Annotated in this window: 142 protein-coding genes (2 of these 142 running past the window's edge); 79 read left to right on the forward strand and 63 right to left on the reverse strand. The window is 66.2% G+C overall.

Annotated elements, in window-relative coordinates; translation table 11 throughout:
* Positions 1–31,579: the 5' portion of an Ig-like domain-containing protein gene (locus AB4083_RS05165; protein ID WP_441606684.1), read on the reverse strand. It extends 6,008 nt beyond the left edge of the window; the window shows 31,579 of its 37,587 coding nt (coding positions 1–31,579); it begins with the start codon at positions 31,577–31,579; the stop codon falls past the left edge of the window.
* Positions 31,580–31,709: 130 nt separating this feature from the next.
* Positions 31,710–32,606 carry an efflux RND transporter periplasmic adaptor subunit gene (locus AB4083_RS05170; RefSeq protein ID WP_441606685.1) on the reverse strand — a complete coding sequence of 299 codons (897 nt, stop codon included), beginning with the start codon at positions 32,604–32,606 and terminating at the stop codon, positions 31,710–31,712.
* A 323-nt stretch (positions 32,607–32,929) separates the two neighbouring features.
* Between AB4083_RS05170 and AB4083_RS05175 the strand changes: the two genes are divergently transcribed.
* The 14 genes from AB4083_RS05175 (at position 32,930) to AB4083_RS05240 (ending at position 50,066) form a co-directional block, all read left to right on the forward strand.
* The gene (locus AB4083_RS05175) at positions 32,930–33,337 is read left to right on the forward strand and encodes a hypothetical protein (RefSeq protein WP_441606686.1); all 408 of its coding nucleotides are present in this window, start codon (positions 32,930–32,932) and stop codon (positions 33,335–33,337) included.
* A 1-nt stretch (position 33,338) separates the two neighbouring features.
* Positions 33,339–34,250 carry a hypothetical protein gene (locus tag AB4083_RS05180; protein ID WP_441606687.1) on the forward strand — a complete coding sequence of 304 codons (912 nt, stop codon included), beginning with the start codon at positions 33,339–33,341 and terminating at the stop codon, positions 34,248–34,250.
* A gap of 447 nt (positions 34,251–34,697) precedes the next feature.
* Complete coding sequence (locus AB4083_RS05185; RefSeq protein WP_441606688.1) at positions 34,698–36,032, forward strand: MFS transporter; 1,335 nt, start codon at positions 34,698–34,700, stop codon at positions 36,030–36,032.
* Between the two features lie 10 nt (positions 36,033–36,042).
* On the forward strand, positions 36,043–38,625 hold the full coding sequence (nirB, locus tag AB4083_RS05190; protein WP_441606689.1) for a nitrite reductase large subunit NirB: 2,583 nt from the start codon (positions 36,043–36,045) through the stop codon (positions 38,623–38,625).
* Between the two features lie 4 nt (positions 38,626–38,629).
* A complete protein-coding gene (nirD, locus tag AB4083_RS05195) occupies positions 38,630–38,971 on the forward strand; it encodes a nitrite reductase small subunit NirD (protein WP_441606690.1) in 342 nt (113 codons plus the stop codon).
* A complete protein-coding gene (locus AB4083_RS05200; protein ID WP_441606691.1) occupies positions 38,968–41,679 on the forward strand; it encodes a molybdopterin-dependent oxidoreductase in 2,712 nt (903 codons plus the stop codon). The genes nirD and AB4083_RS05200 overlap by 4 nt, the downstream gene beginning before the upstream one ends.
* A gap of 31 nt (positions 41,680–41,710) precedes the next feature.
* Positions 41,711–43,147, forward strand: a complete 1,437-nt coding sequence (gene cysG / locus AB4083_RS05205) for a siroheme synthase CysG (protein ID WP_441606692.1) — start codon at positions 41,711–41,713, stop codon at positions 43,145–43,147.
* Positions 43,147–43,977, forward strand: coding sequence for a uroporphyrinogen-III synthase (locus AB4083_RS05210; RefSeq protein WP_441606693.1), 831 nt, complete (start codon positions 43,147–43,149; stop codon positions 43,975–43,977). The genes cysG and AB4083_RS05210 overlap by 1 nt, the downstream gene beginning before the upstream one ends.
* A gap of 113 nt (positions 43,978–44,090) precedes the next feature.
* Positions 44,091–44,624 carry a hypothetical protein gene (locus AB4083_RS05215; RefSeq protein ID WP_441606694.1) on the forward strand — a complete coding sequence of 178 codons (534 nt, stop codon included), beginning with the start codon at positions 44,091–44,093 and terminating at the stop codon, positions 44,622–44,624.
* A 189-nt stretch (positions 44,625–44,813) separates the two neighbouring features.
* On the forward strand, positions 44,814–45,194 hold the full coding sequence (locus tag AB4083_RS05220) for a hypothetical protein (RefSeq protein WP_441606695.1): 381 nt from the start codon (positions 44,814–44,816) through the stop codon (positions 45,192–45,194).
* A 176-nt stretch (positions 45,195–45,370) separates the two neighbouring features.
* On the forward strand, positions 45,371–46,318 hold the full coding sequence (locus tag AB4083_RS05225; RefSeq protein ID WP_441606696.1) for a hypothetical protein: 948 nt from the start codon (positions 45,371–45,373) through the stop codon (positions 46,316–46,318).
* Positions 46,319–47,143: 825 nt separating this feature from the next.
* Positions 47,144–47,944, forward strand: a complete 801-nt coding sequence (locus tag AB4083_RS05230; RefSeq protein ID WP_441606697.1) for an AraC family ligand binding domain-containing protein — start codon at positions 47,144–47,146, stop codon at positions 47,942–47,944.
* Positions 47,945–48,020: 76 nt separating this feature from the next.
* On the forward strand, positions 48,021–48,638 hold the full coding sequence (locus AB4083_RS05235; RefSeq protein ID WP_441606698.1) for a LysE family translocator: 618 nt from the start codon (positions 48,021–48,023) through the stop codon (positions 48,636–48,638).
* Positions 48,639–48,932: 294 nt separating this feature from the next.
* On the forward strand, positions 48,933–50,066 hold the full coding sequence (locus AB4083_RS05240; RefSeq protein ID WP_441606699.1) for a hypothetical protein: 1,134 nt from the start codon (positions 48,933–48,935) through the stop codon (positions 50,064–50,066).
* Between the two features lie 45 nt (positions 50,067–50,111).
* Here the strand turns inward: AB4083_RS05240 and AB4083_RS05245 are convergent, their stop codons facing one another.
* The 9 genes from AB4083_RS05245 to AB4083_RS05285 all read right to left on the reverse strand — a co-directional run bounded on the left by AB4083_RS05245 (position 50,112) and on the right by AB4083_RS05285 (position 70,759).
* Positions 50,112–51,659, reverse strand: a complete 1,548-nt coding sequence (locus AB4083_RS05245) for a S41 family peptidase (RefSeq protein WP_441606700.1) — start codon at positions 51,657–51,659, stop codon at positions 50,112–50,114.
* Positions 51,660–53,291, reverse strand: coding sequence for a carboxylesterase/lipase family protein (locus AB4083_RS05250; protein ID WP_441606701.1), 1,632 nt, complete (start codon positions 53,289–53,291; stop codon positions 51,660–51,662).
* 95 nt (positions 53,292–53,386) lie between these two features.
* Complete coding sequence (locus AB4083_RS05255; RefSeq protein ID WP_441606702.1) at positions 53,387–53,827, reverse strand: hypothetical protein; 441 nt, start codon at positions 53,825–53,827, stop codon at positions 53,387–53,389.
* 182 nt (positions 53,828–54,009) lie between these two features.
* Entirely contained in the window at positions 54,010–54,396 is a 387-nt protein-coding gene (locus AB4083_RS05260; RefSeq protein WP_441606703.1) for a VOC family protein, read from the reverse strand.
* 142 nt (positions 54,397–54,538) lie between these two features.
* On the reverse strand, positions 54,539–64,804 hold the full coding sequence (locus AB4083_RS05265) for a LysM peptidoglycan-binding domain-containing protein (RefSeq protein WP_441606704.1): 10,266 nt from the start codon (positions 64,802–64,804) through the stop codon (positions 54,539–54,541).
* Positions 64,805–64,815: 11 nt separating this feature from the next.
* The gene (locus tag AB4083_RS05270; protein WP_441606705.1) at positions 64,816–66,237 is read right to left on the reverse strand and encodes a hypothetical protein; all 1,422 of its coding nucleotides are present in this window, start codon (positions 66,235–66,237) and stop codon (positions 64,816–64,818) included.
* Positions 66,234–69,875, reverse strand: coding sequence for a hypothetical protein (locus AB4083_RS05275; RefSeq protein WP_441606706.1), 3,642 nt, complete (start codon positions 69,873–69,875; stop codon positions 66,234–66,236). Before AB4083_RS05275 ends, AB4083_RS05270 begins: the two co-directional genes overlap by 4 nt.
* A gap of 2 nt (positions 69,876–69,877) precedes the next feature.
* Positions 69,878–70,366 (reverse strand): hypothetical protein, encoded by a 489-nt coding sequence (locus tag AB4083_RS05280; protein WP_441606707.1) that lies wholly within the window; start codon positions 70,364–70,366, stop codon positions 69,878–69,880.
* A gap of 12 nt (positions 70,367–70,378) precedes the next feature.
* Positions 70,379–70,759, reverse strand: coding sequence for a hypothetical protein (locus AB4083_RS05285; protein WP_441606708.1), 381 nt, complete (start codon positions 70,757–70,759; stop codon positions 70,379–70,381).
* A gap of 1,092 nt (positions 70,760–71,851) precedes the next feature.
* Here AB4083_RS05285 and AB4083_RS05290 point away from each other — a divergent pair.
* Positions 71,852–72,880, forward strand: a complete 1,029-nt coding sequence (locus AB4083_RS05290; protein WP_441606709.1) for a sterol desaturase family protein — start codon at positions 71,852–71,854, stop codon at positions 72,878–72,880.
* A 30-nt stretch (positions 72,881–72,910) separates the two neighbouring features.
* On the opposite strand, the gene AB4083_RS05295 is transcribed toward AB4083_RS05290, so the two are convergent.
* Genes AB4083_RS05295 through AB4083_RS05305 form a run of 3 tightly spaced genes read right to left on the reverse strand, consistent with a single transcriptional unit; the run spans position 72,911 to position 75,332 of the window.
* A complete protein-coding gene (locus tag AB4083_RS05295; RefSeq protein WP_441606710.1) occupies positions 72,911–74,077 on the reverse strand; it encodes an ATP-binding protein in 1,167 nt (388 codons plus the stop codon).
* Positions 74,062–74,826: a response regulator gene (locus tag AB4083_RS05300; RefSeq protein ID WP_441606711.1), complete on the reverse strand. Its 765-nt coding sequence runs from the start codon at positions 74,824–74,826 to the stop codon at positions 74,062–74,064. Before AB4083_RS05300 ends, AB4083_RS05295 begins: the two co-directional genes overlap by 16 nt.
* Positions 74,745–75,332 (reverse strand): hypothetical protein, encoded by a 588-nt coding sequence (locus AB4083_RS05305; RefSeq protein WP_441606837.1) that lies wholly within the window; start codon positions 75,330–75,332, stop codon positions 74,745–74,747. Before AB4083_RS05305 ends, AB4083_RS05300 begins: the two co-directional genes overlap by 82 nt.
* A gap of 72 nt (positions 75,333–75,404) precedes the next feature.
* Between AB4083_RS05305 and AB4083_RS05310 the strand changes: the two genes are divergently transcribed.
* Positions 75,405–78,527, forward strand: coding sequence for a TonB-dependent receptor (locus AB4083_RS05310; RefSeq protein WP_441606712.1), 3,123 nt, complete (start codon positions 75,405–75,407; stop codon positions 78,525–78,527).
* Between the two features lie 71 nt (positions 78,528–78,598).
* Here the strand turns inward: AB4083_RS05310 and AB4083_RS05315 are convergent, their stop codons facing one another.
* From AB4083_RS05315 to AB4083_RS05330, 4 genes are all read right to left on the reverse strand, one after another.
* Positions 78,599–79,063 (reverse strand): hypothetical protein, encoded by a 465-nt coding sequence (locus AB4083_RS05315; RefSeq protein ID WP_441606713.1) that lies wholly within the window; start codon positions 79,061–79,063, stop codon positions 78,599–78,601.
* A 317-nt stretch (positions 79,064–79,380) separates the two neighbouring features.
* Positions 79,381–80,355, reverse strand: coding sequence for a VOC family protein (locus AB4083_RS05320; RefSeq protein ID WP_441606714.1), 975 nt, complete (start codon positions 80,353–80,355; stop codon positions 79,381–79,383).
* Between the two features lie 122 nt (positions 80,356–80,477).
* A complete protein-coding gene (locus AB4083_RS05325; protein WP_441606715.1) occupies positions 80,478–81,413 on the reverse strand; it encodes a GlxA family transcriptional regulator in 936 nt (311 codons plus the stop codon).
* Positions 81,414–81,417: 4 nt separating this feature from the next.
* Positions 81,418–81,876: a RidA family protein gene (locus tag AB4083_RS05330; RefSeq protein WP_441606716.1), complete on the reverse strand. Its 459-nt coding sequence runs from the start codon at positions 81,874–81,876 to the stop codon at positions 81,418–81,420.
* Between the two features lie 232 nt (positions 81,877–82,108).
* Here AB4083_RS05330 and AB4083_RS05335 point away from each other — a divergent pair, with 232 nt between their 5' ends.
* The 30 genes from AB4083_RS05335 to AB4083_RS05480 all read left to right on the forward strand — a co-directional run bounded on the left by AB4083_RS05335 (position 82,109) and on the right by AB4083_RS05480 (position 118,071).
* Positions 82,109–84,517 carry a DEAD/DEAH box helicase gene (locus AB4083_RS05335; protein WP_441606717.1) on the forward strand — a complete coding sequence of 803 codons (2,409 nt, stop codon included), beginning with the start codon at positions 82,109–82,111 and terminating at the stop codon, positions 84,515–84,517.
* A complete protein-coding gene (locus tag AB4083_RS05340) occupies positions 84,514–85,392 on the forward strand; it encodes a ribonuclease H-like domain-containing protein (RefSeq protein WP_441606718.1) in 879 nt (292 codons plus the stop codon). The genes AB4083_RS05335 and AB4083_RS05340 overlap by 4 nt, the downstream gene beginning before the upstream one ends.
* A 41-nt stretch (positions 85,393–85,433) precedes the next feature.
* A complete protein-coding gene (locus AB4083_RS05345) occupies positions 85,434–87,299 on the forward strand; it encodes a glycoside hydrolase family 2 protein (protein WP_441606719.1) in 1,866 nt (621 codons plus the stop codon).
* Positions 87,300–87,426: 127 nt separating this feature from the next.
* Positions 87,427–87,888, forward strand: coding sequence for a cupin domain-containing protein (locus AB4083_RS05350; RefSeq protein WP_441606720.1), 462 nt, complete (start codon positions 87,427–87,429; stop codon positions 87,886–87,888).
* Between the two features lie 385 nt (positions 87,889–88,273).
* Entirely contained in the window at positions 88,274–89,260 is a 987-nt protein-coding gene (locus tag AB4083_RS05355; RefSeq protein ID WP_441606721.1) for a sigma 54-interacting transcriptional regulator, read from the forward strand.
* 174 nt (positions 89,261–89,434) lie between these two features.
* Entirely contained in the window at positions 89,435–89,704 is a 270-nt protein-coding gene (locus tag AB4083_RS05360; protein WP_441606722.1) for a hypothetical protein, read from the forward strand.
* Between the two features lie 34 nt (positions 89,705–89,738).
* Entirely contained in the window at positions 89,739–91,373 is a 1,635-nt protein-coding gene (locus AB4083_RS05365) for a phage tail sheath family protein (RefSeq protein ID WP_441606723.1), read from the forward strand.
* Positions 91,374–91,383: 10 nt separating this feature from the next.
* Positions 91,384–91,911: a phage tail protein gene (locus AB4083_RS05370; protein ID WP_167258246.1), complete on the forward strand. Its 528-nt coding sequence runs from the start codon at positions 91,384–91,386 to the stop codon at positions 91,909–91,911.
* 3 nt (positions 91,912–91,914) lie between these two features.
* Positions 91,915–92,664, forward strand: a complete 750-nt coding sequence (locus AB4083_RS05375) for a hypothetical protein (RefSeq protein WP_441606724.1) — start codon at positions 91,915–91,917, stop codon at positions 92,662–92,664.
* Positions 92,661–93,401, forward strand: coding sequence for a hypothetical protein (locus AB4083_RS05380; protein WP_441606725.1), 741 nt, complete (start codon positions 92,661–92,663; stop codon positions 93,399–93,401). The genes AB4083_RS05375 and AB4083_RS05380 overlap by 4 nt, the downstream gene beginning before the upstream one ends.
* A complete protein-coding gene (locus AB4083_RS05385; protein WP_441606726.1) occupies positions 93,398–94,642 on the forward strand; it encodes a DUF4255 domain-containing protein in 1,245 nt (414 codons plus the stop codon). Before AB4083_RS05380 ends, AB4083_RS05385 begins: the two co-directional genes overlap by 4 nt.
* Positions 94,639–96,792, forward strand: coding sequence for an AAA family ATPase (locus AB4083_RS05390; RefSeq protein ID WP_441606727.1), 2,154 nt, complete (start codon positions 94,639–94,641; stop codon positions 96,790–96,792). Before AB4083_RS05385 ends, AB4083_RS05390 begins: the two co-directional genes overlap by 4 nt.
* A complete protein-coding gene (locus AB4083_RS05395) occupies positions 96,789–97,082 on the forward strand; it encodes a hypothetical protein (protein ID WP_441606728.1) in 294 nt (97 codons plus the stop codon). Before AB4083_RS05390 ends, AB4083_RS05395 begins: the two co-directional genes overlap by 4 nt.
* Positions 97,075–98,571 (forward strand): eCIS core domain-containing protein, encoded by a 1,497-nt coding sequence (locus tag AB4083_RS05400; RefSeq protein WP_441606729.1) that lies wholly within the window; start codon positions 97,075–97,077, stop codon positions 98,569–98,571. Before AB4083_RS05395 ends, AB4083_RS05400 begins: the two co-directional genes overlap by 8 nt.
* Before the next feature lie 8 nt (positions 98,572–98,579).
* A complete protein-coding gene (locus AB4083_RS05405) occupies positions 98,580–100,421 on the forward strand; it encodes an eCIS core domain-containing protein (RefSeq protein WP_441606730.1) in 1,842 nt (613 codons plus the stop codon).
* Between the two features lie 13 nt (positions 100,422–100,434).
* Positions 100,435–101,742 (forward strand): eCIS core domain-containing protein, encoded by a 1,308-nt coding sequence (locus AB4083_RS05410; RefSeq protein WP_441606731.1) that lies wholly within the window; start codon positions 100,435–100,437, stop codon positions 101,740–101,742.
* A 7-nt stretch (positions 101,743–101,749) separates the two neighbouring features.
* Positions 101,750–102,547, forward strand: coding sequence for a hypothetical protein (locus AB4083_RS05415; RefSeq protein ID WP_441606732.1), 798 nt, complete (start codon positions 101,750–101,752; stop codon positions 102,545–102,547).
* Entirely contained in the window at positions 102,544–103,626 is a 1,083-nt protein-coding gene (locus AB4083_RS05420) for an eCIS core domain-containing protein (protein WP_441606733.1), read from the forward strand. Before AB4083_RS05415 ends, AB4083_RS05420 begins: the two co-directional genes overlap by 4 nt.
* Before the next feature lie 95 nt (positions 103,627–103,721).
* Positions 103,722–104,477, forward strand: a complete 756-nt coding sequence (locus AB4083_RS05425; protein WP_441606734.1) for a CHAP domain-containing protein — start codon at positions 103,722–103,724, stop codon at positions 104,475–104,477.
* Positions 104,474–105,133 carry a hypothetical protein gene (locus AB4083_RS05430; RefSeq protein WP_441606735.1) on the forward strand — a complete coding sequence of 220 codons (660 nt, stop codon included), beginning with the start codon at positions 104,474–104,476 and terminating at the stop codon, positions 105,131–105,133. The genes AB4083_RS05425 and AB4083_RS05430 overlap by 4 nt, the downstream gene beginning before the upstream one ends.
* A gap of 49 nt (positions 105,134–105,182) precedes the next feature.
* Positions 105,183–105,554 (forward strand): hypothetical protein, encoded by a 372-nt coding sequence (locus tag AB4083_RS05435; RefSeq protein ID WP_441606736.1) that lies wholly within the window; start codon positions 105,183–105,185, stop codon positions 105,552–105,554.
* Positions 105,555–105,602: 48 nt separating this feature from the next.
* Complete coding sequence (locus AB4083_RS05440; protein ID WP_441606737.1) at positions 105,603–105,923, forward strand: LysM domain-containing protein; 321 nt, start codon at positions 105,603–105,605, stop codon at positions 105,921–105,923.
* Positions 105,916–107,052 carry a hypothetical protein gene (locus tag AB4083_RS05445; protein ID WP_441606738.1) on the forward strand — a complete coding sequence of 379 codons (1,137 nt, stop codon included), beginning with the start codon at positions 105,916–105,918 and terminating at the stop codon, positions 107,050–107,052. Before AB4083_RS05440 ends, AB4083_RS05445 begins: the two co-directional genes overlap by 8 nt.
* Positions 107,049–107,555 carry a phage baseplate assembly protein V gene (locus AB4083_RS05450; RefSeq protein ID WP_441606739.1) on the forward strand — a complete coding sequence of 169 codons (507 nt, stop codon included), beginning with the start codon at positions 107,049–107,051 and terminating at the stop codon, positions 107,553–107,555. The genes AB4083_RS05445 and AB4083_RS05450 overlap by 4 nt, the downstream gene beginning before the upstream one ends.
* Positions 107,556–107,566: 11 nt before the next feature.
* Positions 107,567–107,890, forward strand: coding sequence for a hypothetical protein (locus AB4083_RS05455; protein WP_441606740.1), 324 nt, complete (start codon positions 107,567–107,569; stop codon positions 107,888–107,890).
* 7 nt (positions 107,891–107,897) lie between these two features.
* On the forward strand, positions 107,898–108,269 hold the full coding sequence (locus AB4083_RS05460; RefSeq protein ID WP_441606741.1) for a GPW/gp25 family protein: 372 nt from the start codon (positions 107,898–107,900) through the stop codon (positions 108,267–108,269).
* The gene (locus AB4083_RS05465) at positions 108,266–111,070 is read left to right on the forward strand and encodes a putative baseplate assembly protein (protein WP_441606742.1); all 2,805 of its coding nucleotides are present in this window, start codon (positions 108,266–108,268) and stop codon (positions 111,068–111,070) included. The genes AB4083_RS05460 and AB4083_RS05465 overlap by 4 nt, the downstream gene beginning before the upstream one ends.
* The gene (locus tag AB4083_RS05470) at positions 111,067–114,225 is read left to right on the forward strand and encodes a putative baseplate assembly protein (protein ID WP_441606743.1); all 3,159 of its coding nucleotides are present in this window, start codon (positions 111,067–111,069) and stop codon (positions 114,223–114,225) included. Before AB4083_RS05465 ends, AB4083_RS05470 begins: the two co-directional genes overlap by 4 nt.
* A complete protein-coding gene (locus AB4083_RS05475; RefSeq protein WP_441606744.1) occupies positions 114,222–116,468 on the forward strand; it encodes a hypothetical protein in 2,247 nt (748 codons plus the stop codon). Before AB4083_RS05470 ends, AB4083_RS05475 begins: the two co-directional genes overlap by 4 nt.
* 10 nt (positions 116,469–116,478) lie before the next feature.
* A complete protein-coding gene (locus AB4083_RS05480) occupies positions 116,479–118,071 on the forward strand; it encodes a DUF6519 domain-containing protein (protein ID WP_441606745.1) in 1,593 nt (530 codons plus the stop codon).
* A gap of 16 nt (positions 118,072–118,087) precedes the next feature.
* Here AB4083_RS05480 and AB4083_RS05485 read toward each other — a convergent pair whose 3' ends face one another.
* The 3 genes from AB4083_RS05485 to AB4083_RS05495 all read right to left on the reverse strand — a co-directional run bounded on the left by AB4083_RS05485 (position 118,088) and on the right by AB4083_RS05495 (position 122,320).
* Positions 118,088–118,945 (reverse strand): DoxX family membrane protein, encoded by an 858-nt coding sequence (locus AB4083_RS05485; protein WP_441606746.1) that lies wholly within the window; start codon positions 118,943–118,945, stop codon positions 118,088–118,090.
* Between the two features lie 229 nt (positions 118,946–119,174).
* Entirely contained in the window at positions 119,175–120,965 is a 1,791-nt protein-coding gene (locus AB4083_RS05490) for an alkaline phosphatase family protein (protein WP_441606747.1), read from the reverse strand.
* 155 nt (positions 120,966–121,120) lie between these two features.
* Positions 121,121–122,320: a glycoside hydrolase family 2 gene (locus AB4083_RS05495; protein WP_441606748.1), complete on the reverse strand. Its 1,200-nt coding sequence runs from the start codon at positions 122,318–122,320 to the stop codon at positions 121,121–121,123.
* 216 nt (positions 122,321–122,536) lie between these two features.
* Here AB4083_RS05495 and AB4083_RS05500 point away from each other — a divergent pair, with 216 nt between their 5' ends.
* The 4 genes from AB4083_RS05500 to AB4083_RS05515 all read left to right on the forward strand — a co-directional run bounded on the left by AB4083_RS05500 (position 122,537) and on the right by AB4083_RS05515 (position 126,292).
* On the forward strand, positions 122,537–123,145 hold the full coding sequence (locus AB4083_RS05500; protein WP_441606749.1) for a CGNR zinc finger domain-containing protein: 609 nt from the start codon (positions 122,537–122,539) through the stop codon (positions 123,143–123,145).
* Between the two features lie 575 nt (positions 123,146–123,720).
* Positions 123,721–124,215 carry a hypothetical protein gene (locus tag AB4083_RS05505; RefSeq protein WP_441606834.1) on the forward strand — a complete coding sequence of 165 codons (495 nt, stop codon included), beginning with the start codon at positions 123,721–123,723 and terminating at the stop codon, positions 124,213–124,215.
* Positions 124,216–124,230: 15 nt separating this feature from the next.
* The gene (locus tag AB4083_RS05510; RefSeq protein ID WP_441606750.1) at positions 124,231–124,536 is read left to right on the forward strand and encodes a hypothetical protein; all 306 of its coding nucleotides are present in this window, start codon (positions 124,231–124,233) and stop codon (positions 124,534–124,536) included.
* 199 nt (positions 124,537–124,735) lie between these two features.
* Positions 124,736–126,292, forward strand: coding sequence for a discoidin domain-containing protein (locus tag AB4083_RS05515; RefSeq protein WP_441606751.1), 1,557 nt, complete (start codon positions 124,736–124,738; stop codon positions 126,290–126,292).
* A gap of 73 nt (positions 126,293–126,365) precedes the next feature.
* Here the strand turns inward: AB4083_RS05515 and AB4083_RS05520 are convergent, their stop codons facing one another.
* Positions 126,366–128,609, reverse strand: coding sequence for an alpha-galactosidase (locus AB4083_RS05520; RefSeq protein WP_441606752.1), 2,244 nt, complete (start codon positions 128,607–128,609; stop codon positions 126,366–126,368).
* Between the two features lie 259 nt (positions 128,610–128,868).
* Here AB4083_RS05520 and AB4083_RS05525 point away from each other — a divergent pair, with 259 nt between their 5' ends.
* Positions 128,869–130,305, forward strand: coding sequence for a sugar porter family MFS transporter (locus AB4083_RS05525; protein WP_441606753.1), 1,437 nt, complete (start codon positions 128,869–128,871; stop codon positions 130,303–130,305).
* 14 nt (positions 130,306–130,319) lie between these two features.
* On the opposite strand, the gene AB4083_RS05530 is transcribed toward AB4083_RS05525, so the two are convergent.
* Positions 130,320–131,132 carry an SDR family oxidoreductase gene (locus tag AB4083_RS05530; protein ID WP_441606754.1) on the reverse strand — a complete coding sequence of 271 codons (813 nt, stop codon included), beginning with the start codon at positions 131,130–131,132 and terminating at the stop codon, positions 130,320–130,322.
* Positions 131,133–131,151: 19 nt separating this feature from the next.
* Positions 131,152–132,072 (reverse strand): aldose 1-epimerase, encoded by a 921-nt coding sequence (locus tag AB4083_RS05535; protein WP_441606755.1) that lies wholly within the window; start codon positions 132,070–132,072, stop codon positions 131,152–131,154.
* A 282-nt stretch (positions 132,073–132,354) separates the two neighbouring features.
* On the opposite strand from AB4083_RS05535, the gene AB4083_RS05540 reads away from it, so the two are divergent.
* The 3 genes from AB4083_RS05540 (at position 132,355) to AB4083_RS05550 (ending at position 134,825) form a co-directional block, all read left to right on the forward strand.
* The gene (locus tag AB4083_RS05540; RefSeq protein ID WP_441606756.1) at positions 132,355–133,113 is read left to right on the forward strand and encodes a FadR/GntR family transcriptional regulator; all 759 of its coding nucleotides are present in this window, start codon (positions 132,355–132,357) and stop codon (positions 133,111–133,113) included.
* A 164-nt stretch (positions 133,114–133,277) separates the two neighbouring features.
* Complete coding sequence (locus tag AB4083_RS05545) at positions 133,278–133,919, forward strand: GNAT family N-acetyltransferase (protein ID WP_441606757.1); 642 nt, start codon at positions 133,278–133,280, stop codon at positions 133,917–133,919.
* Positions 133,920–134,039: 120 nt separating this feature from the next.
* A complete protein-coding gene (locus AB4083_RS05550; protein WP_441606758.1) occupies positions 134,040–134,825 on the forward strand; it encodes a FadR/GntR family transcriptional regulator in 786 nt (261 codons plus the stop codon).
* 114 nt (positions 134,826–134,939) lie between these two features.
* Here the strand turns inward: AB4083_RS05550 and AB4083_RS05555 are convergent, their stop codons facing one another.
* Both AB4083_RS05555 and AB4083_RS05560 read right to left on the reverse strand, forming a co-directional pair.
* The gene (locus tag AB4083_RS05555; RefSeq protein ID WP_441606759.1) at positions 134,940–137,819 is read right to left on the reverse strand and encodes a TonB-dependent receptor; all 2,880 of its coding nucleotides are present in this window, start codon (positions 137,817–137,819) and stop codon (positions 134,940–134,942) included.
* Positions 137,820–138,102: 283 nt separating this feature from the next.
* Complete coding sequence (locus tag AB4083_RS05560) at positions 138,103–140,502, reverse strand: glycosyl hydrolase family 95 catalytic domain-containing protein (RefSeq protein ID WP_441606760.1); 2,400 nt, start codon at positions 140,500–140,502, stop codon at positions 138,103–138,105.
* Positions 140,503–140,957: 455 nt separating this feature from the next.
* On the opposite strand from AB4083_RS05560, the gene AB4083_RS05565 reads away from it, so the two are divergent.
* Both AB4083_RS05565 and AB4083_RS05570 read left to right on the forward strand, forming a co-directional pair.
* Positions 140,958–143,207, forward strand: coding sequence for an alpha-galactosidase D (locus AB4083_RS05565; RefSeq protein ID WP_441606761.1), 2,250 nt, complete (start codon positions 140,958–140,960; stop codon positions 143,205–143,207).
* Between the two features lie 211 nt (positions 143,208–143,418).
* Entirely contained in the window at positions 143,419–146,034 is a 2,616-nt protein-coding gene (locus tag AB4083_RS05570) for a phosphocholine-specific phospholipase C (protein ID WP_441606762.1), read from the forward strand.
* 65 nt (positions 146,035–146,099) lie between these two features.
* Here AB4083_RS05570 and AB4083_RS05575 read toward each other — a convergent pair whose 3' ends face one another.
* The 6 genes from AB4083_RS05575 to AB4083_RS05600 all read right to left on the reverse strand — a co-directional run bounded on the left by AB4083_RS05575 (position 146,100) and on the right by AB4083_RS05600 (position 156,477).
* Positions 146,100–148,145, reverse strand: a complete 2,046-nt coding sequence (locus tag AB4083_RS05575) for a M13 family metallopeptidase (protein WP_441606763.1) — start codon at positions 148,143–148,145, stop codon at positions 146,100–146,102.
* Between the two features lie 93 nt (positions 148,146–148,238).
* Positions 148,239–148,718 carry a VOC family protein gene (locus AB4083_RS05580; RefSeq protein ID WP_441606764.1) on the reverse strand — a complete coding sequence of 160 codons (480 nt, stop codon included), beginning with the start codon at positions 148,716–148,718 and terminating at the stop codon, positions 148,239–148,241.
* Between the two features lie 276 nt (positions 148,719–148,994).
* The gene (locus AB4083_RS05585) at positions 148,995–150,212 is read right to left on the reverse strand and encodes an SGNH/GDSL hydrolase family protein (protein WP_441606765.1); all 1,218 of its coding nucleotides are present in this window, start codon (positions 150,210–150,212) and stop codon (positions 148,995–148,997) included.
* 485 nt (positions 150,213–150,697) lie between these two features.
* Positions 150,698–151,819, reverse strand: a complete 1,122-nt coding sequence (locus tag AB4083_RS05590; RefSeq protein ID WP_441606766.1) for a fatty acid desaturase family protein — start codon at positions 151,817–151,819, stop codon at positions 150,698–150,700.
* Between the two features lie 545 nt (positions 151,820–152,364).
* Positions 152,365–154,626, reverse strand: a complete 2,262-nt coding sequence (locus tag AB4083_RS05595; RefSeq protein WP_441606767.1) for a glycoside hydrolase — start codon at positions 154,624–154,626, stop codon at positions 152,365–152,367.
* 345 nt (positions 154,627–154,971) lie between these two features.
* A complete protein-coding gene (locus AB4083_RS05600; RefSeq protein ID WP_441606768.1) occupies positions 154,972–156,477 on the reverse strand; it encodes a hypothetical protein in 1,506 nt (501 codons plus the stop codon).
* Between the two features lie 234 nt (positions 156,478–156,711).
* Here AB4083_RS05600 and AB4083_RS05605 point away from each other — a divergent pair, with 234 nt between their 5' ends.
* Positions 156,712–157,563 carry a LysR family transcriptional regulator gene (locus AB4083_RS05605; protein WP_441606769.1) on the forward strand — a complete coding sequence of 284 codons (852 nt, stop codon included), beginning with the start codon at positions 156,712–156,714 and terminating at the stop codon, positions 157,561–157,563.
* Positions 157,564–157,620: 57 nt separating this feature from the next.
* Here the strand turns inward: AB4083_RS05605 and AB4083_RS05610 are convergent, their stop codons facing one another.
* From AB4083_RS05610 to AB4083_RS05640, 7 genes are all read right to left on the reverse strand, one after another.
* Complete coding sequence (locus AB4083_RS05610) at positions 157,621–160,050, reverse strand: glycoside hydrolase family 2 TIM barrel-domain containing protein (protein ID WP_441606770.1); 2,430 nt, start codon at positions 160,048–160,050, stop codon at positions 157,621–157,623.
* 148 nt (positions 160,051–160,198) lie between these two features.
* Complete coding sequence (gene araH, locus AB4083_RS05615; RefSeq protein WP_441606771.1) at positions 160,199–161,203, reverse strand: L-arabinose ABC transporter permease AraH; 1,005 nt, start codon at positions 161,201–161,203, stop codon at positions 160,199–160,201.
* 32 nt (positions 161,204–161,235) lie between these two features.
* Positions 161,236–162,747, reverse strand: a complete 1,512-nt coding sequence (araG, locus tag AB4083_RS05620; protein ID WP_441606772.1) for an L-arabinose ABC transporter ATP-binding protein AraG — start codon at positions 162,745–162,747, stop codon at positions 161,236–161,238.
* Between the two features lie 4 nt (positions 162,748–162,751).
* Positions 162,752–163,756 carry an arabinose ABC transporter substrate-binding protein gene (locus tag AB4083_RS05625; RefSeq protein ID WP_441606773.1) on the reverse strand — a complete coding sequence of 335 codons (1,005 nt, stop codon included), beginning with the start codon at positions 163,754–163,756 and terminating at the stop codon, positions 162,752–162,754.
* Between the two features lie 97 nt (positions 163,757–163,853).
* Positions 163,854–164,798 carry a dihydrodipicolinate synthase family protein gene (locus AB4083_RS05630; RefSeq protein WP_441606774.1) on the reverse strand — a complete coding sequence of 315 codons (945 nt, stop codon included), beginning with the start codon at positions 164,796–164,798 and terminating at the stop codon, positions 163,854–163,856.
* The gene (locus tag AB4083_RS05635) at positions 164,795–166,378 is read right to left on the reverse strand and encodes an aldehyde dehydrogenase (NADP(+)) (protein WP_441606775.1); all 1,584 of its coding nucleotides are present in this window, start codon (positions 166,376–166,378) and stop codon (positions 164,795–164,797) included. Before AB4083_RS05635 ends, AB4083_RS05630 begins: the two co-directional genes overlap by 4 nt.
* Positions 166,379–166,388: 10 nt before the next feature.
* Positions 166,389–168,140 carry an IlvD/Edd family dehydratase gene (locus tag AB4083_RS05640; protein WP_441606776.1) on the reverse strand — a complete coding sequence of 584 codons (1,752 nt, stop codon included), beginning with the start codon at positions 168,138–168,140 and terminating at the stop codon, positions 166,389–166,391.
* Positions 168,141–168,252: 112 nt separating this feature from the next.
* Between AB4083_RS05640 and AB4083_RS05645 the strand changes: the two genes are divergently transcribed.
* The gene (locus AB4083_RS05645; RefSeq protein WP_441606777.1) at positions 168,253–169,203 is read left to right on the forward strand and encodes a LysR substrate-binding domain-containing protein; all 951 of its coding nucleotides are present in this window, start codon (positions 168,253–168,255) and stop codon (positions 169,201–169,203) included.
* A 176-nt stretch (positions 169,204–169,379) separates the two neighbouring features.
* On the forward strand, positions 169,380–170,918 hold the full coding sequence (locus tag AB4083_RS05650) for a GH39 family glycosyl hydrolase (RefSeq protein WP_441606835.1): 1,539 nt from the start codon (positions 169,380–169,382) through the stop codon (positions 170,916–170,918).
* Between the two features lie 195 nt (positions 170,919–171,113).
* Here the strand turns inward: AB4083_RS05650 and AB4083_RS05655 are convergent, their stop codons facing one another.
* Positions 171,114–171,659, reverse strand: a complete 546-nt coding sequence (locus AB4083_RS05655) for a hypothetical protein (RefSeq protein WP_441606778.1) — start codon at positions 171,657–171,659, stop codon at positions 171,114–171,116.
* A gap of 112 nt (positions 171,660–171,771) precedes the next feature.
* Between AB4083_RS05655 and AB4083_RS05660 the strand changes: the two genes are divergently transcribed.
* Positions 171,772–172,350: a TetR/AcrR family transcriptional regulator gene (locus tag AB4083_RS05660; protein WP_441606779.1), complete on the forward strand. Its 579-nt coding sequence runs from the start codon at positions 171,772–171,774 to the stop codon at positions 172,348–172,350.
* Positions 172,351–172,437: 87 nt separating this feature from the next.
* On the opposite strand, the gene AB4083_RS05665 is transcribed toward AB4083_RS05660, so the two are convergent.
* Positions 172,438–172,803, reverse strand: a complete 366-nt coding sequence (locus AB4083_RS05665; protein WP_441606780.1) for a cupin domain-containing protein — start codon at positions 172,801–172,803, stop codon at positions 172,438–172,440.
* A gap of 247 nt (positions 172,804–173,050) precedes the next feature.
* Here AB4083_RS05665 and AB4083_RS05670 point away from each other — a divergent pair, with 247 nt between their 5' ends.
* Complete coding sequence (locus AB4083_RS05670) at positions 173,051–173,980, forward strand: alpha/beta fold hydrolase (protein ID WP_441606781.1); 930 nt, start codon at positions 173,051–173,053, stop codon at positions 173,978–173,980.
* A 74-nt stretch (positions 173,981–174,054) separates the two neighbouring features.
* Here the strand turns inward: AB4083_RS05670 and AB4083_RS05675 are convergent, their stop codons facing one another.
* Positions 174,055–174,789, reverse strand: a complete 735-nt coding sequence (locus AB4083_RS05675) for a hypothetical protein (RefSeq protein WP_441606782.1) — start codon at positions 174,787–174,789, stop codon at positions 174,055–174,057.
* A 175-nt stretch (positions 174,790–174,964) separates the two neighbouring features.
* Here AB4083_RS05675 and AB4083_RS05680 point away from each other — a divergent pair, with 175 nt between their 5' ends.
* The 5 genes from AB4083_RS05680 (at position 174,965) to AB4083_RS05700 (ending at position 178,996) form a co-directional block, all read left to right on the forward strand.
* Positions 174,965–175,636 carry a Type 1 glutamine amidotransferase-like domain-containing protein gene (locus tag AB4083_RS05680; RefSeq protein WP_441606783.1) on the forward strand — a complete coding sequence of 224 codons (672 nt, stop codon included), beginning with the start codon at positions 174,965–174,967 and terminating at the stop codon, positions 175,634–175,636.
* A gap of 30 nt (positions 175,637–175,666) precedes the next feature.
* The gene (locus tag AB4083_RS05685) at positions 175,667–176,029 is read left to right on the forward strand and encodes an ArsR/SmtB family transcription factor (RefSeq protein ID WP_441606784.1); all 363 of its coding nucleotides are present in this window, start codon (positions 175,667–175,669) and stop codon (positions 176,027–176,029) included.
* On the forward strand, positions 176,007–176,507 hold the full coding sequence (locus tag AB4083_RS05690; protein WP_441606785.1) for an SRPBCC family protein: 501 nt from the start codon (positions 176,007–176,009) through the stop codon (positions 176,505–176,507). The genes AB4083_RS05685 and AB4083_RS05690 overlap by 23 nt, the downstream gene beginning before the upstream one ends.
* Before the next feature lie 143 nt (positions 176,508–176,650).
* On the forward strand, positions 176,651–178,234 hold the full coding sequence (locus AB4083_RS05695) for a Gfo/Idh/MocA family protein (RefSeq protein ID WP_441606786.1): 1,584 nt from the start codon (positions 176,651–176,653) through the stop codon (positions 178,232–178,234).
* A gap of 168 nt (positions 178,235–178,402) precedes the next feature.
* Positions 178,403–178,996, forward strand: a complete 594-nt coding sequence (locus AB4083_RS05700; RefSeq protein WP_441606787.1) for a histidine phosphatase family protein — start codon at positions 178,403–178,405, stop codon at positions 178,994–178,996.
* A 119-nt stretch (positions 178,997–179,115) separates the two neighbouring features.
* Here AB4083_RS05700 and AB4083_RS05705 read toward each other — a convergent pair whose 3' ends face one another.
* From AB4083_RS05705 to AB4083_RS05755, 11 genes are all read right to left on the reverse strand, one after another.
* Entirely contained in the window at positions 179,116–180,723 is a 1,608-nt protein-coding gene (locus AB4083_RS05705) for an MBL fold metallo-hydrolase (RefSeq protein WP_441606788.1), read from the reverse strand.
* 82 nt (positions 180,724–180,805) lie between these two features.
* The gene (locus AB4083_RS05710) at positions 180,806–181,810 is read right to left on the reverse strand and encodes an NAD(P)H-quinone oxidoreductase (protein ID WP_441606789.1); all 1,005 of its coding nucleotides are present in this window, start codon (positions 181,808–181,810) and stop codon (positions 180,806–180,808) included.
* Positions 181,811–181,814: 4 nt separating this feature from the next.
* Positions 181,815–182,348 carry a MaoC family dehydratase gene (locus tag AB4083_RS05715; protein ID WP_441606790.1) on the reverse strand — a complete coding sequence of 178 codons (534 nt, stop codon included), beginning with the start codon at positions 182,346–182,348 and terminating at the stop codon, positions 181,815–181,817.
* Between the two features lie 44 nt (positions 182,349–182,392).
* Entirely contained in the window at positions 182,393–183,757 is a 1,365-nt protein-coding gene (locus tag AB4083_RS05720) for an aminotransferase class I/II-fold pyridoxal phosphate-dependent enzyme (protein WP_441606836.1), read from the reverse strand.
* Positions 183,709–185,037 (reverse strand): arginine deiminase family protein, encoded by a 1,329-nt coding sequence (locus AB4083_RS05725; protein WP_441606791.1) that lies wholly within the window; start codon positions 185,035–185,037, stop codon positions 183,709–183,711. Before AB4083_RS05725 ends, AB4083_RS05720 begins: the two co-directional genes overlap by 49 nt.
* A complete protein-coding gene (locus AB4083_RS05730) occupies positions 185,034–185,921 on the reverse strand; it encodes an HpcH/HpaI aldolase/citrate lyase family protein (protein ID WP_441606792.1) in 888 nt (295 codons plus the stop codon). Before AB4083_RS05730 ends, AB4083_RS05725 begins: the two co-directional genes overlap by 4 nt.
* Positions 185,922–186,031: 110 nt before the next feature.
* Entirely contained in the window at positions 186,032–191,149 is a 5,118-nt protein-coding gene (locus AB4083_RS05735; protein ID WP_441606793.1) for an amino acid adenylation domain-containing protein, read from the reverse strand.
* Entirely contained in the window at positions 191,146–194,316 is a 3,171-nt protein-coding gene (locus AB4083_RS05740; RefSeq protein ID WP_441606794.1) for a non-ribosomal peptide synthetase, read from the reverse strand. Before AB4083_RS05740 ends, AB4083_RS05735 begins: the two co-directional genes overlap by 4 nt.
* A 5-nt stretch (positions 194,317–194,321) precedes the next feature.
* Positions 194,322–197,396 carry an amino acid adenylation domain-containing protein gene (locus tag AB4083_RS05745; protein WP_441606795.1) on the reverse strand — a complete coding sequence of 1,025 codons (3,075 nt, stop codon included), beginning with the start codon at positions 197,394–197,396 and terminating at the stop codon, positions 194,322–194,324.
* 92 nt (positions 197,397–197,488) lie between these two features.
* On the reverse strand, positions 197,489–197,707 hold the full coding sequence (locus tag AB4083_RS05750) for an MbtH family protein (protein ID WP_441606796.1): 219 nt from the start codon (positions 197,705–197,707) through the stop codon (positions 197,489–197,491).
* 550 nt (positions 197,708–198,257) lie between these two features.
* Positions 198,258–199,178 carry a LysR family transcriptional regulator gene (locus AB4083_RS05755; protein WP_441606797.1) on the reverse strand — a complete coding sequence of 307 codons (921 nt, stop codon included), beginning with the start codon at positions 199,176–199,178 and terminating at the stop codon, positions 198,258–198,260.
* Positions 199,179–199,279: 101 nt separating this feature from the next.
* On the opposite strand from AB4083_RS05755, the gene AB4083_RS05760 reads away from it, so the two are divergent.
* Together AB4083_RS05760 and AB4083_RS05765 are read left to right on the forward strand one after the other, a co-directional pair.
* The gene (locus AB4083_RS05760; RefSeq protein WP_441606798.1) at positions 199,280–199,870 is read left to right on the forward strand and encodes a hypothetical protein; all 591 of its coding nucleotides are present in this window, start codon (positions 199,280–199,282) and stop codon (positions 199,868–199,870) included.
* Positions 199,871–200,213: 343 nt separating this feature from the next.
* Positions 200,214–200,825, forward strand: a complete 612-nt coding sequence (locus AB4083_RS05765) for a hypothetical protein (protein WP_441606799.1) — start codon at positions 200,214–200,216, stop codon at positions 200,823–200,825.
* Between the two features lie 169 nt (positions 200,826–200,994).
* On the opposite strand, the gene AB4083_RS05770 is transcribed toward AB4083_RS05765, so the two are convergent.
* The 8 genes from AB4083_RS05770 to AB4083_RS05805 form a co-directional block, all read right to left on the reverse strand.
* On the reverse strand, positions 200,995–202,068 hold the full coding sequence (locus AB4083_RS05770; protein ID WP_441606800.1) for a sialidase family protein: 1,074 nt from the start codon (positions 202,066–202,068) through the stop codon (positions 200,995–200,997).
* 216 nt (positions 202,069–202,284) lie between these two features.
* A complete protein-coding gene (locus AB4083_RS05775; RefSeq protein WP_441606801.1) occupies positions 202,285–203,661 on the reverse strand; it encodes a glycoside hydrolase family 27 protein in 1,377 nt (458 codons plus the stop codon).
* A gap of 176 nt (positions 203,662–203,837) precedes the next feature.
* Positions 203,838–204,377, reverse strand: coding sequence for a GTP-binding protein (locus tag AB4083_RS05780; protein WP_441606802.1), 540 nt, complete (start codon positions 204,375–204,377; stop codon positions 203,838–203,840).
* A complete protein-coding gene (locus tag AB4083_RS05785) occupies positions 204,358–205,296 on the reverse strand; it encodes a hypothetical protein (RefSeq protein WP_441606803.1) in 939 nt (312 codons plus the stop codon). The genes AB4083_RS05780 and AB4083_RS05785 overlap by 20 nt, the downstream gene beginning before the upstream one ends.
* A gap of 34 nt (positions 205,297–205,330) precedes the next feature.
* Positions 205,331–205,690, reverse strand: a complete 360-nt coding sequence (locus AB4083_RS05790) for a roadblock/LC7 domain-containing protein (protein ID WP_441606804.1) — start codon at positions 205,688–205,690, stop codon at positions 205,331–205,333.
* 22 nt (positions 205,691–205,712) lie between these two features.
* On the reverse strand, positions 205,713–206,252 hold the full coding sequence (locus AB4083_RS05795; protein ID WP_441606805.1) for a roadblock/LC7 domain-containing protein: 540 nt from the start codon (positions 206,250–206,252) through the stop codon (positions 205,713–205,715).
* Positions 206,253–206,436: 184 nt separating this feature from the next.
* The gene (locus tag AB4083_RS05800; RefSeq protein ID WP_441606806.1) at positions 206,437–208,767 is read right to left on the reverse strand and encodes a hypothetical protein; all 2,331 of its coding nucleotides are present in this window, start codon (positions 208,765–208,767) and stop codon (positions 206,437–206,439) included.
* Positions 208,768–208,842: 75 nt separating this feature from the next.
* Complete coding sequence (locus AB4083_RS05805; RefSeq protein ID WP_441606807.1) at positions 208,843–209,073, reverse strand: hypothetical protein; 231 nt, start codon at positions 209,071–209,073, stop codon at positions 208,843–208,845.
* Between the two features lie 261 nt (positions 209,074–209,334).
* On the opposite strand from AB4083_RS05805, the gene AB4083_RS05810 reads away from it, so the two are divergent.
* The 9 genes from AB4083_RS05810 (at position 209,335) to AB4083_RS05850 (ending at position 225,722) form a co-directional block, all read left to right on the forward strand.
* Complete coding sequence (locus AB4083_RS05810; RefSeq protein WP_441606808.1) at positions 209,335–212,394, forward strand: autotransporter family protein; 3,060 nt, start codon at positions 209,335–209,337, stop codon at positions 212,392–212,394.
* 252 nt (positions 212,395–212,646) lie between these two features.
* Positions 212,647–214,902, forward strand: coding sequence for a LamG-like jellyroll fold domain-containing protein (locus AB4083_RS05815; protein ID WP_441606809.1), 2,256 nt, complete (start codon positions 212,647–212,649; stop codon positions 214,900–214,902).
* A gap of 76 nt (positions 214,903–214,978) precedes the next feature.
* The gene (locus AB4083_RS05820) at positions 214,979–218,308 is read left to right on the forward strand and encodes an autotransporter outer membrane beta-barrel domain-containing protein (protein ID WP_441606810.1); all 3,330 of its coding nucleotides are present in this window, start codon (positions 214,979–214,981) and stop codon (positions 218,306–218,308) included.
* A 228-nt stretch (positions 218,309–218,536) separates the two neighbouring features.
* Positions 218,537–218,974: a type IV pilin protein gene (locus AB4083_RS05825; protein ID WP_441606811.1), complete on the forward strand. Its 438-nt coding sequence runs from the start codon at positions 218,537–218,539 to the stop codon at positions 218,972–218,974.
* Complete coding sequence (locus tag AB4083_RS05830; RefSeq protein ID WP_441606812.1) at positions 218,971–219,552, forward strand: GspH/FimT family pseudopilin; 582 nt, start codon at positions 218,971–218,973, stop codon at positions 219,550–219,552. Before AB4083_RS05825 ends, AB4083_RS05830 begins: the two co-directional genes overlap by 4 nt.
* Positions 219,553–219,556: 4 nt before the next feature.
* Positions 219,557–219,997 (forward strand): type IV pilus modification PilV family protein, encoded by a 441-nt coding sequence (locus tag AB4083_RS05835; RefSeq protein WP_441606813.1) that lies wholly within the window; start codon positions 219,557–219,559, stop codon positions 219,995–219,997.
* A 13-nt stretch (positions 219,998–220,010) separates the two neighbouring features.
* The gene (locus AB4083_RS05840) at positions 220,011–221,147 is read left to right on the forward strand and encodes a PilW family protein (protein ID WP_441606814.1); all 1,137 of its coding nucleotides are present in this window, start codon (positions 220,011–220,013) and stop codon (positions 221,145–221,147) included.
* Positions 221,148–221,155: 8 nt separating this feature from the next.
* The gene (locus tag AB4083_RS05845; RefSeq protein WP_441606815.1) at positions 221,156–221,746 is read left to right on the forward strand and encodes a pilus assembly PilX family protein; all 591 of its coding nucleotides are present in this window, start codon (positions 221,156–221,158) and stop codon (positions 221,744–221,746) included.
* Positions 221,747–221,813: 67 nt separating this feature from the next.
* Entirely contained in the window at positions 221,814–225,722 is a 3,909-nt protein-coding gene (locus tag AB4083_RS05850) for a pilus assembly protein (protein WP_441606816.1), read from the forward strand.
* 55 nt (positions 225,723–225,777) lie between these two features.
* Here AB4083_RS05850 and AB4083_RS05855 read toward each other — a convergent pair whose 3' ends face one another.
* Both AB4083_RS05855 and AB4083_RS05860 read right to left on the reverse strand, forming a co-directional pair.
* On the reverse strand, positions 225,778–225,918 hold the full coding sequence (locus AB4083_RS05855) for a hypothetical protein (protein WP_441606817.1): 141 nt from the start codon (positions 225,916–225,918) through the stop codon (positions 225,778–225,780).
* Between the two features lie 130 nt (positions 225,919–226,048).
* Positions 226,049–226,918 (reverse strand): SDR family oxidoreductase, encoded by an 870-nt coding sequence (locus AB4083_RS05860; protein WP_441606818.1) that lies wholly within the window; start codon positions 226,916–226,918, stop codon positions 226,049–226,051.
* Positions 226,919–227,022: 104 nt separating this feature from the next.
* Between AB4083_RS05860 and AB4083_RS05865 the strand changes: the two genes are divergently transcribed.
* Together AB4083_RS05865 and AB4083_RS05870 are read left to right on the forward strand one after the other, a co-directional pair.
* Positions 227,023–227,916 carry a LysR family transcriptional regulator gene (locus AB4083_RS05865; protein WP_441606819.1) on the forward strand — a complete coding sequence of 298 codons (894 nt, stop codon included), beginning with the start codon at positions 227,023–227,025 and terminating at the stop codon, positions 227,914–227,916.
* 515 nt (positions 227,917–228,431) lie between these two features.
* On the forward strand, positions 228,432–230,686 hold the 5' portion of the coding sequence (locus AB4083_RS05870; protein WP_441606820.1) for an autotransporter outer membrane beta-barrel domain-containing protein. It continues 1,072 nt past the right edge of the window; only the first 2,255 of its 3,327 coding nucleotides appear in the window; it begins with the start codon at positions 228,432–228,434; its stop codon lies beyond the right edge, outside the window.

Below are 230,686 nucleotides of genomic sequence, written 5' to 3' on the forward strand. Positions count from 1 at the left end.
CGAACAGATTGAGCGCTTCGACAAACTGCGTGGTCCATTTGCCGTTGACCGCAAACTCGTAGGATTTGACTTCCTGCAGATTGCGGTCGCCCTGGCCGTCCGGTGCGTTGCCTTCGCCGTAGGCGGGGAAGCCAAGATACTTCAGCCGCTGTTGCACCCGCCACAGCATCAGCGGTGAGCTGTTGCGGTCGAGCGTCGAGCTGGCTGAGGTATCGAACGCCGAATAGCCCGGGTTGCCAGTGCTGCGGTCGCCGAAGATATCGCTCTGCGTCGCCTGGCCATTGGTGTTGGTCGGGTCGTCGTAGTCGTTGATGTTGACGTTGAGGCAGAACGTCCGCTGCGCGCCGTTCACGGTCACGGTAAACATCAGCGAGATGGTCTTCGCCGGAAGCTTCTGGCCGAGGCGCAGGATGTTCTGCACTTCGCTGTCGGTGATCTGCGGCGCAATGAACAGCACGCCTGAATCGGCGAAATGCCACTTGCCGTCCGCATCCGCGCTGCCGCTGTCGATGATCGCCGTGGAGGCCAGCGCATTGGCAGGGTTCAACTGTGCGGGGTCGGTGACGAGCATGCCGTTGAGCGGCGCGCTCATCAACTGGAAGTTACCCAGCGTAGCGCCGTTGCCGACCACGCCATGCACCAGCGCGCTGAGGTCGAAGCGGCCCAGATCGCCATAGCGCACGGGAACGTTGGTGATGCCCTGCAGCGAATTGCTCTGCAGCGCGTTGCCGTCGATCTTGATGTTGACGATGTTGTCGGTGGCGACGCCGAAGGTACCGCCGCTGTTGTCATAGCGCACCGGCGGCACGCTCACGGGAGCGCTGCGCGCCGGGCTGTCGCGATCCACCGGTACGTAGGGTGCGCTCTGGTTGGCAAAGCTGTGGGCGAGGGCTGCCGTGGTCAGGTTGTGTACGTCCCACACCAGCATGCCGAACGAGATCGGATCGGTGATGGTCACGCCCGAATCCATGAAGTTCGCGAACAGCTGCTTGCCGTCGGCGCTCATGGTCAGCTTGTCCAGCGACAGGCCCGGAATGGCCGTCGTCGAACCCAGGAAGATCGGGTTGGCCGAGAACGGATTCTGGATGATGGAGATCTTGCCGGAGGCCGGGATGAGCTGATAGTTCGGCAGGTCCAGCGTGATGCCGCCGGGCATCTGGATGAACGAATCCGATTCCGAGCTGGATGGCAGATCGTAGTCGGCGATGAAGGCGAACTGCCCGTCCGGCGTGACGGCCACGCCCGACGGGCGATGCACGATGACATCGAAGGCGCCGTTCGCGGTGCTGCCGGACGGCGTAAGCGGCAGTGTGGTCGCTGAGGGCTCGCCGTTGAAGTTGCCGGTCTTCGGATCCAGCGCCAGCTTGATCGACTGCGCGCCGCTGGTGCCGCCGTTGAGATCGCTCATCACGAACGTGCCGGGCGTGCTGCCGGCGGTGATGTACAGCGGGGCATAGCTATGCGTCAGGCTGGCGCTGCCCAGGACTCTGGAGCTGCCTACGGTCACCGCGCCGCGGTAGTGGCCGGTCGCCGGATCCACCGTGAGGTTCACATTGTCGGTGAACGAGTTGAGGTCCAGGAAGAACGCATTGCCTACCGAGGTCACGCGCCGCGCCGAAGCTATGAAGACCTGGCCTCTGGGCGCGGTCGCGCCCAGGTAGCGGCCTCCGCTGATGGCGATGTCGTAGATGCCGCCGGGATCGCTCGCTGCGTCGATGCCCAGCGTATCGGGCAGGGCGATCTGCTCGATCAGGCTCAGTGGCTGGAACACCTGGGTCTGCGGCTGGTTCTGCGCGTTGGTGTAGGCGTACTTGTACGCATCGATATTGATGCGCCACAGGCCGTTGGCGGTAACGCCGTTGTTGTAGGTGCCGCCCACCGATACGTACAGCCAGCCCTGGTTGATGACCAGCGCCGAGATATCGCCGGTGCAGCCCGGAATCTGGATCGGCGGGAACGCCGCCTGCGACAGCGTATCGATCACATAGATGCTGCCGCTGCGGCCGGCGATGAAAGCGGTGCCGCCGTTCGCGCTGATCGCGATCTGGTTGCTCTTGAAGCCGCCGATCGGCGCCGGAGCGTTGTTGGCGATCGGGCGCAGGTCGAGCTGGCCCAGCCTGGTCAGCTGGGTCGGGTCGACGACCTGCGAACCGGACGTGGACGGGCCCTTGTAGAAGTACACCTTCGAGTTGTCGGTCGTGATCACCACGTTGTTCACCGGCATGGCGATGGCGCCGCTGACGGTGACGCGCGGATCGGGACCGCTGTGCGCGGCGGTGGCGTCCTGCCGGACTATGCGCAACTGCTCCAGCGACAGCGCGATATGGCCGGCGAGATTGGCTGGCAAGACGATGGTGAGCGTGTCCAGCCCGTTCGCTGACTGCACCTGGCCGGCGGGCAGCGCCCATGCGTAGTTGCCCACGCCATTGCCCTGGCCCGGCTGGGCGTTGAGGTATTGCGTATCCCAGGTCGCGTCGGTGCCCAGCGGACTTAGCCATGCATAGAGCTGCCCGTTGGGGCTGCGCGATGCCAGGTTGTAGCCGGTGATGACCAGGGTGGTCTGCCCCGGTGCGGTATTGCTCAGGCTCAGAGAGGCGATCGTGGGCGCCTGTTGCACCGGCGTGACCGGCGGCGCGGGAATCTGCGGCAGGTCAGTGCTGTACCTGCCGGTGGCCTGGTCGACGGGGATCTGCGTCTTGTAAGTGGCGCCGTAGGTGTAGCTCATCACATATATCGGCAGCAGCGGATCCACTGCGCGCAGCATGCTGTTCCAGACGGCGCTGGACAGGTCCGCACCCGGCGACCAGATGTCGTAGCCGATGCCCACATTGGTGGCCTTCAGCGCACCCGTGCTCGGATCGCGCTTCACCGCACTGGCCACCAGGAAGGTGCCCGAGCCGGTGATGCCGGGGAATGGTGGCGAGGCGGTGCGCGCGACGCCGCTGGCATCGACGAAGCCGTTGTCGACGATCCACCAGGTGTCGTGCACCACGCCGAGTTCGTCGGTAATGGTGCCGCGCTCCAGGAAGAACACCTGGTCGCCTACCTGCAGGTTGTCGTCCAGGGTAACCGGCACGGCGAACTGGATCGGCTCGGAGGTGTTCTGCGTGCCCAGGTTCAGCTGGAACGCGGCGAGCGTGCGCACCTGATCGGCCGGCGGCGCGTTCATGCCGGCGACGCTGGCGACATCGGTGAGGGCGACATCCTGGATCGCCACGTTGGTGTCGGTACCCAGGGCACCTGAGCCGAACATGGCCACCACGCCGCTGTTGGTCGACACGGCGCCACCATCGGCGCCACTGATCTCGACGCCTGCGGCGGTGCTGGCCTGCGCGGCGTCCACGTGGAGGTCGACGTTGAACTGGCCGACCACCTGTTCGTAGACGTTGCCGTCGGCATCCACCTCGCTCTTGAGATGGATGACATAGATGACTACATGCCCCGGCTTGAGCGCGGTGACCACACCGGTGGCGGAGACCGTCGCGATGCTCGCGTCCGAACTGAAATAGAGCGTGCCGTCGTGAGCATCCTGATGCGCCTGCGATACGTCGACCATGTTGCCGTCGTCGCCGGGAATGCTCACATGCAGCTGGCGCGACGCGCCGGGTGTGAGCGTGACGGTGCCCGGGTAGACCTCAGGCTCCAGCCCCAGATCTTCTTGCGGGCTCTCGGCGTCGGCATCGTCGGAGGTATCCGGCGGTAGAGCCTGGGCGGCGTTCACCACCTGGTAGGCAGAGACGACATGGCCGTCCGCGCCGGTCCAGCTCACCACCACCAGGGCCGGGCCCTCCGACTTGGCGATGACGATGCCGCGCGCATGGTCGATCTGGATCGGTGTGCCTTGTGCGCCGATGCCGCTGAGGTCGCCCGCCTGGATGGAGAAGTACGACGGCGATGCCGATACGTCGACGCCGGTCTGGTCGGCGAAGTCCGCGGTGATGTGCAAGGTCGCGCTCTGGCCGGCCTGCAGGCCGGGCACCGGGTCGACGTGGATGGCCAGCAGCGGCGCGCCGCTGACCTGGATCGGCAAGGTGATCGGTGCGCTGCTGGCGTAGCCGTCGTCGGCCACTAGCACCACGCTGGCGCCGCCGGTATAGCCCGGATCGGGCATGAACAGCAGCGAGCGGCCGTCTTCGCTGAGCGTGGCGGTGCCGTGCGTGGCCGAGAGGATGCGCCAGAACACGTCGTCGCCATCGTTGTCGACGGCCAGCGACGAGAGCGGCACGCTGATGCCGAGTCCGGCGTGAGTGAGCGGAGGCGTTGCCGGCAGCGCTTGCGCGACCGGCGGCAGGTTGGCGCTCCAGCCGTAGTTGGCGTAGAGCAGCTGGCGATCGGAGGTGCCGACCTGGCCGTCACCGTCGAGATCACCGGCGGGCAGTCCGCCGCTGGCGTCTTGATTCCATAGTGCCGTATCGGCGCCGTCCACGTGGCCATCGCGATTGAGGTCACCGGCGATACCGATCGTCACACTTGCGCTGCCCTGGCCGATGAGCCGGATCAGCTTCAGGCCGGCCGCGTCGATCCGTACCAGGAAGGTGTGGACGCCGTTGACCAGGGTGGTGCCGAGGATCTCGCCGCCCACCACGTCCAGGCCGGCCTGCGGGTCGCTGAACTGCGCACTGATCGCGACGATCAGCACGCCCTGCGCACCGGGCGATTTGATGGTGGAGGCCAGTTCGCTGTCACGGATCTGGAACGCGATCGACGTCGGCTGCGTCGCGGACAGGGTGCCCGACCACTGATTGGCGGTGCTGTTGCCCAGCCAGCCGGCGGCGGTGCCGAGGTTGGCCACCGGCACGTCGGCGTAGGGCTGGCCGGACGAGCCGTAGCCATACGGGGTGCCCTGGCTCGCGCTGTCGAGCGCGCGCGCCAGCACCAGGCGGCCAGCGCTGTCGTAGCGATAGATGATGGTGCGGCTCACATCCGCGGACAGTGGTCCGCCGATGCTGACCACGCGGCCCGCGCTGTCGCGGATCACGCTCACGCGTGCGCTGCCGCCGACTAGCGCGACGCCGGCATCGGAGACCAGCCACTGCACGCCGTCGGCGAAGGCGACAGCGGTGAGATGGCCTTGCGCATCGAGCGAGTAATGGGTGCCGTCCGGCGCCGTCAGCACGTAGCCGGCCGGTTGCCACGGCAGGCCGGTGATCTGGTCATACAGGTGCGAGCCCAGGCGTTGCAGGTGCGCGGCATGGGTCGCCTCCAGCGTCCAGCCCTGATCGGTGCCGAAGCTCGCGTGGTATTCCACCGGCGCGGCGGGATCGGAACCCAGCCGGATCGCTTCGGCGTTGAGGGTGAAGCCGAGGTTGCGGATCGCCGGCAGCGCGGCCGAGAGATTGTCGGGCATGCTCAGCCAGACCCTGGCGCCGATACCCCAGGCGGCGGTGGCGCCGCTGGCCGTGGTGGCGGACTGGTCGCTGATCAGGCTGGTATCGAACCCGCCCAGGCTCCAGTTGCCGATGTCGCCGCCGAGGCCATCGCCGAACTGGCGATTGATGGTCAGGCCGTGTCCGCCAAGCACGTAGGTGACGTCGGTGGCCTGGCTGCCGAGCGGGCTCTTGTCCGCCGTGTCGACGACGAAGCGTGCGTCGATTTCGCTGGTGCGGCCGCTGAGATCCCAGGCGCTGAGGCGCACCTGGTACACGCCGTTGCGCAGCAGTGCCGGATCGAGCGAAGCCAGCTCGAACGACTGCTGCGTCGCCTGAGCGGCCAGGTCCTGGCTGGCAATGGTGCGCCAGGCGCTGCTTCCGAGCGGAGCGATTTCCAGCTTGTAGCCCATCAGCTGCAGGTCCTGCACGGAAGCTTGCAGCAGCGTGGGCAGCGAGATAGCGGCCGGCTGGCCGGTGATGGCGCCGGTCGCCAGCGCACCCTGCCACGCCAATACCGGCGCCGCGGTGTCTGCCGGGTCGCGCACGCGCAGGACGCTGTCCTGGGTGCGGGTGAAGCCGTCGGCATCGGTCACGCTGACGCGCACGTCGATCAGGCCCGGCTGAGTCGCCTGCAGGCGCAGCCGGCCAGAGTTGTCGAGGGCGACGGTTTGCCACTGGTCGCTGCCGATGCCGGTACCCTTGATCTGCACCACCGTCTGCACGATCGGGCTGAAGCTGCTCGAACGCACGGTGACCAGCACGTTCTGCCCGGGCAGCAGGGGTGCGCCGGGCAGCGCATCGATCAGCACGTCGGGCGCATTGGCTGCGGCGTCGGCCACGGCGCGCAGTACGAAGGTCCGCTGCACGGTCGCGCGGCCGTCGCTGGCGATCGCGGTGACCACGAAGTCGCCTTCCTGGCCGGGCGCCGGCGTCCAGCTCAGGCGGCCATGGGCGGCGTCGTAGACGGCGCCATCCGGAAGCGCGTGGAAGGACAGGCTGAGACCCTGGGTCTGGATTGTGCCATCGGGGTCGCTGGCGACGATGCCCGTGCCCTGGCGGCCGAACTGCACCGGCAGGACCAGGGTCTGGCCGATCAGCGTGGCATGGCTGCTGACCGTCAGCGTGGGCGCGCGGTTGGTATCGAACACGCGCACGTGCACGGTCTGCGTGGTGGTCAGCGTGCCGTCGGTCGCCTTGAAGGTGAAGGCGAAGTCCTTGCTGCTGCCGTTAGCGTTGTCGACCGTGTCGAAGCCGGGCGTCCACTCGAAATAGCCGGTGGCGCTGTTGAACTGGATGCCCGCGGGCGTGCTGTCGTCATAGATCAGCGACATGTTCACCGGGTCGCCGTCGGCGTCGAGGCCGCGCAGCGTCATCGACAGCGTGTCGCCCTCGCTCACCAGTTGGAGCGGCATCGGCAGGATCACCGGCGCCTGGTCCACGTTGGCGACATGCAGTTCGAAACTGCGGGTGAAGGTGGCCGAGCCATCGCTGCCTGTCACGCTGAAGCGGTAGGTGCCCGGGCTGGTGCCGTTGAGGTTGTCGCTTTGCGCGGCGAAAGGTCCGGGCGTCCAGCGCACGGTCGCGTGGCCGCCGGTGGAGGCGCCGGGCACGTCGAACACCATGCCCGGCGGCAGGCCGGCGGCGGTCCAGCTGATCAGATCGGCATCTGCATCGCTGGCGAACAGGTCCATCGAGAAGGCACTGCCTTCGCTGGTATTCAGCCGCACCGGTGTCGCCGGATCTGGCGCGTCGGCGACCGCCTGCCCATTCACCTGGATGCCGAGCAGCTGAGGCGCGGCATCGGCCTGGCGGACCAGGATGCGAATGGTGTGGCGGACCACGTTGGGCAACGGATTGGCCGGGTTCGTGTAGCCCTGGTCCTGCGGCGGCAGGCCGCTGTCGGTCACTGTGAAGGTGATGTCGTGCGGGCCGATATCGTCGGCTGTCGGTGTCCAGGTCAACAAGGCGTGTCCGTACTGGACCTGCATCGCCAGCTGGGCGCCCAGCGGCAGACCGTCGGCACTGATGTGCAGAGCGTCCTGGTCCGCATCAGCGATGGTGATCGGCAGGCTGATGGGCTGGCCGGCCACGGCGACGATCTGCTGCGGCAGATTGAACACCGGCGGCTCGGTCACGCTGCGCGCGGTGAACACGAAGCTCACCGCGGAAGCAAGCACGCGGCCCGGATCGCCGTCGCCGTTGTCCTGGGCCACCAACGTGATGGTGTAGTCGCCGCGATCGTTGTCGCCCGGTGCGAAATGGATGACGCCGGTGACGTGGCCGTCCACGCTGGACGGATTCTGGGTGTAGGTGGCGAAACGCGGCAGGCCGTTGATGGTCAGCTGGATCGGATTGCCGTCGACGTCGGTGATGTCCACCGGGATGTCGAGCGTGGCGCCCTTGTCGACGGTGACGTTGGAGATCGGCGCGATGACCGGCGCGCGATTGGTGTCGGCCACCACGATCGGAATGGTGACCTGGCTGGAGGCCGGCGTGCCGGTGCCGTCGCCGTCGTCGGTGGCGATCACGGTGACGTGATAGGTGCCGGCCTGGGCGTAGCCCGGGGTCCACACGATCTCCAGCGTATCGGGATCGAACGTTGCGCCCGCGGGCAGACCCAGCACCTGATAGGTCACCGGCGAGGCGTCGGCATAGCCGGAATCCACCAGCTGTCCGTTGCTGGAAAGACGGATCTTGGGTGCATAGCCCGGATGATCGGGGTCGAAAGCGAACACGCTGATACGCAGCGCCTGGCCTTCCGAGGTGTTCCAGGTGTCGCCCACATTGGCATCGAACTGCGGAACGCCATTGGCGTTCAGCACATTCAGGGAGATCGTCCGCTGCACGCTGCGGACCTGTACGTCGCCGCCCGGCAGGGTGTACGTCGCCGTGAGGGTGACCGCAGCGGTGTAGCTACCGTGCTGATCGTAGCCCGGCGTCCAGCTGAGCCAGCCGGTCTCGGTGTTCAGCTGCATCCCGTTCGGCAGCGAGGCTGCCGAGTAGCTGAGCTTGACCACGGTGCCGTCGGCGTAGGTGGTGCCACCGGGCAGGCTGCCCGCCAGCTGCAGGGCGAATGCATCGCCTTCGCGCAGTGTCTGCGCCGCGACCGGCGCCAGCACGGGGGCTGCCCAGGTCTGCGCGACGATCACGTCGACCAGCTCCGTGACGGTGGTCTTGCCGTCGCTCACGGTGATCCGCACGTTGCGGTAGGTGCCGGCCTGGTCGTACGTCGGCGTCCAGCTGAGGGTGCCGGTCCGGGCATCGAACGAAGCACCCGGCGGCAGGTTGCCGACGCTGATGGTCAGCGGGTCGCCGTCGGGATCCGAGGCGACCACGGGCAGCGACATGGACTGTCCTTCGTCCAGATAGATGGCGTCCGGCGCGTTGATGATCGGTGCGCGGTTGCCGCTCGCGACCGTGATGTGCAGTGTGCGCAGCACGGTGCCGCCGCGGCTGTCCTGCACGCGCAGCACCACGACGCTGTCGGCCAGCGCGTTTGCGCCGGGTGTCCAGCTCAGCGTAGCGGTGGAGTGATAGATCCCGCTGCCGTCCACGCTGTAGGTGGCCGGCGGCGTCAGCAGCAGGCCCGGTGGCGCCTGCACGACCTCCCAATAGAACTGCGTGCCGTCGCCGTCGAAGGCGTCGACCTGCGCGCTCCATGTCTGGCCGATGGTGGCCGGCTGCGGGAAGGTGTCCGGCGCGGTTGTGGTGCCGACCGGCGTGATGCCCGGCGGCAGGTTCGCCTGCGGCACCGCGTAGACGCCATGCCCCAGGTTGTACTTCGCCAGGTCGGCCAGGCCGCCGCCGAAATGGCTGGCCGGCACCACGCTGATGGTCTGGTTGGTCAGCGTGGCGCCCACCGCCAGCTTGCCGCCCAGGGCTTGCAGCGCGCTGGTCAGATCCAGCACCCACAGATCGGACTGATCGCCCGTGCCCTGCGTGGCGCCATTGATGCTCATACCGAAATACGCACCCGGATCGAGCAGCAGCATCAGCGGGCCGTGCAGGTCGTCGGTGCCGATGTTCTTCAGGCTCACGTCGTAGCTGACCGCGCCGGTGCTCTGGTCGGAGCGCGTGTTGCTGAAGGTCAACTGCACCTGCGTGCTCATATCCAGCAGCGCGGTAAAGCCGCTGACGGTGTCCTGACCGATGCGCAGCTGCGCGGCGCTGCGCAGGTTGCCGCTGATGGTGAGCTGGTAGTGGCCGGCGGGCAGGCCGGAAACGTCCAGATAAGCGGTGTGCGTGGCGGCATCCCAGCGCACGCTGTTGGGGGTGATGGTGGTGGCGCCGATGAGCTGGAAGTTGCTGGCGTCGAGCACGCTCGAGGCATCCGTCAGCGCCGACTGCGCGTCGCTGCCCAGCCACATGTCCTGGTCGAACTGCACGGCGATCTGGCCGACCGGCAGCGGGATCAATGCACCATCCGGCACGCTGGTAGCGATCACCTTCGGCGCCTGCGCCGGGGCGATCACGTCGATGTGATGCGTTTCGGCGACCAGGATGCGGCCGTCGGCAGTGGTGAGGATCGCCTCGCCCTGGGTGCCGCCGCCGGCGAGCTGCAGCACGCGGCGGGTGGCCAGTTCGATCGTCCACACCGAGGAGCCGGTGGTGGTGTCGGCGATGCCGGCCACCTGCACGTGCTGCGGCAATGCACCGGAAGCGACCAGCATGCCGTCGAGCAGCGAGCCCGGCGCACCGAAGGCGATGCTGTCGACCACGCCCTTGATGCGGTATTCCAGTTCCGCACGGCCGAGGGTGATGCCGCTCATCGGGAAGCTGATGATGTCGGTGCTGCCGTTCGGATCGGCGGCGGTGATGTCGCTGCCGGTCCAGCGCACGCCCCACAGGCGGCCGTCCGGACCGAACGCGAGGTCGCCGACGCGGGTGTTGCTGAAGTGCTGCCAGGCCTTGTTCGGATCGGTGGCGTTCGGGTGGAACACCTCGATGCCGGCGCCGTCGGAGACGTAGATGTCGCCGGTGCCGGGCTGGATCGCCAGCGCATGCGTCAGCGGCTGCTGGCTGGGGCCTTGCATGCGGCGCAGGATCGCGCCGCTGCCGGCATCGACCTGCAGCAGTTCGTTGCCGGTCATCACCCACAGCTGGCCGAGCGCGTCGACCGCCATGTCGAGCACGGGCTGGTCGAGCACGAACAGCGGCGTGGTGCCGTGGCCGCCGTCCTTGCCGTAGCGATAGACCTCGTTGCGCTGCTGGCCGGCGCTGACCAGGATCGACTGATCCGGCAACTGCACCATCGCCATCGCACCGATATCGGCCGCGCCGGTGGCGAAACCGTCGGCGAAGCCGCGCACGGCGAACGGCGCGAGCACGTTGCTCAGGTCGCCGGCATTCACTGCCGCGACCGCACCCGGCAGCATCTGCGTGGCCTGCTGGAACAGCGGGTTGTTGTAGTAGTTGCGGTCCTGCGGCGCCTGCGGCACCTGCGCGGTCTGGTCCACGCCGGGCGTGACGCCGAGGCCGTCGAGCACCTGCTGGCGCGCGCCGTCATCCGGCAGCACGGCATTGCTGACCGAGGCCGCCTCGCGGTTGCCGGCCAGGTCCGTCGCCACGGCGAGGAACTCGTAGTGGTTGCCGGCTGCGCCGGTGAACACCGCTTCGTTGGTGCCCGCGGCGACCTGGCGCTGCCAGATCTTGAAGTCGCCGCCGTTGGTGGCGACGTAGACGGTGACGAAGCGGATGCCGCTGGCATCGTCCTGCGCGTTCCACTTCACGTCGTAGGTCGGCGCACCCTGGGCGTTGTTGCCCAGCGAGGTGACCGCGACGGTGGTGCCGGGCGCCTTCGCGTCCAGCGTGACGTTGAGCGTGGCGCTGTCGATCGGCGGCGTGTCGTCGAAGAACACGCGTGCCTGCATGGCGATCTTCGCGCCGGACGCGGCGCCCGCCGTGGCAGCCACGGTGAAGCTGACGAAGCCCCCGGCATTGGTGCCGGCGAGCAGGCCGCGGCTGGGGTCCTGCATCACTTCGCCGGTGATCGGATCGATCGCCTGCAGCAGCCAGGTGGCAATGCCGGTCTCGGCATCGACGCCCGCACTGACGCGCAGGATGTAGCCCTTGCTGCCGCTGAAGTCGAAATCGCCCTGGAAGTTGGCGCGGTCGGCGGGAATATGGATATTGATGTCGCCGATCTTCAGATCACCCAGGCGCACCGAACGCGGATCGAGATCGGAGTCCAGCGGCGACACGATGCGGATCTGGCCCACGCCCTGGCCGGTCGGATTGCTGAAGGCGAAGGTATACGGCAGCGGCGTCGACGCCGGCACGTACACGCTGCCGTCGGCGGCGACGGCCTGGCCCTGCGGACCTTGCACGCTGATCGCCGCGTTGGTGGCGCCGGCCTGCTGCGCCACCAGCTGCAGGTACTGGGTGAGGTTGAGGCTCTTGCCCGGCAGCGGATTGAACTTGTCGTCGAGCAGGCCCTGCGCGCGCAGGTATTCCAGCTCGGCCTGGCTGCCGACGAAGATCTGGAAGTTCTCGAACTGCAAGGTGCGGCCGGCGTGCTGGTCGTAGTCGGCCGGATTGGCCAGCGCGGGCACCGGTACCTGGATCTCGTCGCCGTCGTCGTCGGTGCGCGTCTCGTAGTGATCGATCGGCCCCTTGGCCGCGTTCGGATCGCCGGCGAACTTGGCGGTATCGCCGTACCACTGCTGCACCTTGGCGAAGAAGCCGAGGATGTCGGCCTGGGTGCGGTAGTTGTCGCCGCCCTTGGACATCAGGATGCCGGCGGCGAGGGTGGCGTTGAGGCTGACCACCTGCGGGTTGGTGGTGATCGGCGGCGCCTGGTCGGCCGGCAGCAGCATGCCGGCGCTTTCCAGCGCGGCCAGCCAGCCGTTGACCCACTGCGCGGCGTCGGCGGCGAGCGTGGCCAGGTTGCTCGGCGCGCTGGCGTCGGCCAGCACGGCGGTGCGCAGCTTCAGCGCATAGGCGGTCTGTTCGGCGATGAACTCGGCGCGGGTGAGCGCGGTGGCGGCGGCCACCACGTTCATCTGGAACGACTCGGACAACGCTTCGATCTTGTAGAGGATGTCGTCCGGATCGGTCGACAGGAAACGTGCGGTAAGGCCCTGGGAAATCTTGTCCAGGCCGCTGACGCCGGCATCGAGGATGCCCTGCGCCTTCCAGTCCGGGCGGGTTGCGTAGAGCGCGTCGCGCAGGCCTTCGAAGTCGCGGTTGATCCAGGCGGTGAGGCCCGGATAGGTCTGCAGGCGGAAGCTCATGCCGACGAAGCCATGCGCGGCCACGTCGAAGGCATAGCCCGGCGCCAGGTTGTAGCCGCTGGTGTTGAGCGTGCCGTCCAGCGACGCCCACGGGATATCCGTGCGCGGCAGGGTCGAGCCGGTCTGGCCGTAGGCCTGGTTGTTGGCGGGCGAGCCGCTGATATTGCCGAACGGCGAGCCGCCGACGTTGGAGCCGAAGATCGCGTAGGGCAGGTTGAGGCCGTCGATCAGGTACTGGTTGTAGCCCATCTCCACCGCGCCGACGTCGAAGCGCACGTACGGCGTGTCGACGTTGGTCAGGCTCTGCAGCGAGACCGAGTAGGTGGCACCGTCGCCCGGATTGAGATTGCGCGGGCCGCCGATGCCGATGGTGACGTCGTCCTCGATGCCGCGCTGGACCAGATAGCGGTTCGCCTCGGTCACGCTCTGGCCGTTGGGATTGATGACGGTGACGTCGTACAGGCCCAGCGGGAACTGGCGCGTGTCGAAGATCGCGCGGATGTGCGTGGCGTCGAGCACCTGCCAGCGATCCGGCTCGGCTTCGTACACGCCGGGGCGGCTGAGCTTGGCCAGGGCGCCGGCCTGGAAGGCCGAGCCGTAGATGTCCAGCGTGACCCAGCGATGGTCGTCGTCGCTGACGCCACCGTTGTCCGGGGTGACCTTGGTGATCGACAGCGGCAGCAGGTCGGCGCGCAAGGTCGCCGGCACCGCATTGCCGCTGCGCGAGCGCACCAGGATGTAGTAGTCGCCGGCCAGGGTGCTGGGGATCACGGCCTGCTGGTCGGCCGCGGATGCATTGCTGTAGGCCGCGTCGTAGGCGTAGGTGGTCGGGATGTCGCCGTAGCGGATGTACAGCTCGTTGTCGCCGCTGGCGGCCATCGAATCGAGCATCACGCGCAGGGTCTGGCCCGCCGCGACGGTGACCTTGTACAGCTGCACGTCGCCGCTGGACAGCGTGGTCTGCAGCGGGCTGGCGATGGCCAGCGGCGGCACCTGGGTCTGGATGGTGGCGGCCGAGGCGGTGAGGTTGTTGGCCTCGCCCGGCGCCATCACCAGGCCGTTCGGGCCGTAGCTGATGCCGCCTTCGTAGACCTCGTTGTAGAGGTCCGGGCGCACGATGATGCGCCAGTGGCCGTCTTTCAGCGGCGGCAACTGCGCGGTGAGCTTGCCGCTGTAGCTGGCGCCGCCGGCGAGGTCGCCGCTGTGGGTGACCTTGCCCAGCAGGATGTCGTCCAGGCCCCACACGTTGTCCATCGACAGATAGATCGCGTCGGTCCACTGGCCATAGGCCGGGTTGGTGGAGTCGTTGACGATGCTGTAGTTCACCGTCACCGAGTCGCCCACCTGGGCCTGCGGCGGCACGGTGACGTCGGTGACCTTGAGGTCCGCCGGCGGCGGCGTCTGCACCAGCATCGGCTGCGGCGCGGCGGTGGCGTTGTTCTGGTCGTTGCCGAACTCCAGCACCTGGCCGTAGGGGCCGGCGCCGAACGCGCGTGCCGGATCGGTGATCACGAATACGTAGTAGGGACCGTCGAGGTCGCGCGGCGCGGTGACGGTGAAGCGTCCGTCATAGCCGGCGCCGGCGCTCAGGCCGCCGCCATGGCCGAGATAGCCGAGATAGCGGTCCTGGTTGACGTCCAGGAAGCGGTCGCGCGAGAGGTAGATCAGGTCGTTCCACTGGCCCTGGTCGCTGGGCGTGTCGCCGCCCGCATTGGTCACGTGGTAGTCGACGCTGAAGCTCTGGCCGGCGACCACCGTGGCCGGCGCGCCGACCAGGCTGACCTGCAGGTCCGGCGGCGTAGCCAGGGTGATCGGCAGCGCGATCGAGGCGACGTTGTTGCCTTCGTTCTGGAACTCCAGCACCGCGCCGGGGCCGTCGCCGGTGACCACGTCGAGCCCGTCGCGGATCGAGCTGGGCTCGCTGTAGTACCAGTCCTTCACCGTGGCGGTGTCGGTCTTGACGATGATGTTGAAGTTGCCGCTGATCGACTGCGGCAGGTGGAAGGTGGCCGACATCGTGTACGACTCGCCCGGCTGCAGGAAGCGCGGCTTGCCGTTGGCGTCGAGCAGCGAAATCGGCTGCACGCGGCCCGGGTTGCTGTACAGCGAGCCTTCGATCAGCGGGTCGTCGGTGACGTCCAGCGAGCTGTCGTTGGACAGGTAGACGCCGTCGTTCCACTGGCTGACGCGGGTGGCGCGGTTGCCGCGGTTGGTCACGGTCCAGGTGACGGTGAGCGAATCGCCGGACTTCGGCGCCGGGTTGGACAGCTGGATGCCGTCGATCTGCAGGTCGGCCTCGCGGTAGGTGATGTCCAGCGGGCTGCTGCCCACGTTGTTGTTATTGGCGCTGCCTTCGTAGACCGAGCTGGCGTAGAGGTTGAGCCCCCAGCTGTTGTCGCCGCCGTTGAGGATCTCGTCGGCGGCGCGCGGCGGCAGGCCGGAGCTGTCGGGGCGAGCGCTGTCGGTGATGACGTAGATGTAATAGCGCCCGTTGGTGCCCGCCGGCAGCGCCACGTTGAGCGTGGTGGTGTAGCTGGCGCCCGCGGCGAGGCCGTTGGTGTTCTGGTGCTCGAACTTGCCCAGCGCGATGGCGCGGCTGGGGATGAAGGTCGGGTCGGTGCTGATGAACACCGAATCCTGCCAGCTCACCGTACCCGGCCACACGGTCTGGCCGTGGTTGGTCACGGTCCAGCTGATCGGGGTCAGTTCGCCGGAATAGTTCTGCGGCTGCACCTGCACCGAGCTGACCTGCAGGTCGGCCGGATGCGGGATCACCGCCGCCGCCAGCGGCGTGGCGTTGTTGTTTTCGTTGAGCTCGCGCACCTGGCTGAAGGCGTCGGTCTTGACGATGATGTAGCTGCCGCTGATGTCCGGCGCCAGCAGCACGCTCTGGTTGACGGTGTACTTCTCGCCGTTGTTGAGCGTGCGGTTCTGCGTGTAGCTGCCGATGGTCCAGACGTGCGTGGCCTTGCTCAGGTCCGCGTTGTCGGCCACGTAGATGGTGTCGGTCCAGCCGCCGGTGAACAGGTCGCCCTGGTTCTGCACGGTGTAGCTGAAGTTGACGGTGGTGCCGGCGTCGATGCTCGGCGGCGCGACGACCTGGGTCACCGTCAGGTCGGGCGGGGTGATGCCCAGCACGCTGATCGGTCGGCCCTTGTAGTCGTTGTTGTCGATCTGCGTCGCGTCGTCCGGATTGATGTTGGCGGCGAGCGTGTCTTCCAGGATGGTGCTGTAGGTGTTGGTCCAGACGGTGATGTAGTACTGCCCGCTGAGCGTGCCGTCCGGGATGGTGACCTGCAGGTCGCCCAGGTAGTCCTCGCCCACGGCGAGGTTGCCGGTGTGGGTGGTGGAGCCCAGCAGCACGTCGCCCTTGTTGGCGCCCGGGCGCTTGGGATCCTTGGCCAGCCACACCGTGTCGGTCCAGCTGTTGACGTCGGCGGTGGCGCCGCGCGTGGTGGCGCTGCCGAGGTTGCTGACCTTGTAGCGCACGTCGATGCTGCCGCCGTGCACGGCCTGGTCGGGCGCGGTGACGCCGCTGGTGACCAGGTCGGAGAACGGCACCGGGTCGATGTAGAAATGCACCGCCTTGCTGTTGTTGCCGTCGCTCGGGTACTCGTCGACGTTGTTGTCGGCGTCGGCCACCACGATCAGGTACGCGTCGCCCGGGAAGCGCAGCGGGATGCTGATGCTGCCGGTGATGTTGGAGTAGCTGGCGGTCGGCGCCAGCGCGCTGCCGTTGTCGAACGTGCCGACCAGCTGGTCGTCGCCGCTGAGCGTGCCGTCGTGCGACAGGTAGACCTTGTCGCGCCAGTGGCCGTTGGCGGGCATCGTGCCCAGGTTGGTGACGGTGTACTGGATGCCGACGTTGGTGCCGGCGGTGACGTGGTCGGGAATGGTGACCGCGCCGACCTGCAGGTCCGGACGTGGCTGCAGCGCGATCGGCGTCGGGTTGCTGGCCAGCAGCACGTCGTTGCCGGCGGCCGCGCCGTACTCGTACACCTGCGCGCCGCTGCCGCCGAAGTTGGCATTGGTGGTGATCTGCAGGCGATACAGTCCTTCGATCTTCGACGGCAGGCGGATCTGTTCGGTGCGCTTGTAGTTTTCGCCGGCCTTGAGCGGGCGGTCGTAGGTGAAGCTGCCGAGCACGATGGCCGCACCGGTGCCGCTGGCGGGCACCAGCTTGATGGTGTCGACCCAGGGGCCGATCGCGTCGGCCTGACCCTGGTTGCCTACCGTCCACGTCACGTCGGCCAGGCTGCCTTCGAGCAGGCTGCTGCCGTCGGCGGCGAGGCTGTCCGGCGAGGACGGCGCGATGCCGGCCGACTGCACCAGCAGGTCGGGCGACGGCGCCAGCGTGACCGGCACGGCCGCGCTGTGGCCGGTGTCGTTGTTGCCGTAGACGAACTCGAACGGCCCGCCGGTGCGCACATTGATGTAGTAATTGCCCTGGATGCCGTTGGGCAGGGTGACCGTGATGCTGCGCGTGTAGCTGTCGTTCACCGCGAGCTGGCCGATGTGGTTGGCGCTGCCGAACTGCGCGATCACGCCGCTGCCGTCGGGGTTGGAGCTGAGCCAGACCTGGTCCGACCATTCGGAGCTGTCGGTGATGCCGATGCCCTGGTTGCTCACCGTCCAGGTCAGGGCCAGCGGCTGGCCGCTGACCGGGGTGCCCAGGGTGGAGACGGAATTCACCTGCAGATCGGCGTACGGCTTGGGCATCACGTCGACGTCGTGGCCGAGCAGGGCCGTGTCGTTCGCAGTGTTGCCGTTCTCGAACACCTGATGGGTGGCGTCGGTGACCACGAACAGCTTGTAGCGGCCGGTGGTGCCCGGCGGCAGCATCACGCTGAGCGCGCCGTTGTAGCTGGCGCCCGCGGCGAGCGCGCCGTTGTGCACGACTTCGCCGATCACGCGGTCGTCGCCGTTGCCGAGCACGCCGTCGGTGGACAGGATCACCCGGTCCACCCACTGCGAGCTGCTGCCGGCGCCGGTGCCGTTATTGCTGACCGTCCAGCTCACGTCGATGGTGGCCGGGTCGGCGATCAGAGTGGACGGCGCCTGCACGGCGCTCACCGCAAGGTCGGCATAGGGCGCCAACTGCACGGTGAGATCCTGCTGCGCGGTGTTGTTGGCGCGGCCATGGTCGTCGATCGCGCTGGTGGCATCGGTGACCACCACGATCTCGTAATCGCCATTGGCATCCAGCGGCAGCTGGATATCGGCGAAAGCGTCATAGCTGCCGTTGCTGGCCAGCGGGCCGCTGTGGGCCAGCTCGGCGACCTGGGTCAGCATGCCGTTGTGCGACAGGAACACGCGGTCGAGCCAGTTGCCGGTGGCAATGCCGCCGCTGTTGCCGACGGTCCACTGCACGTGCAGGTTGCTGCCGGACAGCACCAGGGTCGGGCCGCTGACCTTGCTGACGGACAGATCCGGACGCGCCACCACCACCGGCGTGCTGGCCGACGCGCTGTTGTCGTTCTCGCCGTCGCGCTCGTACACCGTGTTGTCGGTGTCGGTGCGCACCACGTAGGTGTAGCTGCCTTCGGTGAAACCGGCGGGCAGGGTGAAGGAGATCGTACGTGCCGCGCTGGCGCCGGCGGCCAGGCCATCGGTGAAGAACTGGTTGGCGACTTCGATCTGGTGGCCCTGGCCATCGTCCAGGTACACGCGATCGCGCCACACGCCGGTGGCATCGCCGGTGCCGGTGTTGTGCGCGGTATAGCTCAGGCTGACCGCATCGCCCGGACGCACGGCGGCCGGGCCGCTGACGTCGCTGACGGTGAGGTTGGCGGAAGGCGCCAGGGCGATGTGCAGCGGCAGCGTGGTGGCGCTGGCATTGTTGCCGGTGTGGCCGTTCTCGCTGACGGTGTTGTTGAGGTTGGTGGTGACCAGGATGTAGTAGTCGCCTACCAGGTCGCGCGGCAGGGTCAGGGTGGCGGTGGCGGTATAGGTGGCGCCGCCGTTGGCGAGCACGCCGGCATGCGTGACCGAACCGGCCAGCACGATGTCGTCCGCCGAAGGCACGCCGGTGCGCGACAGCACCACGCGGTCGTTCCACAGCGCCAGGTTGGTCGGCGCGTTGCCGGTGTTGGACACGGTCCAGCTGACCTGCACGTTCTCGCCGCTCAACGCGGTGGTCGGCGCAGTGACCGAGACCACGCCGAGGTCGGCATACGCGGCCGCCACGGTGATGGGCTTGGCCACGCTGGCGTTGTTGCCGCGCGTATCCGGTTCCAGCACTTCGCCCTGGCCGTCGGCGCGCACGGCCAGGAAGTAATGGCCGTCGTTGAGCAGCGGCAGGTTGATGGTGGCGGTCTGCGTGTAGCTGTCGCCCACCGCCAGCGCGCCGTTGCGGCGCACGCTGCCGATCACGATGTCGTCGGCATTGCCGATGATGGCGTCGGAGCTGAGCACGATCTCGTCGGACCAGGCATCGCCGGTCGGCGCCTGGCCGTGGTTGGCCACGGTCCAGCTGATCGTCACCGGCTGCCCGCCGATGCCGGTGGCCGGCGTGGTGACGCTGTCCACGCGCAGGTCGGCGTACGGCACGGCGGCGGAGACCACCGCGGTGGCGGCGCTGTTGTTGCTCTCGGCGTCGTGGCTGAGATTGGTTTCGTAGAGCACGCCGACGCCGGCCGCGTTCTGGTCGGCGGTGACGGTGATGCTCAAGTTGCCGGTGCCCTTGAGGCCATCCGGCAGGCGGAAGGTGAAGCTGCGCAGGCGATGTTCGCCGGGGCCGATCGGGCCGTTGACCTGGCCATTGACCAGGGCGCTCGGGTCGTACACCAGGCTGGTGTCGAGCACGCTCATGCCGTTGTCGACGCGGCTGACCGTGATGCGGTCGTTGAACGCGGTGCCGGTGGCGCTGGCGCCCTGGTTCCAGTCTTCCCAGGTGATGGTGACCAGGCCGCCGGCCTGGATGGTGGTGCTCAGCACCTGCAGGTTCTGCACCTGCAGGTCCGGACCGACCGCCTGGTCGATCTCGGCGACGTTGTTGCTTTCGCCGGTGCCGTTGGCGTTCGCTTCGGGGATCTCGCCCAGGCTGTCGGCGATCACGCGGATGGCGAAGTTGCCCGAGGCATCCAGGCCGGTCGGCCAGGTGAAGCTGGCATTGCGCTGGCGCGTGGCGCCGGCGGCTAGCGGGCCGGCGTCGAGCAGGTCGCGCAGGGTGACGGTGGCGACCACCTTGCCGGTGGACAGGTTGCGCACCTCCAGCGTCTCGCTCCACGGCTGCGCCACGGCGACATTGCCCTGGTTGCCGACGGTCCAGCTGACGTTGACGGCCTGGCCCGGCTGGAATGCGCTGGCCGGCTGCAGCTTGAGATCCTGCACGGTGAGGTCGGCGTACGGCGACAGCTCCACCGTGGCGGTGATGCTGGCGGCGTTGTTGCTTTCGGCATTGCCGACGTTGTTGCTTTCCTTGATGACGTTGTCGGCATCGGTCAGCACGGTGATGCTGATGCTGCCGGCTGCGTAGGAACCGTCGGGCAGGCGGATCTGCTGGTGGCGCGTGCGCGCCTCGCCCACGCCGATCGGACCGTTGGCGGCGTCGGCCGCGTCATACGGCACGCTGATGTCGGCGAGGATCACGCCGGTGGCGATATTGCGCACCACGATGCGGTCGTTCCAGTTGCCGCTGGTCGGCAGCACGCCCTGGTTGGCGACCACCCATTGCACGTCGACGGTCTGGCCGGTCTGCAGCGTGCCGGCGGGCGAGACGTTGACCGAGGTGACGGTCAGGTCGGGCGCCGGGGTGACCACCAGGGTGTCCAGCACGGTGACCGGCGCGTCGGGCACGCGCACCACGTTGAAGGAGACATTCGGCGAAGGCGTGCTGGCGTAGTTGGCGGTGGCCAGCACCAGGGTGTAGCGGCCGCCGACCAGCAGGTGGCCCAGGTCGATGCCGCTGCCGTTGAACTGGTAGCTGTAGTTGCTGCCGTTCCAGCTGCCGTAATCGCTGCCCATCGACTGCTGGTAGAACACCGTGCGGCCGAGCGGGTCGAGCAGGGTCCAGCTCGGCACGATGCCGCTGCTGGTCGAGCTCAGGCCCGGCAGCGCATCGAGGAAGTAATGCCCGTCGGCGGGCACGTCGATGCTGTACAGCTGCATGCTGCGCGCATCGAGGGTGGTGCTGACCGGCGTGCCGGGCGTCACCGGCGTGGCCGCGGATGCGTCGAGCATGCGGAAGCTGAAGGGGTTGGCGCTGCTGTTGCCGCTCCATACCGTCAGCACGTAGTCGCCGGCGGCCAGCAGGCTGGCGAAGTCGTAGTTGTAGTCGGAGTAGTAGTAATAGCCGAGCTGCTGGTTGAACAGCTGCGAGCCGTTGGCATTGGTCAGCCTCCAGTAGGCGCCGTTGGATGCGCTGAGCGCGTCGAACGCCACCACCGAATCGTGGTCCAGATGCAGCGTGTACTGCTGCGGCACGCCTGTCGCGGGCGCGCTGCCGTTGACCACCGTGCCGGACTGCAGCGCGGTATAGCCGGCCTTGATCGCGAAGCTGTAGTTGATCGAACTCCACGGCACGTAGCCCGGGTTGTCGATCACCAGGTAGTAGTTGCCGGCCGGCACCGACAGCGTGCCGCTCTGGTTGTACATCGAGCCGGCACTGATCTGGTTGCCGTAGGGCGAGACCAGATGCCAGTTCAGATAGGTGAGCTGGCCGGATACGTTGAAGGGATCGAACCAGAACTGGCTGGCCTGGGCCAGGTTGAGCTTGAAGATCTGCGGGCCATTGCTGGGCGTGTAGGTGCCGGTGGTCAGCACGTCCGGCTGCAGCGCGGGCACGGTGGCGAGATCGATCGTGCTGAAATTGATCCAGCGCGAACCGGCGTTGCCGTTGAGATCGACGAAGCGGAAGGTGTAGTTGCCCGCGCCCGGCAGGATCACCGCGCGATCGGCGCCGTAGGGATCGAACGAATAGAGCAGGGTGCCCTGGCCGTCGTAGACGTCCAGGCGCGCGCTCTGTCCGGACGGCATGGTGATCCACAGCGAGGTGGGCCCGCTCGCCTGCAGCTGGTAAGAGAGGCTGCCGTTCTGCATCAGGCCCTGCACCGCGCTGCCGACCGGCAGCGGCGGCAGCAGGTGCGAGGTGCTCAGGGTGAAGGCATAGGTCTGCTCGCTGGCGGTGCCGTCGTCTTCCGTGTCGCGCACCAGATAATAGGTGCCGCTGCGCGGGAGGTTGGCGATGCTGCCGGCACCCTGCACCTGCTGCAGGAAATGGCCGAACTCGTCGTACAGCGACCAGCTGAAGTTGTCGCCGCTGTCCAGCGTGACGGTATCGCCGCTGGCGGCGTTGAAGCGGAACAGGTCGGCATTGCCGGTGAGGGTGTTGCCGCTGGCGGGAGTGCCTGGGGTCAGCGTGGTGGCGCTGCCCAGGTCGAGCAGGCGCAGGCGTGCGCCGTCGTAGCCGTACGGAATGCTGTCGATGACGAGCTGGTAGTCGCCGCCTTCGAGATCGAACGCGGTATTGGCCTGCGCGCTGCTGCCCTCGCCGTTGAGCACGGTCTCGCCATGGCGCGTGATGTGCCAGTTGAGATAGCCACCGTTGCTGAGATAGCCCAGGTCCAGCAGCAGGTGCGTGCTGCGGTCGAGATGGAAGGCATAGGTGCTCGGCCCGGTGGGCTGCAGCGAATCGCCGAGCTTGACCAGCACGCGGCTGAGCTCGAACTGGAACGCCACCGGCGTGGCATCGCTGCCCGCGACGGTCTGGTACACCAGCAGGTAGCGGCCGCTGGCGCTCAGCGCCACGTCGGCGGCGCTGGCCAGATCGCCGCTGGCGCTCACGTTGCCGCTGGGGTCGAGCAGGATCCAGCGGCCGCTCAGGCTGCCACTGTCCAGCGGCGCCACGTGCAGCGTGTCACCGCTGCTGCTGTCGAAGGCGTAGGTCTTGGCCTGGCCCGGGACGATGCTGTCGTTGAGCGGCGCATCGAGCGCGAGCGGCGCGGCCGCGGTGGCGTCGATCAGCGCAAGCGACAGGTGGCTGGCGTCGCTGCCCTTGGCGCGCAAAGTCAGGCGATAGCTGCCGGCGGCGAGGGTGAGTCCTTGCGCCGCGGCATCGCCGGGCAGCCACGTGCCGGAGCCGAGATAGTTTTCGTTCTGGGTGAGCTGCCAGTCGTAGCCGGCGCCGGTGTTGGCCAGCGCATCGAGCAGCAGGCGCGACGGCGTGGTGACGTTGAGGTCGTAGTAGACCGTGTCGGACGCAGCCTGGGTGTCGATCTGCAAGGTGTCGCCGATCTGCACCGTGCCGTTCGCGGCGGGCTGCGCGCTGGCCAGGGCGAAGCCATAGCTGGCGGGGCCGGCGGCATCGGCCGCGGCGGACCACACCAGGTAATAGGTGCCGTTGGCGGCGAACGCCGGCAGCATGTCGTTGCTGGAGGAGCTGTCGCCCCACAGGTACTGGCCCTGCGCATCGTAGAGCTGCCAGGCGCCGGCGCTGCTGCTGCCGGCCTGCGGCACGAAGTACAGGCGCTGCCCGGCCTGCGCCTGGAAGGCGTAGGTCTGCAGCTGGCCCGGATTCAAGCTGATGGTGGTCGGCGTATCCAGCGGCAGCGCGATGGCATCGGCAACGCTCTGGAACATCAGCGTGTAGCTGTAGTCGCCGGTGTTGCCGGAGTTGCTGCTGCCGCCTTCGCTCATGGCTGCCGCGAAGGATTCGCCACCGCCGCCGCTGCCCTGGACCACGACCGGAATGTTGTAGTGGCCCTTGGGCAGGAACAGCGTGTAGTAGCCATTGCCGTTGAGCTGGTAGGTCCGGTCCAGCACCTGGAACTGGGCGCTCACGCCGTCGCTGTAGCTGGGCATCCACAGGCTGATCGTCTGGTCGTGGTCGACGTCGATGCTGTAGATCTTGACGCCGCCTTCGGCCGGCAGCGTGTCCGACACGCTTTGGCCCGAGACCAGCGGCGTGGGTGCGGCAATGTGCAGCGCGGCGGCGGTGGGGTCGCTCAGGTAGGTATTGGTGAGGGCTGCATACCAGGTGCCGTCGTGGTCGGCGTGCACCACGTAGTAGTCGGCGTTGCTGTTGATCCAGTACTGGTTGTTCTGGTTCAAGCTGGCGTCGTAGATCAGCACGTTGCTGCCCGGCGCACCGTAGATGTAGTAGTCCTGTCCTGCCTTGACCTTGAAGCCGTACATGCCCAGCACCGCCGGCACGGTCAGCGCGCCGTCGGCGACGGCGACCTGCGCCTGCGTGCTGGCGCTGAAGCTGAGCGTGGTCGAGCCGTCGAGCGAAGAGTCGATTTCCAGCGTGTAATCGCCCGCGCCCACCAGCTGCGGCTGCGCGAAGCCGCCGCCGGACGTGTCGAAGTTGTTCGCCATGACCTGGCCGCTGGCGTTGAGCACGCGCCACCGGATGCCCCAGCTGCTGGCGACGCCGTTGATCGAGAGCAGCGCCGCCTGGTCGAGCGTAAAGGTGTAGGTGCGCGAGTCGTTGTTGCTGAGGGTGATGCTGCTGGTCTGGCCCAGCGTGAGCGGCGCGCTCGGCACCGTGGGCGTATCGGTATGGCTGAGCAGCGTATTGCCGAAGGTGGCCGTCAACGGTCCATTGGCCTGGGTCACCACCAGCGCGTAGCTGCCGCTGGAAGACAGCGCGAAGCTGGCCAGGTTGAGATTGCCGTAGGCCCAGCCCGAAATCGGGTAGTGGCCATCCGGCCCGACCACGTACCAGTACGCCTGCGGCGAACCGCCGACCATGCTCAGCTGGTTGGAAAGCTGGATGGTGTCGCCGGCGTTGCCGGTGAAATGCCACACCTGCGCGTCGGACGCCTCGGCCAGGTCGGCCGAGGCGGTGGTGCCGGACGACAGCTCGGTCGCGGTGTCCAGGTTAATCAGGCGGAAGCTGGGTGCCGTGCCGTCGGTGGCAGTGCTGCCGACCGCGCCATAGGCGTACATGCGCAGGGTGAAGTGGCCCTTGGGCAGTGACAGCACGCTGGTCTGGCTGTTCGGCAGATAGACGTTGCCGTTGGTCCAGGAATGCCCGGCGTCATCGACGATGTCGAAGTAGATCGACTGATTGGCGACGTTGCGCGCGGAGGCGATGAAACGCGCCGGCGCATCGAGGCTGAAGCTGTAGCCGGCGCGGAAGTTGCTGGTGGCGTCCAGCACGATCGGCTGGGCCGCGCCCACGGTCAGCGGATAGACCGGCGCCGGAACGAGTGTGGCTTCGGCGGTGTAGGCGAGCGGATCGGTGGTGTCGGCATACACGAGCAGCGTGTAGCTGCCGGCCGACAGTTGCTCGCGATAGAAACTGTTGTTGCCGGAGGCGACCTGGAAGCCGCCGGCGTTGTAGAGCACCCATTCGAAGTCGGCATCCGTCGCGGCGGCGGTGACGGCGCCGAAGTCGAGGTAGTCGTTGCCGCTGATGGTGAAGGTGTAGGCGGCCGCGCCATGCGTCGCGTCGAACTGGCCCTGGGCGCTGTTCGCGCTGTCCAGCGCCGGCGCCTGCGTCAGGTCGGCGAGCGCGAAGCTGAAGGTCTCGCCAGTGAAGCTGCCGGTGATGCGGATGTCGTATTCGCCCGCCGCCAGGTAGTACTGCTCACCGCTGCGGTGCGTGTCGTAGGGGTAGCCGTTGTAGTAGATCTGGTACTGCACATTGCCCTGGCTGGCCAGGGTGCGCAGCACCAGGCTGGCGGCATGGTCCAGGCTCAGGTGATAGGTGGTCGGGGTGTTCGGGTTGCCGGCGAGCACGCCGTGCACGATCTGGCCGGGCTGCACCAGCGGCAGCGTGGCGGTGGACGCCACCACGTTGCAGGCGACGTCGGCGCCGTTCGGATCCTGGCCCTTCAACACCAGCACGTAGTCGCCGTAGGGCAGGGTGGGCAGGTCGGTGTCGGCGCCGTCGGTCTCTTCGGCGATCAGGTTGCCGTAGCTGTCGAACAGGCTCCAGCGCAGCGACTGCGTGTCGGCAAGGCCGAACGCCAGGTGCAGCGCGGTGGGCGTGGCGAGCGTGAGGCGATAAGCCAGCGCGGCTTCGCCGCCGGCGATGGTGGCCTGCGTACCCGCGGCCGGCAGGGCCGGCGCGTCGGACAGGTCGAGCAGTTGCAGGGCGAAGTTCGCGCCCGGGCTGTCGCTGCGGATCCACAGCTCGTAGCTGCCGTCGGTCAGCGACTGCAGCGACGGCGCGCCGTTCTCCACGTCGAGCGAGCCGGGATTGTTGTTCTGCAGCCACGACAGCGCAGGCACGCTGCCGGCAGGCGCCAGGCCCCACTGAATGCCGCCATCCGAACCGAGGTTGTGCAGCAGCACGCGCATGTCTCGATCGAGCGCGATGCGGTAGACCGAGAAGCCGGTGGCCGCATCGGTGCTGCCGATAAGCGTGTCGCCCGGGTGCGCGAGCGGCAACGCGATCGTGTCGACGTGCAGCGCGAACGCCGCAGCGGTGGTGCCGGTGCGTGCCAGCAGCAGCCGGTAGGAGCCGGTGCCGAGCACGGGCGTATCCACGGCCGTCCCCGCCACGCCGGAGGCGAGCAGGTTGCCGTTGACGTCGTACAGCGACCAGGCCAGCGAGCTGTCGTCGCTGCTGTCCAGCGCGATATGCAGCGCAGCGGAGCTGTTCGCCTCGTAGCGGTAGACCAGTGCCGCCTGGCCGGCGGCGAGCTGCCCGCTGCTGCTGCCGCTGGGCAGGGCCGCGGCGGTGGCGGTATCCACGGTCTGGAACGCATAGCTGGCCTGGTCCGCGGTGGCGGCGATGGTCAGCACGTAGTCGCCGCTATTGGGCAGCGACGCGTAGGTGCTGGCGTCCTCGTCGGCCCACGGGCTTTCGCTGGAGGCGCCGGCCGGAGTCAGGCGCCAGTGCACGCCGTGCGAGCCGAGGTCGCGCAGCAGGTTGGCGATGGACAGCGTTTGCGCGTAGCCGATCGTCACGCGATAGCGTGCGCTGTCGCCGACGAAGTTGAAGCTGCCGCTGATCGAACTGCCCCAGGCCAGCGGCGGCGCGGGCGGCGCCTGCGTCTCGCTGGAGCTGATGGTGTAGTCGCCGGCCGCGCCGTCGATCACCAGATAGCGCTGCGTGCCGCTGGCGACGCTCTGCGCGATCAGCGTGGGCGCCAGCGCGCCGCTGCCGGAGGCGACCAGCTGGCCGCCGGCGTCGTAGACGCGGATGCTCGCGCCGTTCGCCTGCGCGGTGCTCACCGCGAGCTGGATCACCGACTGGTCGATGCCGGCGGTAAGGCGGTAGACCAGGGCGTGGCTGTCGGTGGCGCTGACGCTGGACTGCCCGATGGCGAGATCCGCCGCGCCGGCCAGGTCGACGATGCGCACGCCGTAGGCGCCGAGCTGCGAGGCGTCGTCGGCCAGCACTTCCAGCGTGTAGGTGCCCGGACCGAGCAGGCAGGCTGCAGCCGTACTGGTATGGCCGGTCTGCACCAGGTGGCCGTCGGCGGCACGGATATTCCAGCGCTGCCCGGCATCGCCGAAGCCGTCGACCAGCACGGTGGACGGCACGGCGATGGCGAAGGCGTAGCTGTCCGGCACACCCGCCGCGCTGCTGTGGCCCAGCACGTCGGTGCCGAGGGTGAGGCTGCCGTTTGCCGGCGTGGTCAGCGAGGCGCTGTAGCCGATATCGGTTTCCGCACCATCGCCGGCGCCGGTGAGCTGCAGCTGGTAGCGGCCGTCGTGCGGCAGCTTGAACAGCACGTCCTGGCCGGCCGTCACGTTGCCGAGGATCAGCACGGCATTGCCGCGGGCATCGAGCAGGTTCGCACTGACGCTGCCGCCACTGATGCTGTCGATATGCAGCTTCAGGTAATCGCCGGCCGCGCCCTGCACGGCATACAGCATGCCGGCGCTGGACGGTGCGATGACCGCCGTCTGCGCCGTGCCGAGGCCCAGCGCCGCGGTGGTGGCGAAGTCGAACAGGTTGAAGGCGAACGCCCCGCTGGCTTGCCCGGTGGGGATGATGGTGAGGCGGTAATCGCCCGCGGCATTGAGCGGCAACAGCAGGTCGCCCGAGCCGTCCATGCCGGCGCCGCTGGCGACATTGCCGTTGGGGCCGACCAGCTGCCAGGTGATGTCGCTGCGGTGGGTAAGGCTCTGGAACAGTACCGTGGTCGGCGCGCTCGGCGAGAAGTCGTACTCGTAGCGCTGGCCGGGTGCGGCGATCGTGCCGCTGACCGGCGTGCCGGCCACCAGCGGCTGCACGGTGGTGAGCACGTGGCGCAGCACGAAGTTGTTCACCGTGGTGTCGGCGCTGGCGTTCCAATAGTTCTGCCAGGTGACGACGTAGCTGCCGGCGGCCAGATGGAACGGCGTGGGATCGTTGTAGTTGCTGTTGCCGCTGGCGAGCACCTGGCCTTGCGCGTTCTGCACCTGCCACTGGTCGTAGTTGCCGTCCTGCGGCACTTCCATGCGGAAGTCACCATTGGCGGGCACGTCGAAGCGGTACGGCGCCGGCAGGCCGGCGAACGGCAACGCGACGGTGGTCGGCGTGTCGACCGCCAGCACCGGCATGCTCGCCTGGTTCTGCAGGTTGAAGTGGAAGCTGCCGGTGGACAGATTGCCGTAGGCCACGGTCAGCACATAGGTGCCGGCGGGCAGGTTCAGCAGGTTCTGGCTGGAGTAGCTGAAGTCGCGCTGCGAGACCTCGGCGCCGCGCGGGCCGGTGAGGCTCCAGCGCAGGTAGGAGCTGTTGTTGACCGGCAGGTTCATCAGCACCGAGGTCGGCGCGTCCAGGGTGAAGCTGTACTGGATGCTCTGGCCGGGCTGGGCGATGCTGCCGGTGATGTCCGCGCCGAGCGTGAGCGCGGCGTTCTGGATGCTGCGCCGGCCCAGCGTGAAGTTCATCGGCTGCGACTTCGGCGCGCTGTTGCCGACGTACGGCGTGACCACCAGCAGATATTCGCCGGTATAGGTCGCGGCGATGTCGGCATAGTCGTAGCCGTTGTAGATCGAACCCGACGCGATGACGGCGCCGCCCGGCGCCAGGATGCGCCAATCGGCATTGTTGGACTGCGAGCTGGGATCGCCCTGCAGGTAGAGATGGTCGCCCGCATTCGCGTTGAAGCGGAAGATCTGCGTCTGGTCGGTGACCAGGGTGGTCTGCACCGGCGTGCCGGGCTGCAGGTCCTGCGCGACGTCGCGGTCGAGCACGCGGAAGGACAGGTCGGTGGAGCTGTCGCTGGTGTTGCGGAACAGCAGCGTGTACTGGCCCGGCGGCAGCAGCTGCGCGCTGCCCTGGTCGTAGCTGGCCGACTGCCAGCCGGTGAGGTTGCCGGCGGTGGAGCGCAGCATCCACTGCAGGTTGGACGGATTGCCGTTGGCGCCGGCGAGCACGTCCGGCACCACCACCTGCGCGTGGTCGAGGGTGAAGCTGTATTGCGCGATCGACTGGCGGCCGCTCAGCGTGGCCTTGGCGATGTCGTTGAACGACAGCGGCGCGGTGCTGGTATCCGTCGCGCTGAGAGTGAAGGTGTCGCGGTCGGTGGCGTAGCTGTCGTAGTAGTAGCCCAGGTCCAGCAGCGTGTAGGTGCCGTCCGCCGGAATATGGAAGAGATTGCCGACGTTGTCGCCGGACTGCGCCTGCAGGGTCTGTCCCTGCGGGCCGACCAGGCGCCAGGTGGGGCTGTAGCCGGAGATGTAGTCGGCATTGAGCAGCAGGGTCTGGCCCGCGCTGGCCTGCACGCGGTAGCCGGTGGCGCTGCTGCCCGGCGAGCGCTGGGCGATCGTCTGCTGGCCGAGCTGCAGGCTGGGCAGGGTGGACAGGTCCATCGCGCTGAAGGCGTACGCACCGGCGCTGTAGCCGCTGGACGGCGCGCCCTGCAGGGTCAGCGCATAGTCGCCGGCGGGCAGGGTGAGCAGCTGGTCGCCGCTGGAAACCCAGGTGTTGAATTCGGTGCCGCGCGGACCTTGCAGCGTCCAGTAGGTGTTGCCGGACTGCTGCGCATCGAGCAGCAGCTGGGTGGTCGCGCCGAGCGTGAAGCGGTAGGTCTTGGTGGTGTTCCACGCCGCCAGCGCGCCGGCGGTGACGCTGCCCAGGCTCAGCGGATCGCCGGCCGGCAGGGCGGTCGGCGCGGTGTTGCCGGTGTTGTCCAGGCGCGCCTGGAAGCTGACCGGCGTGGCGTTGTCGACATAGCCTTCGACCAGCAGCGTATAGCTGCCGGCATTGGCCAGGCTCACCGCCGCGCTGTCGCCGGACAGCCCGCCCGAAGCCACCGTGCGCCCGAACATATCGACGATGCGCCACGCCGCGCCGCCGCCCGTCGCGCTGGCCGCATGCACGGCCACGCTGTCGCCGGCCGCTGCATTGAACTGGAACGCGGTGCTGCTGTTGCCTGGCGACAGCGTGCCGGACAGCGGCGCGCCCTGTGCCAGTGCGGCGGCGGTGGACAGGTCCAGCAGGTTGAAGGCGAACGCGCCGGTGGCTGCGCCGGAGCCCTGCACGGTGAGCGTGTAGTCGCCCGCCGGCAAGGCCAGCACGTTCTGGCCCGAGTTGCCGTCGGAGTAGTTCAGCGAGCGGTTGCTGACTTCCTGTCCGCGCGGGCCGGTCAGCGACCACAGCATGTCGTTGCGGTTGGACAGCGCATCGAAGGCGAGCTGGGTCGCCGCGGCCAGATGGAAGGAATACACGGCCGACTGGCCGGCGAGCGGAATCGAACCGTTGACCGCGGTGCCCACGCTCAGCGTCGCCGGCAGATCCGGCACCTGGTTGAGCTGGAAGTTGTAGCCCAGGGTCGCGGTCGGCGAGTTGTAGATATAGCCGTCGAGCATCAGCCAGTAGGTGCCGGTCGAGGCCACGGTGAAGGGCGCCGTGTTCGATCCGAGATAGCTGCTTTCCACGGCATTGCCGTAGGGATCGAGCAGGCGCCAGTTGGCGCTGCCGCCGGTCGGCGACTGGCTGCCGAAGTACAGCTTCTGTCCCTGCGTCAGCGCGACCTTGTAGATCTGCGAGCCGGTCGGCTGGTCCAGCGTGCCGCTGACCTGGGTGTTGGTGGTCAGGGTCTGCGCGGACGCGTCGGTCAGCATGCGGAACGCGTAGCTGCCGGCCTGGCCGTTGTAGCCGCGCACCGTCAGCGTATAGGTGCCGGCGGACAGCTCGAAGGCATTGCTGGCTTCGGATTGGTTCTGCGGCGCGACGATCTCGCCGGTGGGGCCGCTCAGGCCCCAGTTGAAGTTGTTGCTCAGGCTGTCGAACACCATCTGGGTGTCGGCATTGAGCGTGAAGCTGTAGTAGTTGGTCTGGCCGGGCTGGGTGACCGCGGTGGTGGTCTGGTCCAGGGTCAGCGCCAACTGCGGATTGACCACCGGGTTGAGCGTGAAGCTGTAGTTGACCGGCGTGGTGTTGGACGACATGCCTTCCACCAGCAACAGGTACTCGCCGTTGCTCGGCACGGTGAAGGCGTCCGGGTCGTTGCCGATGCTGTAGTGCGAACCGACCTGGCGGCCGTACGGATCGATCAGGCGCCAGTAGGCCGAGCCGCCGCTGATGCTGTTGCTCTTGAAAAAGAACTGCTGGCCGGCGTTGGCGTCGAAGCGGTAGACGCTGGTTTCGTTGCCTTGCACCAGCGAGTCGGACACCGCCGTGCCGGGCGTGAGGTTGGCGGCCGCGGTAGCGTCGACGATGCGCATGGCGTAGCTGCCGACGGCGTCGGCGGAGCCGGCCACGGTGAGCGTATAGGTGCCGCTGCCCAGATCGAAGGCGGGCGTGCCGCTGTAGTAGTTGCCGTCGTCGGAGAACTGGCGGCCGTTGACCACGGTGCCGTTCGGGCCGGCCAGCGTCCAGTTGAGATCGGAGCGGTTGGTCAGGCTGTCGAAGACGACGCGCTTGGTGTCCTGCACGGTGAACTGATACTGCTTCTGCTGTCCCGGCGCATCGAGCGAACCGTTGATGGACAGCGCGGCGGGATTGACGTCGCCGGAGAGCAGCACGCGCGGTTCCAGTGCTTCGAAGCGGATCGCCGGTGTGTTCGAGGCGGGGCTGGTGTCGGCCGCATCTGCCGAGAGGGTTTCGTTGAGCTTGCCGTTGCTGTTGCCGTGCGACTGTTCCATGTTGCCCTCTTGGCAGGCCCTGCCGCGCATGCGCGGTGGCCGATCGACGTTGAAAAGCGAATAGGTCCGATGCTGCTTGCCGGCGCCGCGCGAGGCGTCGCCGCTGAAATGCTTGGGCTGGATCGTTGGACTACTTGGCCAGGGTGGCCTTGCACTTCACGCCCGACGGGATGTCGAGCTTGGGATTGGGCAGGTCCATGAACACCACGAAGGTGCCGCTGGCAGCATCGACCATGCGGTCGACGCTGATCACCTTCGCGTTGTAGTGGCTGCCCGCGGGAATCTCGGGTGCGATGCTGGCCTCCATGCCGGCGGCGGGTTCGCCGAACGCGCGCAGCGGCATCACCACGCGCACGCGCAGCGGATTGAGCTGGGCGATCTTCAATACGGCGTGCTTGGTGGCGCCCGGCTCGAAGATTTCGCCGGGCCACATCATCTGGTCGACCACCACGCCGTCGAACGGACTGCGGATGGTGCGCAGCGCGAGCTGGCTGCTCTGCTGCACGTATTCCAGGTGCGCCACCTCGCGGTTTTCCTTGGCGGAAACCAGTTCGGCCTGAGCTTGTTTCAGCTCGGCCTCGGCGTCGTCGCTGTCCTGTCTGGACATGAGTTTTTCCGCTGCCATGTCGTGGCGGCGGGTGAACTTGCGCTGGGAAAATTCGATCTTGCTCTGCGCCTGCTGGGTCGGGCCCGCAAGTTGCGACTTGTAATGCGCAAGATCCGCCGCCGCCTGTTCCGCATGCGATTCCAGCGTCGCCAACACCTGGTTGTGCGCCACGCGGTCGCCGCGCTTGACCAGGACGCGATCGATCAGGCCGCTGACGGGCGCCCCCAGCTCGACCGTCTGGGTCGGCTCGATCAGGCAGTCGTAGGACGGGTTGGCCGCCCACGCCGGAGCTGCGCACCAGGCCAGCAGCGCGTAGAGAGGGAGCCGATGGCGGTGGCGGTACGCACGTGCGCAGGCACGTGCGGTGCGCGGGCGGCTCCATGCCCGGCGGCGGCCCGAAGGCTCAGCCGTAAGAGTCATTCCTTTGTCCCCCTTCAGGGGCGAACGCCGCCGACGAGCCCCCTGTGACCCGTCCAAGCGTGTTCGCGCTCACAAAAACTAGCGGCTCGTTCCTGCGCCCACAAGGGGCTGATCGACGTAAGTTTTTGCGGTTTTCGCGGCGCTCGGGGATGTGCCTGAAAGGCTTGGATTTGTCAGTTCGGACCAGGCCGGGCCAGCGCGGCGGAAGCCTCGGCGGCCAACTGGCGGTCGGAAATATTCCTAGGCCGCGCGCCCCTTCGTTTCACGCCTCGCTATCGAATCCTGTGTTATTCGACCGCGGCCATTCCATCAGGGGGAATGCCTTGTTCGACGTTCGCGACGCGTGCTCGCGCCGCTTGGCGTGGGTCTCGCCCGCGCGCCTTGTCGTGCCGCTCGCCTGCATGGCGCTGGCGGGGTGTACCCAGGTGCGCGTGGTGGAAGGGGGAAAAACTTCTGTGTCTTACCGCTTCGGCGTGCTGCGGCTCGAGCCCGATCCGCACGCGCGCCTGCTCGTCGTCGAGACCACCGGTTTCGGCGTAGTGCCGGTGGCCAATGGCACGTCCGTCGGTTGGACGCGACAACTGCTGGTTACCAGCAAGGATCCGCAGCAGTGCCAGCTCATCCTGGTCATTCGCACGACCGAGGAAGCAGCAGCGATCAGGCAGCAACTGCAGAAGGGTGGTGGCTCGTTGGAGCACGTCTGTGAAGTCAACACACATCAAGGGGGATGACATGGATCTTCGTTCAAGGATGGTGCTTGCGGCTGGACTGTTGGCTTTGACGGCCTGCTCGCCGTTGCCGCAGGCGGCGCTGGTGTACTCGTCGCGGGTGAGTTTCGGCGTGACCGTCACGTCCAATCCGGCGAGCGCGTCGGGGGCGACGCTGAGCATCGGCTATGACCAGCTGGATGCCGCCTATGTGCCGGTGTCGGTGGCGGGGTCGAACAAGGCCGGCACCTCGGACCTGGTGCTGGAGCAGGTCCGCGCGAAGTATTCGAATTCCAACGACCTGGAGCCGCAGAGCGCGGATGCGGCGAACCTGGCCAAGGTCAACGACTATCTGAAAGCGGCCAAGAACGCGGAAACCACCAAGGGCTCGATCCAGGCGCTGAGCAGTCAGAAGACGCCGATCGATCCGCTGAAGAGCCAGCTCGTCCTGGCTACGTCCCGGCTGACCCAGTTGAAGGCCTCGCGGCTGGACACCAGGGAGGCGGCGAGCCAGTTGCAGGATGCCAAGGGCCAGCTCGCCACCGCGCAGGCGAGCAACCAGACCATCGATAGCCAGATCCAGCAGTTGGCGCCGTCGTTGACTGCGGCGGAGCAGGAAGCTTCCGCCAAGCGGCCTGCGGCGCTGGAAGCGGCGAAGCAGCTTGGCCTGGTGCGGGAGGATGCCTTGTCGGTGTATGGCCGGTTCGATGGCAAGAGCGATGCAGGCACTACGGCGGTGGGTCTGGCGATCGGCAAGGTGTTCTCCACCGGTATCGCGGCGCAGAGCCTGGCGGAAGGTGCGGGGCGGGCGGCGGCAACGGATGCGTATACCAATTGCCTGGGCGCGGCGATGGCGACGGGGAGTGACACCGACAAGCAGGCGCGGGCGCAGAAGTGTACGGAGTTGAGTTTTTCGCAGACGGGTGGGGCGCGGTGATCCGGAGTGTCGAGACGTAAAGCCCCTCTCGCGTCGGCGACCCGAAGGTAGTCCCCGTGGGAGAGAGGGATGAGGGTGCGGGCGGAGTGGTGCGCTCGACTCCGCCCGTACCCTCATCCGGCTGCCGCCACCTTCCTCGCTCCTCAAGGCCGGGCACATCCCTGTGCCCTCCCCGCGTGCTCCCGGTGGGAGAAGGGCTCCAGTTTATGGACTGGCGTGATGATGGGTCTGGTTGCATTTTATTGCTGCACTGCACTGGTGCAAGCACATCTTGTGCGACTGATCTTGGTGCACGAATAGCCGCCTGAATCGGCCATCTCTTCCACAAACACCTTACTTTCAGCGCTTTCCTCGCATGGCACACGTGTTGCATAGCAACACGGCGTGCTCCCGCGGCCAGCACCACTTCACCCGCGGGATCGATTCGTTCTCTGCGGGGAGAAGCGCATGTCGGGCAAGGCGATCCGGATCGAGCTGCTGCAATGGCGGACGCCGCAGATGCGGGCGTTCCATCTGAGCTGGCTGGCGTTCTTCGTGTGTTTCTTCGCGTGGTTTTCCGCCGCGCCATTGATGCCGCTGATCCGCGGCGAACTGCACCTGAGCGCGGACCAGGTCGCCGATATCAATATCGCCGCGGTCGCCGTCACCATCTTCGGACGGCTGCTGATCGGGCCGCTGTGCGACAGCTTCGGGCCGCGGCGTGTCTATACGGGTCTGCTGTTGCTCGGCGCGCTGCCGGTGTTCGGCATGCTGCTGGTGCACAGTTATGAATCCTTGCTGGTGATGCGACTGGCCATCGGCATGATCGGCGCCAGCTTCGTGATCACGCAGTACCACACCTCGGTGATGTTCGCGCCCCAAGTCGTCGGCACGGCCAATGCGACGGTGGCGGGTTGGGGCAATGCGGGTGGTGGTGCGGCGCAGGCGGCGATGCCGTGGGTACTGGCGGGTGTGATCGCGTTGGGCGTGGGGCAGGGCCTGGCTTGGCGCGAGGCGATGCTGCTGCCCGGGGTGCTGATGGTGGTGGTCGGCATCTTGTACTGGAACTGCACGCAGGACACCCCGCAGGGCGATTACCGCGATCTGCGCAAACGCGGCATCGCGATCGACGGCGGCAAGCCTGGCGGCTGGGCGGTGTTCCGCGCGGCGGCGCGCAACTATCGTGTGTGGTTGCTGTTCGTCACTTATGCCGGGTGCTTCGGCATCGAGTTGTTCGTGCACGGCGTGGCGGCCAGCTACTACGTGGATCGCTTCTCCTTGAATCTGCGCGACGCCGGTCTCGCCGTCGGCGGCTTCGGCTTGCTGGCCTTGTTCGCGCGTGCACTCGGCGGCATCGCTTCCGATCGCCTGGTGCGCCGGCATGGCCTGCCGGCGCGTGTGCGCCTGTTGTGCGTACTGATGTTCTTCGAAGGACTCGGGCTGCTGTGGTTCTCCACCGCGCACAGCGCCGGCGTGGCGGTGGCGGCGATGCTCGGCTTCGGCCTGTTCACGCATATGGCCTGTGGCGCCACGTATGCGCTGGTGCCGTTTATCGATCGCAAGGCGCTGGGCGGCGTGGCCGGCATCGTCGGCGCCGGCGGCAACGTGGGCGCGGTGGCGGCGGGTTTCCTGCAGAAATCGCTCGGCTCCGTGCAGCTGACTTTCATGTACCTGGGCGGCTTCGTGCTCGCCGGCTCGCTGTGCGCGCTCGCCGTGCGCTTCAGCCGCGAACACGTGGCCGAGGAGCGGGTACTGCGGCAAGGACCGGTGGATGCGCCGGTGCCGGCGCTGGCCATCGACTGAGGCGACGCGCATGACGATGAGACTGGTGGTGATCGGCAACGGCATGGTCGGGCACAAGCTGCTCGAGGAACTGGTGGCGCTGCGCACGCCCGGCCTGGACATCACCGTGCTGTGCGAGGAAAGCCGGCCCGCCTACGACCGCGTGCACCTGTCCGAATACTTCGCCGGGCGCAGCGCGGACGAGCTGTCGCTGGTGACGCCGGGCTTCTTCGATCACCCGGGATTGCATCTGCGTCTCGCCACGCGTGCCGCGCGCATCGATCGCGCCTTCAAGCGGGTGGCCACCGCCGACGGCGAAGTGATCCCCTACGACAAGCTGGTGATCGCCACCGGCTCCACCCCGTTCGTGCCGCCGATCCCCGGCAACGACCGGCCTGGCTGCCTTACCTATCGCACGCTCGACGACCTCGCCGCGCTCGCCGAATGGGGCGCGCAATCGAAACGTGGCGTGGTGGTCGGCGGCGGCCTGCTTGGCCTGGAATGCGCCAAGGCGGTACGCGACATGGGCCTGGAAACGCACGTGGTCGAATTCGCGCCGCGCCTGATGGCGGTGCAGGTGGACGACGGCGGCGGCCGCATCCTGCACCGGACCATCGAGGAACTGGGCCTGGTGGTGCATACCGGCAAGAACACGCAAGCTATTGTCGATGGGAGCGGCATTGACGGCAGCAGCGCACGCCACGCCATGAAATTCGCCGACGGCAGCACGCTGGAAACCGACCTGATCGTGTTCTCCGCCGGCATCCGCCCGCGCGACGAACTGGCCCGGCAATGCGAGCTGGGCGTGGGCCAGCGCGGCGGCATCATGGTCGACAACTTCTGCCGCACGCGCGACCGCGACGTCTACGCCATCGGCGAATGCGCGCAATGGGGCGGCAAGGTGTTCGGCCTGGTGGCGCCCGGCTATGACATGGCGCGCGTGGTGGCCACGCATCTGCATGCCTTGCTGACGCGCGAGGAAGCGCGCGACCTGCCGGAATTCGCCGGCGCCGACATGTCGACCAAGCTCAAGTTGATGGGCGTCGATGTGGCCAGCCTGGGCGACGCGCACGGCGCCACGCCCGGCAGCCGCAGCTATCAGTTCAGCGACGAGCGGCGGCACGTCTACAAGCGGCTGGTGGTCTCCGAGGACGGCAAGCGCCTGCTCGGCGGCGTGCTGGTCGGCGATGCCGCCGAGTACGGCACGCTGCTGCAGATGATGCTCAACGGCATGGAGCTGCCGGAGTCGCCGGAGTCGCTGATCCTTCCCGCCTCCGACGGCAAGGCCAGGCCGGGGTTGGCGCTCGACGCGCTGCCCGCGTCGGCGCAGATCTGCTCGTGCAACAACGTGTCCAAGGGGCAGTTGTGCATGGCGGTGGCGGAAGGCGCCACCAGCATCGGCGCCTTGAAGGAATCCACCCGCGCCGGCACCACCTGCGGCGGCTGCGTGCCGCTGGTCACGCAGATCATGAAGGCGGAAATGGCACGCCAGGGCCTGGCGGTGACCAACCATCTGTGCGAGCACTTCGCCCATTCGCGGCAGGAGCTCTACCACCTGGTGCGGGTCGAGCGCATCCGCCGCTTCGACGAACTGCTCGCGCGCCATGGCCAGGGCCTGGGTTGCGATATCTGCAAGCCGGTGGCGGCCAGCATCCTGGCCTCGTGCTGGAACGAATTCGTATTGCAGCAGGAGCACGCATCGCTGCAGGACAGCAACGATTATTTCCTTGCCAATATCCAGAAGGACGGCAGCTACTCGGTGGTGCCGCGCATGCCGGGCGGCGAAGTGACGCCGGACGGGCTGATCGCTATCGGCCGCATTGCCAAATCGTATGGCCTGTACACCAAGCTCACCGGCGGCCAGCGCGTGGACCTGTTCGGCGCGCGGCTGGAACAGTTGCCGCTGATCTGGGAAGAACTGATCGAAGCGGGCTTCGAATCCGGCCACGCCTACGGCAAGTCGGTGCGCACGGTGAAGTCCTGCGTCGGTTCGACCTGGTGCCGCTACGGCGTGCAGGATTCGGTGGGTACGGCGATCGACCTGGAGCATCGCTACAAGGGCCTGCGCTCGCCGCACAAGCTGAAGTTCGCGGTGTCCGGCTGCGCGCGCGAATGCGCCGAGGCGCAGAGCAAGGACGTCGGTGTGATCGCCACCGAGAAGGGCTGGAACCTGTACGTCTGCGGCAACGGCGGCATGAAGCCGCGGCATGCCGAGCTGCTGGCCGGCGACCTGGATACGCCCACCCTGGTCCGCTATATCGACCGCTTCCTGATGTTCTACATCCGCACCGCCGACCGCCTGCAGCGCACCAGTGTGTGGCGCGATGGGATCGAAGGCGGCATGGACTATCTGCGCGAGGTGATCGTGCACGACAAGCTGGGTCTCGCCGCGGAGCTGGAGGCGGAGATGGCGCTGGTGGTCGACACCTATGCCTGCGAATGGAAGCGCGCCGTCACCGATCCGCAGGTGCGCGCGCGTTTCCGCCACTACGTCAACAGCGAGGCCGGCGACGACCAATTGGCGTTCGTGCCCGAGCGCGGGCAGATCCGGCCGGCGACGGCGCAGGAGAAACTTGCGTTGCGCGGCATCCCGGTACTGGTCGAAACGGAGTGATGCGATGACGATCGAAGCAGCGGGCTGGATTTCCATCTGCGCTATCGGCGACATCGTGCCGTCCACCGGCGTGTGCGCGCGGGTGGGCGATGCGCAGGTGGCGGTGTTCCGTGTCGGCGAGGAGCTTTACGCCATCGACAATCTCGACCCTTGCTCGGGCGCGTCCGTGCTGTCGCGCGGACTGGTCGGCAATCTGGGCGAGCGCGTGGTGGTGGCCTCGCCGATCCAAAAGCAGCATTTCGACCTGCGCACCGGCGAGTGCCTGGAAAAGCCGCAGCAGGCGGTACGCACCTGGGTGGTGCGGCGGCACGGCGACCAGGTGCAGGTGGGGCAAGGCGGCGCATGAGCGAAGCGGTACGCACCACCTGTCCTTATTGCGGCGTCGGTTGCGGCGTACTGGCTCATGTGGATGCGGACGGTGCGGCGCGGGTGGCGGGCGATACGGCGCATGCGTCCAACCTTGGGCGCCTGTGCGTCAAGGGCGCGGCGCTCGGCGATACGCTCGGGCGGGAAGGGCGTTTGTTGCATCCATTGCTGCGCGCAGCGGATGGCAGCATGCGCCGCGCGGCATGGGACGAGGCGATCCAGCAGGTGGCGGACGGGTTCTCGCGCGTCGTCGCGGAACATGGTCCGGATGCGGTGGCGTTCTATGTTTCGGGGCAGTTGCTGACCGAGGACTACTACGTCGTCAACAAGCTGGCCAAGGGTTACCTGGGCACCGCCAATGTCGATACCAACTCGCGCTTGTGCATGTCCTCTGCGGTGGCAGGACACAAGCGTGCGTTCGGCGAGGACGTGGTGCCGGGTTGCTACGAGGACCTGGAGCAGGCCGAGCTGGTCGTGCTGGTCGGTTCCAATACGGCCTGGTGCCACCCGGTGTTGTTCCAGCGCGTGACGCATGCGCGCGAGGGCCGCGACGCTCCGCGCGTGGTGGTGATCGACCCGCGCTTCACCGCCACCTGCGAAGGCGCGGATCTGCACCTGCCGATCCGCCCCGGCACCGACGTGCGCTTGTTCAATGGACTGCTGTCGTTCCTGTTCCGGCACGGTGTGATCGATCCTGCATTTATCGATGCGCACAGCGAGGGTTTCGACCAGGCACTGGCGGCGGCCGAGGCGGAAGCGGGCGATCCGGCCGAGGTGGCGCGGCAGTGCGGTCTGCAGGCGGCCGACGTGGTGGCGTTCTATCGCCTGTTCGCGCGGCACGAGAAAGTGGTGACCTTGTTTTCGCAGGGCGTGAACCAGTCCAGCAGCGGCACCGACAAGGTCAACGCCATCATCAATTGCCATCTGGCCACCGCGCGCATCGGCCGGCCGGGCATGGGGCCGTTCTCGATCACCGGCCAGCCCAATGCGATGGGCGGGCGCGAGGTGGGCGGGCTGGCCAATATGCTGGCGGCGCATCTGGAGCTGGGCGATGCGGTGCATCGGGATATCGTGCAGGCGTTCTGGCAGTCGCCGCGTATGGCCGAGCGGCCGGGCCTGAAGGCGGTGGAGCTGTTCGACGCGGTGGGCGAGGGACGCATCAAGGCGCTGTGGATCATGGCGACCAACCCGGCGGTAAGCCTGCCCGACGCCGACAAGGTGCGCGCCGCACTGGCGCGCTGCGAGCTGGTGGTGTGCTCGGACATCGTCGAGCGCACCGATACGAATGCCTTCGCTCACGTCCTGCTGCCGGCCCTGGGCTGGGGCGAGAAGGACGGTACGGTGACCAGTTCCGAGCGGCGCATATCGCGCCAGCGGACTTTCCTGCCGGCGCCGGGCGAGGCGCGGGCGGATTGGCGCGTGGTGTGCGACGTGGCGCGGCGGATGGGTTTCGAGCGGGGTTTCGATTTCGCCAACCCGCACGAGATTTTCGTCGAGCATGCCCAACTCACTGCTTTTCGCAACCGCGAGCCGATGGCCGACGGCGTGCCGTCGGCGTATCGGCGTCTGCATCTGGGCGCGCTGGCGAAACTCGATCGGCAGGCCTACGAGGCGCTGGCGCCGGTGCAATGGCCGGTCTCCGAACAGGGCGTGGGTACGCCGCGCCTGTTCGCCGACGGCCGCTTCAGCCATGCCCACGGCCGCGCACGTTTCGTCGCCACCGCCTCGCGTCCGCCGGTACATGCGGTGGATCGCGAATATCCGCTGGTGCTCAACACCGGCCGCATCCGCGACCAGTGGCACACCATGACCCGCACCGCGCGCTCGCCGCGCCTCAATAACCATATCGGCGAACCCTTCGTCGACATGCATCCGCACGATGCGCTGCGCTGCGGCGTGCGCGAAGGCACGCTGGCGCGGGTGAGTTCGCGCTGGGGTTCGATGGTGGGGCGGGTGCGCCACGGTGGCGGCATCCTCGCCGGGCAGGTGTTCGTGCCGATCCACTGGAGCGATCAGTTCGCCTCGGACGCGCGCGTCGGCGGCGTGGTGAATCCGGCGGTGGATCCGGTCTCCGGCGAACCGGAGTTCAAGCACACGCCGGTGCGGGTCGAGCCGTTCGCGGTGCGCTGGTATGGCTTTGCGCTGGCGCGGCAGACCTTGCCGGCCTCCGCCCTGAGTTACTGGACGCTGATCCGCGGCGAGCATTTCCTGCGTTACGAGCTGGCCCATCGCGAGCGGCCGCTCGATTGCGATGCGTGGGCGAAGGCCTGGCTGGGCGTGAGCGATGCAGCGGCGGATTGGCTGGCGTTCGAGGATCGCGAGACCGGCGTGTATCGCGCGGTGCACCTGCGCGATGGCCGCATCGAATCCTGCCTGTTCCTCGCCGCGCAACCGCACCTGCCGTCGCGGCAATGGCTGTCGTCGCTGTTCGCGCGCGAGCGGCTGGAGCCGGATGACCGGCTTGCCCTGCTGTCGGGCGAGCCGCCGGGTGGTGGCGGGGACCCCGGGCCGGTGGTGTGTTCCTGCTTCGGCGTGGGGCGCAACAGCATTCTGCAGGCGATCCGCGCGAACGATATGGACCTGCCGGCGCAGATCACCGCCGAGCTGCGCGCGGGTGGCAATTGCGGTTCCTGCATTCCCGAGTTGCGGCGGCTGATCGCCGAAACGCGGGCGACGTCCGCGGCATGAAACGGCAGGGAAGCGGCTGGAGGAGACACTCATGAAGCTGTATCCGCTGTTTGCCGATCTGAACGGGTTGCCGGTGCTGGTGGTGGGCGGCGGCAGTGTGGCCAGACGCAAGGTGGCCGCCTTGCGCGAGGCGGGTGCGCAGGTGCGCGTCGGTGCGCCGCGGCTCGAGGCGGAACTGGCCCGGTTGGCAGAGGGCGGCGAAGTGACCTGGTTGCGCGGCGAATACACGTCTGCCTGGCTCGACGAGATGTGGCTGGTGGTGGCGGCCACCGGCGAGCGCGCGGTCAATGCACGGATCGCGGCCGATGCCGGTGCGCGGCGCATCCTGGCGAACGTGGTCGACGATGCCGTGCTGTCGCGTTTCCACGTGCCGGCGGTGATCGATCGCGCGCCGCTGATGGTGGCCATTTCCACCGGCGGCGCGGCACCCGCCCTGGCCAGCCGCGTGCGCGAAATGCTGGAGCGCGTGCTGGACCATGCCCTGGGCCCGCTGGTGGCGCTTGCGCAGCGCCATCGCGGCGGTATCGCGCGGCGCTTTGCCGATCTGTCGGAGCGCCGCGGCTTCTATGGCTGGCTGCACGACGGGCCGGTGCTGAAGCTGCTGCGGCGCGCCCGGCCGGTGGACGCGGAGCGGGCGCTGCTCGATGCGCTGCGCACGGAGCTGGCCATGCCGCGCAAGGGTTCGGTGATCCTGGTCGGCGCCGGTCCCGGCGATCCCGGCCTGCTGACCTTGTCGGCGCTGCGCGCGCTCGGCCAGGCCGATGTGATCCTGCACGACCAGCTGATCGGCGCTGAGATCCTGGCCATGGCGCGCCGCGATGCGGAACGCATCGACGTGGGCAAGCGCTGCGGCGGCCGCCATGTGCCGCAGGAGCAGACCCATGAACTGATGCTCGCGCATGCCCGCGCCGGGCGCCGGGTGGTGCGGCTGAAAGGCGGCGACCCGTTCGTGTTCGGCCGCGGTGGCGAGGAGCTGGCCTTCCTGCGCGGCCATGGCATCGATTGCGAGATCGTGCCCGGCATCACTGCCGCCGTGGCCTGCGCCGCGTACGCGGGCATCCCGCTGACCCATCGCGAGCATGCGCAGTCGGTCTGCCTGGTCACGGCGCATGGCAAGGACGCGGCGGAGACGCTGAGCGACGCCATGCTTGCCCAGCCGCGGCAGACGCTGGCCGTGTACATGGGCGTGGAGCGGATCGGCATGCTGACGGCGCGATTGCTTGCGCATGGCCGCGATCCGCTTACGCCGGTGGCCCTGATCGAACACGGCAGCCTGCCGCGGCAGCGCGTGATCGCCGGTGAGCTGCACGATCTGCCCCGGCTTGCCAGGGAGCATGCGGTGGGCACGCCGGCCTTGCTGATCGTAGGCGAAGTGGCTGCGTTCGCGCGCGAGCACAGCTGGTTCGGCAGCCTGGTGGACGATGCGCCCATCGCGCCGCCGCAGTTGGCGTGCATGGAGGTGGCCTGATGGCGGTGCCCGAACAGGCCCTGGCGGGGCGGCGTATCGCCGTGCCCGAATCGCGCGAGCTCGACGTGTTCGCGACCCTGCTGGAGCGCCGCGGCGCTACGGTGCTGCGTTGTCCGCTGGTGGAGATTCGCGACGCGGCGGATCCCGCGCCGGTACTGGCATGGCTACGCCGCTTCAACGACGGCGGCTGCGACGACCTGGTGCTGTTTACCGGCGAAGGACTGCGCCGGCTGCTCGGTGTGCTGGACCAGCATGCGCCGGAGTGGGGCGAGCGCTTTATCGCGCGGCTGGCGCGGGTGCGCATCATCGCGCGTGGCCCCAAGCCAGGGCGCGAGCTGCGCGAACTGGGCCTGCGCCCGGCGCTGGTAGCGGAACCGGCCACCACGCCGGGCGTGATCGCCTGCCTGCGCGAGCTGGACTTGCGTGGACGCAACGTCGGCGTGCAGCTATACGGCATAGAACCCAATGCGCCGTTGATGGCATGCCTGGCCGACCTTGGCGCGCAGGCATGGCCGGTGGCGCCTTATCGCTACGCCGATGCAGCCGACGACGCCAACGTGCTGGCCATGCTCGAAGGCATGCGGCAGGGCGAGCTCGATGCCATCGCGTTCACCAGCATCCAGCAGGTGGCGCGGCTGTTCCGGCTGGCCGGCATGCATGGGCACGAAGATGGCTTGAAGGATGCCTTGTCGCGCGTGGTGGTGGCCGCGGTCGGGCCGGTGGTGGCGGATGCCCTGGCGCAGCATGGCATTCGCGTCCATGCGGTCCCGTCGGGCAATTACTACATGAAGCCCTTGAGCACGGCCTTGGCCGAGGCTTTGGCGCGCTGAGCCGGCGGGGCCTGACTTCTGGGGGAGGCAGCGGGAGTCACGACCTTTGGCAGGGGGCAGGCGGGGCGCAGGTATTTATCTTCGGCACCTTAGCCCGTCGACGCGAGTGCGCCATGCAAGTCCGAACCCTGCTGCTGTTCGTCAGCGCCGTCCTGCTTGCAGGCTGCTCCTCGACGGCAAGGCGCGTCATGGAGGAGAGCCGCGTCAAGGTGCATCAGGAGCCGCTGGAACTGCGCAGCGAGGCGAACGTGCCCAAGGCGTATATCGATGTGACTGGCGGGGTCACCATCGACAAGGAGCCGCTGGCGATCACGACGGAGCAGCGCGCCGCCATTCTCGATTATCGCGAGGCATCGCTGGCGATCATCGATATTTCCTTCGATGCAGCGTCGCGCCTGACCAGGTACGCGGTGCCGCGGTTGTTGCTCGGGTCGATGATTCATGGCTCGGATGGCGCATCGCGCGGTATCGATGCGGATGCCGAGAAAATCGCGCACTCGCCGGCGTTCTGTGCGGCGCTGGATAAAATGCGCCAGACGCAGGATGTGATGGTCGCCAGGGAGGAAAGCTTGCGGCCTTATGCGCGGCTGACGGCGCAGAACGTGCTCGATTGCCAAGCGGGGAAGCCGTATCGGTATTCGATGTGAGCGGGCGGCAGCAGGCTGCCGAGCAGACATACCCCCTCTCTCTCCAGGGTGTACAGACCGTCCACATGGTGGACGGGTGTTCGGGGACATGGTGAACACCTTCAAACTGGTCCCGAGTTCCCTCACGAAGACCTCAGGTGCGGCGGCATTGGCACCGACACGATCGGCATCGGCATCGGCATCGATGTCATGGCCAATGCCAAGCTCGACTTCGTATGGGCCAGAGGTACGGGCGGCACCTACTGCGCGCGCATCACAGGCGGCTCGGTCTCGGTCAACGCGACGCACTACTTCAAGGTGTCGTTCGATCCCGCGTGCGGCGCGGGCACCAAGTTGCAGCTGTACATGGGCAACGTGCTGATCGGCCAGGCCGACCCGTGCGCACCATCGTCTAGCAATCCGAGTTCGGCGATCAGCATCGTTCGGTATGTCGTGGGCAATAGCCTGTTTTCACTGGCTACATCGACGAACTACGCTTCACTCAGGGCGTCGCATTGCCCGGCAGCACCATCCCATCGACGCCATTCCCAGACAGCTGAGCATTGCGGGTCGGTTCTCAAATTGCTCTAGGCGAAAGATGACAAGCGAGAACTTGCGGGAGCTACGGCGCTTGGCAATCCTTAGTTTTCACGATGCCTCAACGGAATAACTTGCTGTGCTGGCGATATATTTCGGTTGACCATGCCATAGCCCTCTCCAACGATTCGGCCTCGAAAGGGGGTCACACTTGGAAGGGAAGACATTTCATGGAATTTGGCATTCGTTCGACATTGCTTGCCGCTACAGTTCTTGCCGCATCTTTCGCCGCCACGCAGGCGCACGCAGGTATCTCGTCCACGGCCCAACCTCATCCCAACTTGTTGCCGAGCTGCGGCGAGGGCGACCCGAATCCGCCTATTCAAGATGTAGTGCGCCTTAGGGCCGCGAGGACACTAGGGGCGACCCCAGAGGAGATTCACGCCAGGTTTGCCAGCGTCGTCGAAACGAATTTCTCGCAAGGCTCGACGTCCCTCATCCTCTCCAGGTTGTCGGATAAGGAGCTTGCGGGCATCGCTCGGGTCTATAAACAGTCGAATGCCGGTTTACCGCCGAAGCTTCTCGACGTCTTCGCTTCTCGACTCAGCGCAAAGGAACTGGTGCGCGTAGCAGGCACGTTCGGCGTCAGTGATGTCTCCGCCGCCGTCCAGCGCTCCGCATCGCCGTCGGTCGCCACCCTTTACACCGCGCGCGTGGCTGCCGGCGAAGTGAAGGTTCCAACGACGGTCATGCCGATGTCCGGCCCCGCACCCACTCGCTACATGACGTTGGAGGAGATTTACTTAGAGTTCCGCACGGCGCCCGTGGGCAGTCTCGGCGCGGGTGCGGCTCTGTCGGAAACGATCATCTACGCTGGCGGCCAGGTTGCCGCCGCGGCGGGCATCGGCTGGGAGATTGGCACACAGGTTGGCAGTCTCATCCAGGAATATGACCCGTCAGCGTGGGACGCGATCGGCGGCACGACGGCTGGTGTTGTTGAGCGTGTCCAGAACGCCGCCAATTCCATCACGAATAGCACCGGCGTTCAGCGCGGCATCAACGAACACGCGGCTGACGGAATGTTTCAGTATCCGGTATCGTCCAGCAACGATCCCTATGGCGACTGGGATGACACCTATGACCTCGGCGCGGACGAAGGTGACGGCTGTTTCAATTGAGGGTTAGCAGATGATTGCTCAATGGCTTGGGCTTCCAGATAGACGCAGCGAGTGGGTATTCGCTTTGGCACTTCTTTGCATCATCGCGTGCCTTGGCGCGGCAATAGTCGGGCCTCCAACCAGGCGGTTCGATCTTTTGATCTTGGCAAGCCTTACCGGTTGGCTCGGCGCGCATCTGCTGAATCGCTCATGGCGTGGCCTGTCGAAAACTCTGCCGGAGATATACGAGGAACGCCTACAGAAAGGCGTGCGAATGTCGTTCGCTGCGAAGTTGCTCAGCCTGCTTTGCATTGGCCTCGCGGTGATCGCGTTCGTCACTCTGTATAAAGGCTAGAACACGGGGCGTTTGACCGAAGGGCGGCCGTAGGGTCGCCCTTCGCTTATGGGGCAGCCGGGATCAGTTCTAAGGACCTGAGACACTGCCGAAGTAGGCTGCATGCTTGGTCCGTTTCATGCCGGCGATGCCAGAGCCCAGAGCCACATCGGGTGGAAGGTGTGGCGCATGGAGCTTGTCCTGGATAGGGACCGCAGACTCCTCCTGGCCGAACGAACCCTGGTACGAACGCCGACCTGACCTCGGTTGGGTGGGTTTCCCTGGCGGCAATGCAGTTGCCACAGGTGAAACGCCACCCATCCGCCGTTTATCTCACCCGCCCCGGCGAAATATCGCGACTCGCTACACCTCATCCGGCTGCCGCCAGCTTCCTCGCTCCTCCACGCGAAGAGGGCACATCCCTGTGCTCTCCCCGCGTGCTCCCGGAGGGAGCAGGGTTTGATATCGGGCGTATGCTGGAAACCTGTCGCCCCAGTACTGACCCCATCGCCTTGCCCACGAAAACCCACCAGGCAACGCAACTCCGCTCCAGCCTCCCCGGCGTAGAAGCGCTGTCGCTGCTCAGCGAACACAGCTTCCCCCGCCACGCCCACGACCAGTTCGGCCTCGGCATCATCACCTCCGGCGCGCAGAAATCCTGGAGCGGGGTAGGGGCAGTGGAATCCGCGGTCGGCGACGTGATCATGGTCAACCCCGGCGAAGTGCACGACGGCACACCGATCGGCGGTACCCGCGGTTGGCAGATTGCCTACCTCGAACCGGAGCTGGTGGCACGCGAACTGGCAGCGGAATTCGGCGGCGCTGACGTCATATGCCAACCGGTTGCGCATGACCACGCATTGGCAAGCGCAGTAACGAAGCTATTGGCGGCGCTGCAATCTCCTGCATCGAGCGGTGAGGCCGAAGAGCTGCTGCTGGCCTGCCTGGTACAGGTAGTGAAGCAACACCGCCTCAGCGGCCCACGCCTGCCAACCACCTCGCCCTCGGTCGCACGCGCACTGGAATGGATCGACGCGGAGCCCGCTGCCGGGACTTCCTTATCCGAACTGGCCATCTCGTGCGACGTCAGCCGCTTCCAGTTGATCCGCGGCTTCCTGCGCGACGTCGGCACCACCCCGCACGCTTACCGTATCCAACTGCGGGTACGCCTGGCACGCCGCCATCTGCGCCAGGGCCATGCCGTCGCCGAGGCCGCGCAGCTCGCCGGCTTCGCCGACCAGAGCCACCTGACGCGTGCTTTTTTGCGCCAGTTCGGCATCACCCCGGGCCGCTACCGGGACGCGCTGGGCTAAGCCCCGCAATTTTCTTCAAGACCCGGCAAACCCCATCTGCGATGGTCGCGCCTCCCTGATGCCAAGGAGAGACCGCATGAGCATCGCCTTCCTGCTCACCTCATTGCTGGTGGTCGCCTCGCCCGGCACCGGCGTGCTCTATACCGTATCGACCGGCCTGTCGCGCGGCACGCGGGCCAGCCTGCTGGCCGCGCTCGGTTGCACGCTGGGCATCGTGCCGCATATGGCGGCGGCGGTGTTCGGCCTGGCGGCGGTGTTTCATGCCAGCGCTTTCGCCTTCGAACTGCTCAAGTACGCGGGCGCGGCGTATCTGCTGTACATGGCGTGGCGCACCTGGCGGGACCGCAGTGCGCTCGATCCTGAAAGCGCAACCGGCGCACGCTCGCCTTTGCGCATCGTGACATCGGCGATCCTGCTGAATCTGCTCAACCCGAAGCTGCCGATTTTCTTCCTGGCCTTCCTGCCGCAGTTCATCGCCAGGGACGACCGGTCGCCCATCGCGAGCCTGCTGCTGCTCGGCGGCATCTTCATGCTGATGACCATGATCGTGTTCGCGATCTACGGCGCCTTCGCCTCCTTCATGCGGACGCGCGTGCTCGCGCGTCCGCGGGTGACGACGTGGTTGCGCCGCGTGTTTGCCTTGGGATTCGCCGGCCTGGGATTGAAGCTGGTGTTCGCCACCACCCGGACGTAATCAACGGGGGAGATGCGCCCCGTGAATGTGTGAGCGCGTCGACAACAGGCCCGCCCGGGTCGATGCATACAATGTGTATAGTCATTTCGAATCGGGCTGCGCAAAGCCCGCAGGGGCTATCCAGATCGCTCGCACCGCCTTGTATGTCACAGGCAAGGTCGCTGTCTCGTCCAGTCGTCAGGTTTCGCGGCCGCCCGTGCCGCGAAGCGCAGTCCATTCATGGTCGTCGTCTTCATCCACGGTCGGCATCGCGCCGCACCGTGTCCCTAGGTTGAAGTTCACAAGGAATCCGCCATGCATCTGGCACGTACCGTTCTTTACTCGCAGCTCTTCGCCGTCTTCGCGATGGCACAGGTGCCCGCCGCGGCACATGCGGCAGCGCCTGGCACCGATCCGCTGAGCCACTACGCCAGCGCCGCCACCGCGCTGACGGCGCGGCCCAACGACGGCTCGGGCTACTGGCCCGACTTCTCCAATACCGGTTATGCCAACACGCCTGCCAATACCGGCGGACTGGGGCTGGGCGCTTATCCCGGGCACCTGACCGACTACGCCGCGAGCATGAGCGCGAGCAAGCCGATCATCGTCACCTATCCCGACCACAGCGTGATTTCGTTTACGCGCTTTCTGGCGTCTAAAGTAGTGATCTACGGCGACGACCTCACCTTCGTCGGCTGCCTGTTCGAGGGCAAGAGTCCCAACGACAACCTGGTGCAGCTCTACGCGTCGAGCAAGATCACGTTCCGCTATTCGACCTTCAAGCCGAACGCCTATGTCTTGCCGCCGGGCAACAACGGTACGGTGTCGTCCTCGCATACCACGCCCGGCACGCCGTTCAAGCAATCCTGGCAGCTGGTGACCACCATGAACGAGGCGGTGGCGACGATGGATCACAACGATATCTGGGGCAATGCGGGCCTGGAGATCACCACCGGCTTTCCGGACCGCCCTTCGACCTGGACCAACAACTACATCCACGACGCCGCGGACACCTCGCACAACGTCTACCACCACGACGGTATCGGGCCGCAGAGCGAGGGTGACGGCGGGCCGATGATCATCGACCACAACACCATCGCCTCGCTGGGCAATACCAACGCGCTGGCGCTGCAGGGCGACGGCGTCTACGACCACATCAGCTTCACCAACAACTACGTATCCGGCTATGGCTACGCGCTCAGCTTCGGCGTGAAGAACAACGCCACCAACCTGACCGTGACCGGCAATGTGTTCTCGGCGGAACTGAAGGAGTTGTGGGGCCCGGTCTACGGCGGCCTGTGGGGCGGCACGGCGCAGGGTTCGGTGTGGCGCAACAACGTCTATCAGGCGCGGCTCGGCGATGGCAATACCAACCTGTCGCCTGCGGACAACGGCCGCTACTGGTGGCCGACCGACGATGTGAGCCACGCGGAAGACTACGCGGATTGAAACGCAGGGGCCGGAGGGTGTTCGAAGACACCCTCGCGGTTGGCGCTAGGCGTCGGCGCCGATCGTTTCGGCCGGGCAGGCCGCTGCGCCTGGCGTCGTCCACGGCTGGCGCAGGATGTCCCTGGCGGCGCGCCATGCGGCATCCTTGCGCAGGCCCAGCTCCATGACATCCGGCGGCACAGCGCAATCCGGGCGCACGCCGCGGTCGCGCGGCAGGCCGGGCCAGGCAAAGCGGAATTGCAGCAGCGGTATGTGCAGGCTCATGCCGCTGTTGGGCAGGTCCAGCGACCAGCGGTAGCCGCTGGTATTGCCCTCATGGGTTCCGCCCACCTCTTCGCCGACGAAGACGGCGCGCCGCACGTGGAACAGCATCGAGGCCAGTTCGGCGCCGCCGGAGAAAGTATTGCCCCCGGCCAGCACGACCAGGCGGCCGCGATACACCGGCGACGCACGCTGCCAGCGCGTCATCAGGCCTTCCGGCGGAAGATTGCGCCGGGTCAGCCGGCCATTCGGCAGGCGCCGCTGCGTTTTCATTTCATCGCCGTCGAACACTTCCACCTCGTACGGCCTGCCGCTGGCATCGGCGACCGCGATGCGGCGTCCGCGTGCCTCCACCGCCGCGTATTTGTGCAGTGGCGGCTCCACCAGGTACGAGAACAGAATGCTTTCGTTGGGTTCGGAACCGCCGCCGTTGTCGCGCAGGTCGAGGATCAGGTTGGCGGCGCCGCGCCGGTGCAGCTCCTCGAACAGCCGCTGCATGGTGGCGGCGAAGTCGGCGCCCGCCGCGCGGTATCTCTTGTTGCTGAAGGTCGGGACATCGAGATAGGCGGTGCTGGCATCCAGCCATTCGAGCGTGGCCACGTCTGGCGTGGCGGCCGATGCGCGTTCCTTGCGCAAGGCGGGAGCGACTCCGGCGACGTCACGCTCCAGCAGCTTGCCGTCAGCCGTGCGCAGGACCAGGTGGAAGTTCGCGCGCGAGCCGGTCATGCGGTACAGCAGCTCGCCATAGCCCTTGCCCGAGGCCTCGCGCAGGATGCCGGTGCGAATGGTGCCGTCGCGCGTGGCGGCGAACATCAGCTCGTCCGCCAGCGCCTGCGTGTTCTTGCCGTCGATGGACACGATGGCGGTGCCTTGCGGTATGTCGCCGGCCTCGCCGTAGCCGTCGATGACGTAGGCGCCGCGTTCGGTCCAGTGCACCGCCAGCGGCAGCAGGGCCGTATCCCGCTCGTGCTGTTTCATCGCGACGCTGGGCGCGAGGCTCATATGGCCTTCGCCGATCCGTGCCAGCAGCGGCATCAGGATGCGCCACAGCTCTTCGCCGCTCGAAACGGTGCCGATCCTGGCGCGCGCGGCGTCCTTGGCGCGCTGCCAGTCCGCGCGCGATTGATGCCAGTAGATGTCGGGCAGGGCGGCTTCGAGCGCGGACAGGGCCAGCTCCAGGTCTTCGCTGGCCTGGACCGGCGTCAATGCCGTGGATGCCGCCGGACCGGGTTCCGCTGCCGTGGCGGGGACGGCGCCGCCGATGGGCGACGCCATGATGGCCAGGGCCAGGGCCAGCGCAAGCCCGCGCACGCGGCGCCGTATCGGTGCCACTCAGAGATGCTCGCCCGCCAGCGCGCGCTGCAGGAACTCGTAGCGCGCCGCATCGCGGTCGACGTGCGTGCGCGTGTCCGCGCCGATGGTCTGGCGCAGCAGGCCGCCGTCCTTGTCCGCCGCGGCCGGCCAGTGCGGCAGGCCCGGGCCGTTCGGCGTGCCGGTCTTGATGAACTGCGCCCAGTACGCCTGCATGGTTTCGGAGACCTGGCGATCGGCCTGCGTCCACGCATACACGGCATTGCCCGGCAGGTTGCCCAGCGCGTATTCGATCTCGCCGCTGTGCACCGCGCCGGCATCCGGGCCGGCGCTGCCGTCGCGCTTGGCCGGGCGTGCCTGGTTGAAGAAGTAATAGAACACCGGCGCCTGCCCGGTCTGGCGGTGGACGCGCATCCACGCCCAGGTCGAGTAGGCGATGAACCGGTCGCCCGCGAGCGCCGTGCCGCTGGCCTTGATCTGCGCCTCGTTCGTGCCGGGATAGAGCTTGAGCGCGGCATCGGCGTGTTCGCCGAGCTGCTTCTGTACCGCGGCGCGGTAATGGGCCGGATCCGGCGCGGCCTTGTCGAGCAGGTTGACGTAGCTGCCTTCCTGCGAGTTGGCGCCGAGCAGCAGCGGGATATGCGCCTGTTCGCCGGCCGCGTAGATGGCCGTAGGCGAGCGCGGGAAGAAATAGCCGTCGATGGTGGGGCCGAATTCCGGCACGTCTTTCTGGCCGGCGGCATCGAGCAGCGACTGTGCGCTGGCTTTGCGCAACTGCTGCAGCGAGCTTGCGTTCACGCGCCGCGCAAAAGCGCTGCCTTCCTGCAGCGTCTGCGCCAGCGGGCGCGGTTCGAGATTGCCGAGCACGGAACCGCTTTCGCCGATCGCACCGCGCATCAGGCCTTTCGACAACGGCGACGCCATCAGCGCCGACACCGACATGGAGCCGGCCGACTCGCCGCCGATGGTGACCTGGCCCGGATCGCCGCCGAACGCGGCGATGTTCTGCTTCACCCAGGCCAGCGCCGCGGCCTGGTCGAGCAGGCCGTAGTTGCCGGCGGCGTGCTGCGGCGACTCGGCGGCCAGCTCCGGCGTGGCGAGAAAGCCGAATACATCCAGGCGGTAGTTGACCGTGACGGTCACGATGCCCCGCTGGGCCAGGGCCGCGCCGTCGTAGCGCAGCTCCGAGCCGTCGCCGCCGACAAAGCCGCCGCCGTAGAAGTACACCAGCACCGGCAGCTTCTTGTTTGCGCTATCGGCCGGTGCCCACACGTTGAGGTACAGGCAGTCCTCGCTCATGCCATTCGAGCGGAACAGCATGTCGCTGAAGATCGGGCGCTGCATGCAGCGCGGGCCGAAGCGCTCGGCCTTGCGCAGGTCCTTCCACGCGACCGCCGGTTGCGGCGGCTTCCAGCGCAGCGGCCCGACGGGCGGCGCGGCGTAGGGAATGCCCTGGAATTCGTTCAGGCCGGTTTTCGCGTCGTGGATACCCGACAGACGGCCACTGGCCACTGTCGCCACGGGCGGCGTATCCGCGGCATGCAGCGGCGAGAAAACCAGGGCGATGGCGAGCGCAAGGCCCAGGCGGCGCATCAACGGGAAAGCAGCAGGCATGGTCGAACCCTTCGGCGGCACGGTGAAGGGTTCGATCATCGCGCATCGCCGGCCTCGGTCGAAGCCCAGGGCCTATCAGAAATCGGCCATGCCGCCTTGCGTTTTTCCGTGGGTGCCTCGCGAGAGGTGCAAGCTCAGGCCGCCGAACTGACCAGGTTGCCGCTGCTGCTGCCGCTTTCGGCCATCAGGGCCGCGGCCAGCCGCGCCACCGTCTCGGCAATCTGGCCCATGGTGGTGGCTACCGTGGACTGCAGGGCGGCGATGCGCGGGGCGTTGGCCGGGTCGTTGTCCTTGTCGCGGGCCACGGCCGCACGCAGCTGGCGCTCCTGCTGCGCGAGCTGCTTCTGCAGGCGCTCGAGCTGTTTGCGCAGCACCTGCACGGTGAGGCTGCCGCCGCTGGAATCGCTGGCCGCGGCGCTGTTGGCAGCGGAGGCCTTGCTGCCCGAGGTCGCTGCGCCGAGCGCTACGTGGGTGGGAGTGCTCTTCGAAGGAGAGCCGGTCTGCGCCGAATCGGCGCCACTACGCTTGACGGGGAACGGCGCGATCGCGCCGGCCATATTGAAACTGAGATTCACGCGGGTTCCTGCTGAGGCTGCGCAGTCTGCTACGGCCGATGGGCCGTGAACTTGAGTGCCGCCAATGAAGTCGGGGAAGGGCGATCCGTCGCCTGGCTGCGCGGCCGGGGTTGCACGCGCGAGCTGAACTAGCTTAAGTTGTCGACGCAATCTATTGATTTATAAATACAAATAACGGCGGATTACATCCCCGCCGGGGGCTCCCACAGCTCGACCTTGTTGCCCTCGGGGTCGACGACCCAGCCGAACTTGCCGTAGTCCGACTCGTCCACCTTGTCCTCGACCTGCACGCCTTCGGCGCGCAGCGCGGTCAGCAGAGCATGCAGGTCGTCGACGCGGTAATTGATCATGAAAGCGGACGGGCTCGGCGCGAAGTGATCGCTGTCCGCGGCGAACAGGCTCCACGCGGTGGTGCCGCCGCCGTCGGGGTTGTCCGGTCCTTTCCAGCGAAACGCGGCGCCGCCCCAGGCCTGCACGTCGATGCCCAGGTGGGTCTTGTACCAGGCGCCGAGGGCCTTCGGATCCTTGGCCTTGAAGAAGATGCCGCCGATGCCGGTGACTCGCTTCATGTGTTGCTCCATGCGGACGGACTGAGGGCGCAGGTGGCTGCGCATGCCTTGGCGCTTGCCTCGGCGAACGCCAGGGCAAAGCGCGGCGACAATAGCGCCACCATGCCCGCGCCTGCAACGAGCGCGGCGCGGCGGTGCCGCCTTACGGCGGCATGCTGCGCCACAGATCGCTCACCACCAGCAGCGGCTGGCGTGCGGCGGTAGTGGCGAACAGGGTCAGCGTGTAGTTGAGCTGCGCGTCGCCCTTGCGGGTCGGGTCCTCGGTGGCCAGCCAGTGCTCGATCAGCCCGGCGAACGGTGTGACGAACGCCGGTGCCGGCGTCGGCGCCACCGGCGTGTCCACCGGCGGCACCATGCCGATCGGCAGCACGGTGCGCGGCACGCCCGGAATCACGCGGTACGAATAGGCACCGGTCATGGTCGCGCTGGTATCGATGCTGCCGTTGCCGCCGGTGAACAGCGCCGCATAGAACGCGCTGAGCACGGCGCCCACGCCCGCACCGGCCGGCGCCAGGCCGTCGAGCGGGAAGCTGGTGTAATCCAGCCGTGGCACCAGCGGGTTGGCGAACTTCACGGTCGGGGTCTGGAACACGAAGTCGTCGCGGGTCTTGATGCGCGCGGCGTCCTCGATCGGGGTGAGGATGCGGTTGCGCTCCACCAGCAGCGACGACCACGCGTGCTGGTGCATCAGCACGTTGAGTCCCTGCATGGCGATGCTGCGCGCGGCGATCGCCCGGGCTGCATCGAACGACAGATAGTTGCCTTCGCTGTCGCGGTAGCGATAGGCGATCACCACGTTGGCGGGCGGCGGCGAGACCGGTTGGGCGGCATAGGTCTCCGGCGCAATCTCCAGCCACGGCGCCGGCAGCACGATCGGGCCGTTGCTGATGGTGCCGGCGCTTGCGTTCCAGCTGGCGGCGACGCCGTTGATCTGCAGGTCGAGGATTTCGGCGACGGCCTCGTCCTGGCCGTTGCGGTCGAGCCGCGTATTCATGGTGATCTCGATCCGCGCCGGCGCCTCGACCAGGCCCATCGCCAGCGCCTTCGGCGCGCCCGCCGCATGCGCGGCGGCGATGGCGCTGACCTGTTGCTGGAATGCCGCGACCGCGCGCTGGGCCAGCTCGACCGTGGCTTCGTCCGCCGTGCCGGCACCGATCGCCGGCAGGCTCAGGGCCATGTCGGCCGCTACCGCCGGATAGCTGGACACGAACTGCGCCAGTGCGGTGAACAGGTCCAGTGCATTGGCGCGCGGGGTAAACACGTTGTCGATCGGCGCATTGAGTTCGATCGTCACATGCACCAGGTCCTGCGCCGCCTGGTCGCCCGCGTAGCTGAAGCGGTAGGTCCACAGCGGCAGCTGGTCGGCGCTGGCCGGCTCGTCGTGCAGCTTGTCGCCGGTCTGCAGGGTCATCGTCGGCGGCACCGGCAAGGCGCGGTTGAGCACCGGCACGTTCGAGGTGCCGCTGCCCAGCGCGTTCTCGATCGGACCGCTGACGAAGGCCAGCCACTGGCTCTGCAGATAGCCGTCGATGCCCGGCACGGCACTGCGGCCGAATTCCATATGGCTGATCTGGTAGTGCAGGTCGAGCGGGATATAGGCCTGCCCGCTGACGTTCTTGGTGGTCAGCGCGAAGGCCAGCCGCGGCGCGTAGGTGTTGCCGTCCACCGTGGTCGGGCCGAGCGGCAGGCGCGCGGGGGCCAGGGTGTAGTTCTCGTTGGCGGAGTTCGCCGCCAGCGTCGCGCGCGGCTGACCGTACAGCCGCGGCGGCAGGTCGCCGCTGCCGCCGGTGACCTGGTCCAGCCCGAACACCAGGGTCGCGCCGGCGGCATATGCCGGCCCGAGCTGCGCCAGCAGTTGCTGCCGCAGCGTGGTCTGCGCGGCCCACAGCGAGGAGCTGTCGTCCGCGCTGGTGGACAGGATCGGCGCCATCGTGGCGCTGATCGAATCGGCCAGCGATTGCTTGGCCGCCAGCACCTTGCCGAGATAGCCGTCGACCAGCGGATCGTCGGCGCCGAGCAGTTCGTCGAGTACGTAGACGGAGGTCGAGGTTGGCCCCGAAAGGAACGTATCGACCGCGTCGAGCACGCTCTGGAACCACAGGTTCTGGTCCACGCCGGTGAACGCCGAGGTGATGCTGTCGCCGCTCGGGTACTGCGTCAGCGTCGCCGAGCGATTGACCAGGGCGCGCGCGATCGGGCGCGGTGCGTAGTAGCTCGCCGCGTCGCCGATCTGGTAAGCGATGCCGCCGGTGCCGAAGCGCACCGCCCATAGCTGCCGGCTGTTGCTGTGGCCGGCGTCGTTCTGGGTACGCAGGCCTTCGCCGATGCGCAGGCGCCAGTTCGCGCCCTGGAACACGCTCTCGAAGCGCTTGGCGAAATCGGTGTAGGCGATGCTCTCGCCGCCATCCGGCTTGGGCAGCACCGGGCAATCGACGCTGAGGCCACCGGGCAGCGCGGCGATATCCGGATCGACCAGCAGCGGCTGGCGGGCCAGGCTCAGGGTGAGATCGAGCTCGATCAGGTCGCCGGCAGCGAGGCTGGCCGGATCGACCGCCAGGCTCAGCTTCGCCTGTGGCGGCGCCGGTAGCTGGCCGCCGCCGACCAGCGCAGCCAGATACGCCGCGCAGGCCGCGACGAAGCCGCGGATCTGGCCGGCCTCGGTCTCGCTCAACACGCGCAGCGGCTGGGCCAGCAGCGAGTTGGTCAGCTGCATGCCGACCGCATTGCCGGTGATGTTCGGCACGTTCTGCTTGGAGTAGTCCTGGTGCAGCTGGTAGTACACGAGCTGGTAGAGCGCGAGGTCGCGCCTGGCCTGGTCGAGCTGGCCGCTGTAGTTCTGCGTGCTGAGCTGCAGCTCGACATCGAGCGTCGCACTGCCGGCAGCGCCCGCGTAGCGGTAGTACAGCAGCGTCTGCGGCCAGCCCGAGGGATTGATCAGCGTGTCGCGGTAGCGCACCGGAATCGCCGCGCCGTTGATGGCGCCGCTGTAGCCCGGCGGCACGCTGGTGAACGGCGTGACGGTGGTATTGCCGAACAGGTCCTGCCATTGCAGCGCGATCTGTGCGGGCGTACCGACGCCGATATACGGGTTGTCCGCGGCCGGTGCATAAGGCGCATCGATCGCGGGATTGACCTTGGCGAACGTACCCAGGCCGAGCATCTGCCGGTAGCGGAAATCGTCCTCGAGCGCCGCGGCGAGGCGGTCGCGCCGGTGCGCGGCGGCGCGCAGCGGATGCGCCGGTGCGGCGCCGGCGGCATCGTTCTGCGGCCCGAACGGCAAGCCGAGCGGGCTGACGTTGAAATACGCATTGGCGGCGAAGCCGGCCGACAGCGTGTTGTACAGCGCATACATCGAGGCGCGCGCGAAGGTTTCCTTGTCGCCCGGGGTCGGGTTCGGCGGCAGCGTCGGCGGGCCGAGGTTGGCGCGTTCGAGTGCGATGCCGACATTGGCCGGCCCGATGGTGGTGCGCGGTTCCAGCCCCTGCGTATCGAGCTGCAGCACCGTGCCGGCGACCAGCAGCCTGGGCGTGGCGGCGATCAGCACCGCCAGCGCGTCGAGCGACAGGCCGTAGTAGCGCGCGATCGAGCCCAATGTCTGGCCGGGCTTGGCATTGGCAGCGACCACGTATTCCACGGTCGGGATGTAGAACACCGCGCCGAGCGCAACCGCCACGCCCGGATTGAGCTTGACGATGTCCGCGGCGGTGATCGGCGTGGCGGCGCCCTGCGAGTAATACGCCGCCAGCGTCTCCAGCGTGGTCGCCGGATTGACCACGTCGGCCGGGCCGAGCTGGCGCTGGATGCCGGCGATGGTCAGGCGCGCACCGCCGGTGACCACGGCGGCTGGATTGTCGGTGGCGAGGCGGCCCGGCGAGATGCCGTAGATCGCCGCCAGCGTGGCCAGCGAGGCCTGGCCGTCCAGCGGCCGGCTGCTGCTGCCGCCGGGCTGCGCAACCAGTTCGACGATATCGCGCTGGCGGTCGAGGTCGTCGGTGGTGACAAAGCCGTTGACGAAATCCAGCGGCGTGTCGCCGATCGACGCGGAGCCCTGGGCTGCCAGCGTGAACACGAAGCTCAGCGTCGCGGTGCCGTTGGCGTCGAACAGCGCCGCGGGCAGGCCCGCATCGCCATCGAGCACGCGGTAATACAGGTAGTAGCCGCCGTTGCGCACCACCGACAGTTCCCACAGCAGGCGGGCCAGTTCGGACGGCGAGTTGGCGATGCCATGCGGCGCTTCGATCTCGCCCAGCCGCGCCGCCTTGAAGGTGGTCATCGGATTGGCTTCGGTGGACAGGTTGGTCTGGGTGACGAAGGACAGGAATTCGGCCGCGCCGAGCGAGATCAGCTCGACCGCGTCGCCGGAACCGGCCGCCGCTCCCGTGGCCTGGCCATACAGCAGCGAGACGCTGGAGGTGAGCGACGGACCGAGCGCCGCCATCGCGCGCATCATGCCGGCCAGTTGCGCGCCGGCTTCGCTGGCCGGTGCGACCAGTTCGTAGACATTCGGCAGCGACGGCGCCAGCGCCGGACCGGACGGCACCGAGCCTTCGCCTTGCGGTGCTGCATCGGCGATCGCCTGCGCCGGCATCCGCTTGATCTGCACGTCGACGCGGGTGCCCCAGGCAAAGCTGGTCAGCGGCGTGACGGTGCTTTCCGCGCCGGAAGCCGAGTTGACCACCCGCGCCGGCGCATAGCGCGGCATGCGCTGCATCAGTTCACTCAGGCTCGGGAACAGCGGTGTCAGTGCGGACTGCCGCGCCGCCGTTTCGGCGACGAAGCCGCCGGGCAGCGACCACCACGTCGGCTGCGCCAATGGATTGCCCGGGCCCTGGCCACGGTCGGTGACCCGGCCGAGCGCGGCGCGGCCGGAGGTCGACCACAGCGCGGGGTTGCCGAGCGAGACCGCGCGCGGCGCCGTGTCGGCCAGTGCCAGCGCTTCGAAACCGGGCGCGGGCTGGAAGGCACCGGTCTTCGCCCAGGTCACCACCACGTCCAGCAGGTTCCAGGCCGAGGTGAGTTCCACCTCGGCGTTCTTGCCGGGTGCGTTGTTGAACTGCACGAAGTCCAGCGGCACGTCGTGCGACTTGTCGGCGCGCGCGACTTCGATGCTGTAGTTGCCGCCAGTCAGCGTCGACGGCGTCGGGAACTGCTGGCCGGTGAGCTGGTACAGGCCGTAGCCCGCCTGGTCGGTGCGATAGAGGAAGCGCTCCGACAGGTTCAGCCCGCTGCCCGCGGGCAGGCGCAGGCCGAACATCAGGAAGCGCGAGACCATGCCGGCGGTCATCGCCACCTGGTCGGTGGCCTGGATCGCCGACCACAGGTCATTGGCCGGCAGCATGCTGAGGTTGGCCAGCGACAGCGCGCCGCCGTCGGCATCGAGCGCGAACAGGCCGGCGACCTGCAGGTTGCTGTCGGCCAGCACCGGCACGCTGGTCGCGAACTTCGCCGCAATGCTGCCCAGCGTATCGCCGCTGGCGCAGGTGTAGGCGAACGAAGGAATCGCCAGCGCCGCGGCAGGAGCCAGCAGGTCGGCCGCATCCAGCAGGTTGGCCTGGGTCGACAGCGCATCGAGCGTGATGCCCAGCGTCCTGGCGATCGCCGCGAAGGAATCGCCCGGCGTGGTCACGTAATCGACGCTGGCGCTGCTGGCGTCGGTCAGCTTCAGCAGCACGCCGGCGCGCAGCACGCGTGCGTCGCCATTGCCGGTCACCAGCGACGGCGGCGGTGTGGTCCAGCGCGCGGGATTGGCCGCGTCGGAGTAGCGCGCGGCCACCGTGCGCAGCGTATCGCCGGCCTGGATGGTGCTGCTCAAGCCGGCCAGCGTCAGCTTGGTGGCAAGCGTCAGCGGATGGTCCTGGTTGGGCAGGGCCACATCTTCCGGCAGCAGGTCGTTGCCGCGCTGGTTGGCCCAGTCGACGATCCAGCCGATCGAATCGGGCGCGGCGCTGCTGTTGCTCAGCTTGTAGACATAGGCATCGAGCGCATCGAGCGCGGCCTGCAGCAACTGGCGGCCGACGATGGAGAAGGTGTCGCCGAACACCAGCGAGGCCAGCGATTCGGGCGCGTCGACGTTGAAGGCGGCGCGCGCGGCGCGCTGTTCCTCGCCGATCTGCACCGCGACCTTGGCAAAGGTGTCCGAGACCTGCTTGCGATAGGTCGGGGTGGCGGTGGCATAGGTTTCGAACGGGACCGGCTTGCTGCCGCTGCCGCCGTTCGGATCGGGCACGCTCAAAGAGAGGCCGTCGAACACCGGGAACAGCATGGCGCCGGCGGCCAGCGCGTCGCGCGTGGCCTGCGTGCTTGCCTGGGTGGTGGAGATGTCCAGGATGAAGCGGTCGGCGAGGAAGCCGAGCAGGTCGCCGGTGGACAGCGCCGGGTCTTCCAGGTCCGCCATCCGCGCGACGAAGGTTTCCAGTTCCGCGCGGCTGAGCCTGGACGGATCGCCGCCGAGCGCATCGACCAGCCACGGGAAGTACGCATTGCACAAAATGTCGAACGAGGTCTGGCCGGAAGCGGCGCCGTCGATCGAGGGCGCATCCATCGCGAACAGGAACACGAAGGCGCCTTGCTGGGTCGACGGATCGGTCGCTTTCTCCGCGGCGAGCACGGTGTACTGCGGCGCGGTGACCAGGCGCAGCGTCGGCTTGTCCAGCGCTGCGGCAAGGTGCGCGGCCAGGCGGCGCGGCTGCGGCCGCAGCTGCCGCGCGCGGGCGCGAATCGCCGCGGGGCCTTCGGTCAGCAGCTCGCGCCGGCGCGCATGCGCGGCAGCGGTGAGCTTGGGGCTGTCCCATGGCGCCTTGCTGTCGGCGCCGATCACGAAGCTGGCGGTGACGGTCATGGCGAACGACAGCGAGATCGAGATGGAGAACAGCCCGAGGTTGATCTTCACCTTGAGGCTGATGTCCACGCGCGCGGTGGCGATCAGCGGGATGGCGCGGTAGGACTCGTAGGTGATCTTCAGCGACAAGGTGATGTTGACGTTCACCGAAGCCTGGATGATCGCGAAATCCACCTTGCCGTAGAGCAGGCCGATGATGCCGACGGTGCCGCTGATCTTGAAGTAGTACTCGTCCTGCAGGCTGCCCTGGCCGGCCAGCGCCAGCTCGCGGCTGGCGGACTTGGCCGGCGAATACGGATGCCAGGCGGCAATCACGCCTTCGATGATGCCGAACACGGTCAGCGCGAAGCCGGCCTGCAGCGGTCCCTTGACGAAGTTGTAGCCGAGGCCGAGCTGCAGGCCGAGGCCGAACACGATCACCGGATTGAACGTGCCCAGCTCGGTGCGCGGCACCTGGGTGGCGGTGGCGCCGCTGAGCTTGCCGAAGTACAGGCCGCCGGAGCCGAGCACCGGCACGCCGTAGACGATCGCCGAGATCGAGAACGAGCGGCGGAAATCCAGGTTGTACGGGAAGCCGATATCGATCAGGAAATCGCCGTTGGTGTAGACCTGGATGCCGATCTGCGGCAGCACCACCGAGACCGCGCCGAAATTGAGGTTGCGGATCGAATCGGGGAAGGTGAATTCCAGCTGGAACAGGCCGATATCGTCGGTGATCTTCTTGTACAGAATGTCCACGACCAGGCCGGCCAGTCCGCCGGCGCGCGGGCCGGCGAGCGCCAGGCGTAGGCCGTACAGATTCGGATCGTTGAACACCACCTTGACGTCGACCGTCCACACCCCGGCGATCTTCAGCACGCCCATATGGCCGGCGATCAGCCAATGGTTGGCTGGGTCGTAATAGGGGATGCCTTTCTGGATCGAACCATCGTTGGCGGTCGGGTTGACCGGGTTCTGCCTGGCGATGGTGTTCGGCACGCCTTCGAGCGCGAGGATCGCTTCCTGCGTGGTGGCGAAGTTCTGGTAGCCGGTGATGCCGATGCGCTGGCCCAGCGCGAGCAGGTACAGCTTGAAGTATTCGTCGCCAGCGCCGGGCACCGGCGGCATGTTCTGCACGTCCTGGCCCTTGGCGGGATCGAGCAGGTCGCCCATGGTCCCCTGCAGAGGCGAGGGCACCGTGCCGTCGATGGCCAGGGTGACCTTGCCGTCGGTATCGCGGCGGAAGATCAGGCCCTTGATTACGATAAAGCCGAGATTGAGCGGGCTCGACAGCGTGTACGAAGCGGACAGCCGGTTCTTGACGCCGGACTTCAGCGACACGATCAGGCTCAGGCCGTCGAGCGAGATCTGGTTGAGCAGGTCCCACGGCGAGGACAAGGTGAAGTAAGGGTCGCCCAGCGTGCGCACCAGCGCCTGGATCAAGGTGCCGACCGTCCAGCCCTTCAGCGAGAAGGTGATCTGCTCCTTGCCGCTCTCGTAGCTGGCGCGGAAGCCTTCCCATTCGACGTACAGAATATGGTTGGGCCCTTCCGCGGTGGGCTGGAACTGATAGCCCATTTTCAGTTCGAGATTGATCGCGGTGTAGACCCAGGTGCCTTCGGCCAGGCCGGAGAACTGCTGGTTCGCCGGCTTGGCGCCGTCGTAGGCGATCATCAGATGCGCCGGATCGATGCCGACCTTCTGCTCGCCCAGGTCGAACAACCAGGAAAAAGTGGTGTCGATCGCGTAGGTGGTCGGCGGCTTGCCGCCCTTGCTGGCGAGCTTCGCGTCGATGGCGAAGGTCTTGAGCAGCAAGGTGCCGGGCAGGAAGTCGGGGAAGTCGTAGCTGCCGTAGGGGTCGAAGAACTGCTGGATGACCGTGTTGATTTCCACCGGCTGGGTGAGCCGCGCCTTCAGCAGCCAGTACGCCGGATCCGCGAAGCCGTCATACGCCACCAGCACGTTGGCGCCGAGCGGACCCACCGCCAGCGTGCCGCCGATGCTGGCCTGCCATTGCGTCTTGTCGCCATTCTTGTTCTGCGCGTCGCCCTGGGTCGGCGTCATCGCGGCCAGGGCGATGCGGCCGTCGGAGATCGCCAGGATGGGTTTGCCGCCGACTTCGAGGAAGCTCACCTGCACGTCGAAGCCGCTGCCGAAGCTGAAACTGCGCTCGGGGTAGTCCACCGTCGCGGTGATGTCCGACACGCTGGCGTCGACGCCGTCGGGCAGGGTGATCGCGCCGCCGGACAGCACGTCGACGAAGTCGCGCAGCGCCGCGGTGCCGGCAAAGCCCGCCTCGAACTGCAGGTCGGAGCCGAAGCTGACGGTGAACACGCCGTTGCTGGCCGGCGTCTTGCCCTTGAAGATCTTCGGCGCCAGCGTGAACTGGGTGGAGAACTGAAACGCCTGCTGCCGGGTGGCTGCATTGAACGGATCGATCAGCGTCCAGTCCAGCGCGAACGCGGTAAAGGTGAAATCCAGGCCGGTCGGCGCATCCGGCAGCGGCGTCCACGCCATGCCGGGCACGCTGCCGATCTGCAGCCCGATGCGCGACAGCTTCGGCGGCGCGCCGACAATGCCGGCGAGCGCCAGTCCGCGCAGGCTGACCGAGGTCATGAACTGCTGCAGCACCGGCGGCACCGAGGACAGATAGCTGCGGCCGCCGCTCTGCGCACCGCCCGCCAGCGCGAGCATGGTCGATGGCGTGAGCTGCGGACCGCCCGTGATCGCGCGCAGCGAGATATGGAACGGCACCCGGCCATCGGCCTGCTGCGGCAGCGCCACTTCGAGCAGGAAGGCCGAAGCTTCGCCGTCCAGCGCAAGCTCCGCGGAAATGGATAGCTGCGCGGTCTGCTGGGTATCGGCGATCTGCTTGCCCTGCGGATTGGCCGGTGGCGGCAGCGCGAGCGCGAGCGCCGGCTTGCTCACCTGCAGGTAGATCAGCGAGAAGCTGCCGTCGCTCACCGAGCCGCGCAGGTTGCCGCTGGGAAACAGCACGGTCTGGTTGTTATAGGTCGACAGGTCCAGGTCGCCGCGCAGGGTCACCAGGGACGGCGGCTTGATGATCGGATCGAACAGGGTGAACAGCGGCGTCGCCGAAGGCGGTACGCCGCAGGCGATGGCCGCGCTCTGGCGCGGGCCGTTCGAACTGAGGAAGGTGAAGGTGGCCGAGCTCACCGGCAGCAGCTTGAACTGCCAGTCGGTCATGCGCGGGAACGAGGTGGTCCAGGTCCAGCCGGCCGGCTTGCTCTCGATCGCTACCACCAGGGTGGCGCCATCGGCGGACAGCGAGAAGCTGAGCTTGCCGGTGCCGTTCAAGGCCACCCCGATGAAGGGCAGGCTGACGCCCTGCACGATGAAGCTGTCGTTGGCGACCGGGCCGACACTGCCGGGCTTGGCCGAGACCTTGAAGTCCGCCGCCGTCTTCACCTGGAAAGCCTTGGCGAGATCGGCGTCGTACGCCTTGGGCACCTGGATAGCGGGATCCGCCATGCCGGCGGTCAGGTAGGCGGCGTCGAGCGCGAACGGCGCCGCGGCATCGACGCTGGCCTTCAAGGCCGCCTGTAGGTTCTGGATCGCAGTGCTGGCCATCGAGATATCCCCTAAACGTCGGTGAACAGCGCAAAGTGATCACTGGTGCTGACGATATGGCCGTAGCGTTGCCAGGCCAGCAGCATGGTGGCATTGCCGGCATCGTAGTCGGCGGCGTCCGGCGCCTGCGGCCACACCAGCGGCACGATGGGCGCGATCTCGGCGGCGATCGGCACGCTGCCGGCCGAGGCGCCCGCAGGTACTGGCTGCACCGCCGAGAGCGGCGAGGACAGCACCGTATTCATGATCGTCGTCTGGTAGTCGCGATGATTGTCCACCGGCCATATCAGTACGTTGTCGATCGAGTAATAGGCCGCGGACTGATAGCGATACGGCGGATAGTACGAAGCCGTCGCGCCATCGGACCACAGGAAGCGCGAGGTCTGCTGGTTGCTGACCAGCGGCGGATCGTCGAGCGGATTGATATGCGTGCCGAAGTAGCCTTTCCATGCCTCCAGCGCAGCGGGTGTGCCTGGCGCTCCCGCCGTGGGGCGCAACAGCTGGCGATAGCTGTTGGTCACGGTCAGCGGGTCGAACGTCGTGCTGAGCGAGCCGTCGTCCTGCAGCAGGCCAGCATTGAAGTCGCCGCCGACCAGGCGGGTTTCATTCGTGCCCAGCGGGCCGACGATTTCGAACGCGGTCGACATGTCGGTAATGAACGAGGCCGCGCCCGGCGCATTGGCCGGTGCATGCACGCCGAACACGGTGAGGTTGCGCAGCGCGCCGCCGCTGGCCTCTTCGGTGAAGCTGACCATGAATGGCGGCCGCGCCGTGCCGAAGTCGAGATTGATGCCGGCCGTGCCGGAGGTCAGCAGGCGCAGCTGGATGCGCGCCGCCACCGTGTTCTCGTCGGTGGTCCCGTTGCCGTTGTGCAGGGCACCGGCGGGAATGGTGCGGGCGGTGGTGGTCGGCGGCACCAGGAAGGCATTGATATCCACGTTCTGGTTCAGTCGCTTGTTGGTCCCGTAGGCCTTGGCCGGGCGCGTGCCCGGCAGGATCGAGGGGCCGTCGACGCCGCCCGGCCAGATGTTCGGGCCGGTGAAGTAGCGCTTGGTGGTGCCGGTCTCGCCGCGATAGAACACGGCGATCGCTTCCTGGCCCACGTTGCCGGGCTGGCCGGCCAGCACCAGCGGCGGTACCAGGCGCCAGGTGGGGCTGATCACGGTCGGCGCCGCGGTGCGCAACCAGGTGAGCAGCTCCACCGGTGCGGTGATGCGTTGCGCCATGCGGCTGCCCTTGGTCGATTGCGCCACGGTCTCGACGATCACGATGATGTCGGGATTGGTCGCTTCGATCACGCGGTAGAGCAGCTCCGTGCGGGCCGCCGAAGACAGCGCCCAGCTCATGCCGGCGTCCGGGTCGGTGGCGCCGTCCGCGTTGTAGAAACGCTTCTGACCGAAATGCTCGACGTTCCAGAACAGGCAGCGGGTCATGGGCGTTCCTCGCCGGTGGAGATGAGTGCCGCGGGCTGGGCCGCGGACGGCAGCGCGGACACGGACTTGACGTCGTCGGCCACATATGCCGCGTACCAGCCCAGGCTGCCCGGCCGGCCCGGATCGCCGAACAGGAAGAAGCGGATGGTCGCGCTCGGCGGCAGCTTGGCAATGCCGAAGATCTTCAGTGCGATGTCGTTGAGGCTCAGGCAGTAGTAATGCCGCGGCGGCGGTGGCGGGTCCTGGTTGGTGCCGGGCACCAGCTGGCGCGACAGTGCGATCGCGCCCACCGCGACCTTGAACACGCCTTGCACGCTGAACAGCTTGGCGCCCGGCGCCGCGCCCGGCAGGCTCAGGCCGATGAACAGCGAACGCGTGCCGGCGCCACCCTTGGAGGCGGGCGACCACGCGATCAGCATGTTCGAACTGAAGCCGGCGTTGGAGGCCAGCGCGCCGGGACCGCCGAGCGTGACCTCGTAGACCACGCCGTACCACGGCGCCGCCAGGCGCTCCAGCGACAGCGGCGAGGACACCGGCAGGAAGCCGAGCTGCGCCGGCGTCTGCGCATCGGTGATCTGCACGAAGCTCTTCAGCTGCAGCGCGAAGCCGCGATACAGGCTGTCGTCGCGCGACTGGCTGGCACTGGCGTCGTAGGCGAGGTTGGCGGTGCCCGGCACGAACGACACGGCGTTCGGCGTGATGACCGGGAACGTCATGTCGATGCTGAGATTGGAGAAGGCCAGGCCGCGGCCGAGTTGCGCCGGCGCGGTGCCGGGCAGGCTGCCGAACGACAGCACGTCGAGCAGCGAGCCGTCGCTGGCGTCGAGCTGGACGAAGTCGAACATGCCCCAGATCAGGAAGCGGCTGGCCATGCTCGCGCCGTCGTCGCGCGGGCCCAGCGTGTTGAACTGCACGCGGTTGAACGCCACCGCGCTGAGCACGTTGCTGTCGGTGGCGAAGATGCTCGGCGTGGTCTGTTCGAACACGTACGCGCCGCTGTCGCCCTGCGCGATATAGCTGCCGGTGAGCACCACCGCGGCCTCCGGCAGGCCTTCGCCATTGCGGTACGCCGCGCTCACGCGCGAGCCGAACAGGCTGCGGCAGGTGAGCTGGATGCGGCTCTCGAAGCGCGTCAGCGCGCTGTTCTCGAACAGGCTGCGCAGTTCCAGCACGGTGAAGCCGAAGTCGCCGCTGACCGGGAACGGCACCGGCAGCTCCGGCGACGCGCCGGACAGTACGCCCTGGCCGTAGGCCAGGTTGCTGTAGTCGACCAGGCCGAACCAGCTCGACGGCCCTTCCAGGCTGAGCTGCTGGCCCTGCACCTTCACCCGGCTGGCATTGAAGCCGAAGTGATGCGAGGCGAAGCGGCTCAGGTCGATGCCGGCGGCCAGGCCCTGGATCTGCGGTGGCAGGTCGCCCGCGGCGAGATCCGCGGCCAGCACGATCACGCCATTCCAGTTGGGATCGGTGACGATCTGCTTGAAGCGCTGGTAGAACGGCGCGGCCGAGCTGTTGCCGTCGGCCAGCGCGATCGCCTCGGCGATGTAGTCCTGCAGCCATTGCGAGAGGCCGGTATAGGCCAGCGCATCGTTCTCCCTGCAGCTGCCGCCGACGCGCAGCGAGCCCAGGCGCCGCGCGGTCGACGGCGCGCGTCCGGAGACGGAGAAGTTCGCTTCCGGCAGCAGCGAGAACACTTCCGGGTCGGTCCAGCGGTTGGGATTGGTCACGCGCTCGGCCAGGCTGCCGGCGCAGTACTTCATGATCATCACGTTCTTGTAGGAGGTGGGCGTGGCGCCGCGGCCGACGTTGGCCGTCATGGTCCAGCCGGCGATATCGGCGACGTTGGCGAACGCTGCGGGCGCCTGCACGAAGGGCTCCGGATTGACCGCCACCACGAACAGCTGGTTGGTCTGCAGTGCCTGCTGCACCTCGATGGTCGGATGCTCGAAGGCAAACGGCAGCAGCGTGCCGTCATCGCGCTCCGACTGCGCCAGCAAGACCTCCTGGTAAGCGCCGGAGGCCGGATCGATGGTGACCAGCAGGCCCTGCGGCGTGGTGCTGGTGACGGTCTGCGCCGGATCGACCAACTGCGCGGCGGCACGCAGTTGCCAGGTGGGCGTGGCGCCTTCGTTGATCAGCGTGCGCCGGGTCGGGGCGATGATCTCGCTTTCCATGCCGGTGATCAGCCCGCTGGTGACGCTCGCGCTGGTGCTGACGCCGGCATAGGGCACCAGCGGGAAGCTGTGCGCGGGGTCGCCGGAAATCTTCGCCGACGGCGGCGTGGTGTTGAGCAGGCCTTCGGCGGTGGGCGCGCCGTACAGCGGCGCGCCTTCGGGCTCGGCGTGGTATTGCGCCGGCGGCGTGCCGGCCAGCGTCATCCAGGAGGTGAGATAGCGCGGATCGAGCCGCGGCTTGACGCAACCGCTGGATGGATTGTCCAGGTCGACCGTGGCGAACGGAAACACTGGCGCATAGCCCGGCTGCGACGGCAGCCAGCGCATCGGATTGCCGCTGGCGTCGCCGGTGACCGCGGAGAGAAAGCTCAGGCGCTCGGAGCCGAACAGTCCGCACAGCAGGTCTTCGTCGCTCGCCGTCGCGCCAGCGACCAGGCCGAAGCTGCCGGCGGGCGCGAGATAGGCGATGCAGTCCTTCGTTGCGGCCTGCACCGGCGATGCCGAGGCCAGTGCGAGCGCACCGGCCGCCAGCGGCAGTGCGGTCACCGCCGGATCGCTGCCGAGCGGCAGCAGTTCGAGCGCATGGCCCTGCGCGGTGCGGAACTGGCTGGCGAGCGCGGTGGACGGACGCAGGCCGAAGGCGGTGCGCAATGCGCCGGCCGCCAGGGCGGTGGCGCTGATCGCGCGGTTGTACGGATCGCTGGGATCGACCACGCCGCAGGTCAACAGCTTGTCGGGCAGCTTGCCGAAGATCGGATAGTCGATGCGCGTATCGGCGCCACCGCCCTGCGTGGCGCGCACGAAATAGGTGCAGCCGACCGGAAGCATGCTTGGTGCGAAGGCGATCGACGGCGTGATCTCGGCGTTGAACACGAAACTGGCGGCGTTGACGCCGCTGACCGGGATGCGCGCTTCCAGCTGCGTGCCCGGACTGACCGTGATGCCCACCGGCCGCAGGCCGCGCTGGAAGCCGATCAGGTCCTGTGCGCCGCGCTTGATCGACAGCACGAACGAGGCCGTGGCCTCGTCGGCGCGGATATACAGATTGCGCAGCACGAAGAAGTTGAGCGTGGCGCCGAGCGAGGCGTTGAGGTTCGAGGTGAGCTGGTACAGCTTCAGGATCGGGTCCCACACGAAGGCGAAACCGTAATCGCCGAACGCACCGAATGCAGCCGGCGCGGAGCTGGCCAGCCATGCCACGCCGCGCGCGTTGGGCGCGTTGGTGGCGAAGTATTTCAGGGCGTCTTCGGCGAATTTCTTCGGATCGCTGTCGAGCGCGGCCGGCCGCGTGGCGGCGAACAGATAGCTGCCGGACTGGTTGTCGAAAGCGGCCTTGAAGCCGATCGTCGGCGGCAGGCTGGTGCCTTTGAGGACGTAGCCCGACCACCCGGCGACCTGGCCGGCGGCCGCTATCTCGTAGACCGCGGTGCCGCCGATCTGCTGGTACTCCACCGGGCTGGGCATGGTCATTCCTTCGTGGCGGGTGAGGGCGCTTGCGGCGGCGCACTCCAGGTCGCCAGCGCGCCCTGGAAGTGGACTTTCGGCAGGTTCGAGGACGCAAAATTGCCGTCGAGATAGACGGCGCCGCTTTGCAACGGCGTGGCGATCTGGAAATCCAGGCGCAGGCCGGGGTCGATGCGCGCGGTGCCCACGGCAGCGCCGCGATCGGCGGTCGCGCTATTGGCGCCCTGCGACAGCGCGATCGTCAGCATGACCTGCTGGCCGCTGACGAAGCTGACCTCGGCCGATTGGGTGTCTTCCTGGACATGCGTGTCGGCGCGTATTTCCGGAGTGATCCAGACCGTGCGGTCGAGGGTGTTGGCGGGAGCTGCCGCTGCCGCAGCGACGGGATGCGCGGCCGCAGCCGCCCGTGACGCCGGCAGGCAGCCCGGCGCCTCGTGCGTGCAAGCCGCCAGGAGGAGGGCGAGTCCCGCGATCCTCCAGGCGGCTTGCATCGTCACCTGCGATCAGCGCTTGTGCGAGGCCGGCGCGCGGCTCTTGAAGGTGCCGAGCGTCTTGCCGGTCATCACATAAGTGGTGCCGCTGTCCTTGATCTCGCCGTCGAGCACGACGGTGTACAGGCCGCCGGACTGCGCCAGGTAGGTGACGGTCAGGCCCTTGAGGAAGCGCACCGTGGTGTTGCCGCGGTCGCGATCGTTCACCGCCACGTCGCTGCCCGAGGACACGGCCGGGCTCCAGTAGCTGATGTTGTTGTCGTACTGGAAGGCCAGCTGCGTGTCGTCGTTGTCATCGCCGCTGGCGCTGGCGACGCAATTGGAATTGGGCGTCAGCTTGGTGTTGACGCTCTGGCCGGCTTCGAAATCGGTGACTTTGATCTGGGCGTTCATGACAGCTCCTGTGGATTAACGTGACGCTTCGGTGGGCCTATATCCGCGAACTCGAACATGGCTGCCGGAAACGCTGCGAGCACGTGCGTAGAGTTATCGGATTCGGTGAAATTAGCTGCGGTCTTCGGTATGGCGCTTTGTGCGGCTGTTAATAAGGGCGACAGCTGCCCGCCGCCTCTTTCGAGGCGCCTAATGGAGCATTAATCGCCGGCGGCGCGAATACGCTGTCCTACGGCTATTCCGCAAGACGGTTTTGCAGCGGGTGGCCGCGTTGACGGTCCGGCCGCGAGCGCATTCGCGCGCACTGCGACAGCGCCGCCCCGGCAGGGGCAGTCGGCGTCGCCTTGCGGCGGAAAGCCTGCTCTAGGTCAACGGACTATGCGCGCCGTGAAGACCAGTCCGGCGCGAAACGAATCGCTCGTATCTATGCATGTTGCCCCCTGTTGCGAACTCACAGACGTACATTCCATGACGAAAGGTTCGCAGTCCCGAGCCGCATTCCACCGGCCGGGGACTTGCCTTTTGCGTAGCTGCAATCGGTCGCTGAGCCTGGAGTGATATCCAGGAATGTGAGCTTGGAATTACCGGTTCCCAAATGCGCGGTTACTCCCCGATCACTCGCCGACCATTGCAGAAGGAGCGTGAAGAAAACGAAAACGCTCTGTATGGATATAGCTTAATAGGTGGATTGCGCGAGGCTGACTTCATACCTTCCGTCTCATATTGCAGTTAGGTTATCGGCATTGCGCCATGACGTTACACGCGGTTTCTCTGTCGGCTTATTCGCGATAATCCATGGCATCGCAAATGATTAGGGCTCGGTCAGTCGGTGGCCGCAATCTTTTACGGCATGCGGAGTGCCGCTGATGCCACGCCAGAGATTCCTCGTCACGGCTGAAGACGCTTTATTTCCAAGCGGGTGCCGAATGCGGCACGAAGCTGCGGGCGGCTATTTGAGATTCCGCGGCAGGCCCGTATCCGCGCATAGGGAGGCCGGACGCACGGCTTGGGACGAGCTTGCTTGTATGTCGATTTGGATCGTGACAAATTGACCTGCGATCGACACGGTCGTGGTCACCGACGAGGGGCTGCATGGATATCCTGGGCTGGATCCGCAATCAGCTGGCCGATTTCTTTGGCCTCGGCGCCTGGCTGGACCTGGTCTCGTCCGGTCACTACCAGACCCTGCTTACCGTCGACGGCTTCGGCAAGCTGCTCGGCCCGATTATCCCGCTGCTGCTGGTCTTCGAATTGGCCCGTGGCGTGATCCTGCGCCGGACCCGGCGCGAGGATTATCAGGTGCCGCTGCTGGTGATGGTGCTGAACCGGTTTATCGGCAGCTTCCTCACCATCGCCATGGTCGGTTTCTGCATCGGGCTGTTCAATCGCTTTGCACCGTTCCAGGCCGGGCTCACCTGGTACGGACTGATTTACGGCTACGTGGTGTGGGAGTTGGCGCATTTCGTCTACCACTTCCTCGCGCACAAGGTGCGCCTGCTGTGGTGCCTGCATTCGACCCATCACGCGCCGGTGGCGATGAACCTGTCGGTGAACTACGCGCACATCTTTCTCGAAGGCCCGTATGCCGATTTCGTACGCACCAGCATCTGCATGCTGCTGGGGGTGAGTCCGCCGCTGCTGATCCTGATCATGATCATCGACAGCTTCTGGGGGCAGCTGATCCACCTGGGCGAGAACGTGCTGCCCAAGGGCAAGCTCGGCGCGCTTCATCGCGTGCTGCTGACGCCTTCGCACCATCGCGTCCATCACGCGCGCAACGTGCTCTACATGGACACGAATTTCTGCAACCTGCTGCCGATCTGGGACCGCGCGTTCGGCACCTACATGGACGCACGCGACGATATCCGGATCGAGTACGGCATCACCCGCCCGGTCAAGCCTTTCAGCGTGCTCGATGCTTATCTGGGCGAATTCTGGCTGCTCGGCCGCGACGTGTGGCATGCGCCCGGCCTGCACAACAAGCTGCTGTACCTGATCATGCCGCCGGGCTGGAGCCACGACGGCGACCATCACACCGCGAAAGTAGCCAAGGCCGCGCTGCTGGCACAGCAGGGCGCCGGGATGCCTGCAGCGAAACCGGTAGCGGTTCCGGCGGAGTGAGCCGGCCGTTGAGCGGGCGGCGCAGTCCGCTCAGCGCAGCGCGGCCAATGGCAGCGAGATGGTGAACACCGTGCCGCTGGTCGCTGCATTGCGCACCTGCAGGCGGCCGCCATGCTGCTGCACCAGGCTGCGCACCATGGCCAGGCCCAGGCCGGAACCTTCGGCCTGCGCATCGACCTTTGCCGCCAGCGTCGCGCGTTCGCGATAAGCCGACACCGTGAGGCGCGCCTTGAGGCGCTCCGGCAGGCCAGGCCCGGCATCGCGCACCTGCAGGATGGCCCAGCGCTCGTCCTTGCTGACCGCCACGCGCAACAGCCCGCCGGAGGCGGCGTAGCGCAGCACGTTGTCGAACAGGTTGGAGAGAATCTGGCGGACCCGATCGGGATCGGCCGTCACCGTCGCCGGCTCGGTGCGCAGGTCGGTGCGGATGCCGCGCCGCTGCGCCAGGGCGACATAGACCTGCAGATGCTCCTCGACCAGCGCGGCGAGGTCGAAGGACACGCATTGCAGCGACAGCCGCCCCGCCTCCGACAACGACAGCACGCGCAAGTCTTCGACCAGGCGTCCAAGATGGATGACCTGGCCGAGCAGCTTCTGGTATTCGCTGGACGATCCTTCGATCACCTCGTCGCACAAGGCATGCAGGCGGCCCTGCAGGATCGCCAACGGCGTGCGCAATTCGTGCGCGATGGCTGCCGCGGTTTCCTTGCGCTCGTGCTCCAGCGCTTCCAGCGAGGCGGCCATCTGGTTGAAATGCCCGACCAGCTCCACCAGTTCGCCGCTGCCCGTTACGCGATCGGCGCGCGCCGCCAGGTCGCCGCTGGCGATGCGCATGGCCGCATCGGCCATCGACGACATCGGGCGCGTCAGCGCGCGGGCAAGCAGGAAGGCCACCACGCTGGCCAGCACGGTGCAGATGATCAGCGTGAATACGACGGCCGCGGCATCGCCGTACCAGGGATCGTCTCGCCAGTAATGGCCATAGATTTCCAGTGCACGCAGGCTGCCGTCCTGGCCGGCACGGTCCAGCGCCAGCATTTCGGTGCGCAGTTCGAACGGTAGCTTGGCCAGGAACTCATGCAGCTGCAACGCCTGCAGCGCCCACAGGCTGGACAGCAGCACGGCCACCGTCAGCGCGATGACCAGGGTGACGTAGATGCCCAGGCGTACCCAGGTGTATTTCAGGATTCGGGCCATAACCGATAACCCACGCCGCGCACGCTTTCGATCAACGAGCCGGCGCCGGCCTGCTGCAGTTTCTGGCGCAGCTTGCTCAGATGCGAATCGATCACGCGCTCCAGCGCATCGCTCTCGGGCAGGCAGGCCTGGATCAGGTCCTGCCGCGCGAAACAGCGCCTGGGGTTGCGCGCCATATAGGCCAGCAGGCGGAATTCGGTGCGGGTCAAGGTCAGCGGATGCGCCTGTCCGTCGTCATCCAGGATGCTGACCAGGTGCGCGTCGTGATCGATCTGCACGCGCCCGACCTGGGTGGGACGCGCCGATCGACTGGCTGCCTGCTGCCGCCGCAGCACCGCCTTGACGCGCGCCACCACTTCGCTGGGATTGAACGGCTTCACCACGTAGTCGTCCGCGCCCACATGCAGGGCGACCAGCTTGTCCATGTCGTCGGCCAGCGCCGTCAGCATGATGATCGGCGTATCCCAGCCGCGGCGTATCTCGCGCAGCACGTCCATGCCGTTGGGTGCCGGCATGCGGATATCCAGCAGGACCAGGTCCGGCTTCATCTGCTGATGCAGCTGCAGGGCGCGATCGCCATCCTGCGCGCGCTGGGTCTGGTAGCCGTCGCGCCGGAGATAGCTGTCGAGCACGTCGGCGATGTCCGGCTCGTCTTCAACGATGAGGATCAGAGGTGCGTTTGCCACGATAGCTTCGATTCGACACGAGTAACGACCAAGTCTGTCTTGCAGAAAATTATCGTGACGCATTCGGCGCGCCTGCGCCAGCGTTGCACGAGCGCGCGCATCGATATCGCGTATCTCCATCGAATCTCCATAAAACCTGCACGCGCCATCCACTCCCGCCAGTAATTTGCATGTGTCGACGTGCTGCGTGCCGTTTCGATTCCGGTGAATTCCAGGCCGGACGTGCGCAGCCACGCGCCCGCATAACAACAACGATGTTGACGACATCGACGGATCCCCCCTAGGCCGCCGGGTTCCCCGGCGGCCATATTTTTTTGGCGAGTACCCATTCGGTCGAGGCGCTGCGCGCGCGGCTCGCGCATGAGGGAAGAGCTGGCACGACTCGTCCATCCACGAGCCTTCCACGCTTTATCCATCGAATCTCCATCCAAGGGCTTATGTTGAATTTCCATAAATTCACCAGCCTGTCGGATGGCGGGCGCACATCCGATGCCAAGGGCGAGCCATGCGGCGCCCGAATCGATCGAGCAGTCAAGCGCACGGGCGGGGAGTTGCCCGGCGCTATCCATCACTGATCCAGTTTCAACGAGGGGAGAACTATGTATTCGATGCAGCGCAAGCTCGTCTTGCGACGTTCCGCAATGGCCATTGCCCTGGCATTTGCTTTTGGCGATGCCGCCTTGGCGCAGTCCAATACCTCCGGCGCGATCTACGGCCAGATCGCCGGCGGCGCCGGCAGTTCGGTGCAGATCGAAAATACCGACAACGGCATGACGCGCACGGTGACCGTCGATAACGACGGGCGCTATCGCGCCTCGTCGCTGCCGGTCGGCCACTACAAGGTGAGCCTGCTCAAGGGCGGCCAGGCGGTCGACAGCCGCGGCGGTATTAACGTCACCATCGCGGGCAACTCGGAGGTGTCGTTTACCGGTGCCAGTCCCAAGACGCTCGAAGGCGTCACCGTGGTGGCATCGGCGCTGCCGGGCATCGACGTCTCCTCGGTGGATACGCGCACGGTGTTCACCTCCGATCAGCTGGCCAAGATCCCGGTGGCGCGCAACGTGCTCGCCGTCGCCTTGCTGGCCCCGGGCGTGATTCCCGGCGACAACCGCTTCGCCAATGCGGGCCTGGCCATCGGCGGTTCCGGCATTTCCGAGAATGCGTATTCGATCAACGGCTACAACGTCACCAATCCGCTGAACAACGAGACTTTCTTCGAGCTGCCGTTCGGCGCGATCGATCAGCAGCAGATCCTGGAAGGCGGTGCCGGCGCGGAGTTCGGCCACAGCACCGGCGGTTTCATCAACCTGGTGGGCAAGCGCGGCACCAACGAATGGAAGGGCGGCGTGGCGGCGTTCTGGCGTCCCGATTCGCTGCGCAGCGATCCGCGCAATTACTACTATCCGGAGCATCCCGATGCCGGTTCGCTCGCCCTCGGGCCGGGCCCGTTCAATCACCGCGACGATAACGGCAACCTGCTGACCGACGAGGAAGGCATCAACCGGCCCTTCGGCTCCAACGGCAAGCTGCGCCGGTACCGGGGCAAGAACACCTATGGCCAATTCGATTATTCGGCCTGGATCGGCGGCCCGCTGATCAAGGACCGCCTGTTCTTCTTCGGCGCTGCGGAGTTCACCAAGACCGACCAGCAGGGTACGCTGTCCACCAGCGATACGGCGTATTCCCCGACCGGCACGCTCACGCCGTCCAGTGCGAACAACCCCAATGGCGGTTTCCAGAAGAGCCACGACAAGGCGACCAAGTGGTACGCCAAGCTGGACTGGAACATCACCGACAGCAACCTGCTGGAACTGACCGCCCTGCAGGACAATGCGCAGAGCACCCAGCGCAATTACGGCTGGAGCAATGCCACGCTGTCGCCGCTGAGCCACAACGCCAGCGCCGACGGCCGCCTGAAGAACAATAACGAGCTGTACATGGGCAAGTACACCGGATACATCACGGACGACTTCACGGTCACCGCGCTGTACGGCGAAAGCAAGACCTTCCAGCCGAACCTGGCCAATATCCCCGATTATCCGCTGGTGCGCGTGTCGCCCAATGCACCACCTGCGGTACGCAATCAGTATCACGCCTATCAGCCGCTGGGCGTGGTGCCGTACGACACCACCAACAAGACCAAGGGCTGGCGCCTGGATCTGGAATACCGGCTGGGCGCGCACGATCTGCGCGGCGGTATCGACCGCCAGACCTTGCGCTCCGCCGCGGGCGAGGCCTATGTCAATTCCGACAAGTACCGCGGCTATTGGCGCTACGGCGTAGGCAATACCGTCCAGCTGATCACGCACAAGCAGGGCGGCCAGTACAAGCTCGAACAGGACGCGTATTACCTCGAGGATCACTGGCAGGTTTCGGATCGCTGGCTTGCCTATCTGGGCGTGCGCAACGAGGCGTTCAAGAACTACAACAGCGCCGGCCAGGTGTTCATGAAGCAGAGCAACCAGTGGGCGCCCCGCCTGGGCGTGAGCTGGGACGTGCACGGCGATGCGAGCCTGAAGATCTACGCCAATGCCGGCCGCTATTACCTGGCGCTGCCCAACGGCGTGGCCATCCGTGGCGCCGGCGGTTCGCTCAATACCCAGCAGACGTTTACCTATAGCGGGATCGATCCCAAGACCGATCTTCCGCTCAACCTGGTCGCGCAGGGGCCGGCCGTTTCGCCGAACGGCGAGTTCGGCCAGCCGCGCGACCCCAGCACGGCGCATATCAAGGACCTGCGCTCGCATTACCAGGACGAATTCATCCTGGGTGCCGACCAGCAATTGACCTCGTCGCTGGTCGTGGGCGCACGCGCCACCTATCGCCAGCTGAAGTCGCAGGTGGACGACACCTCCGATCCGCATCCGGTCTGCGCCTACCTGGCCAGCCATTACCAGGACTTCAGCAGCGCCAGCGACTGCCTGGGACGGCTGACCTATCCGGGCGTGATCTTCAATCCCGGCCGCGGCGCGGAGTTCGACGTCAATGTGGCCAAGCCCGGTGCCACGCCGGTGCTGCGCCACGTGCAGCTGAGCGCGCAGGACTTCGGCATGCCCAAGCCCAAGCGCAAATACCTGGCGCTGGATCTTTACGCGGAGCATCCGTTCGACGGCACCTGGTATGGCCGCGTCGACTACATCTGGTCGCACAACTGGGGCAATACCGAAGGCCAGATCAAGTCCGACATCGTGCAGGAAGACGTGGCCGCGTCGCAGGACTGGGATTACCCGCAGTTCATGCGCTATGCCAGCGGCAATCTGCCGAACGACCGTCGCCACGCCATCCGTGCCTTCGGCTATTGGCAGTTGACGCCGGAGTGGCTGCTCAGCAGCACGGTGACGGCGACCTCGGGACGTCCCAAGAACTGCCTGGGCGCATGGTTCGCGGGCGCCGACGGCGTCTATACCGATCCGGCCGGCTATATGGGCCGCGACGGCGACAACGGGGCCTATCACGTCTGCTACAACCAGGTGTCGGCACGCGGCTCCAAGGGCACGCTGCCGTGGACGTACCGGCTGGACGTGGGCGCGCAGTGGCGCCCGGCATTCGCCGACCACAAGCTGGCATTCGGGCTGGACGTGTTCAACGTGTTCAACCAGCAGCGCGCGATCTCGATCAGCGAGACCTCGGTGGGCGGGCAGGTCGGCAGCAATGGCGACGGCAGTTCGCTGGGTGGTTCGCCGAGCAATATGTACGGCGGCATCCAGGGCTATACCGAGCCGCGCTACGTGCGGATCTCCGCCCAGTACGACTTCTCGCTCTAAGCCACACCTTGCCACCGCGCCGAACGCCATCACCGGAAACGGTGGTGGCGTTCGGCTATGCCAGCCCTGGATCAATCGGCGTACGACAGCTGCCACTCCGGCACCGGCCTGGCGGCATTGCGCGAGAGCAGCACGAACGGGGCGTTGGGTGCTTCCTGGAAATACAACGCCGTCGCCGGTGCGGCCGATGCCTCCGGCACCGGCGCAAGCAACCATTCCACTTGAGCCTTCGCCACGCGCAGCGAGGACATGGCTGCCTGGCACAGTCGGAACAGCGGAATATCCAGCGGCGCAATGCGCCAGTACGTCGGCACGTGGCGCAGCGTCCAGATGGTCCGGCGCGAGGAGGCGGCCATCAGGGTCAACAGGAAGGTTTCGGCGGTGGTGGCGGTGCTCGATACCGGCAGCCGGATCGCCAGCCGCGGCGCTTCGTCCGGATCGTTTTTCCCGCCTACGACAGCAAAGCGCACCGCATAGGGGTCGGCGCTGGCGCAGTCGGAAATATGGTCAGCGGGTGGCGTGGCGAGCTGGAACATCGGCGATCTCCGGCGAAGGATTGCATCCTGTCGACGAGGAGGGTCGCGAAATTTGAAATGAAACGCTTAGGGTCGAAATCGTTGCTGGTTATATACGGCTAGAACTAGGCGAGGCTATCGTCGCCAATCAACTGCTGCGCCATCGTCAATTTTCGCGGATACCTCGCCGCAAACGCAGGCGCTGATCGAAGAACAACGTGTACATGACCGTCGGCGATTTCGAAGCGGTCAAGAAAACCTTCGCCAGGCTGGACGAACTTCACGCCAAGGGCCAGTGATCGATCGGCGCCCTCAGCGGGCGCCGATCAGCGCAAGATCTACGAACCCACACCCGGGCAAGGCGAACCGCCCGGCTTCAGCGCATGGAATTCCACCGATAAGCCCAGATCGTCCACCGTCGGCGCCAGCACGGATTCACCCGACAAGCCCCGATACGTCGCCAACTTCTGCTGATAACCACGCTCGACCCAGCGCTGCGCGCGCCCAAGATCGGTCACGCCATAGCTCACCCCGAGAATGCGCGGACCAGCCGCCATCGCCTGCGCCGCCAAGCCCGCGCCATCCGGCTGCAGCGCCAGCAGCGCCGTCGGCCCCACTGGCACGCAGAACCCCTTCGCACCCAGCTCAGGCAGCTTCACCGGCACCGCGTGGCCGAAGCCCATCTTTTCCAGTTGCTGCCGATCGGCATCGGCGTCGGCCGACACCAGCCAGATCGAGGTGAGTTCGCGCGCTCCATTGGGGTGTTCACGCGTCACCCGATAATCGGCGGTATTGGCGGGATCGAACTGATCGGGCGCGTAATCGGCCTTGTAATCGATAAAGAAGGTATTGCTCGACAGCGGCGCCTGGTCGAACGCAAACAGTCGCCAACCCGGCTTCGCGCTGTCGGGGCCGCTGAAGAACGGCGTCACCGCATACTGCTTCGCCTGCAGCGAGCTGCGGATCGCATCGAGCGCGGAGCTGCGGAAGCCGAAGGCGCGCGAACCGGGGCCGCCCTTCAACGCCTCCTGGTCCTCCTTCATGCCCGGGTCGAACTTGGGGTCGGGCCGGGTGATGCCGAGAATTTCGATAAAGCTGCTGTCGGCCAGGCGCACGTAGCGGTTGGCCACGCCTTCGGGATCGCGGCCGGGCCGGACCTGGAAGCCGAGTTTCACCGCCATCACCGAGGTGATCTGATCGATGCCGTGGCCCCACAGCAGGATGTGGTCGAGCCGGGTGGGGGCGGGCGCCGGCGCGGCGTGTACGACGCCCAGGGCCAGCAGGCATGCCGAAGCGAACAGGGTCAGGCGCATGCGGTTCCTCATATCGAAGCTCGGGGGCGGAGGCGGGCCGCCTCACGGCGCTCTTTATGGGCGGTCCGGCCGGCACCGGCAAGGACAATTTCCGGACAAAAACCGCCAGCGCCGCCAGGCCGTCAGGCGCCCGCGCTGCGGCGCAGCGACTGCGGCGACATGCCGAAGCTGCGCACGAAGGCGCGGCGCATGCGGCTGGAATCGCCGAAGCCGGTCGAGGCGGCGATATGGTCCAGCTGCAGGTGGCTGGTCTCGACCGCGACGCGCGCAGCCTCCAGGCGCAGCCCTTCGACCACCTTGGCCGGGGTCGCGCCGATCTCCGCGGTGAAGGCGCGGGCGAAATTCCGCGGGCTCATCGCGGCCTGTTCGGCCAGGCGCTCGACGGTCATCGGCTCGGCCAGGCGCAGGCGCATCCAGCCGATCAGGTCGCCGAAGCGTCCGGTCTTGCCGCCTTGTTCCACCAGCACGGAATACTGCGATTGCCCGACATGCCGCCGCTGGTGCACCACCAGCTGCTGGGCCGCGCGCCGCGCGATGCCGGGGCCGAGGTCGTCCTCGACCAGGGCCAGCGCCAGGTCGATCCCGGCGGAAATGCCGGCCGAGGTCCACACCTCGCCGTCCCTGACGAACATGCGGTCGGCATCGAGCCGCACCTGCGGATAAAGCCGCCGGAACCGTTCCGCCGCCGCCCAGTGGGTGGTGGCGCGCCGCCCGTCGAGCAGGCCGGCCTGCGCCAGGAAGAACGCGCCGGAACACACGCCCGCCACGCGGCGCCAGGCTTCGGCGCCAAGGCAGGCGACGATGTCGGCATGGCTGGCTTCGACTTGCGCCAGGTTGCCGCCCGACACGATCACCGTATCGAACCGCTTCGCTTCGATCGGCGCGGCCGCCAGGCTCACCCCCGACGAACTGCGCACCACCCCGCCGCCCGGGGACAGCATGCTGATCGCGTAGCTGTCCGGCCGGAAGCGCTCCGCCATCTCGAACACGGCCACCGGGCCGGCCGCGTCCAGCAGTTGGAAGCCCGGGAACACCACGATGGCGATCTCGCGGCGCATGGTGTTACTTCGCCGCCTTGATCGCGACGCCGGTGATTTCGAAATGCGCGCCCAGCAGGAGCTTGGAGCTGCCGGTGAAGGTGCGCGCCGGAAAGCCGTTCTTGAAATAGGTCCGGTACACCGAGTTGAACTGCGGGAACAGGCCCAGGTCGGTGCACAGCACGTCGATCTTGACGATGTCGTCCATGCTCATGCCGGCCGCCTCGACCGTGTGCTTGAGCTCTTCCAGGGCGAGCCGGGTTTCTGCTTCCGCTGTCGTGGGCACCTTGTTCTGCGCGTCCACGCCGATGTATCCCGACAGGTACAAGGTGTTGCCGACCAGCACGGCATCGCTCCACGGCGTGTTGGCCAGCTGTTCCGGCGAGCGGCCGATGACGATGTGCTTGCGGCCATCCTGCGCAAGCGCGGGCAGGGTGGCCAGCAGCAGGACGATCGACGCGACAAGCTGGGTGCGAAACTTCATCGCTGACTCCTTAGGGATGGGGCAAAGCACACGCATCGCAACGCGGCGTTGGCTGGCGGTCCGTTGGGGTTCGCTGCACTCACCCCAACCTACAGCGGGCGGGGGCTTGCATTCGATGCTGCCGCATGCGCTTCGCCGCCTTCAAGTACCGATAGGCCTGGAATCCTGCGCCGGTCTCAATCCGTGAGACAGCGGGGCAGTCGAATGCGGCGGCTTTCCCGGGAGAACATCCATGCGCGCCCCATTGCCGGCCCCCATCGCGGACGAGGACGACAGCCGCCTGCTGTCACTGAGCGGGGCGGAGCTGGCCGGCCGCCTGGTCCGGCGCTACGGCGACCGCGTCACCGGCCAGTTCTTGGTCGAGGGGCGGGCAGGGCGCTACGTGGCGTTGCCCGACGAGCTGCCCGCGCCGCTGGCCGCCGCCCTGCGCGCCCGCGGGGTGGCCCAGCTCTATGCGCACCAGGGCCAGGCCTGGTCGGCCACCGCGCGCGGCGAGCACATCGTGGTGGCCACGCCGACCGCCTCCGGGAAATCGCTGTGCTTTACCTTGCCGGTGGTGAGCGCGGCGATGCGCGAGGGCAAGAAGGCGCTGTACCTGTTCCCGACCAAGGCCCTGGCCCAGGACCAGGTGGCCGAGCTGCTCGAACTCAACGCGGCCGGCGAGCTGGGCGTGCGCGCCTTCACCTTCGACGGCGACACCCCGGGCGACGCGCGCCAGGCGGTCCGCCTGCATGGCGACATCGTGGTCAGCAACCCCGACATGCTGCACCAGGCGATCCTGCCGCATCACACCAAGTGGGCGCAGTTCTTCGAGAACCTGCGCTATGTGGTGATCGACGAAGTGCACACCTACCGCGGCGTGTTCGGCTCGCACGTGGCCAATGTGCTGCGGCGCCTGCGCCGGGTCTGCGCGTTCTATGGCGTGACGCCGCAATTCATCCTGTGCTCGGCGACGATCGGCAACCCGGCCGAGCATGCCGCCGCCCTGATCGAACAGCCGGTGACGCCGATCCTGGACAGCGGCGCGCCCTCCGGCCCCAAGCACGTGCTGTTGTGGAATCCGCCGGTGGTCAATGCCGATCTCGGCTTGCGTGCGTCGGCGCGCAGCCAGACCAACCGCATTGCGCGCACGGCGATCCGCGCGGGCCTGAAGACGCTGGTCTTTGCGCAGAGCCGCCTGATGGTCGAAGTGCTGACCAAGTACCTGAAGGACGTGTTCGATCACGACCCGCGCAAGCGGCCGCGCATCCGCGCTTATCGCGGCGGTTATCTGCCGACCGAGCGCCGCCAGGCCGAGCGCGACATGCGCGCGGGGCAGGTCGACGGCATCGTCAGCACCTCGGCGCTGGAACTCGGCGTGGATATCGGCGCGCTGGACGTCACCGTGCTCAATGGCTATCCCGGCTCGGTGGCGGCCACCTGGCAGCGCTTCGGCCGCGCCGGCCGCCGCCAGCAGCCCTCGCTGGGCATCCTGGTCGCCTCGAGCGAGCCGCTGGACCAGTACCTGGTGCGCCATCCGGAATACTTCCGTGACGCCTCGCCGGAGCACGCGCGGATCGCCCAGGACCAGCCGCTGATCCTGCTCGACCATATCCGCTGCGCCGCCTTCGAACTGCCGTTCCGTGCTGGCGATGCGTTCGGCGGACAAGGCGTCGAGCCATGGCTGGAAGTACTCGCCGAAGAGGGCGTGCTGCATCGCGAAGGCGAGCGCTTCGAATGGATCGCCGACAGCTATCCGGCCAATGCGGTGTCGCTGCGTTCGGTGGCGGAAGGCAACTTCGTGGTGGTGGACCGCAGCGGCGGGCGCCAGACCATCATCGCCGAGGTCGACTACAGCGCGGCGCCGCTCACGCTCTACGAAGGCGCCATCCATATGGTGCAGTCGGTGCCGTACCAGGTCGAACGGCTGGACTGGACCGGGCGCAAGGCCTACGTGACGCGTACCGAGGTCGACTACTACACGGACGCCATCGACTACACCAGGCTCAAGGTATTGGACCGGTTTGATACGTCGCCTTCCGGCCGCGGCGAATGCAACCACGGCGAAGTGCACGTGGTGCGCCGCGTCGCCGGCTATAAGAAAATCCGCTACTACACCCACGAGAACATCGGTTACGGCAAGGTCAATCTGCCCGACAGCGAGTTGCATACGACCGCGCTCTGGTGGGCTCTGGCGCAACGCACGCTGGATGACGCGTTCGAGCGGCGCCAGGATGCGCTGGATGGTTTCCTCGCGGCCTCGACTGCGCTCCACACCGTCGCCACGGTGGCGGTGATGGCCGAGGGGCGCGACCTGCAGAAAGCGGTAGGCAGCGGCGACGGTGCCTGGTTCGCGCTACCGGACGGCTCGGGCCATGCGCGCGTGCATACCGGCTGGGGCGAGGAGCCCGAAGATCCGCAGGCGCCGTTCACTCCAACCCTGTATCTGTACGACGCATTCCCCGGCGGTGTCGGCCTGAGCGCGCCGCTGTTCGACCGGCGCATGGAACTGGTGGAGAAAGCGCGCGGGCTGATTGCGCAGTGCGACTGCCGGCTCGGCTGTCCGGCCTGCGTCGGCCCGGTGCTGGCCTCCGACGAAACCGCGGCGCGTTCCATGAAGGAGCTGGGCGCGATGGTGCTCGCCTTGCTGGCCGATCTATGAGCGACCTCGCCGCGCGCCTGCGGCGGTTGCGCGGGCAGGCGGGTGCTGCCGGCGGCGCAGCGATGGTCGCTGCATCGACCGCGCCACTGCCGCCCGACCTTGCGCGCCTGCTCGCGGTGCGCCGTGCCACGCCGGTACGCCAATCGCCGCGCACGATCGCACCCACCGGCCTTGGCCGCGAGCTGGCGCCGGGCTTGTGGCTTGCGGAAGAAGCGACGGACTGGCCGTCGATGCCGCTGCCGTTCGATGCCTCGTTCGCCAAAGTGCCCGGGCAGATCGATCCCGCGGACGTGCTCTTTCTGGACACGGAGACCACCGGGCTGGCCGGCGGCACCGGCACCCGCGCTTTCATGATCGGCGTGGCCCGGTGGGCGGGCCGGCGCTTTCTGTTGAGCCAGTTGACCATCACCACGCTGGCCGGCGAACTGGCGATGCTTGAGCAATTGCGCGCATGGCTTACGCCGGCAACGGTGCTGGCCACCTACAACGGCAAGAGCTACGACGCGCCGTTGTTGACCACGCGCTTTCGCCTCGAACGCATGGCCAGCCCGCTGCAAGGGCTGCGGCATATCGACTTGCTGCACGCGGTGCGCCGCCGCTGGCGTGCGCATTGGCCCAACTGCAAGCTTGCGACGGTCGAGCGCCAATTGCTCGGCGTGGTGCGCGAGGACGACCTGCCGGGTGCGCAGGCACCGGCGGCGTGGCTGCGCTTCCTGCGCGCGGGCGATCCGGTGGATCTGTATCGCGTGCTGCAGCACAACGCACAGGATCTGCGCAGTCTTGCAGGCGTGCTGAGCCATATGGTCGCGCTCGATCCATTGGCGAGCGGCTTCACCCCATGCGGCGGGGTGCTTGGACATTTGTCCGACAATTAGCCATCCTCCCGGCTTCCAACGCAACCGATGAGGAAGGGCGGATGACGAGCAACCTCGGGGTACGGCGCGCGGGCGCCTGGATGAGCACGATCATGGCCATCAGCTTCGCCTCGATGGCGATGGCGGCCGATCAAGCGGACGTCTGGAACGGCAAGGTGGCGCCATTGGCCACGCCTTGGACGGCCGAGGTCTCGCCGAAGAATGCACTGCCCGAATATCCGCGCCCGCAACTCGCGCGCCCTTCGCTGGAGCAGCCGCAATGGATGAGCCTGAACGGGCTGTGGCAATACGCGCCGGCTGACGGGCAGGGCAAACCGCCGTTCGGGCAGGCGCTGAAGGGCCAGGTGCTGGTGCCGTATCCGATCGAGTCGGTGCTCTCGGGCGTGCAGCAGCATGCGGATGACATGTTCTATCGCCGCATGGTGGAGATCCCGGCCGCTTTCACCGCCCATGGCCAGCACGTGCGGCTGAACTTCGGCGCGGTGAGCCATGCGGCCACGGTGTACGTCAACGGCACGCAGGTGGCAAAGCATTCGGGCGGCTATACGTCCTTCGGCGCGGACATCACCTCGGCGCTGCACGCGCAGGGTCCGCAGGAGATCGTGGTCGCCGTGCATGCGCCGGTGGACGCCGTCAACATCATGGTCGGCAAGCAGCGGCTGCAGCCGTCGGGCATTTTCTACACCGCAGCCTCGGGCATCTGGCAGTCGGTGTGGCTGGAGCCGGTGCCGGCCACCAGCCTGGCGCAACTGGACTTCACGCCGGCGCGCAGCCTGGACGCGTTCACCGTCACCTCGAAACTGCAAGGCAGCGGCGCCAACGCTACGCTGCATGTCACCGCTTACGCGGACGGCAAGCCGGTGGGCGAGGCGAACGGGCCGGCCGGGCAGCCGCTGCAACTGGCCATCGCGCATCCGCATCTGTGGAGCCCGCAGGATCCCTTCCTGTACACCTTCAAGGCCACGCTGACGAAGGGCGAACAGCGCGACGAAGTGACCAGCTATGCCGGCCTGCGCAGCATCGCCGTGGAGAAGGTCGGCGGGCGCAACCGCATCGTGCTGAACGGCAAACCGACCTTCCTGCTGGCCACGCTGGACCAGGGCTACTGGCCGGATGGCATCCACACCGCGCCCACCGATGCGGCGCTGAAGTTCGATATCCAGAAGACCAGGGATCTCGGCTTCAATACCATCCGCAAGCACATCAAGGTGGAGCCGGCGCGCTGGTACTACTGGGCCGACCATCTCGGCCTGATGGTGTGGCAGGACATGCCGGCGCTGCCGACCGATCGCAACGACAAGCTCAGCGCCGCCGACAAGGCCAGCTTCCGCGCCGACGTCTCCGCCATCGTCGAGCAGTTGCACGGCGTGACCTCGATCATCGGCTGGATTCCGTTCAACGAAGGCTGGGGCCAGTGGAGCATCCCGGCCGCCGCCGAGCTGTCCGCGCAGATCAAGCAGTTGGATCCTTCGCGCCTGGTCGATGCGCGCAGCGGCGCCAACTGCTGCGATATGAAGGGCGACCCGCATGCCGGCGACGTCTACGACGTGCACGACTACCAGGGCCCCGGCCTGCCCAGCCCGGACGCCGAGCGCGCCGCCATCGACGGCGAGCATGGCGGCCTGACCCTGGGGATTCCCGGCCATGTATGGCCGAACACGGCGATCAATCCGTATGGCGCGGTGAAGGATCGCGATGCGTTGAATGCCGGCTACGTCGCCAACACCGCCGTGCTGCGCGACAAGGGCGTGCCCAAGGGCATGTCCGGCAGCGTGTACACGCAGATCACCGACGTCGAGGGCGAGCACAATGGCTTGTTCACCTACGACCGCAAGGTGGAGAAGGTGGACGAAGCGAAGGTGCGCGAAATCAATCAGGCGACCATCCGCGCAGGTGCGCAGCCCTGAGCTGCTTGCGGCGCCATGCCGCCATGCACGAAGCGGGTTCTGCGCTACTCTTTGCCGCCACCACGAGCTCAAGGGTTCCCCACCTATGATTCGCCAGGCTGCATTGCTGTTGGCAGGTTTCGCTTCCATGGCCGCGGTGATTCCGGTCGTCGCTCGCGCTGAAGACGCCGCGAAAGTCATTGCGCCGTCCGCGCTGCCCTTCATCAAGGTTGCGGATGGCGTCCGGCTGAAGGAACTCACCGGGCGCGCGGCGCCTGCCGGTGCGCGCTCGACGCTGGGCAGCGTCGCGCTGTTCGAACTCGATCCCGGCCACGCCAGCGCGTGGAGCCATAACAAGGCTGGTGAGGAATCGTTCTTTATCCTCGAAGGACATGGCGAAGTCTGGACCGGCAGCGTCGCTCATGCCGTCGGCCCGGGCGACTACATCCTGATTCCGCCCGCGGTGGTGCGCTCCATCCGCGCCAGCAAGGGCGAGACGCTGAAGTTCTACGCGATCACCACGCCGGCATGGAGCAAGGACGACGACGTGCTGGTGCCCGCGCCCAATGGGGCGCCCAAGCAGGTCCAGGCACCTCCTGCATCGCACTGACTTCTGCGGCGCCGTACTGTGACAGCCACATGTCGGCGCGGCGTTTTTCGCCGCCCAGGTCGTCGTAGCTGCACATGTGGAACGAATGATTCAAGACGGCGCTGCAAGGCACGCGCAAGCACCGCGCAGTGTTCACGCATCCGACGACATAGCCTTGACGCGACGTGCACAGAAACGCGTTACATCGCCGCAAAGCACTAGAAAACAAGGCCAGGGAGTAAATGCCTACCAGCGCACACTCCTATAACTTTCTACCGATGGGAAAGGCGGCGCGTCGCCGCGCATACTCGCCAAGGTGGCCGCCCAAGCCCTTGATCTCCGGGGAGTAACCCTCATCGGGCGGCGCGACGTGTCGACGGCGATGGGATCCTAGGGAGAAGGGACGATGCCGGCCATGCTGGGGCAATCGAAGGCTTTCGAGCAGATGCGCGCGCAACTGTTTCGCTATGCCGGATGCGACGTGCAAGTGCTGATCGAAGGCGAGACGGGCACGGGAAAAGAGCTCGCCGCCAGGGAAATCCACTATGCCAGTGCGCGCAGCGAACGGCCGTTCGTGCCGGTCAATTGCGGCGCGCTGCCCGACAACCTGATCGAGAACGAATTGTTCGGGCACGAGCGCGGCGCCTACACCGACGCCAAGAGCGCACAGCCGGGGCTGATCGATCACGCGCGCGGCGGCACCTTGTTCCTGGACGAAGTGGATTCGCTTTCCAGCAAGGCGCAAGTCACCTTGCTGCGTTTCCTGGAGAACAACGAATACCGTCCCGTCGGCGGCGGCATGGCGCGCGTGTCGAATGCGCGCGTGGTGGCCGCCACCAATGCCTGTCTTGAAACGCAGGTGGCCGCCGGCTGTTTCCGGCGCGACCTGCAATACCGGCTCAATGCCTTGCACGTATGCCTGCCGCCATTGCGCGAGCGCGAAGGCGACATACCGATGCTCGCCCAGCACTTCCTGTCGCAGCTGGCGCAACGGCTGGACCGGCCCGCCAAGCGCTGGGCGGGCGAGGCGCTGCAGGTGCTCGATGCGCATCGCTGGCCGGGCAATGTGCGCGAGCTGGAGAACGTCGTCTTGCGTGCCTATCTCGGCACCGAGGGCGCGACCATCGGCGCCGCCATCCTCGATGGCTTGATCTCGCCCGCCGCCGGCACCGCCTCGAGCGCGTCCGCACAGCGACTGCCGGACGCCATCGACCTGCATTATGTTTCCGCGAAGAAGAGCGCCATGTGCGCGTTCGAGCGCAGCTACCTGCTGGGCCTGATGAAGCGCGCCGCCGGCAATATCAGTGCAGCGGCACGTCTTTCCGGCACCGAGCGCCGGCAGCTCGGCAAGCTGCTGAAGAAGCACGGTATCGAGACGGGCGGCTTCCGCTAGCCGCCACGGCGCAGGCCTCGGGTGCGCTTTGACCCACCTGCGCCTGCCCACCGGGGCAAACCTCACCCGGTCGCGCTCGACACCATCGCGCCACTTGCCCATCTGAAGCCATTTCGCACGGCGCGCGCGCTGGCACGGCGATTGCCTAAACAACGGGTGACGTGGAGGTGACGCATGAGCCCGCGGCAAGACCCGCAGCAAACCAGTTGGCGCGAAGTGGAAGGGGCGGTGCTGGCCTATCTGGCGCAGCACCCCGATGCCGCCGACACGCTCGACGGCATCGTGAGCTGGTGGTTGCCGCAACAGCGCTACGAAACCGAACGCCAACGCATCGAGCAAGCGCTGAGCCACCTGGTCGAGCGCGGCCAGCTGCGCCGCGACCGCCTTCCCGGCGGCGCCGTGCTGTACGCACTGAATCGCGCGGACACCACGCCGCTGCATTGACCGACGCATTCCGCCAACCCGTGAGGAAACAGCCATGCCAGCCACCCTGAGTTATCCAGGCGTCTATATCGAGGAGATTCCCAGCGGCGTCCGCACCATTACCGGCGTGGCCACCTCGATCGCCGCTTTTGTCGGCCGCGCCGCGAAGGGTCCGATCGACGCGGACGTCGATGGCCCGGTGACCGTCAACAGCTATGGCGACTACGAGCGCACGTTCGGCGCGCTCGATCCCGCCTATCCGATGGGCTACGCGGTGCGCGATTTCTTTCTCAATGGCGGTGCGCAGGCGGTGATCGTGCGCCTGTACAAGGCCGGTGCCGGCGGCGCCAAGGCGTTGATCACCGCGCCCGGCCTGGCGGCGCCCGCCGTCGCGCTGCTGCTGGAGGCCGCGTCACCGGGCGCCTGGGCCAACAAGCTGCGCGTGCGGGTGGACAACCACGTGTCGGCCGACGTGGCGGCCTTGTACGGCCTCACCGCCGCCGACCTGTTCAACCTCACCGTGCGCGACACCGCCAGCGGTGCGCAGGAAAGCTTCCTCAATGTCACCGTGGCGGAAAGCCCGCGCCGGGTCGACCGGGTGCTGAAGGCCAGCTCCGTACTGATCCGGCTGCAGGCCGGCGCGACGCTGGGCGCGAAGCCGCCATCGGCGATGTCGGATACCACCGACGCCGGCAAGACCATCTGGGACGACAACGGCAGCACGCCCGCGGCCGCCACCTCGGTCGCCGTGACCACGGTGGCGCAGGACAGCGAAATGCTGTCCACCGATGCCGACTATCTCGGCAACCAGAATGCCAAGACCGGCATCTACGCGCTGAAGAAGGTGGACCTGTTCAACCTGCTGTGCATCCCGGCCGACGTGCGCGGCGGCGATACCAGCAACGGCGTGTATCAGAACGCCATGGCCTTGTGCGTCGACCGGCGCGCCTTGCTGATCGTGGATGCGCCCGGTGCGTGGACCAGCCCCACCGCCATCAATGCGTCGACCGTTTCCGGCCTGGGCCTCACCGGCACGGCCGCACGCAACGCAGCGCTGTTCTTCCCGCGCGTGATCCAGTCCGATCCGGCCAGGCAGGGGCAGCTCGACACCTTCGTGCCCTGCGGCATCGTGGCCGGCATCATGGCGCGCACCGATACGCAGCGCGGCGTGTGGAAGGCGCCGGCGGGCCTGGATGCTTCCTTGAACGGCGTGCAGGGCCTGTCCACGGTCATGACCGATGCCGAGAACGGCATGCTCAATCCGCTGGGCGTGAACTGCCTGCGCAACTTCCCGAACGCGGGGCCGGTGGTATGGGGCTCGCGCACCTTGCGCGGCGCCGACCTGCTCGCCGACGACTACAAGTACATCCCGGTGCGGCGCCTGGCGCTGTACATCGAAGAGAGCCTGTTCCGCGGTACGCAGTGGGTGGTGTTCGAGCCCAACGACAATCCGCTGTGGGCGCAGATACGCCTCAACGTCGGCGCCTTCATGCAGAACCTGTTCCGCCAGGGCGCCTTCCAGGGCAAGTCGCCGACGGACGCCTACTTCGTCAAATGCGATGGCGAAACCACCACGCAGAACGACATCAACCTGGGCATCGTCAACATCGTGGTCGGCTTCGCGCCACTGAAGCCCGCCGAGTTCGTGGTCATCCAGCTGCAGCAGATGGCCGGCCAGATCCAGACCTGAGGACAACACCATGGCTCAGTTCAGCGTCAATGCCCAGCGCTTCGATCCGTACAAGAATTTCAAGTTCCGCTTGAAATGGGACGGTCGCTATGTGGCTGGCATCAGCAAGGTTTCCGGTCTCAAGCGCACCACCGAAGTGGTGAAGCACCGCGAGGGCGGCGATCCCAGCAGCAGCCGCAAGTCGCCCGGGCGCACCGAGTACGAGGCGATCACCATCGAACGCGGCGTCACCCACGATCTCGAATTCGAGAAGTGGGCCAACAAGGTCTGGCACTTCGGCGCCGGCCTGGGCGCCGAGGTCTCGCTCAAGGACTTCCGCAAGGACCTGATCCTGGAGGTCTACAACGAGGCCGGCCAGCTGGTGCTGTCCTATCACCTGTATCGCTGCTGGGTGTCGGAATACCAGGCGCTGCCGGACCTGGACGCCAATGCCAATGCCGTGGCCATCCAGCACCTGAAGCTGGAGAACGAGGGTTGGGACCGCGACGTCAGCGTGCAGGAACCGACCGAGCCCAGCTTCACGGTGCCGGCGGGCTGAGCCATGCGCACGCCGACCGCTGCCGATTGGTTGCGCGCGTGGGAACGCGGCGGGGAAGCTTCCGCCGCGGCGCGCAGCCTGTACCTGCTCGGCGCGGGCGACGAGAGGCTGGACGACGAAGCCCTGTTGCGCCTGCCGTTGGGCCGGCGCGACGCCTTGCTGCTGCGCCTGCATGCGCGCCTGTTCGGGCGCCGGCTCGACGGCATTGCACGCTGCGCGGGCTGCGGTGCCACCGTCGAGACCAGCTTCGACGCGGATGCCTTGCTGCTCGATACGGATGCGGGCAATGAGCAGAACGCAGGCGTGTTCGAGCTGCAATCGGCGGCGCACGATCTGCGCGTGCGTTTTCGCGCGGTGAACTGCGCCGACCTGCTGGCCCTGCAAAGCTGCACCGACGTGGCCGACGCGCGGCGCCTGCTGCTGGAACGCTGCGTGATCGACACCGTGAGCGTGGCCGATGGCACGCCGGTCACCAGCTTGCCCGATGCGCTGCAGGCCGAACTTGCCCAGGCCATGGCCGCCGCCGATCCGCAGGCCGACCTGCAACTGGCTTTCCATTGCCCCGACTGCGGGCACGACTGGGAGCCGGCCTTCGATATCGCCCGTTTCCTGTGGCAGGAGCTGCACGCCTGGGCGCTGCGCCTGCTGCGCGAGGTGGACACGCTGGCGCGCCACTATCACTGGAGCGAAGCGGATATCCTCGCGATGACGCCGCGCCGCCGCCAGGCCTACCTGGAGCAATGCGCGTCGTGAGCGACTTCCTCGACCGTGTGGCCACCCGCGCGCTCGGCAGCGCATCGATGTTGTCGCCGCGCCTGCCGTCGCTGTTCGAACCGGCCGGGCGTGGGGAGGCGGCGGTGGCGGAGGAGCCGTTGCAGATCCAGGCCGCAGCGCCGGGCGAGCGAGCGCACGAGCAAGTGTTTTCGAACGTGCGCCAGGCCGAGGGCAGGGTGGCGTCAACTGACGCACCGGTGGCGGCGTTCGCACCGCGTCGGGCGCCAGAGGACGCGACGCCGGCCGCCACGCATGAGCGCATGACCGTCACTGACGAGATGCGCTTGCTCGCCCCCAGCCAACCGTCCTCACGTGAGCCGGTGGCAGATCCGACGACATCGCTGAAGCCATCGCGCAGGGAGGCAACCGAAGTCGGCGAGCTTCAGCCCCTCAGGGAAACGCATTTCGTGCACGAGCGGATCGTCGGCGAGCCAGCGCAGGAAGAACGCCTCGGCACCCTGCTGCCGCCCAGCCAGCCCGTCTTCGCCACCCGGCACGAGCCCGACGCACGGCCGACGCGTGCAAGCTCTCCAACGTCGGCGAAAGCCCTGGCCGGCACGCCACCATCATCCAGCGAGCCCGTGGTGCACGTCAGCATCGGCCGCATCGAAGTGCGCGCCGCGCCAACCAGCGCCTCCGCACCGCGCCGCCAGGACCCGCAACGCAGCAGCGCGCTCGACGATTATCTGCGCCAGCGCGGCGGAACCACGCCATGAGCAATGTCCTCGCCATCGCCGCCGCCACGCGCACCTTGCGCAATGTGCTGCTGGCGCGCATGCCGCTGCTGGATACCGACCTCGGCGACCTGGAAGTGACCCTGCAGCCGCTGGATGTCGCGCGCAAGGGCATCAGCAAGGCGCAGCTCAACCTGTTCCTGTACCAGGTCATCTACAACGCCGGCTGGCGCAATATGGACATGCCCGGCCGCGTGCGCCCCGGCGAAACGGCACAGCCGGCGCTGGCGCTGAACCTGCATTACCTGATCACCGCCTGGGGCCGCGGCGACAGCGACAACGATGCGATCAGCCATCGCGTGCTGGCCGCGGCGATGAGCACGCTGCACGATCGCCCGCTGCTGGACGGCGACGACATCCGCAATGCCTTGCTCGGCAACGACCTGGCCGACCAGATCGAACGCGTGCGCCTGACGCCGCTGCCGCAAAGCGTGGAAGAACTGTCCAAGCTGTGGACCGCGTTCCAGACCAACTACCGCGTCTCCGCCGCTTACGAGGCGACCGTGGTGCTGATCGACAACCAGGCGCCGTCGCGCGCCAGCCTGCCGGTGCTGCGGCGCGGCCCGCAGGATCGCGGCGTGACCAGCGCCGCCTCGGCGGCGCCGTCGCTGAGCGGCGTGGCGCTGCCGCACGCACAGGCCGCGGCGCTGCTCGGCGACGACCTGGTGCTCAACGGCAGTCTGCTCACCGCGGCCAATACGCTGGCCCGCTTCAGCAGCCTGCGGCTCGACGCGCCGGTGGACGTGGCGCCGACCTTCGGCACGGTGCCCGGCAGTTTGCAGGTGCATCTGGCCGACGCGGCCGAGGATGCGCAGGCACCGTCGCGCTGGGCGCCAGGCATCTATACGGTGTCGCTGCTGGTGCAGTCGCCGGGACTGCCGGCGCTGCTCAGCAATGAGCTGCCATTGGCGCTGGCGCCGGCGATCACGGTCAGTCCGCTCACCGGATCGCCCGGCACGCAGCATCTGAATCTGACCTGCCTGCCGCGCATCCGCGACGGCCAGCGCGTGTTCCTGCTGTTCGGCGACCAGCTGGTGACGCCGCAGAGCGTCACCAATCCGGCCAACCCGCAGCAGCCCACCGCGCTGGTGTTCGATGTGGCCGGCGTCGCCGCCGGCACCTACACCGTGCGTCTGCGCGTGGATGGCGCCGACAGTATTCCGGTCGATTTCACCGGCCCGGTGCCGGTATTCGCCAGCAACCAGCAAGTGGTGGTGTCATGAGCGATTACGCGCAATGGCTCGCCGAGAACGACCAGTACCTGGCCGGCGCACTCGCCGATCTGCGCGCTCGGCTGCAGCGCGCCGCGGGCCAGGAGACGACGCCCGCCAGCGCCACCAGCAACGTGGCGGCGATTCCCGCGACGGTGGCGCCGGAGGTCACTGAAGCCAGGCATACCTCGTGGCTGTCCCGCGTGTTCGGCGAACATGCCGTGCAAGCCACGCCCCAGACAGCACCGGCGGCGCCCGTCACCGCTGTGCCGGACGCACAGCCCGGCGAGCCGTCGCCGGCATCCATCGCCGTCGACACCTCGGCCGACCCGGCCAAGGCGCCGTTCGCGCCGGCGCTGCAATTGCTGGCCCAGCGGCTGGGCCTGTCCGAATTCGAGCGCGACCTGCTGCTGCTGTGCATCGGCATGGAACTGGATACGCGCATGCCGGCACTGTGCGCGCAGGCGCAGCACGATCCGTCGCGGCCCTGGCCGACTTTTGCGCTCGCCTTCGCCGTGCTGGACCAGCCGAGCTGGGACGCGCTGTCGCCGGAACGCCCGCTGCGCTACTGGCGCCTGCTGGAGATCCATCAGCCCGGACCGCAACCGTTGATCGGCGCTGCGCTGAGTGCGGACGAGCGCATCGTCAACTTCGCCAAGGGCCTGAACTACGTCGACGACCGCTTGATGCCGCTGCTGACGCCGCTCAGCGCGGACAGCCTGCCGCCGTCGCAACAGATGGTCGCGGACCGGCTGCTCGACAGCCTGCGCCACATGCCGTTCGGCGAAGCCTTGCCCACCGTGCAACTGGTCGGCACCGACAACACCAGCAAGCAGTCGATCGCGCAGACGGTGGCGGCGGGCTTCGGCGCGCAGGCGTTCCGCCTGTCGGCGCAGCTGCTGCCGCAGGGCCTGGCCGAACAGGAAGCGCTGGTACGGCTGTGGCGGCGCGAGAGCCTGCTGATGCCGGTGGCGCTGTATATCGATGCCTCCACTATCGATGGCGCCGACGCGGCGGCCGGTCCGGTGCGGCGCTTCGTCGCCCGCGCCGGCGGCCTGGTGTTCGTGGATACGCGCGAGCCCTGGAGCGACAGCGCCACCCATGCGTTGAGCGCGGACGTGACCCGGCCCACCGCGATCGAGCAGCGCACGCTGTGGCAGGGCCTGCTGGGCGAGGGCGCCGACCAGCATTCGCGGCAACTGGCCAGCCATTTCGATTTCAATCCCGGCAAGATCGGCCAGATCGCGCATACCGCGCTGGCCGCCACCGAACAGCGCGCCGAAGGGCTGGGCGAGGCGCTGTGGCAGGGCGCGCTCGCACGCACGCGGCCGGCGCTCGACCAGCTGGCCCAGCGCATCGAGCCCAAGGCGAACTGGGACGACCTCAAGCTGCCGGACACCGAGAAAAACCTGCTGCGCGAGATCGCCGACCAGGTCGCGCAGCGCAGCGTGGTCTATGACGACTGGGGTTTTCGCGAACGCATGAACCGCGGCCTGTCGATCAGCGCGCTGTTCGCCGGCGAAAGCGGCACCGGCAAGACCATGGCGGCCGAAGTGATCGCCAACGAGCTGGGGCTGCCGCTGTACCGCATCGATCTGTCGGCGGTGGTCAGCAAATACATCGGCGATACCGAGAAGAACCTGCGCAAGCTGTTCGACGCGGCGGAGGAGGGTGGCGCGATCCTGTTCTTCGACGAAGCGGATGCCTTGTTCGGCCGCCGCAGCGAGGTCAAGGACAGCCACGACCGCTACGCCAATATCGAGGTGAACTATCTGCTGCAGCGGTTGGAGAGCTTCCGCGGCCTGGCCATCCTCGCCACCAATATGAAGGGTGCACTGGATACGGCGTTCCTGCGTCGCGTGCGCTTCGTGGTGAACTTCCCGTTCCCCGGCGTGGCCGAGCGCAAGGCGATGTGGTCCTCGGCATTTCCGACCAAGGTGGCCACGGCTGCGCTGGATATCGAGCGGCTGGCCAAGCTGGCGCTGACTGGCGGCAGCATCCAGGGCATCGCCTTGAATGCCGCGTTCCTGGCCGCCAAGCACGGCGTGCAGGTCACCATGCCGCTGTTGCTGGACGCGGCGCGCAGCGAATTCCGCAAGCTGGAGAAGCCGGTCAACGAGGCCGACTTCCGCTGGCTGGGCAGTGCGGGAGGCAAGTCATGAGCATCGAGCTGCATATCGAGCGGCTGGTGATCGACGAGGGCGTGCTGCGCGGCGAGCGCGCCGCCGATGTCCGCGCGCTGCTCGAACGCGATCTGGCGCGGCAACTCGCGCAGCCCGGCGCGGTGGCGGCACTGCGCAGCGTCGGCGCGGTGAGCGCGCTGACGCCGGCGGTGTTGCCTGAGCCCGCCCGCGGGCAGGACCGACTCGGTTCCCGCCTCGCCACGACACTGCGGCAAAGCCTGGGCGTGGCATCCGCAGCACGGAACGAGGGAGGGTCGCGGCATGGCTGAGCCAGGGCTGCGTGCTGCCACCACGCGCATGCCTTCGCGCGGAGGCTTCGGTGCCTTGCTGCAACGCAAGTGCGCCTGCGGCACGCATACCTCCGGCACCGGCCAGTGCAGCGCGTGCAGGAAGAACCAGCAGCCGCCCCTGCAGGCCAGGCTCCGGGTCAACGATGCCAACGACAGCTACGAGCAGGAAGCCGATCGGGCCGCGGACCAGGTGTTGGCAGGTCGCGCGCTTGCCGCCACGGGCCGGATCGCACCGCGCATCCAGCGCCTTTCGGCGCCAGCGAATACTCAGGCCGGTGCCCAGGCTGGCGAGGCTCCGCCCAGTGTGGCGAGTGCGCTCGCCCATCCAGGCGCGCCGCTGGAGCCGGCGCTGCGCGGCGATATGGAGCAGCGTTTCGGCCACGATTTCTCCCGCGTGCGCATTCATTCGGGGCCGCTCGCCGAGCGTTCGACGTGGGATGTCGATGCCTATGCCTACACCGTAGGGTCCAGCGTCGTGTTCGGCGATGGGCAGTTCGCGCCGCACACGCGCACGGGCCGCCATCTGCTGGCGCACGAGCTGGCCCACGTCGTGCAGCAAGGCGGCGCGCCCGCGCCGGCGCTGCAGCGCGCCTGCCGTTCGCCGGCGCAATGCACCACGCCCAGTCCGGGCAATGCGGTGCAGTTCGGCGAACAGGTCGAGCAGGAAAGCGAGCAGAACGCGATCGCCAGCGGCGGTGCCGTCGGCGCGAACGGCCATGCGGCCTGCACGCTGCCGCGCCATGCGCAGAGGGCGACCAATTTCGAGACCCTCGCCACCACCGCGGGCCTGGGCGCGACCATCGCCCCCGGCATCGACGGCTTCTTTATCAACGCCTGTCTTTCGGTCAACGATGGCGCGAGCAACTCGCCCTGTTCCGACTTCCCGGGTGGTGCTCCGGCCGGCACCAACCCCGGCCACCACTGCGTGCAGCTGCACACCACCGACGAGGATCTGGCGATCAGGTTGCGCGCCCAGCCCGGGCCGCTCGGCGATGCCGATCTACGGAATTTCCTGTGGATCACCTCGACCGTGGCGCACGAATCGCAGCACAACCGGTTCGACGCCAGCGCGGGGACCATCGTGCCGGCCGCCGCGGACTGCAACGTAAACACGCCGGTGCCCAACTCCAATAATCGGCCGCTGAGTTCCTTGCTCAGCGAGATCAGTGCGGAGATCGCCGAGTTCGATGTCTATTTCCGCAACTCGGTCAGCAATCCGAGCCGCTCCAGCCGCTTCGCCATGCAGACGGCGGAGCACGATATCGCCAGCCGCGGCGGGGAAAACATCCTGGGCAACATCCGGGATATGCAATGCGTGTGCTCCTGCGCCACGGTGGACCGCTTCGTCGAAAACGTGTTCACCCAGGCCAGTACCGGCTGGACGGACCCGGAGCGGATCGAGTTCAAGCGGGCGATGACCGACTTCATGCCCAGCTTCTGGCCGCATTCACTGCAGGTGCGGAGGTAGGAGGCGGCATGGCGCAGCAGCTTGCCAACACGAAGATCGCGCCGGTTTCGTCCACGGCCGTCGCCAGCCCCGTGCTGCGGCGCAAATGCGCCTGCGGCAACCATGCAGCCGGCGGCGAATGCGAAAGCTGCAAGCAGCGTCTGCGCCGCAAGGAGCGCACCGGGGAACCCGTGCAGCAAACCGTGCCGGGGATCGTGCACGACGTGCTGGGCACGCCGGGAAGTCCGCTGGATGCCGCCGCGCGCCATTGGATGGAGCCGCGCTTCGGCCACGATTTCAGCGGCGTGCGCGTGCATACGGACGGGCAGGCCGCGCAGTCCGCGCGTGCCGTCGGCGCCCGGGCTTATGCCGTGGGTCAGCACCTGGTGTTCGATCACCAGCAGTACGCGCCGCATACGGCCGCCGGCCGGCACCTGCTCGCGCACGAGCTGGCCCACACCATCCAGGATGCCGGCGGCAGCGGCTTGCATCCGAAGCTCGAGCTGGGCGCGGCCGATGACGCCAGCGAGCGCGCCGCTGATCGTGCCGCCGATGCAGTAGCCCAGGGCCAGCGGGCCGACGTGGCAGCGGCGGGCGGCGGCGTGGTTCGCCGGCAGATCGCCGAGTGCTATGCCAATGCCGGCAAGGACGACATGCAGAAAGTCGTGCGCTGTCCCGATATGTCGGAAACCGAAGTGACCCTGGTCGATTCCACCGACAAGCCCGAGCCCAAGACCACGATTTCCGCGGTGCCGGGCATCAACTCGCAGAACGTCTATGTCGACATCACCTACTGCCACGGCAAGACCAGCGTCACCATCTCGCCCTCGGCCAGCCTGCCTGCCACCGTGGCGCAGGCGATCGGCAACGTGCTGTCCGGCAAGGACCCGGTCAAGAGTGGCCGGCTCACCGCGGGCCTCGGCATCGAGGTCGCGGTAAGCGACAAGGTCACCGTGACGATCGGTCCGACGATCACGGCCGGCGTATCCGGCAAGCCGACCTATGGCGGGGGTGTGCAGGTCAAGACGCCCTATGGTGGCTTTGGTGCCCAAGGCCAGTACGACGCCGAGCAGAAGCAAGGCGGCATCACCTTCAGCTATACGCCCGGCGACAAGACGAAGAACTTCAAGTGCCATACCGTGCGCCACTACGTGACCCTGGCCTGCGCCAAGGTCACGCGCAAACCCGCCGACCCCGGGCAACCCGAGCTCAAGGGTCCGGATCCCCAGGTCAGGCGCGTGTACTTCGACTACGCCAAGGACAGCATCCGCCAGGATTTCCATCTGCCCGACGATATCGAGTCGCTCAGTACCAAGGGCTACCGCATCACCGCGGTGCAGGGCTTCACCTCGCCGGAAGGGCCGCGCGGGCGCGAGCACGAGCCGGCCTTCATCGGCAACGACCGCTTGTCGGTCAAGCGTGCGGAAGCTGCGATCCGCTGGCTGGCGGATCCGAAGGTATGCACGCATTGCGATACCTCGGGCATCAAGGCCGAAGGCATGAGCGAACTGCCGCCAATGCAGGGCAAGCAGAAGCCCGAGCCGGTGGGCCGCCCGATGGAAGAAGACGCCGTGCAGGAATACCTCGGCGAGAAGCCGGGCAGCGTGGCCGACCCCACCGCGCCGAAGGCAGGCCCGGAGCGCGATGCGTTCAAGGCGCAGCCGTTCAAGGCACAGCGCGACCAGGCCTTCGACTTCATGCGGCGCGCGGACATCACCCTGGTCGGCAGCAAGGTGACCCAGGAGTTCAAGCCCGCCAAACCCGAAGAAGTCACGCGCGATCCGGTCGCGTGCGACGAGAAAGTGATCAATGCGGCGCGCAAGGCCTTTGGCATCGCGCCGTCCACCGTGGTCGAAACGACCAAGCCTTGAGAGGGCCGCCACGATGCCAAGCGCCGACAAATCAGCGACCGCCAGGCAGGGTTTCACGCCTGCGCTCACCCGTGCGCCGATCGGCCTGCGGCGCAAATGCGGCTGCGGGAAATCCACGCCGGGCGGCGGCCAGTGCAGCGAATGCGCGAGCAAGAAGGCGAGCTTGCAGCGGCGCGCGCAGCACGAGGTGGCCCATGGGATCGCCCCGGACAGCGTGCATGCCGAACTGAATCGCGGCGGGCAGGCGCTGGATCACGCCACGCGCAGCTTCATGGAGCCGCGCTTCGGCCATGACTTCAGCCACGTCCGCGTGCATGCCTCGCCGCAAGCCGCGGAAACGGCGGCCGATGTCGGTGCGTCGGCCTACACCGTGGGGTCGCACATCGTGTTCGGGCGCGGCAGCTATGCGCCGTCGACACACACCGGCCGGCAATTGCTGGCGCACGAACTGGCGCACGTGGTGCAGCAAGGTGGCGCGCAGAGCTTGCAGCGCTTCGGCGGCGAGGCCGGCGACACGCCGACGCTGGCGACGGGCAATGGCCTGCATATCGGCAGCGCCGACGACCCGCTCGAAGGCGAGGCGGACGCGATGGCGAGCCGGGTGATGAGCAGCGTGGGGCCAGGCGGCGGGCTCGCCGCAGCGCCGATCATTGCCGCGCGCGCACCCATCCTGCGCCGCCGGCTGGTGGTCAATCCTGGCGATTCGATTCCGGTGGCGCCGGGCACCATGGGGCCGGCGCAGCCGTTGACCAACGCCGTGCAGAACCTGATGCAGGAGGTCTGTCCGGACGGCCAGTTCGTGGTCAATCCGACTTCGGGCGTGGCGAGCGCGGGTGCAGCGAATTTCTGCGCCACGCCTGCGCCCGCTGCGCCGACCAAGTCGCCGGCCAATTCCAGTACGCCGACGGGTTGTCGTTGCTTGTGCGATGTCATCAACAACACCCAGACCACGACCATCGGGTTCAGGGCCGGGGCCCCTGGAACACGGGATACTTTCGATTCGAGCGGCCGCATTCTTGGCGAAAGCGGTCGCCGCGCCAGTCCGCCGGTGGACGTCGATCCGCGCTTCCAGGGCCAGTACAGGATCAACGGGCGCTGGGTAGATATCCCGTTCCACCTGATCTTTGCGCATGAGGTCTGCGGGCATGCACTGCCTCTGATGCAGGGCACGCATGTCACGCGCGGCCCGACTCCGGCGGGCGGCACGCCACCCGATGAACAGCACGCCGTCGACGTCGAACGCGATATCGCCGCCGAGCATTCGCCGGCCTTGCCGCGCCGCCCCGACGACTACGGCGGCGCCGCGCGCGAGCGGCCATAGGCATGCCATGAGCGCATCCGCAGCCATTGCCACCCGCCTGGAAGTCCTGCGACAGGACTTGCCGGACCCGTTTGCCATGGCGGCGCAGCTCGATGCCTTCTTCGCGCAGCCGGCCACGCGCGAGCTGCTGGCGGAAAGCACCACCGGAGAGCGCCTGCTCGACTATCTGGAAAACCAGCCGGAGCCTTCGCTCGCGCGCGTCGCCGTGATCCTGCTCGCGCGCTGCCTCACCGATCCGCTGTATCAGCGCCTGCTGGCCGTGCTGGAACGCGCGGATCTCGCGCTGACCGAAGCCTGCGAGACCGGCCTGTGGCTGTTGCCGGTGGACCAGGCCGCACTGGCCAGGGCGCTGGTGAGCATGGCCAACGCGGCTCATCCGCTGCCGCTGCTGCTGTTGCAGCGCCCCGTTGCAGTCGAAGTAAGGGCCTCGCTCGAACATTTCATCCGCGCCGGCGAAATGCCGCTCAGCCTGTATGCGCTGTACGCCTACGCCTATATCCCGAAACCGCGCGACAACGCGCTGCTGTCCGGCGTGTCCCGGCGTCTGCAACAACCCGCGCTGTGCGCCGAAGCTGGCCTGCAACTCCTGCAGGCGCATGACCTGACCGGCCTGCCGGGCATCCGCGAAGGCTTGCGCTCGGCCGATGCCGAGCTGCGCGAGACGACTTATGCGCGCCTCGCGCCGCATCTGTCCGAGGCAGCCGCGCAGTCCACCCATTACGACGTGATGGCCGATCCGGCTTCGCAGTACGCCAGCATCGATCGCCTGCTCGAAAGCCTGCGCCACGACGAGGCGAAGCCATGAGCGAGCGCGTCGCCAAGAGCCAGGCCGCGCCTGCCTTCCAGGCGGTTGCCCATAGCGCGGCGAGTGCCGTGCTGCAGCGCAAATGCGCCTGCGGCACGCATACGCCGGGCGGCGGGCAGTGCCGCGCCTGCAGCGAGCGCCAGGTCGAAGGACACGCGGAGCATGCGGCGGCTGCCGACCAGGTGCCCGCCACCGTGCACGAAGCGCTCGGCGGCCCCGGCCGGCCGCTGGACGATCGCGCCCGCCGCTTCTTCGAGCCGCGCTTCGGCCGCGATCTCGGCGGCGTGCGCATCCATACGGACGGCAGCGCCGCACGCTCGGCGCGGGATGTGGATGCGCAGGCCTATACCTCGGGCCGGCACATCGTGTTCGCCGACGGCAAGTACGCCCCGGATTCGATGATGGGCAGCTTCCTGCTGGCGCACGAGCTGTCCCATGTCATGCAGCAGCGGCAGCAGGACACGCGGCCGCTCACCATCGGCAACCGCAACGATGCGTTCGAGCACGAGGCGGACCGCACGGCCATGGACGTGCTGACGCGTCCGGTCTCGTCGGTGGCGCCGATGGTCGGCGCGGACCCGTCCGCCACGCTGCGCCGCGGCTGGCCGCTGGTGGCGGCCGGCGTGGTCGGCGTCGGTGCGGTGCTTTACGCGGCATGGGCCTATCACTGCCTTACCCCGCTGGAGCGCCCGATGTACGACGAAACCTTCGGCGACGCGGTGCATCGCGCGGGTGGTTTCCGGCTCTGGTACTACAACCAGACCCATGCGCCGCTTTCCAGCAACGTATGGGACGCGTTCGGCCATTGCTGGATCGCCTGCGCCTCGACCAAGCGCTGCGGCGCGTTCACCGCAAGGCTGGCGGGCAGCTCGCGCGAGTTCTATCGCGAGTACATCGACAGCAGCCCGCACGACAGCTACGCCCAGGACATCAACAACCAGCGGCTCGGCCGCGGCTTCGGCAGCAACGGCGACGACTGCACCACCGCCTGCCGCAATGCGGCCCTGCCTGGCGGCGCCATGGATCTGAGCGCGCCGGCGGCAACGCATTGGGATCCGACCAGTGGAGACACGGCTTGAGGCGGATGCATGCGAGTGCATTCGCCATTGATGGTCAATCGTGCGAAGTCAGGCGCGGCTCGCGCTGACAACGCCATCGCGATGGAGCAATAGGCATGGATACGTTGCGTAAAGGCGACCAGGGGGCGCAAGTCACCCAGCTGCAGCAGCTGCTGAACCAGCGCGGCTACGCGGCTCCGGTCACCGGCGTGTTCGATAATCGCACCTGGCAGGCCTTGCGCGCGTTCCAGACGCAGAACCTCGACCAGCATGGCCAGCCGCTGGTGGTGGACGGTGCAGCCGGTCCGCTGACCTGGTGGAGCCTGCAGAACCCGAAGCCGGTCATCGTCACGCCGACCGCGGTGGACTACGCCACGCTGCCCGCGACCGGTGGCAGCGCGCGCGGAAGGGCGGCGCTGGGCGCGGCCATCGGCGAGTTGAAGGCCGGTGCGTGCGAGCAGGGCGGCAACAACTGCGGCCCGTTCGTGCGCAAGTACCTGGCGCCGGCTGGATTGACGGAAGGCGATCCCTGGTGCGCCTCCTTCGTGAGCTATTGCTTCCTGCAGGGCGCCGGTGGCGATCCGTCGAAGATGCCGTTCCCGTACATCGGCAGCGCGCGCAGCATGCTCGCCGAATTCAAGGACCACGGCTGGGCCTCGACGCCGGGCGACGGCTACGCGCCGCAGCCGGGCGACATCGTGGTGTGGTGGCGGGTGAGCCTGGCCGGCTGGCTGGGCCATGTCGGCCTTGTGCACTCGGTGCAGGACGGCATGCTCTACACCATCGAAGGCAACCGCAGCCCGGTCGTGCAGGGCTTCTCCTATGTGCTGAGCCGGATGGACAAGCTGCTCGGTTTCGGACACGTGCCATGAGCGGCTTCCCTGGTTCGCCGCGCATCTTGAAGGGTGGCCTGGTGCTGATCGACCCGGACACCTCGGCCGTGCTGCGCGTGATCGCGCTGCAGTACAACCCCGACTCGATCACCCGTTCGCTGCAGGTGCAGGCGATCAGCGCCGATGGCGGCGACCGTTCGGAAGTGCTGCGCCTGAAAGGGCCGCCGGTGGAGACCATCAAGCTGGAGGCGGAGATCGACGCCACCGACCAGCTGGAGTTTCCCGACAGCAACCGCGTCGCCACCCAGACCGGCGTATTCGCCCAGCTCGCGGCGCTGGAAACGATGATCTATCCGACCAGCGCGCAGTTGAACGCCAACGATGCGATGTCCCAGGCCGGCACGCTGGAAATCATCCCGATGGAGACGCCGCTGGCGCTGTTCGTATGGAGCCAGACGCGGATCCTGCCGGTGCGCGTCACCGAGCTGAGCATCACCGAAGAGGCGTTCGACACTGCGCTCAATCCGATCCGCGCCAAGGTCAGCCTCGGCCTGCGCGTGCTGTCGGTGAACGACGTGCCGCCGGGACACAAGGCGGCCAGCCTGTTCATGAGCTATCTGCAAAACAAGGAACGGCTGTCCGGCATGGCGCCGGCGATGCCGTTGTCCGCGCTAGGCATCACGGGAGTGCCATGAGCCAGGGCCCGCGCGATCGCGTCACGTCACGTCAACTATGGAGAAAGACATGAACAGGCTGATGATCGTCATGTTGAGCGCACCCCTTGTGCTGGGCGCGGTGGGTTTCGCGCCGGCCGCGCAGGCCTCGTCGCTCTACTTCGAGAAGGTGCCGGTCAAGACCAGCTCCGAGAAGACCTGCCTTAACTTCGCCTCGGATGTGGCGCGCGCGATCGGGCTGGCCAATGTGCATCGCAATGCGCTGGAAGTGGCCGGCGACAAGCAGGGCGTCTATCTCTCCACCACCTGTGTCGGGCGCGGCGGGCAACCGGCGATGGCGGTGGTGATGGCCTCGGGCGCAGATTTCGCCGCCACCCGGCAACTCGCCCAGGTCGCCGCGAACAAGATCAAGGGTATCGCCTGCTTCGACCTGCCTTGCTGATGCAGCGCCGTTGCTTGTGTGTCGTCTGACTATCGAGGGAATGGCCTCATGATCGTCAACTTTCCGCCCACCAGCCGCTACGCGCTGACGCCCACCGGCACCTTCGTGCGCGCCGATGGCGCGCCGGTGACCTATCTCAAGCGCCGCTTCGTGCCCGCGCCGGAGAAGTTCGCCCTGCTGCAGTGGCATCGCGTGGTGCAGGGCGAGCGGCTGGACAATATCGCCGCGCATTACCTGGGCGACCCCGAGCAGTTCTGGCGGCTGTGCGATGCCAACCGCGCGCTGCGGCCGGACGAGCTGACCGAGACCATCGGCCGCAAGCTCGCGATTACCTTGCCCGAAGGCATTCCGGGGGTGCCGCATGCTTAAGGGCGTGCACCTGACGCTGCTGGTCGGACCCGTGGTGCCGGTGCCGGTGCCGCAGGTGGTGCTGGACGCGTTGACCCAGATCGAGGTGGTGCAGCCCGACGAGCAGGCCGGCGCCTTCACCCTGCAGTTCACCTTGAGCGTGCAGTCGCCGCTGCATACCTTGTTTCTGCTGAGCGGCGGCGACGTGGTGCCGTTGCTGCGGGTGATCGTGATCGTTACGGTGAATGGCATGCCGGAGGTGCTGATCGACGGCGTGGTGACCAAGACCGAAGTGATGCCAGGTGCGGACCAGCGCCACACCAGCTTGCAAGTGAGCGGCGACGATCTCACCACGGTGATGCAGAAGCTGGAGTTCTCCGGCCTGCCGGGCCTGCCGTATCCGGCCATGCCGGCCGAAGGCATCGTGGCGCTGCTACTGGCCAAGTACGCGTTTCTCGGCGTGGTGCCGCTGGTGATTCCCAGCATCGCCATCGACGTGCCGATTCCCACCGACCGCATTCCCACCCAGCAGGGCACGGACCTGGAATACATCCGCCTGCTGGCGAGCCGCGTGGGCTACGTGTTCTATATCGAACCCGGTCCTGCGCCGGGGATGAGCACCGCGTACTGGGGGCCGAAGATCAAGGTGGGCGTGCCGCAGCCGGCGCTGAATGCCGACATGGATGCGGCCAGCAATGTGGAAAGCCTCAGCTTCAGCTACAACGGCAATGCGCGCAGCCTGCCGATCGTCTATATCCAGAATCCGCAGACCAAGATCCCGATCCCGATTCCGTTCCCCGACGTCGGCCCGCTCAATCCGCCGCTGGGCCTGCTCGATCCGCCGCCGCAGCACTTCAACCAGCTGACCGAAACCGCCAAGTATTCGCCGGTGCGCGCGCTGCTGCTGGGCATGGCGGAGGCGGCCAAATCCGCCGACACCGTCACCGGTCGCGGCAACCTCGACGTATCGCGCTACGGCCGCGTGCTGAAGTCGCGCCAGCTGGTCGGCGTTCGCGGCGTAGGACCGGCCTTCGATGGCCTGCACTACGTCAGCGAGGTGCGCCACACCATCAAGCGCGGCGAGTACAAGCAGAGCTTCAGCCTGTCGCGCAAGGGCCTGATCTCGACCGTGCCGCGGGTGCCGTCATGACCACGTACTACGGCAAATACCGCGGCACCGTGCTGCAGAACGTCGACCCCGAACAGCTCGGGCGGATCCAGGCGACGGTGCCGGACGTGTCCGGCCTGCTGCCGACCAGTTGGGCGATGCCGTGCGTGCCGTTCGCCGGCAAGCAGAACGGCGTGTACCTGGTGCCGCAGATCGGCGCGGGCGTGTGGATCGAGTTCGAGCAGGGCGATCCGGATTACCCGATCTGGACCGGCGGCTTCTGGGGCATCGCCGCCGAAGTGCCCGCGCTGGCGCTGGCCGGCAATCCCGCCAGTCCCAGCGTGGTGCTGCAGTCGGGCCTGCAGAACACCATCTCGATCAGCGACCTGCCCGGACCCACCGGCGGCATCCTGCTCAAGGCCACCACCGGCGCCATGATCATGGTCAACGAGATCGGCATCACCATCTCCAACGGCCAGGGCGCCACCATCGTGCTGGCCGGGCCCACCGTCACCATCAACAACGGCGCGCTGGTCGTGACCTAGGAGGATGGACGATGCCCGGCTTCCTCATCCACGTCGGCGCCAGCGTGCTTTGCTCGCACGGCGGACAGGCGCAGGCCACGGTACCGAACCCGCGGGTGACGGTGAGCGGACAACCCACCGTGGCCATGCCGGGGCCGTGGGTGGTGGCCGGCTGCACCTTCCCGCCGCCGCCCGCCGCGAACGGCCCTTGCGTCTCCGCGCAGTTCGTCACCAGCGCGACGCGGGTCACTTCCAATGGACAGCCGCTGCTGTGCTTCGACAGCCAGGCCCTGTGCGCGCCGACGGCGACGCCGCTGCTGATCGTCGCCAGCCAGATGCGCGTCACCGCCATGTGAGGATGTCATGGACCCCGCGATCAACCTCGATTTTCCGTTCGCCTTCGACCGCCGCGGCCGCACCGCGCTCACCGATGACGACGACCACGTGCGCGACATGATCGAGCAGCTGCTGTTCACCCGCCCGGGCGAACGGGTGAACCGGCCGGACTTCGGCAGCGGCCTGCTGCAGATGGTGTTCGCGCCGAACAGCCCGGAGATCGCCGCGGCGCTGCAGTTCACCTTGCAGGCGGCGCTGCAGCGCTATCTCGGCGACGTGATCAACGTCGGCGCGCTGCAGGTCACCAGCGACGACGCGATCCTGCAAGTGGACCTGAGCTACACGGTGCTGGCCACCGGCGAGGTGCGCACCGCCAGTATCCGCGGGAGCGCGACATGAATACGGATATGAGTACCGGCACGGCGCCCGCGGTCGTCCCGATCGGCTGCGGCCTGCCGCCGTCCTGCGCGCTGGAGGCGCGGCGCGAGCGGCTGCGCCTGGGCGGCCAGCTCAACGGCATCGACTTCGTGGAAGTCGGCGACGATGGCGTCAGCCTGTGCGTGCATCTGTTCGGCCCGATTCCCGCAGGCATCGGCATAGCGAATGTGCGGGTCAGCGGCGGCGACCGCATCACCGGCCTGCGCGTGCTCGCGGTGAGCGAGGAGAACGAGCCGGAGATGCACGACGACGCCTGCCTGCGCGTGGTGCTGGATCGCGAAGGCGACCATTCGCCGTATTGCCTGTGCCTGGTCGATGCCGCGTCCGGCAACGATCCGGCTGCATGGATGGCGTATCCCGGTTTCGATCCGCGCTATGCCTGCGTGGCGCTGCGCTTCCGCCTGAGCTGCCCGAAGGATCTCGACTGCGCCGTGGCGACACCCTGCCTGGAAACGCCGGAGCCGCCGCCGGAGATCAATTATCTGGCGAAGGACTATGCGAGCTTCCGCCAGCTGTTCCTCGACCGCATGGCGCTCGATGCGCCGGCTTGGACTGAGCGCCACGTGCCCGATATCGGCATCGCCCTGGTCGAGACGCTGGCCTATACCGCGGACTACCTCAGTTACTACCAGGACGCCGTCGCCACCGAGGCTTATCTGTCCACCGCGCGCCGGCGCATCTCGGTGCGGCGGCATGCGCGGCTGGTGGATTACCGCATGCACGAAGGCTGCAATGCGCGTGCGCTGGTGGCCTTGCAGTTGCCGGTGGGCGAGGCGACGCTCGATCTGGACAATCTGTTGCTGCTGGTGCCGCCGCCCGCGCAGCCCGACGCCACGCCGGGCGGCTTGAATGCCGGCCAGCTGGCGAAGGCGCGCACGCAAGGCGCGCTGGTGTTCGAGCCGATGCCGCTGGACGGCGCCACCACCATCACGGTCAGCGCCGCCCGTGGAGCGATCCGCCTGTATACCTGGGGCGACGAGCTGTGCTGCCTGCCGCGCGGCAGCACGCAGGCGACGCTGGTGGACGTGGGGCCGGCGCCGCCTGCCACGACACCGGGCACACCAGCGACACCGGCGACGGGCGATGGCGGCAACACGCCATCGATCGAGCTGGCACGCACCGCGGTCGCCGTACCGCAGCGCGCACTGAAGCTGCAGGTCGGCGACCTGCTGATCTTCGAGGAAGTGCTGGGGCCGGCCACCGGCAATCCGGCGGACGCCAACCCGGAGCATCGCCATGCCGTGCGGCTGACGGCGGTGCAGGCGATCAACGATCCGCTCGACGGCAGCTTGCTGCTGCAGGTGAGCTGGGATGCCTGCGATGCGCTGCCGTTCGACCTGTGCCTGTCGGTGCGCAAGCCGTCGCCCGACTGCGCCTGGCTGCACGATGTCAGCCTGGCGCGCGGCAATGTGCTGCTGGTCGATCATGGCGACCATCTGCCGGGGCAGTGCAACTGCGCGGCACTGTGCACGCCGCCGGGGCAGGGGGATGAAGATTACCCGGGTCTCGTTACGGCGCGGGCCGCCATGCCCGATGCCTGCCAACGCTGCGATGCTCTGGCCGAAGATTGCTGGCTGGTGCCTGGCTCCACCGAATACGGCTGCTGCCGCTGCGAAGGCGCGGTGCTGGACGTGCGTCGGCCGCCCTCCGATACCGGCCATATGCTGCCGGGCACGCCGCTGACCTGGGCCGAGCCCTTGCCGGGCCAGGCCAACGCGCCGGTGTGCCGGTTGCTGGCACGCGATCCGCGCCTGGCACTGCCGCAGCTGGACGTCTATGGCGGCGCGCTGAGCGACGTCCTGGTGGCCGCTACGCCGGATGAGCAGTGGCGCTGGGATTCGCGCCAGGACCTGCTGGAGAGCGGGGCCGATGACCGCCATTTCGTGGTGGAGATCGACGACGACGGCGCCGCGCATCTGCGCTTCGGCGACGGCGTGCTCGGGCGCCAGCCGCAGGCCGGCGATTTCTTCCGTGCACGCACGCGCATCGGCAATGGCAGCGCCGGCAATGTCGGGCGCGAAAGCATCGTGTGGGTGGCGTTGCGCAATGGCGTGCTGCCGGACGGGCTGGTGCCGCGCAATCCGCTGGCGGCCAGCGGCGGGCAGGCCGCGGAAACGCTGGCCGAAGTGAAGCTCTATGCACCGGGTGCGTTCCGCGCGCATCCGCTGCGCGCGATCGTCGCCGACGACTATGCCCGGTTCGCGGCGAGCGAGCCGGCGGTGCAGGGCGCGGCTTGTGCGATGGCCTGGAACGGGAGCTGGTACGAGGCCGACGTGGTCATCGACCCGCTCGGCCGCGACACGCTGCCGCCGGCGCTGGCCGCGCGGGTGCTGGCCGATCTGCAGCCTTACCGGCGCATCGGTCACGACGTGGCGGTGCTCGCCGCACGCTATGTACCGCTGCGTATCAAGCTGTTCGTCTGCGTGCTGCCGGATTTCCTCTCGGCGCACGTGGAGGCGGCCTTGCTCGAACGCTTCAGCGCCGGCCTGCGCAGCGACGGCACGCCGGGCTTCTTCCATCCGGACCGGCTGCGCCTGGGTGCCTCCGTCAGCGTCAGCGCGTTGATGGCCGAGGCGCAGGCGGTGGTTGGCGTGGCCCATGTCGTGGTGCGCACGCTACGGCGCATGGACGACCTCGGCGCGCATGGCGCGCCGGACGACGGGCTGCTGCATCTGGCGGCCACCGAACTGGCCCAGGTCGACAACGATCCGGACCATCCCGATCACGGCAGCATCGCGTTCATCATGGGAGGTGGCCGATGAGTTGCTGCAGCGCCTGCGGGAAGCACGCCTGTGCCTGTGGTTGCGGCGCCGGCGCAAGCACGCCGCGATCCCTCTACAACCGGCCCGGGCTGGACAGCCTGGTCTATCGCGTCGGCAGCTACGCCGACTTCCGCGCCACCATGCAGCTCGATCTCAGCGACGCGGCCTTGCCCGCCTTGCAGGGCCTGCGCACGCGTGAGCTGGACGATCCGTCGATGGCCTTGCTCGACGCGTGGGCGGTGGGCGCGGACGTGCTGAGCTTCTACCAGGAGCGCATCGCCAACGAAGGCTATCTGCGCACCGCTACCGAACGCTGCTCGGTGTTGCAGCTCGGCCGGCTGGTGGATTACCGGCTGCGTCCCGGTGTAGCGGCCAGCGTCTACCTGGCCTACACCATCGACGACAACTCGTCGGCGGTGACCATCCCGCTCGGCGCCAAGGCGCAGTCGGTGCCGGCGCCGGGCGAGCAGATGCAGACCTTCGAGACGGCCGAGCCGCTGGACGCACGGCGCGAATGGAACACCTTGCGGCCACGCCTGACCCAGCCGCAGAACATCTCGCTCGGCACCATCGGCGGGCTGGGCGAACTGTGGGTGGCCAACGCCAATACGCAGCTGAAATTGAACGACCCGCTGCTGTTCCTGTTCGGCCAGTTGAGCACAGGTGTCACGGCCTTGCGGCGGGTGCGGTCGGTAGAGGTGCAGCAGCGCGATCCGGCCACCGGTGCCGTGCTGCCGCCGGAGCAGCAGCGCAGCCGCGTGCTGCTGCAGCCCCTGGATGCGGTCACCGTGCAGATCCTGGTGGCGGCCAACAAGGCCATCGCCCTGCTGGCCTACACCCATACGGGCTGGCTGGAGAACATCGAAGCGGTGCGCCAGAAGCTGCTGCTGGAGCAAGGCAACGGCGGCAGCTTTGTCGAGTTCACGCGCGTCTTCGAACTGGAAAACTATCAAAGCGCTGCGCAACCGGTGCTCGATTTCATGCAAAGCGTGCAGCAGGCGTTCGGCAGCAGCGGGAACGGCGGCTCGAACGATGCGGATTTCGGCGCGCTGTTCGACGCGCTGATCCAGCCGGTGACCCTGCAGCCGGCCAACAGCCTGCGCCTGCAGCGCAGCCTGGCCACCGCCCTGGGCCTGGCCAGCGATGCACGGCCGCAGTTGCTGCTGAATTTCGCCAGGCCGCTGGCGGACACCTTCTACAACGCCTGGACCCAAGTGCAGCACGGCGAGCCATCTCCCGCGTTGAACGGGGTGTACGCCATGCGCGTGGCCGCACCGCTGTTCGGCTACAACGCGCCGGCGCCGATCGACATCGTGCAGACCTACAACAGCACCAGCGGCGAATGGACTTCCAAGCCCTCGCGGGAAACGCTCGATACCACTCACGAAACGGCCAACGTGCTGTGGCTGGACAATGCCTATGACGGCGTGAGCGCCGGTGGCTACGTGATGATCCACACCCAGGGCACGGCGATTCCCGTGATCGGCCAGCTCCAGGCCGCGCGCACGCTGCCGCACAGCGACTACGGCATGAGCGGCAAGAGCACCCAGCTCACCCTGGCCGGCCCCACCAGCGGCAGCGGCGTGCCATGGCCGGTACCCAGCGAAGCGACGCTGCGCAGCACCCTGGTGCATGCGCAGAGCGAACTGCTGCCGCTGGCGGTGCTGTCGATCGCCGACGACATGGGCAATCTCGACGCCATCAGTGACGGCATCCCCGGCGACGGCGCCACGCGGGTGACGCTGGACACGCCGGTCGACGGCCTCAAGCCGGGCCGCTGGGTGATCGTGCAGGGGCAGCGCACCGACGTGCCGGGCACCGATACGGTGATCGCCGCGGAGCTGGTGATGCTGCTGGCGGTGGAGCAGGGCGTGCCGCCCGATCTGCCGGGCGATACCGTGCACAGCACCCTGGTGCTGGCCAACCAGGGCCTGGCCTATACCTACAAGCGCGGCACGGTGGCGATCTTCGCCAATGTGGTGCGCGCCACCAACGGCGAGACACGCAACGAGGTGCTGGGCAGCGGCGACGGCAGCACGCCGATGCAGGTGTTCGTGCTCAAGCAGCCGCCGCTGACCTATGTGCCGGCGGCGACCGTGGACGGCGTGCAGAGCACGCTCACCGTGCGCGTGAACCAGGTGGAGTGGCATGAAGTGCGCAACCTGGCCTTTGTCGACGGCAATGCGCGCCGCTTCGTCACCGCCACCGACGACAACGGCAAGACCAGCGTGGTCTTCGGCAACGGCGAGCATGGCGCACGCCTGCCCACCGGCGTGGAGAACGTCACCGCGGTGTATCGCAACGGCATCGGCGCGCCGGGCAATGTGCGGGCCGGCCAGATCAGCCTGCTCACCACCAAGCCGCTGGGCGTGAAGAACGTGATCAACCCGCTGCGCGCCTCCGGTGGCGCCGATGCGGAAACCCGCGACCAGGCGCGCGCCAACGTGCCGCTGGCCGTGCTCGCGCTGGACCGGCTGGTGTCGATCACCGACTACGCCGACTTCGCGCGCACCTTCGGCGGCGTCGGCAAGGCCGCGGCGGTGAAGCTCGGCACCCAGGTGCGGGTGACTATTGCCGGCGCGGCGGACATCCCGGTGGATGTCACCTCCGATCTGTATCGCAACTTGCTGCAGGCGCTGCGCCAATACGGCGATCCGACCCTGCCGGTCAGCCTGGACGTGCGCGAGCTGCTGGCGGTCACGCTCAGCGCGAAAGTCGGCCTGGCACCGGACTACAGCTGGGAGGCGGTGGAGCCGCAGGTGCGCGCGGCCCTGCTCGGCCGCTTCGGTTTCGAGCGGCGAGGCCTGGCGCAGAACGTTTATCTGAGCGAGATCGTGGCCTGCATCCAGGCGGTGCGCGGCGTGGCCTGGGTGGATGCGGATGCGTTCGGCCACCTGGACGAGGCGACGGTGCTGGAGGGCTTCGGTGTCGGCGGCGACAACGGCGACAAGGGCGAGGGCGGCAACAATCTGTCCTTCCTCAGCACGACATCCACCAACGGGCCCAATGGCGGCGGCAGCCAGTCCTGGGTGAACCAGCGCGTGCAGGCCTTGCCGGCGCGCTACGACGATGACGGCCGGCCGCTGCCGGCGCAGCTCGCCCGTTTCCTGCCCACCGTGCCCGACACGCTGCTGCTGCAGGAGGCCACGCCATGAGCGCCAACCCCGATCGCCTGTATGAGCTGATGCCCGTGGTGTACCGCATGCGCGATGCGGACCAGGGCTATCCGCTGCGCGACCTGCTGCGCGTGCTGTCGGCCCAGGCCAATGTGCTGGAGCAGGACATCACGCGCCTCTACGACAACTGGTTTATCGAAACCTGCGACGACTGGGTGGTGCCGTATATCGGCGACCTGCTTGGCTACTCGCTGCTGCCGGAGGCGGCGACCCTGGCCGACGGCAGCGTGCACGCCGCGCGTCTTGGCCGCGTGCTTGCGCCGCGTGCCGACGTGGCCAACACCATCGACGCACGCCGCCGCAAGGGCACGCTGTCGCTGCTGGAAGACCTGGCGCGCGATGCCGCCGGCTGGCCGGCGCGCGCGGTCGAGTTCTATCGGCTGCTGGGCTGGACCCAGCATCTGGACCATCAGCATCCGCACCGCGGCGGCACTGCGGATTTGCGCGACCCGGGCGTGATGCAGCGCATCGCCTGGGCCAACGGCGCGTTCGATCCGCTGGCGCACAGCGTGGATGTGCGCCGTCTCAGTAGCCAACATCAGCGTGGGCGCTACGGCATTCCGGACGTCGGCCTGTTCGTGTTCCGCCTGCGCAGCTATCCGGTCACCACCACCCCGGCGTACTGCCTGGAGGAACGCGGCCCGCAGTGTTTCAGCTTCAGCGTGCTGGGCAACGACACACCGCTGTTCCAGCGGCCGGTCGCGGAAACCCGACCGACCCACATCGCCCGCGAACACAACCTGCCGGTGCCGCTGCGCCGTTACCGTTTCGCGCGGCGCGGCCCGCTGGCCGATTACGCCAGCGTGTCGCCGGCCTTGTATGGCGCGGGCAAGAGCGTGCTGATCTATGCACCCGACTGGCCAGCCAAGGGGCAGGGCCTGCCGGTGCCGATCGAGGCGCTGATCCCCGCCGACCTCTCCGCCTGGCGCTACCAGGTGCCGCGCGGTCGCGTCGCGGTCGATCCGGAAACCGGGCGCCTGCTGTTCCCGGCCAACCAGCGGCCCAAGCGCGGCGTGTGGGTGTCCTACAACTACGGTTTCGCCGCGGACCTGGGCGGCGGCGAATACGCGCGGCTGGTGCCGGAACTGGAGAACGCCACGCGCTATATCGTGCATACCGCGCTGCCGGTCGCCGATCCGGCGCCGTTGCCGCCGGGGCATTTCACCAGCATCGCCGATGCGCTCGCCGCATGGACGCAGGCCAAGGCGGCGGACCCGTCGCTGCGCGCGCTGATCGTCGAACTGGCCGAGAGCGGCATCTACGAAGGCGCCATCGACCTGCAACTGGCCGCCGGAGAAGCCGTGCAGATCCGCGCCGCCGAACGCACGCGGCCGATCCTGCGCCTGCTCGACGTGCGCGCCAGCCAGCCGGATGCGCTCAATATCGGCGGCGCCGCCGGCAGCCGCGTGCTGCTCGACGGCCTGCTGGTCGTCGGCCGCGGCGTGGAAGTGCATGGGCCGGAGGACACGGAAGGCACCGAGCGCACGGCGGATCTGTGCGAACTGGTGATCCGCCATTGCACCCTGGTGCCGGGCTGGGCGCTGCAATGCGACTGCGACCCGAAGCGGCCTGGCGAACCCAGCGTGACCCTGGACGGCACGCGCGCCTCGCTGCGGATCGAGCAGAGCATCGTCGGTGCGATCTCGGTAATCAGCCCGGTACGCCACGGCGAGCCGCCGGCCTTGCAGGTCTGCGACAGCATCGTGGATGCCACCGGCATCGAACGCATCGCGCTCGGTGCGCCGGACGAAGCGGTGGCCTATGTCCAGGCCAGTTTCAAGCGCTGCACCATCGTCGGCGAGGTGCAGGCGCACAGCATCGCGCTGGCCGAGGACTGCATCTTCACCAGCGCGGTGCGGGTGCTGCGCCGCCAGTTCGGCTGCGTGCGCTTCTGCTACGTACCGCCGGGTTCGCGCACGCCGCAGCGCTTCCATTGCCAACCCGACCTCGCGCTGGCCGCCGTGCCCGCGGCGCAGCAGGCGCAGCAGGCGCAGGAAACGCTGCGCGTGGTGCCGCAGTTCCGCAGCCTGCGCTATGGCACGCCCGACTACGCCCGGCTGGACGACGACGCCTGCGTCGAGCTCCGCACCGGCGCGTCCGACTCATCCGCGATGGGTGTGTATCACGACCTGTATGAACCGCAGCGCGAGGCGAACCTCGCCTGGCGGCTGCAGGAATACGCACCCGCCGATACCGATGCCGGCATTCTTTTCGCAAGTTAGGAGATCGATCATGAAAGGCGACTTTGCGCGCGTCACCTTCGACCCGGCACGTCATTACAGCCAGGTCATGCAGCAGCAGGGAAGGGTGACGCTGGAGGCGGACTGGAACGAGCAGGCCGGCATCCAGCTGTTTCTGCTGCGCACGATGATCGCTGACCTGGTGGGCCCGTGCTGGGCGCCAGGCACCGGCTTCGCCATCACCACGCAACCGCATGTCTCCGACTGGCAACTGGCACCCGGCCATTTCTACGTGGACGGCATCCTGTGCCAGAACGAGGCGATGTGTACGCTGGACAGCCAGCCGTATGCGCCCGCAACCACCGACACCGGCGACGACTGGAACAAGCCGCCGAGCAGTTTCGCGCTGTGGCTGGATGTGTGGGAGCGCCACCTCAGCGCCCTGGAAGCACCGGAGATCGCCGACCTCGCCCTGAACGGCGTGGACACCGCCTCGCGCGCGCAGACGGTGTGGCAGGTGCGCATGCTCGATCTGGATCCGGCGCCGCTGCTGGCCACGCTGGATGCGGTGATCGCCGCGCTGAAGGTCCGCCTGGAGGCCGCGGTGAGCAGCGCGGACCAGACCGCGATCAAGCAGCAGATCACCGACGTCACTCAACTGCGCAACGACATCGCGGCCGGCAACCTGGGGATCAATGGCGACCCGTGCCCTTCGCTGCGCCAGGTGCTCGGCTCTCGCGCCGCCTATGCGTGGCCGCAGCTGCGCGCGCAACTGGGCCCGATACCTTCGGACAACGATCCCTGCGTGATTGCCGCCGATGCGCGCTACCGCGGTTGCGAGAACCAGCTGTATCGGGTGGAGATACACCAGGGTGGCGCGGCAGGCAGCTTGAGTGCGCCCTCCGGCACCAACTTCAAATGGTCGCGCGAGAACGGTTCGGTGATCTTCCCGATCCTGCGCGCGGACAGCACGCCGCAGAACGACGGCAGCGCACAGCTGGCGGTATCGCTCGCCACGCTGGGGCGCGACCCGCGGCTGGGCCTGGCGGTGAACGACTGGGTGGAACTGGTCGATGACAACTACACGCTGAGCCAGCTGGCCGCGCCGCTGCTGCAGGTGATGGCGATCGACACGGCGCAGAACATGGTGACGCTGGCGGTGCCGAAGAACGTCACGCCGTATGCCGTCAGCAACGCCCCCGACAAGCATCCCTTGCTGCGCCGCTGGGACCAGCGCGGCGACGTCGATGCGCAGGGCTGCGTGCCGCTGCTGGAAGGCCAGACCATCGAGCTGGAAGACGGTGTGCAGGTCAGCTTCCAGGCCGGCGGCATCTATGCCAATGGCGATTACTGGCTGATCCCCGCGCGCGTCGCCGGCAACGGCACGCTCGACTGGCCGCAGGCGCCGGATGGCACGGCGATGTCGGTGCAATCGAGCGGCATGCACCACCAAGCCGTGCTGGGCTGCCTCGGCGGGGAAGCGGGTTATAGCGAATGCTGCTGCCGCTTCGATTCGTTGTGTTCGCTGATCATGAACAAGTCGGATCGGCGGTCGACGAATAGCGTCGATGTGCAGCCGATGGCGATCGCCAAGCCCGCGGCGAAGAAGGCGGTGGCCGCGCCGGCGAAGAAGAAGGGGGGCTAGGCGCGCGGGGACACCGTCACGCCGATCCGGCGGACGGTGTTTTCCATGCAGCCTGGCCGGTGGCCAGCCAGGGCAGGCCACGGTATGACTCCGCGACGATCCAGGCGCCGCCGGCAATCGCTGCGGAAATCACCAACGCGGTCAGTGCGGTGCGGTCCAGCGGCACGGCAAACAGCTTCGGTCCCCACACCAGCAGCGTGATCACGCCCAGCATGATCGCTTCGAGCGTCGCGGCCAGGCGCGGGAACACGCCGAACAGCACGCCAAGGCATGCCGCGATGCTGCCGGCGCCGGTGATGTAAGCCCAGCTCAGCGGCGAAGGCAGCCAGCCGGGCACCAGCTCGACGGTCTGCGGGCTGTAGAAGAAATGGGACAGGCCGATCATCGGCAGCGAGATGGCGAACAGCACGCGCGCATTGCGAATGCCTTTGGGGCCGGCAAGGAACGCTCCGCTATCGGCGAGCCATGCATGGATCACCCAGGCGCCGGCAAGGATGACCGCGATCTCGCCGAAGCCCAGCCAGGTGGCTTCCATCTGCGGCACCGCCACCACTGCTGGCAGTTTCAGCAGCACGGCCCATAGCGCCATATAGACGAACAGCACGGCGGCGGCAGGCTTGGCGAAGGAGCGAATGAGCAGGCCGAGGCCGGTGCCCAGCTCGATCACGGCGAAGGCGTAGGCAAGCCATTGCTGGCCGGGCAGGTGCTCGATCGGGATGCGTTGCCATACCAGTGCGACATCGCCGTAGACCAGGCCGATGACGCCCAGCGCGGCCATCACGACGGCGAACACGAGATAGGCCGGGCGCGTGGACATGGCGTTGGCGCCGGTCGTGGCGAAGGCGTTGCGGCCGGCGTGGATCGATCGTTCCATACCCTGTCTCCCTGGTGGGGCGCGTGGCCCACGGCAGTGGCACTGAAAGCTGGATCGCTATCGAACGTGCACGCGGGCACGGCAACGCCGACCTGCGCGAAGCGCGTTATAGGCGGATTCGCTTGGCCGATGCAACACGCGGAAAGATCATGGAACTTGGGGCGGGCGGGAAACGGAAGAACCTTGCGAAGTCATATGGCTTCCTCGCAAGGTTCTTCTCAATCTCCGCTTATTGCACCGTGAAAGACAGCGGCCCGGCGATTACCGTGTAGCCATCGTTGTAGCAATACCAGGCGACGTAGTTGCCCGGCGCCAGGCCCGAGGTATCGAAGGTGGCCGTGCCACTGGCCGCCGGCGTGTATTGCCAGAGGGTCGACGAACCCTGCCCAGGACTGCTGCCCTGCGGAAAGATGCCGATCCAGTTCTTCGCGTTGACCTGGGCCAGTGGCGTGTCGAAGGCGAACGCGATGAACTGGCCTTTCGATACTGAGGGCATGGTGGTCGACAGTGCGGCCGTGCCGGCGCCGGCAGGCGCCACAAAGGCGTCGTTGATCGGCTGCGCGTACTGGTCGTTGGCGGTCAGCGCGCCGAGACCGAGCGCCGACTCGATCGTGCGGCCGATGCTGTAATGGTTGTAGCTGGCATTGCTGGTCTTGCCGTTGCGCAGCAGTCCTTGCGAACCAAGCAGCACGGTGGCGAGATGGTTGCCGGTGCTGGACGCGGACTCGTCCCAGGTCAACACCAGCAGCGAGCGTTGCGTCGTCCATGCCGGCGAATTGAAGATCGGCTGCAGGGTTTGTTTGAGCCAGCCGTCCTGGACCTTCAGGCTGGCCGCGGAGCCATTGCCGGAGGCTTCGCCGTCGTAGTAATCGTCGGCCGCGATCCAGGCGAAGTTGGGCGTGGTGGCCGCGGTCTGCAGGTCGGCACTGAGCTGGGTGGTATCGAACAGATGGGCGGCGCAACGCGTGGGGTTGGATGCAATATTGCTGAAGTTGATGAAGGGTGCGTCGTCGGGTTCGTAATAGCTGTCGTTGTTGTTGCTGGTATTGCAAGGCGTGCCCATGCCTTGTTCGTAGGCTTTCCAGGTCTTGCCCTTGGCTTCGATCTCGTCGGCGATGCTCGGTGCCGTGACGTGGATGTTCGGGTAATAGACCGCACCCTTGACGAAGGTGTTGCCGCCGGCGATGGCCAGGTAGTTCTCGTCGCTCGGGTGGTAAACGCCGCTGTGGTTGACGAGCAGCACGCCCTGGTTGGCGAGGCTGTTGATGTACGGCGCGTTCGCGCTGTCGCCGATCACCTGAGCGTAGTCGGTGTTCTCCATCATGATCACGAAGACATGGTCGAACGCCGGCACAGCCGTGGCCGGCGGCTGCAGCGACGGCGCGTGGACCGGGGTCGACAAGGTCAGCGACAGGTTGTCCGCATAACCGATGTTGTACGACGCCGACGTGTTGGTGAATTGCAGCAGCACCGCAATGGAGCGTGTGCCGGCCGGCACGGCGCCGGTGGTGGCGCGTGCAAGCAAGCCGGTCTGATTGCCGCGCGCCGACGCGGTAACGCCGGACAGCTGCGCCGAGTTGCCCAGCGGCTTGCCCGCGCTGTCCAGAAAGCTGGCCGTCAGTACGGCCTGGCCGTTGTAGGTGCCGTAGCCGCCAAGCCAGCCCGACAAATTGAAGCTCACGCCACCGGCGTCGATCGCCGCACCAGCCGATGACACATCCACCATCTGGCGCAGCGCCGAGTCGCCATAGGGGCCGTCCGCGATCAAGGCGCGCCCGGCGGAGCCGCCACTCGGCGTACTGAAGCTGCCGATGCTGTAGCAGACCACCGAGGGGTTGCCCTGGGTGACAGTCCAGCCCGGCACGGTGGTGACCGCCGACCAGTCGGTGCTGCAGGTGGCCGCCTCGCCATCGCCACCCACGATCAAGTTGCCACTCGTGGCCGCGAAAGCAGGGGCACCGGTCAGGGCGAACAGCGCCGTCACCGCCGGGAACATCGCCAGAGCACGTCTTCCACGCATGGATCTACCCTCTTCATGGTTGGGATGAAAAGCGCAGCAGGGTCCGGGCGCTGGGTGACTTTCCCGCAACAGTGGCGTGACAATGCGCGATGAAAACCTTTTCATCGCGCGTGGCTGTGAGTTGGATCGTGATCGAGTGGTGAAGCACTACCCCGTCATGCTTGCTTCGGATGCAAGGTGCGCACGATCAAGCAGGCCAGCAGCGGTATCGCGAGCGCGTAGACGTATTGCGTAAGCGTCACGCCGATACCGAACGGGAACCAGATGGTGGGCACGCCGAGCGAGCCCAGTTCGCCTGCGTATTGCGACACGAGAATCGAAGCAAGGGTGGCCAGTGCAAGCTTGCGCATGGGGCCGGCGCGGATAATCCGCACGGCCATCAGCGCGAACAGCGCAAGCAGGCCGAGCCGAAAGATATGCGTCATGGCCGGGAGCTTCAGCAAGGCTCCCGCAATACCCGCCATGGTGAGCAGCACGGTAGCCACGTCGATGGCTCGCCAGGAGCGCAGGCTCCAGCGGTTCCAGGCCAGCGCCCAGGCCGCCAGGCTGAGCGGCATCCAGACGAGCTTGGACAGCCAGGCGTAGGTGGGCAGGCTCATCAGGTCGGTCCACGAGACGATCGCGTTGTCGAGGCGCTTCACGCCGGAAAGCGCGAGCGCGATGCAGATAAACGCGATAAACGCCGGGTGGCTGCTGCGCTGGCGGATCGCCAGTGCCAGGCCGATCAGCGCAAACATCATCAGCGGCTCGATCGCTTCGACGATATAGCCCGCGATGGAACGCCACCATTGCGCGTGGTAAAGCGCGAGGCTCTCCGGGCGCGGCGCCAGCGTGGGCGCGACGTGGATGCCGCCGCTGTCGGGGTTGGCGTCATTGCCTGGCTGCATGAAGGTGCGGATGGCAAGCACGCCTTGGGTGCCGGCCGCATCGGCGGGGAGCGCAAAGATCATCGGCCGCGTGCCGACGACCCTGGGCGATGGGCCCAGCCTGCCGGAGCCACCGAGCCGCACGCCGTTCCAATAGATCTCGTAACCGTCTTCGACGAGGGTGGGCCCGACGATATCCCAGGCCCGGTTTCCTGCCGGCACCATCACGCTGCGCCGATACCATGCATAGCCTTGATAGCCGGGGTGGCCATGCGCCATCCAGCCGCCGACGTAGTTGGGCAGGCCGACATCGCCATCGATGCTGCTTGCCGGCGCGCTCAGGTCGATCGTCTCCCAGCCGCTGTCGTCGACGTTCGCATGAGCCCAACCCGGATCGTCGCCGAGGTGGAATCGCCACGCGCCATCGAGCGAGGAGGAGGCTGCGCGAGCCGCGACGGGGTCGGGGCGGCCGCCGATCGCCAGCACCACCGTTACGCTGAGCAGCGCAACCAGGGTGGCGATGACGATCCAGCTCATTAGACGGCGCTGGGGCGTATCAGGCGCTGCTCCACGGAGGGCGGCGGGCGTGGGGGATTGTGCTGCACTCGCCATCGGCGCTCTCCGGATTGACCCTGTTGCGGGCTACTGTCTAAACTAAGTTAGACGGTAACGTCAAGTTAACTCTGCAAGAGACGTCAACGCGGCATGTCGAGCGAAAAGCAGCCTTCATTTCCGCGTCCGGTCGCCGCCATCCGGCTGGACGGCGGGCGGCTATGCCTGAATTTCGTCAATACGATCCACGATCGCTACGCGGCGCCGGTGGAGGATTACGTAGGCGAGCTGGAGCGCTTTATGGAGTGGTGCCTGCGCGCCGGTGCGCTGGGCCCGGGCGAGGACATCGCCGCGCCTGAAGCGGCGGGCCAGCGGGCTGCGTTGATGCGAAAGCTGAGGTCGCTGCGCGAGGATCTGCATGCATTGCTGGCAGCGCGGATCGACGGCATAGCACCCCCCGAAGAGGCCGTGCAAAACCTCGATCAGTGGCTGCATCGTGCGTGGGCCAATCAGTCGCTCGGGTCCGACGGGCGCATGCATTGGAGGACGGACGCCTACGACGTACTGCTGCCGCTTCAACGCATCGCACTCGATGCGCTGGATCTGATCAGCGGCCCGGCGGCGGCGCAACTTCGCCGCTGCGACAATACGAGCACCTGCGGCTGGCTGTTCTTCGACACCAGCAAGAACCAGCGCCGCCGCTGGTGCGCCATGGAAACCTGCGGCACGGAATTCAAGATGGGGCGCTATCGCCGCAGCTGAGCGGGCGCCGGAATCCATGCATTTCATGCAGAGGATTCATGCATCTTTCGATTAATCCGCAGGCACTGATGATGGGTTATTGAGCGGCGGAACGAAAAAGCTTTCGTCCATTCGTTCCATTCAAAGTGCCTGGTTATGATGGGCCGGATTATTCACGCCATTTATACGCAGTTGCGTGATAGCGTCGCGCGGCTTCAGGGGAATCCAGGAATTCATCTCAGTCGGCCAGGAACGGCCACTTTTTGCATTGCGTCCATGGCCGTCGGCGGTTCCGGCGTCCCATGGTGTTTCCATTGGCTGGCCTGACTCTGGCTTTGCGCTGGCGTGTTTCGTCGTGCTCATTTTCGCAATCGGGCGGCAGTTCGATTGACGGTGAGTCTTACGCTCCGTTTGCTTGCCGCAAGGCCAGCCAGCGGACAAATGAGACTGTCGGTGCACTGGGCCTTTGATGACTGGAATATCATCGAAATAAATGCCGACAACTGCATCTCTTCAACAAGGAAATAGCCCATATGCGTATTAAAAATTACCGTCCAGGTTATCTGCTGGCTTGCGGCGCGCTGTCCTTGATCGCCATGTCCTATGCGGGCACCGCCTTCGCGGCACCGGTCACCGGCACGGCCAAGGTCAAGCTCACGCACGTGTTCGCGACGCTGCAGACCGGGCAGATCGACCCGAAGCCCGAAGATACCGCCGCCTGCCGCAAGCAGGTATCGGCGCCGAACTCGCGCTATCTCGGCATTACGGTCAACACGCGTTATTCGGTCGATCCGAAATCGCTGATCATGAGCGCGTCCTCGTCGCTGCCGTCGCCGCAGGCCACCAAGCCGGTGGTCCTGACGATCAAGCTGGCGCCGCTGGGCATCGAGGGGCAGTACGCGTTCGGCGCGTTCCGTCCGACCGCCCTGCCTGATACCTATGTGCTGTTCTCGATGGGCACCGACTTCAAGGGAGCGAAGTCCTCGATCCTGGTGCTCAACGAAGGCAAGGATTACAACTGCCTGGTCAGCAGCGATCCGGCGCCGTTCAAAGACGGCCTGAGCGCAAAGTTCGGGGCGGATCAGAAGTAAGCCTGCCGGTCGCGCATGCGCCTCGATGGCGCAGCGCATAAATGGCGCGCCATGTTTTTGCATGGCGCGCCATTTTCGATGCCGAAGATCCAGATTTCCGCACACGACGATCGACACGCCTGCTACGCCTTGCCGGAACTTCTGGCGCGCCGCCGCTTCGTCGAAGCGACCACCCCATTCGCCCATCGCGACGGCCGTCAGCTAGTCGCGGGTGACCGGGAAGCTGAGCGCACGCAAGTCATACAGAGCTGCCAGCCGCGCCTGACCGCGCGCGTCATCGCCGCGCCTCGGATACCTCCCATTGCATCGTCCTACAAATAGGAAATTCTCCTATCGCAGCGCAACTTGCCTCGATCCAAATAAATATGAACTATCCGTTCGCGAGTGAACATCGAGGTCGCCGCGATCGTCGCGGCCGCCGGCACATGCGTTTCGTTGCGTTAGGTCGTCCGCGGAGCGGGCGTAGGCCAGGGGAATGATCGTGCCGAGAGATCGGCACTCACATCGAGGGAAAATCGAGATGGTCGTCAATCGCATACATGAAGCCCGTTGCTCGGCCCACGGCGCGTCGCAGCAGCGCGCACGCCATCGCCACCGCTTGCTGGCGGCCGCCGCCGTCTTGCTGGGGATAGCGTCGGCATCCGCGGCGTCGGCTGCCGATGTCAACCTGGCGCTCAACCACCTGGCCACCGGCTCCGCTCCATGCGGCAGCACCGAAGGGCCGCAGCGCGCGGTGAATGGCAGCACCAATCTTGGCAACTACGACAAGTTCTGTTCGCAGGCGTCCAGCCGCTGGCTGCAAGTGGACCTTGGCGCCTTGGTGACGGTGGACAGCTTCACCATCGCCCATGCCGGTGCCGGCGGCGAATCGAGCACCTACAACACCAAGGCGTTCAACATCCAGCTCTCGCAGGATGGCCAGAACTGGATCACCGTGGTCACGGTGAGCAACAACACCGCCAGCACCAGCACCCATACGATCACGCCGACCACTGCCCGTTATGCGCGGCTCAACATCACCACGCCGACGCAGAACAGCGATACGGCTGCGCGCATCTACGAATTCCAGGTCAACGGCAATGGCACGCAGCCGGGCGGATCGGTGGCGGTGTTCAACCGCATCCCGATGTACGGCATCTACACCAGCACCGACCCGGCCGGTTACACGCCGCCGTCCGGGGTGTTGATGTGGAACCGCGGCACGGAGTTCGCGCGCAAGCTGACCGACGCGGAGAAAGCCCTGATCGGCGACGACCTGCGCGCACGGGTGACCTACCACGCGCAGTGCGACAACTACGACCGCATCGGCACCGTGTTCTATATCAGCATGCCCAAGAACCAGGCGCCGACCGCCACCACGCCACGGGTGACCCTGCAGGATTTCATCACCCCCTTCAGCGATTACTGGCAAAGCACCAAGGCGACCTACGTCTACAACGACGGCGACCTGTCCTCGTATTCCGACGCCATGTCGGATCCGGATCGCGACATCTGGGTGGGCATCGGCAGCGGCTCCAATCCCTACGGCGGGGATCCTTGCGATTCGCACAGCGGGCTGACGACGGACTTCAAGGCGGTGGGCTTCACCTATTCGCTGGACCTGGTGTCGTCGCAGACGCAGTCCGTGCTGGACCGCCATATCGATACCATGCTGTCCGGTTCCAACCAGACCACCAGCCAGGTCAGCGCCAGCACGACCACCCAGAGCGTCGCGCACACGAGCGGTGACATCGTCCTGGTGATCGGTGCGTACGGTTCTTCCAATGGCGGCGAGGAGTACTCCAACACCACGGTCACCGTGTCCGTCAACGGCACCCAGGTGGGTAGCCTCAATACCGCGGTGAACTGTTCCGACCTGGCGCAGTACAGCCCCGACGGCAATCCGGGCATCTTCCAGAACAACACCGGCAGCAATCCGCGCAACTGGTGCCCCGGAGGGATTATCGCCACGCATTACTTCCCGCTGAGCAATCTGACGGCCGGGCAGAACGTGGCGGTATCGCTGGGGATCGGCCGCAAGTCGCCTTACACCACGGACTCGTATTACCGCACCAGCCTCAGCCTGATCGAGCATTGAGTGATGCGAACACCGGCCCGCGCGATGCGGGCCGGTGTTTCTCCATCGCGCGCTGCGGGAATCGGTCGAGGCATCACGCGTCGACCCGTTCGAACACCACGCCCGCCGCCTGCAGATCGCCGCGGATATTCAGTTCGATACCCTGGTTCATCCAATACGCGCCGCTGGCCTCGGCTGGCGTGCCTTCCGCTGCTTCGCCGTGGATCAGGCGTTGGCGGTAGCGCGCCTTCGGATCCAGCCCGCGCAGGCGCAGGGTGGGGTAGGGCTCGGCTTCGTGGCCCTGCCGCTGGAAGGCGAACAGCACGACCTGCTTGCCGTCGACGGCCACTGACTCGGTAGCTGACCGCGGCGAGTTCTCGCGCGGCGACAGCAGGCGGTACAGCGAGCCGCGCTGCACGGTGGCGCGGATGCGCTTGTATTCGGCCACGTAGCGCTGCGCGGTGGCGTTTTCTTCCGGCGTCCATTCGAGGATGTTCGCGCCGATGCCCAGTCCGCCCTGCATCAAGGAGAGGAAACGGAAGTCGAGCGAACTGCTGCGATGGTTCACCCAGTTCGGCGAGCCGGTGACCCAGGCCATCATCACGCCGGGGGCATAGGCGTAAGTGAAGCCATCCTGGATCGACAGGCGGTCGGACGGGTCGGTGTTGTCGGAGGGCCACACTTCATCGGTCAGGCCCATGATGCCCAGGTCCACGCGCGCACCGCCGCCGGAGCACGATTCGATCTCCACCCCGGGATGCCGCTCGCGCAAGCGGCGAATGATGTCGTAGAGGTTATCGACGAAGGCGACGTAGACCTTCTGCTGTTGCTCGGGCGCAACGTCCGGCCAGCCCGGCTCGGTCCAGTTGCGGTTGTAATCCCACTTGAGAAACTGGATGCGGTTCTCCGACAGCAGGCGATCGAGCACGCCGTACACGTAGTCGGCCACGTCCTTGCGCGCGAGATTGAGCACCAGCTGGTTGCGGCCTTCGCTGCGCGGTCGGCCGTCGAAGTGCAGTGCCCAATCCGGGTGCGCGCGATACAGGTCGCTGTCGGGATTGACCATCTCCGGCTCGACCCACAGACCGAAGCTCATGCCCAGTCCGTGCACCTTGTCGATCAACGGCGCGAGGCCGTGCGGAAACTTGTCGCGATTGACCGTCCAGTCGCCGAGGCCTGCGTGGTCGTTGTTGCGCGCGCCGAACCAGCCGTCGTCGACCACGAAACGCTCCACGCCGAGCTTGGCCGCGGCTTCCGCCAGCTTCTCCTGGCCGGCCTCGTCGACCTTGAATTCCGTGGCTTCCCAAGAGTTGTACAACACCGGCCGCAGCCTGGTTTCCGTGTGCACGGGCAGTAGGGTATTCATCTCGAAGCGGTGCATGAGGCGCGACGCCTCGCCGACGCCACCGGAGGTGTAGCCCGCATAGAACACCGGCGTCTGCAGCGATTGCCCGGGTGCCAGGCGGTAGGCGAAGTCGAAGGGATTGAAGCCGCCCGTGATGCGCACCTGGTGCAGCACGTCCTGATCGATGCGGATATGCCAGGAGCCGCTCCAGGCCAGGGCACCGAACCACACTTCGCCACGCTCTTCGTTCCACTGGCCGCCGCGCTCGACGGCGAACCAGGGGTTGTTCTGGTCCCCGGTGCTGCCGCGGCGGCTGCCGATCTCGATCGCGCCCGGCACGATCGCGCGGGTCTGCAGGCGCCACTCGCGCGCCCAGGCGCCGGTGAGGTAGCGCAGCGAGTAGTCGTCGCCCGCTGGCAGGTTCCAGCTCGCTGCCGCCGCCTGGTCGACGGTCATCGCCTGCGCGGTATGGTTCTCGATATGCGCGGAGCGGCCGATGATGCCGGTGGCCGGGTCGGCCGTGTAGCGCAGCCGCACCGATACGTCGAGGCGGATGTCGCGCAATTCCACTTCCAGCGTATCGCCGTCGATGCGGTGGCTGGCGTAGTGCAACACCAGGTCGCGGTTGCCGTCGGCGAAATGCGCCTTGAGGTCGGGTTCGATGGTGATGCGCCCGCCCCAGCCCGCGTATTCCTGCGGCGAGGTGCTGCCGGGCGAGTCGAACGAGGCGTGGCCCGGCGATATGCGTGCGGGCCCCAGCGGATCGCTCGCCGCCAATCGCGCGCCCCAGTAGACGGTCTGCAGCATGCCGTCGGGATCGACGCCGAAGGCGTAGGTGACTTGTCCCGCGTCGATGCGGAACAGCTTGCGTGCGGCGTCGTAGCGAATCGCCGGCGCGGTGCTTGCTGCTTTTGCCTCAACGGGCGCGGCCGCGTTGAACAGCAAACCCAGCATCAGCAGTGCCGCACACGTCCTGCTCCTGGAATATCGCATCACCTGGCATGTTCCTCGAAGGTTGCCGCAGCTGCCGCAGCGTCGATGGCGGCGACCCTGCTGGGGCGTTCGGTGACGCGTGGCGCCGAACGCGACTAGTCAGGGATGCAAACATATTGTATGACAATTCACAAGGCGCTCTGCAGCACGAATGCCGCGCCACGCATTTGCATCGCATCAACTTGTATGACAATTTACGAAGCCGTTGCCGCGCCTTATCCGCCCTGGGCGCGCGCCGATTCTGCGGAGCCGATAGCCCATGCACAACGATTTCTCGGCGCCCGCGGCGCTACCCGATAGCGCTGTCGCCGCACCCACGCCTTACCTTTGGTTGATCTGCCTGGTGGCTGCGCTAGGCGGGCTGCTGTTCGGCTATGACTGGGTGGTGATCGGCGGCGCCAAGCCGTTCTACGAGGCTTATTTCGGCGTGCACGATCCAGCCATGTCGGGATGGCTGATGAGCTCCGCGCTGATCGGCTGCATCGCCGGCGCCATGTGCGCGGGCATGCTCGCCGATCGCCATGGCCGCCGACCCGCACTGATCGTCGCCTCGATGCTGTTCGTGGCCAGTGCGATCGGCGCCGCGGCGGCAAATGGAGCGGCTGTGTTCGCGGCATTTCGCATCGTCGGCGGGATTGGCATCGGCCTGGCATCCGGCCTGTCGCCGCTGTACATCGCCGAAGTGAGTCCGACGGCGAGCCGTGGCCGCCTGGTGGCGATCAACCAGCTCACCATCGTGATTGGCGTGTTGCTGGCGCAGCTGGTCAATCTGTGGATCGCCCGGCCGGTGCCGCCGCATCTGGATGCCGCCGCGCTGCTGCAGTCGTGGAACGTGCAGCATGGTTGGCGCTGGATGTTCCTGTGCGGCGGCGTGCCCGCGGTGTCCTTCCTGCTGCTTGCACTGACCATTCCCGAATCGCCGCGCTGGTTGAGCCGCCGTGGCCGCGACACGCAGGCCGCGGCCGTGCTGGAACGCATCGGTGGCGCGGACTACGCACGTGCGGTGCTGGCGGCCATCCGGGCTGCTCACGGCGATCGTCAGTTCGGTGATCCCCGCCGCGCCTCGCTGCGGGCGCCGGAAGTACGGCCGATCCTGGTGATCGGCGTGGTGCTGGCGGTGTTCCAGCAGTGGTGCGGGATCAATGTGATCTTCAACTATGCGCAGGACATTTTCGCGTCGGCCGGCTTCGACATGAACGATGCGCTGAAGTCGATCGTCGCCACCGGCGCGGTGAACCTGGTATTCACCGTGCTCGCATTGCGGCTGGTCGACAGCTGGGGGCGCCGCCGCCTGATGCTGGTCGGCGCGGGTGTGCTGGCGGTGATCTATGCACTGATCGGCGGAGCCTACGCCATGCACGTGATGGGCTTGCCGGTGCTGCTGCTCGTGCTGGCGGCGATCGCGGTATACGCCACCACGCTGGCGCCGGTGACCTGGGTGCTGCTGGCTGAGATCTTCCCCGATCGCATCCGCGCGCAAGCGGTGGCGCTGGGCGTGTTTTCGCTGTGGACTGCCTGCTTCGTGCTTACCTACAGCTTCCCCTGGCTCAATGCGCGGCTGGGGGCGGCGGGCAGTTTCTGGACCTACGGGCTGATCTGCGCGGCCGGCTTCGTGTTTATCCTGCGGCGCGTACCGGAAACCGCCGGCGTGGCGCTGGAAGCGATGGAAGCGCGTTTGACGGGGCGTGCGGAGTAAGCCGTCGCCGCCGCTCAGTCGTGGTAGATCTGGCTGCGCCCGCCGTCGATCAACAAGTCGGTGGCGTTAATGAAGCGAGCTTCGTCGCTGGCCAGGAACAGTGCTGCGTAAGCGACTTCCTCCGGCCGGCCGATGCGCTTGCACGGCAGCAGTTCGGCCTGGCGGCGGCGTTCCGCTTCGGGATCAGGACACAATTGGAAATAGCGTTCGGCGGCCGGCGTCATGATCAGCCCCGGCGAAATCGAATTCACGCGAATGCCGCGCGCCGCATATTCGATGCCCAGCGAGCGGGTCAGCCCGATCAGTCCGTGCTTGGCGACAGGGTAGGGGAAAGCGCCGGGAATGATTTTGTGCCCGTGTACCGAGGCGATATTGACGATATGGCCATAGCCGGCCGCGAGCATCGACGGCAGCGCTGCACGGATGCAGTGCCATGCACCCGCAAGATTGGTGTCCAGGCAGCGGCTCCAGTCCTGCTCGGTGGTTTTCAGCGGATCGCCGAACACGTTGACCCCGGCGCAGTTGATCAGGATGTCCAGTCCGCCGAAAGCGCCGATTGCCTCGGCGAACGCCGCCTCCACCTGGGCCGGTGAAGACACGTCTGCACCTACTGCGACGACACGGCGTCCGGTCGCCTGTTCCAGTCGCTCGCCAACCGCCTTCGCTGGCGGCGCAGTGAGGTCGAGCAGGGCGAGATCCGCGCCTTCGCGCGCGAACAGTTCCGCGATGGCGCTGCCGATGCCGCTGCCCGCACCGGTGATCAGCGCGCGCTTGCCCTGCAGGCGCGGCTGGCCGCTGGCAGTGAAGTCGTGGGCAGTTGCGTTCATGGGTATCAACCTCGTGGCATCAAGGAGCGAAGGAGGAAAGCGGCGCGGCGGCTGTCGCCAGCGGGCGCACGCGAAAGGCGAAATGCCGCGCCAGCCGCTCGCCCGGCGCCAACCGTGTCATGCCATTGGCCAATGCGCCACCCGGGCGGTGCACCGCGTCGATGCAATGATCCACCGGTTCGAAGCAGAAGAAACCGGTGCGTGGCGGCGTATAGAGGATGAAGGCGTCGACGTCGGCGGCCATATCCAGGGCCAGCCCCAGTGCTGGCCACTCGATCGTTGCATGGCCGTCCCAGCCGATGAAGCAATGGTTGAGTTCTTCGCCGGGGAGCGCGCGGCCGTCGCGGAAATCCCAGGGCGGCGGCACGGCGGCGCGTTCGACCGGGATCGGCGAATCGCCGCCGTTGAGCCACACCTGAGTCGCCGCGGCGCGCAGGCGCGCGTTGCCGTGATGCAGGAAGAACGGGTGCAGCCCCAGTCCGAACGGCAGCGCCAGCGCGCCGGCATTGCGCACCGTCAGTGCGACGTGCAGCGTGTCGTCGCGCAACACATAGCGCTGCTCTGCCTGGTAGGCGTAGGCGCCCGGCGTCGTGTCGTCGAGTGCGAGCAGGATGTCTTCCGGCGCTTGCCGTGCCAGCCGCCATGCGCGCTGCCAACCGGTGCCGTGAATCGGATAGGGGTCGTCATCGCGGTTCGGCGAGAGCGTCACGCGCGCGCCATCCATCTCGAAGCCACCCCGGTCGATGCGGTTGCTCCATGGCACCAGCGGATAGCAGGCCAGCCGGTTCGGGTCGAATGCGTCTGGCGACATTGCAGGTGGGCGCAATGGACGCATCAGTGGAACCCTGGCGCTATCGAGCCACGCGTCGAGATGGGCCATGCCTGCGCCGAACGAAGGACAGATGCCTGCCGCCAACGCCGCGCTGTTCAATTCGATCATGCCCTTGCCTTGGTGTGTACCGCCGTTTTGCGGGGCAGCCGGAGTCGAGATATCACCATATAGTATGATTATTAGTCATGCGGCGCATATGAGTGATCTGCTCGCGCATCTGGTTGGCGCTTGAGCGCACCCTGGCTTGCAGCCGTGATCCGGAGGAAACAAATAGAAAACATGGCGGCGAGCCATTGGTGTAACTATTTGGCCGTCAACCACAGCTCGCGCGCTTTGCTATAAAATTAGTTGTATGACAATTAGCTCGACCGCCGCGCGGAGGCGCACCTCATGACGAAACGCTCCACTCCTTCCGCTCCGACCCGCGCGCGCCGCCTCGCCACCGCCACGACGCCCTCGCGCAGCCTGTACGGTCATGTAGTGCACGAACTCGGCCGACGCATCATCGGTGGCAGCGTCAAGCCGGGAGAACTGCTGCCGCGGGAAGAATTGCTGGCGGAGGAGCTGCGGGTGAGCCGCACCGCGTTGCGCGAGGGGATGAAGGTGCTGTCCGCGAAGGGCCTGGTGGAATCGCGCCCGAAGGTCGGCACCCGCGTGCGCGAGGCGCGCGCCTGGCACCAGCTCGATGCCGACGTGCTGGCCTGGCGTTGCGCGTTGATGCCCACCGAGGATTTCGTGCGCAAGCTCGCCGATATGCGCCAGGTGATCGAGCCTGCCGCTGCTGCTGCTGCCGCCAAGTACCGCACCTATGAGCAGCTGCAGTGCATCGAGGAGGCTTTTGCCGCGATGGAAGCGGCGGTCGACCTGGACGCCTGGGCCGATGCCGACCTGGCCTTCCACGAAGCGGTGCTCACCGCCACCAACAACGAGCTGATGGTCTCGCTGTTCTCGGTGATCGAGAGCGCGCTCGCCACGTTCTTCGTGCTGTCCGCGCGCACCGCCAAGAACTTCAAGGACGCGTTGCCGCTTCATGGCGAGGTGCTCGACGCGATCCGCCGCAGCGAGCCGGACGCGGCGCATCAGGCGATGCTGGGCATGGTCGAGGAATCGCGCATCAATATGCAGAAGGGCAGTTCGCCGAAGGGCTGATCCCATGGCCAGGCTGAAACAGGACCGCCAAAGGGCAGGGTGATGCAGGGCTGGCCCGATGGTCCGGCGCCCGTCCTGATCTCAATCCACGAGACGAAGACACGGGAAGCTCGAAATCCCCGGCGCGCATGTTCGCGCCAAAGCAGCGCATCAAGGGATGACACGTGCGGATCGATCCGAAGCTTGTTCTTGCATGGCAATCCGCGCATTCCATAGCGCGGCAGTCGCCGCCTCCGATTTACGATCGCGGGGGATTCAGGGTGGATACCCATTCAGAGAAAGAAACGAAGCGCTGGGTCTTTCCGCAGCTGTGCGAAGGCCTGCGCGAGATTGCGGTTGAGATTGCGGCCCCGCGCCATTTTCTGAAACTGTGCGGAACCCCTGACGAGCTGCAGCGCGTACTGCCTGCACGCTGGGAGATTCAGCCGGAGAATTACTTCATGCAGGCTGTTTCGGTCAACGGCGGAATCAGGACCTTGCCCGACGGATATACGATGGCGCTTCGCCAGACCGAGCCATTTGTCCGAGCCGAGGTTATTGCGCCGGATGGAAGTCTGGCCGCCAGCGGTTGTGCGGCGGAGATGGCCGATGTCTTCATTTACGACCGCATCGAGACTGCGCCGGATCATCGGCGAAAAGGTCTCGGCATGGCCGTCATGAGCGCGCTTCGGTCGGCTAGAAAGTCCCTCGCTGCACCGCAGCTGCTGGTAGCGACGGAAGACGGCCGTAGCCTGTATGAAAATCTTGGCTGGACGGTCATTGCACCTTTCGCCACAGCGACCATCCCGGACTTTATCGTCGGGTAATAGGCGAGGGCTTGCGGAACGAGGCCTGTTTCGTTATCCGGTAACCGGCTGTCTGATCGGCATAGGGATTTTATGGGCCGATTATTGTAAAGCGTTATTCACGTTGTTAGCCTCGCCGGCATGGAAACCAGTACGAAGTTCGATCGACCGCGACGAGAGCGCCGCCTGACCCTGACGGAGCAGGTATTGGAATTATTGGGGCAGGCGATCGTTGCCGGGAAATTCGATTCGGGCAGCTTCCCTACCGAGGCGGAAATTTCCAAGCTGTTCCAAACCAGTCGCAGCGTGACGCGCGAAGCGGTGAAAATGCTCACCGCCAAGGGCATGGTCTCGGCCAGGCCGCGCAGCGGCATCATCGCGCAGCCGCCGGAGCGCTGGAGCCTGCTCGACCCGGATGTTTTGCGCTGGATGCTCGAGAAAAAGTTTTCTCACGACCTGCTGCGCCATTTTACCGAGATGCGACTGGGTCTCGAACCGGCCGCCGCCGCGCTTGCCGCACGGCATGCCACGCCGGAAGCCCTGCAAGCCATCGAGCAAGGGCTCCAGCGCATGGTCGACGCGGGGCACGGCAATGACGACCACCTGGAGGCCGATGTCGCCTTTCATGTGGCCGTCTTGAACGCCACGGGCAATCCCTTCTATGCGCAGCTGGACGAGCTGATCACGACCGCGTTGAAAATATCCATACGCGTGACCAATCGCATCAAAGGGCATACGGCCAGCATCCCCGCGCATCGGCGCGTATTCGATGCCATCAAGGCCAGGGACGAAGCGCGCGCCAGTGCGGCGATGAAAGCCATCATCGCGGAGGTCAGCACACTGATCGCCCATGATGAGATGGACGGCCTTCAAAAGAAGAAGGCGCGCAGCAAGGCGCGCAGTGCCGCGGCAAAGCGCACTCGGTAGGCACCTCGCCAAGCCTGGTCTTGGCGACGCATTACCCCGGGATAACCTGCACGAAGAAGACGCCAATGTTATTGGCGTCTTCTGTGGGCCTGCATCCAGACTGCGCTCATCCGGTTAGAACTTACCGCGTACTCCAACCGTGTATACCGTGCCATCCGCTTCGGCATAGAGGAAGCGGTTGGAATAAACGGAGTAGTCGTACAGGTGCTGATGGGTCAGGTTGGTGCCTGACACGAATACCGAGAGATGCTTGTTCACGTCATAACTCGCGCTCAGATCAAGCTGCCCATACGAGGAGCGGGTTGCAGGCTGCGCACCCGAGCCGTAGGAGATGCTCTCCAGATACGAGCCACGCCAGTTGTAAGCCAGGCGCACCTGCACGGGGCCCTTTTCGTAATACGTGCTGAGGTTGGCCGAATTGCCGATGCCGGGCACGGCGAACTTGCCCGAGGTGGCAATGACGCCAGGACTCAGCGAGGTGCTGCTGGAGACGTGGGTATAGTTGAAAGCCATGCCCAGTCCATCGAAGGGATCGGGCAGCAAATGGGTGAACTGGTAATTGATGGTCAGTTCTTCGCCATAGATGTTCGACGAATTCAGATTGACCGGCTGGGTGAGCGACCAGATGAAGGGCTGACCGGTGTTCTGGTTGGTCAGGAACGGCACCGGCGTGCTCACCAGCGTGCTGAAGTTGCTGACCTTCTTGTAGAACCCTTCGACCGCGATATAGCTGGCGTCATCGATATACCACTCCAGGCCCATGTCGAAGTTTCGCGACGTATAGGGCTGCAGCTGCGGATTGCCCTGGGAGATGGTCAGCGAGTTCGGTCGCGTACCGAAGCTCTTGTTGTAGTAGAGATTGCTGAGCTCAGGCGGGGTCAGCGTCTTGGACGCGGAGAAGCGGTAGACCAGGTTGTCCAGGAGGCTCAGCTTGAAGTTCACCGACGGCAACCACTTGTGATAACCGCCCTTGGCGGACTGCGACGCCAGCGGCCCGTAGGTCACCTGGCCATTGCTGCTGTCGGTCGGATCGACGTAGTAGGTGGCAGGCGGCCGGTTGATTGCCGTGGAGGTGGAGCTGATGTTGAGGTAGCGCACGCCAACATCCAGCGCCCAAGGCTTCTCCCACATCGTGCCTTCAAACACCGCCTTGCCGAAGAACGACTTCGCATTCTCGGTGACCTTGTTGTAGCTGCCCGGATTGGGGGTCGCATTGAAGGTACCGCCGTTGGCGGCAAGCCCGGCGAGTAGCGCTGCGCGCTTGGCCGGATCGGTAATTTGATTGTAGGCCGCCGGCGTGGCGAGCCAGGAAAGGTAGGCGCGAGGGTCGTACTGGATCCACTGCGGCGGCATGCCCGGCGAGGAGACGCCGCTGATCTTCCCTGGCGGCGTATAGATATACGCACCTACTGCACCCGCCGGGACATTGACGGCGTAGCCGCAATAGGCGTTGCACAAGATGCTGTCGGGCGTGCCCCAGCTGACCGACTTGACCGAATTGTTGGTGACCTGGCCGCCGAACTCCAACGAGGAAAGTACGCCGTCCTTGAAGCTCTTGGACAGCTTGAGCTGGTAGTTGTTGACCTGGTTGGTGACATTGTTTCCCGAGCCGGCGTTGCAGCAATGTGCGGTCAACGCACCGAAGTTGGTCGTGGAAAGAATGTTGGAGTAGCTGGGCGGATTGCTGTCGCCGCCATTGGTCCAGGTCGGATTGGTGCCGAAGTTCTTCGTACCGATTACCAGGAAGTAGCCGTTGGGGCTTTGCTTGTTCCACGCTTTGGAGTTGGAGATATCGAGGCTGAGCTTGGTCGACTCGTCGATATCGAAGCCGAGATTCAAGCCATTCTGCGTGCTCTTCTCGTAGCTCGGGTTGTATGACATGACATAGTCGTTCGCCATGACATTGGGACCGGAGCTGTTGCGCACGAAGTTAAGCGCGGTGCCGTGGCTGTCCGTCGTGATGGACTGGATATCGCCGGTATTGCCGTATTCACCGAACTCGTGCTCCAGCGGATCGACCTTGTAGCTGGAATACAAGGTGTCGAACTGCACCGTCAGCTGATCGATCGGCTTCCAGTCGATAGCGCCACTGAAGCCCTTGCGCACACGCGTCTCGTCGATGATGTTGCTGGCCAGGGTCTCCGGCACGGCAACGTGAGCGTCATTGCCACCGCCTGAGGTGGAAATGCTCTGGTTGACGTACCAGGAGTTGGCCTGGGTGTTGAGCTGGGTATCCTTGCGCTTGTAATACGTCGCCGAGGCAAGCCAGCCAAACGTGTTGTCCGAGTTGGTCCAGCCAAATACACCCGACGCCTTGGGCGTGGTCTTGCCCTGCCAGTCACCGGTCAAGTTGCTGTTGACGCCCGCGCCGCTCCACGCGCCATGGAAACCGTGAAAGTCCAACGGACGCGCGGTCTGGATATTGACCACGCCACCGATATCGACTTCAGGAATATTCGCCGACGAGGTCTTGTTGACCTGGGCGACGCTGATGATTTCCGAAGGGAGTACGTCGAAATTGAAGGCACGCGAACCGGAGGCCGTAGCCATCGGGCGATCATTGACCGTCACGGCGACGAACTCAGGACCAAAGCCGCGCACGGCGATCTGGCTGGATTCGCCGCCGCTGCGATTCACCGACACACCAGGCACGCGCTGCAGGGCATCGGCAACGTTGGGATCGGGAAATTTGCCGGTCTCTTCCGCCGAAATCGAATCAACGACATTGACCGCATCCTGCTTGATCGCCTGGGCGCGGCGGATCGCGGCGAGCTGGCCGGTGACGCTGACCGCACTGAGCTGGGTGACCTCTTTAGGGGTCTTCTTGTCGTCCGTCGGCGCCGCATCCTTGCCTTGCTGGGCCTGTGCAGGCGCTGCGCCGGCAGGGGGCGCTGCGTCTTGGGCATGCACGGCAAATCCGGTCGCCATGCAGGCGAAGCCGGAAATGGCGAACAAGGCTTGATGGATCGAGCTGGTCAGGATGTGTCGCTGCATTCTCTATCCCCACGAGTTGATGAGTTGCTTATGCCAGTCGTTTGCCGGGTCTGACTGCATCACGGTGCAAAGCGCACCGCCACCGCTGCGGCATCACTCACCATGCGAGCGGTGTAGCGCACGATCCGTCGTTGGCCGATCGGTCTCGCACTTAAGGCCCCCCAGCCCCAGGATCTTATTATCTTACAATAAGATTTATATGGACTCTCGGGCAGCAGCGTTGCGAGATCAAGCTGCGTTGCAACATCACCTGCACATGGGAGCGAGCGTCAACGCAGTTCAGCTAGGGCGAGTGCGGCACAATCGTGATCGACTCACCGGTGCGCAGCGCAATCTCCCGCACATGCGAGCCCAGTTTCAGCTGGGTCTTGACGCCGCCCACGCTGCGCAGAGTGGCGCGCGTGACGACGCCATCCTTCCAGCGCATATCCACGACAAAACCATTGCGCGCGCCGATGCCGATGACTTCACCCTCGGCCGACCATGCGGCAGGTAAGGCAGGCAGCAGCTCGATCCATCCCGGACGGGAATACAGCAGCATCTCCAGCATGGCCGTCGGCGTACCGAAATTGGCGTCGATCTGGAAGATGCCCGAGTGAGGCGTCGTCTGGTAAATGTCGAACAGGTTCATGGCCGTGCCATTCCCGCGAAGCTGCCAGGGCGCAAGATTGCTGAGGATCAGCTGATAGGCACGTTCGGAGTTTTTCAGACGTGCCCAACATATCGCCCGCCAGGCGCATGCCCAGCCATAACTGGTCATGCCACGCGCCTCGAGCAGGCGCGTGACCCCATCGATCAACGCGGGCGGACTGTGGTCGTGGGTGATGCGGTCGCCCGGGAAGAAGCCGATCAAGGGGGATAAGTGGCGGTGTCCGGGCTCTCCCAGGTCCTGCGGCGACATCCATTCTTCCAGCCCGCCGCTTTCGCTGCTGATCCGGGGTAGATAGAGCTTTGCCTGCATGGCGCCAATCACCGCGCGGTAATGCTCATCCACACCGAGGATGGCGGCGGCCTGCTGGTAATTGGCAAACAGATCCCACACCAGCTCCTGGGCGTAGGTGATGCCTTTTGCATCCTTTGGCCCGTGCTCCGGCGACCAGTCGCTGTCGTCAATCAATACCTCGCTCTCTTGCCCGTCGACGGGATCGGCGATGCGCACCGTAAGCAGGCGGGCCTCCCAGAACTCGCACGCGCCCTTGAGCAAGGGGTAGATGCGTTCGAGGTAGTCGCGCTGAAACGTGTATTGATAGTGCTGCCAGAGGCTGTTGCATAACCAGGCGCTGCCGGCCGGGTGCCACCACCAGCCATTGCCGCCAAAAATATTGGTGGATATGGCCACGGTCCATCCGGCCAGCTTGCCGGACGTGTTGCGGAAACCATTGCGCTTGTCGTTGAAGTACTGCCCGGTCAGCGCGGTCCATGACTGATATTGCGACAGGCAATAGTTCGCCAGCGCATCGAAGCAGGCAGGCAGTCCGGCGCGGTCCGGCAGCCAGTAGTTCATCTGGATGTTGATGTCGTTGTGGTAGTCGCTCATCCATTCTGGCGTATTGTCGCTGAGCCATAGGCCTTGCAGGCTCGTGGGTAACCGGTCGCGCGATCCGGCGATCGTCAGGTAGCGCCCGAATTGCAGGTATGCCGCCTCCAGCTCGGGGTCGGCGGGAGCGCCGGGTTCTGCGCGTGCCTGCAGGCGCGTCCACGTATCGGATGAGCGCTGCTGCGATGTCGACGTGCCAAGCTTGACCTGCATGGTTTCATACAGGGCGGCATAGTCGGCGATGTGGGTATGCAACAGCACAACCGCGGCGTGCGAAGCCGCTGCCTCGAGTTTTTGCTTCACCGCGGCAAGCGGATCGATTGAGCGATCGAGATAGCCCTTCGCGACATCCGGGGTGTAATTGGTGCCGCCGCAATACAGGATGGTCAGTGCATCGCAACCGGTAAAGCGCAGCGCACCGTTCTCGACCGACACGGAACCGGATGCGCCGATGGCCCTGATGCCGGCGGCATAGGCCAAGCCGTTAGGCAATGCGCCGCTGAAATGACTGCTCGCTGTCCGTGGCGAGAACTGCGTGGTCTCTCCATGCATTCCCTGCAGCTCGACGGTGCCCGACCAGGTTCCGCCGCCGCTTTGCGAGCAATGCATGACGACGACATCATCCGGATAGCTGGCGAATATCTCGCGCAGATAGCGGATGCCGTCCTTGCGATAGGAAATCCGCAGATAGCCATTGGCCAGATCCAGTTCCCGCCGATAGTCGGCGATACCCGAAAGCGCATGGCCATCCACTTCGACGAAAAGCTTGGACAGCATGGTGAAGCTGCCGAAGCCTTCCACGTCGTAAGGGAACTGCCCGTCCGCATCGAGAGAACGGTTTGCTCCGCCAAGCCACATGGAACTGTCGGTGAGGTACAGGAAATCCCGCGCGGGGTCACCGCCAACCAGGGCGCCCATACGTCCATTGCCGATCGGCGTCGCTTCCTGGATGACATTTTTCTCGGATGCCGGCTGGGCGTACCACAGCGTGGGGCCGCGGGCCGACGGTGCGCGTGTTCGCCGTTGCCGTGGTGCCGTGCCGGCGATTCCCGGAGCACTCAACAGGGGCAGCAGCGCCGCCATCGTGCCGGTCATCTTGAGGAAGCGCCGACGCGCCTCGGTGTTGATATCCGCTGTCTTCTTCATCGGCGAATTTCTCTCTTGGCACCCACGGGCGGCGAAGGCAGAGCTGCCAGGAGCGCGGCATCAACAAGCCGCGCCGTCCACAGCTCGATGTCCATGTTCTGCCATCGAGCACCGCGCCATCGAGCCTGTGATGGCGCGACACACTTCACTCATCCGCGCTTGACGCCGATGGCTGCGAAGGCATAGGTTATATTATATGACAAATAGCTGATCCAGCCGTTTGTCGCCGGTTTCGGCGTTTGCACGGATAAGGGAGCCTCGACTCGCTGGACGCCATCTGTGATGTCCGGCCATTGGCTGGCTCCAGAAAGAGCGGGGCATGCCTGGGGGCGGGCCGTCAGTCCGTCTTCTTCTATTTACCTGTGAGTCCACACCACCGTCCGCCCTGGGCGTCGGCCCCGCTTGTCCGACAGGTGCGGGCGTCCTCCAACCATAGAAGGGAGCGTCGCCAGTCCATGAATACCTTTGTCTTCAACGGCAGCAAGCATTCACGACCCCTGTCTGCAGCATCAGCACACCCGCGTAAAGAACGAGGCCTGTTGTCGTTCTTGTCACGCACTGCGCTCGCATGCGCGATGCTCGCCGCGGCGACCAGCGCGAGCGCGCAAGTGAACGGCGTGGCCCAGCGTCCTTATCTGGGCTGGAGCAGCTTCAGCCAGCAGACCCTCGACTCCAACTTTCTCACCCAGGCCAATGTCGTCGCGCAATCGGACGCATTGCTCAGCTCGGGGCTGCAGGCGCACGGCTTCACCTACATCAATATGGACTCCGGCTGGCATGGCGGTTTCGACGCGAACGGCAGGCCCATTCCCGACCCCGGCATCTTTCCGGACATCAAGGCGCTGATCGATCACATCCATCAGAACGGCCAGAAGGCCGGCATTTATTGGATACCAGGGGTCGAGGAGCCCGCCGTTACGGCCAATTCGCCGATCCTCGGCACGCCGTATCACATCCAGGACATTCTCACGGTGCCGCACACCGCCGGCAATGCGTTCGGAGCTCCGGGCACCTCGCCTTACCATTACAAGATCGATTTCACCAAGCCCGGCGCGCAAGCCTATATGGATTCCGTGGTGGCCCTGTTCGCGTCATGGGGCGTCGATTTCATCAAGCTCGATGCGGTGACGCCCGGCTCCTACAACGACGGCCTCACTATCGACAACCGCGATGACGTCGCCGCCTGGTCCCAAGCCATTGCGCACAGTGGCCGCCCGATCTGGCTGACGGTTTCATGGGAACTCAATCAGGATTACCTCGGCGTATGGCAGCAGTTTTCCAATGCGCGCCGGATCGACGATGACGTGGAATGCGAAGGCCGCTGCGCAACGCTTACGGACTGGTCGCGCATCTACAAACGTTTCCGCGACCTGCCGGGCTGGCAGCATGCGGCAGGACCCGCACTGGGCTGGAACGACCTGGATTCCCTCGATATCGGCGACGGCGAACTGGATGGCCTGTCGCATGCCGAGAAGCGCTCCGCCATGACTTTGTGGGCCATGGTCAATGCACCGATCTACCTGGGCGGCGACCTGACCAGGATCGATGCTTTCGGCAAGCAGTTGGCGACTGCCGATGAAGTGCTTGCCGTCAATCAATCCGGCAAGCCCGCCAAACAGGTATTAGGCGGAGACTTGCCGGTATGGGCTTCGGATCTCGGCGATGGCAACTACTACGTCGCCTTGTTCAATATGAATGCGACGCCGGCGGCAGTGACATTGCCGTGGCGGGAAATCGGACTCGATGGCGTGCGGCAAGTACGCGATCTATGGAAGAGGGCGGACGTCGGAGCGCCGGCGGGCGCATTTTCGACCGTGCTGGACGGCCATGGCGTGCGACTGCTGAAAGTCTCGGCACGCGTTGGCCATACGCCGCCTGTACCTTCTGCCAGCTACGCAGCCAACGCGGCGACATTGACCGGCAGTGCCTCGGTTGCCGACTGCTCCAACTGCTCCAGCGGAAAAAAGGTGGGCGGCCTGGGCCTGGGAACGAATAATACCGTAACGTTCCAGAACGTTTATGCGCGCAAGGCCGGCGTCTACCTGATGCAGGTCGATTCGATGACCTTCGGCTTGCGCTCTTATCTGTATACGGTCAATGGCGGCAATTTCCAGACGCTCAACTCCGGCGGCGGGAGCTTCCAGATCCCCTCCAGCACCACGGTGCGGGTCTGCCTGAAGGCGGGATACAACAGCATTCAGTTCGGCAACCCCACCAGCTATGCCCCCGACCTCGATCGCATCGTCATCAGCGGAGCAGGTGACGCTGTGCTGCCGCAAGCGAGCACGTACGAAGCCGAGCAAGCCACGTTGAGCGGAACCGTCACCGCAGGCTTCAGCAACTATGCCTCGGGTCTGTCCAAGGCTGGCAACGTCGGCAATGGCCCGGCCAATACGGTGACCTTTTCCAACGTGACCGTTCCAAGCGCAGGGACGTATCAGCTTGAAATCGACTACGCCACGAATGGAACGCGCATGCTGACGGTTGCCGTCAACAACGCCGCCCCGCTTTCGCTGAATCTGGATGGCAGTACGTTCGACGATCCGCGGCCGACCCTGCTTCGCGTTCAACTGAAGGCCGGCGCCAACACCATCCAGCTGGGCAACTCCAGCGGCTACGCGCCGGATCTGGACCGCATCGTGGTGGCACCGCTGGTGGATGCGGGCTCACCCGGCGACATGGCAAAGCGGATGTGCCCACGTTGACCGCAGCGTTTTTTGCATTGGCCAGTGGCGCCGACGGCTTCAAGGCGTCCCTGGCCGCGGCAGTGCTGCGCGCATGGCCCACGGCACTGCCGACTTCGGAAAACCGTGAACTGTGACGGCATGAGGTCGCCTCACTGAAGTCCGCGTGCAACAAAACCGGAGTGAACTTGCTGATCGACGACATCCGTCAGCCAACCACCCGGAAAACCGCATGAGTGAGATTGACGACGTCAAGCGCCGACGCTTCCTGAAAATGACCGCCGGATCGGCCGGTGGACTGGCCGCGCTGTCAGCCTGGCCTGGCCTGATCGACAAGGCGCTGGCGATCGAGCCGCATAATCCCACCGGCCATCCAAGCCTGGCGGACGTCGAACACGTCATCGTCTTCATGCAGGAAAACCGCTCGTTCGACCATTACTTCGGCATGCTGCCCGGCGTCCGCGGCTATGGCGATCCGCGCCCCGTGCCGATGCCGAGCGGGAATTACGTCTGGTACCAGCCGGAAGGCTTGAATCCAGGCTCGCGCGGCTTCAGCGCGCACGTGCCCTATGGCAGCTGGACCAAGCCCGCCGGCTGGTACGACAGCGATCGCGCATCGCAGTCCACTCATTACGTGCTGCCTTTCAGGCTCAATCAGCCGGGCAATGTGCAATACCAGTACATGACGGACCTGGACCATAGCTGGAAGGCATCGCAGGACACCTGGCGCAACTGGGACACCTGGGTGCCGCTGAAGAGCCGCCAATCGATGGGCTGCCTCAACGCCGACGACCTGCCGTTCTATTACCAGCTGGCGAATGCCTTCACCGTCTGCGATGCCTACCACTGCTCGATCTTTGCGGCGACGGACCCGAACCGGTTCTGCCTGTGGTCCGGCACGGTGCCGCCGCCGATGAATTTCCCGGACAACTACGGCAGTTGCGGTTACGTCGCCGATATCCAGTGCGACATCAACGCGGACATCACGCCCGCCATGTACGGGCAGACGCCGCAGGCCAGGAGCGTCGCCGTCGCCGCCGGCATCGCGGACTGGAAAACCTATGCCGAAACGCTGACGGACAATCGCATCACCTGGAAGATCTACCAGGAGCACGACAACTACGGCGACAATTATCTGCAGTACTTCAAGAATTTCAGGGTCGATAACAGCGGCACGCCGATCAACCAGTCCAGCGATCCGTATTTCCAGTCGCTGTATCAACGTGGTCGCGTATTTGCCGCCAATGGCGACAAGACCGGCGACGCGATCATTGCCGAGTTCGCCCGCGACGTCGCCGCCGGCATGGAGCCCGACAATTTCGCGCTCGGCTCAGTGAAGGCCGGGCTGCCACGCGTTTCATGGATCGTGGCGCCGGCTCAGTTCTGCGAACACCCCAGCTCTTCGCCCGGAGATGGCGAGTCGTTTACCGCCCGGCTGCTCAGCGTGCTGGTCAATGACCATCCGGAAGTGTTCCGCAAAACCGTCTTCATGCTGATGTACGACGAGAACGACGGCTATTTCGATCACGTGCCGCCACCGATCCCCGCGATCAACCCGCATTACGGCGAGATGACCCTGGCTGACGCCGACGCCGCCGAGAACAATGCATCGATCCCCGTTGGCCTGGGGCCGCGTGTGCCGATGCTGATCATTTCCCCCTGGACGGCTGGCGGAAAGGTCTATTCGCAGCTCACGGACCACACTTCCGTAGTGCAGTTTCTGGAGCAATGGTCGATCGCCAAGGCGCTGGGCACGGAAAGTCCGGCACGCGGAAGTACGCGATGCGAGGCCATCTCGAACTGGCGCCGATCGGTCTGCGGCGACCTGACCGCGGCTTTCGATTTCAGGCCGAGCCTGCCGCGTCCGCTCAACACCGGCACCACGTTCAAGAACGGCACCGCGCAAGCCGCCGTGCCTACTCCTCAGGCATTTCCGCTGCAGGCGCCGAAGCTGCGGCCGGCCTGCCGGCTGGACTACGCGTTCTCCGTCACGGCCCAGGTCGACATGGAGCGTCTTTCGCTCAGCCTCAGCAATACGGGAAGCAGTGGCGTCGCCTTGATCGCTTATCGCGACCCGATGTCGAATGCGCAGGAGCCTTTTCATTACACCGTCGAAGCAGGCAAGTCGCTGCTGGCCGCGCCGCCCATGTCGATCGGCAACGATGGCAGCTATGACTGGTCCGTGTTCGGACCCAACGGCTTCCTGCGCGAATTCCGCGGCAACGTAAATGCGATGACGCAGTCGGGGCAGGCGCCTGAAGTGGCCACCTCGCAACATGCCTTGCGCGGCAATCTGATGATCAAGCTCGATAATCGGGCCAGCCTTAGCGACTGCGTATTTCAGCTGACCGATAACGCCTACGACGAGAACGAGCCGCTTCAGATCCGCGTGGAAGCCGGATGCGAGCGCAGCATCGAATGGCAGGGCAGTGCGGGCTGGTACGACGCCAGCATCCGCGTGGCCGGCGATGCCGTGTACTTCAGGCGGGTGGCGGGCTGCGTCCAGCACCGGCCGCGGCAGCCGATGACCGACCCCGCGATCGGCAACGATCGCCTGTTCCGTGCCTCGCTCGCCTTGCACGGCACTCGCTACGAGACGCTGCGCTTCGACTACGTAACACCGCCGTGGCGCCATCGTCCCAAGAACTGGGTGGGCGTGTTCGCGGCGGGCGCAGCCCCGACCAAGGCCAATCTCCTGCGCTGGGTCTATGCGCCGCGAGGCGTCGGTTCGGTGATGCTGTCGGCCGCCGCCGGCGGTGCCTTGCCGCCGGGCCGATACGACGCCTGGTATTTCTTCGACGACGGGTATACGACGCTCGAGGCGAAACGGGTGGCGTTCCGGATCTGAGTGGCCGATTCGCTCCTGGCCCGGCTAGGCGAGGGACTCCGGTCGATCGGTGAGGGCGTACGCCCTCACCAGATCCGCACCTGCTCGCCGGCCGGACGCAACATGGCATCCCCGGTCTTGCACTGGAACGCTTGCGCGAACGCAGGCACGTTGCCGAGGGTGCCGATGATGCGCTCGCGCGGCGGCGCATGCGGGTTGCTCGAAAGATAGACCAGGGTCTGCTGCTCGCGCATGCGGGCGCGCCAGATGCGCGCAAAGGCGAGAAAGAAGCGCTGGTCCTGGGTATAGCCGTCGATCTGGCGGCGGGCCTCCGCAGGGTTGGCCTTGAGCGCTGACTGCAGTGCGTCGTAAGCGATGTGCACGCCGCCGAGGTCCGCGATGTTCTCGCCCAGGGTGAGGCGGCCATTGATATGCACATCCGGGTGGCCCGCCAGCGGCGCATAAGCGTCGAACTGGCGCACCAGCGCGTCGGCGCGCGCATTGAAACCGGCATTGTCCTCGGGCGTCCACCAGTCGGTCTGGTTGCCTTGTCCGTCGAACTGGCGGCCTGCATCGTCGAAGCCGTGCGTGGCCTCATGGCCGATGGCGGCGCCGATGCCGCCGTAGTTGATGGCATCGTCGCCATCGGCATAAAAGAAAGGCGGCTGCAGGATCGCCGCCGGAAAGGTGATGCTGTTGTCCTGCGCGCGGTAGAACGCGTCCACTGTCTGCGGCAACACGCTCCAGCGGGTCCGGTCGGTCGGTTTACCGACTCGCGCCATCGCCTCGCGATGGTTATAGCGGGCCAGTGCACGCACGTTGGCGTAGTAATCGGTGGCCGACAGGTCGAGGCCGGACCAGTCGCGCCAATGGTCGGGATAGCCGACCTTGGGCACGAAGGCCTGCCACTTGGCCAGGGCACGCGCCCTGGTGGCCTCGCTCATCCAGTCGAGTGCCTCGATGCGCGTCTTGAGCGCCGCCAGCAGGCGCGTGACCAGCGTCTGCGCACGCTGCTTGGCTTCGGGCGAAAACGTGCGCGTGACGTAGAGCCGCCCCATCGCCTCACCCATGGATGCATTGACGGTGCCGAGCACGCGCTGCCAGCGGGGCTTGTCATGCTGCTGGCCGGTGAGCGCGCGGCCGTGGAAATCGAAGGCGGCGTCCTGGAATGCCTGCGCGAGGTAAGGCGCGGCATCGTCGAGTGCGTGGAAGCGCAGATAGGCCTGCCACTGCGCCGGCGGCGCGCTGGCCAGCAGGCGATCGAAGCCGGCGAAGAATGCCGGCGGTGCCAATGAGAACTCGGCCTGCGCCGAGAGCCCCTGCGCGGCGAGAAACGGCGCCCAGTGGAAGTGCGGCGTGAGGCGGTCCGCTTCGTCCGCACGCAGTGCGTGAAACTGATTCGCCGGCTGCCGGGCCTCCGTCGGCGAGAGCGTGGCCTTGGCCAGCGCAGCCTCCAGCGCCAACGCAGCATCCGCCGCCTGCTCGGGGGTGGCATCGCCAGCCAGGCGAAACAGCCGGATCATGTAGGCGCGATAAGCCTTGCGCTCGCCCGCATAACGAGCCTCGGTGTAGTAGTCGCGATTGGGCAAACCCAGTGCCGCGGGCGAAGCCGCCCCGAGCTGTCTTCGCGCATCGCGAAAATCGCCCTGCACGTCGAAGGCGAACACGAACGACTGGCCTTCCGCAGCAGCGCGAGTCAGGAAGGCCGCCGTATCCGCGGGCGTTTTCAGCCGGACGATGGCGTCGAGTACAGGCCGAAGCGGCGTGAGGCCGGCGCGCTCGATCGCCGCGGCATCCATGCCCGAACGATAGAGCAGGCCGAGCTGGCGCCTGCTGGCATCGCCATCGGCCCGCTTCGCTGCGCCAGCCGCTTGCTCGGCGATGTCGTGCTGCACGCGCAGGCTTTCCAGGGTGAGCTGGTCGAACACCCCCCAGCGCACCTCGTCCGCGGGAATCGGATGGCTCGCCAGCCAGCGCGCATTGACGAAGCGGTCGAAATCCGTGCACGGCATGACCGCGTGATCCAGCTCGGCCGTATCGAATGGGCGGGTCTCGGCAGCCGATGCCGATGCCGCGAACAGCACACCGGCCACGAACGCGAAGGTGGAGAACGGATGGCGCAGGAATGGCATGCGTGTTCCTCAGGAATAAGGCGCGGCGACGGGGCGCACCCCTGCGCCCGCAAGCCAGCAGGCGTCGCCGGGCCTGAGTATGGCTTGCCGGTATCAGCCACGCCGGGCGGCTTCGATCGTCGCGATGTCGATCTTGCTCATCGTCATCATGGCGTCGAACGCGCGCTTGGCCGCGGCGGGATCGGCGTCGCTGATGGCGGCGACCAGCGCGCGCGGCGTGATCTGCCAGGACAGGCCCCACTTGTCCTTGCACCAGCCGCAGTCACTGGCGCTGCCGCCATTGTCGATGACCGCGTTCCACAGACGGTCGGTTTCGGCCTGGTCGTCGGTGGCGACCTGGAACGAGAACGCCTCGCTGTGCTTGAACATGGGGCCGCCGTTCAAGCCCAGGCAGGGAATGCCCATGACCGTGAACTCGACCGTCAGGACATTGCCCTGCTGGCCATCCGGGTAATCGCCCGGCGCGTGGTAGACCTTGCCCACGGCGCTGTCCGGGAAGGTCTTGGCGTAGAAGGTCGCGGCCTCCAGGGCGGCGCCGTCGTACCACAGGCAGATGGTGTTCTTGCTGTTCATCGGGATACTCCTGGTTCGGGCGGGTCGGGCGTGGGTGAAGATGCCCCACTTGCCTGCGACGAACGATGAAGGCCGGAATCGACATGCCTCCTGGCGGCACTGCCGCCGTGCGCAGGGCAGGGCCCGCAGAGCCGGCCTGCGCAGAATCCCCAGCTCGGTCCCGCCCGAGACAGATACCACGCGAATGAGTCGGTGGCGATCGCCCTTGTGGCAGGGTGACCGCCACCCAAAGCAGGCCACGACATCCTCGGGTCAGCCGGATGTCGTGGCCACGGCTCAGTCTTCGAGCACGCCAAGATCGATGGAATTGGCCATCGCCTGATATCCCGCATCATTGGGATGCAGGTGATCGCCGCTGTCGAAAGCGGGCAACAAGGTGGTGGGATTGGAAGGGTCCTGCACGATCCGGTCGAAATCGAGCACGCCGTCGGCGCCGTTCGCCGAGCGCACGAACGCGTTGACGGCTTCGCGCTTCATCTCTCCCGCGGCGTCGTAGTACGAAGCGCCGTTATACGGAGTCAGCGTCGCCAGGTAGATCTTGATGCGGCTGGCCTTCGCCTGGGCGATGGTGGCCTGCATGGCCGCGATGATCTGACCGGCGGAAACGTTCTGTGGCGGATACAGCTCGCCGAGGCCGATATCGTTGACGCCCAGCAGGATCATCACGTGCGTCGCGCCCGAAACACCGGCCACGTCGTGAGCGAAGCGGGTGACGGCCGCGGGACCGACGCCATCGTAGATCCAGCGATTGCCCGAGATAGCAGCATTGACCACGCTTACCCGGCCGAGGTCGTCGGCAGCGGCCTGCACGCGATTATCGAGATCGTTGGGCCAGCGGCGGTTGGCGCCGAAGGTGGAGCCGTAGCCGTCCGTGATCGAGTCACCGAAGGCCACGACCACTTTGTACGGATGCGCCGCCAGGTCGGTGACGCCGCCGGAGCCGCCCGCCGTCGATGCATCCACTTCGCTGAGCCAGTAATACATGCCGGTTGTCGTGGCATTACCCATCGTCGCCGCACCGGCCTGATTGCCCGACGCGAGGTAATTGGTCTGCATGCCTATCGTGTGGGTGGTGACGACGGGCGTATTCAGGGGAACGTACAAGCTGATCGCCAGATTCGCCTGGGTCGGAACCTGCAGGCTGACGGGGTCGCTCCATCGTTCTTCGCCAGGTGCGAGCGTCACGCTGCTCCTGCCGTCGAACCGGAGCACCCGATTCGTGGCTGGATTGATGCCGCCATTGCCCGTGCTGCGGGCAACCCGGGCTTCGCCGAAGGTGACGGGCGTGGTGCCGAAGACATTGGACAGCTTGATGCGAATCAGGCTTCCGCCGTGCGAGGTGTGGACGATCTGGCGAATGGACTGGTTCGAGATCGCGAGAGGCGGAACGGTGCTGCCAGGGAACAGAATGTTGTAGTTCTGCGGCGCCGCGTACCAGGTCGCGAACCATGGCGGTTGCACACAAGCGGCCGACAAGAGCATCGCCAGCGTCATGCAGGCAATAACTCTTCCAAACAGATTAAAGCTACGAACGCCTCTCTTAAATACGCGCTTACTCATAACCATATCTCCCATGGTGATTTTCACGTGTGTTGGTGGGGTGGGGCGCGGGCAGAAGCTATCAAGCCGCCCGATCAAGACGGGCGGATACGCGGAAAACGTTTTTGCTTACTTATGGGGAGTTGGCGTTCTATCGCCTGGCGCGTGGAGGTTTCGTTATGGCGCGCGGTAATTACGCGTTAGTGGCGCGCCTGGATTTTAATCCTGGGATCGCGATCACCTTTTATCGGCTAAAGCAGGCGTCGTCGCGTTAATCGGCGGAAAATATATATGCGCCATAACTTACGCAATACGGAAAATCATTTCCGCAAGGGATTATCAGGCAGGCGGTTTTATATATGCCGAGAAGCTTATGCGTCGCCGCCCCAAACACTCATTTCAGTAGTGTGGATCGAGTTTCGCCATGAAGAAGGGCTGGATCATCTGCCCATTCGCCGCAGCCAGCGATAGTGCGAGGCGATACCGGCGCCGAACGAGCGGTTCGCATGGTACGGGACGCCGTATTCCAGGCAGGTTGCTTCGACCACGCGCGCGATGGCCGGATAGTGAATGTGGCAGATGCGTGGAAACAGGTGGTGCTCGACCTGAAAGTTCAGGCCTCCCACCAGCCAGGTGATAAGCCTGCTGTCGCGGGAGAAATTCACCGTGGTCTGGAGCTGATGGATCGCCCAGGGCGTGTCCATCTGCCCGGGCTGGTCCGGCGACGGGAACGATGCCTCTTCGACGGCATGGGCCAGCTGAAATACCAGCGCGAGCAGCAAGCCCGCAACCAGGGCGACGATCGAGTAGCACAGCAGGACAGCGCCTATCGAATGAAACGCGAGAGGCAAGCCGAAGGCGAGGGTGAAAAAAATCACCTTGCCGAGGATGAAAATCAGCAGCTCCATGCCACGCGGTCGTGGAATCGGGTGCTTGCCGACGGTGGCGGTCAGGATGTCGCGGAAGTCGTCGTGCAGATGCCAGCTCACGACCGTGAAGCCGTAAAGCATCCAAAGGTAGATGTGCTGCCAGCGGTGGTGCCAGTAGCGCTTCTGTTGGGGCGAAAATCGTGCCAGGACACCGAGGTTGATGTCGCTGTCGTAGCCGTCGATGTTGACGTAGGTGTGGTGGAAGTGAGCGTGCTTCCAATGCCAGACGTAAGAACTGCCGCCGACCATGTCCAGCGTTCTGGCCATCCACTTGTTGATCGAGCGGCGCTCCGAGAACGCCTGATGGCCGGCATCGTGCTGGATATTGAAGCCGACCTGGGCCGTGGCGATGCCAAGCACGATGCTGAGCAGCAGGCCCTGCCACCAGGTTTCCGCAACAAAAACCAGGAGCGCATACGAAACGAAGAACGAGGCGAGGATGATGGCCGTCTTGAGATACATGCGCGCGTTGCCGCGCGGCTTGTGTCCGCCGCGCTTGAAATAGTCGTCGACACGACGACGTAATTCGCGATGAAACGTGTTGTCCCCGCTGAACTTGAGCCTATCGCCGGTGGCGGTCGCAGACGGAGACCGAACGGCATCGACCGTGCGATAGGGTGACTCTGTGGACATGGTGAGCGCTCGGGGAAAGTAAAGGCATGATAATCGATGCACCGAGTGCGCACTTGAAACTGCGCTACCGTCATCGCGGTAGCGCGAATTTCCGCGTCCGTTCTCTGCATCCAGCACGCCGGCATCGGCGGGCCGGTGGCGCCCGCCTTGGGTTGCGAAAGTGGATATCGGCGTTGTCCGGAGGCGCGAGCTACCCGTCAGTAGGTGCCGCGCCTCAATGCGGTGAAAGCAGGCTCCTCACGGCAGAGCAGCCTGCCTACTTGGCGTTCCGCTTCTTCTCTTGCTTCGCGGCCTTTTTCTCTTTCATGGTCTTTTCCGGCTTTTTCTTCTCGTTCTTCTTCGAATCCATGCCCTTGCTCATCTCGATTCCTCCGTCGTGGTTAGGGTCTGTGGCCGCGTGTGGCCGCGGGGCATCTTACCGGCAAAAGGTCTGGCCAGCCTACGAGTTCGCCAAGGGATCGGGCATGGGGGCCGGCAGTAGAACGGCGCCGCGGGCGACTGGCTGTTTATCGTCGAAACGCAGCGGCCTGGCGACCCGGAGGGCGTTATCGGGGGTATCGCATCTCAGCGACCTGGTAAGCGGATGGGGCCTTGCCGGGCAGGAGCGCCACGATGGAATGCGGGTCGATTCTGCTGCGCTCCATCTGAAAGGCATGCGTCGAGAAGTTCGCGATCAACACCGTTCCATCCTCGAAGCTCGTCTGCTGTACCAGGCGATCCGGGGTGAGCCATTGGAAGCCGACCAGCTTCTGCGTCGCCAGGTGTTCGTGCAGCGGCCGGAAGAAAGCGTCCTGGCGCTTGATGATCGGCAGTCGCCGGCTAAGCGACGATACGCTCAAGTGATACAGCGGCGGCACGTTGTAGAGCAGCTGGGCCAGCTCGTTCTCCATTCGTACGTTCGAAAGCTTCAAGCTGTCGAATTCCCAATGGTGCGTAGTGATGACCGAGCCGTGGAACACGGCTTGAAACAGCGGCAGCCGCATCCGTGGATCGAAATACACCGTGCTATACGCGTCTTTGAGCGGAACCTCCTTGAAGAAGATCTCCGGCTGCTCAGGCGGGTACCACGGACCGAGATAGTAGGGCGACGCCTTGTTCTCCCGCATGTCGACGTCGCCCCAGGCAATAACCGGCGTCTGCATGCCATGCGCGAAGACGGTGCCGCTGTTCGTGCTTGCCTTGCCATCCTCGGACCCCGCCGGCAATTTCAGGATGTCCGTGATCCAGTGCATGCTGGCTTCGGCGCCTGCCGCGTATTGAGCCTGTGAGATCGACGCGCCCGGTCGATAGCTGTCGTACACCATGCCGGTTGCATAGGAGTCGATAAACCAGCTGTTGAATGGCACTTTACTGAGCATGGCGGGCACCCGCGCCTGCATCAGCGGCCGGACGCAATCCGGGCTGGTGTAGTGGCCGGATTGATTGAAACCGGCTCGCAGCGTCCCGTCCTTGAGCACGACGGCGCAGTCGCGGTTCGCACGCCCACCGAGATGCGCTGTGGCCCAGCTCGGATTGTCGCCCGCTTGCAGCGCTGTTTCGTAGGAGTCGTAGGGGGCCACCAGGTAGCCGGCCTTCACTCCGGCCTGCACCGCCTCGGGATGCCAGAGGCCCGGCTCCCATCCTTCGCCCAAGCCGATCCACAGTTTTGGCAGGCCTGCGTTACGCAAGGCGGTCATCGTCGCCACGGACGTCCCGCCACCCCATTGCGTCGGATCGGGCGTCACTGCACCTGCGAAGGCGAGTGCGAACTGGCTGCGCAGTTCGCCGTAGCTCTCGACGAGCACCCGCATGTCGGGCGTCTCTTCGTTCTGCCAGCGGGCCCGCGCCACCGATGCAAGCGCCTCGTTGACGTTACGGATCAGCGCCTGGCGCAGATAAGCATCCCGTGGGCCTTTGGCTTGCGCGAGGATCGATCGGGCTTCTTTCTCGAACCCATGGCGCAATTCGGAAGCCAGCGCCCCATGGCCGTTCAATAGGGCCACGAAGCGCTCCCAATCCGCAATGTCCTTGGTCGAGAGCAGGCCACCGTCCCAGAGATAGATATGCGACGCCCCGATCAGCTTGGCCGCGCCGGGCGCCTGGGTGATCTTCCGGGCGAGCGTTTCGTAGCGCCCCTCGGATACCAGCAGCTCTCGATAGCGCTTGCTGCCGGCCAAGGGATCCGCCGGCCCCAGGTGCAACAGCAGCGTCATGGGCTGGTCGAGATTCAACGTCGTGAACTCGTGGTCGAGCGAGAGTGCCAGGCCAGCCCCATCCAGCGTGAAGCGAGCACGGTTATTGAAAGGGTTCTGCAGAATCCAGGTCAGTGAATAGCGGCCACGATCGAGCCCCCAGAGCGGCAAGGAAAGGTCTTCCGAGGTATCGAACTGCGCGTATCGATCGAGCAGAAACCCTTGCCAGTCCTTGTTGCCGGAAGGAATGTAATGCCCTTCGGCCAGCGGGAAGATCAGGCCGTCGCCGATAGCGGCTGCGGGCTGCCGCAGTAGCGGCAGGATCCCGGCAGCTCGCGCCTTGATGGCAAGGGTAAGATCGCTGCCAGCCAGTCCGGCGGATACCTGGTAGTCCCCGTTACCCCAACGCCAGGACGCCTGTTCGGGGCTGGCGCGAAGATCATCAACGCTGCGCGCCGGGCCGCCTGTCGATAGCCGAACCGGGGATTCGCCAGCGGGCTCCGCCGTCAGGGCGAGCGTCGCGGTATCCAGGGTGATGCGCCAGGCATCGTTCCGCAGAACGACGTCGGCGGCGCGTGCGGACAGGCTGAGCATGATCAATACGACGCCCGCGCCGATGGGCGGCCAGTTCTTCATGGGTGACTCCGAGCGGAGGAGGGCCTGATCATAGGCAAGCTGGCGCGACCGGGAGTTGGTTCGCCGCGGGCGCGGCGCTGACGATGGATGGCGATTATCTGGCATGAACCATTTTGCGCAGGCGTGCTCATCGCCGCGGCGGTAGAGCTCATGAACAACTCGGAGACATGCAGGGTGGGAGCGATCGGCGTGAGGGAGCGTCTGCTGCTGATCCAAAGCAGGTCGGTACGCCCCCGATCCTCAGAAGACACTGGCGTGTCTACGGAATCGGAGGCGTACCAGTGGCCGGGTGACCGTTGACACTCATCTGCCCGATCGCAGCGCGATACGGTGGCGGCAGGGCAGTTAGTCCATGCGGTAGATGTGATACGCGTTGGCGTCGGCGAAGGTGTCGGTAAACGTCGTGCCATTGACCAGCGGGATCGTGCGTCCTTCGTTGACCACGGTGACCTTGGTGGCGCCCGAACTCTTTACCGTGAATGTGACCGACTGATTCGCTGGCGGCGGGGTCGCGGGCGTGCCGGAAGCGGCGAAGACGTAGAAATGGCTGCCATCGTACTTCGCCATGGCGGCGAGGTTGCCGGTGTGGCTCACGTAGCCATCGGCGAACGGCGATAGCAAGACATTGTTCACGCTGCTCACAAGCTGGTTGAACGCGGTGATGTTCAACACCAGGCCGTGGATCGTGACGCCCGGGGTCTGTTGGCAGTTGTAATCGTCAGTGCGTGGATCCGAGCCGTCGATCAGCGTGGTGTAGTCGGTACAGGGGCCGCTGAAGTTGTGCTGGAACCACAGGATGCCGCGCGCTCCGGCGATCAGGCCGTGCATGGCAGCCGCCTTCATTGCTGGCGGAGTAATGCACTCCGTTCCACCATAGATGGGGCACCCCGTCTCGACATCGACCACCACCGGCTTGGACTGGTGGTTGAGCGTGCTGGAAAGCGTCTGCAACCGCGTCACGTTGAACGCGTAGTTGGCAGGCAGGGCCCGCTGGGCGCGGGTCAGCCCCACGGGATTCGGGCCGTAGCAGATGTTTTCGCTGCTGGGGAAGAAGGCGCAACCGCCCTGGGAGTTCGCTTCCAGGTCGGGGTCGGTCATCCAATAGCTGTCGGCCGAAAGCACGTCCGAGTAGCCCAGGAATACCGCCGCCTCCGAGTCCCACATCCAGAACAGTACGCCTTTGCCATAGCCCTGGTGCTTGGCCATGTTGTTGATGGGGTAGCCCGGCGAACCATAGCTGAGCGGCTGGCCGGTGTAGGACCATTTCGCCACGGTATAACCACACTCGCTACCGGCCGGCAGGCAGTCGTCGAGGTTGGCATTGGGCGCAGCGGGGTTCCAGCCGTTGGCTCCGGCGCCATATTGCATGTCCGCCTCGTCCCAGCCGTCGTATGCCACCGTTTCGGTGCCGCTGTTGGGCGTGGTGTCCGGCGCGGCGACGTGCATGCCGGCCGCGCGGATCACGTCATAGTCGGCGCGCCATTGCTCCGGATCGCCAGCCTTGCCGCCGAGGTTCCAATAGATGTTGTTGCCCATCGCCACGGCATAACCCACCTGCGTGGCATCGGCCGGCTGCTCCATCCATGCACCCAGCAGGATGTGGCTGTCCATCCAGGCGCTGCGGGAATCTTTATCGGTGAAGTAGCGCGGGCCGCCGTCGATGTCGCGCAAGCTGACGCCGACGGGGAGCATGGCCGTCGCCAGAGAAGCCTTGGTGGCGATCTTTGTTTTCGCCGGTAACGCCACACTATTGCGCGATGGGTGATCTGCAACCGTCGCGGCACTGCCATATGAAACCGTCAGCGAGAGCATCAGACAAAGAGGGAGCGTCCTGTGCATCATGGCTTTCATTACGTTTCCTTGGGATGGGATGGAACAGCTGGATCGGCACGGATCGAAAGCGTGCTGACGAACTCGTCGAACGGTCGGGGCGGGCTCGCTGGGGAGGCGAGTGGGTGCGTACGCTACGACAAAAAGAAGCTGCATGTTGATCGAAAGATATGCATGGTCTCCATGCATAATTGAATGGGTCGCGGTGTAGTTGCTGGCGACAGATCAGTGAGTTCGACCAGGGGAAGAGCATTGATGGATTGGGGTGATCTGCGCGTGTTTCTTGCCATTACCCGCGAGGGAACGCTGGGTGGCGCCGCGCGCAAGCTGGGGCAGAGCCAGCCCACCATGGGGCGGCGATTGCAGGCGCTTGAACAGGCGCTCGGACAGCAGCTGCTACAGCGCACCAAGGATGGTTTCGTCCTGACCGACGAGGGCGCGCTCGTGCTCGGCCATGCCGAGCGCATGGAGGAAGAAGCTGTTGCCTTTCAGCGCCAGCTCGCCGGGAAGGGAGGGCAGCTCGATGGCATGTTGCGCATCACGTCGGCGGACTGGTTTGCCGAGCATGTATTGGCGCCTGTCACCGCCGCGTTCTCCAGGCAGTATCCGCGTGTGAGCGTCGAGCTGCTGACCGATTCGCGGCTTTTCAGCCTGTCACGGCAAGAGGCCGACCTCGCGTTCCGCATCCAGCCGTTCGACGAGCCGGATGTCGTTTCCCGCAAACTGCTCCGCATGCCTTACGGCGTCTATGCGTCGGTGGACCATCCGCGCCCGGTGCCCGGCGATGGCGAGGGTGCATCGCTGCTGGTGATGAATCTTGCGTTTGGCGGCATGCCGGAAGTCACCTGGCTGCAGCGCATGCTTCCGGGCGCACGCATTGTCTTTCGCAGCAACTCGCGTTCGGTGCAGGCGCGCATGTGCGTCGAGGGCGCGGGGATTGCCGTGTTGCCGCGACCATTGGGTGACGCCACCGCACAACTCCATCGCATCGATCTGGGTGAAGAGCCGCCTGTGCGGGATATCTGGATGGGCTATCACCGTGACATGCGTCGGCTCGCAAGGCTCAGGGTGTTGCTGGATATGGTCGTCAACCGGCTGGCCAATTGATCGCGCTGAGGATGCATGCCTTGCCGATCCAGCACGAGCAGTTCCCCTCAGCACGCATCACGGCGACACGGCGTCGATGCGGACTTCCTGTGCCGGCAAGCCGGGCACCTCGACGCGCACCTGGACGGGCCCGGCCTGCGTCGCCGCCTTGACCACCGCGACCAGGCGCCCATGGAAGCTGTGCCGCCGGCCGGACTGGAAGCTGGAGGCATCGTGCGGATCGCCATTGCCGACACCGGCCAGTCGCCCGGCGCCGTCGACCTGCACGCTTATCGGCCGATCATGGCTTTGCGCATAGATCGGCACGCCGTCGGCATCGAACAGTTCGGCGGTTACGTAGGCCAGATCCTCGCCGTTGGCACGCACGCGCGTGCGATCCACCGACAGCCGCAGCGCCGCCGGCTCGGCATCGGTGCGCAGCTCCCAGTGCCCCACGGGGCGGTTGTCGCGATAGCCGACAGCGACCAGGCGGCCGGGCGAGTAGGGCACCTGGTAGCTCGTCTTGTATTCCGTGTCCACGCCAACCGGCTTGCGCCCCAGGCTTTTGCCGTTGAGGAACAGTTCCACCTCGGGATACTCGGCATAGACCACGACGTCCAGCGGCTTGCCTTCCTGCCCCGGCCAGGTCCAGCTCGGATGGACGTCGTCCAGTGACCAGTCCAGGTGCGGCGGCGTAATCGGGAACAGGTGGCGATCAGGCAGATCTTCGGTGCCGGGCGGCTGCCTGACGAAGGCCGCGATCGGGTCGATGCCGGTTTTCCACAGCACCTCCCGGTAATACGCCGCCGGCCGCTTGCGCCCGGTGGCGTCGATCTCGCCGCTATAGGCCAGATGCCACGGGTAAGGCCCCAGCTTCTGCCAGTCCTGGCTGTAGCCCATCCAGCCGATGCCGGTTTCGCCCAGATAATCGACGGCGGTCCAGACGAAATCGCCAAGCACCCAGGGCATGGTTTCCACGCTGCGCCAATAGGTGAAGGCATCCTTCGAAGTGGATTCGGAAGTGAACATCACGCGCGCGGGAAAGCGCCGGTGATCGTCGGCGAATTCATGGGCGTGATAGTTGTACCCCGCCACATCGAGCACGGCGAACTGGCCATCGCTTTCCACGCCACCGGTGCTGACGGCCTGGGTCACCGGGCGGGTGGCATCGAGGCGGCGGACGCGGGCCACCATCCGGCGCGCGGTCTCGATGCCCGGTGCGGCGCCCTGTTCGGGGATTTCGTTGCCGATGCTCCAGAACAGCACGCTGGGGTGATTGCGGCCGCTCACGATGAGGCTGTCCAGATCGGCGGGCCAGTCCTCCTTGAAGAAGCGCGCGTAATCCTGCGACTTCTTGTTCCGGCTCCATGCGTCGAACGCTTCGTCGACGACCAGCATGCCCAGCTCGTCCGCAGCGTCGAGCGTCGCCTGACTGGCCGGGTTGTGCGCGCTGCGGATGGCGTTGTAGCCGGCGGCCTTCATCAGCGCGACCTTGCGCGCCTCTGCATCGGGCAGGCCGGCCGCGCCCAGCATGTAGTTGTCGTGGTGTATGTTGCCGCCGCGCAGCAGGAAGCGCTTGCCATTGATGCGCAGCCCATTGACCGCGTCGACGGCAATCGTGCGAATGCCGAAGCGCGTGCGGCGGACATCGGATACGCCATCGCCCGTGCGGACGCTCTGTTCCAGTACGTACAGATTGGGCGAGTCGGGCGACCACAGCGCAGGTTCGCTCAACTCGAACGAGGCTTCTTCCGTCGCCTTTGCACCTGGCGCTAGCGCGGTCCTGCGTTCCTGCCGCAGCAGGATCTGCCCCGCCGGCGACAGGATGTGCGAGATCACTTCCACGCTCTGCGTCTTCCCCGTGCCATTGACGATGTCCGATCGCGCGACCACCTTGCCGGTTTCGCGGGTGGCCACCGGCGTGGTGACCTGGATGCTGTCCGGTTCGATATGCACGGGCGGCAACAGCTCCAGCGTTGCGGGGCGGATCAGCCCGGAACCGGCATACCAGCGCGACGACGGATCGGCGTGATCGACCCGGATCGCGAGCAGGTTGTCGCCGGCATGCAGCTTGCCGGTCAGGTCGACGCTGAAGGCGCTGTAGCCGTAATGGTGCTTCTCCACGTGCCGGCCATTGATCCACACGTCGGCGTCCATGTAGATCGCCTCGAAGCGGACCCGCACCGTCTGCGCCACATCGCGTGCATCGAGCACCAGATGGCGCCGATACCAGCCGACGCCGCCGGGCAGGTAGCCCGAATCCTGTCCGCTGAGCGCATCGCGGTCGAACGGGGGGGAGCCATCGGGCTTGTCCTCGATCGACCAGTCATGCGGCACCGATACCTGCCGCCACGAACGATCGTCGTAAGCGACCGCTTCGGCGCCCTTGCTGTCGCCGCGCTGGAAGCGCCAGTCCTGCGACAGGCTGCGCTGCTCGGCGGCAGCCTGCGGCAAGAAAACAAAGGCGGCGATGGCCGCGAGAAAAGCCCATCCATGCTTGGCGGTCATAAGTGATTCGTGCGCAGTGAGGGAGTCCGGCGCGGCGGGCAGGGCGCGGCGCTTGCCACGATGGAGCAGTTCGTCCGGTGAGTCATTGGCGAAATGCGGCGGAACCGGTTACGAAATACGCCGCTGCATTGCGACAGGCCGGGTCTCGCTAGCCGGCGCGTCGTCCACGTCGATACTGGTCGAACATCACGGCCAGCAGCAGGATGCCGCCGCGAATCAGATACTGATAAAAGGTCGGCACGTTCAGCAGGCTCATGGCGTTCTGCACCGAGCCCATGATCAGCACGCCGACCAGCACGCCCAGGATCGTGGCCACCCCGCCGGTGAGCGATACGCCGCCGAGCACGCAGGCGGAAATCACACCCAGTTCCAGCCCTACCGAGGTCTTCGGATCGCCCAGGCTCATGCGCGAGGCGAGCATCACGCCGGCGAAGCCGGTCACCAGCCCCTGCAGCGCAAACACCATGAGCTTGATGCGCGTCACCGGCAAGCCGGCAAGGCGCGCCGCCTCGCTGTTGCCGCCCACCGCAAGCACGTGCTTGCCGAACACGGTGCGGTTGAGCAGGAAACCGAACAGCGCGAAGCCGGCCATGGTGCTCCAGATCGGATACGAGATGCCGAGCAAGGCGCCGCTGCCCAGCGCGAAGAAGCCTTCTTCGGTGATCATCACCGCGTCGCCGTTCGAGACCAGGTAGGCGAGGCCGCGCACGACTTCCATCATGGCCAGGGTGGCGATCAGCGAGTTGATCTTGAAGCGCGCCACCAGCACGCCGTTGACCAGTCCGACGGCGCCGCCCGCCAGCACGCCGGCGCCGATGCCCAGCCCGATGCTATGCGTCTGCGAGATGACGGTAGACGCCACCACGCCGGTGAACGCCACGATGGACGCCACCGAAAGATCGACTTCGCCCAGTGCCAGCACGAACATCATGGTCGCGGCGATCGATCCGATCAGGGTCACCGACAGCAGCAGGCCCTGGATATTGCGCACGCTGAGGAAGTCCGGCACCGCCGCCGACAGGCCCGCGAACAGCAGCACGAACACCAGCGCAATACCGGACCGGCTGGCGATGCCCGCGGCCAGCGCGCGGGCGCGTGAAGCCGCCGACGGTGCGGCCGAAGCGGGAGCGGCGGAGGTTTCCTTGGGTTGCATGGCTGCACTCATGTCGGTCTGGCCTGGAAGCTTCAGCGCGGCAGCGCCATCTTGATCAATCCGTCGGCGCTGGCATCCGCCCTTTCCACGCAGCCCGCGATGCGGCCTTCGCGCATGACCACGATGCGGTCGGCGACGCCGATCACCTCGGCCAGGTCGCTCGACACCAGCAGCACGCTGCGCCCGGCCTCGGCCAGTTCGTAGAGCAGGTGGTAGATTTCGGCGCGGGCGCCCACGTCGATGCCGCGCGTCGGCTCGTCCATCAGGAACACCTCGATGCGCTCGGCCAGCCAGCGCGACAGGATCACCTTCTGCTGGTTGCCGCCGGAGAGCTGGCCGATCGCGGCGCTGCTGTCGCCCGGGCGGATCGCCAGCCTGCGGATGTAGTCCTGCGCCAGTTCGCGCTCGCGCCGGGTATCGAGCAGGAAGCCGCCGCGGCAGACATGCCGACGCGCACTGAGATTGAGATTGTCCGCCACCGAGGCGATCGCCACGATGCCTTCCTGCTTGCGGTCTTCCGGACACAGCGCAACGCCGGCGCGCACCGCATCGCGGGGACTGGCGAAAGCCACCCGCCTGCCACGCAGTTCGACGTGGCCGGCGCTGGCGCGCGTCGCGCCGTAGACCAGCTTCATCAGCTCCGAACGGCCCGCGCCGACCAGCCCGAAGAAGCCGAGAATCTCGCCGCGCCGCACGGCGAACGAAGCCGGCTCGGCCAGGCCCGGCCCGAACAGGCCTTTCGCCTCGAGCAGCACCTCGCCCGCGGCGCGCGGCCGATAACCGTACACGTCGGCGATCGGGCGCCCGACCATGGCGGTGACCAGGCGATGGCGGTCGAGCCCCGCGGCCGCGTCGAAGGTTTCGATGCGCCGACCATCGCGCAGCACGGTGACGCGATCGCACAAGGCATCCACTTCATCCATGCGATGGGTCACGTAGATGATCGCGCGCCCCTCGTCGCGCAAGCCTTCGATAATCCGGAACAGGCGCTCGGTTTCGCGCGCCGAGAGCGAACTGGTGGGTTCGTCGAAGGCGATCACGCGCGCATCGCGCAGCAGCGCCTTGCCGATCTCGAGCATCTGGCGCTGGCCGATCGAGAGCCGCTTCACCGGCATGTGCGGGTCGATGCGTTCGCCCAGGCGACCGAGCGCATCGATGGCGCGTGCGACCAGCGCGCGCCGGTCAAGCAGGCCGAGCCGGCCCGGCAGCTGCCCCAGCAACAGGTTCTCGGCCACCGTCAGCTCGGGCACCAGATGCAGTTCCTGGTAGATCACCGCGATGCCGGCGTCGATCGCCGCGCGGGTATCGGCGAAATGCTGCGGCCGGCCATCCAGGCGCAGCGTGCCTGCCTGCGGCCGGTTCACGCCCGCGAGCACCTTGAGCAGGGTGGACTTGCCCGCGCCGTTCTCGCCCATCAGGCCATGCACTTCGCCCGCGCGCACCTCCAGCGAGACGCCGTCGAGCGCGCGCACGCCGGGAAAGCCGACGCTGATGCCCTGCAGTTCCAGGCGACAGCCCGGCGCCGCCGCGTCCGCAGGCGGCATGGACTCAGATGCCCAGTTCGGCACGCACGGCCTGCCAGTTGCTCCGCGTCATCAGCGTGCCCGTAGTCTGCGTATCGGCGGGAGGCTCCTGGCCGCTGCGGATCCAGTTCACCAGGTTGTGTGCACTCTGCCTGCCGTGACTGGTCGAGCTGACCGCGACGGTGCCGTAGAAGCCAGTGGGCTGCTGTTTCTGGAATTCCGCGAACGCCTCGCCCGCGCCGTTGATGCCGACGCCGATCACGTTCGCCGCCGGGATGCGCAGCTGCTCGGTAGCGCGCACGCCACCGAGCACCGTTTCCTCGTTCAAGGCGTAGATCACCCACCGCTTGATGTTCGCGTGGCGGGTCAGTACGGGCGAGGCAGCGTTGAAGCCGCCTTCGTCGTCGGTAGTGCGCTGTGGCGCGCTGAAGATGTTGTCCGGCTTGAAGCCGTTCGCCAGCAGGGTTTGCGTGGCGCCATCGGTGCGTTGCTTCGCGGTTGGCAATTGATCGCTGGTGATGCGCAGCGCGCCGACTTCCTCGGGCTTCCAGCCGCGCCGTTTCATTTCGTCGGCGATGGCCTGGCCGACCTGATTGCCGATCCTGGCGGCCGACATGCCCAGGTGCGGCACGCCCGCCAGCGGCTTGCCCGAGCCGTCGACCAGCTGGTCGTCCACCGTCACGACCTTCATGTTGTATTGCCGTGCGCGCGCCCGGATCGCCGGGCCCAGGCGCACATCCGGCGGGCAGATGACGAAGCCCTGCGCGCCTTGCGCGCCGAGATTATCGATCGCCGCCAGCACCTTTTCGCCGTCGGGCGTGCCGATGCTCACCACCGCGAAGCCGTCCTTGCGCCCCAGTTCGGCGGCCGCCTTCTGCTCGTTGATGAACCAGGCCTGCTCCGGCATTTTCACCAGGAAGCCGATCTTGAGCGGCGCGCCAGCGGGCGCGGCATGGCTGGCGCCCAGCCAGGCCAGGCCGATGGCGGCGAGCAGGGCGCATAGCGAGCCTCTGCGGGTGCGGGTGGTCATATCCGGTCTCCTCGGGGCAAAGCGGTGGCGAACGCCGAGGCGTTCCAGGGAAGGGCGCATCGTTCCGCGCGGATCCGATCGAAGCATGCGCCATCGATCACGACTTGCCCCAGCGCAGCACCAGCGGGTCCAGCCGGCGCGCGATCTCGATCAGTTCGGCGCGTGCGCTGGGCGGCATCGACGGCAGCGGATGGCGCGGCTGCTCGCAGGCGATGATGCCGCCTTCCTTCATCAGCGCCTTGCAGGCCAGCAGGCCGGCCTGGCGGTTTTCGTGATTGATCAGCGGCAGCCAGCGCTGATAGTGGGCGAAGGCTTCGTCCAGGCGCCCTTCGCGATGCGCCTCGATGATGGGACGGATGCCGTCCGGAAAGCCGCCGCCGGTCATCGAGCCGGTGGCGCCGGCATTCAGATCGGCGAGCAGGGTGATCGCTTCTTCGCCGTCCCAGGGGCCTTCCACGGCGGCACCGGCCAGGCGGATCAATTCGCGCAGCTTGCTGGCGGCGGCCGGCGTCTCGATCTTGAAGTACGCCACCTGTTCGATCTCCAAGGCCATGCGCGCGAGGAATGGCGCCGACAGCACGGTGCCGCTCGCGGGGGCATCCTGGATCATGATGGGAATATCGATGGCGTCGGACACGCGCGCGTAGAACTCGTAGATCTGCGGCTCCGGCACGCGGAACGTGGCGCCGTGATAGGGCGGCATCAGCATGACCATCGCCGCGCCCTGATCCTGCGCGCGCCGGCTGCGCGCTGCGCACACGCCGGTCGCGTAGTGGGTGGTGGTGACGATGACCGGAACCCGGCCGGCCACATGTTCGAGCACGGTGCGGGCGATGGTCTCGCGTTCCTCGTCGGAGAGCGCGAACTGTTCGGAGAAATTGGCCAGGATGCACAGGCCATCCGAGCCGGCATCGATCATGAAATCGACGGCGCGCTTCTGGCTGGCCAGATCGAGGGCGCCGGTCTCGGTGAAGGTCGTCGGCACCACCGGGAAGATGCCGTGGTAACGGGGTGCGCGCGTGCTGCTCGTTGAAGAATTCATGCGGTCCTCGGTTCGAACCGGCCGGCGAACCTGCGCTGCACGCCCAGCGGATTCGCATCGCGCAGCGCCTCGGGCAAGAGTTCATCGGGCAGGTTCTGATAGCAGACCGGGCGCAGGAAGCGCTCGATCGCCGCGGTGCCGACGGAGCTGCTGCGCCCGTCCAGGGTGGCCGGGAACGGTCCGCCATGGACCATGGCATCGCAGACTTCCACCCCGGTGGGAAAGCCATTGGCCAGCACGCGGCCGGCCTTGCGCTCGAGCAGCGGCAGCAACGCGCGCACGAGATCGCCGTCGGCGGGCTCCATATGCAGCGCGATAGTGAGCTGGCCTTCGAGTCCGCGCAGCACGTCGAACAACTGGTCATGATCGGCGCATTCGACCAGCATGCTGCACGGGCCGAAGATCTCCTCGCCCAGTGCAGCATCGGCGGCCAGGGCGTGCGCCGATACCCGCAGCAGCGCCGCTTGCGCACGTCCTGGCGCCGCCGCGCCGCGAGCGAGCGTGCTCACCCGCGGGTCCTGGCCCAGGCGCGCGACGCCAGCTTCGTAGGCGTTGAGAATGGCCGGGGTCAGCATCACGCCAGCCGGCACGGCACTGAATTCATGCGCCGCCTGCGCGGCGAACGTCTCGAATCCGGCGCCTGCCACGCCGAGCGCCAGGCCCGGCTTGGTGCAGAACTGGCCGCAACCGAGCGTGGCCGAGGCGGCGTAGTCGCGGGCCAGGGTGGGTGCACGCGCGGTCAGCGCCGCGGGCAACAGCAGGTTCGGGTTGACGCTGCTCATTTCCGCGTAGACCGGAATCGGTTCGGGCCGCGCCGCTGCGAGCCGCGCCAGCGCCAGTCCGCCGGCGCGCGAACCGGTAAAGCCCACCGCGCGTATCGCCGGATGCTGCACCAGGGCACTGCCTGCGCCGTGGCCGGCGTCGAACAGCAGCGCGAATACGCCGGCCGGCAGGCCCGCGGCAGCAGCCGCCTGCTGGATCGCACGCCCGACCAGTTCCGACGTACCCGGATGCGCCGGGTGCGCCTTCGCCACCACCGGACAGCCGGCCGCGAGGGCGGCCGCGGTGTCGCCGCCGCCCACCGAAAACGCCAGGGGAAAGTTGCTTGCGCCGAACACGGCTACCGGCCCGATGCCGATGCGCCAGAAGCGCAGTTGCGGACGCGGCGGCTGGCGCTCGGGCAGGGCGGGCTCGATGCGTGCATCGAGTGCGTCGCCGCTTCTGACCAGGGCGCCGAACATGCGCAACTGGTTGGCGGTGCGCGTGCGCTCGCCCTCCAGGCGCGCACGCGGCAGGCCGGTTTCGGCCATCGCGCGCTGGATCAAGGCGTCGCCCAGTGCCTCGATGCGCGCGGCGCAGTCTTCGAGGAATCCGGCGCGGCGCTCGGCATCGAACGCACGGTAGACGTCGAAGGCATCGTCCGCCAGTCGGCAGGCACGGTCGACGTCGGCGACGGATGCGCCATGGAACAGCGGTTGCGCGATCGGCTCGCCGCTGGCGGCGTCGATCGCCTGGAATGCCTCGGCTTCGCCGCGCTGCGCGCGCCCCCCGATCAGCAACTCACCTGTAAGCGGCAACATGCACGGATCCTCAATGCGAATGCGGGGGCACATCGGCGCCGCGCCGGCCGACCAGGAAGTCGAGATCGCAGCCTTCGTCGGCCTGCAGCACGTGATCGACGTAAAGGCGCGCATACCCGCCGCTGCCGGCAGCGACGGCGGCCACCGGCGCGACCGCCGTGCCGAGCTCGCGCAGGCGCAGCAGCAGTTCCTCGTCGCCGATCTCCAGATGCAGCCGGCCCGCCGCGCAATCGAGCTCGATCCAGTCGCCGTTGCGCACCGCCGCGAGCGGGCCGCCCGCCGCCGCTTCCGGCGCGATATGCAGCACCACCGTGCCGTAGGCGGTGCCGCTCATGCGTGCATCGGAGATGCGCACCATGTCTTTCACGCCCTGGCGCAGCAGCTTGGGCGGCAAGCCCATGTTGCCGACCTCGGCCATGCCCGGATAGCCGCGCGGGCCGCAGTTCTTCAGCACCAGGATCGAATCCTTGTCGACCTCGAGCGATTCGTCGCCGATGGTCGCCTTGTAGTGGTCGAAGCTCTCGAACACCACGGCGCGGCCGCGATGCTTGAGCAGCTCCGGCGTCGCGGCCGACGGCTTGAGCACCGCTCCGTTCGGCGCGAGGTTGCCGCGCAGGATGCGGATGCCGCCGTCGGCCAGTAGCGGCCGGTCGAGCGGGCGGATCACTTCGTCGCCATGGGTCGGTGCGGTGCGCACGTTGTCCCAGATCGATTGACCGTTGACCGTCAGCGCCTGCGGATGCGGCAGCAGGTTCGCTTCGCCGAGCCGGCGCAGCACCGCCGGCAGGCCGCCGGCGTAATAGAACTCTTCCATCAGGAAGCGGCCGGACGGCTGCAGGTCGACCAGGGTAGGGATGTCGCGGCCGACGCGCGTCCAGTCCTCCAGTTCCAGCGGCGCGCCGATGCGGCCGGCGATCGCCTTGAGGTGGATCACCGCATTGGTCGAGCCGCCGATCGCGGCATTGGCGCAGATGGCGTTTTCGAAGGCCTGGCGGGTCAGGATCTTCGACAGCGTCAGATCCTCCAGCGCCATCTGCACGATGCGCATGCCCGACATGTGCGCCAGCACATAGCGGCGGGCATCCACCGCCGGGATCGCGGCGTTGTGCGGCAGCGAGACGCCCAGCGCCTCGGCCATGCAGGCCATGGTCGAGGCTGTGCCCATGGTGTTGCAGGTGCCGGCCGAGCGCGACATGCCCGCCTCGGCCGAAAGAAACTGGTGCAGGTCGATTTCGCCTGCCTTGAGCGATTCGTGCAGACGCCACACCACGGTGCCCGAGCCGATGTCCTTGCCGTCGAGCTTGCCGTTGAGCATGGGGCCGCCGGTGACCACGATGGCCGGCACGTCGACGCTGGCCGCTCCCATCAGCAGCGCCGGCGTGGTCTTGTCGCAGCCGCACAGCAATACGACGGCGTCGATCGGATTACCGCGGATCGCTTCCTCGACATCCATCGAGGCCAGGTTGCGGGTGAGCATCGCGGTGGGGCGCAGGTTCGATTCGCCGCTGGAGAACACCGGGAACTCGACCGGGAATCCGCCCGCTTCGTAGACGCCGCGCTTGACATGCTCGGCCAGCTTGCGGAAATGCGCGTTGCACGGGGTCAGCTCGGACCAGGTATTGCAGATGCCGATGACGGGACGGCCATCGAATTCATGCTCGGGAATGCCCTGGTTCTTCATCCAGCTTCGATACATGAAGCCGTTCTTGTCGTTGGTGCCGAACCATTGCTGCGATCGCAGTTTCGGTTTGCTTGCCGGCATGGTCCTGGGCTTGCGCTGGCTTGGGGGCTGCAGTCTAGAAAGTGGACTGATAACCTACCAATGAGTAATCCGACGCCTTACATATTCAAATCGATATCGGTATCGTCCAGCCATGTTGCAAGCCAGCCCCTGGTACATACGCACCCGCCTGAAAACCCGGCAACTGCTGCTGGTGGTGGCGCTAGCGGAAGAAGGCAACATCCACCGCGCGGCGGCGGCGCTCAGCATCACCCAGCCGGCCGCCTCCAAGCTGCTGCGCGAACTGGAAGACATGCTGGACGCCCCCTTGTTCGAGCGCATGCCGCGCGGCATGCGGCCGACGCTCTATGGCGACGCCCTGATCCGCCACGCGCGCGCCGTCCTGGGCAGCCTGGACCAGGCCCAGGAAGAACTCGGCGCCTTGCGGGCGGGACATCTGGGGCGAGTCGCGCTGGGTGCGATCACCTCGGCGGGGGTGCGCCTGTTGCCGGCCGCCGTGGCGGCGGTCAAGCGCATGCACGCCAATATCCGCATCACGGTCGACGTCGACACCAGCAATGTCCTGCTCGAACGCCTGGCGCAGGACAAGCTCGATATCGTGGTCGGGCGCCTGTTCCCGGAGCACGACAAGCTGCGCCTGCACTATGAGCCGCTGGCCAGCGAGCCGGTGCATGCGGTCGTTCGCCGCGGCCATCCCTTGTCCACGGGGAGGCCGCTGCGCCTGGCCGACGTGCAGCCGTGCAGCTGGATCGTGCCGCCGGCGGGTAGCGTGCTGCGCCATCGCTTCGAGCTGATGTTCCAGCGCGCCAGCCTGGCGCCGCCGTCGGACATCGTGGAGACGGCGGCGCTGCTGTTCATTACCCGCGCGCTGGAGCAGAGCGACATGATCGCGGTGCTGGCCAAGGACGTCGCCGACTATTACGCCGCGCACGGCATGCTGGACATCCTGCCGCTGCCGATGGATTGCAGGATGGATGACTTCGGGCTGATCATCGCTTCGGACAAGCTGCCTTCGCCTGCCGCTGCGCTGATGATCGAGACCTTGCGCCGCGCGGGCCGCGAAGCCTATGGGAGTGCAGGGTAGGCGGGCGGCCAGCGTCACTGCTGGCTTTGCGATATCCGCCGAGCCGATTTACGTTTTGCGCCAGCCGGCGCGCACTGCTCACCGCGTATCCCGGGCACGCCGATACACTCCGGCGGCACTGGCTGCCAGGGAGATGGTTCGTGACCGGACGGATGAATCGTGGTGCCGCGAGGGCGATGGCGCTGCTGCTGATGCTGCAAGGCGTGGTCCACGCGGCAACGCCGGACCGCCCGATTTCCATCGACGTCACTGGACCGACGACGCCGCGCAGCGGCTTCGAAACCCTCTCCATCGGCTCGGACTACCCCGGCACCTTGCTGCGCGACGACAGTCTTGCCCAGCTCAGGACGGTGCGTGACGAGCTGGGTTTTCGCTATATCCGCTTCCACGCCGTCTTCCACGACGTGCTCGGCACCTACCGCGAAGAGAACGGCAAGCCCGTCTACGACTGGACCAAGCTCGACGCGTTGTACGACAGGCTCCTCGCCATGGGCATCCGTCCCTTCGTCGAACTCGGCTTCACGCCGGAAGCGATGAAGACCTCCGACCAGCACGTCTTCTATTGGAAGGGCAACACATCGCATCCGGACCTGGCGAAATGGACTGCGCTGGTCGATGCCTTCGCGCGCCATATGCAACAGCGCTATGGCCGCGAGGAAGTCCGCCGCTGGTATTACGAGGTCTGGAACGAACCCAATCTCGCCGGCTTCTGGGAAGGTGCGGACCAGGCAGCCTACTTCGAGCTGTACGACGCGACCGCCCGCGCGCTCAAGCGCGTCGATGCGCAATTGAAGGTGGGCGGCCCCGCCACGGCCGGCGCGGCCTGGGTGCCGGAGTTCATCGCTCATGTGGCGAAAGAAAATGTGCCGCTCGATTTCATCAGCACGCACACCTATGGCGTGGATGGCGGTTTTCTCGACGAGCAGGGCAAGCAAGACACCAAGCTGTCGCCTTCGCCCGACGCCATCGCCGGCGACGTGCGCCGGGTCCGGCAGCAGATTCAAGCGTCCACGCGCCCCGGCCTGCCGCTGTACTTCACTGAGTGGAGCACCAGCTATACCCCGCGCGACGCCGTGCACGACGCCTACCTCAGCGCCGCCTACATCCTGAGCAAGCTCAAGGCGGTGGACGGCCAGGCGCAGGGCATGAGCTACTGGACCTTCAGCGACCTGTTCGAAGAACCCGGACCGCCCACCGCGCCGTTCCAGGGCGGCTTCGGCTTGCTCAATCCGCAGGGCATCCGCAAGCCCGCGTACTTTGCCTACAAGTATCTCAACCAGCTCGGCAGGCAGGCGCTGGTTACCGGAGACGCGGAAAGCATCGCAACGCGGGATGGCGACACCTTCAAATTATTGGTATGGCATTTCCAGCAGCCGAAGCAGTTGCAGAGCAACCGTTCCTTCTACACGCGCGTGCAACCCGCTGCGCCGGCGGCCGGCGTCAGGCTTGGCCTTAAAGGTCTGCGGCCAGGCAATTATCTGATCACGATCCATCGCACCGGCTTCGACGCCAACGATGCTTACACCGCGTATCTGCGAATGGGCTCGCCGTCTGCGCTGGGCACGCATCAACTGCAAGAACTGCGCGAGCTGACCGCGGACCGCCCCGTCACCAGCAAAATGCAGGTCGGCACGTCAGGCACCGGTGAGATGACGATCCCGATGCACGATAACGATGTGGTGCTGTTTGAGCTTGCGCCCGTGGGCGCTCGCTGAGCCGGGCCGCACCTGCACGAGTCTTTCCGCAGCGGATGATCCCCTTCCTCGCGTGCCGCGGGGAAGGGGAGTCGCAACCGATCGGTTCTGCGGCCTGCCGTAGATGACGCTGCCACATGGATACAGCGCGCCGGCATGGGTGGAACGCTCAACGCAGTCGAACGAAGAGCGGACCTGCCAGCCATCATGCGACGGTCACTCGACAGCCACACCCACGTCGGTGCGGCTGCGCTTGAAGGTGAGCCAAAGCGCGGACAACAGGAAATACACGCCACCGAACGCGGCATAAGGTGCGAGCTCGGCAATCGTGGGCGCTGCCCCGAAAGACTTGGCCGCGAAGATGACGCCTGCCAGGGCCGACTGCGCGCCGCTGATCATCATGAAAACCTGGCCACCGAGCTTGCGGCGGCGAATGCCGACGGCCAGCTGGAACAGGCCAGCAAGAAGCGCCCACACGCCGAACACCAGCACGCCGCCCGCATTGCCGCGCAGCACAAAGGCAACGGCCATGCTCGCTGCGGCGACGATACTGGTGAGTGCATTGAACTTCTGCCCGGGATTGACCTTGAGACCACCGTTGCGGCGGGCATCGATGACATTGGCGAGCGCATCCCAGGCGGGATAGATCACCAGCAGGGCGCCCACGACAGGTGCTGGAGCCGAGACGGAGAGGAAGGCGAGGACGACCCACGCAAAGGCGGCCCCGGAGCGGAGGAGATAGAAGTTACGCAGGGAATTCATGGGAGTTTCCGTAGGAGGGTGAGTAACCCTACTAGTAGGTAGGTTACGTAGTCAAGGTGGCGCTGTGTGGCCACTCACATACTTAGACCTACCTAGTGGTAGAATGGCTTCCATGACTACGCAACAGAAACTCATTGATTCGGCCCGCTATCTGATCCAGACCCGGGGCTACAACGGCTTCAGCTATGCCGATGTCGCCGAGCAGGTGCAGGTCCGCAAGGCAAGCATCCACCACCATTTCCCCGCCAAGTCCGACCTGGCGAAGGCCGTTGTGGAGCAGTCTCGCGCCGCCATCGCGGAGCAAACGCGCAGGCTCGACGAAGGCGCGTTTGATCCCGATGCACAGCTGCGCATGTACACGGGATATTGGGAAAAGTGCATCGCCGATGCCTCCGCGCCGTTCTGCGTGGCAGGCATGCTCGCCTGCGAATTGCCGACGCTGCCGGCGGACGTGGCTCAAGAAGTGCGCGCGCATTTCCGTGACCTGTCCAACTGGCTGGAGGTCGTGATGACCCGCGGCGCGCAACTGGGACGCTTCCAGTTGCAGGGATCCGCTCGCCAGGAGGCCGAGGCGTTCATGGCCACGGTGTATGGGGCGATGTTGGCGGCGCGGGCCCGTGACGATGCCAAGGTCTTCAGCGACATTGCGGCGAGCGCATTGAAGCGGCTCGCGCCGCCCGGCATACGCTAGACCGGGAAGCGCGACGCGACCCGGGGGCCGCCGCGCCGCGCTCGCTTCTGAAATCCCTCTTCAGGAGCGAAGGCCCTTGCTGCCTTGCTAGCGGAGCTGCTCTTCCAGAGTACGCGTGCGCTCGGTCTGCACGTCGCCTGTGTGCTTGGTCGACACCGGCTCGATCAGCACAACCCAGCACTCCTCCTCTGCGACGGGGTTATGCCTGACTCCACGCGGGACGGTAAGCATGTCGCCCTCATCGAGGTCGACGGCATGCCCTTCGAATTCGATCCTCAGCCGGCCCTTGATCACCAGAAAGAGTTCGTCCTCTTCGGCATGCGCGTGCCAGACGAGCTCACCCTTGACTTTGGCGACCTTGAGGTATTGATCGTTGACGCGCCCGATCACCTTCGGCGACCAATAGTCGGTCACACGGTCAAACGACTTCAGCAGATGGGTGGTTTCAAGCATAAGTGCCTCCTTCATGATCGTGGCCGGCCGGCGCGGTCAGCCGGATAAAGATACCCGCAACCGATGCGGATGATGGCCGGAAATTGCCGGTGTGCCGCACTGCAGAGGCGATTGGTGCCGGCGCGGAAACACCGTGCGCTTGGGTGCGGCGCTACTGGCCGCGGCATGCCGCATCTAGCATTTTAACGAAGTCCGAAGCTTCGATTCTTACGGAGCGGAGCGCCAGATCCCATTAACCGAGAGGTCAATGATGCACACCAGGATCAAGACGATGCTAGGCGCCGGTTTACTCGCAGCAGCGGCGCTGGCATGGCACGCGCCTGCGGCAGCGCAGCCCAGACCGTTTCCGGCCAGCTTCAAGTCGCAGGAAGTCCAAGCCAACGGCACGACCATCCATGTGCGTGTCGGTGGCACGGGCCCTGCGGTGGTGCTGATCCACGGCTTCGGCGATACGGGCGACATGTGGGAGCCGCTGGCCGTGGCGTTGGCCAGGAATCACCGCGTCGTCGTTCCGGATCTGCGTGGCATGGGCTGGTCCGCTAAACCCGACAACGGTTACGAGAAGACGAATGAGGCCGCCGACATCCGGATGGTGCTGGAAGCTCTCGGCATCGACCACGCCATCGTCGTCGGACACGACCTCGGCGCAATGGTTGCCTACGCCTACGCGGCGCGCTATCCGGACAAGACGATCAAGTTGGTGGTGATGGATGTGCCTATCCCCGGAATCCCGCCGTGGGAGCAACTGTCGAGATTACCCAGCCAATGGCACCATCATTTCACCAGTCCGGATGCGTTGCGGCTGGTGCAGGGGCGCGAACGCATCTACCTGGACCGGTTCTGGAACGAGTTCTCGGGCGATCCAGCCAGGATCGACGAAGCCACTCGCGCACACTACGCGAGCCTGTACGCGCTACCCGGTGCGATGAAGGCGGCGTTCGCGCAATTCGAGGCTTTTCCCAATGACGCCGAAGCGAACGCGGAGTCGATCAAGACGAAGTTGACGATGCCGGTGCTGGCGATCGGCGGCGAGAAATCGTTCGGCTCGAATATGGCCACCGAAATGCGCCATGCGGCGAACGACGTCACGGAGCTCGTCATTCCAGGCGCCGGGCACTGGTTGATGGAAGAAATGCCCGAGGCGACGATCAAGGCGGTGATGGACTTCGCCGATTAGGATGCTCGAGCGCGACGTCCTGTTTGCTCTTGACGCAGGGCGAGCTTAGCCGGGCCTCTACGGATAACGACGCCCTATGCTGGCTTTGATGGCATGCCCGGAGCAATGCGCGAGGCGCCGTTGTCGTGCGCGACCACGATGCGGCCGATGTCGCCCGGTGCGGCAGCGTCGAACCACACATCGACGCTGTCCCCCACCGCGATCGGCCGACCGGGCGCCTGAGTGGCCGGGACCCTGACCCAGCGCTCGACGTTGCTGGCATCGCGGAACGACACCGTGACCGTGGTGATCTTGAGGTTGGGGGTGCTCGCGAACGCGGCGAGTCCGTCGTCGGTCACGGTGCCCTGGGCGTGGGTGCCGCGTCGCAGCGCGGCGATCTTCGCGATCCTGGCCCGACGCCGCAGCGCACCGATCGCGATCAGCGCTGCCAGCGCGAACGCCAACGCGAGTGGCGTCAGATAGGCGGCAGGAGGGACTGCGCTGGCGTAGGCTACGACACCGCCCACGAGCAGCAACGCGGTCAGGTACAGCCCACCGGTCACGACCGGCCGCGGCGCGATGCCCATGGTCGAGCGCATGGTCCAGCTCATCGTGGCCAGAAATCCGATGAAGCAGAAAACCCCCGACACGATGACCGGAAGCGCCCAGATCGGATTCGACTGCTCCGTTACCTGGCCCAGGATCCCGGCAATAGTTGCTGCGCCGGCCATCCCCATGGCGAGGACGATCAGCTGCTTGGTGATCGACGCCGAACTGGCCTGGCGAGCCGCCAGGCGTTCGGCGGATGTGGGTGGTGGTCGTGTATTCATGGCCGCGCTCCACATTCAGAATATTTCGAGGAGCTCCATGGATCTGAGCCGCCACTGATTTCACGCCCGCTGAAGCGAGGGCCATCCTCGCATGGAGCTGTTCGATGGAGAAGCGCCGGAGATTCAGTGCTAAGTTCAAACGGGAGGCGATTCGCCCGATGAAAAGGACGGCACGATGAAGCTTCTCCTCACCTCCGGCGGCGTCAGCAACCGGAGCATCCGCGACACGCTTGTCGACATGCTGGGCAAGCCCATCGCCGAGTGCACCGCCCTGTGCATTCCCACCGCGATGTACGGCATGCTGCCCCGGACCGCGGTCATGACGTGGCGCCAGATTGCAGGGCAGACACCGACGCCCATGGTCGAACTGGGATGGAAGTCCGTCGGCATGCTCGAGCTGACTGCGCTGCCCAGTATCGACAAGGAGAACTGGATTCCCCTGGTGCGGGAGACCGATGCCCTGCTGGTGTGCGGCGGCGACGTCCTGTATCTGCACCACTGGATGCGCGAATCCGGCCTGGCGGATCTGTTCCCGTCGCTCAACAGGACGGTCTACGTCGGACTGAGCGCCGGCAGCATGGTGATGGCCCCGCACGTCGGCGAGGAATTCGTGGGATGGAAGCCGGCCGCTGGCGGCGACAGCGCGCTGGGCATGGTTGGTTTCTCGATCTTCCCGCACCTGGACAACGCCATGTGTCCGGACAACACCATGGCCGATGCCGAGAAGTGGGCCGCGCGCATACCGGTGCCGGGGTATGCACTGGACGACGGCACGGCCATCAAGGTGGTGGACGGTGTCGTCGAGGTCGTCTCCGAGGGGCATTGGAAGCTCTTCGAGCGCTTGTAAATCAGCGGTCCGCGCCTTACAGTGAACCATATGGTTCAGTATCAAGCCCGCCTCGACGCCACCTTCGCCGCGCTCGCCGATGTCACCCGGCGCGGCGTGCTGGAGCAGCTCGGGGGTTCGGACGCCTCGATCACCGACCTTGCCCAACGGTTTCGCATGACCCTTACGGGCATGAAGAAACACGTCAGCATCCTGGAGCAGGCGGGGCTGGTGACCACGGAGAAGGTCGGACGCGTACGAACCTGCAAGCTCGGACGGCGCCGGCTGGAAGAAGAGGCCGCCTGGATCGAGCAGCACCGTCAACTCTGGAGCGCGCGCTTCGACGCGCTGGACCAGCTTGTCGAACACCTGAAAAGCGAGGAGAAGGCACGTGTCCAACGCAAAAGAAAGTAGTTCCGCCGCCACGAACCGCACCGCCGTGGAGCGCAAGTCCGACCGCGAACTCGTGGTGACGCGAACCTTCGACGCCCCGGTGCACCTTGTCTTCGAAGCATGGAGCAAGCCCGAGTTATTCAAGCTCTGGTGGGTTCCGAAATCGGCGGGCATGTCGCTGCTCTCCAGCGAGATGGATATTCGCACCGGGGGCACGTATCGCCTCGTGTTCCGCCACCCGGCCTTCGATCAACCGATGGCGTTCTTCGGCACCTACAAGGAAGTCACGCCGAACAAGCGCATCGTGTGGACGAACGAAGAGAGCGATCAGGGTGCCCTGACCACGGTGACGTTCGAAGAAAACGCCGGCAAGACGCTGGTCACCTTTCACGAGCTCTATCCCACCGAAGCGGCCCTCGACGAAGCCCTCGCCGGTTCGGCGGAAGGCCTGCCCGAGCAGTTCGCGCAGCTGGATGAGTTGCTCGCGGGCAGATCGTGACAGCGATGATCCATGGGTGTGGATGATTGTGATACGTAGCGCCTGACGCTGCGACTGTCCCGGCCACCTTGATCCCCTGATCACGTTGCGGCCAGAATGCTGGGTATCGGATATCGATATCCAGCCCCGGGGTCGCAACGCCCATGACGGACGAATCGAAAGTCGCGAAAGAACAGCAGGACCACCGCGCCGGGGAAATCCCCGGGAATACCGCGGCAAGCGGCAAGATCACACGCCGTGAATTCCTCACCGGCACGGCCATCGCCGCGGCCGGGCTGATGATCGTGCCCCGCCACGTCCTGGGCGGACCCGGCCATACGGCGCCGAGCGATCGATTGAACATTGCCGGCATCGGTGTCGGCGGCATGGGCATGCACAACATGCGCGCACTGGCCAGCGAGAACATCGTCGCCCTGTGCGATGTGGACTGGGGCTATACGGACAAGTCCTTTCGCGGGATGGTCGACGGCCTGGGAAAAACGCAGGCACGCCTGGGCCAGGCCCAGAGCGCCAAAGAACGCCGGGAGCTGCAGGACGAGATCGCGCAGACCAGGCTGCTTTCCGGCAAGTTCAGTTCGGCCAGGCGCTATACCGACTACCGCCGGATGCTCGAACAGCAGAAGGACATCGACGCGGTGGTCATTGCGACGCCGGATCATCTGCATGCGGTAATCGCCAGCGCGGCGATGAGCCATGGCAAGCACGTGTATCTGCAGAAGCCGCTCACCTGGTCGATTTACGAGGCCCGCGAGCTGTCCAGGAAGGCGAAAGATAATCCCAAGCTGGTCACGCAGATGGGAAACCAGGGACATTCTTCCGACGACGCCCGGTTAATCAACGAGTACATCGCGGCCGGGGCGATCGGCGATGTTCGCGAGGTCCACGTCTGGACGAATCGCCCGCTGGCCTACTGGCCGCAGGGCATTCCACGCCCGCAGACCAGGCCGCAGCCGGACGGCTCGAACTGGAACGAGGACGCGGTGATGGATCGGCTCGCCAATGCGATGGCCGGCAACTATCCGAAGCCGGAAGGGCTGGCCTGGGATCTCTTCCTTGGCCCCGGCCCCGTCGTCGACTACCACCCCGCGTATCACCCGTTCAATTGGCGCGGCTGGGTGGATTGGGGCGTGGGTGCCATCGGCGACATGGGCGCGCACCTGATCGATTCCCCGTTCTGGTCGCTGGACCTGGGCTTTCCGACCTCCGTGGAGACCACCTCGACGCCATTCAACAACGCGTCGTACCCCATGGCGACGATGACGCATTACGACTTCCCGGCACACGGCAGCAGGCCACCGGTGAAGCTCACCTGGTATGACGGCGCGCTGCTGCCGCCAGGGCTGAAAGAGCTGGGGGCAGGGCAGATGAGCAAGGACGGCGGCGTCCTGTACGTAGGAGACAAGGGCAAACTGATCCACGAGACCTACGGCGCTAACCCGCGCCTGCTGCCGCAATCGTTGCACGATTCGGTGGGTACGCCGCCGCAGAAGTACGCGCGCATCAAGACCTCGCACGAGATGAACTGGGTGGACGCCTGCAAGGGGAAGGCGGAAGCGTCGTCGCCGTTCTCGTACGCCGCACGACTGACCGAGGTCATGCTGCTGGGCATAGTGTCTCTTCGCGCTGGCGGCAGGATCGAGTACGACGCGGCGAACATGCGCGTCACCAACATGCCGGGCGCGAATGCGTTTCTGCGGCGTGAGTATCGCGAAGGGTGGGTTCTCTAAAACAGCAAGACAGCCCACCCGGGATCGATGCCAGCGCCCTCCAATCGTAGAGCAAGCCGCCCGGCCCGCGTGGCATCGGGCATCTGGATTCACCGTAGTGCACCCCGGGAAGCAATAACGGCTGGCCGGAACACCAGCAACACCAGCCCCGATCCGCACGCTACCGCCATGAGCACTGCAACCTTGAAGCCTGGACCGAACATCTGGCTGATTCGCCACGGTGAAACCGAATGGAGCAAATCCGGTCGGCACACCAGCACCACTGACATCGCCTTGACCGAGCGAGGCCGCACTCAGGCGTCCGCGCTGGCACGGCTTCTCGCGACACAGAAGTTTGACGTCGTGCTGACCAGCCCGATGCAACGGGCCAGAGAAACCTGCCGTCTTGCCGACCTCGGAGGGCAGGCTGAGATCGAACCCGACCTGCACGAATGGAACTACGGCATCTATGAAGGGCGAAAGACGGTAGATATCCGCGCGGAGGAGCCCGGCTGGTCCGTATGGACGTCGTCCATTCCCGATGGCGAGAGTGCCGTGCAGATCGGCGTGCGCGCGCAGGCCTTGATCGACCGCTTGCTGGGCCGCGATGCGAGCAACATCGCGCTGTTTTCACACGCACACTTCCTACGAGCGCTCGCATCCGTCTGGACCACCAATGAGCCTTCGCTAGGTGAGCATCTCGCGCTGGATCCCGCAGCGGTCAGCATCCTCGGCTTCGAGCGCGAGGTGCGGGCCATCATCAGGTGGAATTTGCAGCAGTAAGACTGCCTTCCCATCGGTTTGGCAGACGCCACCAGATAGACTTTTGCCGTGGCCAGGGGCAAGCGCGGCGAGTGCCCGTGCTCTGCGCACCGAAACCTCGATATCCCAGCCGACAGCGCTCAAATCCGCATCGTCCGCGATCCATACAGCCGCTCCGCCGTCAGTCCAGCCTCCCTGCAGCGACCGATGAACTTGTCCGACTCGACGATCTGCTTACTCTGCGGCGTGTATTGCAAGCCAGCCACGAAGCGCAACCAGGGCTCCTGTCCCATGGCGTAGACGTAAGCCGTCGTGCAACCGATTTCCTCCACGATCCTCCAGGCATTCTCGCTACCGGATCCGGACAAACGCCGCGAGTCGTCGTCCTTGCGGCTGATCGGCTGGCTCAAATAAGGGCCGTAGAGCCAGGTGAGCGGCGCGCCATCGCACTCCATGCCGATGAACAAGGTATCGACCTTGCCCAACCTCTGCACGATGCGCCGATAGAGCGCGCGATCCTTGCCGTCGGAGTCCGCCAGAAACATCATCGTCCTGCCCTGCAAATCCACATGCAGGCCGTGCTTGCTGGCGATGCTCAGATCGGCGTGCTCGCCGTAGAAAGGCAAGGCGGTAAGGTGGCCGCCGGGAATCGCCACGCGCTCCATCGGGTCGAGTACCTGCACGCGCGGCTGGCCGATGGCCTGCAGCGCGAGTTTCATCGACGGGTCGGCCAGGCTGTTGGCGTTGTTGCGCGGCACCAGGATCGTCCCGATACGGTCGCGTAGCTGCAGCAGCGTCTCGACGCTGAAATGGTCCTGGTGATTGTGGGTGAGGAAAACATAGTCGATGCGGTCCGGCAGGTCGTGGAAGGTGAGCCGGTCGTCGCTGTCGCCGTCCCAGGCCAGGAAAGGATCGATCAGCACTGAGACCTCGGCACTCTGCACCAGCACGCAGGCGTGTCCGAAGTAGCGCACACGCACTCCTTCGCCAGCGAAATCCGGTTCCTTGCGCGGCGGCGGCGTTTGCGCGAAATAGCCGCGCAGCCGCGTGCGCGCGGCATCGTCGGCGACACCTAGCGCATCAGCCAGGACGCCGAACGGGACCGGCGATAGCCGGCTGCGGGACACCAGATCGTATGCGGCGCTGTCGAACGGCAGCGGCACGACGAAGCGGTCCTCGCCGTCCAGCCGCGGTGTGTTGATGAAGAAATTGCGCTCCGCGTCCGGCGTCTTGCAGAAAGCGATTTCCTGAGCCGCCGTGCCGGCCAGTTCGCCCCGGTAGATCAATTCCTCGAGCACGCGCAGCGAAGGATGGTGATTGAGGTCGTAGTTGGCCTCCACCAGGCCCGCGAGCGATGCGGGCAGCGCGTCGTAATGGTGGTCGAGGCTGAAACCGGTTTCGCTTTTTTGCAGCTGGCGATCCAGCTTGATCAGATCTTCGGCGAAACCGAGCAGATCCGCTCCGCGCGTCAGGATGTCCTGCTGCAATGCGCGCACGGCCGGCAGGTCACCCTGGCCCAGCTCCAGAAAAGACCCGCCGAGCATCTTCGGGTTCTTCCTCGCCGCCTCGTGCACCGCCGGATTGGTGATGAACGATTTCAGCATCGGCAGGTGGCGAAAGGCCAGCGACAGGGCCAGTTGCACCGGCGAGACCAGATGGCCCCAGGCATACCAGCGGAAGACCAGCGGCTCGAGCTTGGTATCGCGTGCGAGGCATACCAGGTCGTTGTCGGCGGCGGTGACGTTCATGCTTTCTCCATGGCGGAAATCGGATCGCAGGCGGGTTCGCGGCGAACGGCACGCCGGGATCGCGCGCAACGGATGGTGTCGTTCACAGCAGCGATGTTCCTTCCGTATCGCGAACCGCCAGCACGATCTTGCCGATGTTCCGGTTCTGCTCCATCTCGTGCTGGGCCAGCGCGATATCGGCAAGGGCATACGTGGCGTGGATGACGGGACTTATTTCGCCCTGCTGCAGGGGCTTGAGCCAACGCTGGCGGAAGCGCGCGTTCACGCCGCGCTTCTCGGCCATCGGGCGTAGCCGCAGCGACGAACCCTTGATCTGCAGACGGCGCTCGATCACGAACAGCAGGTCGATTTCCGCCGACAGTCCGTCCAGCAGTCCCGCCGACACCATGCATCCGCCAAGGCGAAGCGCGCGCAGGTTGCGCTCCAGATACGCGCCCCCAACGAAATCCAGGACCAGCGCAACGCCCGCGCCGTCGGTCAGGCGCAGCACCTCGGCGAGGAAATCCTGTTTCCTGTATTCGATGACCTCCGCGGCGCCGAGCCCGCGCAGCGCAGCGGCCTTGGCTGGGGAACCGACGGTGCAGATCGGCCGCGCCCCGACGTGCAAGGCCATCCGCATCGCGGTGGTGCCGATGCCGCTGGCGCCGGCATGGATGAGCACACTGTCGCCCGGCGCCAGTCCGCCGAGTTCGAACAGGGTTTCGTTGCAGGTCAGAAAGGACTCGGCCGTCGCCGCGGCCTCTTCGAAACTGACCCCGTCGGGAATCAGGTTGGCCATAAGGCGGTCGAGCAGGCAGAACTCGGCAAAGCCGCCGCCCTCTACCACGCCGTAGACGCGCTGGCCGCGGGTGAAACCCGAGACATTCTCACCCCAGGCTTCCACCGTGCCCGCGATTTCCACGCCGGGAATGGTCGACTGCCCGGCGGGTATCTCGTATTCCCCTTCGCGCTGCAGCACATCGGCCCGGTTGAGGGCGCTGGCATGCACCTTCACCAGCAGCATGTCCGGCGTGCACACCGGCATGGGCAACTCGCGCCGCGCAATGACCTCCGGACCGCCGCTGCCTTCGTAGACGATGGCTAACATCCGCTCAGTACCCCGCCTGGTCTTCGGTCTCATGGCCGCGCGTCGGCACCAGGAAGCTGCGCTCGAAAGTGAGGAAGACTTCGCCCGTGGACAGCAGTCCCCGCGTCCGGCAACTGATGATCCCTGCGCCCGGCCGGGTCTCCGAAAGCCGCTTGGCCAGGATCTCGCTCTCCGCATAGATGGTGTCGCCCGCGAAGACCGGGTGGGTGAGGCGCACCTTGTCCCAACCCAGGTTGGCGAGCGCGCGGCCGCTGGTGCTGCGTACGCTCATGCCGCAGACGATGCTGAAGGTCACCAGGCTGGACATCAGCGGCCGTTTCCACGGCGTATGCGCGCAATACTCGGCATCGATGTGCAGCGGTGAAGGGTTCATGCTGAACCCGGCCATCAACAGATTGTCCGATTCACCCAGCGTGCGTCCTGGACGGTGCTCGAACACATCGCCCGGGCGGAAGTCGTCGTAGCAAAAGCCGATGACCTCGCGATAGCGGTTCTCGCCGACGGCCCGGTAACCCCATAAACGATCGTCTCGATCCATCTGCACAGGTTCTCCTGACGGCTGCTCTCCTGACGGCATGGCGCTCATGCGCTGGCCATCGATGATTCGACGGCGTCGCAGAAATGGTCCAGGCGATCGGCTGCCAGATCGGCGCGAAGCATCACCCGGACACCGGCCGCACCTCGCGCGACGATCGGAAAGAACACCGCCGAGCAGTAGTAGCCCGCGCGGTAGAGCTGTTCGGACAAGCGCACCGCCAGATCCTCGTCGCCCACGTCGATCAGGCGGATGGGCAAGCCGTTGCCGGAGAAGCGGGTGGGGAACCGTTGATCGAAGACATCGATGTTCCGTTGCAGCTTCGCCTGCAGCTGGCCGAGTTCCGGCGTGCGGTGCAGTTCCGCGCTCGCGAGGCAGGCACCTACCGCGGCCACGTCCATGTTCTGCGACCAGGTCACCGGACCGGCATTGCGATAGAGGAACTGGAAATCGCGCTCGCTGCCGAGCATGGCGACGCCGCCCGACGCACCGAAAGCCTTGGCCAGGGAACCCACGATCATGGTCAAGGGGTTCATCTCAATCCTGGAACGGACATAGCCCTCGCCACGCGGGCCATCGATCGACAGCGCATGGGAGTCGTCGAAATAGAGGAACAGCCCGTAGCGGTTCTGCAGGTCGATCAAGCCCTCCAGCGCGGTGCGTCCGCCCATGGAGTAGGCGCCGTCGGCGACATAGGCCACGCGCGGATATTTCTTGCAGATATCTTCCAGATAGTTCAAGTCGTTGTGCGGGCAATTCAGCACCAAGGCTTCGTCCCCGCAGATCGGCTTGATGTAGGCCATCGAGAAGTGGCAGAAGCGATCGAAGACCATCACTCGCGGTCCGCCGGCGCCGCCGCCGATGTGTCCGGAGGCGATCAGCGGCAGGATCCCGGCGGTGAGCACGCTGCAGCTCACGCCGGGCAGCGCGGGCGCGCCGTAGAGATCGCGCAGGCTTTCCTCCAGTTCGACCAGCAGGTTCAGCCGGACCCGCACCTCCGCGATCGACAGGCCGGTGGTCCCGGCCTTGCGCAGCGCGGACACCGCACCCTCGATGATCTTCGGATGGTGGTTCAGGCCCAGGTACGAGCAAGAGCACAGCAAGGTGAATTCGTGTCCGGTATCGCGGACGATCAGGCGATCGTTGGACTCGTGGTCGACCTGGATATTGAGCAATCCGCTGTCCGCCGCACGCAGCCACACCCGCTCGCCATGGGCGAGCATGGCTTCGGCATTCCGATAACGATGGGGTCCGACGATTTCGTTCGAGTCGCTCTCGTTCATGGCGGTCTCCTGGCTGGTGGGCGTCGGCGCTACGCCCGGACGGCGCGCCGATGCGAAGGGAAAGGGGTGCGCGGGACGGCTTATCCACGCTCCAAAGGCAAGGTCAGGCAGTGCGGTCCGCCCCACCACGGCCAAAGATCACGGCCATCGAAGGTCTGCACGTCGACGCCGCGGGCTTGCAGCGCCGAATGGGTGCGCGGCGCATCGGCATACGCGAGCACCCGGCCGGGCGCAGTGGCCACCAGGTTCGACGCTTGCTTGTCGTGCTCGGCGAGCACCACGCGGAAGAAATGCTCCAGGTCGAGCGCGTCCGTGGCACCGCCGACGAAGTCCACCTGCCAGCCCCATGCGCGGACCAGGTCCACCAGCTTCATCCCTTCGCAGCTGTCATCCACATCGCCGCTTCCGGCGCGGTAGCGACGAACCCATCCGATGCCCGCCAGGTTGGCGATGGCGGCGTCCGCCTGCTTGGGGTCCACGGTGGGCTCCACCAGCAAGCCTTTCAGAAACCGGGTCAGCGGATCCCGATCGGCATATTCGGCTTCGAGGAAATAGGGCAGGGCCACCGCGAGCTTGTCGTCCACGCGCGTGAAACAGCTGTCCAGGTGCAGGAACATATGCGCCAGAACGCTATCGTCCGGCCTCCACCGCACCGTATCGTCGCCGCGCATCCGCACGGCGATCACGTCCATCTCGAGCCGCTTGGCCAGCAGCGGGGCAGCGCGCGGATCCGTGCAATGGCCGACCCCGACCATCAAAGTCCGCTCGTCTACGACCTGCACGTCTCCACCCACCAGGCAAAGTCCCGCTTCGAGGGCGTCGAACAGCACCGGATATTTGCGCAGCGAGGGCGAGAATTCCGCCGCGAACCGCATGAGCGAAGCCTCGCCTCGCCGCGAAGGCGAGATGAAGTTGCCGAGTATCCATCCGCGTGGCGTCATGACGGCCAGGTCGCGGGTGAACACCAGCCCGAGACGGTGGTCGACGATATGGCGGTAGACGCCCTCGGCATCGGTCTGGAATTGCACGTGCCCGGCCCGGGCCAGCAGCGTTGCACCGGTCGCCGAGCCGACCCAAGGCGCGAGCCGGGGCAGAGAGGCGCGCAGCCAGGTCGCGAACTGTCCTTCGTTGCGGGCTTCCTCGATCGCCTCGTCCAGCAGCCGCTCCATCGAGAGCACTTCCGCGCCGGACGCCGCAAGCAGGCGTTCGAGTTGCGCGTGCTGCCGCGCGGCCGCTACCGGCGGCGGGTTGTAGTGCAGGAAATTGCCGGTCGCGACCTCGAGGTGATAATCGGCGGGCGACGGCGCATTGACGATCACGCGCCGCAACGGCGCGATGTCGGAAACCACATACGGCTTCGCCGCTACGGCGGCTTGCTCGAGCGGCATCCTGTTCGTCAGGCCGCTCATGCCTCGCCCATTTTCGCTGGTTCCTCGTAACAGTCCCTGGCCATCGGCCGCGGCGCGTCGAACTCTTGCAGCAAGCGCCGCGCGGATTCGATGAACGGCGCGCCGACGGCGATCCCATCGATCACGCATATTCCGCTGCCGTCCCTGGCGCTCGCGGCGACCAGGCGCTTCGCACGATCGATGTCATCCTGGCTAGGGGAAAAAATCTCGTTGATGATCGGTACCTGGTGCGGATGCACCGCGGCCATGCCGCCATAGCCAAGCTCGCGGGCGCGCGTGGCCGCGGTGATCATGCCTTCCGTGTCGCGAACGTCGAACCAAGGCGATTCGAGCGGATGCAAACCCGCGCCGCGCGTGGCCGTGACCAGGCGCGAACGCGCGTAGTGCTGTGACTGCCAATCGATCGACATGCCGGTGGTGAGCGCGAAATCGGCGGCGCCGAAGATCGTCGCGGTCAAACGGGCCCGCGTGGATACCGTGGCGGATATGTTCTCGATGCCCAGCGGCGTCTCGATGATCGCGATCAGCTCGACCGCGTCGCCCAGCAGGCTCCCGGCGATCTCCAGATCGCGCGGCGATTCGACCTTGGGCACCATCACCACTTCGGGCTTGTACGCGCACCCGCACAGCGCCAGCAGATCGAGCAGCCCATCGGCACTGCCCAGATTGTTGATCCTCACCGCGCGTCGGCGCGATGTCATCGCCGGCCTGGAGAAGAAAGCCACCGCCCGGTTCCTGGCCTCGGCCTTGTGGACTGCGGCGACGGAGTCTTCAAGGTCGATCAAGGCGATATCGGCGTCCGTGATATCTGCCTTGACCGATCGCTCGGCCACCAGCGCGGGCGTGAAGAGGATCGATCGGCAATAACGGCTGAACTTTTTCATGTTCACCACCCATCGGCTGACACTCTCTCTGAGTTGAAATGCCGGCTCTGTGCTGCACGCGCAGAGCCGGGACGCATCCTGCGACCTCCACCGTCGGCGCCAGGCCGCTACTACCAAAGCATGGATGTCTCCTGATCCAAGCGCGCCCCACGCTCGGCGGACCGCGGCCGCGCCGTAATGACGAAGGTCGAAGCGACATAAGGCGGAAGCAATGGGCTCAGGTGGCCTCGAAGCTCATCCGCATCCACGGACTGGCCAGGTCCGGTGATGACATACGACACCAGCTGCTTGCGTCCGGGCTCGTCCTCCCGCAGCACGCTTGCCGCGTGCGCGATCGCGGGATGCGCACACAGCAGCGTGTCGACCCGGTCGATGTCGATGGCGGAATCCGTGCCCGGTGTCGAGCGCTCGGCGGGTGCGCACAGCAGCAACGAACCGTCCGTCGACCAGGATGCAAGATCCCCGGTCCGATACAGGCGGCGGCCATCGGCGAACGGGTGGGCGATGAAGCTGCCAGCGACCAGCGCGGGCGAACCTGCGTGATGATTTTCGATGCAGTCTCCATCGAGATACAGCGCCCCTGTCACTCCCGCCGGTACTGGCTGGAGCGTGCCGTCGAGGATGTAGGCGCGAACCCTTTCCGCGTGGAGGCCTGCCGGCAGCGACGCGCCGGGAACCGCGCGCGTGGTGGCCGACCATTCGCCAAGGATGCGGGCGATTTCCTCGTCGTCGAGCAGGCTGCGCGTGCCCACGGGCGCGTCCGGAGCCTCGGCCATCGACTTCAGGATATCGGCATAGCAATCCGCGTAGCGCTGCAGCGTGGCGTGGTCGTAGAGATGGCTATGGCCGGTGACCGACGCGGTGATTCCGTTTGCCTCGCGCTGGAAATCCATGCCCAGCGGGAAGGCCGAATGCCCCTCGCCGCTGCCCACGTCGAGTTTCTTGCCCAATTCATTCAGCTGGTCGTAAACGTGGAAGTGGATGTAGTTGAAGATGACGCCTATCCCGTTCTTCAGGCCGCTGTCGCCCAGGATCGTCGGCAACGGATAGCGTCGATGGGGGAACAGGCGGCTCTCCGCCTCCATGACGTCGCGGATCAGGCCTCGCCAACTGCCGCTGCCGATGCGCATGCGCAAGAACACCGCATTGAGGAACAGGCCGATCAGCTTTTCGGCATCGACTGCCTCGGGGCGGCCATGACTGACGATCGCCGTCGCCACGTCACGGCTGCCGGTCAGCGCGCTCAACCCGGCCATGTGGGCGGCCAGCAGGACCGTCTTGAGCGGAACCTGGCTTTGCTGGGCCAGATCGACCAGGCCCTCGAAGGTCCGGTTCGAAATCCGCATGAAGGCGTAGTCTTCCGGCTGCGCGTGGCGCGCGCCTGCGCGCGTCGGCGAAACGCTGCGCTGCGGTTCCACCGGCCGATATCCGGCCAGCATGTCGCGCCAGAAGCGCTGCGTAGCCTCGGATGCGATCGCCTGCTGCTCCAGCGCGATGTAGTCGCGATATTTGATGGACAAAGGCACGGCGGGCAGCGCGCGTTGCTCGAGCCTGGCCTGGTAGCGCTGCATGAATTCGGTCACCAGGCTGGCATCGCTCCACCCGTCCAGGACGGCGTGATTGAAGCTGAGGGTAAAGCGGAACTCCAGGTCGGTCATGCGATGCACGAAGAGGCGCAGCAGGGGAGGCAGATGGACATCGAAGGGGCTTCGCGCCTCCTCCCCGCACCAGCGGTCGAACGCCGCCTCCCGCTCCGCTGCGTCCAGGCCGCGCAAGTCGTCGACGACCAGCGGCACGCGGGCGGATCGATGCACCAGCTGCAAGGGCACGCTGTAGCGATCGAAGTCGTAGCTGGTGCGTAGCACCTCATGGCGCAGGCTCAGCTCATCGAGCACGCCACGCATCATCGTCTCGTCGAAAGGCAGCTGCATCGATGCGCAGAAGACCACGTGATACAGGGACGAAGCGGTGTCGTAGCGGTTGTAGAACACCATGCCCGCCTGCACCTGGCTGAGCGGGTAAGCGTCCTCGACGTGTTCGGGAACGAGCTGGCGATCCGCCGCGGAAATGAGTTCGAAAGCCTCGACGGGGCGCGCCCGCCCGCCCACCGAGAAGGTGGCGATCGCCGCCAGCCTGGCGACGCTTTGATGATCGAAAAGATGCGCCAGATCGAACGCGACGCCGGCGTTCTGCGCGCGCGCCTTGAGCTGTATCGCCAGGATCGAATCCCCGCCCAGATCGAAGAAGCTTTCGTCCATGCCGACCTGTTCCAGGCCCAGGATATCGGCGAACAGCCGCGCCAGCAGAAGCTCTTGCGCGGTGCGCGGCTCGCGCCGTCCGGCCGGGACGAAATCCGGCGCGGGCAACGACTTCTGATCGAGCTTGCCGTTGTGCGTGAGTGGCAACGCCTCGAGCAGCACGATCGCGACCGGCACCATGTATTCGGGCAACCGCTCGCCGAGCTGGCGGCGCAGCGCGGCAGGATCGGGAGCCTGGCCCGGAGCGGCTACCACATAGCCGACCAGACGCTTGTGCCCGGGCTGGTCTTCGCGCGCAACGACCACCGCCTGGGCCACGCCGGCCTGCTCGCGCAACGCGGCCTCGATTTCGCCCGGCTCGATCCGAAAACCCCGGATCTTGACCTGTTGGTCGATGCGGCCGACGAACACGAGCTGGCCGTCGGCGCGCCAACGCACCAGATCGCCGGTGCGGTACAGGCGGCTGCCCGGCGGGCCATAGGGGTCGGCCACGAAGCGCTCGGCCGTCAATGCGGAACGTTGCAGGTAGCCGCGCGCCAGTCCCGAGCCGGCAAGGTAGAGCTCTCCGGGCACGCCGATCGGAACCAGGCGCAGCCCGCGATCCAGGACATAGGCGCGGGTGTTGTCCATCGGAGCGCCGATGGGCACGCCGTCGTCGGCCCGCCAGAGCGGCGGCAGCGGATGGCAGCTCGCGAACGTCGTGGTCTCGGTCGGACCGTAGACGTGCACGACCGTTGCCTGCGGGCAGGCCTCCATCACTTTCCGGAAGGCTTGTGGCGATGCCGCCTCGCCACCGCTCCACAGGGTGCGCACGCCGGCCAGGCAGTCCGGCATGTCGGCGATAAGGCGAAACAGCGCGGTGGTCAGGAACAGCGCGGTGACCTGTCCGTCCACGATGGTTCGCGCCAACGCGTCGATATCGGTCTTGCCGGGCGGGGCGATCACGATCTGGCGCCCGCCCAGCAAAGGCACCCAGATTTCGTAGGTGGAGGCGTCGAAGACCTGCGGCGAGTGCAGCAGCACGCGCTGTTGGCGCTCGTCTTGCCAGCGTCGGTCCAGGGCCAGATCCAGCACGTTGCGATGCGTGACCGCGATGCCCTTGGGCAAGCCGGTCGAGCCGGAGGTATACATCGCATAGGCCAGATGCGCCGGTTGCAAGGTGTGCCGGGGCGCGGTCGACGGCTGCTGCGCGATCGCTTCGGCGTCTTCCTCCAGCACCACCAGCGCACCCCAGTGCGCGGGCAGTCGATCGACCAGCCCCGCCTGCGTGATCAGCACCGGCGACATGCTCTCGCCCAGCATCTGCGCCAGCCGCTCGGCCGGGTAATCCGGATCCAGCGGCAAATAGGCGGCGCCCGCCTTGACGATGGCCAGGGTGGCCGTCAGCAGTTCGGGCGAACGCTCCAGGCACAAGCCCACCAGGACATCCGGTCCTGCGCCCAGCGACTGCAAGTGGTGCGCGAGGCGATTGGCGTTCGCGTCGAGTTCGCCATACGTCACGGTCCGGTCGCCGGCCCGCATCGCGACGGCATCGGGCATGCGCATGGCGACGGCGGTAAATGCATCGGCCAGATTGTCCGCGGGCACGGAGTGCGCCGTCGCGTTCCAGTTTTCCAGCACATGCCGGCGCTCGGATGCCTCGAGCAGGTCGATCCTGTCCAGCGGCAGATCCGGTTGCCCGGTCGCTTCCGACAGCAGCCGCAGAAACCTGTCGACCAGACGTTGCGCGGTGTCCGGCTCATACAGGTCGAGCGCGTATTCCAGATCGCAGCTCAGCCCCGCGGGTGCGCCGCCGGCGTCGAGTTCTTCGGCGAAGCCGAAACCCAGGTCGTACTTGGCGACGGCCACGTGCATGAAATCGAAGCTCAACTGCAAGTCCGCGAAATCGTCCGCCACGGAGGCATTGTTGTTGAGCACCAGCGCGACCTGGAACAAAGGATGCGCACCCTGGGTACGCAGCGGATTGACGACCTCGACGACGCGTTCGAAGGGCAGCGCCTGGTGGGAAAATGCGGCCAGATCAACACTGCGCGCGCGGCGAATCAGTTCGCGGAAACTCGGATTGCCCGAGGTGTCCGTGCGCAGTACCAGCAGGTTGACGAACAGGCCGACCATCGCCTCCATCGCTTCGTCGTCGCGACCGGCGACGGAAGTCCCGATCGGCAGATCCTCACCCGCGCCATGCAAGGACAGCAGCGCCGCCACCGCCGCGTGAAGCGCCATGAACAAGCTGGCCTGGGTTTCGCGGGCCAGCTCGCGCAGACGGCGGTGCACCGCCGCGGGAACCCTGAAGACGACGCTCGCCCCGCGGTGGCTGGCATGCGCGGGACGCGGCCGATCGGCGGCGATCGTCAACTGTTCCGGCAGGCCGGCCAGGACCGATGTCCAATAGGCGATCTGGCGCGCCACGCTGCTGTCCGGATCGCGCTCCTCGTTCATCCATTCGCGTTGCCACAGGCTGTAATCCGCATACTGCACCGGAAGCGGTTCCCAAGCCGGCGCCTGGCCGCGGCAGCGCGCCGCGTAGGCAGTCGCCAGGTCGCCGGTGAGCGGCGCCAGCGAACTGCCATCGCTGGCGATGTGATGCAACAACAGCAACAGGACGTGCTCGTCCGGCCCCAGCCGGAACAAGGTGGCGCGGATGGGAATTTCCGCCGCCAGATCGAAGACGTGCTCGGCCGCCTGCCGCTGCGCGGCTTCCAGTGCGCCGGCATCGACTTCGCGCAGCTCGAACGGAACCCGAGCCTGCCCGGCTTCGCACACGATCTGCCGGCCCACGCCCTCGACGTCGGCGAACACGGTGCGCAGGCTTTCATGCCGGTTCGCCACGTCGTCCAGCGCCGCCTGCAGCGCGTCTGCGTGCAGCACGCCGCGCAGCCGCAGCAGCAGCGGCACATTGAACAAGGTGTTCGGGCCTTGCAGTTGCTGCAAGAACCAGAGCCGTTGCTGGGCGTAGGACAGGGGGATCATGAGGGGGATTCCGTGGCGCGCATGGGGCGCAGCGGCGCACGTGCAGGGCGGTGTGCCGCCGCCATCCGCGCGGCCAGTTCGGCGACCGTCGGCGCGTCGAAGATATCGGCCAGCGGGACCTCGGCATTCATGACGCTGCGGATGCGGGAGATCAGGCGCGCCGCCAGCAGGGAGTGGCCGCCCAGTTCGAAAAAGCTGTCGTCCACGCCGACCTGGTTCAGGCCAAGCACTTCGGCGAACAGGCCCGCCAGGGCCTGTTCCTGCGGCGTGCGCGGCGCGCGCACCTGGGTGCGGTCGAAATCCGGCGCAGGCAAGGCCCGATGATCGAGCTTGCCATTGGCGGTGAGCGGCAGCGCGGGCAGCGGCACGATCGCCGCCGGCACCATGTAGACGGGCAGGCGCTCGCCGAGCACCCGGCGCAAGGCGGCGGGGTCCAGCGTCCGCTCTGGCGCGCCGACGATGTAGGCCACCAATTGCTTTTGTCCGGGCCGATCCTCACGCACGACCACCGCCGCCTGCCGCACGCCAGGCTGGGCAAGCAGGGCCGCTTCGATCTCTACCGGCTCGATGCGAAAACCGCGCAGTTTCACTTGACGGTCCGCGCGTCCGACGAAGTCCAGCGTGCCGTCCGCGCGCCAGCGCACCAGGTCGCCGGTGCGGTACAGGCGCTCGCCGGCGTGGAAGGGATCCGCCACGAAGCGCTCCGCGGTCAGCGCGGGACGCGACAGATAGCCACGGGCCAGGCCGGATCCGCCGAGGTACAACTCGCCCACCTGGCCGACCGACGCCAGTTGCAAGGCGCTATCGAGCACGTAGGCCCGCATGTTGTCTATCGGAACGCCGATGGGCAGGCTTCCGGCCGGTTGCGATCCGGCGCGCATGGGGTGCAGGGTGGCGAAAGTCGTCGTTTCGGTTGGACCATAGGCATTGCACATGGTCAGTTGCGGACACGCTGCCAGCAGCTTGGCGACGTGCGGTGGCGACAACACTTCGCCTCCGGAGATGACCCGCCGCAGGCCACCGAAGGACTCCACGTGATCGTCGACCATCAGGTGGAACAAGCCCGCCGTGACCCATAGATCGGTGACTCCGCCTTCCACGACGGCACGCGCCAACTCCCGGGCGCCGATCTTGCCGCGCGGAGCGACCACGATCCGCCAGCCGCGCAGCAGCGGCACCCAGATCTCGAAGGTGGACGCGTCGAACGCCAACGGCGCGTGCAGCAGCAGGCGTCGTTCGTCGCTCTCCTGCCAACGGTGATCGAACGCCAGGTCGACCACGTTGCGATGCGTGACCACGATGCCCTTGGGTGCGCCGGTGGATCCCGATGTATAGGTGGCGTAAGCCAGATGCTCGGCCTGCAACCCGTGCGCCGGCGCCACTTCCGGTTGCGCATCGATTTCCGCCCCTTGTTCCTCCAGCACCAGCAACACGCCCCAGTGCACCGGAAGCCGATCGCGAAGCGCTGCCTCGGTGAGCACGATCGGCGCCATGCTTTCGTTGAGTATGGCGGCGAGCCGTTCGGCGGGATGTTCCGGGTCCAGCGACAGATAGGCGCCGCCCGCCTTGAGGATGGCGAGCATGGCCACCAGCAGGTCCAGCGAACGCTCCATGCACAGGCCTACCAGTACGTCCGGGCCGACGCCCAGGCCTTGTAGATAGTGCGCGAGCTGGTTGGCGCGGCGATCGAGTTGGCCGTAGTTGAGCGTGCGCTCGCCGTCGGAAGCGACAACGGCATCCGGATGGCGCGCCGCTTGCGCCGCGAACAGATCGGGCAGGGGGCCGGGCGGCATGGATCGAGCGGTGCCATTCCACTGGTTCAGCAAGCGCTCGCGTTCTTCTTCGCCGAGCAGGTCGACACGACTCAAGGGCAGGTCCGGCCGCTTCGTCACCGTTGCGATCAGGCGCGCCAGTTTTTCGGCGAAGCCGTCGATCGTGGCGCGATCGTAGAGATCGACCATGTATTCGATGTTGCATGAAAGCCCATTCCTGATTCCGTGCGGATCGGACTGCTCGACGAATTCAAACGTCAGGTCGTACTTGGCCGTGCCCAGGGGCAGGAATTCCGTGCGCACGGCCAGATCCGGCATCGAAACGCTGGCGTTGCGGTTGTTCTGCAGCACCATCGCCACCTGGAACAAGGGATGCTGCGACGACTGGCGCAACGGATTGACCATGTTGACCAGGCGTTCGAACGGCACCTCCTGGTGCGAATAGATCGCCAGGTCGGTTTCGCGCACGCGGTCGAGCAGTTGATGGAAGGAGGGGTCGCCGGAAGTATCGGTGCGCAATACCAGCAGGTTGACGAAGAAACCCACCAGGTTGTTCAAGGCCTCGTCGTGGCGCCCGGCGACCGAAGTGCCGATGGGCAGATCGGTCCCGCCTCCCAGCTTGGTCATGAGCGCGGCGACCAGCGCGTGCAAGACCATGAACAGGCTGCAGCGGTGCTGGCTCGCCAACTCGTGCAGGTCGCGCAGCACCTTGTGGCCGAAGTCGACCTCGATGCTGTCGCCGGCGTGCACCGTCTTGGCTGGGCGCGGGCGATCCGTCGCCAAGCCAACTTGCTCGGGAAGCCCGACCAGGTTGTCTTTCCAGAACGCCAGCTGCCGCGCGATGTCGCTGTCGGGATCGGATTCCTGCGCCATCCATTCCTGCTGCCACAGCGAGTAGTCGGCGTACTGCACCGGCAACGGCAGGTAATCCGGCGCTTCGCGCTGACGGCGGGCGGCGTAGGCGACGCTCAAGTCGTCCACCAGGGGTGCCCAGGACCAGCCGTCGCTGGCGATGTGCTGGACCAGCAGCACCAGCGTGTGGCGGCGAGGCGCCAACCGGAACAGCGCGGCGCGTAACGGAATATCCCGGGTCAGGTCAAACCGGTATTCGGAGAATGCCCTTGCCGATTGCGCCAGCGCTTCCTCGGAAGCATCGATCCGCTCGAAGGTCAGTTCGACCGCGGCGGGGTCGAGCACGATCTGCTCACCCACGCCGTTCGCTTCACGGAAGATGGTGCGCAGGGTCTCGTGCCGGACCACCACGTCCCGCACGGCCGCCTGCAAGGCGTCCGCGTCCAGCTCGCCTTCCAGGTGCAACGCCAATGGCACATTGAAGGTGGTGCTGGGGCCCTCGAGCTTGTGCAGGAACCATAAGCGTTGCTGAGCCAGAGACATGGGGATCATTGGGCGGACTCGCGTGGTTGCATGCGGCGCAAGCGCAGGCGGGTGGAATGGCGCGCATGGGCCAGCTGCCCGGCCAGCGCAGATAGGGTAGGAGCCTCGAACAGGGTGCGGATCGGAACATCCACGTTGAGCGCGTCGCGCATACGGCTCGCGAGCTGGATCGCGAGCAGCGAATTGCCGCCGAGCTCGAAAAAGTGATCGCTTCGTCCGACTTGCCAGACCCCCAGCAGGCTCTCCCACAGCTCCGCCAGCAGCTGCTCGACCGCGCCTTGCGGCGGTTCGTAGGCGCGGCGCAGCACGGCGGCGCCGGTCGGCGCAGGCAAGGCCTGGCGATCGAGCTTGCCGTTGGCGCTAAGTGGCAGCTCGGCCAGAACGACGATCGCGCCGGGCAGCATGAAGGCGGGCAGATGTTCGCCGAGACGTTCCCGCAGCGCAGCCACGTAACCGCGATGGTCCTGCATGGCGCCAGGGTCGTGGCAGAGCGACGAGCCGGCCGCGATGGCCGGCGCGAGATACAGGCTGTCGAGCGCGTTGCCGGGTGCATCGGACACAGGCAGGAACACGGCATCGAAATGTTGGCCGGTGCGGTCCGGCGACCAGGTAGTGGCAACCTGGCAGCCGAGCTCGGCGCCGAGCACCCTCAAGTCCTCGGGGTCGACGGCAGGCGCTAACGCGTCTTCGCGCCCGCCCCAAACCCGGCGCGAGATCTCGAACTCGTCCGTCAGCCGGGCGTTGACGATGGCGCTCACCCGCAGACCTTCAGCACGAGCGGCCAGCAAGCGTTGACGCAACGAGGCCACCGTATCGACATCGCGACCCCACGCCAGGCTGGGCAGCGCGGCGGCGGAACGCACGCCTGTGCCGTGCTTGTGCAGCACTACGTCGTAGCGATAGCGCGTCATTTCGTTGCGCGCGCGCCCCCGCTTGAGCTGGATGTCGACACCGGCCAGATCTTCGATTTGTTGCGGCAGCGCCGAGAAATAGCCGGGATCGACCAGCATTTCGTTTTCCAGCCGCATTTCCTCTTCGGCCACGTGGCGAATGGCGCGTGAATCGCCACCGCCGGCCCGGTGCCAGGCGACGGACGTGGCGAAGCAGCGCATGAGGCGGAAATCCGGCACGTCGCCGATCAACACGCGCCCGCCAGGCGCCAGCAGCGTCGCGCACTGCCGCAGCACCGCAGTCAGGTAGCCGGCGCCGGGAAAATACTGCACGACCGAATTGATGACGATGGTGTCAAAGCCGCCATCCGGTATGTCGCCGATCTCATGCGCGGGCTGGCAACGCAGCTCCACGCGCTCCCGCAACTGCGGATTGCCCGCCACCCTCGCTTTCAGGGAGTCGATGACCGGCAGCGAAAAATCCGTACCGCAATAGAAGGCGCAATGCGGCGCCACTTTCCACAGGATCAGGCCGGTGCCGACGCCGATCTCCAATAGCCGCCGCGGGCGCAGGTCCAGGATCTTGCCGACGATCGCATCGCGCCATTCGCGCATCTCGTCCAGAGGGATGGGAGCGCCGTCGTAGCTGCTGTCCCAGCCCCCGAAATCCTCATCATCCGCCAGCTCCGCGTGCTGGCTGTACAGGCCGTCGTGCAATACCTGCCACTGTTCAACCTGCTGCGCCTCGTAGCTCGCGTCCCGCGTCGCCTCCTGCTGCCCATGCTTGGGCACGACGTAGCCGACCAGTTGCCGATGGCCGATACGATCCTCGCGCATCAGCACGGCCGCCTGCGCTACGGTGGCGTCGCGCCGCAGCCAGGCTTCGATCTCTTCGAGCTCGATGCGCAAGCCATTGAGCTTGACCTGCTGATCGGCGCGGCCGACGAAGCACAACGAGCCATCCGCCAGCTGCCGCGCGATATCGCCGGTCCGATACATGCGGCTGCCCGGCGCGCCGAACGGGTCGGGATGAAAGCGGGCCGCCGTCAAACCAGGGCGATGCAGGTAGCCGCGCGCCAGGCCCGGGCCAGCCAGATACAGCTCGCCTTCGTCGCCTTCCGGCACACGCCGCAGGGCGGCATCGAGAACATACGCAGCCGCGCCGGACACGGGACTTCCGATCGGCACAGCGGCGTTCGCCTCGGTACCGATCGGCGCTGAAATCAACGCATCGACGGTAGCCTCGGTCGGTCCATAGCAATTGATCAGGCGATGCATGCGAGCCCACTGGGCCGCAAGCGCCGCAGGGCACGCTTCACCGCCCACGACCAAGGTCTCCACGCCCGGAAGATCGCCAGGCGCCATCAACGCCAGCAGACTCGGCGGCAAGGCCAGATGGGTGATGCGCTGCCGCTCGCACAGCGCTGCCAGGTTCGCGCCAGGGAGCAGCTCATCGGACGGAGCCAGCACCAGGCGCGCGCCGGCCGCGAGCGCCATGGCGATCTCAGCGAACGAGGCGTCGAAGGATAGCGACGCAAACTGCAGTACGCAGCTTTCCGGTTCGATGCGCAGCCGCTCGCGGTAGGTGGCCACCAGCGCGGCGATGCCGGCATGGGTCGTCACTACGCCCTTGGGTTCACCCGTCGAGCCCGAGGTGTAGATCACATAGGCGGCGCGTTGCGCGGCGTTCGCGTCGTGCGCGGCCCCGATCCGGCTGGGTGGCAGCGCCTCGATCTCGGCCCGAATGTCCGCATCGTCCAGCATATAGGCGGGCAGGGCGGGCGGCTTCTTCAGAACCGTCTCCCGGAAACCGAGCACGCAAGCGGGAGCCGCGTCTTCAAGCATGTAGATCAGTCGCTGCTCGGGATAATCCAGATCCAGCGGCAAATAAGCAGCGCCGATCTTGTGCGTCGCCAGAATCGCCACGATCGCTTCGAACGATCGCGGCAGCGCTACGGCGACGATATCCTCCGGTCGAATGCCTTTTGCGGACAACCACGCGGCCAGTCGGTTGGCGCGCGCATCCAACTCGCCATAGCTCAAGCGGGCCTCGCCAAAGACCAGCGCCATGGCATTCGGGGTCAGCTCGGCCTGCCGCTCGAACAGCCCGGCAAAACTGACGTTGCGAAAGCCCTGTTGCGGGGCCCTCGGCACGTCAATGTAAGCGCCATCGAGCGAGAACCCTTCCATGGCCCATGAACCTCTGGTCGCCCTTGAACGGGCATGTTTGGTTCAATCGGTATGCCGGCGTGTTGCTGGTGCCGGCGTCCAGTTGCGTTTCCCTAGCCGATCGGATGCTCCATCGCTGCGACAAGGCTCTTGGGACGCATATCGGTCCAGCTTCGGTCTACATAGTCCATGCAGGCTGTTCTCGCCTCCGGCCCGAAAGCCGTAGTCCAGCCCGCCGGAATTGCCGCAAAGTCGGGCCAAAGCGAATGCTGGCCTTCGTCGTTGACGAGCACCAGAAAGGTGCCCTTGTCGTCATCGAATGGGTTGCTCATGAAATCCTTCTCCCGCACCAGTTTCCGCGATCAACTTCAAAAACGCTGTTAACAGCGTGACGAAAATATGAAATCGGTAGGCGCTTCCCCACCTCGGATACGCTCGAGGTATAGCGATCCAATATCCGCCGACAAGATGTAGCTGTCAATCGATACGCCGAATTAAAGAGACCGCTGATAAGAAGCTGCATGCCGCGTAGGATTTTCTAACAGGAAAAACAGACTTTCCTATCTTTGATTCCTCAAACATGGGTTTGAAACGTCATGGGGAGCAGGGCAGTAGCGCATTGAGGCGGGCGACTTGCACAACAGTGCGTTTGAACTGGGTGATGCGCAGTTTCATTGTTTTCCAGTCGCGCATTGCGACCTGTGCATCAGTCGATTTGGCGTGATGTTTTTCGCCGACGCGTTGACTGACCTCCACCAACCAATGCTTTATGGCCCAAACGTCGACGCCGCGAGGCTGACGGAACTCTCCAGCGATTGCGCGCCTTGCTCGAAACGCACTTGACCCCGGATGGCGTGCTGTTCGATTCGCGCGCCTGGATAGTCACGGCGCACAAGGCAGCGCAGTCTCAGCCTGTTCCTTTGCCGCCGTCAGCGCGGCAATCGCGACTTGCAGCCGTGCGGGCACGACCGTCGCCGTCGCCCAAAGCAGATGGATGTCGTGATGGCGAGCAGGCAGGTCGGGCAAGAGCCGTAGGAGCCGTCCCGTTCCGAGCGCGTCCTCTATCAGCCAGTCGGGTAGCCAGGCGATTCCCCGTCCGGAGACTGCAGCGTCCAGGAGGATGCCAAGATCGGCGGCGCGGGTGCGCGAAGGCGGCTCGATCAGTTGCATGCGTCCGTCCTCGCCGGGGAAGGCCCAGGGCTCACTCCACCCATCGCGATGGTAGACGAGCGCGTCGTATCGGCCGAGTTCGTCCAGCGAGCTGGGCATGCCCAGCCGCTCTAGCAGCGACGGCGCTGCGCACAGCACCGTCGCATGCCGGCCGACGACGCGGGACGACAGGCCCACCGTGGTGCCGATTGAGCCGCTCCTGATCGCCAGGTCGAATCCTTCCTCCACCAGGGATACGCGACGGTCCCGCAAATCAAGCTCGATCGTCAGCTCTGGATACTCGTCGGCGAGACGCAGCAGCAGCGGCGCGACCTTCAGCCGACCGTAGAGCACGGGCATTGTCACCCGGAGCACGCCGTGGACACTCCGGCGCCCTGCCTCCAGCAGGGCGGCGCCTTCGCGCAGCTCCGCCGTGGCCCTGACACAACGGGCGAGGAAGGCGCGCCCCTCATCGGTCAACAACTGCGCGCGCGTAGTGCGATTGAAGAGCCGGACCCCGAGCCGCGCCTCGATGCGCGCGATCGCCTTGCCAACCGCCGAGCGCGAAAGGTGTAGCTGCCGTCCTGCAGCCGAAAAGCTTCCAGCCTCGGCAGCGGCGACGAAGGCCGGAACGTCGTTGAACAGGTCGATCATAATTGTATCTTCATGCGCTACATTAAGGCGAAATAATATCGCGTTGTCGCCACTTGGGAAGCGATCGACGCGCGAATACTATTTCGGGAAAGGAGATCCGCATGTATCCACTTCACTTAGCTTTGTGTTTGACGGCTGCGCTGGCCGCCGCTGGCGCCTTCGTGGCCGCTCCCGCAGCCGCCCAGAGCAGCCCGAACGAGAACGCCGTGCCGGAGACCGCGGCACTGTCCGCGCAGGTGGGCGCCTGGACGGTGGTCGACACGTTCTGGGCGCACCCGGGCTCGGCGCCGAGCCTCAGCAGCGGGCTCATCGCCGACCGGCGCATGGTGGGCAGTCTGCTGGAAGAGACGTTGCACGCCGAGGACTCCAGGCAGCCTCTCCGCATCGACTATCTCAGCTACGACGCGGTAGCGGGACAGTGGCGCTACGTTTCGATCGAGGCGCGAGTTCCCGTCGCACCGATGTCGGCATCGAGTTTCACGCGCGATCCGGCAGACCGCATCACCCTGCGCTTCGAACCCTTCGCAGCACCGCCGATCGCGCCTGGCTGGTCCGGGCGGTTGCTCCGCATGGAGCAAGTCATCACTCGCGACGGTCCCGACCACGAGACGAAGGATCAGTTTTTCATCCTGGCGGATGGAACCGCCACACGTTGGCTCGCGCATCGGTACGACTACCGGCGCCGGCGTTGAAGAGAATTCAAGGAGATGAAGGCATTCCAGATTACCGCCGACCACGGGCTCTGCAGCCCGACCGGGGATGACCGGTCGATGAGTCCGCTGCGAAACCAAGCTCGTCGAACTCATTACCACCAACACGCTCCCAATCCGCGAAGTGTTTAATGGTCCAACTCGACGAATGCGACTGAACAGGCCGCGGAACCCGAACGAATGCATCCAGCGCAAACGGCGCGCTCGTTCCGGTTCGAAGTGGTCATGTGCCTTTGCATCGACGTGGTTATTCATATCGACTACCGGGTAACTTAGATTCCACGCACCTCATTCCACCCACGCAACGACGCGCAAGGATTGCCATATGCATCGCAATGCCAAAGCCGGTGTTCGCGCGTTCGCCTTGGCCCTGCTATGCGGCGCGGCGGGCTCAACGCTTGCGAAGGATGCGACAGCGAACCCGTTGCCGCCGGGCTATTCGCTTGCTGGCACCGGCGACAGGCATGACTTCGATTTTCTCGCTGGCGCCTGGACCACCCATCAGCGTCGCCTTAAGACACGCGGCGAAGGCAGTACCGAATGGGGCGACGCGCCATCCAATGTCCATTGCGCAAGGCAGTACCTGGATGGCCTGACGACGGTGGAAGAAAGCTACTCGCCGACGAAATCGGTCACCGGGCTTTTTCTTTACCTGTTCGATCTGCAGAAGCGCCAGTGGTCCCTGTACTGGATTGATCCTAAAAGCGGCAATCCGGGGTCGCCTCTGGTTGGCGGTTTTGCCGGAGATCATGGCGCGTTCTACGGGCAGGACGTGGATGGCGGACGCCCGGTAAAGGTGCGCTACGCCTGGAGCAAGGTCGACAACGACCATGCGCGCTGGGAACAGGCATTCTCTTTTGACGGTCGTACCTGGGAGACAAACTGGATCTCCGAATTCACGCGCGCGAATCCGGTCGAGGTCTGCACGAGGAAATAGCCGTCTGATGGCATCGCTTGATGCCGCTGGCAGCGAGCGGTGCCGTGTCGATTGCGACTCGTGACCAGCTCTTGGAGATGGCTGCCACTAGCGGGTAAAAACCAAGGCCAGAGGATTAGCCCATGCTGTCGAAGATGGGCAGGCCATTATTCGTGCTGCCTCGACTCAGTTACAGCGCATCCAGTTTTCGCGGATCAATCACCACATGCTTGATCCGCTGCCGCTTCCACGTATAGACGACATGGACCAGGTCGTCGCGGGTCTGAATGACCGCCGGGTAAGAGAACTCGGCACCCGGCGTGTTCTCCAGATCGAGCACCTTGCGCCAGTGCTCTCCATCGCTGGAGATCGCCACCGATAGCTGGCCGCGGCCATCCCACCACTGCGCCCCATGCAGGGTGGGGTTGTAGACGATCAGCAAACGGCCGTCGGCGAGCACCACCGCGTCGATACCCGAGTTGGGATTGGGCAGATCCAGCAGCCGCAACGGGGACCAGCTGCGGCCGCCATCGCGCGACCAGGTGCTGAAGATCCGGTTCTGCTTGCTGCGTCCGATGGCTTGCAGGGCTCCATCGCGGTGGATCAGCAGCGACGGCTGGATCGCCTCGATGGATTGCGCACCCATCGGTGGCGCAACGAGCTGCCAGCTGGCGCCATCGTCAGTGGAGCGCTCGAAGTGCACGGCCCAGTGCTCGCCCTCCGTGCTGGACGGGCTGACGATGGTTCCGTCGGCCAGTTGCACCGGCTTGTTCTTGATCGGTCCGAGCACACCATCGGGAAGCCGCCGGGGCGCCGACCAATGCAGGCCGTCGTCACTGGCGGTCTTGAGCATGCCCCACCAGTGCTGCGGATCGGGGCCCACTTTGTAGAAGAGCATCAGCTTGCCGGTGTTGCCGCGGAACAACACCGGATTCCAGCTGGGAAGGCGCGTCCCATCCGCCTGCACGCCATTGGCGACTTCGACCGGCGCAGACCACGGTCCGGCTGCTTGCCGCGATAGCCAGATACCGACGCTCGGATCACGCTCCTGCTTACCGCCAAACCACGCGACGACCAGTCCGGAAGGCGTCTCCACCAAGGTCGCCGCATGACTTTGCGGTGTTGCCTGGATGGCGCCGACGAATTCACTCGTGCGGATGGCCGCCGGCGAGGGCAGGGCAGTGGCTGGCAGGGGCGCCAAGAACAGCAAGGCCGCCACGCCGCCCAAGGCCAGGCTGGCCCGTAGCATTCGCTTGCTTGTCATCAGGAACTCGACTTGAAAGAGCGCGGAAAAATCAGTCTCGCATGCCGCGGACCCATGCGCGACCTGCCACGCTTCTCGATAACGTCCATGTCCAATCGGCCATCTGACTTTCCAGGAATCGAAACCACCCCATGCCCGGGCATGCCGAATCGAATATGCGCCGGCACTGGTAACCGACGACGTCCATCTTCTGGAGCAGGCGGCATGGGATGCGCATCAGTTGCCGCGAACCTTCCGCAAGGCGAACAAGGCGCTCCCGTGCGCGGGAAGTTCGATATCCAGGCTGCCTGCTGCAGCCGAACGCCGTCCGCTCCACACCTCGCGACCCTCGTACCTGCCCGACTCCAGCCCCAGCTCGCTCCAGGTCGCATGCAGCGCGAAAGGCCGCTCGCCCGGATTGAACACGGCCACGTAGCGCTCGCCATCGCGGCCGCTGGCCACCCACGCGCGAAGTCGCTCGAGGCGCTTGGGCAGATGTTCGACCGGATGGTTGTCGTGGCTGTCCTGATCGATCGCAATGACCTCCTTGTTGGTGATCAATGCCCTGGTCGCCTCGTCCAGCATCGTGAGATTGGCGCCCAGGATGAGCGGCGCACGCGCCATGGCGAGCAAGCCCAGCAGGGTGCGCTGCTCGTCCAGGCTCAGGCGCGACCGGCGAGCTTCGCCCCAGCCCGGATGCGGGGCCAGCATGCCGAAGGGCAGCATGTCGGCATCGGGCCAGCGGCCATCGCGAGCCTGGCCGGCCCAGGCCGGCAGGCGCTCGAAGACGTCGCGCACGCCCATGGGGAAATCGTCATTGGGATGCTCGTGCGTGAACGACCAGCCATCCCACACATCGTTGGAAATGCGCCACATCTGTCCGAACTGCCGAATTTCCGCGGCATGTGACAGCTGAGTCGGGCCAGGAGACAGGCTGAGCACGATCGGACGGCCGGACTTGCTGATCGCCGCCGCGATCTGACGGATCTCGCTGATCTTGTAAGGATGGTCGGCAATGCAGTCGACCTTGAGGAAATCCACACCCCAATCGGCGTACAAGGCCAGCATGGCATCGTAGTAGGCCTGCCCGGCAGGCGTATCCCGCACACCGTAGTTGCTGTCGTCCCAGGGGCAAGTGTCTGTGGTGTCGGCCGCATCGTTCGCCCGAAAGGCGGAATCGGCGATGGGCAGCTTGTCCGCCACGGCCTGCTTCGGGATGCCGCGCACGATATGGATACCGAACTTCAGCCCTTGCGCATGCACCCAGTCGGCCAGCGGCTTGAAGCCTTGCCCATGAGCCGCGGAGGGGAAGCGGTTGAGCGCGGGAACCAGCAGGCCATTGGCATCCAGTGCGTAGTCCCGCTGCTGCAATGTGTTGGCGAGGGGATGGCGCATGTACCAGCCCTGGTCGATCACCGCATAGGTCCAGCCGTAGGCGCGCATCGTGGCGAGCGTGGCCGCGTTGGCCTTGAAATCCGCCTCGCCGATGGTCAGCCCGTAGGCATCCCAGCTGTTCCAGCCCATAGGCGGGACAGGACTGACTTCCTTTGCCGGCAGGGTGCCCGACATCGCAAGCAAGCAAATCAGCAGCGCGGCGCGCATGGTGTTCCGCATGAGGTTCGCTTCCATCATTCCCGGCATCTGCCTCATGAAACGCCAGGTCGCCGTTTGTTGCATTACGCAAAACGGCATTTGCCGTTATGAAATCTGCAAGCCGGTCATCCGGGCATCCCGTGCCGACGAAGGCCGGAGGATTTCACCATCGAAGCAGAGAACCCACGATGAGCGGATCATCCCACCAGCAGCAGGAGTGCGCGCACAAGCTGGGTAACTTCGCTTCGGTTTCTGGGGTCAATGGTGAAAATGGGGGCCGCAGCTCCCGCCTCGAGTACCGCTTGATGAAGATCGCTGAGCGAAAAAAACGGCGAAAGATCTGTCTTGGTCACGCCAATCACGAACTGAAGATCGGGGAAAAGCCGCTTCAATCGCTCGACTTGATGGGCGCCATCGCCCGCAATATCGGGTGACGAGCCATCCAGGAGAAGGATCACACCCATGGCGCCTGGACCAATCACGGCGCTCATGAAGTTGAATTGTTCTTGTCCAGGCAGGCCGTAAAGATGAAGTGTTTCCTGGTCATCCAGGCGGATGCTGCTGTAATCGAACGCAACGGTGGTGGTGACTTTGCCGCCGGCGACGGCATCGCTCCAAGGCACATCGGTAGAGATCGGCGCGGTGTCCGATATGGCACGGATCGCCGTGGTCTTTCCCGCCCCGACCGGGCCCGCGAAGAGCAGCTTGATGCTGTTGTCAGGCCCGCATGTGACCATGGCCGAATCTCATTCCAAAGTGGCGGGCAACGCGCTGAAAGATCGACGTGGACGATTGGCCGGTCAAGCAACTGTTCGAATCCGGGGTAGTGAGCTCGTCCGAACTGAGAGCACCTCCAGCGAGCGTTGCCCAGCAAAAAGCATTGACTCCGGCCACTTCGATATTTGCGTGCTGTGCAAGGCCGCGCACTGTCCAAGCCGAGCGATTGAGTAGCGCCGCCAGCCGCAGGGCGCTCACGTCATCAGGGATGCCTCCGAGATCGGGCCAACGCCGCAGCTTGAACGCACGGTGGTCCAGGACGGGAAGTTGGTTCTGGAAGCGACGACAGGCGGCGACAAAGAAACTGTCAAGACTACGGGAGACGTGCCAGCTTTCGTCTTCCCTTGCCGACTCCAGGGAGTTGGCTGAAGACCACCCGGGATTCAGCAATCGAGCCTCGGCAGCGAGCAGGTCGCTGACGGTACGAGCATGAATTCGGCTTGCCTGCAGGCGAATGATCACCGCAACCTGACCAGACTTCGCAAGGAAATCCTTGCTTCTTCCCGTCTCGCCAACGCAGACATCGAGCAGCCCGGTGGCGGTCGCCGGTTCCGTGCTGGCGAGGGGAAGGAGGGCATTTCGAAGTGCCTTCGCGATGACGACCACGGAGGCTTGATAATCCAACGCAGCCACTCCCGGTGCCGTGCCTTCGGTTTCCCTGGTGCCGAAACTGAGGACGCGGAAGGACTTCCGCCTGGCTACTTCATAAGCCAGGCGCCCATAGCCATTTTGCATGTCCACGACCAGTACGTCACATGCATGCCCGCGCCACGGCTGCATCTCCGCCTCCAGTTGATCGGCGGCCAGAAGTCTGCAAGCCAATGAAATTCGCCGTTCCAGTTCGCGGGGCATGCCGGCGACATGTACTTGAACCTGCATGGAACTTCCTCAGCGCTTGCTGATGGGGCGGTCTTCAGGAGAAGTCGAGCGTCTTCTCGAACGATTTGAAGTGGTGCCTGGACATGGCCAGGTTCGCGCGACGGCGATCCATGATCACGTAGAGAAAAACATTCTTGTTCGTCTCGAGGGGGCGAATGAGGTGGTACTGATCTTCCAGGCTGATGAGAATGTCTTCGATGGCGCTATGGATATGCAGCGCCGCGGCGACCTTCCGCTTGGCCCGGAGTACCTCAGAATTTCCCGCGGCCGCCAAATCAAGGTCGATGCTTCCCTGGCTATCGCCAGCCATCAGCATGCCGCTGTCGGAATCGACGAGAGCGCTGGCGATGTATCCGTCGAGGTTCTTGAGCGAATCGAGCGAAAAATTGTTCATACGGTTCCCCTCTGGGTCATGTTCAAGTGGGTGGATGCAGGTGCCGCCGCCCCGTTTCTTCCGCGGGCGCGTTCAACGAGGCCGCGACCCGCTCAGCCACGTCCAATGTCAGCCTCCTGGCCCGGGCCAGAAGGACTTGTGCCCGCATGCCGATGGCCAGTGCAAGCGGATGCTTAGCCGCAGGAATGTGTGCGATGACGCAGGTGTACTCACTCATGGTGAGCGATACGGATTGGCAGCTTCCGCCATCAAACTCTTGCGAAAGCGACTCGCAGATCGCAATGATCGAGGAGGTCATGGCCGCCAGGCGGCTGGGGTCGATCTGCGCATGCGCACGATGGCTTACCACGCGCGCATCCTTCGTCGAGATGACCGCAAAACCGATGTCAGGATTGCCGGCGCACAATTCAGCAAGAACGCTTTCACAGATCGCGTGTGGCGATCCATTTCGTGGCGTTTGAGGTTCCAAGTTAGCGGAGGGGCCGTTCATAATGGTGCGCAAGCGGGCGAGTGTGATCACCGTGCCATGGCTGCGCGCGCGATGAGTGTGTGAGGCGCGCAAGGAGGCGCTTGCGGCGTTTGCCGCAGAGTCAATGATGACCCCGGGGGTTGTTGGGTGAATATGGCCGTCAGGGACTTTGATCGGTCAGTTGAGGCCGGCCTGGCGACCGCCGTCAGCCCATGCGGCCGATAAGCCGTCCGCACATGCCCCTTCCCGCCTGCGGCAGGGAAGGGGCATGCTTCGCTCAGTTCGGCACTTTGCCGTAGATGACGCCGCGGGCTTCGCCCGGCCCGATATACACCGTGCCGTAGCTCCTCGGATCGCCGACCACGAGGGCGACGCCATCCCACTGGTGAAGTGCGTCGTTGATCTGCACCCAGGTCGCGCCGGCGTTGACGGAGCGGAACACCCCGATGACGCCGTTGACGGTGCCGGCCAGATACACCGTGGGGTAGTGCGATCCGGTCACCGCCTTGCCGAAGCCGACCGAGGTCGCGGACTTCACCGCGGCGGCATCGACGCGTGCCCAGCTGGTGCCGTAGTTGGTGCTGCGATACAGGCCCGAGGGCGCGGCGATCCAGACGTCGCCCGCCTTGGCTTCGCCGGGAACGCCGGTCACCGCGGCTGCCTGGCTGCTGAGCCACGACGGTACGGCAGGTAGTCCCGTGTTGCTGGATGCATGCCAGCTCACGCCCTTGTCGGTGCTGCTGTAAAAGTTGCCATCGGCGCTGTGCCAGGCATAGAACACGTTGGAGCTGGCGCCATCGGAAAGCATCTGCACGCCGACCGGAAGCGACGGCAATCCGCTGCCGCTCGCCCGGGTCCAGCTTGCACCGCCATCGTTTGAAACCACCGGAGCGACGTCGCTCGGAGCCCACGCGATGGTCTTGCCGTCACCGGAAATGGCGGCGGTGCCACCGCCATTGGAGGAACCTGCCTGGTTGGGGAATCCGGTCCAGGTAGATCCGCCGTCATGGGAGATGGAGCCGTACGAGGTGAGGTTGCTGTTGCCGTGCTGGATGATGCGCACGATCGTCGAGGGCGAATTCTTGGCGAAGTCCAGCCCGGTGCCGATGCTGTCGCCGCAAGTGGGGTTATTGGGCTGCGCCAGCGGCGCCGCCGTCAGGCTGGTGTGCACGAAACCGCAGACGTCGCCGAGGCCGCTGAGCAGATGCGGGCCGGAGGTGGGCGACAGCAAGGTGACCACGGCCGTTTCCTCCAGACCGCTGGCGCCGATCGACCAGTGCGTCGGCTTGCCCGCGTCGGCGCTGGTCAGGTCGAAGGTGGTCCAGATGACGCCACCGGTGCCGTACATGGCATGCGCCGGGTTGAAGGGATCGAGCGTCACCTGGCCCCAGTTGCCGAAACCTGCTTGCTTCTGGCCCGGTTCGACCTGCCAGGGCGCTACGCTGGCGTCGCGAATCGCATACGTTCCGGAGGCCGGCGTGTTGCCGTCCCAGGTGGCGCCGCCCACGTCGATCCAGCTGTTGCCGCCGTCGGTGCTGCGGTACATGGTGTCCATCGGCCACCAATGATCCATGGTCATCACCACCAGCGTGCCGGGATGCGAAGGATCGACCGACAGGCCGCTGTAGCCGGAAGCGTAGTTGAACCGGTCGACCGGTGTGATGTTGGTCCAGGTGTGATGCACGGTGTCGTACTTCCATACCGCGCCGGAGGTCATGCCGCCGGGGCCGATGGCATACGTGTAGTTGCCGTTGCTGTCGGTGCCGTTGCCATAGGTGACGTAGAGATTGCCGTCCGGTCCGAGCTGACCACGCTGTGGCAGCTGGTTGGCGGGGCCGCCGGACACGGGGTTCCAGGTAACGCCCGCATCGGTGCTCACATAGAGCGTGATGCCGCTGCTTGCCCCGGCGCGCGTCGACACGCCTGCGTAGATGGTCCTGGTCGGTGTCCCGGCGGCTTCACCCGCGGGTGCGAAGGCGACGAATGCCACGCCGACACCGGTGCCATCGTTGGTCAGCGCGGTGAAGCCGCTTACTTGCGACCACGTCGCCCCCTTGTCCTTGCTGGTCCACAAGCCGTTCTGTCCGGCAACCTGCACGGGAACGTTGGAGTTGGCGGTGCTGTAAACGGCGTTGGACGTGCCGTAAAAAAGCACCGAGCCATCATTCGGATCGACCTGCAGGCGTTCGCCGGCATTGCGCCCGTCTTCATTGCCGCCGACCCGGAAGCTCAGCGGGTGGGCGGTGAAGCTCTTGCCCTGGTCGGTTGATACCAGCACGGCGCCATTGGCGGCCCAGGTCTTGACGTACAGGCCCGCCATCATGAAGAGCATGTTGGGATCATGCGGATCGACGGCGATGCTCTCGATGCCGGTCCAGGACTGATTGGACGGCGCCGTCGAATCATTCAGCGCAATCCATGTGCTGGATGTCGAATCGAGGCGATAGGCGCCACCCACGTCGGTGCGCGCGTAGAACAGGCCCTGTTGTCCAGGGTGCGCGACGATGCCGTCGACATAGCCGCCGGCGACGATGCGCACATTGTTCCAGGTGTAAGGAACCTGTGCGGTCTGCGCGGAAAGCATCGCTGCATGCGGCAGCGAAAGCATGGCAGCGGCGCCACAGGTCAGCCCCCGGGCGATGGCTCGGTGTAAGCGCTTGTTCATTACCCCTCCAGATATGTGTCAGATCAGGCCGCACCGTGCGTCGCAGGAATTTGCCGCCGGCGGATCGAATGGTTGCGCCGGCGCAATCGCGATGAGGATGTTCGATGCGCGCTCGTTCGAGCGATCAACAATGTACTTCGAAATGTTTCCGGAACATCGCGCGTCGGACTCGATCGCGCGGTCCGTTCTGACATTCGTGATGCGCGGCACACAGTGCACTTGCGTGACGCTGACGAGATTTTCGATCACTAGTCATTTCGGGCCAAATTCGCGCTCTGGCTCACCATTTGAAAAATTCGCGCGCATGCATCGTCGCGCGATCAAGTACTTTTTAATGCACAGAAACACCGCATTTTGCTGCGACGCCTGAAGCGGGCAGCGAGCGTGCGACCGACTGATTCCGCAGGGGGAATCGCCACTGTCAACCGCGTCGATGCGAGCCGTCGGCGCGCGCTGCGCGCTGGCCGCCTCGTCTGCGGGAAGGGCACTCATTTCTCGCAGGGCATTCTCATGAAGCATGCAGCAACGCGCATCATCGCCTCGTCCATGGTTATCGCCAGCCCGTTCGGCTTCATCAACACGGCGCTCGCCAACTGCACCAGCCCGGGCGGATCGAACGCGACGGTAAGCTGCGACAGCACCGCGCCCAATCCTTATGCCACGCAGATCGGTGCCGGCAGCAGCGAAACCACCATCACTACCATCGACGTGCAGAACGGCGCCACCATCAATGCGGGCGCCACGCAGAACGCCATCAGCCTGGGCGACGATGTGCTGATCACGCTCCACGGCGGCGCGCTGGTCACCAACAGCCCGAGCGGCGGCAGCGGCAATGGTGGCTACAACCTCGGCTACAACACGGTCGAGTTCCGCAACAACGGCAGCCTGGTCGTCAACGCCAATGCGCAGCTGACCCAGACCGGCAGCGCCGCCGCCAAGGCGGTCAACGCGGTCGGCTACGGCAATAGCATCACCAACTACGGCACGATCAGTTCACAGGGGGCGCCGGCGGTCTGGTTCCAGGATCAGGTGACGCAGTCCGGCGCGGTCAATACCGTGGACAACTACGGCGCCATCCAGACCGGCGCGAACGGCGGCAACGCCAGCGCGATCGGCAATGCCGGCAACGGCGATGTGGCCGTGTTCAATCGCAGCGGCGCCGTGGTGACCGGCAATATCGCCTTCGCCGGCGGCAACAACGAAGTGACGCTGTATACCGGATCCAGCGTCACCGGCACGATCGATGGCGGCAGCGGCAGCAGCAGCCTGACGCTGGCGGGCGCGGATACCGGCACCCAGCAAGGCGCGCTGCTCAACTTCAGTTCGCTCACCAAGGTGGACAGCGGAACCTGGACACTCGCCGGCGACATGAAGAACGCCGGCGCGAATCCCAATGCGCAGCTAGGCATTTATGTGCAGGAGGGCACCCTGGTGCTGGCCTCCGACAACGCGGCCTTCAGCGGCTCGGTCGCGGTGTACGGCGATGCCACCTTGCAGCTGGGCCATGGCGGCGCGGCCGGCGGCATCAGCAGCGACATCGCCAATGACGGCACGGTGGCATTCGATCGCACCGGCACCTACGCGTTCTCCGGCAGCATTTCCGGCGCGGGCAGCGTGCAGCAGCTCGGCGGCGGCACGGTGATCCTCAATGCCGATAACCCCTATACCGGCAACACTCTGGTGAACGCAGGCACGCTGGCGGTGGGCGACAGCAGCCACCCGGGCGCGGCACTGAGCGGCGGCGGCACCATCACCGTGGCCTCCGGCGCGACGTTGGCCGGTTACGGCAGCGTAAGCGGCACCGTAAGCAATGGCGGCACCATCGCGGCGGCCGACGCGCTGGCGGCGCTGGGCAGCGGCAAGGGCGGCTTTACCGTCAATGGCGCGTTGAACAACAACGGCCTGGTGCAGTTGGGCGGCAGCGGTACCGGCAACCGGCTGGTGGCATCCAGTTACACCGGCGGTCCGGGCAGTGTGGTGGCGCTCAATACTTATCTTGGCGGTGACGGCTCCGCGTCGGATCAGTTGGTCATCAATGGCGGCGCCGCCACCGGCAGCACGGCGCTGCGCATCACCAATGCGGGCGGCCCCGGCGCGCTGACCTCGGCCAATGGCATCCAGGTAGTGGATGCGATCAACGGCGGCACCACGACCGCCAACGCCTTCACGCTGGCGAGCACTGTCGCCGCGGGCCCCTACGAGTATTCGCTCTATCGAGGCAGTACCGATGGCAGCAGTGCGCAGAACTGGTACTTGCGCTCGCAACTCGATTGTTCGCTGATGCCGCAGGCGCCTGCGTGTGCGGCACCTGCGCCAGCTCCAGCTCCAGCTCCAGCACCAGCACCAGCGCCTGCTCCTGCGCCTGCGCCTGCTCCTGCGCCTGCGCCAGCTCCAGCGCCAGCGCCAGCTCCTGCGCCAGCGCCAGCACCAGCTCCTGCGCCAGCACCTGCTCCTGCTCCTGCTCCTGCGCCAGCTCCTGCACCTGCGCCTGCGCCAGCACCAGCACCAGCACCTGCTCCTGCACCTGCACCGGCTCCAGCTCCAGCACCGCCACCGCCATCTCCTTCCACCAACTCGGGCGCGTCGCCGGGCCAGTCTGCGGTGCCGCTCTACCGCCAGGAGGTGTCGCTCTATGCCGCCGTCCCGTCGATGGCGTTGTCGTACGAACTGCAACTGGTGGACAACCTGCGGGAGCGCGTCGGCCAGGATGTCGCCCCCGATGATGGGGGCGGCTGGATACGCGTCATCGCGCAGCACGACACCCGCGATGGCGGCGCGGCCGGCATCTATGGCGGCAAGGGGCCTGACTACAGCGACGACATGCATGCCCTGCAGGCGGGCATGGACCTGTATCGCGATGAGCAGGGCGGCAGCGGCGACGTTGCCGGCGTCTATGTCGCGCTCGGCCAGATCACCGGCGACGTCAAGAACTTCAACGGCATCACCGCCGGCCGCGACCGCCTGCAGAACTACACGCTCGGCGGCTACTGGACCCATCGGGATCCATCGGGCTGGTACACCGATGCGGTAGTGCAGGGCAGCAGCTACAAGGTCAGGGCCAGCTCCACCCGCATGGCGCCGCTGAAAACCGAGGGTCGCGGCCTCGCCGCCTCGCTCGAAAGCGGCTACCGCTTGCGGTTGCACGATGGCTGGGTGTTCGAGCCGCAGGCGCAGCTGGTCTATCGCAATGCATCCTTCAACGACGCCGCCGACGCAGCATCCAGCGTGTACTTCAAGCATGCCGGCGCGCTCGCTGGCCGCGTCGGCAGCGAAGTCGACAAGAGCTGGTCGATCGGCGGCACGCCGGCGCATCCCAGGGCCTTGACTGCCTGGCTGCGCGCCGATCTATGGCGCGAATTCAGCGGCGATACGCAAGTGGCCTTCTCGACACCCACGGCGCCGATGAGTTTCCGCACCGACCTGAAGCGCTCATGGGTGAGCCTGCGCGCCGGCGTGAGCGCGCAACTGACGCGCAACGTTTTCGTGTATGCGAGTGCCGGGCATGACTTCGGCGTCAATGATCACGGCAAGGGTTATAGCGGCAAGGCGGGACTGCGCATCGACTGGTGACGACTTCGGGCCGGCGTGGATTTTCGTCGGCACCGATATCGATTCGGATATCTACGGATGCCGATTCCTTATCGCTCTTCTGCGCGGTCGGCGTCAGAGCGCAAAGAAAGTGCGGGCCGTTTCTCAAAAAGCACCACCCGCATCTAAATGACATGGAGTTGTCCGGGACGCTGGTGCACAACTGTTGCCGATTACCTCCTCCCCCATCGTGCTGTCGACGGCATCTCGCGACGGCGATCAAGGTGAAAACCCATGAAGCAGACCAACCCTCCCGTGCTCGTTCCCCAGATCGATGCCGATGCGCACGACCACATCGATGACAACTCTCGCCGTCGCTTCATCGGAGGCCTGGGTGCCGGCGCATTGCTGCTCGGTCTCGGCGTTGGGGTGGGCGAAAGCCGCGCTCGCAGCCTTCCGCCATCGGGTTCCGCGCCAGCGGGCAGTCCGCTGATCACGGGGCGCTTCACGCATCCGGGCCTGCTGGTCAACGAAGACGATTTCACGCGCATCAGGAACAAGCTCAAGAACGGCGAGCAGCCGTGGACCAAGTGGTGGCAGACGCTGTGCGCCTCCAGCAATACGTCCCTGGCGGGCAAACCCAATCCACAGCCTGCCGTCTATCGCCACAACGGAACGAAATGGGCTCTGTACAGGGACATCGAGCGGGCTTTCTGCTGCGCGTTGCGCTGGAAGATCTCCAATGATGACACCTACGCCAAACTGGCTGTGGAAACGCTCGATGCGTGGTCCGAAACCCTGAAATTCATCGGGACCAATCCGCCAGGAGTTACCGAGGGCGATGATCACACGGGCTACCTGATGTGCGGCATGCAGGGTCACCAATTTGCCAATGCCGCGGAAATCATGCGCACCTACACGGGCTGGTCAGCGCAGGGCGTGGCGCGCTTCCAGGACATGCTGCGCAACGTATTCGCGGCGCCGATTTCCAAGGGACTGCACGGGCACCTGACCGATGGCGGTCTATGGAGCTTCGCCAACTGGGACTATGCCGCGCTGGTTGGCACGCTGGCCATCGGCGTGTTTTGCGACGACATCGACCTGTATCGGCAGGCGATCGAGTATTACACCGGCAACAATCACGGTGACGTGCACACGCAGTTCGGCAATGGCATGGCGATGCATAGCGTGTATTTCATGCATCCGGGTTACCTCGGCCAGTGGCAGGAAAGCGGGCGCGATCAGGGCCATTCCACGCTTGGCATGTCGCTGGGCGGCGACTTGCTCGAAATGGCGTGGAAGCAGGGCGACGATCTGTACTCCGCGTTCAACAACCGCTTCCTGGCCGGTGCGGAATACGTGGCAAAGTCCAATGTGCTGGACAAGAACGGCAAGCAGTACGTGATGCCGTTCGCGCGCCAGTCCAGTCCAATCGGCCTGTTCACCGCCGCGGCCAACCAGGCGGGCCCTTCGTTGCGTTGTTGTTGGGAAACCATCTACAACCATTACGTCAACCGCATGGGCATCGACGCGCCTTACATCGCGCAAATGGTGCGCGACGCCGAGTTCAGAAACCAGAATGGCGGCGATGACGTGGTGTATTCGACGCTGTGGAGCCGGCGGGACGACTACGCAGGACCGCTGCGTGCGCCGTTCGGCGTGTCGGGTTTTTGCAGCGAAGGCAAGGTGACGCTTTCGTGGTGGGGCGGCAAGGATACGTTGTCTTATATGGTCAAGCGCAGCAACAGCGTGAGCGGTCCGTTCAGCGTGATCGGTTCGGTCGCGGCGGATGAGACGCGCACGTTCAGCGATATGCCTGGGCAAGGCGTGTGGTACTACCAGATCCAGGCCAGCAACGGCATTAACCTCGTGTCGCGTCCGGCACGTGTCGCGGCTCCCGGTGAATTGCGCTGCTCGATGGATCTTGCCGATGGTGGCGGCAACACGGCCGTGGGCTGGGTCACCTCGCCTGATGGCGAGTGGGTTCGCGGCGACGGCACGCTGATGAACGGTGCCAGCTGGGGCGCGGGCCGCTTGCCGGGCAGTGCTGCGCTCCTGTTGGACGGCAAGCAATCGTATGTGCAGCTTCCGGCCGGGATGATTACCGACGTCGCCGATTTCACGATGTCGATGTGGACCTTCGCCAATGCGCCGCTGCATTGGAATACCTGCCTGTTGTTCATCGGACTGGATGGCGGCCGTTGCATGTTTCTTGCGCCTTTAGCGGGACGCAACGGTGGCAGATTGCGCTTTGCCATCACCGGCTCGGGTGTTAACGACGAGCAGGTGGTCGAAGCCGATCAGGCCTTGCCGTTCCGTCGCTGGGTGCACGTCGCGGTGACTTTGGGTGGCGGCACGGCCAAGATCTATATCGATGGCCGGCTCGCTGGCCGTGACGATTCCTTCGAGTTGTCGCCGCGTCAGTTGATCGATCAGAAAAGGCTGCTCGGCTGGGATGGTGGGCATGCGTCCTTCGATGGCCGCATCCAGGATTTCCGTTTCTATTCCATGGCATTGAGCGACGCCCAGATCGCGGCGTTGGCGAAGTAACCGCACGCAACACGTACAGGCGATCCCGAGGATCGCCTCTCTGCCCGGCATCGCGCCAGGCGGAGCAGGGGAAAGCATGAGCAAGTTGAAGCATTCACCGATCTGGTGCGCCCTGGCGTGCCTGTTCGGGCACGGCCACGCATCGGCGTCGGATATTCCGCTGGATCTTGTCCAGCAGCCTGGCGGCGGCACCATGCCCGCCTATCGACTGGGCATCCAGGTCGGGCTCAATGGCGGCGCGGCGCGGGAATACCTGTTCGACACCGGTTCCGATTCGTTCAATATCGCCGTCGGGCACGATGGCGGCCCGGTGTCATGGTTCCCGGGCTGGAAGGCGTCCGCGACGAACTCACCCTACGTCTTCAACTATGGCGATGGCACTACCGGCTATTGGCAGCAGAACACCACGGCGGCGAGCGTCCAGTTCTACAACCCGGGCACGGGAAAGCAGGTGTTCGGTGCGGCGCCGCCACAGGGATTGCCGGTAGCCGTGGCGCTCGATGCGGTGATGACGTCCGATCACTTCGCGCCGAATGTGCGCGGCGGGGACACGCAGGGCGTGCCCATCGCCACCGGCATGACCGCGTCGGGCCAGCCGGTGACGATGTACCAGGACCTGACCTGGCAGCAGCAGCTCGACCAGGACGTAGCGCCGGAACAAGGGCGCTTCTACGGCAGGTTCGGCGCGGGCGACTTCCTGTATGCGGGAGACAACGGCGGCGTGCCGGGCATGCTCACCACCACGGGCTACATCGTGGAGGCCAACGGCAAACCCGGCGCGCCCGGCGGATGCGGACAGGCGTGCTTCGTGGTCGGCCTTACGCCTGCCTTGCGTGCGCAGTTCCTGAGCGTGGTGCCATGGGTGCCGGGAACGCAGCAGGGCACGTACCAGGAAACGTTCAACGTCTCCGGCGCGCACGCGGCGCAGCAGTTCGATACCTATTTCACGTACAGCTTGAACCATGGCGCCTACACGGCGAAGTTGCAGACGGTGCTCGATTCCGGCACCTCGGGGATCTACCTCAACGAGAGCGGGCTGATCGCGGCCGAAACCGCGGCAGGGCATGTCAACGCCAACGGCAACGAGATCGCCGGCTTGGCGCTTACCGCGGCCGGCGCGGCGCCGGGCACAAAGACGGTAGCGGTCACCACTGCGGATGACGGCAAGGGCAACCCGCTTCATGTCGTCGGCACGGGGAGCGCGGGGCCGCTGATTCCGTCCGGCACGGCCTTGTACGGCGTGTCGTTCTTCATGGACAACGCCGTGATGTACGACCTGCAGAACCAGGTCACGGCCTATACGCCGTTCTATGTGACGGATGCGCCGCTCTCGACCGACCTGACGGTGACGCAGGCGATGGGGCCGCTCGGGCTTGCCGGCGTGATCTCCGGCGGCGGCGCACTTACGGTGGCCCAAGGCGGCATCGCCAACTTGAGCGGCGCCAATACCTATACCGGCCCCACGGTCATCGAGCAGGGCGCGTGGCTGGGGCTGGCGGGACCGGTAAGCATCGCCACCTCGGTGGGCGTGCAGGCCGACGGCGTCTTCGATGTGTCGCGCGCCGCCGGCAACGTCAACATCCAGTCGCTGTCCGGCGGCGGCGCCGGTTACCTGGGCGGCAACACGCTGGTGCTAACGCAGGCTCGCGGCACGTTCAGCGGCCAACTGGCGGATGGCGGCCTGGGCGGCGGCACGGGGGCGGCGCTGAGCATCGAGAGCGGCGAGGAAGTGCTTGCCGGCGACAATCTCTACGGCGGCCCCACCAGCATCGGGCCACGGGCCTTGCTCGATCTGCAGGGCGCCGTCAGCGGCTCGATGCTCGATGCGGGCACGCTGATCGGCAATGGCCTGGTGCGTGGCGACCTGCGGGTCATCGGCACGGTGGCGCCAGGCAGCGCCAACGGCGCGTACCAGGTACTGACTGTCGGCGGCGCTTACACGCAGGCAGCAGGGGCCGTCTACATCGCGCAATGGAGTGTTGCGCAGGATGGCGTGTCCAGCCAGCTGCACATCGGCGGCAACGCGCTGTTGCAGCCCGGCGCGATGCTCAGCCTGGCGCCGTCGGCGACGTCGGTAGCGGCGTTTCAGGGCGTCAGGCGTTATACCTTGCTGACGGCCAACGGCGGACTGAGCGGTACTTACACCGTTGTCGGCAACACCGGCGTTGGTACGCATCTGAAGGCGGTGCCGGTCTATGACGGCAATCACGTCTATCTGGACGTGTCGTACGCGGATACCGCTGCACCGGCTCCCCCTACTGGGCCAGCACCGGCACCATTTCCGCCTGCGCCCGGTTTCGATGCGGCGGCACATACACCCAATCAAGCGGCCGTGCTTGCGGCCATCCAGAACATGCCGTCCAGCAGCGCGCCGTTCATGACGCTGGCCAGCCTGCAGAGCGATGCGCAGTTGCGCATCGCCGCGGACCAGCTCTCCGGCGAGATCCATGCCAGCGCGCAAAGCGCCTACCTCGACGATACGCGCATCGTGCGCGATGCCGTGACGCATCGCCTCGGACAGGCGGATCCGGATGCAGGCGTCGCCGGCACCGCATCCGGCCAGAAGGTCAAAACTCAATCGAATGGCCTCGCCTGGTGGGGGCAATCCGTCGGCTCGTGGGGGCGCGTGGACGGCACGGGCAACAGCGCGCCCATGTCGCGCACGACAGGCGGCTTCCTTGTCGGTGCCGACATGCCGGCGGGGGAGCATGCCCGCATCGGTATCGTCGGCGGTCATACGCGAACGGCGCTCGGCGTGCCGCAGCGCGGCTCCTCGCTGTCCAGCAATGACGATTACGCCGGTCTTTATGCCGGCGGCTCGGTCGGCGCGCTGGCCTTGAGCGCCGGCGCGGATTACACGCGGCATCGTGCGGACACCACCCGTCACGTGGCGATGGCCGATGCCGGCGGCAGCCTGTACAGCAGAGCGGCGGCGCATACCGCTGAGTTCTATGGCAATGCCGCCTATCGTGTAGCCGTGAACAACGCGATCGTCGAACCGTTCGCCCAGGTGGCTTATGTCAAGCTGGCCACGGATTCATTCAAGGAACGCGACGGCTCCATGGCGCTGACGGTCAGCAGCAGCCAGCGCGCGGTGGTCTACACCACGCTGGGTACGCGCGCGGCCACGCATTTCGTTTTCCAGGGCGATGCGTTCGACGCGTATGCCAGTGCCGGGTGGCGTCATGTCTCCGGTGACCTGAGGGCGCGCAGCTCGCTGGCTTTTGCGGATACCAGTGCGTTTGCCGTGTATGGATTACCGATCGCCCGCAATGCTTTTGCGCTGAGCGCAGGCGTCGATGTGGCGGTAAACAGGAGTGTCAGGCTTGGCGTTTCGTACGATGCGCAAATCGCGTCGCACACGACGGACGCGTCGTTCAGGGCGCAATTGAGCTGGCGATTCTAGAGCCGGCGCACAGCCTCGTTCGCGACTGGTCATTTCAGGCCATTTTTTGCCGCCGATTAGCCCACTCGGCCCTATCTGGCGTCGAATGCGTCCGGTAGCTTCTGGCCAGGTCGAGAGGCGCGAATTTTCGCCCGTGCCGTGATGCTTGCCGGCCTGGTGCCGGAGCGCGCGCAGCGCCGACGCCAACAGGGGAACCATATGCATTGCTACTGCAGCCGCGAGGGTTCGATGCGCGGCTTTACCCTCATTGAGCTGATGATCACGGTGGCGATCGTCGCGATCATCGCGGCCGTCGCGCTGCCTTCGTATACGGACTACCTCAAGCGCAGCAAGTTGACCGAGGCGCACAATGCGCTGGCCACCTACCGTGCCGGCATGGAGCAGTACTACCAGGACAATCGCAGCTATGGCGCCGGCGGCGCCTGCGGCGTGGCGCTGCCCACCGGCCTGAAGTACTTCACGCTGAGCTGCGGTCCGGCCGCAGCGAGCACGGCCGGGCTGCAATCGTACGTGGTTACCGCCAAGGGCATCGCCGATTCCCAGGTCAACGGCTTCTCGTTCACCATCAACGAGAAGAACGATCGCGCGACCACCGCCGTGCCGTCCGGCTGGGGCACGGCGCCGAGCAGCTGCTGGGTCATCCGTAAAGGGGGCGGCTGCCAATGAAGCGCACGAGTGGCTTCACGCTGGTGGAGCTGATGATCACGCTGACGGTCCTGGCCATTCTGCTGGTCACCGGCATTCCTTCGTTCCGCGAATGGCTGCGCAACACGCATATCCGCACCGCGGGCGAATCCATCCAGAACGGCTTGCGCTACGCGCGCGGCGAAGCCAGCAGTCGCGGCGTCAACGTGCGCTTCGAGTTCACCTCGCCGGGCGCCGGCTGGACGGTCTGCGCGCTGGCCGGAACGACATCGTGCACCGCCGCCGCAGCGGCCAGCGCGGACAACACGCTGCAGAATTTCGTGGCCGCCGGCGGGTCCGCCGACGTCGCGCCGATGGTCAGCACCTCGATCGGTGCGGCTGCCTCGCCGCTTTCCACCGCCGCCAGTGCCGGCAGCGGCATCACGTTCAACGCCATGGGCCGGCCGATTGGCTACGGCACGGTGGCGCTCAGCCGGATCGACCTCAACACGGCGGGCAAGGACGGCCGGCGCCTGGTGATCCAGGTGTCGCCCGGAGGCATGCCGCGGATGTGCGATCCGAATCTTTCCCTGGCCACCAGCCCTCAGGCTTGCAAATAACTCCATGCGCGCATCGCTTCGTTCCGCCAGCCTGTTCCGTGCGCAGCGCGGCATTGTCTTGATCGACGCCATGGTCGCGGTGGTGATCTTCTCCATCGGCGTGCTCGGCATGGTGGCGCTGCAGGCCGCCGCCATCAAACTGTCGAGCGACGCCAAGTACCGCTCCGATGCCGCCATGGCGGCGGAACGGATCATCGCGCAGATGTGGGCGTCCGATCCCGCCGCCCTGGCCGCCAATTTCAAGAGTCCCGACGGCGCGGCCTACAAGACCTGGAAAGACACCGTCACCCGGCTTACCGCGCAGAGCGGACTGCCGGGCGCCAGCGCCAAGCCGCCGACGATCGAGGTGAGCGCGGACAACATCGTCACCGTCACCGTGTACTGGCAGGCGCCGGGCGATGCGGGCTATCACAACTATGTATCCACCACTTATGTGGCTCGTTGAGCGAAGGCGCCCCATGCGGAACCTCAGCCATTTCAGCGCCGCCGCCCGCAGCAGGGGCCTGTCCCTGGTCGAATTGATGGTGGGCATGCTCATCAGCCTGATCTGCGTACTGGGCATGATGTCGGCCTTCTCGATCTACGAGGGGCGCAAGCGCACCGTCACCAGCGGCAGCGATGCGCAGCAGAACGGGCTGTACTCGCTGTTCGAACTGGAGCGCCAGATCAGGACGGCCGGTTCCGGACTGACCCAGGGTTTCAACTACGGCCTGTGGGGTTGTTCGATCACGGCCTACGGCGGCAATGCGAAGAAACTGCCGAGCGCCACCGCCATGCCGGCGGCGTTCGCGGCCTGGCCGTCGACCACGCCGGTGAAGATGCGCGCGATGCCGGTGCTTATCGCCGCCGGCGGCAGCGACGCTGCCGGCCGTGCCAAGCCGGACACGCTGGCGATCGTGGGCGGCAATCCGGCGGTCACGGTGTTCAAGGCCACCGTGACCGGCGCGACGGGCACGTCGGCGATCACGCTGGACAATAGCTTCGGCTTTGCGGCTGACGATTATGTGCTGGCCACGACCAGCGCCGGCGAATGCTCGCTGGCCAAGGTCGCCAGCGCTTCCTCGTCCGCCGCCCAGCTCAACCTGTCCGCGGCGGACACGCCGCCGACCGGGCTGAGCGCCAATGGCAATGTCTTCGACCTCGGCCCGCGGCCGGCGCTCGGCCTGTATGGCGTCGATCCCGCCGCGAACGCGCTGGTTGCCTACGATGCGCTCGGACGCGACGGCGCGGCACCGGTCACGATCGCCGATGGCATCGTCCAGCTCAAAGCCTTGTACGGCATCGACAGCGATGGCGACGACGTGGTGGATAGCTGGGTCCAGCCCACCGGCGACTGGTCCATCGACAAGCTGAGCGCCGACCAGGGCGCCGCCGCCGCGGCCTTCGCCAAGATCAAGGCAGTGCGCATTGCCGTGGTCGCGCAGAGCCTGCTGCCGGAACGCGCCGCCGACTATACGGGCGCATCCACGCTGACCTTGTTCGGCGACCTCGCCGCCAACCTGCGTTACACCGTCGGCGTGCAGCCGCAGTACCGCTACAAGGTCTACGACACCGTCATCCCGATCCGCAACGCCATCATCACCCGCCACTTCTGAGCCCGTTCATGAGCGCCCACACCATCCGTATGCGGCCGCGAACCCGGCCAGGCCGGCAGCGCGGCGTCATCTCCACCTTCATCGCCATCATCGTGCTGCTGATCACGCTGATGGCGGCGGTCGCGCTGATGCGCTCGGTGGATACCAGCAGCAGCATCGCGGGCCGGCTCGGCTTCAAGCAGCAGGTCACGCAGGAAGCGGAACTGGCTTACCAGGATGCAGTGTCCGGTGCGGCCGCCTATCTCGGTCCGGCAGGCGAAGCCGACAAAGCGGATATCGGTTATTACGCCACGCCACAGGCCGCCGATACCCGCGGCATCCCCACCACCTTGATCGCCAAGGCCGCCGGCAAGCAGCTCAAGGCGCCGAACACTGCCGATGACATCCGCTACACCATCGAGCGGCTTTGCCCGAACGCAGGTCCTGCCTTGACCGTTGCACCCAATGCCTGCCTCGTGCCGGCCGCGACGATCAATGGCGGCTCGACCACCGGCAACCAGGGCGGCTTCGGCTCCGGCGCGCAGGCGGCCTATCGCCTGACCGTCCGCGTCGAAGGCCCGAAGAACGCAGTGAGCTACGTGCAGACCATCATGCGCTGAGCGCCGGCCTGTTCGAGCAACGGTTCCGAAAAACCCGCATCGCCAATCACGAACCATGGGAAACGCCATGAGCAGTCTGATCCGCTCGCTCGCCACTGCACGCTCAAGCGGCATGTTGCTGGCCCTCGCGCTTACTTCGCTGGCCGGTGCGGCCGCGGCCGATACGCCGCTGGCGAACATCCCCATCGGCACGGCCTCTACCGTGCCCGCGAACATGGTCCTGGCGCTGTCGGTCGAATACCCGACCGGCACGGTGGCGGCTTACAAGGGCACCACCTACGACTACACGTTTGCTTATCTTGGATATTTCGACGGCGGCAAGTGCTACGACTACGACGCGGACAAGCAATGGTTCACGCCGACGCGTTTCACGGTATCCGCGTCCGGAAGCTGCGCCAGCGGGGGCAAGGAGGGGCATTGGAGCGGCAACATGCTCAACTGGGCGACGATGACCGCGCTCGATGAATTCCGCCAGAGCCTGACCGGCGGCAATCGCAGCGTCGACAGCCACTCCGCCACCGTGCTGCTGCGCTCCAACCTCAATGGCCAGAGCTACACCGGCAATTTTCCGGACAAGACACTGAGCGGCGCGCTTGCCGCGGCGACGGTCGGCGACGGCAATTTCAATCGCGCCACGGCTTATCTGCGATCCGCCGGCCAGGGCTCGTCTTTCCAGCTTTCCGACAATGCCAACTTCAGCACCGACAACCACGGCCAGGTGGCTACGTACGTCGCAGCGGTGCGGGTGTGCGTTCAGGGGCGGCTGGAGAGCAATTGCAACTCCGCGCACAAGGCCACGGACTATCCCAACGCGGGCAAGTACAACAAGCCGGAAGGCCTGATCCAGCAGAACTTTTCCAAGATCCGCGTCGGCGCCGCCGGTTACGCGTTCACGCAGGGCGACGGCCCAGCCAATGGCGCGGTGCGCGCGCTGATTCACGACAACGGCCCCACCGCGTACAACGGCAATGGCGCCAGGACTGCCAATCCGAGCGCCGAATGGGATGGGGATACCGGCATTTTCATCGCCAATCCGGATGCAGCCAACGGCAAGGGCAGGGCGCCCGGCGGCGGTGACGCCAACATGACCGGCGCGGTCAACTACCTCAATAAATTCGGCTACGACAACGGCTACGAGATGTACGACACGCTCGGCGATCTCTACTGGGCATCGCTGGCGTATCTGATGCACGTGAAGCTGGACGACAGCTATACCAGGGGCATTTCCGCGACCAACAGCATGGACACGGGCTTCCCCGTCTATGGCGGCCTGCTTCCCGATCCGATCGCCTACACCTGCCAGGCCAATGCCATTGTCACGATCGGCGACTCGCATACCTGGTTCGACACGCGCGTACCCAGCTCGGGCGGGCCGACGCCGGGTTCGGCCGCGCGCAGCGCACTGGCGCCGGTCAATGGAGCGGATGCGGCTGCCTATGTCGATAAGCTCGGCAATCTGCCGCTGATCGAAACCGCGCCCAAGGTCACCATGGCGAGCCTGTTCGGCCCGAACGTCAGGCTCAGCACCAGGCTGGCGCCGAACAGCACGAGCGACTCCACCTACAACATGGCCGGCCTGGCGTATTTCGCCCACATCAGCGATATCCGTGCCGATCTGAGCGCCAAGCAGACGGTGGATACGTACACGGTGGACGTGCTGGAGCCGGGCCCCTACGACGGCACGACTGGCGCGGAGATCTACAACCCCGCCCACTTCAACTGGTGGCCCCTGGCGGGCCCCAACATGTACTGGCTTGCCGCCAAGTACGGCGGCTTCGACGACGTCAACGGCGACGGCATTCCCGCCAACGTGCTGACCTGGCACACCAACAGCACCACCGCGGCCGGCAACGATCTTCGTCCGGACAACTATTTCCCGGGCAATCGCCCGGACCTGATCCAGGCCGGACTGGCGCAGATCTTCAAACGGGTTTCCGATACCTCGCAGAGTGCGGCGGGTCCGGGCGTCACTTCCACGCGCGTACTCACCAACCTTGCGGCAGGCGCCACCAAGGGTCCGTATTACTCGCCGGTGAGCGGCTTCCCCGTCTATACGGTCAGCTATGCGCCCAGCAACTGGACGGGCGATGTTTCAGGCTTCGTCGCCACGGCGAAGGCGCCCGGCGACGTCACGCCGGTCACCGGCAGCTCGACCTGGAGCGCACAGGCCAAGCTCGATGCACTCGCGCATGCGGTCGATTCGACCGGCGCCAGGCATGGCTGGGATACGGGGCGGCGCATCATCACCTCGAACGGCCGCGCCGGCGTCGCCTTTCGCTACGGCTCGCTCGGTTCGAGCCAGCAGAGCCAGCTCAGCAGCGACCAGGTCAACTATCTGCGCGGCGACCAGAGCAACGAAGGATCGGCCTTCCGCGTGCGCCAGCACATGCTGGGCGACATCGTCCATTCCGAAGCGGTGCTGGTGCAGGATGCCTTGTCGCCGAAATACAGCGAGGCGTCCAACCCGGGCTACTCGACGTTTGCCCAGACCGCGGCGAACCGTGCCCCGGTGGTCTACGTGGGCGCCAACGGCGGCATGCTGCATGCCTTTGCCGCGGATTTCTCCGGCGCCACCTCCACCAATCCGGTCACCGGCGGCGGCAGCGAGCTGTTCGCCTATGTGCCGGGCCTGCTTTACAACGGCCCCAGCGGCAATGCGCAGGTGGATGGCCTGGCGGCGCTGACCAATCTCAACGGCGTCAGCACCAATAACTTTTCGCATCATTTCTACGTCGACCAGACGCCTCAGATAGGCGACGTGGACTTCGCCTTCACCGCCAGGTCTTCCAGCAATCCGCCGGCGCCCACCACCGCCGGCACGTCCGACTGGCACACCATGCTGATCGGAGGACTCGGCAAGGGAGGCAAGGGTTATTACGCCCTGGATGTGACCACCGTGCCGTCCGCCATCGACGCGGTCAGCAGCAGCGCCGCCACCGAGTCGGCGCTGGCCAGCAGCAAGGTGCTGTGGGAGTTCACCGACAGCGACATGGGCTTCTCCTATGGCAAGCCGCTGGTCGCGAAGACGCGCAAGTATGGCTGGGTAGTCTTGCTGACGTCCGGCTACGACAACGCATCCGGCCATGGCCATCTGTACATCGTCAACGCCAAGACCGGCGCGTTGCTGGAAACGCTGAACACGCCGGACGCCGGTACGCCGGCCAATCCGAGCGGACTGGCCCAGGCCACGGCCTTTACCAGGGATGTCACCGACAATACGGTGGAGCAGGTCTATGCGGGCGACCTGCTGGGCAATGTGTGGCGCTTCGACCTCTCCGGCACCGGCGACTATCCCAAGCCCGCCTTGCTGGCGACCTTGACGGATGGCAGCAAGGCGCAGCCCGTCACCACCGCACCGCGAGTGGAATTGGACATCAATGCATCGGGCCTGGGCACTCGCCGCTGGGTGTTCGTCGGCACCGGCAAGGCGCTGGATGTCAGCGATCTGTCGGATTCGCAGCAGCAGAGCATGTACGCCCTGCGCGATGGCGATGCCATCGCGGTCTCGGCGGCGGACTCGCCGATCACGCGCACGAATCTGCAGCAGATTGCCGACATGACCAAGGGCGCCACCATCGCGGACTCGGCCAAGGGCTGGTACTTCGACCTGACCGGTTCGGCCGGCGCCAACGGCGGCTCGGAGCGCATCGTGACCGATCCGGACGCGGCCGCGGGCACCTTTACCGTGGCCTGGGCCACCATGACGCCGTCGTCTGATCCATGCTCGCTGCAGGGCAATATCTACGCCGCGAATTTCGGCACCGGGCAATCCACGCTGCTCGATGCGGCGGGCAATGTGGTGAAGTCGCTGACCACCGAATCGGCACCCACCAAGCTGCAGGAAGTGAAGCTGCCCAACGGCAATCTGGCCTTGCTGTATGGCCAGGCGGGGCTGCCGCCGCAGGTGGCCCGGATGCGCCAGGGCACCTCGGGCAATGGCATCCAGCGGGTGAACTGGCGCGAGGTGCTGGAATAGCGCCTCGCCGGCATCGCAGCTTCGCCCGGACATCGTTCTCCGGGCGAAGGCCCCTTCAGTACTGCGCGGAATCGGCCGGCGAATTGCCGCTTTCGCCCGCGCGATTCACGGCCGACACGGCGTAATAGGAAGTGCCGCGACGGACCAGGCCCGCATCGACATAGCTGTTTCCGGGGTCGCCGGAGGCGATGGCCATGAACGGTCCTCGCGCGGAGGTCGCGCGCTTCTCTGGTTTTGCATCGCGGCAGAATCTTGTGGTTGCCGGGGTCGACCGAGGCCATGGGCGAGGGCTCGCCCATGGCCTCACTACCGCAAACAGATCGGCCTCAGCTCGCGGCCATGATCTCGGCGACGAACCCTCGATAGGAGCGCAGCGGACGCCCCAGCATCCGGGTCAGGCGTTCAGCGTCGCCCGCTTGCGGAATCATGCCGTCGCTGACGAAGCGTTCGGCCATCAAGCGCATTTCGTAGGCCATCCACTTCGGCAGGAAACCGGCCGCGTTCTGCTCGAAGCCGGCCGGATCGTCGCCGCCGTACACCACCGCGCGCCCCAACGCATCCGACCAGATCGCCGCCGCGTCAGCGCCGGTCAGCGTGTCGGGACCGACCAGGTTGATCGTTTCGACCGGCAGCGTGGCAGGCGCCTGGTCGCGGCGGATCAGTTCGATCGCGGCGACCTCAGCGATGTCGCGCGCATCGACCATGGCGATACCCTTGCCGCCGATCGGCATCGGATAGACGCCGTGCTCGAGCACCACATCCTTGATCATGTACTCGTTGTCGATGAAATAGCTTGGACGCAGGATGGTTGCGCTGAAACCCATCTGCTGGAGCATCCGCTCGGCGCCGTACTTCACCGCGAAATGCGGCACGTTGACGAAGCGGTCTGCATGGATCACCGACAGATAGACGACGCGCTCGACGCCCGCCTCGCGCGCCAGGTTGAGGGTAAGGAGCGCCTGGGTGAATTCATCGCCGGTGACGGCGTTGAGCAGGAACAGGGTGCGCACGCCAGCGAAGGCGGCGCGCATGGCGTCGAGGTCGAGCAGGTCGCCCTGAACCACCTCCACGCCAGCGGGGAAGCTGGCTTTCGAAGGGTCGCGGGTCAGCACGCGCACGGCCGCGCCGCGCTGGACGAGCTGGTCGACGAGATGGCGGCCGACGCGGCCGGTGGCACCAGTAACGAGGATAGTCATGGCAGTACTCCGGGTTGGGTGAGAACGTGCCGGCCATGTTATTGATCCAAATTTCGATGGATAGACGCTAAAATTAGACATGCTGTCCCACTGACGAGACACCCATGGACCTCCTCGCACTGGCCGATTTCAACCTGGTAGCCCGCCACGGCGGCTTCGGCAGGGCCGCCCGCGAAAGCGGCCGGCCGAAGGCGACCCTGTCGCGGCGTGTGGCCGAGCTGGAGGCCAGCCTCGATCTGCGCCTGTTCGAGCGAGGGGCGCGATCGCTCAAGCTCACCGAAGAGGGCCGCGCCCTGTTCGAGCGAACCACGCTGCTGCTGACCGAACTCGAAGAAACGGCGACGGCGATCGCTGCGGGCGGCCATGCCGCCCGCGGCCGCTTGCGCATCAGCGCGCCGCTGCTTTTTTCGCAGACCGCGATGGGCAAGCTCGCCGCAGGCTTCGCGCTGCGCCACCCGCAGGTGCGGCTGGAAGTCACCACGGAAGACCGCGCCGTGGACATGATCGAAGAAGCCTATGACCTGGTGATCCGCGTCAATCCCGAACCCGACGCCACGCTGGTAGGGCGCATCTTTCTGCGCGACCGCCTGGTCGTCGTGGCCAGCCCTGCGTTGCCCCGGCCCGAGGGCGCCGCACCGGTTCCGGTGGTGACCCGCGGCCCCGTCAAGCAGACCGAGACCTGGACGATGAAGGCAGCTTCCGGGACGTTGACCATGGCGGCCAGTCCCGTGCTCAGCCTGTCATCGCTGGTGATGATTCGCGATGCGGTGCGCATGGGCGCGGGCGCGGCACGCCTGCCGCTGTCACTGGTGAGCCCGGATCTTGCCGCCGGAACATTGGTGCACTGGGGCGATGTGGAGGGGCCGGACATCGCGCTCTGGGCGCTCTATCCGAGCCGCCGCCTGCTGAGCGCTCGCGTGTCGGCGTTTCTGGAATATCTCAGAGAGGCTTTTCCGCGAGGAACGCCAGACGAACTGGCTGCCCATGTCGGGAGATGAGGTTGCCGCGCAGAAAGCCGTCTGTACGGCAGACAGCACGCCGCCCAGGCGGGGTTGAGTACCAGGCATTCGAAATCCTGTGACGCGCAGCCCCGCACGACAGCACTCTTCGCTGAACTGCCCGGCCCAGCCGCCCTGCCGAAGGTGATGAAGAGACAGGAGATCGGCGAGCGAAAGGGCGCCACGCATGCTGGATTCCGTTCTTTCATATTTTCACCAGACGGCTTTAATGTTTTTGCGCAAACGTGCACTTCATCACTCATGCAGGCGCGGTGCAAAAAAACCGGGAAAATCAGGTGTGATTGCAGTCACGCGATGGCCAAGTCGCGGCCAACTGTCAGCGAGCCTTATGTTACTTAGCATGCACTGAGTGCGTGCCAGGAGCGCGCACTCAGACAGGGGCGTCAGTCGTGCTTGCGGCGGCGCGAGGTATCCGCCGGACATCACCACATGCATTTGCGGGCGGCCTGCGCGGCCGGCCACGGCGGCGCTTGATCTGCGACAGGGGTACGACAGTGAACAAGGAAGACGAGGCGAGCATCGCGCTCTGGCTGCATTACCGGCGCGAGCCGGCGCGGTTTGCAGAGCTGCCCGAAGCGTGGCGGCATTCCATCGCCGAGCACTACGCGCATGCGCGGCAGCGGCGGCAGCTTCAGCAGCGGCGATCGGTGCTGCCGCTCTCCGTACTGGCGGCACTGACCGCGCTGGGCGCCGCGAAGGCGCGCGCGGCCACCAACTACACCACCGTGCTCACCGGCACCAACGCGGACACCGCGTACCTGAGCAGCACCGACGCCAACGGCAATCTGGTCTATCGCCTGGCCGACCGCGACAGCATCAGCACGACCCCGAACGGCACGGACAGCGTCAGCGCCATCAGTTTGCAAAGCGGCACGCCCAAGGTGGTGCTGCAGGTGGGCGCCGACGGCAAGGGCGCATTGACGGTGTCCGTCGCCCGCCCGGAGACACCCTGGCCAGGCGTGCACGGCACCGCCCACGCCATCGACATGGGAGCGGGCGAATACCTGACGGTGAACGGCAACACGTCGCTCACCGCGCAGGCGGATGACCGGGCCCGGGTCGTCAATGGGGTATGGGTGGGCGGATCGGAGGCGCGGGGTCTGCACCTGGACCAGTCGACGGCCAGCTTCAACGGCAATCTGGACGTCACTACAAAAGGCGCGGACTGGAGCCAGGGCCTGTGGATCTACCGCGGCTTCCTGACCGTCAACGGCAGCACCAACATCGTCACGCACGGACGCGGCACCAATACCGCCGGCATCTACAACTCCGGCGGTGGCACCGGCAACGTGGTGTTCAACGGCAACCTGGGCATCGTCGCCTACGGCGACTGGCCCAATGACACCGTCCAGGGCATTTACAACGACAACTCCAACACCCGGCTCACGGTCAATGGCGATCTGAATGTCGCGGCCACGTCGAATGGCTCGACGGTGATGGGCATCCGCAACCAGGGCACGATGTATGTGACGGGTAGCACCACCATCACCTCCGACGGACCGCGCTCCGCTTTGGGTGTCGTCAACACCCATGCCTCCGCGCGCTTTCATGCCGGCGGCGACCTGAAGGTGACGGTAGTCAGCCACACCGACTACACGCCATACGGATCACCCACTGCGCTGGGCAACTCGTACGGTCACACCTACGGCTCCATGACGCTGGACGGCGCGGTCGACGCGCGCGTCAGCGGCGTCAGCACCAGCTTTGCGGTCAACAACAACAGCGTGCTGACCTTCACCAGCGCCGCGAAGACGGCGTTCCTGCGCACGAGCGTGGACTGCGCGGCCTGCGACGCCTACGGCGTGACCAACAACGGCGGCACGCTCACGTTGGCCGGTGGCCTGGACGTGGCCGTGAGCAATACCGGCAGCGGCAAGCGCTATGCCATCTGGAACGTGGCGGCCGATGGGTGGCAGGCCCAGAGCACGCTGAGCGTCAACCAGGCGGGCGGGCAGTCCGTCAAGGCGGACGGCGACGTGCTGACGCAGAACCTGGTCAATGCCGCCGGCACGCATTTCACCGCCACCACCCAGCTGAACTTCAACGACGATGCGTCGTTCCTCAAGGGCATGGTGCTGGGCGGCAGCGGCACCGCGGGGACCAATGGGACGTCCACCCTCAGCGCGGGCGTGCCCATCCTCAGCTTCGCCAACGGCGCTCGCTGGATGCCCGCCGGCCCCGGCGCGCTCGCCAGCGACTTCGGCGCCGGCAGTCTCTCGCTCGGCAACGGCGGCGCGATCGACCTGGCGGCGAGCTGGGGTGCGTTCGCGCCAGGCAGCGTGCCTGCGCACAGCCTGCGCAGCCTGAGTATCGACAGCTCCACTGGCGGCGCCACGGTGAATCTGACGGACGGCGCCACGTTCACGCTGTTGAGCGACATCCGCAACGCGCAGGCGGACAAGGTGAGCTTCGGCGCCGGCATCACCGCATTCAACGCCACCGGCACCCAGAAAGTGCGCATCGCCTATGACCCGGCGCTGGACGACGCCTCCTGGGTGAGCGCCGCGGCGCTGCAGAACGGCACCACGATCGCGGCGGCCCAGCCCATCGTCATCGTCGACGCCAGCGCCGCGGCCGGCGGCAAGGCAGCGTTCCAGTCCGTCGCCGGCGGGGCGGGGCAGTGGAGCGCGACGTACGAGAACGCGCTGGCGCGTTTTACCTATATGCCGCGCGTGCAGTTGAGCGCGGATGGCAAGGACCTGCTGCTCACCGGTATCGATATTGCGGGCACGGGCGGCGCGACTCCGGG

Source organism: Dyella sp. 2RAB6 (assembly GCF_052115385.1).
In the GTDB taxonomy this organism is placed as follows: domain Bacteria; phylum Pseudomonadota; class Gammaproteobacteria; order Xanthomonadales; family Rhodanobacteraceae; genus Dyella_D.

Excerpts from the sequence above, each read along its gene's own strand:
- AB4083_RS05170 (WP_441606685.1), bottom strand. The coding sequence starts at position 32,606 with ATGACTCTTACGGCTGAGCCTTCGGGCCGCCGCCGGGCATGGAGCCGC.
- AB4083_RS05180 (WP_441606687.1), top strand. The coding sequence starts at position 33,339 with ATGGATCTTCGTTCAAGGATGGTGCTTGCGGCTGGACTGTTGGCTTTG.
- AB4083_RS05185 (WP_441606688.1), top strand. The coding sequence starts at position 34,698 with ATGTCGGGCAAGGCGATCCGGATCGAGCTGCTGCAATGGCGGACGCCG.
- nirB (WP_441606689.1), top strand. The coding sequence starts at position 36,043 with ATGACGATGAGACTGGTGGTGATCGGCAACGGCATGGTCGGGCACAAG.
- nirD (WP_441606690.1), top strand. The coding sequence starts at position 38,630 with ATGACGATCGAAGCAGCGGGCTGGATTTCCATCTGCGCTATCGGCGAC.
- AB4083_RS05200 (WP_441606691.1), top strand. The coding sequence starts at position 38,968 with ATGAGCGAAGCGGTACGCACCACCTGTCCTTATTGCGGCGTCGGTTGC.
- cysG (WP_441606692.1), top strand. The coding sequence starts at position 41,711 with ATGAAGCTGTATCCGCTGTTTGCCGATCTGAACGGGTTGCCGGTGCTG.
- AB4083_RS05210 (WP_441606693.1), top strand. The coding sequence starts at position 43,147 with ATGGCGGTGCCCGAACAGGCCCTGGCGGGGCGGCGTATCGCCGTGCCC.
- AB4083_RS05215 (WP_441606694.1), top strand. The coding sequence starts at position 44,091 with ATGCAAGTCCGAACCCTGCTGCTGTTCGTCAGCGCCGTCCTGCTTGCA.
- AB4083_RS05220 (WP_441606695.1), top strand. The coding sequence starts at position 44,814 with ATGGCCAATGCCAAGCTCGACTTCGTATGGGCCAGAGGTACGGGCGGC.
- AB4083_RS05225 (WP_441606696.1), top strand. The coding sequence starts at position 45,371 with ATGGAATTTGGCATTCGTTCGACATTGCTTGCCGCTACAGTTCTTGCC.
- AB4083_RS05235 (WP_441606698.1), top strand. The coding sequence starts at position 48,021 with ATGAGCATCGCCTTCCTGCTCACCTCATTGCTGGTGGTCGCCTCGCCC.
- AB4083_RS05240 (WP_441606699.1), top strand. The coding sequence starts at position 48,933 with ATGCATCTGGCACGTACCGTTCTTTACTCGCAGCTCTTCGCCGTCTTC.
- AB4083_RS05250 (WP_441606701.1), bottom strand. The coding sequence starts at position 53,291 with ATGATCGAACCCTTCACCGTGCCGCCGAAGGGTTCGACCATGCCTGCT.
- AB4083_RS05260 (WP_441606703.1), bottom strand. The coding sequence starts at position 54,396 with ATGAAGCGAGTCACCGGCATCGGCGGCATCTTCTTCAAGGCCAAGGAT.
- AB4083_RS05265 (WP_441606704.1), bottom strand. The coding sequence starts at position 64,804 with ATGGCCAGCACTGCGATCCAGAACCTACAGGCGGCCTTGAAGGCCAGC.
- AB4083_RS05270 (WP_441606705.1), bottom strand. The coding sequence starts at position 66,237 with ATGACCCGCTGCCTGTTCTGGAACGTCGAGCATTTCGGTCAGAAGCGT.
- AB4083_RS05275 (WP_441606706.1), bottom strand. The coding sequence starts at position 69,875 with ATGCCCAGCCCGGTGGAGTACCAGCAGATCGGCGGCACCGCGGTCTAC.
- AB4083_RS05280 (WP_441606707.1), bottom strand. The coding sequence starts at position 70,366 with ATGCAAGCCGCCTGGAGGATCGCGGGACTCGCCCTCCTCCTGGCGGCT.
- AB4083_RS05285 (WP_441606708.1), bottom strand. The coding sequence starts at position 70,759 with ATGAACGCCCAGATCAAAGTCACCGATTTCGAAGCCGGCCAGAGCGTC.
- AB4083_RS05290 (WP_441606709.1), top strand. The coding sequence starts at position 71,852 with ATGGATATCCTGGGCTGGATCCGCAATCAGCTGGCCGATTTCTTTGGC.
- AB4083_RS05295 (WP_441606710.1), bottom strand. The coding sequence starts at position 74,077 with ATGGCCCGAATCCTGAAATACACCTGGGTACGCCTGGGCATCTACGTC.
- AB4083_RS05300 (WP_441606711.1), bottom strand. The coding sequence starts at position 74,826 with ATGCGTCACGATAATTTTCTGCAAGACAGACTTGGTCGTTACTCGTGT.
- AB4083_RS05305 (WP_441606837.1), bottom strand. The coding sequence starts at position 75,332 with ATGGATAGCGCCGGGCAACTCCCCGCCCGTGCGCTTGACTGCTCGATC.
- AB4083_RS05310 (WP_441606712.1), top strand. The coding sequence starts at position 75,405 with ATGGCCATTGCCCTGGCATTTGCTTTTGGCGATGCCGCCTTGGCGCAG.
- AB4083_RS05315 (WP_441606713.1), bottom strand. The coding sequence starts at position 79,063 with ATGTTCCAGCTCGCCACGCCACCCGCTGACCATATTTCCGACTGCGCC.
- AB4083_RS05320 (WP_441606714.1), bottom strand. The coding sequence starts at position 80,355 with ATGCGCCTGACCCTGTTCGCTTCGGCATGCCTGCTGGCCCTGGGCGTC.
- AB4083_RS05325 (WP_441606715.1), bottom strand. The coding sequence starts at position 81,413 with ATGCGCCGCGAGATCGCCATCGTGGTGTTCCCGGGCTTCCAACTGCTG.
- AB4083_RS05330 (WP_441606716.1), bottom strand. The coding sequence starts at position 81,876 with ATGAAGTTTCGCACCCAGCTTGTCGCGTCGATCGTCCTGCTGCTGGCC.
- AB4083_RS05335 (WP_441606717.1), top strand. The coding sequence starts at position 82,109 with ATGCGCGCCCCATTGCCGGCCCCCATCGCGGACGAGGACGACAGCCGC.
- AB4083_RS05340 (WP_441606718.1), top strand. The coding sequence starts at position 84,514 with ATGAGCGACCTCGCCGCGCGCCTGCGGCGGTTGCGCGGGCAGGCGGGT.
- AB4083_RS05345 (WP_441606719.1), top strand. The coding sequence starts at position 85,434 with ATGACGAGCAACCTCGGGGTACGGCGCGCGGGCGCCTGGATGAGCACG.
- AB4083_RS05350 (WP_441606720.1), top strand. The coding sequence starts at position 87,427 with ATGGCCGCGGTGATTCCGGTCGTCGCTCGCGCTGAAGACGCCGCGAAA.
- AB4083_RS05355 (WP_441606721.1), top strand. The coding sequence starts at position 88,274 with ATGCCGGCCATGCTGGGGCAATCGAAGGCTTTCGAGCAGATGCGCGCG.
- AB4083_RS05360 (WP_441606722.1), top strand. The coding sequence starts at position 89,435 with ATGAGCCCGCGGCAAGACCCGCAGCAAACCAGTTGGCGCGAAGTGGAA.
- AB4083_RS05365 (WP_441606723.1), top strand. The coding sequence starts at position 89,739 with ATGCCAGCCACCCTGAGTTATCCAGGCGTCTATATCGAGGAGATTCCC.
- AB4083_RS05370 (WP_167258246.1), top strand. The coding sequence starts at position 91,384 with ATGGCTCAGTTCAGCGTCAATGCCCAGCGCTTCGATCCGTACAAGAAT.
- AB4083_RS05375 (WP_441606724.1), top strand. The coding sequence starts at position 91,915 with ATGCGCACGCCGACCGCTGCCGATTGGTTGCGCGCGTGGGAACGCGGC.
- AB4083_RS05385 (WP_441606726.1), top strand. The coding sequence starts at position 93,398 with ATGAGCAATGTCCTCGCCATCGCCGCCGCCACGCGCACCTTGCGCAAT.
- AB4083_RS05390 (WP_441606727.1), top strand. The coding sequence starts at position 94,639 with ATGAGCGATTACGCGCAATGGCTCGCCGAGAACGACCAGTACCTGGCC.
- AB4083_RS05395 (WP_441606728.1), top strand. The coding sequence starts at position 96,789 with ATGAGCATCGAGCTGCATATCGAGCGGCTGGTGATCGACGAGGGCGTG.
- AB4083_RS05400 (WP_441606729.1), top strand. The coding sequence starts at position 97,075 with ATGGCTGAGCCAGGGCTGCGTGCTGCCACCACGCGCATGCCTTCGCGC.
- AB4083_RS05405 (WP_441606730.1), top strand. The coding sequence starts at position 98,580 with ATGGCGCAGCAGCTTGCCAACACGAAGATCGCGCCGGTTTCGTCCACG.
- AB4083_RS05410 (WP_441606731.1), top strand. The coding sequence starts at position 100,435 with ATGCCAAGCGCCGACAAATCAGCGACCGCCAGGCAGGGTTTCACGCCT.
- AB4083_RS05415 (WP_441606732.1), top strand. The coding sequence starts at position 101,750 with ATGAGCGCATCCGCAGCCATTGCCACCCGCCTGGAAGTCCTGCGACAG.
- AB4083_RS05420 (WP_441606733.1), top strand. The coding sequence starts at position 102,544 with ATGAGCGAGCGCGTCGCCAAGAGCCAGGCCGCGCCTGCCTTCCAGGCG.
- AB4083_RS05425 (WP_441606734.1), top strand. The coding sequence starts at position 103,722 with ATGGATACGTTGCGTAAAGGCGACCAGGGGGCGCAAGTCACCCAGCTG.
- AB4083_RS05430 (WP_441606735.1), top strand. The coding sequence starts at position 104,474 with ATGAGCGGCTTCCCTGGTTCGCCGCGCATCTTGAAGGGTGGCCTGGTG.
- AB4083_RS05435 (WP_441606736.1), top strand. The coding sequence starts at position 105,183 with ATGAACAGGCTGATGATCGTCATGTTGAGCGCACCCCTTGTGCTGGGC.
- AB4083_RS05440 (WP_441606737.1), top strand. The coding sequence starts at position 105,603 with ATGATCGTCAACTTTCCGCCCACCAGCCGCTACGCGCTGACGCCCACC.
- AB4083_RS05445 (WP_441606738.1), top strand. The coding sequence starts at position 105,916 with ATGCTTAAGGGCGTGCACCTGACGCTGCTGGTCGGACCCGTGGTGCCG.
- AB4083_RS05450 (WP_441606739.1), top strand. The coding sequence starts at position 107,049 with ATGACCACGTACTACGGCAAATACCGCGGCACCGTGCTGCAGAACGTC.
- AB4083_RS05455 (WP_441606740.1), top strand. The coding sequence starts at position 107,567 with ATGCCCGGCTTCCTCATCCACGTCGGCGCCAGCGTGCTTTGCTCGCAC.
- AB4083_RS05460 (WP_441606741.1), top strand. The coding sequence starts at position 107,898 with ATGGACCCCGCGATCAACCTCGATTTTCCGTTCGCCTTCGACCGCCGC.
- AB4083_RS05465 (WP_441606742.1), top strand. The coding sequence starts at position 108,266 with ATGAATACGGATATGAGTACCGGCACGGCGCCCGCGGTCGTCCCGATC.
- AB4083_RS05470 (WP_441606743.1), top strand. The coding sequence starts at position 111,067 with ATGAGTTGCTGCAGCGCCTGCGGGAAGCACGCCTGTGCCTGTGGTTGC.
- AB4083_RS05475 (WP_441606744.1), top strand. The coding sequence starts at position 114,222 with ATGAGCGCCAACCCCGATCGCCTGTATGAGCTGATGCCCGTGGTGTAC.
- AB4083_RS05480 (WP_441606745.1), top strand. The coding sequence starts at position 116,479 with ATGAAAGGCGACTTTGCGCGCGTCACCTTCGACCCGGCACGTCATTAC.
- AB4083_RS05485 (WP_441606746.1), bottom strand. The coding sequence starts at position 118,945 with ATGGAACGATCGATCCACGCCGGCCGCAACGCCTTCGCCACGACCGGC.
- AB4083_RS05490 (WP_441606747.1), bottom strand. The coding sequence starts at position 120,965 with ATGCGTGGAAGACGTGCTCTGGCGATGTTCCCGGCGGTGACGGCGCTG.
- AB4083_RS05500 (WP_441606749.1), top strand. The coding sequence starts at position 122,537 with ATGTCGAGCGAAAAGCAGCCTTCATTTCCGCGTCCGGTCGCCGCCATC.
- AB4083_RS05505 (WP_441606834.1), top strand. The coding sequence starts at position 123,721 with ATGTCCTATGCGGGCACCGCCTTCGCGGCACCGGTCACCGGCACGGCC.
- AB4083_RS05510 (WP_441606750.1), top strand. The coding sequence starts at position 124,231 with ATGCGCCTCGATGGCGCAGCGCATAAATGGCGCGCCATGTTTTTGCAT.
- AB4083_RS05515 (WP_441606751.1), top strand. The coding sequence starts at position 124,736 with ATGGTCGTCAATCGCATACATGAAGCCCGTTGCTCGGCCCACGGCGCG.
- AB4083_RS05520 (WP_441606752.1), bottom strand. The coding sequence starts at position 128,609 with ATGCGATATTCCAGGAGCAGGACGTGTGCGGCACTGCTGATGCTGGGT.
- AB4083_RS05525 (WP_441606753.1), top strand. The coding sequence starts at position 128,869 with ATGCACAACGATTTCTCGGCGCCCGCGGCGCTACCCGATAGCGCTGTC.
- AB4083_RS05530 (WP_441606754.1), bottom strand. The coding sequence starts at position 131,132 with ATGAACGCAACTGCCCACGACTTCACTGCCAGCGGCCAGCCGCGCCTG.
- AB4083_RS05535 (WP_441606755.1), bottom strand. The coding sequence starts at position 132,072 with ATGATCGAATTGAACAGCGCGGCGTTGGCGGCAGGCATCTGTCCTTCG.
- AB4083_RS05540 (WP_441606756.1), top strand. The coding sequence starts at position 132,355 with ATGACGAAACGCTCCACTCCTTCCGCTCCGACCCGCGCGCGCCGCCTC.
- AB4083_RS05550 (WP_441606758.1), top strand. The coding sequence starts at position 134,040 with ATGGAAACCAGTACGAAGTTCGATCGACCGCGACGAGAGCGCCGCCTG.
- AB4083_RS05555 (WP_441606759.1), bottom strand. The coding sequence starts at position 137,819 with ATGCAGCGACACATCCTGACCAGCTCGATCCATCAAGCCTTGTTCGCC.
- AB4083_RS05560 (WP_441606760.1), bottom strand. The coding sequence starts at position 140,502 with ATGAAGAAGACAGCGGATATCAACACCGAGGCGCGTCGGCGCTTCCTC.
- AB4083_RS05565 (WP_441606761.1), top strand. The coding sequence starts at position 140,958 with ATGAATACCTTTGTCTTCAACGGCAGCAAGCATTCACGACCCCTGTCT.
- AB4083_RS05570 (WP_441606762.1), top strand. The coding sequence starts at position 143,419 with ATGAGTGAGATTGACGACGTCAAGCGCCGACGCTTCCTGAAAATGACC.
- AB4083_RS05575 (WP_441606763.1), bottom strand. The coding sequence starts at position 148,145 with ATGCCATTCCTGCGCCATCCGTTCTCCACCTTCGCGTTCGTGGCCGGT.
- AB4083_RS05580 (WP_441606764.1), bottom strand. The coding sequence starts at position 148,718 with ATGAACAGCAAGAACACCATCTGCCTGTGGTACGACGGCGCCGCCCTG.
- AB4083_RS05585 (WP_441606765.1), bottom strand. The coding sequence starts at position 150,212 with ATGACGCTGGCGATGCTCTTGTCGGCCGCTTGTGTGCAACCGCCATGG.
- AB4083_RS05590 (WP_441606766.1), bottom strand. The coding sequence starts at position 151,819 with ATGTCCACAGAGTCACCCTATCGCACGGTCGATGCCGTTCGGTCTCCG.
- AB4083_RS05595 (WP_441606767.1), bottom strand. The coding sequence starts at position 154,626 with ATGAAGAACTGGCCGCCCATCGGCGCGGGCGTCGTATTGATCATGCTC.
- AB4083_RS05600 (WP_441606768.1), bottom strand. The coding sequence starts at position 156,477 with ATGAAAGCCATGATGCACAGGACGCTCCCTCTTTGTCTGATGCTCTCG.
- AB4083_RS05605 (WP_441606769.1), top strand. The coding sequence starts at position 156,712 with ATGGATTGGGGTGATCTGCGCGTGTTTCTTGCCATTACCCGCGAGGGA.
- AB4083_RS05610 (WP_441606770.1), bottom strand. The coding sequence starts at position 160,050 with ATGACCGCCAAGCATGGATGGGCTTTTCTCGCGGCCATCGCCGCCTTT.
- araH (WP_441606771.1), bottom strand. The coding sequence starts at position 161,203 with ATGCAACCCAAGGAAACCTCCGCCGCTCCCGCTTCGGCCGCACCGTCG.
- araG (WP_441606772.1), bottom strand. The coding sequence starts at position 162,747 with ATGCCGCCTGCGGACGCGGCGGCGCCGGGCTGTCGCCTGGAACTGCAG.
- AB4083_RS05625 (WP_441606773.1), bottom strand. The coding sequence starts at position 163,756 with ATGACCACCCGCACCCGCAGAGGCTCGCTATGCGCCCTGCTCGCCGCC.
- AB4083_RS05630 (WP_441606774.1), bottom strand. The coding sequence starts at position 164,798 with ATGAATTCTTCAACGAGCAGCACGCGCGCACCCCGTTACCACGGCATC.
- AB4083_RS05635 (WP_441606775.1), bottom strand. The coding sequence starts at position 166,378 with ATGTTGCCGCTTACAGGTGAGTTGCTGATCGGGGGGCGCGCGCAGCGC.
- AB4083_RS05640 (WP_441606776.1), bottom strand. The coding sequence starts at position 168,140 with ATGCCGGCAAGCAAACCGAAACTGCGATCGCAGCAATGGTTCGGCACC.
- AB4083_RS05645 (WP_441606777.1), top strand. The coding sequence starts at position 168,253 with ATGTTGCAAGCCAGCCCCTGGTACATACGCACCCGCCTGAAAACCCGG.
- AB4083_RS05650 (WP_441606835.1), top strand. The coding sequence starts at position 169,380 with ATGGCGCTGCTGCTGATGCTGCAAGGCGTGGTCCACGCGGCAACGCCG.
- AB4083_RS05655 (WP_441606778.1), bottom strand. The coding sequence starts at position 171,659 with ATGAATTCCCTGCGTAACTTCTATCTCCTCCGCTCCGGGGCCGCCTTT.
- AB4083_RS05660 (WP_441606779.1), top strand. The coding sequence starts at position 171,772 with ATGACTACGCAACAGAAACTCATTGATTCGGCCCGCTATCTGATCCAG.
- AB4083_RS05665 (WP_441606780.1), bottom strand. The coding sequence starts at position 172,803 with ATGCTTGAAACCACCCATCTGCTGAAGTCGTTTGACCGTGTGACCGAC.
- AB4083_RS05670 (WP_441606781.1), top strand. The coding sequence starts at position 173,051 with ATGATGCACACCAGGATCAAGACGATGCTAGGCGCCGGTTTACTCGCA.
- AB4083_RS05675 (WP_441606782.1), bottom strand. The coding sequence starts at position 174,789 with ATGAATACACGACCACCACCCACATCCGCCGAACGCCTGGCGGCTCGC.
- AB4083_RS05680 (WP_441606783.1), top strand. The coding sequence starts at position 174,965 with ATGAAGCTTCTCCTCACCTCCGGCGGCGTCAGCAACCGGAGCATCCGC.
- AB4083_RS05685 (WP_441606784.1), top strand. The coding sequence starts at position 175,667 with ATGGTTCAGTATCAAGCCCGCCTCGACGCCACCTTCGCCGCGCTCGCC.
- AB4083_RS05695 (WP_441606786.1), top strand. The coding sequence starts at position 176,651 with ATGACGGACGAATCGAAAGTCGCGAAAGAACAGCAGGACCACCGCGCC.
- AB4083_RS05700 (WP_441606787.1), top strand. The coding sequence starts at position 178,403 with ATGAGCACTGCAACCTTGAAGCCTGGACCGAACATCTGGCTGATTCGC.
- AB4083_RS05705 (WP_441606788.1), bottom strand. The coding sequence starts at position 180,723 with ATGAACGTCACCGCCGCCGACAACGACCTGGTATGCCTCGCACGCGAT.
- AB4083_RS05710 (WP_441606789.1), bottom strand. The coding sequence starts at position 181,810 with ATGTTAGCCATCGTCTACGAAGGCAGCGGCGGTCCGGAGGTCATTGCG.
- AB4083_RS05715 (WP_441606790.1), bottom strand. The coding sequence starts at position 182,348 with ATGGATCGAGACGATCGTTTATGGGGTTACCGGGCCGTCGGCGAGAAC.
- AB4083_RS05725 (WP_441606791.1), bottom strand. The coding sequence starts at position 185,037 with ATGAGCGGCCTGACGAACAGGATGCCGCTCGAGCAAGCCGCCGTAGCG.
- AB4083_RS05730 (WP_441606792.1), bottom strand. The coding sequence starts at position 185,921 with ATGAAAAAGTTCAGCCGTTATTGCCGATCGATCCTCTTCACGCCCGCG.
- AB4083_RS05735 (WP_441606793.1), bottom strand. The coding sequence starts at position 191,149 with ATGATCCCCCTGTCCTACGCCCAGCAACGGCTCTGGTTCTTGCAGCAA.
- AB4083_RS05740 (WP_441606794.1), bottom strand. The coding sequence starts at position 194,316 with ATGTCTCTGGCTCAGCAACGCTTATGGTTCCTGCACAAGCTCGAGGGC.
- AB4083_RS05745 (WP_441606795.1), bottom strand. The coding sequence starts at position 197,396 with ATGGAAGGGTTCTCGCTCGATGGCGCTTACATTGACGTGCCGAGGGCC.
- AB4083_RS05750 (WP_441606796.1), bottom strand. The coding sequence starts at position 197,707 with ATGAGCAACCCATTCGATGACGACAAGGGCACCTTTCTGGTGCTCGTC.
- AB4083_RS05755 (WP_441606797.1), bottom strand. The coding sequence starts at position 199,178 with ATGATCGACCTGTTCAACGACGTTCCGGCCTTCGTCGCCGCTGCCGAG.
- AB4083_RS05760 (WP_441606798.1), top strand. The coding sequence starts at position 199,280 with ATGTATCCACTTCACTTAGCTTTGTGTTTGACGGCTGCGCTGGCCGCC.
- AB4083_RS05765 (WP_441606799.1), top strand. The coding sequence starts at position 200,214 with ATGCATCGCAATGCCAAAGCCGGTGTTCGCGCGTTCGCCTTGGCCCTG.
- AB4083_RS05770 (WP_441606800.1), bottom strand. The coding sequence starts at position 202,068 with ATGACAAGCAAGCGAATGCTACGGGCCAGCCTGGCCTTGGGCGGCGTG.
- AB4083_RS05775 (WP_441606801.1), bottom strand. The coding sequence starts at position 203,661 with ATGCGGAACACCATGCGCGCCGCGCTGCTGATTTGCTTGCTTGCGATG.
- AB4083_RS05780 (WP_441606802.1), bottom strand. The coding sequence starts at position 204,377 with ATGGTCACATGCGGGCCTGACAACAGCATCAAGCTGCTCTTCGCGGGC.
- AB4083_RS05785 (WP_441606803.1), bottom strand. The coding sequence starts at position 205,296 with ATGCAGGTTCAAGTACATGTCGCCGGCATGCCCCGCGAACTGGAACGG.
- AB4083_RS05790 (WP_441606804.1), bottom strand. The coding sequence starts at position 205,690 with ATGAACAATTTTTCGCTCGATTCGCTCAAGAACCTCGACGGATACATC.
- AB4083_RS05800 (WP_441606806.1), bottom strand. The coding sequence starts at position 208,767 with ATGCTTTCGCTGCCGCATGCAGCGATGCTTTCCGCGCAGACCGCACAG.
- AB4083_RS05810 (WP_441606808.1), top strand. The coding sequence starts at position 209,335 with ATGAAGCATGCAGCAACGCGCATCATCGCCTCGTCCATGGTTATCGCC.
- AB4083_RS05815 (WP_441606809.1), top strand. The coding sequence starts at position 212,647 with ATGAAGCAGACCAACCCTCCCGTGCTCGTTCCCCAGATCGATGCCGAT.
- AB4083_RS05820 (WP_441606810.1), top strand. The coding sequence starts at position 214,979 with ATGAGCAAGTTGAAGCATTCACCGATCTGGTGCGCCCTGGCGTGCCTG.
- AB4083_RS05825 (WP_441606811.1), top strand. The coding sequence starts at position 218,537 with ATGCGCGGCTTTACCCTCATTGAGCTGATGATCACGGTGGCGATCGTC.
- AB4083_RS05830 (WP_441606812.1), top strand. The coding sequence starts at position 218,971 with ATGAAGCGCACGAGTGGCTTCACGCTGGTGGAGCTGATGATCACGCTG.
- AB4083_RS05835 (WP_441606813.1), top strand. The coding sequence starts at position 219,557 with ATGCGCGCATCGCTTCGTTCCGCCAGCCTGTTCCGTGCGCAGCGCGGC.
- AB4083_RS05840 (WP_441606814.1), top strand. The coding sequence starts at position 220,011 with ATGCGGAACCTCAGCCATTTCAGCGCCGCCGCCCGCAGCAGGGGCCTG.
- AB4083_RS05845 (WP_441606815.1), top strand. The coding sequence starts at position 221,156 with ATGAGCGCCCACACCATCCGTATGCGGCCGCGAACCCGGCCAGGCCGG.
- AB4083_RS05850 (WP_441606816.1), top strand. The coding sequence starts at position 221,814 with ATGAGCAGTCTGATCCGCTCGCTCGCCACTGCACGCTCAAGCGGCATG.
- AB4083_RS05855 (WP_441606817.1), bottom strand. The coding sequence starts at position 225,918 with ATGGCCATCGCCTCCGGCGACCCCGGAAACAGCTATGTCGATGCGGGC.
- AB4083_RS05860 (WP_441606818.1), bottom strand. The coding sequence starts at position 226,918 with ATGACTATCCTCGTTACTGGTGCCACCGGCCGCGTCGGCCGCCATCTC.
- AB4083_RS05865 (WP_441606819.1), top strand. The coding sequence starts at position 227,023 with ATGGACCTCCTCGCACTGGCCGATTTCAACCTGGTAGCCCGCCACGGC.